This is a genomic window from Streptomyces sp. NPDC051909, from assembly GCF_040681095.1.
Classification (GTDB): Bacteria; Actinomycetota; Actinomycetes; order Streptomycetales; family Streptomycetaceae; genus Streptomyces.
Window position 1 is genome coordinate 111421 of record NZ_JBFAYA010000007.1, and the last position, 230686, is coordinate 342106.

The 230686-nt window shown below is 72.2% G+C and carries 195 protein-coding genes, 3 tRNA genes and 4 pseudogenes (2 of these 202 running past the window's edge); 94 read left to right on the plus strand and 108 right to left on the minus strand.

Features of this window, described 5'->3' with window-relative positions; all coding sequences use genetic code 11:
• The 4 genes and pseudogenes from AB0M18_RS13445 to AB0M18_RS13460 form a co-directional block, all read right to left on the minus strand.
• A pseudogene (locus AB0M18_RS13445) lies at window positions 1-184 on the minus strand (LuxR C-terminal-related transcriptional regulator) (its annotated part extends 203 nt beyond the left edge of the window); the annotation flags it as partial.
• Between the two features lie 68 nt (window positions 185-252).
• Complete coding sequence (locus AB0M18_RS13450) at window positions 253-1146, minus strand: HAD family hydrolase (RefSeq protein ID WP_365757201.1); 894 nt, start codon at window positions 1144-1146, stop codon at window positions 253-255.
• A complete protein-coding gene (locus AB0M18_RS13455; protein WP_365757203.1) occupies window positions 1143-3668 on the minus strand; it encodes a phosphoribosyltransferase in 2526 nt (841 codons plus the stop codon). The genes AB0M18_RS13450 and AB0M18_RS13455 overlap by 4 nt, the downstream gene beginning before the upstream one ends.
• 41 nt (window positions 3669-3709) lie before the next feature.
• Window positions 3710-4927 (minus strand): HpcH/HpaI aldolase/citrate lyase family protein, encoded by a 1218-nt coding sequence (locus AB0M18_RS13460; RefSeq protein ID WP_365757205.1) that lies wholly within the window; start codon window positions 4925-4927, stop codon window positions 3710-3712.
• A 153-nt stretch (window positions 4928-5080) separates the two neighbouring features.
• Here AB0M18_RS13460 and AB0M18_RS13465 point away from each other — a divergent pair, with 153 nt between their 5' ends.
• Window positions 5081-5971 carry a TerD family protein gene (locus AB0M18_RS13465; RefSeq protein WP_365757207.1) on the plus strand — a complete coding sequence of 297 codons (891 nt, stop codon included), beginning with the start codon at window positions 5081-5083 and terminating at the stop codon, window positions 5969-5971.
• Window positions 5972-6022: 51 nt separating this feature from the next.
• Here AB0M18_RS13465 and AB0M18_RS13470 read toward each other — a convergent pair whose 3' ends face one another.
• The 6 genes from AB0M18_RS13470 to AB0M18_RS13495 form a co-directional block, all read right to left on the minus strand.
• A complete protein-coding gene (locus tag AB0M18_RS13470) occupies window positions 6023-6760 on the minus strand; it encodes a Tellurium resistance (RefSeq protein WP_365757209.1) in 738 nt (245 codons plus the stop codon).
• Window positions 6761-6906: 146 nt separating this feature from the next.
• Window positions 6907-8055 carry a DUF475 domain-containing protein gene (locus tag AB0M18_RS13475; protein ID WP_365757211.1) on the minus strand — a complete coding sequence of 383 codons (1149 nt, stop codon included), beginning with the start codon at window positions 8053-8055 and terminating at the stop codon, window positions 6907-6909.
• Window positions 8056-8094: 39 nt separating this feature from the next.
• A complete protein-coding gene (locus AB0M18_RS13480; protein ID WP_365757213.1) occupies window positions 8095-8670 on the minus strand; it encodes a TerD family protein in 576 nt (191 codons plus the stop codon).
• Window positions 8671-8781: 111 nt separating this feature from the next.
• Window positions 8782-9357, minus strand: coding sequence for a TerD family protein (locus tag AB0M18_RS13485; RefSeq protein WP_265862087.1), 576 nt, complete (start codon window positions 9355-9357; stop codon window positions 8782-8784).
• Window positions 9358-9508: 151 nt separating this feature from the next.
• Complete coding sequence (locus tag AB0M18_RS13490; protein WP_365757216.1) at window positions 9509-9967, minus strand: peroxiredoxin; 459 nt, start codon at window positions 9965-9967, stop codon at window positions 9509-9511.
• 139 nt (window positions 9968-10106) lie between these two features.
• Window positions 10107-10529 carry a DUF3052 domain-containing protein gene (locus AB0M18_RS13495; RefSeq protein ID WP_265862089.1) on the minus strand — a complete coding sequence of 141 codons (423 nt, stop codon included), beginning with the start codon at window positions 10527-10529 and terminating at the stop codon, window positions 10107-10109.
• A 427-nt stretch (window positions 10530-10956) separates the two neighbouring features.
• Here AB0M18_RS13495 and aceE point away from each other — a divergent pair, with 427 nt between their 5' ends.
• Window positions 10957-13689: a pyruvate dehydrogenase (acetyl-transferring), homodimeric type gene (gene aceE / locus AB0M18_RS13500; RefSeq protein WP_365757218.1), complete on the plus strand. Its 2733-nt coding sequence runs from the start codon at window positions 10957-10959 to the stop codon at window positions 13687-13689.
• A gap of 117 nt (window positions 13690-13806) precedes the next feature.
• On the plus strand, window positions 13807-14571 hold the full coding sequence (locus tag AB0M18_RS13505) for a potassium channel family protein (protein ID WP_365757220.1): 765 nt from the start codon (window positions 13807-13809) through the stop codon (window positions 14569-14571).
• Here AB0M18_RS13505 and AB0M18_RS13510 read toward each other — a convergent pair.
• Window positions 14552-14929, minus strand: coding sequence for a peptidase inhibitor family I36 protein (locus tag AB0M18_RS13510; RefSeq protein ID WP_365757222.1), 378 nt, complete (start codon window positions 14927-14929; stop codon window positions 14552-14554). The two genes, AB0M18_RS13505 and AB0M18_RS13510, sit on opposite strands and share 20 nt — an antisense overlap.
• Before the next feature lie 148 nt (window positions 14930-15077).
• Window positions 15078-16700 carry an MFS transporter gene (locus AB0M18_RS13515; protein ID WP_365757224.1) on the minus strand — a complete coding sequence of 541 codons (1623 nt, stop codon included), beginning with the start codon at window positions 16698-16700 and terminating at the stop codon, window positions 15078-15080.
• 115 nt (window positions 16701-16815) lie between these two features.
• Here AB0M18_RS13515 and AB0M18_RS13520 point away from each other — a divergent pair, with 115 nt between their 5' ends.
• The 7 genes from AB0M18_RS13520 (at window position 16816) to AB0M18_RS13550 (ending at window position 24423) form a co-directional block, all read left to right on the plus strand.
• Complete coding sequence (locus AB0M18_RS13520; RefSeq protein ID WP_365757226.1) at window positions 16816-17448, plus strand: TetR family transcriptional regulator; 633 nt, start codon at window positions 16816-16818, stop codon at window positions 17446-17448.
• Between the two features lie 201 nt (window positions 17449-17649).
• Entirely contained in the window at window positions 17650-18861 is a 1212-nt protein-coding gene (locus AB0M18_RS13525) for an alpha/beta hydrolase (protein ID WP_365757228.1), read from the plus strand.
• A gap of 67 nt (window positions 18862-18928) precedes the next feature.
• The gene (locus AB0M18_RS13530) at window positions 18929-19798 is read left to right on the plus strand and encodes a DUF4429 domain-containing protein (RefSeq protein ID WP_365757230.1); all 870 of its coding nucleotides are present in this window, start codon (window positions 18929-18931) and stop codon (window positions 19796-19798) included.
• Window positions 19799-19958: 160 nt separating this feature from the next.
• Complete coding sequence (locus tag AB0M18_RS13535) at window positions 19959-21383, plus strand: sensor histidine kinase (RefSeq protein ID WP_365757232.1); 1425 nt, start codon at window positions 19959-19961, stop codon at window positions 21381-21383.
• Window positions 21380-22060, plus strand: coding sequence for a response regulator transcription factor (locus tag AB0M18_RS13540; RefSeq protein WP_365757234.1), 681 nt, complete (start codon window positions 21380-21382; stop codon window positions 22058-22060). The genes AB0M18_RS13535 and AB0M18_RS13540 overlap by 4 nt, the downstream gene beginning before the upstream one ends.
• A gap of 171 nt (window positions 22061-22231) precedes the next feature.
• Window positions 22232-23212: an alpha/beta hydrolase gene (locus AB0M18_RS13545; protein WP_365757236.1), complete on the plus strand. Its 981-nt coding sequence runs from the start codon at window positions 22232-22234 to the stop codon at window positions 23210-23212.
• On the plus strand, window positions 23209-24423 hold the full coding sequence (locus AB0M18_RS13550) for an acyltransferase (RefSeq protein WP_365757238.1): 1215 nt from the start codon (window positions 23209-23211) through the stop codon (window positions 24421-24423). Before AB0M18_RS13545 ends, AB0M18_RS13550 begins: the two co-directional genes overlap by 4 nt.
• A gap of 17 nt (window positions 24424-24440) precedes the next feature.
• On the opposite strand, the gene AB0M18_RS13555 is transcribed toward AB0M18_RS13550, so the two are convergent.
• Both AB0M18_RS13555 and AB0M18_RS13560 read right to left on the minus strand, forming a co-directional pair.
• Window positions 24441-25469 (minus strand): aldo/keto reductase, encoded by a 1029-nt coding sequence (locus AB0M18_RS13555; protein WP_365757240.1) that lies wholly within the window; start codon window positions 25467-25469, stop codon window positions 24441-24443.
• Complete coding sequence (locus tag AB0M18_RS13560) at window positions 25466-25918, minus strand: MerR family transcriptional regulator (protein WP_365757242.1); 453 nt, start codon at window positions 25916-25918, stop codon at window positions 25466-25468. The genes AB0M18_RS13555 and AB0M18_RS13560 overlap by 4 nt, the downstream gene beginning before the upstream one ends.
• A gap of 52 nt (window positions 25919-25970) precedes the next feature.
• Between AB0M18_RS13560 and AB0M18_RS13565 the strand changes: the two genes are divergently transcribed.
• A complete protein-coding gene (locus tag AB0M18_RS13565; protein WP_365757244.1) occupies window positions 25971-26804 on the plus strand; it encodes a serine hydrolase domain-containing protein in 834 nt (277 codons plus the stop codon).
• Between the two features lie 34 nt (window positions 26805-26838).
• Here the strand turns inward: AB0M18_RS13565 and AB0M18_RS13570 are convergent, their stop codons facing one another.
• The gene (locus tag AB0M18_RS13570) at window positions 26839-27687 is read right to left on the minus strand and encodes a class I SAM-dependent methyltransferase (RefSeq protein WP_365757246.1); all 849 of its coding nucleotides are present in this window, start codon (window positions 27685-27687) and stop codon (window positions 26839-26841) included.
• Between the two features lie 128 nt (window positions 27688-27815).
• Here AB0M18_RS13570 and AB0M18_RS13575 point away from each other — a divergent pair, with 128 nt between their 5' ends.
• Window positions 27816-28403, plus strand: a complete 588-nt coding sequence (locus tag AB0M18_RS13575) for a TetR/AcrR family transcriptional regulator (RefSeq protein WP_365757248.1) — start codon at window positions 27816-27818, stop codon at window positions 28401-28403.
• Window positions 28404-28409: 6 nt separating this feature from the next.
• Here AB0M18_RS13575 and AB0M18_RS13580 read toward each other — a convergent pair whose 3' ends face one another.
• From AB0M18_RS13580 to AB0M18_RS13600, 5 genes are all read right to left on the minus strand, one after another.
• Window positions 28410-29033: a hypothetical protein gene (locus AB0M18_RS13580; protein WP_365757250.1), complete on the minus strand. Its 624-nt coding sequence runs from the start codon at window positions 29031-29033 to the stop codon at window positions 28410-28412.
• Window positions 29030-30505 carry a HAMP domain-containing sensor histidine kinase gene (locus tag AB0M18_RS13585; protein ID WP_365757252.1) on the minus strand — a complete coding sequence of 492 codons (1476 nt, stop codon included), beginning with the start codon at window positions 30503-30505 and terminating at the stop codon, window positions 29030-29032. Before AB0M18_RS13585 ends, AB0M18_RS13580 begins: the two co-directional genes overlap by 4 nt.
• Before the next feature lie 70 nt (window positions 30506-30575).
• Window positions 30576-31262, minus strand: coding sequence for a response regulator transcription factor (locus AB0M18_RS13590; RefSeq protein ID WP_265862108.1), 687 nt, complete (start codon window positions 31260-31262; stop codon window positions 30576-30578).
• An 82-nt stretch (window positions 31263-31344) separates the two neighbouring features.
• Window positions 31345-32982 carry a murein biosynthesis integral membrane protein MurJ gene (gene murJ, locus AB0M18_RS13595; RefSeq protein ID WP_365757255.1) on the minus strand — a complete coding sequence of 546 codons (1638 nt, stop codon included), beginning with the start codon at window positions 32980-32982 and terminating at the stop codon, window positions 31345-31347.
• Window positions 32979-34157, minus strand: a complete 1179-nt coding sequence (locus AB0M18_RS13600; protein ID WP_365757626.1) for a peptidoglycan bridge formation glycyltransferase FemA/FemB family protein — start codon at window positions 34155-34157, stop codon at window positions 32979-32981. Before AB0M18_RS13600 ends, murJ begins: the two co-directional genes overlap by 4 nt.
• A gap of 221 nt (window positions 34158-34378) precedes the next feature.
• Here AB0M18_RS13600 and AB0M18_RS13605 point away from each other — a divergent pair, with 221 nt between their 5' ends.
• Window positions 34379-35557 (plus strand): Ig-like domain-containing protein, encoded by a 1179-nt coding sequence (locus tag AB0M18_RS13605; protein WP_365757257.1) that lies wholly within the window; start codon window positions 34379-34381, stop codon window positions 35555-35557.
• 6 nt (window positions 35558-35563) lie between these two features.
• Here AB0M18_RS13605 and AB0M18_RS13610 read toward each other — a convergent pair whose 3' ends face one another.
• Window positions 35564-36235: a pirin family protein gene (locus AB0M18_RS13610; RefSeq protein WP_365757259.1), complete on the minus strand. Its 672-nt coding sequence runs from the start codon at window positions 36233-36235 to the stop codon at window positions 35564-35566.
• Between the two features lie 113 nt (window positions 36236-36348).
• Between AB0M18_RS13610 and fasR the strand changes: the two genes are divergently transcribed.
• The 5 genes from fasR to fabF all read left to right on the plus strand — a co-directional run bounded on the left by fasR (window position 36349) and on the right by fabF (window position 41261).
• A complete protein-coding gene (fasR, locus tag AB0M18_RS13615) occupies window positions 36349-37530 on the plus strand; it encodes a fatty acid biosynthesis transcriptional regulator FasR (protein WP_365757261.1) in 1182 nt (393 codons plus the stop codon).
• A gap of 89 nt (window positions 37531-37619) precedes the next feature.
• A complete protein-coding gene (locus AB0M18_RS13620) occupies window positions 37620-38546 on the plus strand; it encodes an ACP S-malonyltransferase (RefSeq protein ID WP_365757263.1) in 927 nt (308 codons plus the stop codon).
• An 18-nt stretch (window positions 38547-38564) separates the two neighbouring features.
• On the plus strand, window positions 38565-39596 hold the full coding sequence (locus AB0M18_RS13625) for a ketoacyl-ACP synthase III (protein WP_365757265.1): 1032 nt from the start codon (window positions 38565-38567) through the stop codon (window positions 39594-39596).
• A gap of 59 nt (window positions 39597-39655) precedes the next feature.
• Window positions 39656-39904: an acyl carrier protein gene (locus AB0M18_RS13630; protein WP_365757267.1), complete on the plus strand. Its 249-nt coding sequence runs from the start codon at window positions 39656-39658 to the stop codon at window positions 39902-39904.
• Between the two features lie 94 nt (window positions 39905-39998).
• Window positions 39999-41261: a beta-ketoacyl-ACP synthase II gene (gene fabF, locus AB0M18_RS13635; protein WP_365757269.1), complete on the plus strand. Its 1263-nt coding sequence runs from the start codon at window positions 39999-40001 to the stop codon at window positions 41259-41261.
• 79 nt (window positions 41262-41340) lie between these two features.
• Here fabF and AB0M18_RS13640 read toward each other — a convergent pair whose 3' ends face one another.
• Window positions 41341-42918, minus strand: a complete 1578-nt coding sequence (locus tag AB0M18_RS13640; RefSeq protein WP_365757271.1) for a PQQ-binding-like beta-propeller repeat protein — start codon at window positions 42916-42918, stop codon at window positions 41341-41343.
• Between the two features lie 52 nt (window positions 42919-42970).
• On the minus strand, window positions 42971-43465 hold the full coding sequence (locus tag AB0M18_RS13645) for a DUF3145 domain-containing protein (RefSeq protein ID WP_361587799.1): 495 nt from the start codon (window positions 43463-43465) through the stop codon (window positions 42971-42973).
• Window positions 43466-43725: 260 nt separating this feature from the next.
• Here AB0M18_RS13645 and AB0M18_RS13650 point away from each other — a divergent pair, with 260 nt between their 5' ends.
• Window positions 43726-44625: a GDSL-type esterase/lipase family protein gene (locus AB0M18_RS13650; RefSeq protein ID WP_365757273.1), complete on the plus strand. Its 900-nt coding sequence runs from the start codon at window positions 43726-43728 to the stop codon at window positions 44623-44625.
• Between the two features lie 56 nt (window positions 44626-44681).
• Here AB0M18_RS13650 and AB0M18_RS13655 read toward each other — a convergent pair whose 3' ends face one another.
• A complete protein-coding gene (locus tag AB0M18_RS13655; RefSeq protein WP_365757276.1) occupies window positions 44682-47135 on the minus strand; it encodes a glycoside hydrolase family 3 C-terminal domain-containing protein in 2454 nt (817 codons plus the stop codon).
• A gap of 138 nt (window positions 47136-47273) precedes the next feature.
• Here AB0M18_RS13655 and AB0M18_RS13660 point away from each other — a divergent pair, with 138 nt between their 5' ends.
• A complete protein-coding gene (locus tag AB0M18_RS13660) occupies window positions 47274-47843 on the plus strand; it encodes a TetR family transcriptional regulator (RefSeq protein WP_365757278.1) in 570 nt (189 codons plus the stop codon).
• Window positions 47844-47897: 54 nt separating this feature from the next.
• Here AB0M18_RS13660 and AB0M18_RS13665 read toward each other — a convergent pair whose 3' ends face one another.
• Both AB0M18_RS13665 and AB0M18_RS13670 read right to left on the minus strand, forming a co-directional pair.
• A complete protein-coding gene (locus AB0M18_RS13665; protein ID WP_365757280.1) occupies window positions 47898-49112 on the minus strand; it encodes a serine hydrolase domain-containing protein in 1215 nt (404 codons plus the stop codon).
• Window positions 49113-49479: 367 nt separating this feature from the next.
• Window positions 49480-50322 carry an NAD(P)-dependent oxidoreductase gene (locus AB0M18_RS13670; protein ID WP_365757282.1) on the minus strand — a complete coding sequence of 281 codons (843 nt, stop codon included), beginning with the start codon at window positions 50320-50322 and terminating at the stop codon, window positions 49480-49482.
• Window positions 50323-50380: 58 nt separating this feature from the next.
• Here AB0M18_RS13670 and AB0M18_RS13675 point away from each other — a divergent pair, with 58 nt between their 5' ends.
• Together AB0M18_RS13675 and AB0M18_RS13680 are read left to right on the plus strand one after the other, a co-directional pair.
• A complete protein-coding gene (locus tag AB0M18_RS13675) occupies window positions 50381-51298 on the plus strand; it encodes a LysR family transcriptional regulator (RefSeq protein WP_365757284.1) in 918 nt (305 codons plus the stop codon).
• A gap of 32 nt (window positions 51299-51330) precedes the next feature.
• Window positions 51331-52044 (plus strand): carbon-nitrogen hydrolase family protein, encoded by a 714-nt coding sequence (locus AB0M18_RS13680; protein WP_365757286.1) that lies wholly within the window; start codon window positions 51331-51333, stop codon window positions 52042-52044.
• A 75-nt stretch (window positions 52045-52119) separates the two neighbouring features.
• On the opposite strand, the gene AB0M18_RS13685 is transcribed toward AB0M18_RS13680, so the two are convergent.
• The gene (locus AB0M18_RS13685; RefSeq protein ID WP_365757288.1) at window positions 52120-54315 is read right to left on the minus strand and encodes a M4 family metallopeptidase; all 2196 of its coding nucleotides are present in this window, start codon (window positions 54313-54315) and stop codon (window positions 52120-52122) included.
• Between the two features lie 145 nt (window positions 54316-54460).
• Here AB0M18_RS13685 and AB0M18_RS13690 point away from each other — a divergent pair, with 145 nt between their 5' ends.
• Window positions 54461-55420, plus strand: coding sequence for a LysR family transcriptional regulator (locus AB0M18_RS13690; protein WP_365757290.1), 960 nt, complete (start codon window positions 54461-54463; stop codon window positions 55418-55420).
• A 12-nt stretch (window positions 55421-55432) separates the two neighbouring features.
• On the opposite strand, the gene AB0M18_RS13695 is transcribed toward AB0M18_RS13690, so the two are convergent.
• The 3 genes from AB0M18_RS13695 to AB0M18_RS13705 all read right to left on the minus strand — a co-directional run bounded on the left by AB0M18_RS13695 (window position 55433) and on the right by AB0M18_RS13705 (window position 57885).
• A complete protein-coding gene (locus tag AB0M18_RS13695; protein WP_365757292.1) occupies window positions 55433-56245 on the minus strand; it encodes an EI24 domain-containing protein in 813 nt (270 codons plus the stop codon).
• Between the two features lie 133 nt (window positions 56246-56378).
• Window positions 56379-56801, minus strand: a complete 423-nt coding sequence (locus tag AB0M18_RS13700) for an organic hydroperoxide resistance protein (RefSeq protein WP_365757294.1) — start codon at window positions 56799-56801, stop codon at window positions 56379-56381.
• 64 nt (window positions 56802-56865) lie between these two features.
• Complete coding sequence (locus AB0M18_RS13705; protein ID WP_365757296.1) at window positions 56866-57885, minus strand: NADP-dependent oxidoreductase; 1020 nt, start codon at window positions 57883-57885, stop codon at window positions 56866-56868.
• A 120-nt stretch (window positions 57886-58005) separates the two neighbouring features.
• Between AB0M18_RS13705 and AB0M18_RS13710 the strand changes: the two genes are divergently transcribed.
• Window positions 58006-58476, plus strand: coding sequence for a MarR family transcriptional regulator (locus tag AB0M18_RS13710; protein ID WP_365757297.1), 471 nt, complete (start codon window positions 58006-58008; stop codon window positions 58474-58476).
• Here AB0M18_RS13710 and AB0M18_RS13715 read toward each other — a convergent pair.
• Window positions 58473-59354 carry a hypothetical protein gene (locus AB0M18_RS13715; protein ID WP_365757298.1) on the minus strand — a complete coding sequence of 294 codons (882 nt, stop codon included), beginning with the start codon at window positions 59352-59354 and terminating at the stop codon, window positions 58473-58475. The two genes, AB0M18_RS13710 and AB0M18_RS13715, sit on opposite strands and share 4 nt — an antisense overlap.
• A 122-nt stretch (window positions 59355-59476) precedes the next feature.
• On the opposite strand from AB0M18_RS13715, the gene AB0M18_RS13720 reads away from it, so the two are divergent.
• From AB0M18_RS13720 to AB0M18_RS13745, 6 genes are all read left to right on the plus strand, one after another.
• On the plus strand, window positions 59477-60109 hold the full coding sequence (locus AB0M18_RS13720; RefSeq protein WP_365757300.1) for a hypothetical protein: 633 nt from the start codon (window positions 59477-59479) through the stop codon (window positions 60107-60109).
• A gap of 256 nt (window positions 60110-60365) precedes the next feature.
• A complete protein-coding gene (locus tag AB0M18_RS13725) occupies window positions 60366-61412 on the plus strand; it encodes a rod shape-determining protein (protein ID WP_365757302.1) in 1047 nt (348 codons plus the stop codon).
• 35 nt (window positions 61413-61447) lie between these two features.
• A complete protein-coding gene (locus tag AB0M18_RS13730) occupies window positions 61448-62899 on the plus strand; it encodes a GAF domain-containing protein (protein ID WP_365757304.1) in 1452 nt (483 codons plus the stop codon).
• Between the two features lie 84 nt (window positions 62900-62983).
• On the plus strand, window positions 62984-64231 hold the full coding sequence (locus AB0M18_RS13735; RefSeq protein WP_365757306.1) for an MFS transporter: 1248 nt from the start codon (window positions 62984-62986) through the stop codon (window positions 64229-64231).
• 21 nt (window positions 64232-64252) lie between these two features.
• Window positions 64253-65719 carry an acyl-CoA synthetase gene (locus tag AB0M18_RS13740; protein WP_365757308.1) on the plus strand — a complete coding sequence of 489 codons (1467 nt, stop codon included), beginning with the start codon at window positions 64253-64255 and terminating at the stop codon, window positions 65717-65719.
• Window positions 65712-67190 (plus strand): carboxyl transferase domain-containing protein, encoded by a 1479-nt coding sequence (locus tag AB0M18_RS13745; protein WP_365757310.1) that lies wholly within the window; start codon window positions 65712-65714, stop codon window positions 67188-67190. The genes AB0M18_RS13740 and AB0M18_RS13745 overlap by 8 nt, the downstream gene beginning before the upstream one ends.
• An 84-nt stretch (window positions 67191-67274) precedes the next feature.
• On the opposite strand, the gene AB0M18_RS13750 is transcribed toward AB0M18_RS13745, so the two are convergent.
• The 5 genes from AB0M18_RS13750 to AB0M18_RS13770 form a co-directional block, all read right to left on the minus strand.
• Window positions 67275-67448 carry a hypothetical protein gene (locus tag AB0M18_RS13750; protein ID WP_365757312.1) on the minus strand — a complete coding sequence of 58 codons (174 nt, stop codon included), beginning with the start codon at window positions 67446-67448 and terminating at the stop codon, window positions 67275-67277.
• A gap of 117 nt (window positions 67449-67565) precedes the next feature.
• A complete protein-coding gene (locus AB0M18_RS13755; protein ID WP_365757314.1) occupies window positions 67566-71222 on the minus strand; it encodes a S8 family serine peptidase in 3657 nt (1218 codons plus the stop codon).
• 173 nt (window positions 71223-71395) lie between these two features.
• Complete coding sequence (locus AB0M18_RS13760) at window positions 71396-72610, minus strand: MFS transporter (RefSeq protein ID WP_365757628.1); 1215 nt, start codon at window positions 72608-72610, stop codon at window positions 71396-71398.
• Window positions 72611-72693: 83 nt separating this feature from the next.
• Window positions 72694-73188 carry a GNAT family N-acetyltransferase gene (locus tag AB0M18_RS13765; RefSeq protein WP_365757316.1) on the minus strand — a complete coding sequence of 165 codons (495 nt, stop codon included), beginning with the start codon at window positions 73186-73188 and terminating at the stop codon, window positions 72694-72696.
• A 78-nt stretch (window positions 73189-73266) separates the two neighbouring features.
• Window positions 73267-73767 (minus strand): MarR family transcriptional regulator, encoded by a 501-nt coding sequence (locus AB0M18_RS13770; protein ID WP_365757318.1) that lies wholly within the window; start codon window positions 73765-73767, stop codon window positions 73267-73269.
• A 103-nt stretch (window positions 73768-73870) separates the two neighbouring features.
• Here AB0M18_RS13770 and AB0M18_RS13775 point away from each other — a divergent pair, with 103 nt between their 5' ends.
• The 4 genes from AB0M18_RS13775 (at window position 73871) to AB0M18_RS13790 (ending at window position 77695) form a co-directional block, all read left to right on the plus strand.
• Window positions 73871-74287 carry an organic hydroperoxide resistance protein gene (locus AB0M18_RS13775; protein ID WP_365757320.1) on the plus strand — a complete coding sequence of 139 codons (417 nt, stop codon included), beginning with the start codon at window positions 73871-73873 and terminating at the stop codon, window positions 74285-74287.
• A 255-nt stretch (window positions 74288-74542) separates the two neighbouring features.
• Window positions 74543-76597: a phosphocholine-specific phospholipase C gene (locus AB0M18_RS13780; RefSeq protein ID WP_365757322.1), complete on the plus strand. Its 2055-nt coding sequence runs from the start codon at window positions 74543-74545 to the stop codon at window positions 76595-76597.
• 72 nt (window positions 76598-76669) lie between these two features.
• The gene (locus AB0M18_RS13785; RefSeq protein WP_365757324.1) at window positions 76670-77038 is read left to right on the plus strand and encodes a hypothetical protein; all 369 of its coding nucleotides are present in this window, start codon (window positions 76670-76672) and stop codon (window positions 77036-77038) included.
• A 51-nt stretch (window positions 77039-77089) separates the two neighbouring features.
• Window positions 77090-77695 (plus strand): HAD family phosphatase, encoded by a 606-nt coding sequence (locus AB0M18_RS13790; RefSeq protein ID WP_365757326.1) that lies wholly within the window; start codon window positions 77090-77092, stop codon window positions 77693-77695.
• A 42-nt stretch (window positions 77696-77737) separates the two neighbouring features.
• Here the strand turns inward: AB0M18_RS13790 and pabB are convergent, their stop codons facing one another.
• From pabB to AB0M18_RS13805, 3 genes are all read right to left on the minus strand, one after another.
• On the minus strand, window positions 77738-79843 hold the full coding sequence (gene pabB, locus AB0M18_RS13795; RefSeq protein ID WP_365757328.1) for an aminodeoxychorismate synthase component I: 2106 nt from the start codon (window positions 79841-79843) through the stop codon (window positions 77738-77740).
• Between the two features lie 25 nt (window positions 79844-79868).
• A complete protein-coding gene (folP, locus tag AB0M18_RS13800) occupies window positions 79869-80693 on the minus strand; it encodes a dihydropteroate synthase (RefSeq protein WP_365757330.1) in 825 nt (274 codons plus the stop codon).
• Between the two features lie 134 nt (window positions 80694-80827).
• Window positions 80828-82033 carry a cytochrome P450 gene (locus AB0M18_RS13805; protein WP_365757332.1) on the minus strand — a complete coding sequence of 402 codons (1206 nt, stop codon included), beginning with the start codon at window positions 82031-82033 and terminating at the stop codon, window positions 80828-80830.
• Window positions 82034-82255: 222 nt separating this feature from the next.
• On the opposite strand from AB0M18_RS13805, the gene AB0M18_RS13810 reads away from it, so the two are divergent.
• From AB0M18_RS13810 to AB0M18_RS13865, 12 genes are read left to right on the plus strand one after another with little or no spacing between them, the layout of a single operon-like run.
• Window positions 82256-83689: an AMP-binding protein gene (locus tag AB0M18_RS13810; protein WP_365757334.1), complete on the plus strand. Its 1434-nt coding sequence runs from the start codon at window positions 82256-82258 to the stop codon at window positions 83687-83689.
• On the plus strand, window positions 83686-83943 hold the full coding sequence (locus AB0M18_RS13815) for a phosphopantetheine-binding protein (RefSeq protein ID WP_365757336.1): 258 nt from the start codon (window positions 83686-83688) through the stop codon (window positions 83941-83943). Before AB0M18_RS13810 ends, AB0M18_RS13815 begins: the two co-directional genes overlap by 4 nt.
• Window positions 83944-83989: 46 nt before the next feature.
• Window positions 83990-84367 carry an ectoine synthase gene (locus tag AB0M18_RS13820; RefSeq protein ID WP_365757338.1) on the plus strand — a complete coding sequence of 126 codons (378 nt, stop codon included), beginning with the start codon at window positions 83990-83992 and terminating at the stop codon, window positions 84365-84367.
• An 8-nt stretch (window positions 84368-84375) separates the two neighbouring features.
• Window positions 84376-85536, plus strand: coding sequence for an acyl-CoA dehydrogenase family protein (locus tag AB0M18_RS13825; protein WP_365757340.1), 1161 nt, complete (start codon window positions 84376-84378; stop codon window positions 85534-85536).
• Window positions 85537-85548: 12 nt separating this feature from the next.
• Complete coding sequence (locus AB0M18_RS13830; RefSeq protein WP_365757342.1) at window positions 85549-86253, plus strand: transglutaminase-like domain-containing protein; 705 nt, start codon at window positions 85549-85551, stop codon at window positions 86251-86253.
• Between the two features lie 16 nt (window positions 86254-86269).
• A complete protein-coding gene (locus tag AB0M18_RS13835) occupies window positions 86270-87637 on the plus strand; it encodes a TrpB-like pyridoxal phosphate-dependent enzyme (protein ID WP_365757344.1) in 1368 nt (455 codons plus the stop codon).
• Window positions 87634-88902, plus strand: a complete 1269-nt coding sequence (locus AB0M18_RS13840) for an ATP-grasp domain-containing protein (protein WP_365757346.1) — start codon at window positions 87634-87636, stop codon at window positions 88900-88902. Before AB0M18_RS13835 ends, AB0M18_RS13840 begins: the two co-directional genes overlap by 4 nt.
• Before the next feature lie 31 nt (window positions 88903-88933).
• Window positions 88934-89446 carry a hypothetical protein gene (locus AB0M18_RS13845; protein ID WP_365757348.1) on the plus strand — a complete coding sequence of 171 codons (513 nt, stop codon included), beginning with the start codon at window positions 88934-88936 and terminating at the stop codon, window positions 89444-89446.
• A 31-nt stretch (window positions 89447-89477) separates the two neighbouring features.
• The gene (locus AB0M18_RS13850; protein ID WP_365757350.1) at window positions 89478-89963 is read left to right on the plus strand and encodes a cobalamin-dependent protein; all 486 of its coding nucleotides are present in this window, start codon (window positions 89478-89480) and stop codon (window positions 89961-89963) included.
• Window positions 89960-91351 (plus strand): methylaspartate mutase, encoded by a 1392-nt coding sequence (locus tag AB0M18_RS13855; RefSeq protein WP_365757352.1) that lies wholly within the window; start codon window positions 89960-89962, stop codon window positions 91349-91351. Before AB0M18_RS13850 ends, AB0M18_RS13855 begins: the two co-directional genes overlap by 4 nt.
• Window positions 91351-92649 (plus strand): MFS transporter, encoded by a 1299-nt coding sequence (locus AB0M18_RS13860; protein ID WP_365757630.1) that lies wholly within the window; start codon window positions 91351-91353, stop codon window positions 92647-92649. Before AB0M18_RS13855 ends, AB0M18_RS13860 begins: the two co-directional genes overlap by 1 nt.
• Window positions 92650-92690: 41 nt before the next feature.
• Entirely contained in the window at window positions 92691-93935 is a 1245-nt protein-coding gene (locus AB0M18_RS13865) for an ATP-grasp domain-containing protein (RefSeq protein WP_365757354.1), read from the plus strand.
• A gap of 10 nt (window positions 93936-93945) precedes the next feature.
• Here AB0M18_RS13865 and AB0M18_RS13870 read toward each other — a convergent pair whose 3' ends face one another.
• The 14 genes from AB0M18_RS13870 to AB0M18_RS13935 form a co-directional block, all read right to left on the minus strand.
• Entirely contained in the window at window positions 93946-94683 is a 738-nt protein-coding gene (locus tag AB0M18_RS13870) for a response regulator transcription factor (RefSeq protein ID WP_365757356.1), read from the minus strand.
• A 231-nt stretch (window positions 94684-94914) separates the two neighbouring features.
• Complete coding sequence (locus AB0M18_RS13875) at window positions 94915-96132, minus strand: MFS transporter (RefSeq protein ID WP_365757358.1); 1218 nt, start codon at window positions 96130-96132, stop codon at window positions 94915-94917.
• A gap of 126 nt (window positions 96133-96258) precedes the next feature.
• Window positions 96259-97137 (minus strand): alpha/beta hydrolase, encoded by an 879-nt coding sequence (locus AB0M18_RS13880; RefSeq protein WP_365757360.1) that lies wholly within the window; start codon window positions 97135-97137, stop codon window positions 96259-96261.
• A gap of 83 nt (window positions 97138-97220) precedes the next feature.
• The gene (locus AB0M18_RS13885; RefSeq protein WP_365757362.1) at window positions 97221-103394 is read right to left on the minus strand and encodes an amino acid adenylation domain-containing protein; all 6174 of its coding nucleotides are present in this window, start codon (window positions 103392-103394) and stop codon (window positions 97221-97223) included.
• 88 nt (window positions 103395-103482) lie between these two features.
• Complete coding sequence (locus tag AB0M18_RS13890) at window positions 103483-105282, minus strand: amino acid adenylation domain-containing protein (RefSeq protein ID WP_365757364.1); 1800 nt, start codon at window positions 105280-105282, stop codon at window positions 103483-103485.
• A 171-nt stretch (window positions 105283-105453) separates the two neighbouring features.
• The gene (locus AB0M18_RS13895) at window positions 105454-107847 is read right to left on the minus strand and encodes an amino acid adenylation domain-containing protein (RefSeq protein ID WP_365757366.1); all 2394 of its coding nucleotides are present in this window, start codon (window positions 107845-107847) and stop codon (window positions 105454-105456) included.
• Window positions 107848-107868: 21 nt separating this feature from the next.
• Entirely contained in the window at window positions 107869-110865 is a 2997-nt protein-coding gene (locus AB0M18_RS13900) for a beta-ketoacyl synthase N-terminal-like domain-containing protein (RefSeq protein WP_365757368.1), read from the minus strand.
• Complete coding sequence (locus AB0M18_RS13905; protein ID WP_365757370.1) at window positions 110859-114293, minus strand: amino acid adenylation domain-containing protein; 3435 nt, start codon at window positions 114291-114293, stop codon at window positions 110859-110861. The genes AB0M18_RS13900 and AB0M18_RS13905 overlap by 7 nt, the downstream gene beginning before the upstream one ends.
• Window positions 114290-115633, minus strand: coding sequence for an MFS transporter (locus AB0M18_RS13910; RefSeq protein ID WP_365757372.1), 1344 nt, complete (start codon window positions 115631-115633; stop codon window positions 114290-114292). Before AB0M18_RS13910 ends, AB0M18_RS13905 begins: the two co-directional genes overlap by 4 nt.
• Window positions 115630-116973: a condensation domain-containing protein gene (locus AB0M18_RS13915; protein WP_365757374.1), complete on the minus strand. Its 1344-nt coding sequence runs from the start codon at window positions 116971-116973 to the stop codon at window positions 115630-115632. Before AB0M18_RS13915 ends, AB0M18_RS13910 begins: the two co-directional genes overlap by 4 nt.
• A gap of 9 nt (window positions 116974-116982) precedes the next feature.
• Window positions 116983-117678 carry an alpha/beta fold hydrolase gene (locus AB0M18_RS13920; RefSeq protein WP_365757376.1) on the minus strand — a complete coding sequence of 232 codons (696 nt, stop codon included), beginning with the start codon at window positions 117676-117678 and terminating at the stop codon, window positions 116983-116985.
• Between the two features lie 64 nt (window positions 117679-117742).
• Complete coding sequence (asnB, locus tag AB0M18_RS13925) at window positions 117743-119569, minus strand: asparagine synthase (glutamine-hydrolyzing) (protein WP_365757378.1); 1827 nt, start codon at window positions 119567-119569, stop codon at window positions 117743-117745.
• A 1-nt stretch (window position 119570) separates the two neighbouring features.
• Window positions 119571-121031, minus strand: coding sequence for a hypothetical protein (locus tag AB0M18_RS13930; RefSeq protein WP_365757380.1), 1461 nt, complete (start codon window positions 121029-121031; stop codon window positions 119571-119573).
• Complete coding sequence (locus AB0M18_RS13935) at window positions 121015-122685, minus strand: aromatic amino acid ammonia-lyase (RefSeq protein WP_365757382.1); 1671 nt, start codon at window positions 122683-122685, stop codon at window positions 121015-121017. Before AB0M18_RS13935 ends, AB0M18_RS13930 begins: the two co-directional genes overlap by 17 nt.
• Before the next feature lie 182 nt (window positions 122686-122867).
• On the opposite strand from AB0M18_RS13935, the gene AB0M18_RS13940 reads away from it, so the two are divergent.
• The 3 genes from AB0M18_RS13940 to AB0M18_RS13950 all read left to right on the plus strand — a co-directional run bounded on the left by AB0M18_RS13940 (window position 122868) and on the right by AB0M18_RS13950 (window position 125006).
• Window positions 122868-123125: a phosphopantetheine-binding protein gene (locus AB0M18_RS13940; RefSeq protein ID WP_365757384.1), complete on the plus strand. Its 258-nt coding sequence runs from the start codon at window positions 122868-122870 to the stop codon at window positions 123123-123125.
• An 8-nt stretch (window positions 123126-123133) separates the two neighbouring features.
• Window positions 123134-123940: an alpha/beta fold hydrolase gene (locus tag AB0M18_RS13945; protein ID WP_365757386.1), complete on the plus strand. Its 807-nt coding sequence runs from the start codon at window positions 123134-123136 to the stop codon at window positions 123938-123940.
• Between the two features lie 160 nt (window positions 123941-124100).
• Window positions 124101-125006 (plus strand): 2-dehydropantoate 2-reductase, encoded by a 906-nt coding sequence (locus AB0M18_RS13950; RefSeq protein ID WP_365757388.1) that lies wholly within the window; start codon window positions 124101-124103, stop codon window positions 125004-125006.
• Window positions 125007-125084: 78 nt separating this feature from the next.
• Here the strand turns inward: AB0M18_RS13950 and AB0M18_RS13955 are convergent, their stop codons facing one another.
• Window positions 125085-126359, minus strand: a complete 1275-nt coding sequence (locus tag AB0M18_RS13955; RefSeq protein WP_365757390.1) for a glutamate synthase-related protein — start codon at window positions 126357-126359, stop codon at window positions 125085-125087.
• Window positions 126356-127351: an asparagine synthetase A gene (locus AB0M18_RS13960; RefSeq protein ID WP_365757392.1), complete on the minus strand. Its 996-nt coding sequence runs from the start codon at window positions 127349-127351 to the stop codon at window positions 126356-126358. Before AB0M18_RS13960 ends, AB0M18_RS13955 begins: the two co-directional genes overlap by 4 nt.
• A 451-nt stretch (window positions 127352-127802) precedes the next feature.
• Here AB0M18_RS13960 and AB0M18_RS13965 point away from each other — a divergent pair, with 451 nt between their 5' ends.
• Genes AB0M18_RS13965 through AB0M18_RS14000 form a run of 8 tightly spaced genes read left to right on the plus strand, consistent with a single transcriptional unit; the run spans window position 127803 to window position 136485 of the window.
• Window positions 127803-128900, plus strand: a complete 1098-nt coding sequence (locus AB0M18_RS13965) for an LLM class flavin-dependent oxidoreductase (RefSeq protein ID WP_365757394.1) — start codon at window positions 127803-127805, stop codon at window positions 128898-128900.
• Window positions 128897-130153 (plus strand): MFS transporter, encoded by a 1257-nt coding sequence (locus tag AB0M18_RS13970; protein WP_365757396.1) that lies wholly within the window; start codon window positions 128897-128899, stop codon window positions 130151-130153. Before AB0M18_RS13965 ends, AB0M18_RS13970 begins: the two co-directional genes overlap by 4 nt.
• Window positions 130150-130641: a cobalamin-dependent protein gene (locus AB0M18_RS13975; protein WP_365757398.1), complete on the plus strand. Its 492-nt coding sequence runs from the start codon at window positions 130150-130152 to the stop codon at window positions 130639-130641. The genes AB0M18_RS13970 and AB0M18_RS13975 overlap by 4 nt, the downstream gene beginning before the upstream one ends.
• Window positions 130641-131879 carry an ATP-grasp domain-containing protein gene (locus AB0M18_RS13980; protein ID WP_365757400.1) on the plus strand — a complete coding sequence of 413 codons (1239 nt, stop codon included), beginning with the start codon at window positions 130641-130643 and terminating at the stop codon, window positions 131877-131879. Before AB0M18_RS13975 ends, AB0M18_RS13980 begins: the two co-directional genes overlap by 1 nt.
• Complete coding sequence (locus AB0M18_RS13985) at window positions 131876-133381, plus strand: PqqD family protein (protein ID WP_365757402.1); 1506 nt, start codon at window positions 131876-131878, stop codon at window positions 133379-133381. Before AB0M18_RS13980 ends, AB0M18_RS13985 begins: the two co-directional genes overlap by 4 nt.
• A gap of 1 nt (window position 133382) precedes the next feature.
• Window positions 133383-134639 carry a methylaspartate mutase gene (locus AB0M18_RS13990; protein ID WP_365757404.1) on the plus strand — a complete coding sequence of 419 codons (1257 nt, stop codon included), beginning with the start codon at window positions 133383-133385 and terminating at the stop codon, window positions 134637-134639.
• A 43-nt stretch (window positions 134640-134682) separates the two neighbouring features.
• Entirely contained in the window at window positions 134683-135930 is a 1248-nt protein-coding gene (locus AB0M18_RS13995) for an ATP-grasp domain-containing protein (protein ID WP_365757406.1), read from the plus strand.
• Window positions 135931-135987: 57 nt separating this feature from the next.
• Entirely contained in the window at window positions 135988-136485 is a 498-nt protein-coding gene (locus tag AB0M18_RS14000; RefSeq protein ID WP_365757408.1) for a flavin reductase family protein, read from the plus strand.
• 73 nt (window positions 136486-136558) lie between these two features.
• Here the strand turns inward: AB0M18_RS14000 and AB0M18_RS14005 are convergent, their stop codons facing one another.
• The 7 genes from AB0M18_RS14005 to asnB (AB0M18_RS14035) form a co-directional block, all read right to left on the minus strand.
• Window positions 136559-137593 (minus strand): C-terminal binding protein, encoded by a 1035-nt coding sequence (locus AB0M18_RS14005; protein WP_365757410.1) that lies wholly within the window; start codon window positions 137591-137593, stop codon window positions 136559-136561.
• A gap of 33 nt (window positions 137594-137626) precedes the next feature.
• Window positions 137627-138814 carry a phosphonoacetaldehyde reductase gene (locus AB0M18_RS14010; RefSeq protein ID WP_365757412.1) on the minus strand — a complete coding sequence of 396 codons (1188 nt, stop codon included), beginning with the start codon at window positions 138812-138814 and terminating at the stop codon, window positions 137627-137629.
• Window positions 138811-139938: a phosphonopyruvate decarboxylase gene (aepY, locus tag AB0M18_RS14015; protein WP_365757414.1), complete on the minus strand. Its 1128-nt coding sequence runs from the start codon at window positions 139936-139938 to the stop codon at window positions 138811-138813. The genes AB0M18_RS14010 and aepY overlap by 4 nt, the downstream gene beginning before the upstream one ends.
• Complete coding sequence (locus tag AB0M18_RS14020) at window positions 139935-140819, minus strand: isocitrate lyase/phosphoenolpyruvate mutase family protein (protein WP_365757416.1); 885 nt, start codon at window positions 140817-140819, stop codon at window positions 139935-139937. The genes aepY and AB0M18_RS14020 overlap by 4 nt, the downstream gene beginning before the upstream one ends.
• Window positions 140819-142189, minus strand: coding sequence for a hypothetical protein (locus AB0M18_RS14025; RefSeq protein ID WP_365757418.1), 1371 nt, complete (start codon window positions 142187-142189; stop codon window positions 140819-140821). The genes AB0M18_RS14020 and AB0M18_RS14025 overlap by 1 nt, the downstream gene beginning before the upstream one ends.
• 330 nt (window positions 142190-142519) lie before the next feature.
• Window positions 142520-143512 carry a diiron oxygenase gene (locus tag AB0M18_RS14030; RefSeq protein WP_365757420.1) on the minus strand — a complete coding sequence of 331 codons (993 nt, stop codon included), beginning with the start codon at window positions 143510-143512 and terminating at the stop codon, window positions 142520-142522.
• Complete coding sequence (gene asnB, locus AB0M18_RS14035; RefSeq protein ID WP_365757422.1) at window positions 143512-145671, minus strand: asparagine synthase (glutamine-hydrolyzing); 2160 nt, start codon at window positions 145669-145671, stop codon at window positions 143512-143514. Before asnB (AB0M18_RS14035) ends, AB0M18_RS14030 begins: the two co-directional genes overlap by 1 nt.
• 593 nt (window positions 145672-146264) lie before the next feature.
• Between asnB (AB0M18_RS14035) and AB0M18_RS14040 the strand changes: the two genes are divergently transcribed.
• Genes AB0M18_RS14040 through AB0M18_RS14050 form a run of 3 tightly spaced genes read left to right on the plus strand, consistent with a single transcriptional unit; the run spans window position 146265 to window position 148274 of the window.
• Complete coding sequence (locus tag AB0M18_RS14040) at window positions 146265-147053, plus strand: nucleotidyltransferase domain-containing protein (RefSeq protein WP_365757424.1); 789 nt, start codon at window positions 146265-146267, stop codon at window positions 147051-147053.
• On the plus strand, window positions 147050-147331 hold the full coding sequence (locus AB0M18_RS14045) for a PqqD family protein (protein WP_365757426.1): 282 nt from the start codon (window positions 147050-147052) through the stop codon (window positions 147329-147331). The genes AB0M18_RS14040 and AB0M18_RS14045 overlap by 4 nt, the downstream gene beginning before the upstream one ends.
• Window positions 147332-147359: 28 nt before the next feature.
• Window positions 147360-148274, plus strand: coding sequence for a helix-turn-helix domain-containing protein (locus tag AB0M18_RS14050; protein ID WP_365757428.1), 915 nt, complete (start codon window positions 147360-147362; stop codon window positions 148272-148274).
• Between the two features lie 41 nt (window positions 148275-148315).
• On the opposite strand, the gene AB0M18_RS14055 is transcribed toward AB0M18_RS14050, so the two are convergent.
• From AB0M18_RS14055 to panB, 10 genes are all read right to left on the minus strand, one after another.
• Entirely contained in the window at window positions 148316-149242 is a 927-nt protein-coding gene (locus AB0M18_RS14055; protein ID WP_365757430.1) for an NAD(P)-dependent oxidoreductase, read from the minus strand.
• Entirely contained in the window at window positions 149229-150266 is a 1038-nt protein-coding gene (locus AB0M18_RS14060; RefSeq protein ID WP_365757432.1) for a TauD/TfdA family dioxygenase, read from the minus strand. The genes AB0M18_RS14055 and AB0M18_RS14060 overlap by 14 nt, the downstream gene beginning before the upstream one ends.
• Complete coding sequence (locus AB0M18_RS14065) at window positions 150253-151014, minus strand: hypothetical protein (RefSeq protein ID WP_365757434.1); 762 nt, start codon at window positions 151012-151014, stop codon at window positions 150253-150255. Before AB0M18_RS14065 ends, AB0M18_RS14060 begins: the two co-directional genes overlap by 14 nt.
• On the minus strand, window positions 151011-152357 hold the full coding sequence (locus AB0M18_RS14070) for an aminotransferase class III-fold pyridoxal phosphate-dependent enzyme (RefSeq protein WP_365757436.1): 1347 nt from the start codon (window positions 152355-152357) through the stop codon (window positions 151011-151013). The genes AB0M18_RS14065 and AB0M18_RS14070 overlap by 4 nt, the downstream gene beginning before the upstream one ends.
• The gene (gene panC / locus AB0M18_RS14075; protein WP_365757438.1) at window positions 152350-153225 is read right to left on the minus strand and encodes a pantoate--beta-alanine ligase; all 876 of its coding nucleotides are present in this window, start codon (window positions 153223-153225) and stop codon (window positions 152350-152352) included. The genes AB0M18_RS14070 and panC overlap by 8 nt, the downstream gene beginning before the upstream one ends.
• A complete protein-coding gene (locus AB0M18_RS14080) occupies window positions 153222-153839 on the minus strand; it encodes a hypothetical protein (RefSeq protein ID WP_365757440.1) in 618 nt (205 codons plus the stop codon). Before AB0M18_RS14080 ends, panC begins: the two co-directional genes overlap by 4 nt.
• Window positions 153836-154969 (minus strand): serine hydrolase domain-containing protein, encoded by a 1134-nt coding sequence (locus AB0M18_RS14085; protein ID WP_365757442.1) that lies wholly within the window; start codon window positions 154967-154969, stop codon window positions 153836-153838. The genes AB0M18_RS14080 and AB0M18_RS14085 overlap by 4 nt, the downstream gene beginning before the upstream one ends.
• Window positions 154966-156039 carry an alcohol dehydrogenase catalytic domain-containing protein gene (locus tag AB0M18_RS14090; protein ID WP_365757444.1) on the minus strand — a complete coding sequence of 358 codons (1074 nt, stop codon included), beginning with the start codon at window positions 156037-156039 and terminating at the stop codon, window positions 154966-154968. Before AB0M18_RS14090 ends, AB0M18_RS14085 begins: the two co-directional genes overlap by 4 nt.
• Complete coding sequence (locus AB0M18_RS14095; protein ID WP_365757446.1) at window positions 156036-157520, minus strand: aldehyde dehydrogenase family protein; 1485 nt, start codon at window positions 157518-157520, stop codon at window positions 156036-156038. Before AB0M18_RS14095 ends, AB0M18_RS14090 begins: the two co-directional genes overlap by 4 nt.
• A 128-nt stretch (window positions 157521-157648) precedes the next feature.
• Complete coding sequence (gene panB / locus AB0M18_RS14100; RefSeq protein ID WP_365757448.1) at window positions 157649-158497, minus strand: 3-methyl-2-oxobutanoate hydroxymethyltransferase; 849 nt, start codon at window positions 158495-158497, stop codon at window positions 157649-157651.
• Window positions 158498-159405: 908 nt separating this feature from the next.
• On the opposite strand from panB, the gene AB0M18_RS14105 reads away from it, so the two are divergent.
• Complete coding sequence (locus AB0M18_RS14105; protein ID WP_365757632.1) at window positions 159406-160665, plus strand: MFS transporter; 1260 nt, start codon at window positions 159406-159408, stop codon at window positions 160663-160665.
• A 420-nt stretch (window positions 160666-161085) separates the two neighbouring features.
• Here AB0M18_RS14105 and AB0M18_RS14110 read toward each other — a convergent pair whose 3' ends face one another.
• Window positions 161086-161637: a Uma2 family endonuclease gene (locus tag AB0M18_RS14110; protein ID WP_365757450.1), complete on the minus strand. Its 552-nt coding sequence runs from the start codon at window positions 161635-161637 to the stop codon at window positions 161086-161088.
• Between the two features lie 213 nt (window positions 161638-161850).
• Window positions 161851-162912, minus strand: a complete 1062-nt coding sequence (locus AB0M18_RS14115; protein WP_365757453.1) for an Lrp/AsnC family transcriptional regulator — start codon at window positions 162910-162912, stop codon at window positions 161851-161853.
• Window positions 162913-163016: 104 nt separating this feature from the next.
• On the opposite strand from AB0M18_RS14115, the gene AB0M18_RS14120 reads away from it, so the two are divergent.
• A complete protein-coding gene (locus tag AB0M18_RS14120; RefSeq protein WP_365757455.1) occupies window positions 163017-164219 on the plus strand; it encodes a M20 family metallopeptidase in 1203 nt (400 codons plus the stop codon).
• Window positions 164216-165694 (plus strand): MFS transporter, encoded by a 1479-nt coding sequence (locus AB0M18_RS14125; protein ID WP_365757457.1) that lies wholly within the window; start codon window positions 164216-164218, stop codon window positions 165692-165694. Before AB0M18_RS14120 ends, AB0M18_RS14125 begins: the two co-directional genes overlap by 4 nt.
• A gap of 720 nt (window positions 165695-166414) precedes the next feature.
• On the opposite strand, the gene AB0M18_RS14130 is transcribed toward AB0M18_RS14125, so the two are convergent.
• The 3 genes from AB0M18_RS14130 to AB0M18_RS14140 form a co-directional block, all read right to left on the minus strand.
• Window positions 166415-166491: transfer RNA gene (locus AB0M18_RS14130), tRNA-Ile, on the minus strand.
• A 162-nt stretch (window positions 166492-166653) separates the two neighbouring features.
• A tRNA-Asn gene (locus AB0M18_RS14135) sits at window positions 166654-166729 on the minus strand.
• Between the two features lie 5 nt (window positions 166730-166734).
• Window positions 166735-166807 (minus strand) — tRNA-Asn (locus AB0M18_RS14140).
• A 135-nt stretch (window positions 166808-166942) separates the two neighbouring features.
• Here AB0M18_RS14140 and AB0M18_RS14145 point away from each other — a divergent pair.
• The 4 genes from AB0M18_RS14145 to AB0M18_RS14160 all read left to right on the plus strand — a co-directional run bounded on the left by AB0M18_RS14145 (window position 166943) and on the right by AB0M18_RS14160 (window position 172488).
• The gene (locus AB0M18_RS14145; RefSeq protein WP_365757459.1) at window positions 166943-167251 is read left to right on the plus strand and encodes a YtxH domain-containing protein; all 309 of its coding nucleotides are present in this window, start codon (window positions 166943-166945) and stop codon (window positions 167249-167251) included.
• 71 nt (window positions 167252-167322) lie between these two features.
• On the plus strand, window positions 167323-168762 hold the full coding sequence (locus tag AB0M18_RS14150) for an FGGY family carbohydrate kinase (protein WP_365757461.1): 1440 nt from the start codon (window positions 167323-167325) through the stop codon (window positions 168760-168762).
• A 61-nt stretch (window positions 168763-168823) separates the two neighbouring features.
• A complete protein-coding gene (locus AB0M18_RS14155) occupies window positions 168824-170557 on the plus strand; it encodes an ABC transporter ATP-binding protein (protein ID WP_365757463.1) in 1734 nt (577 codons plus the stop codon).
• Window positions 170557-172488, plus strand: coding sequence for an ABC transporter ATP-binding protein (locus AB0M18_RS14160; RefSeq protein WP_365757465.1), 1932 nt, complete (start codon window positions 170557-170559; stop codon window positions 172486-172488). The genes AB0M18_RS14155 and AB0M18_RS14160 overlap by 1 nt, the downstream gene beginning before the upstream one ends.
• Window positions 172489-172505: 17 nt before the next feature.
• Here AB0M18_RS14160 and AB0M18_RS14165 read toward each other — a convergent pair whose 3' ends face one another.
• From AB0M18_RS14165 to AB0M18_RS14190, 6 genes are all read right to left on the minus strand, one after another.
• Entirely contained in the window at window positions 172506-173456 is a 951-nt protein-coding gene (locus AB0M18_RS14165) for an RNA polymerase sigma factor (RefSeq protein WP_365757634.1), read from the minus strand.
• A gap of 256 nt (window positions 173457-173712) precedes the next feature.
• Complete coding sequence (dnaG, locus tag AB0M18_RS14170) at window positions 173713-175614, minus strand: DNA primase (protein ID WP_365757467.1); 1902 nt, start codon at window positions 175612-175614, stop codon at window positions 173713-173715.
• A gap of 34 nt (window positions 175615-175648) precedes the next feature.
• Entirely contained in the window at window positions 175649-176911 is a 1263-nt protein-coding gene (locus AB0M18_RS14175) for an FAD-dependent oxidoreductase (protein WP_365757469.1), read from the minus strand.
• 142 nt (window positions 176912-177053) lie between these two features.
• The gene (locus tag AB0M18_RS14180) at window positions 177054-178382 is read right to left on the minus strand and encodes a deoxyguanosinetriphosphate triphosphohydrolase (protein WP_365757471.1); all 1329 of its coding nucleotides are present in this window, start codon (window positions 178380-178382) and stop codon (window positions 177054-177056) included.
• 35 nt (window positions 178383-178417) lie between these two features.
• Window positions 178418-179179, minus strand: a complete 762-nt coding sequence (locus AB0M18_RS14185) for a sirohydrochlorin chelatase (RefSeq protein ID WP_365757636.1) — start codon at window positions 179177-179179, stop codon at window positions 178418-178420.
• Window positions 179180-179319: 140 nt separating this feature from the next.
• Entirely contained in the window at window positions 179320-180021 is a 702-nt protein-coding gene (locus tag AB0M18_RS14190) for a hypothetical protein (protein WP_365757473.1), read from the minus strand.
• A 77-nt stretch (window positions 180022-180098) separates the two neighbouring features.
• Between AB0M18_RS14190 and AB0M18_RS14195 the strand changes: the two genes are divergently transcribed.
• The 3 genes from AB0M18_RS14195 (at window position 180099) to AB0M18_RS14205 (ending at window position 183912) form a co-directional block, all read left to right on the plus strand.
• Window positions 180099-180833 (plus strand): aquaporin, encoded by a 735-nt coding sequence (locus AB0M18_RS14195; protein ID WP_365757475.1) that lies wholly within the window; start codon window positions 180099-180101, stop codon window positions 180831-180833.
• A gap of 38 nt (window positions 180834-180871) precedes the next feature.
• Window positions 180872-181561: an ElyC/SanA/YdcF family protein gene (locus AB0M18_RS14200; protein WP_365757477.1), complete on the plus strand. Its 690-nt coding sequence runs from the start codon at window positions 180872-180874 to the stop codon at window positions 181559-181561.
• A gap of 263 nt (window positions 181562-181824) precedes the next feature.
• The gene (locus tag AB0M18_RS14205; protein WP_365757479.1) at window positions 181825-183912 is read left to right on the plus strand and encodes a molybdopterin oxidoreductase family protein; all 2088 of its coding nucleotides are present in this window, start codon (window positions 181825-181827) and stop codon (window positions 183910-183912) included.
• A 21-nt stretch (window positions 183913-183933) separates the two neighbouring features.
• Here AB0M18_RS14205 and AB0M18_RS14210 read toward each other — a convergent pair whose 3' ends face one another.
• Window positions 183934-184353 (minus strand): gamma-glutamylcyclotransferase family protein, encoded by a 420-nt coding sequence (locus AB0M18_RS14210; RefSeq protein WP_365757638.1) that lies wholly within the window; start codon window positions 184351-184353, stop codon window positions 183934-183936.
• Window positions 184354-184659: pseudogene (cutA, locus tag AB0M18_RS14215) on the minus strand (divalent-cation tolerance protein CutA); the annotation flags it as partial.
• A 296-nt stretch (window positions 184660-184955) separates the two neighbouring features.
• Here cutA and AB0M18_RS14220 point away from each other — a divergent pair.
• Entirely contained in the window at window positions 184956-185483 is a 528-nt protein-coding gene (locus tag AB0M18_RS14220; protein WP_365757481.1) for a hypothetical protein, read from the plus strand.
• 116 nt (window positions 185484-185599) lie between these two features.
• Window positions 185600-186223: a class F sortase gene (locus AB0M18_RS14225; RefSeq protein WP_365757483.1), complete on the plus strand. Its 624-nt coding sequence runs from the start codon at window positions 185600-185602 to the stop codon at window positions 186221-186223.
• Window positions 186224-186233: 10 nt separating this feature from the next.
• Here AB0M18_RS14225 and AB0M18_RS14230 read toward each other — a convergent pair whose 3' ends face one another.
• Window positions 186234-187019, minus strand: a complete 786-nt coding sequence (locus AB0M18_RS14230) for a TSUP family transporter (RefSeq protein WP_365757485.1) — start codon at window positions 187017-187019, stop codon at window positions 186234-186236.
• A 170-nt stretch (window positions 187020-187189) separates the two neighbouring features.
• On the opposite strand from AB0M18_RS14230, the gene AB0M18_RS14235 reads away from it, so the two are divergent.
• The 3 genes from AB0M18_RS14235 to nirD are packed head-to-tail and all read left to right on the plus strand — an operon-like array spanning window position 187190 to window position 191267.
• Window positions 187190-188392 (plus strand): FAD-dependent oxidoreductase, encoded by a 1203-nt coding sequence (locus AB0M18_RS14235; protein WP_365757487.1) that lies wholly within the window; start codon window positions 187190-187192, stop codon window positions 188390-188392.
• Window positions 188389-190938: a nitrite reductase large subunit NirB gene (gene nirB, locus AB0M18_RS14240; protein WP_365757489.1), complete on the plus strand. Its 2550-nt coding sequence runs from the start codon at window positions 188389-188391 to the stop codon at window positions 190936-190938. Before AB0M18_RS14235 ends, nirB begins: the two co-directional genes overlap by 4 nt.
• Entirely contained in the window at window positions 190935-191267 is a 333-nt protein-coding gene (nirD, locus tag AB0M18_RS14245; protein WP_365757491.1) for a nitrite reductase small subunit NirD, read from the plus strand. Before nirB ends, nirD begins: the two co-directional genes overlap by 4 nt.
• 38 nt (window positions 191268-191305) lie before the next feature.
• Here the strand turns inward: nirD and AB0M18_RS14250 are convergent, their stop codons facing one another.
• Both AB0M18_RS14250 and AB0M18_RS14255 read right to left on the minus strand, forming a co-directional pair.
• Window positions 191306-191734 (minus strand): VOC family protein, encoded by a 429-nt coding sequence (locus AB0M18_RS14250; RefSeq protein WP_365757493.1) that lies wholly within the window; start codon window positions 191732-191734, stop codon window positions 191306-191308.
• A 125-nt stretch (window positions 191735-191859) separates the two neighbouring features.
• Window positions 191860-192342, minus strand: coding sequence for a group III truncated hemoglobin (locus AB0M18_RS14255; RefSeq protein WP_365757495.1), 483 nt, complete (start codon window positions 192340-192342; stop codon window positions 191860-191862).
• Between the two features lie 337 nt (window positions 192343-192679).
• On the opposite strand from AB0M18_RS14255, the gene AB0M18_RS14260 reads away from it, so the two are divergent.
• Window positions 192680-193840: an alkaline phosphatase PhoX gene (locus tag AB0M18_RS14260; RefSeq protein ID WP_365757497.1), complete on the plus strand. Its 1161-nt coding sequence runs from the start codon at window positions 192680-192682 to the stop codon at window positions 193838-193840.
• On the opposite strand, the gene AB0M18_RS14265 is transcribed toward AB0M18_RS14260, so the two are convergent.
• The 4 genes from AB0M18_RS14265 to AB0M18_RS14280 form a co-directional block, all read right to left on the minus strand.
• Entirely contained in the window at window positions 193810-194850 is a 1041-nt protein-coding gene (locus AB0M18_RS14265) for a winged helix-turn-helix domain-containing protein (protein WP_365757499.1), read from the minus strand. The genes AB0M18_RS14260 and AB0M18_RS14265 overlap by 31 nt on opposite strands.
• Window positions 194851-195398: 548 nt before the next feature.
• Window positions 195399-198110 carry a pyruvate, phosphate dikinase gene (gene ppdK, locus AB0M18_RS14270; RefSeq protein ID WP_365757501.1) on the minus strand — a complete coding sequence of 904 codons (2712 nt, stop codon included), beginning with the start codon at window positions 198108-198110 and terminating at the stop codon, window positions 195399-195401.
• Window positions 198111-198487: 377 nt separating this feature from the next.
• Window positions 198488-199624, minus strand: coding sequence for a tRNA dihydrouridine synthase DusB (gene dusB / locus AB0M18_RS14275; protein ID WP_365757503.1), 1137 nt, complete (start codon window positions 199622-199624; stop codon window positions 198488-198490).
• 29 nt (window positions 199625-199653) lie between these two features.
• Window positions 199654-200550: a helix-turn-helix transcriptional regulator gene (locus AB0M18_RS14280; protein ID WP_365757505.1), complete on the minus strand. Its 897-nt coding sequence runs from the start codon at window positions 200548-200550 to the stop codon at window positions 199654-199656.
• 182 nt (window positions 200551-200732) lie between these two features.
• On the opposite strand from AB0M18_RS14280, the gene AB0M18_RS14285 reads away from it, so the two are divergent.
• Genes AB0M18_RS14285 through AB0M18_RS14295 form a run of 3 tightly spaced genes read left to right on the plus strand, consistent with a single transcriptional unit; the run spans window position 200733 to window position 203794 of the window.
• A complete protein-coding gene (locus AB0M18_RS14285) occupies window positions 200733-202112 on the plus strand; it encodes an MFS transporter (RefSeq protein WP_365757640.1) in 1380 nt (459 codons plus the stop codon).
• A 48-nt stretch (window positions 202113-202160) separates the two neighbouring features.
• Window positions 202161-203183 (plus strand): aldo/keto reductase, encoded by a 1023-nt coding sequence (locus tag AB0M18_RS14290; protein ID WP_365757507.1) that lies wholly within the window; start codon window positions 202161-202163, stop codon window positions 203181-203183.
• Window positions 203184-203200: 17 nt separating this feature from the next.
• Window positions 203201-203794: a TetR family transcriptional regulator gene (locus tag AB0M18_RS14295; protein ID WP_365757509.1), complete on the plus strand. Its 594-nt coding sequence runs from the start codon at window positions 203201-203203 to the stop codon at window positions 203792-203794.
• 79 nt (window positions 203795-203873) lie between these two features.
• Here AB0M18_RS14295 and AB0M18_RS14300 read toward each other — a convergent pair whose 3' ends face one another.
• Window positions 203874-205256, minus strand: a complete 1383-nt coding sequence (locus tag AB0M18_RS14300; RefSeq protein ID WP_265862218.1) for a glycine--tRNA ligase — start codon at window positions 205254-205256, stop codon at window positions 203874-203876.
• Between the two features lie 424 nt (window positions 205257-205680).
• On the opposite strand from AB0M18_RS14300, the gene AB0M18_RS14305 reads away from it, so the two are divergent.
• From AB0M18_RS14305 to AB0M18_RS14320, 4 genes are all read left to right on the plus strand, one after another.
• Window positions 205681-206637, plus strand: a complete 957-nt coding sequence (locus AB0M18_RS14305) for a metal ABC transporter substrate-binding protein (RefSeq protein WP_365757512.1) — start codon at window positions 205681-205683, stop codon at window positions 206635-206637.
• Between the two features lie 26 nt (window positions 206638-206663).
• A complete protein-coding gene (locus AB0M18_RS14310; RefSeq protein ID WP_365757514.1) occupies window positions 206664-207428 on the plus strand; it encodes a metal ABC transporter ATP-binding protein in 765 nt (254 codons plus the stop codon).
• A gap of 1 nt (window position 207429) precedes the next feature.
• Window positions 207430-208326, plus strand: coding sequence for a metal ABC transporter permease (locus AB0M18_RS14315; RefSeq protein WP_365757516.1), 897 nt, complete (start codon window positions 207430-207432; stop codon window positions 208324-208326).
• Between the two features lie 62 nt (window positions 208327-208388).
• A complete protein-coding gene (locus AB0M18_RS14320; protein WP_361585417.1) occupies window positions 208389-208799 on the plus strand; it encodes a transcriptional repressor in 411 nt (136 codons plus the stop codon).
• A 75-nt stretch (window positions 208800-208874) separates the two neighbouring features.
• Here AB0M18_RS14320 and AB0M18_RS14325 read toward each other — a convergent pair whose 3' ends face one another.
• The 3 genes from AB0M18_RS14325 to recO are packed head-to-tail and all read right to left on the minus strand — an operon-like array spanning window position 208875 to window position 210996.
• On the minus strand, window positions 208875-209387 hold the full coding sequence (locus AB0M18_RS14325; protein WP_365757518.1) for a hypothetical protein: 513 nt from the start codon (window positions 209385-209387) through the stop codon (window positions 208875-208877).
• A gap of 22 nt (window positions 209388-209409) precedes the next feature.
• Window positions 209410-210234: an isoprenyl transferase gene (locus tag AB0M18_RS14330; protein WP_265862228.1), complete on the minus strand. Its 825-nt coding sequence runs from the start codon at window positions 210232-210234 to the stop codon at window positions 209410-209412.
• Between the two features lie 12 nt (window positions 210235-210246).
• Window positions 210247-210996, minus strand: a complete 750-nt coding sequence (gene recO / locus AB0M18_RS14335; RefSeq protein ID WP_265862232.1) for a DNA repair protein RecO — start codon at window positions 210994-210996, stop codon at window positions 210247-210249.
• A gap of 182 nt (window positions 210997-211178) precedes the next feature.
• On the opposite strand from recO, the gene AB0M18_RS14340 reads away from it, so the two are divergent.
• Complete coding sequence (locus AB0M18_RS14340) at window positions 211179-212354, plus strand: DUF3103 family protein (protein WP_365757521.1); 1176 nt, start codon at window positions 211179-211181, stop codon at window positions 212352-212354.
• 72 nt (window positions 212355-212426) lie between these two features.
• Here AB0M18_RS14340 and AB0M18_RS14345 read toward each other — a convergent pair whose 3' ends face one another.
• Window positions 212427-212645: a hypothetical protein gene (locus AB0M18_RS14345; protein ID WP_365757523.1), complete on the minus strand. Its 219-nt coding sequence runs from the start codon at window positions 212643-212645 to the stop codon at window positions 212427-212429.
• 5 nt (window positions 212646-212650) lie between these two features.
• A complete protein-coding gene (locus AB0M18_RS14350) occupies window positions 212651-212863 on the minus strand; it encodes a hypothetical protein (protein ID WP_365757642.1) in 213 nt (70 codons plus the stop codon).
• A gap of 132 nt (window positions 212864-212995) precedes the next feature.
• On the opposite strand from AB0M18_RS14350, the gene AB0M18_RS14355 reads away from it, so the two are divergent.
• The 3 genes from AB0M18_RS14355 (at window position 212996) to AB0M18_RS14365 (ending at window position 214783) form a co-directional block, all read left to right on the plus strand.
• Window positions 212996-213829 carry a helix-turn-helix transcriptional regulator gene (locus AB0M18_RS14355; protein ID WP_365757525.1) on the plus strand — a complete coding sequence of 278 codons (834 nt, stop codon included), beginning with the start codon at window positions 212996-212998 and terminating at the stop codon, window positions 213827-213829.
• Window positions 213811-214080 (plus strand): DUF397 domain-containing protein, encoded by a 270-nt coding sequence (locus AB0M18_RS14360; RefSeq protein WP_365757527.1) that lies wholly within the window; start codon window positions 213811-213813, stop codon window positions 214078-214080. The genes AB0M18_RS14355 and AB0M18_RS14360 overlap by 19 nt, the downstream gene beginning before the upstream one ends.
• 136 nt (window positions 214081-214216) lie before the next feature.
• Entirely contained in the window at window positions 214217-214783 is a 567-nt protein-coding gene (locus AB0M18_RS14365; protein ID WP_365757529.1) for a GNAT family N-acetyltransferase, read from the plus strand.
• On the opposite strand, the gene AB0M18_RS14370 is transcribed toward AB0M18_RS14365, so the two are convergent.
• The gene (locus tag AB0M18_RS14370) at window positions 214773-215003 is read right to left on the minus strand and encodes a hypothetical protein (RefSeq protein WP_365757531.1); all 231 of its coding nucleotides are present in this window, start codon (window positions 215001-215003) and stop codon (window positions 214773-214775) included. The two genes, AB0M18_RS14365 and AB0M18_RS14370, sit on opposite strands and share 11 nt — an antisense overlap.
• A 54-nt stretch (window positions 215004-215057) precedes the next feature.
• Here AB0M18_RS14370 and AB0M18_RS14375 point away from each other — a divergent pair, with 54 nt between their 5' ends.
• The gene (locus AB0M18_RS14375) at window positions 215058-215861 is read left to right on the plus strand and encodes a hypothetical protein (RefSeq protein ID WP_365757533.1); all 804 of its coding nucleotides are present in this window, start codon (window positions 215058-215060) and stop codon (window positions 215859-215861) included.
• A 9-nt stretch (window positions 215862-215870) separates the two neighbouring features.
• Here the strand turns inward: AB0M18_RS14375 and AB0M18_RS14380 are convergent, their stop codons facing one another.
• Complete coding sequence (locus AB0M18_RS14380; RefSeq protein WP_365757535.1) at window positions 215871-216323, minus strand: DUF3592 domain-containing protein; 453 nt, start codon at window positions 216321-216323, stop codon at window positions 215871-215873.
• Window positions 216324-216409: 86 nt separating this feature from the next.
• Here AB0M18_RS14380 and AB0M18_RS14385 point away from each other — a divergent pair, with 86 nt between their 5' ends.
• The 3 genes from AB0M18_RS14385 (at window position 216410) to AB0M18_RS14395 (ending at window position 220278) form a co-directional block, all read left to right on the plus strand.
• Window positions 216410-217255, plus strand: a complete 846-nt coding sequence (locus AB0M18_RS14385) for a hypothetical protein (protein WP_365757537.1) — start codon at window positions 216410-216412, stop codon at window positions 217253-217255.
• Window positions 217256-217454: 199 nt separating this feature from the next.
• Complete coding sequence (locus tag AB0M18_RS14390) at window positions 217455-218828, plus strand: FAD-dependent oxidoreductase (RefSeq protein ID WP_365757539.1); 1374 nt, start codon at window positions 217455-217457, stop codon at window positions 218826-218828.
• 145 nt (window positions 218829-218973) lie between these two features.
• Complete coding sequence (locus AB0M18_RS14395) at window positions 218974-220278, plus strand: LuxR family transcriptional regulator (protein ID WP_365757541.1); 1305 nt, start codon at window positions 218974-218976, stop codon at window positions 220276-220278.
• 6 nt (window positions 220279-220284) lie between these two features.
• On the opposite strand, the gene AB0M18_RS14400 is transcribed toward AB0M18_RS14395, so the two are convergent.
• Both AB0M18_RS14400 and leuA read right to left on the minus strand, forming a co-directional pair.
• A complete protein-coding gene (locus AB0M18_RS14400; protein ID WP_365757543.1) occupies window positions 220285-220977 on the minus strand; it encodes a TerB family tellurite resistance protein in 693 nt (230 codons plus the stop codon).
• Window positions 220978-221258: 281 nt separating this feature from the next.
• Entirely contained in the window at window positions 221259-223022 is a 1764-nt protein-coding gene (gene leuA, locus AB0M18_RS14405; protein ID WP_365757545.1) for a 2-isopropylmalate synthase, read from the minus strand.
• Window positions 223023-223319: 297 nt separating this feature from the next.
• Here leuA and AB0M18_RS14410 point away from each other — a divergent pair, with 297 nt between their 5' ends.
• Together AB0M18_RS14410 and AB0M18_RS14415 are read left to right on the plus strand one after the other, a co-directional pair.
• Entirely contained in the window at window positions 223320-224369 is a 1050-nt protein-coding gene (locus AB0M18_RS14410) for a M4 family metallopeptidase (RefSeq protein WP_365757547.1), read from the plus strand.
• Between the two features lie 21 nt (window positions 224370-224390).
• Window positions 224391-224654 (plus strand): protealysin inhibitor emfourin, encoded by a 264-nt coding sequence (locus AB0M18_RS14415; protein WP_365757549.1) that lies wholly within the window; start codon window positions 224391-224393, stop codon window positions 224652-224654.
• A 149-nt stretch (window positions 224655-224803) separates the two neighbouring features.
• Here the strand turns inward: AB0M18_RS14415 and era are convergent, their stop codons facing one another.
• From era to AB0M18_RS14445, 6 genes and pseudogenes are all read right to left on the minus strand, one after another.
• On the minus strand, window positions 224804-225763 hold the full coding sequence (gene era, locus AB0M18_RS14420) for a GTPase Era (protein WP_365757551.1): 960 nt from the start codon (window positions 225761-225763) through the stop codon (window positions 224804-224806).
• Window positions 225764-225784: 21 nt separating this feature from the next.
• Window positions 225785-226723, minus strand: coding sequence for a DUF916 domain-containing protein (locus tag AB0M18_RS14425; RefSeq protein ID WP_365757644.1), 939 nt, complete (start codon window positions 226721-226723; stop codon window positions 225785-225787).
• A gap of 73 nt (window positions 226724-226796) precedes the next feature.
• Window positions 226797-228143 carry a beta-xylosidase gene (locus AB0M18_RS14430; RefSeq protein ID WP_365757553.1) on the minus strand — a complete coding sequence of 449 codons (1347 nt, stop codon included), beginning with the start codon at window positions 228141-228143 and terminating at the stop codon, window positions 226797-226799.
• A 190-nt stretch (window positions 228144-228333) separates the two neighbouring features.
• Entirely contained in the window at window positions 228334-228696 is a 363-nt protein-coding gene (locus AB0M18_RS14435) for a cytidine deaminase (protein WP_365757555.1), read from the minus strand.
• Between the two features lie 42 nt (window positions 228697-228738).
• Window positions 228739-229473: a hypothetical protein gene (locus tag AB0M18_RS14440; RefSeq protein ID WP_365757557.1), complete on the minus strand. Its 735-nt coding sequence runs from the start codon at window positions 229471-229473 to the stop codon at window positions 228739-228741.
• Window positions 229474-229677: 204 nt separating this feature from the next.
• Window positions 229678-230286 (minus strand): annotated as a pseudogene (locus tag AB0M18_RS14445) (XRE family transcriptional regulator); the annotation flags it as partial.
• Window positions 230287-230317: 31 nt separating this feature from the next.
• On the opposite strand from AB0M18_RS14445, the pseudogene AB0M18_RS14450 reads away from it, so the two are divergent.
• Window positions 230318-230686: pseudogene (locus AB0M18_RS14450) on the plus strand (MFS transporter); its annotated part runs 234 nt beyond the window's last position; the annotation flags it as partial.

Genomic DNA, 230686 nt, shown 5'->3' on the forward strand with positions numbered 1-230686 from the left:
CCAGCGGGTCGGTGTGGGTGGAGCGGGCGAGGAGGCGGCGGACGACCTCCGGGTCGAAGGCGGTGCGGCCCTCGCCGATCCGTTCCAGGGCCTCCAGGAACTCGTCGACCTGCGCCACCCGGTCCTTGAGCAGGTAGCCGACTCCACCTGATCCATCCACCAGGAGCTCGGTGGCGTTGCGCTTCCCAGCGGAAAACCGCACCGGATCCTGCCGAAGACCACACCCGATCCTGCGGTCGCCCCCCTAGGTGGTCAGGCCGGGTCCGGGAGCGCGGCGGGCGCGCCGTTGACCCGCGTCGGGGAGTGCTCCCGCGCCGCGGCCCGGAACGCGCGGACGATCTCCTCGCCCGCCGTGACGCCCCGCTGGGCCAGCGCCGTGACGTGCGGCGCGCCCCAGTCGGTGTCGGCGAGTTCGCCGTGGCCGGGGCGCCAGGCGCGGTCGGCGGCGAGCAGCAGGTCGGCGTCGAGGAGGGAGTCGCCGGCGGCGAGGGTGAGGGTGGCGCCGGTGCGGCGGGCGACCTCGCGCATGGCCGCGCTCTTGGTGAGCGGGCGGGGCACCGCGTACACCTTGCGGCCCTGCAGCGAGACGGTCCAGCCGCGCTCGCCCGCCCACGCGGTGAAGCGGTCGAGCCAGTCCTGCGGGAGGCGTTCGCGTTCGACGACGAGGTAGGCGAACAGGTCCTCGGCGACCCGGTGCTTGCGCACCCAGGACAGGTCGGTGGTGGCGGTGAGGTAGGCGCGGACCTCGGAGAGGGGTGCGCAGGCCTCGGCGACCCGGCGCAGGACGCCGGCGTGCCACTCGGGGTCGGAGACGCCGTCGACGAGCAGGTGCCCGCCGTTGGCGCAGATCGCGTACTTCGGTGCCGGGGCGTCGCCGAGCAGCCGGATCCGCTGGTACTGCTTGCGGGTGCGGGTGGTGGTCGGCACGAAGACCGTCTCGGCGGCGAGCGCGCGCAGTTCGGCGGCGGCGCGCTCGGTGACGTACGAGAGCGGCTTGGCCTCGTGCACCTCGACGCACAGCAGGCGCGGGGCCTGCGGGTCGGGCATGCCGAGGGCGAGGGCGCCGCTGGAGTAGATGAGGGTGCGGTCGAGGTCGCTGGCGACGAGGACCGAGGAGTTCACGGTGGGCGCGCCGGTGCCGGTCACTGGGACACCACCGCCTTGCCGTCGGCGCCGGTGGCGCCGCGGGTGAACCGGGGGTGGATCAACCCCACGCAGCTGTACGGCAGTTCGTCGACCTCCTCGACCGGCACGCCGCGCTGTTCGGCGAGCAGCCGTACGTGGGCGAGGTCGGCGCCCGCGCCCCGCTTGGCCAGGATCTTCCAGGGCACGCGGCGCAGCAGGACGCGGGTCGTCTCGCCGACGCCGGGCTTGACCAGGTTCACGTCGTGGATGCCGTACTCCTCGCTGATCCGCTCCACGGCCGCCCAGCCCTCCCAGGTGGGGGTGCGGTCGGCGGCGAGGAGCTCCTTGACCTCGGTGTCGACTCCGTCCGCGACCTCGTCGAAGCGGGCGGCGACGGCGTCGAGGAAGGCGGTGGACACATCGGCGCCGGCCAGTTCGCGGTAGAACTTGGCGCCGTGGAAGTCGTGCGGGCCGACCAGGTCGGCGCGCAGCACGGTGCGCGATATCAGGCCGGAGACGGTGGAGTTGAGGCACGCGGAGGGGATGAGGAAGTCCTCGCGGGTGCCGTAGGTGCGGACGCAGGAGCCGGGGTCGGCGAGCACCGCGATCTCCGGCACGAAGCCGCCGGATCCGTCCTCCTTGCCGTCCTCCTTGCCGTCCCCCTTGCCGAATTCCTTGCCGAACTCCTTGATGGCATCGGCGAGTTCGCGGGTGATGGCGCCCTTGCCGGTCCAGCCGTCGACGAACACGACGTCGGCCGGGTCGTGGTGCTCGGCGAGCCAGCGCAGCGCGTTGGCGTCGATGCCGCGGCCGCGGACGATGGACACCGCGTAGTGCGGCAGGTCCACGCCGTGCCGGTGCTGCGCCCAGCGGCGCATCAGCACGCCGACGGGGGTGCCGGCCCGGGCGAGGGAGACGAGGACCGGGCGCGGGCCCCGTTCGGCGAGCACCGTCTCGGTGACGGTTCCGACCGCCCGGGCGATCCGCGCGGCGGAGGCGTCGAGGGCGGAGGTGTAGAGCTCCTGGTAGCGCTCGCTCGGCTGGTACTCGACGGGCAGCGACTCCGCGTAGTGCGCGCCGCCGCTCTGGATGGCCTCCTCGCGCTCCTCGGTCGGAGCCTCGAGTTCCACGTCCGAGAGGTCCTGGAGCAGCCAGCCGACCTCTTCCGGCGCGTAGGAGGAGAAGGCGGGGCCGCGGAGGGGCTCGGGCAGCATGGAGCTCCTTTCGGGAGCTTCGGGGGCTTCGGGAGCTTCGGAAACTCGGGGGACGTACGACGGTACGACGGCCAGCACGACGTGCGGGATGTGCGCGGCGAGCTGGGCGAGGAGTCCGTCCGGCGCGTGCAGTTCCGGGGTGTCGGCGACGGTGTCGACGACGGCGACGACCGCGTCGAAGCCGCCGCCCGCGACGTTGTAGGCGTACCGCTCGCCGGGGCCGTCGGCGGGCTCGTCGTGCGCGGGGAAGACCAGCCGGGTCCTTATCGCGTAGCCGGGGTCGTCGACGGCGAGGACGGGCGAGCGGGTGGTGGTGGAGTAGCGGACGTCGGTCCCGGCCCGCTCCAGGGCGAGGGCGAGCCGCAGCGGCGCGTACATCAGCTCCTCGAAGCCGAGGACGAGGACGCGCCGGGCGCCGCCGAGGGCCTCGGTCAGGCGCTCGGTCATGGCGGGCAGGGCGTCGTTCAGGGCCACCGCGTGGGCGGGGGTGAAGCCGTGCCGGCCGCCGTCCGGCACGCCGGCGGGCCAGCCGAGGTCGACCCGTACGGGTGCGGGTACGGATCCCGTACGGGGCCCCCTGGGCTGCTGCGGGACGGACACGGACGCGAAGGCGGAACCGGTGGCGGCCGCCGGCTCGTGGGCGGTGACGAGCGCCTGCCCCTTCGCGAGGACCCCGTCGGGGAGCCGTACGGTGCCGGTCGCGCCGGCCACCAGGTCGATGCGGGCGCCGATCTCGCGGCCGAAGGCCTCCAGGCGGCCCAGGTCGGCCGCCGAGCGCATGTCGACCAGGGCGACGACCACGTACCGCTCGCGCGGATAGCGCTCGTGCAGGTCACGGATGGTGTTGAGGACCGTGTTGCCGGTGGAGAACTCGTCGTCGACGAGGACGAGCGGGCCGGGGGCGGACAGCAGCTCGGGGTCCTCGGGGAGGAGCAGGTGGGAGGTGGCGTGGGAGTGGGACTCCTCGAAGCCGCCGGCGGTGGCGGCCCCCTCGACGGGGCGCCGCGTGGAGTGCAGATAGCGCGCGAAGCCCAGGCCGTCGGCGACGGAGTGGCCGAGGCCGGTGGCCGTCTCGGCGTAGCCGAGGACCACGCTGCGGGCGGCCTCCGCGGGGCCGAGGAGGTCCCGTACGCGCAGCCCGAGGGCGTAGCCGTGCCCGTGCACGACGCTCGGCCGCTGCGGCACGTGCTTGCCGAGCACGTTGGAGACGAGCAGATGGGCCCGCTTCGGGTTGCGGCGCAGGGCCAGGCCCAGCAGGTCGGGCAGCTTCTCGTCGCCGATCAGTTCGACGCCCAGTCGCTCCGCGACCCAGGTTCCGGTCCACACCACGTCGTTGTCGTCCCTTCGTCAGCTGTCGGTCCGGCCGGCGGTCAGCCGGCGAGTCCCGCGGTGAGCAGCTCCACGAAGCCGACGTCCTCGCGGGCCACGCCGAAGACCTCGGCGCGCCGCAGGATCCGCTCGGCCCACGCTCGGTGGGGCTTCACCTCGTTCATCTTGTTCGTGTACGCGGAGCGAAGCACCCCGCCACCGCCGCGTTCCGGCCGCAGGATGTCCTGGGCGTCGCTGAACTCCTCGTGGGTGACCACGGAGAGCGCGTGCACCGGCACCACGTGGGTGGGGTGGATGCAGGTCTTGCCGAGCAGACCGTTGGCGCGGTCGAGTTCGATCTCGCGCAGCAGTCCGTCGATGTCGTGCTCGATGAGCGCGGTGCGCAGGTCCTCGGCGCGGCCTTCCAGGAAGGGGCTGCGGCGCAACTGTGGCTTGAACATGCGCTCGCCGGTGCGGAAGTACTCCCAGACGGGGCCGGTGATGGTGAAGCCGGTGCCGTCGGATCGGCCGAGGACGTTGACGACGTCGCCGATGACGGCGGCGACGATCTGGACGTCGTAGGCGGTCATGTCGGGCGAGCGGCGCAGCCCGTAGTTGGAGCAGAAGTCGGTGACGCCGAGGCGGAGCGCGAGGATCCGCTCGCGGTACTTGTCGGTGAGGGCGGCGATGCCGGCCAGGGTCTCGGCCCGGGTCTCCAGGTGGAGCAGTTCGGGGGACTCCAGGACGGGCATGGCGAAGAGCCGGCGGCCGCAGGCGCGCTCGGCGACGTCGAGTGCTTCGAGGAAGGCGCGGCCGCGGCTCTCGGTGAACTTGGGCAGTACGAATCCGGACAGCAGCCGGACCGTCTCGCCGAGCCGGGCGACCAGGTCGGTGATCTGCCGGGGCTCGCGGACCCGGATGAAGAGCAGGGGCAGGTCGGGGTCGGTGCCGGGGTCGGAGTCGGGGGCGGTGTCCGGGTCGTCGGAGGCCTCGCCGCCGCCCGCCGCGAGCTCGGCGAACTGGTGCACCAGGTTGGCCTCACCGGCCTCGACCTCGGAGTCGCTGATCGAATCCTCCAGGCAGAGCACCATGGAGACGACTCCGCGGGCGGCCTGCTTGCGCACGTCGGCGGCGAGCCGGGGCCGGGTGGCCGGGCTGTAGAGGGTGGCGCCGAGCGCGGTGGCGAGCGTGGGTGCGGGCGAGTCCGCCGTGAAGGCGGCGGGCTCCTGGTGGAACAATCCGGACCGCGTTGCGGCCGGGATGTGCCCGAAATGACGCATTGTTCTCCCCCGACTGCTTGGACGGCCCGGACGACATGTGGCCGGTAATAGTACGTAGGCAAGGGTGTCCATAGTTCCCCACGTGCGTGAAGTTCAGGTAACTCGTCCGCTTCCGGCCCCCCACGTTGTCCTGGAGGCGGGCGTGCAGGGAAGATGACGGGCATGACGCACGCGATGCTGAAGGGCTCCAACGTCCCTCTCGACACCGCGGCCGTACGGGCCGTGCTCCGCTGGACGCCGGGACCGGGCGTTCCCGACGTGGACGCCTCGGCCCTGCTGCTCGGCGTGGACGGGCGTGTGCGTTCGGACGAGGACTTCGTCTTCTACAACCAGCCGCGGCACCCTTCGGGGCTGGTCCGCCGCCTGGCGAAGAAGCGCGGCCCCGAGGGCCTGACGGACACCGTGGAGGCCGATCTGGGGGCCCTGGAGGCCTCGGTCGACCAGGTGGTGGTCGCGGCCTCCTCGGACGGGGGTTCCTTCCGGGCCGTGACCGATCTGCGGATCCTGCTGTACGACGCGGCGCCGGGCGCGGCGGGCGGCGAGCCGCTCGCGGTGTTCGACGTGTCGGCGGAGACCGGCGAGGAGACCGCGATCATCTGCGGCGAGCTGTACCGGCGCGGCGACGGCTGGAAGTTCCGGGCGGTCGGGCAGGGCTATCCGACCGGTCTGGTCGGGCTCGCGACGGACTTCGGCGTCTCGGTCGACGACGGGGCGGAGGGCGGCCCGGCCGCCGACGGCCCGGCCGCCGACGGCCCGGCCGCCGAGCCCGACCAGACCGGCGCCCCGGCGCACGACCCGGACGCGACGATGGTGCACCCGCCGGTCGAGGCCGCGCCCGGTGCGACGGCTCCGCCGGCGCCCACGGCGCCCCCAGTCGTACCGCCGCAGCCGGCCGCTCCCCCGGCGACGGCACCGGCCCCGGCGCCCGCGTACGGCTATCCGCAGCCTGTCGGGGCCCCGCCGCCGGCTCCGGCCTACGGCTACCCGCACGCGGCGCCCGAGTTCCGGATGCCGCCGATGGGCCCGCAGTTCGTCGGCCGCTGACGCGCGGGGGCGGGGCGCCCGGTCCGGATCCGGAGGAGACGGGAGACGGCCTCAGGTCTTGGACTTGTACCCGCGGCCCCATTGCAGGCCCCAGCCGTACAGCCGGTCCAGCTCGGCCTGGAAGCCGTAGACGAAGCGCACCTCGCGCCGGACGACCAGCTCGCCCTTGGTGTTCTCCAGGCTGAAGATCGCGCAGGAGCGGGCCTGCGGGGCGTGCTCGTCGAGCTCGATCTCGATGCGCGGGCCGTTGCTCGGGTAGAGCGTGGCCTTGGCGTGGGTGCGGTCGAAGGCCGGGGTCTGGTCGTAGATGTAGACGAAGAACAGCAGGCGCTTGATCTCGTCGCGGTGGTCGAGGTTGACGAAGATCGTCTCGCCGGACGGCGCGCCGAACCGGTCGTCGCCGCTGAGCTTCACGTACGGCGGCTCGTTGATGTCGCCGAAGAAGCCGCCGAGCGGCTGGACCACACCCTTGCTGCCGTCGGCCAGCTCGTAGAGACAGCCGAGGTCGAGGTCGACGTTGACCATGCCCTGGGTGTGCGCCTGCACCTCCTCGGGCTTGAAGAGCCGCAGCGGGTGCCGCAGCAGGCTGCTGGAGCCGCGAGGGCGGCCCTCGATGTCGGAGGTGCGCATCCGCCAGGAGAGGTTGACCCGGAGGTTGCCGGTGGCGGCGCCCTGCTGGGTGAGGGAGACGCTGGGCCGGCGGCGGGTCAGGTCGATGGAGCCCGAGGCGGATCCGCCCGCGTCGAACGGCTCCCCCCGGCCCGGAAAGAGATTGTCGAAGAAGCCCACGGCTCCGCACCCCCCACAGTCGGTCCCCTACGGTCCACCCCGGCCCGTGCGCACACACGCCGACGGGGCGGCCGGGTGCTCCCGGCCGCCCCGCTTGAAGCGTTCCTCATTCTCGGGGCTGTCACACCCCGGAACGGTCAGGGGTGTCACACCCCCGACGGCACCTCGGTCTTGTCGTCCGAGGAGTCAGCGTTTCCCTCGGACGCCGCGAGCGCCCTGTTGCGGCGCACGGAGGACCAGAAGGACCAGGCGATGAGCGCCACGCCGATGCCGCCGGTGACGATCTCGGGGATCTCGTACTGGATGGTGACCATGAGGACCACCGCGAGGGCGCCGATCGCGTAGTGGGCGCCGTGCTCCAGGTAGACGTAGTCGTCGAGGGTGCCCTGGCGGACCAGGTAGACGGTCAGGGACCGCACGTACATGGCGCCGACGCCGAGGCCCAGGGCCATCAGGACGATGTCGTTGGTGATGGCGAAGGCGCCGATGACACCGTCGAAGGAGAAGGAGGCGTCGAGGACCTCCAGGTAGAGGAACATGAAGAAGGCGGCCTTGCCGGCGAGCTGGACCACCGAGACCTTCTTGCCGGAACGCTTCGCCTCCTCCTCGGCCTCGTGCTCGCGCTCCTCTTCCTCCTCCAGCTTGTTCTCGAAGTAGCCGGAGAGACCGCCGACGACGAGGTACGTGATGAGGCCGGCGATGCCGGAGATGAGCACCGTCTGCGCCTTGTCGACGTGGGCGCCGCCGTGCTGGTGGGCCTGGGTCGCGAAGGTCATCGAGGTGATGAGCAGGACGACCAGCGCGATGCAGACCGACAGCATGTCGACCTTGCCGAGCTTGGCGAGCGGGCGCTCGATCCAGCGCAGCCACTGGATGTCACGGTCCTCGAAGATGAAGTCGAGGAAGATCATCAGCAGGAACATGCCACCGAAGGCGGCGATCGACGGGTGCGCGTCGGTGACCAGTTCCTGGTAGCGGTCGGCGTCGTTGAGCGCGAGGTCGACGGCCTCGATGGGGCCGATCTTGGCGCTGATCGCGACGATCACGACGGGGAAGACCAGGCGCATGCCGAACACGGCGATGAGCACACCGACGGTGAGGAAGATCTTCTGCCAGAAGGCATTCATCTTCTTCAGGATTCCGGCGTTGACCACCGCGTTGTCGAACGAGAGCGAGATCTCGAGGATGCAGAGGATGGCGACGACCCCGAAAGCCTCCCACCCCCCGTAGAGCACCCCGGCGGCAAGGCCGAGGGCGGTGATCGCGAACGACCAGCCGAAGGTTTTCAGAATCACTGTCTACCCCATCGTGATATTTACGCGATACTCGCGGCTTTACGAAACGTTGACCCCGAAGTCTAGAGCGATGCCGCGCAGGCCGGACGCGTACCCCTGTCCCACGGCCCGGAACTTCCATTCGCCGTTGTAGCGGTACAGCTCACCGAAGATCATCGCGGTCTCGCCGGAGGCGTCCTCGGAGAGGTCGTACCGGGCGAGTTCCTGCCCGTCGGCCTGGTTCACCACGCGGATGAAGGCGTTGCTCACCTGACCGAAGGTCTGGCCGCGGTTATCCGCCTCGTGGATGGAGACCGGGAAGATGATCTTGTCGCAGTGGGCCGGCACCCGGGTGAGGTCGACGATCAGGGACTCGTCGTCGCCTTCGCCCTCGCCGGTCAGGTTGTCACCGGTGTGCTCGACGGAGCCCTCGGGGCTCGTGAGGTTGTTGTAGAACACGAAGTACTCGTCGCCGAGCACCCGCCCCGACTGGCACAGCAGGGCGCTGGCGTCGAGGTCGAAGGGGGCTCCGGTGGTGGAGCGCGCGTCCCAGCCGAGACCCACGAGCACCTGGGTGAGGTTGGGTGCGGCCTTGGAGAGGGAGACATTGCCTCCCTTGGCGAGCGTGACGCCCATGACGATGGTTCCTCCCCGGTCAGGTGTTTCTCTCTACAGGCCGTACAGGCCGTACAGGCACGTCCGGCGCCGCACGAAGTGTGCGGCGCCGGACGGTGTCGGGTGCGCGGCTCAGACGTTGACGCCGAAGTCCTGCGCGATGCCGCGCAGGCCGGAGGCGTAGCCCTGGCCGACCGCGCGGAACTTCCACTCGGCGCCGTTGCGGTACAGCTCGCCGAAGACCATGGCGGTCTCGGTCGAGGCGTCCTCCGACAGGTCGTAGCGCGCGATCTCGGCGCCGCCGGCCTGGTTCACGACGCGGATGAACGCGTTGCGCACCTGGCCGAAGGACTGCTGACGGTTCTCGGCGTCGTAGATCGACACCGGGAAGACGATCTTGGCGACATCGGCCGGGACCCCGGCCAGGTTGACCTTGACCTGCTCGTCGTCGCCCTCGCCCTCACCGGTCAGGTTGTCACCGGTGTGCTCGACGGAGCCGTCCGCGCTCTTCAGGTTGTTGAAGAAGACGAAGTCCTGGTCGTTGCGGACCTTGCCCGCCTCGTTCACCAGGATGGCGCTGGCGTCGAGGTCGAAGTCCGTACCGGTGGTGGTGCGGACGTCCCATCCCAGACCGACCGTGACGGCGGTCAGGCCCGGGGCCTCCTTGGTCAGCGAGACGTTGCCGCCCTTGCTGAGGCTGACTCCCACGAGTCCCTCCATTGGTTTCCAGGGGCAGCGCCCCCAGTCGTGCGTTGTCATCGGATCAACGTGTGGATCCTAGTGACGGGTTCCCAGTCGAAACAGACGTTTCACCCGAGTGTTGGCCGGACAGGGCCCGTCCGGGGGTCCGCGGGGCCCGTCAGAGGGCGGCGAGGGCCTTGGCGTACGCGTCGGCGTCGCGGGCGTCCGGGAGGGCGTTGACGACGGACCAGCGGACGGCGCCGGCCTTGTCGACGACGAAGGTGCCGCGCACCGCGCAGCCCTTGTCCTCGTCGAACACGCCGTACGCGCGGGAGACCTCGCCGTGCGGCCAGAAGTCGGAGAGCAGCGGGAACTCCAGCTCCTCCTGCTCGCCGAAGACGCGCAGGGTGTGCATGGAGTCGGCGGAGACGGCGAGCAGCTGGGTGTCGTCGTTGACGAACTCGCCGGCCCGCTCGCGCAGGACGCGCAGCTCGCCGGTGCACACACCCGTGAAGGCGAAGGGGTAGAAGAACAGCAGCACGTTCTTCTCGCCGCGGAACGCGGAGAGCCGCACGGTGCGGCCGTGGTTGTCCTTCAGCTCGAAGTCGGGGGCCTGTGCGCCGATCTCGATCGCCATCCCGTACGCATCCCTTCGCCGGCGGCCCAGCTCTTGGGCCGAAACGGTGAAACCCACCTTATTGCCGTCGCGTGGGGAGATGCGCGGAGCCCCCGCCGGAACGGGTCCGGCGGGGGCTCCGCGCAGTGTTCGTGGGTGATCAGCGCTTCGGGGTGCCGAGTCGGGTGCCGACCCAGTCCTTGGCGACGCTGATGCTCTTGCTCTGTGTGAGACCAGCGGTCTGCGCGGCATCGTTGATGTCGCTCGGCTCGATGTAGCCGTCGCGGCCCGTCTTCGGGGTCAGCAGCCAGATCTGGCCGCCGTCCTCAAGGAAGCCGATGGCGTCCACCAGGGCGTCGGTCAGGTCACCGTCCTCGTCGCGGAACCACAGCAGTACGGCGTCGGCGACGTCGTCGTAGTCCTCGTCCACGAGTTCCTGGCCGATAAGGGACTCGATGCCTTCACGGAGATCGAAGTCGACGTCGTCGTCGTAGCCGATCTCCTGGACCACCTGTCCGGGCTCGAACCCCAGCCTCGCTGCCGGGTTGGTCCGCTCCTCCGCGTGGTCCGCGGTCGCGCTCACGGCTTGCCTCCTGCTCATGTATCGGAAAATGCCTCACCACGCGCGGGCGCGCGGCGCTGGCCGTAGTCCACACGTGCCGGGGCGGATCGCGCAAGTACCCGGCCGATGAGACCGCCGAAACGGTGACGTTTGGGGCCGTCTCGCCGCAACCTCCGGCGAACGCCCGTCGCGTTCCGTGACGAGTCCTGCACGCTTCGTCCCGCATTGTGGGTCTCTGCGGCTTCAGTCTGCCGAACGTACTGCCGGAACGCATGCGCGGGATGGGCGTAAGGTTGCGATTTGACCGGACTAGAACGCCCGTGGGTACCCCGCGAGGGTTACCGCTCGGTAAAGATGACGTTTGCCGTCGGCGGGGTACACGATGAGCATCCCGGCCCCTGCGGGGTCTTCCGTCCCCCTGGGCTCCACCGACCAGCGAAGGAACAGCGTGGCTTCCGCATCCGATCGCAACCCGATCATCATTGGCGGCCTTCCCAGCCAGGTCCCGGATTTCGACCCCGAAGAGACCCGGGAATGGCTGGACTCCCTGGACGCCGCCGTCGACGAGCGGGGCCGGGAGCGGGCCCGCTACCTCATGCTGCGGCTGATCGAGCGGGCCCGTGAGAAGCGGGTCGCCGTGCCGGAGATGCGCAGCACGGACTACGTGAACACCATCGCCACCCGGGACGAGCCCTTCTTCCCCGGCAACGAGGAGATCGAGCGCAAGGTCCTCAACGCCACCCGCTGGAACGCGGCCGTGATGGTCTCGCGCGCCCAGCGTCCGGGGATCGGCGTCGGCGGCCACATCGCCACCTTCGCGTCCTCCGCCTCCCTCTACGACGTCGGCTTCAACCACTTCTTCCGCGGCAAGGACGAGGGCGACGGCGGCGACCAGATCTTCTTCCAGGGACACGCCTCCCCCGGCATCTACGCCCGCGCCTTCCTCCTCGACCGGCTGAACGAGAGCCAGCTCGACGCCTTCCGCCAGGAGAAGTCGCGGTTCCCGAACGGGCTGTCGTCCTATCCGCACCCGCGGCTGATGCCGGACTTCTGGGAGTTCCCGACCGTGTCGATGGGCCTCGGCCCGCTCGGCGCGATCTACCAGGCCCGGATGAACCGCTACATGGAGGCGCGCGGCATCGCCGACACCTCGAAGTCGCACGTGTGGGCCTTCCTCGGCGACGGCGAGATGGACGAGCCGGAGTCGCTGGGCCAGCTGACCCTGGCGGCCCGGGAGAACCTCGACAACCTGACCTTCGTCGTCAACTGCAACCTGCAGCGCCTCGACGGCCCGGTGCGCGGCAACGGCAAGGTCATCCAGGAGCTGGAGTCGGTCTTCCGCGGTGCCGGCTGGAACGTCATCAAGCTGATCTGGGACCGCTCCTGGGACCCGCTGCTCGCGCAGGACCGGGACGGCATCCTGGTCAACAAGATGAACACCACGCCGGACGGGCAGTTCCAGACGTACGCGACGGAGACCGGCGCCTACATCCGCGACCACTTCTTCGGTGACGACCAGCGGCTGCGGGCGATGGTCGAGGGCATGTCCGACGACCAGATCCTGCACCTGGGCCGCGGCGGCCACGACCACAAGAAGATCTTCGCGGCCTTCTCCGCGGCCAAGGCCCACAAGGGCCAGCCGACGGTGATCCTCGCCAAGACGGTCAAGGGCTGGACGCTCGGCCCGAACTTCGAGGGCCGCAACGCCACCCACCAGATGAAGAAGCTGACGGTCGACGACCTGAAGCGCTTCCGCGACCGGCTGCACATCCCGATCACGGACAAGCAGCTGGAGGAGGGCCTGCCGCCCTACTACCACCCGGGCCGGAACTCCGAGGAGATCCAGTACATGCACGACCGCCGCAAGGCGCTCGGCGGGTACGTGCCCACCCGCGTGGTCCGCTCCAAGCCGCTGGTCCTGCCGGACGACAAGACCTACGCGGCGGTGAAGAAGGGCTCCGGCCAGCAGCAGATCGCCACCACGATGGCCTTCGTGCGGCTGCTCAAGGACCTGATGCGGGACAAGGAGATCGGCCGCCGCTTCGTGCTCATCGCGCCGGACGAGTACCGCACCTTCGGCATGGACTCCTTCTTCCCGAGCGCCAAGATCTACAACCCGCTCGGCCAGCAGTACGAGGCGGTGGACCGCGAACTGCTGCTCTCCTACAAGGAGTCGCCGACCGGCCAGATGCTGCACGACGGCATCTCCGAGGCGGGCTGCACCGCCTCGCTGATCGCCGCCGGCTCGGCCTACGCCACCCACGGCGAACCGCTCATCCCGGTGTACGTCTTCTACTCGATGTTCGGTTTCCAGCGCACCGGCGACCAGTTCTGGCAGATGGCCGACCAGCTCGCCCGCGGCTTCGTGCTCGGCGCCACCGCCGGCCGCACCACGCTGACCGGCGAGGGCCTCCAGCACGCCGACGGCCACTCCCACCTCCTCGCCTCCACGAATCCGGCCTGTGTCGCCTACGACCCGGCCTTCGGCTTCGAGATCGCGCACATCGTCAAGGACGGTCTGCGCCGCATGTACGGCCCCGAGGCCGAGGACGTCTTCTACTACCTGACGGTCTACAACGAGCCGATCCAGCACCCGGCCGAGCCGGAGGACGTGGACGTCGAGGGCATCCTCAAGGGCCTCCACCTCTACCGGCGCGGCGAGTCCGGCGCGGTCCCGGCGCAGATCATGGCCTCCGGCGTGGGCGTGCCGTGGGCCCTGGAGGCGCAGCGGATCCTCGCCGAGGACTGGAACGTCCGCGCCGACGTCTGGTCCGCCACCTCCTGGAACGAGCTGCGCCGCGAGGCCGTGGCCGTCGACGAGCACAACCTGCTCCACCCGGACGAGGAGCAGGGCGTGCCGTGGGTGACGCGCAAGCTGCAGAACGCCCAGGGCCCGTTCGTGGCGGTCTCCGACTGGATGCGCTCGGTGCCGGACCAGATCTCCCGCTGGGTGCCGGGCCGCTACACCTCGCTCGGCGCGGACGGCTTCGGCTTCGCGGACACCCGCGGCGCGGCCCGCCGCTTCTTCCACATCGACGCCCAGTCGATCGTGCTCGCGGTGCTGACCGAGCTGGCCCGGGACGGCAAGGTGGACCGCTCGGCCCTGAAGCAGGCCGTGGACCGCTACCGCCTCCTGGACGTCGCGGCGGCCGACCCCGGCACGGCGGGCGGCGACGCGTAGCCCGCCCGGGCGGCAGCGCGGAAGACCTGCCCCAGCCGCGGCGCGCGGGCGCGTCGTGGCTGGTCGGACGGTAGCCCGTGCCCCTGAAGGGGCGCGGGCCCGCCTACGATGCCCGGCATGAAGGAACGCTGGGAGCAACGCACCCAAACGCCACTGCTGGCGCTCGCGGTGGCGTTCGGGATCGCCTACGCCGTCCCGATCGTCACCCCGGACGCCGACGCCTGGGTGCACCAGTGGTGCGCCTGGGTGGAGTGGGCGGTGTGGGGCGCGTTCGCCCTGGACTACCTCGTCCGGCTGGCGCTCGCCCCGGACCGGTGGGCCTTCGTACGCGGGCATCTGCTCGACCTGCTCGCGGTGATACTGCCGATGGTGCAGCCGCTGCGACTGCTCCGGGTGGTCTCCACGCTCCTCCTGGTGGGCCGGCGGGCCCGGATGGCCCCGCAGATAACGCTCACCACCTATGTGGCGGGCGCCGTCGTCGGACTGATGATGTTCGGCTCGCTGGCCGTGCTGCACGTGGAGCGGAACGCCCCGAACGGCAACATCAAGACGCTGGGCGACGCGGTCTGGTGGTCCTTCACCACGATGACCACGGTCGGCTACGGCGACCACGCCCCGACGACGGGCCTGGGCCGGGTGCTCGCGGTGGGCCTGATGCTGTCCGGGATCGCCCTGCTCGGTGTGGTCACCGCGAACATCGCCGCCTGGTTCATCTCCCGCTTCGACCGGGACGACGAGGCCGAGCGCCGGCAGACCGAACTCCTGGTGGCGCTGACCGCCGAGGTGCGGGCGCTGCGGGCCGAGGTCGCGCGCCTCTCGCCCCCGTCGCCGCCCGACCCGGACGCTCCCGAACTTCCGCTGCCTACCGTTCCCAGATCTTGAAGGCCCGCACCTGATAGGGAGACTGGGGCACCCACACCCCCTTCCCCGGATAGGTCTCGAACTCCCCGGTCTCCGCGCACTCCGCGGACTGGTAGGTGGTGACCGGCCGCCCGGTCCGGTTGGCCAGGGACTGGGCGCTCGTCCCGGGTGGCAGGGCGGTGCAGCTCTCGATGTCGACCGCGGTCAGCTCGTGCGCCTGGGCCTTGCCCTTGAAGTCGGCCTTGGGCCACAGGCACAGCTGACCGGGCCCGCAGGCACCGAGGGCGGTGCCGGTGCCGCTCGGTGCGGCCGCCTGGGCCGGGATCGCGAGCAGGGCGGTCAGGACCACGCCCAGGGTGAGCAGCGTCTTCGTATACATGCAGGTGAACCCCCGTTTCGTAACTCTCTGTAATCAAGAGCATGGCGGAGGGTCGAGGGAGATGGAAGAGGGGCCGCCCCCGTTCACGCGAACGGGTGACGGCCCCCTACGGGAACCCTGAGAGCCGGGCGAGCCCTGGACGCGGACCCTAGATGTGGGCCGCGCCCGCGCCCGCCTCCGCGTTCTCACCGCGCTTGGTGAGGGTGGCGACGAGGGCCGCGACGACGGCGACGACACCGGCGACGGTGAAGGCGAGGCCCATGCCGTCCAGGAAGGTGTCGTGGATGACCTTGCCGATGACCTGGAGGCTCTCGGGCGTCATGCCCGGCGCCTTGGCCAGCTCCGGCGGCACCATGCCGAACTCGGCGGCCTGCTCCAGGCGCGGATCGACGGGCCCGGGCAGGTGGGCGGCCGTCCAGTTCTCGCCGAAGGAGCTGGACACCTTCGAGGACATGACCGCGCCGAGCACCGCCGTGCCGAGCGCGCCGCCGACCTGCATCGCGGCCTGCTGCAGACCGCCGGCCACGCCGGACAGCTCCAGCGGCGCGTTGCCGACGATGACCTCGGTGGCGCCGACCATGACCGGGGCGAGGCCCAGGCCGAGCAGCGCGAACCACAGCGACATCGCGACGCCGCCCGTACCGGCGTCGAGGGTGAGCATGCCGAACATCGCGACGGCCGTGCACACCATGCCGCCGACCAGCGGGACGCGCGGGCCGAACTTGGTGATCAGCGCGCCGGCCAGCGGCGAGGAGACGATCATCATGCCGGTCAGCGGGAGCAGCGCCAGACCGCTGTCGACCGGCTTGAGGCCCTTCACGCCCTGGAGGTAGAAGGTCACGAAGAACAGGCCGCCCATGAAGGCGAAGGCCATCAGGACCATGAGGACGACACCGGCCGACAGCGGCACGGAGCGGAACATCTTCAGCGGGATCAGCGGCTCGGCGACCCTGGTCTCCCACACGGCGAAGACCGCGAAGAGCACCACCGCGCCGAGCAGGCAGCCCCAGGTCTTGGCGTCGCCCCAGCCCCAGGACTCGCCGGCCTTGACGATGCCCCAGATCAGGGCGCCCATCGCGGCGGAGAGCAGCACGATGCCGAAGACGTCGAAGGAGCGCGGGGCGTTCTCGGCGCGGTGGTCCTTGAGGATCACCAGACCGAGGACCAGCGCGAGGACGCCGACCGGCACGTTGATGAAGAAGACGGACTGCCAGTCGCCGTTCTCGACGAGCACACCGCCGAGGATCGGGCCGCCGGCCGTCGAGGCGCCGATGACCATGCCCCAGATGCCGATGGCCATGTTGAGCTTCTCGGCCGGGAAGGTGGCGCGCAGCAGACCGAGCGCGGCCGGCATGAGCAGCGCGCCGAAGAGGCCCTGCACCACACGGAAGGCGATCACGAGCCCGATCGAGCCCGACAGCCCGATCGCGCCGGAGGCGGCGGCGAAGCCCGCGATGCCGATGAGGAAGGTCTGCCGGTGCCCGAAGCGGTCACCGAGCTTGCCGGCGGTGATCAGCGCGACGGCCAGCGCGAGCAGATAGCCGTTGGTGATCCACTGGACCTGTGCCAGGGAGGCGTTCAGGTCCTCCTTGATGGCGGGGTTGGCGATGGCGACGATCGTGCCGTCGAGCGCGACCATCATCACGCCCGCCGCGACCGCGAACAGGGTCAGCCACGGGTGACCGCGCAGTCCCTTCACCGGGGTCCCGTCCTGGGTCCGGTCACCCCCCTGACCCTGCGGGGTCTTTTCCATGGTGATCTGACTAGTCATGGCAGCAGGCTAAAGACAGTCACTGACAATTGACAAAGCGATTCACACGACGGTAACTGTCACGTACCTCACAGGTAGCCTGGCCCGGAAGAAGTGGCGGAAAGAGGATCGACACGTGACCACCGCGCCCGGGCTGCGCGAGCGCAAGAAGCAGCGCACCCGCGACACCCTGATCCGGGCCGCCCTGGAGCTCTTCACGACCCAGGGGTACGAGCAGACCACCGTCGACGAGATCGCGGACACCGTCGACGTCTCCCAGCGCACCTTCTTCCGTTACTTCGCCACCAAGGAGGACGTGGCTCTCGCCGTCCAGCAGATGGTGGAGGAGCGCTTCGTCCGCGCGCTCGGGGAACGCCCGCCGGCGGAGGGACCCTTCGACGCGATGCGCAACGCGGTCCTGGGTGCCTGGGACGCGATCGGCGAGGCGATCGAGGAGGTCGTCCCCGTCGAGCTCTACATCCGCAGCTACCACCTCATCGAGTCCACGCCCGCGCTGTTCGCCGCCCATCTGCGCCGTTCCGCCGAGGTCGAGGAGCGGATCGCCCGGCTGATCGCCGAGCGCGAGGGCCTGGACGTGGACGAGGACCCGCGCCCCCGGATCGCCACCGCCGCCTTCGGCGGGGTCATGCGGGTCACCGGCCGTCTGTGGGGACGCGGCGAGGAGCAGACCCTGGAGTCGATCCGCGCGCTGACCGAGCGCTATCTCGACCACCTCGGCGCCGCCCTCGCTCCGCGCTGGCGCGCCTGAGCCCGGACCGGGCCCGCACCCGCACCGCCCCCACGCCCACCACCGCCACCGCCCGCACGCCCACCACCCCCACCCTCACCCCCGCCACCCGTGCGTCGCGTACGCCCCCGCGCACGCACCGTCACCACCCGCCCCACCCCGACCGTGATCCGCGTCACTCGTGACACGGGCGCCCTCCGGCGCCCCCTAGGGTGGCGCCCGATGTCTTCCTTCGACTCCTCCCCCACCCTCACCGTCTGGCGGATGCTGCTCGCGCTCGCCGTGGTGTTCGTGCTCCTCGCGACGACCGGGTGGACCACGATCCGGCATCAGCGCACGCCAGGACCGACCCGGGAGGAGGCGCTCGCCGCGTGGACGCACGGCCGGACCGGCGGCCGCGCGCTGCCGGACCCGGCGTCCCCGGCCCGTACGATCGCCGCGTTCTTCGCCGCCGTCGGGCCCGCCCGGGGGGCCGCGCTCGCCGACACCCACCCGCTCGTCGTGGGCAACCTCAACGGCGCGCCCGTCACCCTGCGCTACCGCGCCAACCGGGTCTCGCTGGCCCGGGCGCTCGACGCCGAGCGCGGCAGGGTCGACGACCCGCGGCTCAGCGCCGACGGGCGCCACGAGGCGCTGCGCCGGGTGCACCGCTTCACCAGCCTGATGCGGCCCGGCCGGCAGATCCTCGCCTTCGACCCGACCGGTACGGGGCGGACCGCCGAGGTGCTCGGCGACCTGGCACGGGCCCGCCGGGTGTCGGTGATCGTGCCCGGTGTCGACACCAATCTGCTGACCTTCCAGAAGACCGCGCGCCGCTACTCGGCGCCCGCCGGCATGGCCGACGCGCTCTACGCCGCCGAGCGCCGGGCCGATCCACGCGCGCGTACCGCCGTCATCGCGTGGGCCGACTACACCGCGCCGGTGGGCGTGGGCGTCGAGGCCGCCATCGGCCGGCTGGCCGCGAGCGGCGCGGTGCGGCTCGTCGACCTGACCGCGGCGCTGCCCGGCGACTCCCGCGTCACCCTCTTCTGCCACAGTTACGGCTCCGTGCTGTGCGGGGTCGCCGCGCCCCGGCTGCCCGCCCGGGTCACCGACGTGGTGGTGGCCGGCAGCCCCGGCATGCGGGCCGAGCGCGCCGAGGACCTGCGCACCCCGGCCCGGGTCTGGGCCATGCGGGACGCCGACGACTGGATCGCGGACGTGCCCCACCTGGAGCTCGGCGGGGTCGGGCACGGCACCGATCCGGTGGACCCGGCGTTCGGGGCGCGGCTGCTCTCGGCGGCCGGTGCGGCCGGGCACACCGGCTATTTCGAGCCCGGCACCCGCAGCCTGGCGAACTTCGCCGCGATAGGCGTCGGCGCGTACGGCGCGCTGACCTGCGCGAGCGCCGACAGCGCTTGTCTCGACGGAATCTTCGGCGGGGCAGCCGCCTGACGCGCGTAGATCACGGCGGATTTACGGTGGTTGCGAAGGGGCGACGTCGGGGCATACGCCACATACGATGAGGCGTATGGGTGATGCGCTGGCCGGAATTCATGCCACCTGGGAGTTCGAGCACGACGCAGTCGTCATCCGCTTCGAACGGGGGATCCGTACGCCGAGGCTTCTCAACGCGCTGCGCGAGCGGCGCGTTCCGCACGAGGCGCTGGCTTCGGTGACGCTCGCCCCGGGCAAGCGGGGCACCGTCGTGCTGCACGCCCAGCCGCGGCCCGGTGCCGATCCGCTGATGGAGGCGGCGGCCGGGCAGCTCAAGGACGGCAGCGACCCGTACCGCCTCGTCCTGCCCGCCGAGCGCGAGACCCTCGCCGAGTACTACCGCGACGAGCTGCGCACCGCCATCGCGCCGTATCAGGACCTGGGTCCGGCGGACGGCTTCCTCGTGGCGGCGCCCGAGGGGCCGCAGTCCTTCAAGGCGTACGACGGGAAGGCCAGTTTCGACGGGAAGGGCGAGATCGGCTTCCGCTGGTTCTGGACCGGGGCGTCCTCCGAGAAGTGGAAGGCCGGCGACCAGACCTTCCGGGTGCGCGAACTGAGCGGTGTCGAGTGGCGCTCGCCGGAGGTCCTGGACGGCTATCTGCGGCTCGTCCGCCGGGAGGGCCACGACACCCGCCCGGTGCAGCCCGACCACGACCCGGCCTCCGTCGTCTTCGGCCTCGGTTACGGGCCGGTGCACGAGTCCCTGCCGTTCGCCGCGTCCGTCCTGGCCGCGATCCGCGGCGCGACCGAGCGCGTGCCGGCGGTCGCGGTGCGGCCGCGGGATCCGGCCGGGGTCGCAGAAAGGATCCGCCACCTCGGTGAGCTGCATCAGGCCGGTCTGGTGACGGACGAGGAGTTCTCCGCGAAGAAGGCGGAGCTGCTCGCGGAGCTGTAGCCCGGGCAGCCCCCTCAAGGATCAGGCCCCCGCCCGGCCCCGGCCCGACCGGCGCCCGGCCCCCGACCGGCGGCCCCGCCCTCGTACCCCGGTATGACCCCGCGCCCCACACCCCGGTATGACGTACCGGCGCGCGGCCGCTGCCTACCCTGGGCGGGCCATGAAGGAAGAAGACCGGCGGCGATCGCCGCGCATGCCACGACAGGCCGGGGCCCGGGCCCGCAAGCTGCTCACCGGCCTCGGGACCGCCCTGACCACGCCCACCGCGCACGGCGAGGCGCTGCTCGCGCGCGCCGCCTCGCCCTGGGTGCGGTGGCTGCCGTACCTCGTCGCGCTCGCCCTCGTCGCGGTCCTGCTGCCCGTGACGATCGTCGTGCTCGTGAACGACTACCACGTCAACGGGCCGATCGCCGGGGCGCTCGCCACCGCGCAGGCCACCCCGCTGCTGCTCGCCGTGTCCCGGCCATTGCAGGCCTGGTGGGTGATCTTCACGGCGGACGTGGCCGGCGGCTTCGCGATGCTCGTCGCCGACGACCACCACGAACTGCCCTGGCCGTGGACGCCCATGGTGGTGATCGGCTATCTCTTCCTGATGTTCGCGCTCGGCCTGCGCGAGTCCCGGCGCGCGCTGCTCGGCGTGTGGCTGATGACCGGCTTCGCCGGCGCCGTCTTCGAGGCGATCTCGCCGGGCCGGCCGGGCGACGGCGTCATCGTGCTGCTCTTCGTGCTCAGCGGGATCGTGCTGCTGCTCACCTCGACCCTGCGCGGGCGCGGCGAGGCGGAGCGCCGGCTCGTCGAGCAGGAGACCATCAGCGAGGCCGAACGGGCCCGCCGGACCCTCCTGGAGGAGCGTGCCCGGATCGCCCGTGAGCTGCACGACGTGGTCGCCCACCACATGTCGGTGATCACCGTGCAGGCGGACTCCGCGCCGTACCGGATCCCCGGCCTGCCGGACGCGGCCGTCGAGGAGTTCGCGTCGATCGCGGGCGGGGCGCGCGAGTCGCTGGCCGAGATGCGGCGGCTGCTCGCGGTGCTGCGCAGCGAGGGCACGGAGGGCGAGCGGGCGCCGCAGCCCGGGCTCGACCGGTTGCAGCAGCTGGTGGAGGCGACGGTACGGGCCGGGGTGCCGGCCGAGCTGGCGCTCGCCGCGGACCTGGGCGAGGTGCCGCAGGCGGTCGACCTCTCCGCGTACCGCATCGTCCAGGAGGCCCTGGCGAACGTGGTGCGGCACGCGCCGGGCGCCACCACCCGGGTGTCGGTGCGCGCCGACGACGCCGGCGGCTGGCTGACGGTCCTGGTCGTCAACGGACCGGCCACGGAGCCGGCTTCGCCGGTCGAGCGCGGGACGGGCACCGGTCACGGGCTCGTCGGGATGCGTGAGCGCGTACGGTTGACCGGCGGCTCGCTCGACACCGGGCCGCTGCCGGACGGGGGCTTCCGGGTCGCCGCCCGGCTGCCGCTGGCCGAGCAGCCGCCGGCCGGGCGGCCCCCGACCGAGCCGCCGCTCACCGACGCGGCCGACTCGACCGTCTCGTCCATCTCGAACAACTCGACCGACTCGACCGACTCGAAGGGCGCCCCGTGACCATCCGCGTGATCATCGTCGACGACCAGGCCATGGTGCGGGCGGGGTTCGCCGCCCTGCTCTCCGCGCAGAGCGACATCGACGTGGTGGGCGAGGCACCGGACGGGCGGCAGGGCGTGGACGTGGCGCGCTCCACGCACCCGGACGTGGTCCTGATGGACGTCCGGATGCCGGAGATGGACGGGCTCGCGGCGGCCCGCGAGATCCTCAGCCCACCGCCGGGGGTGGTGCACCGGCCGAAGGTGCTGATGCTCACCACCTTCGACGTGGACGACTACGTGTACGAGGCGCTGCGCGCCGGTGCCTCCGGCTTCCTCCTCAAGGACGCGCCGCCGGCCGATCTGATCGCGGCGGTACGGGTGGTCGCGGGCGGTGAGGCACTGCTCGCGCCCTCCGTGACCAAGCGGCTGATCGCCGACTTCACCGCCTCCCGGCCCGCGCCGCGCGCCGACCGGGCGGCGCTGCGCCTCAACGGGCTGACCCCGCGCGAGACGGAGGTCCTGGAGCTGATCGCCCGGGGCCTGTCGAACCAGGAGATCGCCGACCATCTGGTCCTGGCGGAGCAGACGGTGAAGACCCACATCGGGCGGGTGCTCGCCAAGCTGGACCTGCGCGACCGGGCGCAGGCGGTGATCTTCGCGTACGAGTCCGGCCTGGTCACGCCCGGCGCGCCGTAGCGAACTACGGTACGCCCCCGGGGGTTTACCCCACCCCCGGTCTCGGGCCGGCCCCTCGTCCCGCCCCTACCCCGGTATCAGTCCGGGGTTGGCGCCCCGGTGTGACGCCCGGTCACCCATCGCGTTCCTACCTTCCTCTCGCCAACGACGAGAGAGAGGAAGGGCCGCCGCATGCGCCGCTTCACGAGGACCCTGGTCGCCGCCGCGCTCACCGCGACCGTGGTGGCCGGGACCGCCGGCTGGGCGTCCGGGAACAGCCAGCAGCCCGTCACCGGGGCGCCGGCCGGCACCGAGGCGTGGCGGGCCGCCGGGCTCCCCGACCCGGCCGGACTGACGCCCTCTCAGGTCTCTGATTTCTTCCAGGGGTTGAGCCAGGAGCGGCAGCAGGAGCTCGTGCGGTCCCACCCGGGCGTGGTCGGGAACCTGGACGGCGCTCCGCTCGCCCTGCGCTACCGGGCGAACGCCCTTGCCACGGACGGGCGTTACGCCGGGCAGCAGGTCCTCGCCTACGACCCGAGGGGCCGCGGTCAGGTCGTCCTCGTGTACGGGGACCTGGCGCGGGCCGCGCACGTGGCCGTGGTCGTGCCGGGCTCGGACACCGACGCCGGGCACCTCGACGGGCTGGTGCGCAAGGCGACGGCACTGCGCGAGGCGGCCGGCGGGCGGACCGCCGTCGTCGCCTGGGCCGGCTACACCACCCCCGTGGGGGTCGGCCTGGACGCCGCCTCCGGGGACCTCGCAGAGGCGGGCGCGGCACGCCTCACCGGCTTCCTGGCGGGGCTGCGCACGGCCGACGCGCCCGAGCCCGCCTTGTTCTGCCACAGCTACGGCTCGGTGGTGTGCGGGCTCGCCGCCCACCGGATCAAGGCCAAGGACCTGGTCGCCGTCGCCTCCCCCGGGATGCGCGCCGACGACGTGGCCGCGCTGAACACCGGCGCCCGGGTGTGGGCCGCGAAGGATCCGACGGACTGGATCGACCGGGTGCCGAACGTCTCGTTCGCGGGCCTCGGGCACGGCACCGACCCGACCGACCCCGTCTTCGGCGCCCGGATCGTGCCCGCCGGGGACGCCGACGGCCACGACGGCTACTTCGCGCCCGGCACCGCCTCCCTCCGTGCCTTCGCCGCGATCGCCCGGGGTGACGTCCGATGAAGGCGACGAAGACGATCGCCCAGGCCGCCGCGACGATCGAGGCCCGTACGCCCGCCCACCGCGACCGCGCGATCGACGGGCTGCGCGCCCTCGCCCTGCTCGCCGTGCCCACCGGGCACTGGCTGCTCGGCGGCTTCACGCGCTCCGCCGACGGCGCGATCCACAACGCCAGCCCGCTGTCCGCGTTCGGCGGCCTCGCGCCGGTCAGCTGGATCCTCCAGATGCTCGGCATCTTCTTCCTGGTCGGCGGCTACGCCTCCGTCCTCTCCTTCCGCCGCCACCAGGGCTCCACACGCGCGTGGCTGGGCGGCCGGATCGCCCGGCTCGGCCGTCCGGTGCTCGGGGTGACCGCCGTGTGGGCGGCGCTGCTGCCCCTCCTCCACTACGGCCTCGGGGTGCCGTCCGACACGCTGCGGACGGCGTCCACGCTGGTCGTCCAGCCGCTGTGGTTCGTGGGCGTGTACGTGGTGGTCACCGCGCTCACACCGTTCTGTGTACGGGTCGCCCGGCGGCTCGGCGCGTGGGCGGCGGCGCCGCTGCTCGGCTCGGTCGCCGTCGTCGACCTCCTGCGCTACGGCCCGTACGCCGACGCGATGCCGTCCTGGCTGAGCGTGCTCAACATCCTGCCGGGCTGGCTGTTCGCGTATCAGCTCGGCGTCTCGTGGGGCGAGGGCCGGGTCGGCCGCCGGCACGCGTGGGGGCTGCTGCTCGGCGGGGCCGCGCTGTTCGCCGTACTCCTCGTCTGGTTCGGCTACCCGGCCTCGATGGTCGGCGTCCCCGGCGAGGCCCGCACCAACTCCCACCCGCCGTCGCTCCTGGTGCTCGCCCTCGCCGCCGCGCAGAGCGGCGCCGCGATCCTGCTGCGCGAGCGCTTCGGCCGGCTCCTGAAGCGGCCGGCGCTGTGGGCGCCGGTGGTCGTGATCAACCTGTCGGCGATGACGATCCTGTGCTGGCACCAGACGGCCATGCTCGCCGCCGCGATCCCCGCCTCCTACGCGGGCGAGGTCACCGGTCTGGTCGGCGCGCCCGACTCGGTGGCCTGGATCCTGGCGCGCCTCGCCTGGATGCCGGTCTTCGCCGGTCTGCTCGTCCTGATCGGCCGTTACGCACGGGGCTTCGAGTCCCCGTGGACGCGCACCGGCACGGGCCTGCGGGCGGCCGCGGGCGTCCTGGCGGCGGGCTTCGCGGTCTTCGCGCTGGGCCTCGCGTGAGGGGCCCGACGCCGGACTCAGCCCTCGCGGGCGGCCGAGGTGGAGCGCATGTCCGGGTAGCGGTCGCCGGCGACGAGTCCGGCGATCGGCTCCAGAGCGGCGAGGTCGGCGTCCGACAGCTTGATCCGCGTGGCGGCGGCGTTCTCCAGGAGGCGGACGCGCTTGCGGGTGCCGGGGATCGGGACGACGTCGAGGCCGTGGACGTCGGCGCGCTGCTGCACCCAGGCGAGGGCGATCTGCGCGGGCGTCGCGTCATGGGCGGCGGCGATGGCGCGGACCGGCTCCAGCAGGGCGGCGTTGCGCTCGGCGTTCTCGCCGCTGAAGCGCGGCTGGCTGCGCCGGTAGTCGCCGGCCGTGAGCTCCTTGGACGCGTCGGCGAAGGAGCCGGTGAGGAAGCCGCGGCCGAGCGGCGAGTACGGCACGAAGGTCACGCCGAGCTCGGCGGCCGCGCCGACCGCGCTGTGCTCCACGTCGCGGGAGAACAGCGACCACTCCGACTGGAGGGCGGCGATCGGGTGGACGGCGTACGCCTCGCGCAGCTCGGGGCCGGTCACCTCGCTCAGGCCGAGCTGCCGGACCTTGCCCTCCTTGACCAGCTCGGCCATGGTGCCGACGGATTCGGCGAACGGTACGGCCGGGTCGCGGCGGTGCATGTAGTAGAGGTCGATGGTCTCGACGCCGAGGCGGCGCAGGCTGCCCTCGACGCTCTTGCGGATGTAGGCGGGGTCGTTGTTGATGCCCCGGTAGGCGGGGTCGTCGACGCGCCGCTCCAGGGCGAACTTGGTGGCGAGGACGACCTCGTCGCGGTGTGCGGCGAGGAACGGGGCCAGGAACTCCTCGTTGGCGCCGTGGCCGTACGCGTCCGCCGTGTCGATGAGGTTGACGCCGGCCTCCAGGGCCGCTTCGAGGGTGTCGCGGGCGGCGGCCTCGTCGGTGTCGCCGTAGAACTCGCTGATGCCCATGGCGCCGAAGCCCTGGACGCCGATCCAGGGTCCCCCGGCGCCGCCGAGCGGGACGATGTCGATCTTGCCGTGCAGTGTGCTCATGAAGAGATGCCTCCGCAGACGGTGCCATAGTGATCGATCTTGAGGTCGAGCACGGCCAGGGCGTCCTGGAGTTCGGCGATCCGGGTGACGACGTCGTCCCGGGTGGCCTCCAGGAGGGCGCGCCGCTCGTCGTGGGTGTGGGCACCCTCGCGCACCAGCTCCGCGTAGCGGACCATGTCGGCGACCGCCATGCCGGTCAGCCGCAGCTTGCCGACGAAGGCGAGCCAGTCCAGGTCGCGCCGGCCGAAACGGCGCTGGCCGGTGTGGGACCGGTCCACGTGCGGCATCAGGCCGATCCGCTCGTACCAGCGCAGGGTGTGCGCGGTGAGTCCGGTGAGGGCCGCGACCTCGCTGATGGTGAACCGCTCCTGTGCGGGAGCCGCCACAGTCTTCGTGCTCGTACTCGTGCCCGTACTCGTGCCCGTGCTCGTGCTCTCGATCACGCTCATGGCCTCCACGCTAAAACGTTGGAGTGCACTCCAAGCAAGTAGGCTCGGCAGCATGCAGAGCAGCTTGCCCAGCCTGGCGTCGATCGAGAACTGGCCCGTCCCCCACGCGGCGGCCGCCGTGGTCCGCGCGGACGGCACCCTGGCCGGGTCCCACGGCCCCACCGACCGGCGTTTCCCGCTCGCCTCCGTCACCAAGCCGCTCGCGGCGTACGCGGTGCTCGTGGCGTACGAGGAGGGGGCGATCGACCTCGACGAGCCGGCCGGGCCCGAGGGCGCGACCGTGCGGCATCTGCTCGCCCACACCTCCGGGCTCGCCTTCGACGAGAACCGGGTGACGGCCGCCCCGGGCACCCGCCGGATCTACTCCAACACCGGTTTCGAGGTGCTCGGCGATCTGGTCGCCAAGGCGACCGACATCCCCTTCGCCGAGTATCTGCACCAGGCCGTCCTGGAACCGCTGGGCATGACGGCCACCGCCCTGGAGGGCTCGCCCGCCAAGGACGGGGTGTCGACCGTCGACGACCTGGTGCGCTTCGCCGCCGAGGTGCAGGCGCCGCGGCTGCTCGACCCGCGCACGGTCCTGGACGCGATGACCGTCACGTACCCGGGTCTGACCGGCATCCTGCCGGGCTACGGGCACCAGCGGCCCAACGACTGGGGCCTCGGCTTCGAGATCCGCGACGGCAAGTCGCCGCACTGGACCGGTGCCACGTCCTCGCCGCGGACCTTCGGGCACTTCGGGCAGTCGGGCACCTTCCTGTGGATCGACCCGGAGGCCGGGGCCGCGTGCGTAGCGCTGACGGACCGGGCCTTCGGGCCGTGGGCGATCGAGGCGTGGCCGCCGTTCACGGACGCGGTGCTCGCGGACCTTCGAGGCCTCGCCTAGGGGCCCCGCCCAGGGGCCCTGCCTAGACGCTCTCTCAGGGCATGGTCGCCGTGACCAGCCAGGACGCGCTGCGCAGCCGTACCGTTCCGTCCGCGGTCTCGTGGGCGCGGAGGTGGTCGGTGAGGGCGTGGCGGGCGCGGTCCTGAGCGGCCGGGTCGACCTGCTCCATGGCGTGCTGTCCCGGTCCGGACCGCAGCAGGAACGCGGCGGCGTCCTCGGCGTCGGCGCCCCAGTTCCCGTGGGCGTCGGCCCGGTCGACCGCGATGCCGGTGAGACCGGCGGCGGTGAGGACCGCGTGGATGCGGTCGGGGGCGGACAGCGAGAACATCCCGGGCCGCCCCGGGGTGCCCAGGTCGCCGACCGGCAGCAGCTCGCGCAGTGAGGTCATGGCGACCAGCCAGTCGTTGAGCTCGGGTTCGGCCGGGCAGACGAAGGCGAGGCGGCCGCCGGGGCGCAGGGCACGGGCGATGTTGCGGAAGGCGGCCTCGGGGTCGGCGAAGAACATGACGCCGTAGCGGCTGATCGCCGCGTCGAAGGCGCCGGCCTCCAGGGGGTGGGTCTGGGCGTCGCCCTGGACGAAGACGGCGCCCGCGACCCCCTCGCGGGCGGCTCGGGCGCGGGCCTCGGCGAGCATCGGCCCGGACAGGTCGAGCCCGAGGGCCCGGCCGGTGGGCGCGGCGCGGCGGGCGGCGAGGACGGTGGTCTGGCCGGCGCCGCAGCCGATGTCGAGGGTGCGGTGGCCGTCGGCGATGCCGGCGGCGGTGAGCAGGGGCTCGTCGAAGCCCTCGTTGACGGCGTTCCAGCGGTCCTGGTGGCGGGCCCAGTGGGCGCCTTCGGGGCCGTTCCAGGCCTGCTCCTGGGTCGTGTTGACGGTCTCCGGCATGGCTTCCTCCCGTGACGACGCGAGCGGACGCCCAAGAATGGGCGCTTGCCCAAACAGTATGGGCGTGTGCCCATACTGGCAATCCCGATTACGATCCAGGGAGGTCGGAGAGCAGAGGGAGGACGTTGATGTCACCGCGTGGAGTGGCGACCCCCGACGTGCGCGAGCGCCTATTCGCCGCCGCCGAGCGGGTCGTGGAACGGGACGGCCCCGGCGCGCTCACCAGCCGTTCCGTGACGACCGAGGCGGGCTGCGCGAAGGGCCTGCTGCACGCGCACTTCGCGGGCTTCGACGAGTTCGTGGCCGAGCTCTGCCTCGACCGCTTCGCCCGCACCGCCGAACGGGCCCGTGCCCTCGAAGGCCTCGCCGGCCGGGGCACCGTCACCGGCAACCTCGACGCCGTCGTCCTGGCCCTCTTCGCCTCCGACGGCCCCGCCGTCTCGGGCCTCGTCCTCTCCCGCCCCGCCGCCGCGGCCCGCGTCCGCGAGGCCCTGGAGTCCGGCGCCCCCGGCTTCGCCGCGATCGAGGCCGCGATCGCCGCCTATCTGACGGCCGAGCGCGCCCTGGCCCGCGTCCCCGCCGGCCTCGACCCGGCCGCGGCCGCCCTCGCCCTCGTCGGCACCGCCCACCACCTCCTCATGACCACCTGGCCGGGCGCACCCGACCCGCGCCCGGCGGTACGGCGCGTGGTGGCGGCGCTGGTGAGCGCCCCGTAACGGGCCCTACGACACCTCGCAGCTCATCGCGGGCAGAGCGCCGTCCGTGCCGGAGACGACGACCGGGATCCCGGTGCCGAACCTCTCGGCGTACGCGGCGGTGCACACCAACTGCTGGACGGCGACGGGGTCCAGGTCGCGGACCCGGACCCCGACCCGGAGGTTGAGCTCGCGGGGGGTGTCGTGTTCGGACGTCGTGACGTGGGGTTCGCCACGGCCGTGGAAGCTGAGGCGGGTGGTGAGCCCGGCGGCGCGTTCGGTCGCGGTCGGGCCTTCCAGGAGCGCGCTCAGCACCTTGTCGGTGGCGACCCGGTAGGAGCCGTCGGCCGGGAAGGTGGGCTCCACCGTGCGGCCGGTGCCCGACCCCGAGTCCGACTCGGGGTCCGGGACGAAGCCGACGGGCCGGACGGCCATCATCAGCCGCCCGTCCTTGCCGGTGAAGAACAGCATGACGCGCGGGCTGACCGTCGGCTGCACGGTGACCGGCGCCGGGCCCCCGGCCTCCACCACGTCGCTGCCCTGGATCCCGCAGGCCGCGAGGACCGGCAGGCACAGGAGTGCGGCAAGGCCCCGCCGGGTAGGCCGGCGGCTCGGGCGGCTCGGGCGGCTCGGGCGGCTCGGGCGGCTCACAGCGGGATCCTGACCGTGAAGACGGCGCCGCCGTCCGGGCGGTCGGCCGCGACGACCGTGCCGCCGTGCAGTCGCACGTTCTCCTGGGTGATGGCGAGACCGAGGCCGCTGCCCGCCGAACGCGTACGGGCCTGGTCGGCCTTGTAGAAGCGGTCGAAGACGTGCGGCAGCACGTCCGCCGGGATGCCGGGCCCCCGGTCGGCGACCTCCGTGACCAGGACCGCCCCCTCCGCGTACACCCGGACCGTCACCGGCGGCGCACCGTGCCGCAGCGCGTTGCCGACCAGGTTGGCGACGACCACGTCGAAGCGGCGCGGGTCGAGCCGCGCGCGGATGCCGTCCGTCAGCTCCGGGACCACCTGCTCCGGGTCGGTCCAGTGCCGGTTCTGCAGGGTCTTGCGGACCGTCTCCGCCGCGTCCACCTCGTCCGTGTGCAGCTCCGCGGCCTTGGCGTCGAAGCGGGATATCTCCATCAGATCCTCGACCAGAACGGCCAGTTTGCCGGTCTCCGCGCTGATCAGCCGCACCGCCCGCGCCGTGTCCGAGTCGAGCGCGCCCGCGTCCTCGTCGAGCACCTCGGTCACCGCGAGCATGCCGGCCAGCGGCGTGCGCAGCTCGTGCGAGACGTCCGAGGCGAAGCGCCGGGCGCGCGCCTCGGCCCGCCGCAGCTCGGTCACCGACCGTTCGAGCTCCGCCGCCGACTCGTTGAACGTCCGTGCCAGGTCGGCGAGTTCGTCGCTCCCCTTGGCGTGGATACGGGTGTCCAGGCGGCCCCGCCCCATGCTGTGGGCGGCGAGCCGCAGCTCCCGTACCGGTCGCAGCACACCCCGCGCGGCGATCAGCGCCGGGACGAGCGCCACGAGCAGCGCGGGCAGCGCGCCGTCGCGGGCGGCGAGCAGCATGGCCTCGATGTTGGCCTCCTCGACGCCGAGGTCCATCACCGCGTACACGACGAGCCCGGTGGGGCGGCTCTCGGGGTAGCCGGCGAAGTTGCCGAAGACGGCGGGGACGGCGACGGTGAGGTAGGGCGTCCCGTCCTTGACCACCCGCTGGAAGCTGCCGTGGGTGGTGCCGTCGGCGGTGGCCAGGCGGCGGAGTTCGAGGCTGAGGACGCTGGACTCGGGCCGGTCCGTCGAGGAGACCCGCACGTCGCCGTACTCCGCGTAGACCCGCCAGGGCCGCGGCTTGCCCTGCCGGGCGATCCGCTGGAGCTCGTTGCGGAGCCCGTCGCGGTCGACCGGCAGCTGGATGTTCAGGGTCTCGACCTGCTGCCGGAAGGCGGACACGGCGGTGTCCTGGGTCTGCTCCAGGATCGCGGTGCGCGCGGCGCGGTAGGTCAGCGCGGCGGTGGTGCCGCAGCCGACGGCGGCGACGAGGAGGAAGGCGAGGACGAGGCGGGTGCGCAGCCCGAAGGGGCGCGGCAGGCGCCGTCTCGGCGGGCGATCGACGTCACCGGGGACATGGGCCTTCACGCGGCGGTCCTCACAGGATCGGTCGTCACAGGAACGGTCCTCACGGGGCACATGTTCCTTGGGTACATGTTCACTGGAGCGGGCCGAACCGGTAGCCGAAGCCCCGCAGCGTCTGGATGTACCGCGGCTCCCCCGGCGTGTCCTCGATCTTGTTCCGCAGCCGCCGCACGCACGCGTCGACCAGTCGCGCGTCGCCGTGGAAACTGTGCTCCCAGACGTGTTCGAGGAGCTGCTGGCGGCTGAAGACCTGCTCGGGGGCTGCGGTCAGATGGAGCAGCAGCTTCAGCTCGGAAGGGGCGAGGGCGACCCGTTCGCCGTTCTTGGCGACGGTGAGGCCGGCCCGGTCGACGGCCAGTTCGCCGTGGAACTCCACGGCGGGCCGCCCGCCGCCCGGCTCCTCGATCCGGCGGAGCACCGCGCGGATGCGGGCCTCGATGACCTCGGTACGGGCCGGTTTGACGATGTAGTCGTCGGCGCCGGCCTCCAGGCCGACCACCACGTCGAAGTCGTCGCCGCGGGCGGTGAGCATGATGATCGGCAGCTGGCTGCTCTCGCGGACCCGGCGGCACACCTGGACGCCGTTCATGCCGGGCAGCATGAGGTCGAGCAGCAGCAGGTCGGGGCGGAACTCGCGGAGCGCGGCGAGGCCCGCCTCGCCGGTGGCGGCGGTCCGCACCTCGTGTCCGCGGCGCCGCAGGCCGAGTTCGACGCCCTCGCGGACGGAGGGGTCGTCTTCGATCAGGAGCACGCGTGGCATCTGTGGATCATCCCAAGGTGGTGGAGTGTCCCGAGGTCGAGGGGTACCCCGGGGTCGGGGGGTATCCCGAGGTCGGGGGCGGTCATCGGGGCCGCCTGGTGAGACGACGGACGCGGCCGGTCGCGTTCCCGATCAGCGCCTGTACCTCGGTGAGCCGCAGCGGGCGGGCGAGCAGCGCGAAGACGGCGCCGATCACGGCGGCGCCGGCCAGGCCGGCGGGGACGGAGCCGGCCGGGGCGGTCAGGTCGGCGGTCAGCAGCCCGAACGCGGCGGCGGGCACGGCGGCGGCCAGGAGCCGTACGAGCGCGGCGCCCGCCCCCGTACCGCCGGTGCTCGCCACGCCCCACAGCCTCCGGGACAGCACGTACGCCGTGACCCCCCAGCCCGCCCACAGCGCGAGCGAGTAGCCGGCCGCCATGCCGGCGACCGCCCAGCGGGCCGGCAGGACGGCGTACGAGACGCCCGCGAGCAGCGCGTTCAGGCCGGCGATGACGAGGTTGAGCAGGAACGGGGTGCGGGTGTCGCGCAGCGCGTAGAAGGCGCGGGTGCACACGTACTGGCCGGACAGCGCGATCAGTCCGGGCGCGAGGGCCATCAGGATCCAGGCCATCGAGCGGACCGCGCCCGCGCCCGTCACCCCGTACTGGAAGACGGTCGCGAGCAGCGGTGCCGCGAGCGCGAACAGCGCGCAGGCGGCGGGGACGACGGCCGCGGCGGTGGTGCGCTGGGCGTAGGCGACGTCGCGGCGCACGGCGGCGAGGTCGCCCTCGGCCGCCGCGCCGCTCATCCGCGGCATCAGGGCGGTGACGAGGGCGACGGTGATGATGCCGTGCGGGACGGCCCACAGCAGATAGGCGTTGTTGTACGCGCTGAGTCCGGCGCCCTCGGCGCGCTGGCCGGCCGCGGTGGCGACCTTCGTCGTCACCCAGTACGCGGCCTGGTTGGTGAGCACGAGCAGCACCAGCCAGCCGGCCGCCCGCAGCGGCGCGGTGAGTCCGCTGCCGCGCCAGTCGAGGCGGGGCCGCCAGCGGAAGCCGGCCGCGCGCAGCGAGGGCACGAGGGCGAGGGCCTGGACGGCGATGCCGGTGGTGGTGCCCCAGCCGAGCAGCGCGGTCTCGCCGGCCGTGAGGCCGCCGCCGTCCGACACGACGAGGAAGAGGACGAAGACGCCGATGACGACGACGTTGTTGAGGACCGGCGTCCACATCATCGCGCCGAACCGGCCGCGGGCGTTGAGGACTTGGCCGAGCAGGGTGAAGAGCCCCAGGAAGAGGATCTGCGGCAGGCAGGAGCGGGCGAAGGCGATGGTGGTGTCGCGCTGCGCGCCGGTGTAGTCGGTGTAGCCGTCGACGATCGCGGGCGCGGCGAGCACGGCGACCGCGGTGAGGACGGTGAGGGCGAGCACGCAGACGGTGAGCAGCCGGTCGGTGTAGGCGACGCCGCCGTCCTCGTGCTCCTTGGCGGCCTTGACGAGTTCGGGCACGAAGACGGCGTTGAGTGCGCCGCCGAGGAGCAGCATGTAGACGATGGTGGGCACCGAGTTGCCGACCGCGTAGCCGTCGGCGACGAAGCCGGTGCCGATGGCCGCCGCGACGACCGCCGAGCGTACGAAGCCGGTGGCGCGGGAGACCAGCGAGCCGGCCGCCATGAGCGCGCCGCTGCGGAGGACCGACGTCCGCTCGCGGGGCTCGGCGACGGCGGCCCGCGTGACCGAGGTCATCGGCGGGCCAGGTACGCCTGGAAGGCGCGGTACAGCGTGTGGTTGGTCCTGCCGGGCATCGGTGTCTCCCACTCCCCCAGGGTCTCGACGACCTGTCCGCCGGTGCCGAGCTTCCAGCGAAGGAGTCCGTGGGCGCGGTCGTCCGGGTCGAGGGTGGAGGGTACCCCGCGCAGGTCGTAGACGTCGGCGCCCAGCGCGTGGGCGTCGAGCATCATCCGCCACTGCAGGGCGTTGGAGGGGCGGACCTCGCGGCGGTGGTCGGCGGAGGCGCCGGTCTGGTACCAGACCCGCCGGCCGACCGTGACCATGGTGTGGGCGGCCAGGATCTCCCCCTCGTGCCGGGCGAGATACAGCTTCATCCGCCCCGGCTCCTCGGCGTTGAGGACGGCGTACTGCCGCTCGTAGTACGCCAGGGAGCGCCCGAGCCGGAAGCCGTCGCGCTCCTCGGTGATGCGCAGGAGGCGGTGGAACTCGGGCAGGTCCGCCGCCGATCCGACGACGACCTCGACGCCGCTCTTGCGGGCCTTGCGGATGTTGCGCCGCCACTCCTGGTTGAGCCCGTTCCACAGGTCGTCGGAGCTGCGGCCGGTCAGCGGCACCCGGTAGACGTGCCGGGGCTGGGCGTCGGCGCCGTCCTCGGAGTCGCCGCCGCACTTGCGCCAGCCGCGGGCCCGCAGGCGTTCGGCGACGGCCGAGCCGAGCGGGTCGACCTCGCTGGCGAGGACGTCGCCGAGGCGCCGGCCGGGACCGGTGTGCGCCTTGAGGGTGGCCGCGGTCCAGCGCCGGTGGTCGGGCCCGGGCCCGATGCGTACGGCGAACGCGCCGGAGGCCCGCAGATGCTTCAGGAGCGGGTCGAGCCAGCCGTCGAGGTCGGGGTCGGCCCAGTCGGCGACCGGCCCCTCGGGGAGGTAGGCGAAGTACTTGCGGGTGCCGGGGAAGGGGCGGAGCAGCACGAGGGCCACGCCGGTGAGCTCGCCCGACGCGGGTCCCCAGCCGATGAGTTGGTGCGACCACCCCTCCTTCACCCGGGCCCAGGCGGGGAGTTGGAGGAAGCTGGGGCCGTCGGGCCCGGTGGAGCGGGCGGCGAGGAACGCGCGGTACACCTCTGGTGTGACCGGTCCGAGCCGTGGCGGCACGGCGGCGTGGGCGGGCGCGGGTGCGGGCGTCACGAGCAGCGCTGACACAACGGGGAGCCTCCTTGTTCCGCCCCGTTCGGGTGGGGCGCACAGCAGGCTCACAGCCGGTGTTGACCGGTCCGCGCGAGGAATGTGACCGGACGATGACCATTCCTCTGCAGCCGTCGTCACATGGGCCGGGGGCGGCGCGGAGGGTGCGCGGGGCGGCCTACAGTCCGACGCATCCCACCTTTCTCCGCAGCCTCCTGGAGGTCTGTCCCGTGCTGCGCACCCGTATACGTGTCCCCCTGTTCCTGCTCTCGGCCGTGGCCCTGACCGCCTGTTCGGCGGCGACGGCGGACGACGCCTCGCCCAGGGGCGCCGCCTCCGCCCCGGCGGACGGGGCCCCCGCGAAGGTGACCGTCGTCCCGCCGGCCGCCGGAAGGCCCGTCACGGTGACGGCGAGCGGCGGCTCGCTGGCCGAGGTGAAGGTCGTCGACGCGAAGGGCGGCGTCCTGGCGGGTCGTACCGGCACCGGCGGCGCCTCCTGGACCTCCGACCGCAAGGCCGCGCCCGGCGCCTCGTACACCGTGGAGATCACCGCGCGCGGCACCGGCGGCAAGGAGACCACCTCCCGCTCGACCTTCTCCACGCCCGAGGCCGGCACGGTCAACAGGTTGAGCCTGGCGCCGGGGAAGGACACCACCGTCGGCATCGCGCAGCCGCTGTCGATCGTGTTCGACCGGCCGGTGGCCAACAAGGCGGACGTGGAGCGCCAGTTGAAGGTCACCACCTCCAACGGCACCGAGGGGTCGTGGGGCTGGGTGACGGACTACTCGGGCAAGGACCGGGCCGACTGGCGGCCCAAGGAGTACTGGAAGCCCGGCACCAGGGTCACCCTGGACGCGACCCTCGACGGCACGGACTCGGGGAAGGCGGGCGGCTGGTTCGTACGGGACTACCGCACCGGCTTCACCGTGGACGCGGCCGCCCGGGTGATCAAGGTCGACCTCGACCGCAAGAGGCTCAGCGTGGTCCGCGACGGGCGCACGGTCACCACCATCCCGGTCTCCGGCGGCACGCCCGGCGGCGACAAGCGGTCCTGGCGGGGCACGGCGGTCCTGATGGCGAAGGAGGGCACGATCCGGATGAACTCGGAGACGGTCGGCCTCGGCGACGCGTACGACAAGATGGTCGACTACTCGATGCGGCTGACCTGGTCGGGGATGTACGCGCACGCGGCGCCGTGGAACGCGGCGTACTTCGGCAACGCCAACAAGAGCTCCGGCTGCATCGGCATGAGCGACGCCGACGCGTCGGCCCTCTTCGCGGCGGTCCGCCCCGGCGACCCCTTCGAGATCACCGGCGCGGACACCAAGGGCGAGGTCGCGGAGGGCAACGGCTACGGCGACTGGAACCTGAGCTGGGACCAGTGGAAGGCGAAGAGCGCCCTGCGCTGACGGACCTCAGGGGCCGGTCGGGGCCGCCGCCATCTCCCACACCAGGACCTCCGCGTCCGCCGTCGCGAGCAGCGCCAGGTCCCGCTCGCCGGTGGTGCGGGCCGCGTCGCCCGGCGCCAGTTCCTCGCCCGCGAGCCGTACGGTGCCGCGCACCACGTGCACGTAGAGGTGGTCGGCGTCCGGGAGGGCGGTGCGCTCGCCCTGTTCGAGACGGCGGACGTGGAGCAGCGCGCCCGCCTCCGGGAGGGCGTACGGGGTGGCGTCGGCGATGCCGCGGACGATCTCGTACGACGGCTCGCCGCCCGGGTCCAGCGGGGCCAGCCACATCTGCACGAAGACCAGCGGGTCGGGGCCGTCGTTGCGCTCCACGTGCCGCACCCCGGAGGCCGCGCCGAGCCGCTGGAGGTCGCCGGGGCGCACCACGGTGGCGTGCCCGGCCGAGTCGCGGTGGGTCAGCTCGCCCTCGACGACCCAGGTGACGATCTCGGTGTGACTGTGCGGATGCTCGTCGAAACCGGCGCCGGGCGCGAGCCGCTCCTCGTTGCAGGCGAGCAGCGCGCCGAAGCGCAGGTTGTCGGGGTCGTAGAAGCGCCCGAAGGAGAAGGCGTGCCGGGTGTCGATCCCGGCCTCCTGATCACCGCCGGGGTACCGCTCCCCGCCGCGCTGGATGCGTATCACGGGATCACGGTAGCCGCCCCGGGGGCCGTCCCGGCCCCCGAAACCGCGCGCCTCTCGGGCACGACCCGCCCCGACCCGACACGTGGGCGTCCCGATAAGGCAGTCTTGTCCCCGTGTCTGAACCCGTGAACGCCGCTCACCAGCATGCCGCGACCCTGAAGCGCCTGGAGCAGTCCTCCGGGCGGCTCGCCGCCAGCGCCATTGCCCGCATGGACGAGACGCTGCCGTGGTACCGGGCGATGCCGCCCGAGAACCGGTCGTGGATCGGTCTGGTCGCGCAGGCCGGTATCGCCGCGTTCACCGAGTGGTTCCGGCACCCCGAGACCCCGCAGGCGATCTCCACCGACGTCTTCGGCACCGCGCCGCGCGAGCTGACCCGGGCGATCACGCTGCGGCAGACCGTCGAGATGGTGCGGACGACCATCGAGGTCATGGAGTCGGCGATCGACGAGGTCGCGGCGCCCGGCGACGAGAGCGTGCTGCGCGAGGCGCTGCTCGTCTACGCCCGGGAGATCGCCTTCGCCACCGCCCAGGTGTACGCGCAGGCCGCCGAGGCCCGCGGCGCCTGGGACGCCCGGCTGGAGTCCCTGGTCGTGAACGCGGTGCTGTCCGGCGAGGCCGACGAGGGCGCCGTGTCCCGGGCCGCCGCGCTCGGCTGGAACTCGCCGGAGAACGTGTGCGTGGTGCTCGGCACCGCCCCCGACGGCGACAGCGAGCTGACCGTGGAGGCGATCCGGCGGGCCGCCCGGCACGCCAAGCTGCAGGTCCTCACCGGTGTCCTCGGCGACCGGCTGGTCGTCATCGCGGGCGGCAACGACAATCCGCTCGCCGTGGCGAAGGCCCTGATCGGGCCGTACGCGGCCGGGCCCGTCGTCGCCGGCCCCGTCGTGCCCGACCTGCTCGCCGCGACCCGCTCCGCGCAGGCCGCCGCCGCCGGGCTGAAGGCCTGCACGGCCTGGCAGGACGCGCCCCGTCCGGTGCTCGCGGACGATCTCCTGCCGGAGCGCGCGATCGCCTCCGACCCTTCGGCGCGCGAGCAGCTGGTGGAGGAGATCTACAGACCGCTGGAGGAAGCGGGCTCGGCGCTCCTGGAAACACTCAGTGTCTATCTGGAGCAGGCGAGCAGCCTGGAGGGCGCGGCGCGGATGCTCTTCGTCCACCCGAACACCGTGCGCTACCGGCTTCGACGTGTGACGGACGTCACCGGCTGGTCCCCTTCCGACGTCCGCTCGGCCTTCACCTTGCGGATCGCCCTGATCCTCGGGCGCTTGGCCGACGCGGAGACCCAGTCCTAGACTTTTGTCGAACACCAACAATTCCCCCGACGGTTCTTCGTCCCTGTCCCCACGGGCGTCCGGGACCGTCCCCAAGAGAGAGTGTGAGGGTGCTCGTACTCGTCGCTCCCGGCCAAGGCGCCCAGACGCCCGGCTTCCTGACTCCCTGGCTCGAACTCCCCGGTGCCGCAGACCGCGTCGCCGCGTGGTCCGAGGCCATCGGGCTCGACCTCGCCCACTACGGCACGAAGGCGGACGCGGACGAGATCCGCGACACCGCCGTGGCGCAGCCGCTGCTGGTGGCCGCGGGTCTGCTGTCCGCCGCCGCCCTCGGTGACGGCATCGATCTGACGCCCGGCGCGGTCGCCGGTCACAGCGTCGGCGAGATCACCGCGGCCGCGTTCGCGGGCGTCCTCGACGACACCGCCGCGCTGCGTCTCGTCCGCACCCGCGGTCTGGCCATGGCCGAGGCCGCCGCGGTCACCGAGACCGGCATGTCCGCGCTGCTCGGCGGCGAGCCCGAGGTGGTCGTCCCCCACCTGGAGAAGCTCGGCCTGACCCCGGCGAACGTGAACGGCGCCGGCCAGATCGTCGCCGCCGGCACCATGGAGCAGCTGGCCGCCCTGGCCGAGGACAAGCCCGAGGGCGTCCGCCGGGTGATGCCGCTGAAGGTCGCCGGCGCGTTCCACACGCACCACATGGCCCCGGCCGTCGCCACCCTGGAGCAGGCCGCCGCGGAGCTGTCCCCCGCCGACCCGGCCGTGCGCTACGTCTCCAACAAGGACGGCCAGGTCGTGACCGCCGGCGGCGAGGTCATCGCCCGCCTGGTCGGCCAGGTCGCCAACCCGGTCCGCTGGGACCTGTGCATGGAGACCTTCCAGGAACTCGGCGCGACCGCCCTGATCGAGGTGTGCCCCGGCGGCACCCTCACCGGTATCGCGAAGCGCGCCCTGCCCGGTGTCCGCACCGTGGCCCTCAAGACCCCGGATGACCTCGACGCGGCCCGCACGCTCGTCGCCGAGACGGCCACGGCCTGACAAGGAGTGTCGAGAAGCATGGCGAAGATCAAGCCCAGCAAGGGTCACCCCTACGCGCGGATCATGGGTGTCGGCGGCTACCGCCCGACCCGTGTGGTGCCCAACGAGGTGATCCTCGAGAAGATCGACTCGTCGGACGAGTGGATCCGCTCGCGCTCCGGCATCGCGACCCGTCACTGGGCGTCTCCCGAGGAGACCGTCACCGCGATGTCGGTGGAGGCCGCGGGCAAGGCCGTCGCCGACGCCGGGATCGCCCCCGAGCAGATCGGCGCGGTCATCGTCTCGACGGTGTCGCACTTCAAGCAGACCCCGGCCGTGGCCACCGAGATCGCCGACAAGGTCGGCGCCGGCAAGCCCGCCGCCTTCGACATCTCCGCCGGCTGCGCGGGCTTCGGCTACGGCCTCACCCTCGCCAAGGGCATGATCGTCGAGGGTTCGGCCGAGTACGTGCTCGTGATCGGCGTCGAGCGGCTGAGCGACCTGACGGATCTGGAGGACCGTGCGACGGCCTTCCTGTTCGGCGACGGCGCCGGCGCGGTGATCGTCGGACCCTCGGACGAGCCGCGCATCGGCCCCACCGTGTGGGGTTCGGAGGGCGACAAGGCCGAGACCATCAAGCAGACCGTGCCGTGGAACGAGTTCCAGGTCGGCGACGTGTCGAAGCTGCCCCTCAACGAGCAGGGCGAAATCAAGTTCCCCGCCATCACGCAGGAAGGCCAGGCGGTCTTCCGCTGGGCCGTCTTCGAGATGGCGAAGGTCGCCCAGCAGGCGCTGGACGCCGCCGGCATCACGGCGGACGACCTGGACGTCTTCATCCCGCACCAGGCCAACATGCGGATCATCGACTCGATGGTGAAGACCCTCAAGCTGCCGGAGCACGTCACGGTCGCCCGTGACGTGGAGACCACCGGCAACACCTCGGCCGCCTCGATCCCGCTCGCGATGGAGCGGCTCCTGGCGACCGGCAAGGCCAAGAGCGGCGACACGGCGCTCATCATCGGCTTCGGGGCGGGTCTCGTCTTCGCCGCGACGGTCGTTACTCTCCCCTAGGCACACCGGATCTTCCGGAAGCCGCTTTCCTCAGTACAGACACAAGAAGGAGCGCCACCATGGCCGCCACCCAGGAAGAGATCGTCAAGGGTCTCGCCGAGATCGTGAACGAGATCGCCGGCATCCCGGTCGAGGACGTCGAGATCGACAAGTCCTTCACCGACGACCTGGACGTCGACTCCCTGTCCATGGTCGAGGTCGTCGTGGCCGCCGAAGAGCGCTTCGACGTCAAGATCCCGGACGAGGACGTCAAGAACCTCAAGACCGTCGGCGACGCGACCGAGTACATCCTCAAGCACCAGGCCTGATTCGGGCCCGGTCGGGCCCGTCCCGGCTGAACCGGTTCGCCACCCGGCGGTGGCGCCGTTTTTCGACCATCACACACATGGAGAAAGAATTCCTGTGAGCTCGACCAATCGCACCGTGGTCGTCACCGGTATCGGCGCAACCACTCCGCTGGGTGGCGACTCCGCTTCGACCTGGGAAGGTCTGCTGGCGGGGCGCTCCGGCGTCCGGCCCCTGGAGGGCGAGCGCTTCGCGGAGCTGCCCGTGCGGATCGCCGCGCGTGCCGCCGTGGACCCGTCCGAGGTCCTTCCCCGTCCGCTGGCCCGCAAGCTGGACCGCTCGGCGCAGTTCGCGCTGATCGCGGCCCGCGAGGCGTGGGCCGACGCGGGCTACACCGCCCCGGCCGGTGAGGACGACAAGATCGCGCCCGAGCGGCTCGGCTCCGTCATCGCCTCCGGCATCGGTGGTGTCACCACCCTGCTCGACCAGTACGACGTGCTGAAGGAGTCCGGCGTGCGCCGCGTCTCCCCGCACACCGTGCCGATGCTCATGCCCAACAGCCCCTCCGCCAACGTCGGCCTGGAGGTGAACGCCCGGGCGGGCGTGCACACCCCGGTCTCCGCGTGCGCGTCGGGTGCCGAGGCCATCGGCTACGCCATCGAGATGATCCGCACCGGCCGTGCCGACGTGGTCGTCGCCGGCGGCACCGAGGCGGCGATCCACCCGCTGCCCATCGCGGCCTTCGCCAACATGATGGCGATGTCCAAGAACAACGACGAGCCCGAGAAGGCCTCCCGCCCCTACGACAAGGCGCGCGACGGCTTCATCCTGGGCGAGGGCGCGGGCGTGATCGTGCTCGAGTCCGAGGAGCACGCGAAGGCGCGCGGCGCGAAGATCTACTGCGAGGCGCTCGGCCAGGGCCTGTCCGCCGACAGCCACCACATCGCGCAGCCCGAGCCGACCGGCCGGGGCATCGCCGCCGCGCTCCAGCACCTGCTCGACACCTCGGACCTGAAGCCCTCCGAGGTCGTCCACCTCAACGCGCACGCCACGTCGACGCCGCAGGGCGACGTCGCCGAGATCAAGGCGCTGCGGAAGGTCCTGGGCGACGACCTGAACCATGTCGCCATCTCCGCGACCAAGTCGATGACCGGCCACCTCCTGGGCGGCGCGGGCGGCATCGAGACCGTCGCCACGGTCCTCGCGCTGCACAACCGCCTGGCCCCGCCGACGATCAACGTCGACGACCTGGACCCGGAGGTCGACGCGGACATCGTCATCAACGAGCCGCGCGAGCTGCCGCAGGGCACGATCGCCGCGATCAACAACTCGTTCGGCTTCGGCGGCCACAACGTGGTGCTGGCGTTCCGTTCCGTCTGATCCGACGGCGCGTCGCTTCGAAGGCCCCCTGCCGGAACGTTCTCGTTCCGGCAGGGGGCTTCGGCGTGTACGGGGCCGGTCAGCGGATCGCGAAGAGGGCCGGTTCGCCGGCCATCGAGATCCGGTTGACGACCACGTGGTCGCCCGCCACCACGTAGAGGTCGGGGTAGATGGAGACCTTCTGCTCGCCGGGCTTCTGCTCCGGGCCGAGCCACCGCTGCTTCTTCCCGGTGGCGGCGTCGAGCACGACGACGTTCCCGCCGTACGTGAGGGCGCCGACGCTGCCGTCCGGTTCGGCCGCGACCGCCTTGAGCATGCGGTCGTACCGGTGGGACCACAGTTTCCGGCCGCCGTCCAGGGCGTACGCGGCCACCTCCACGGCCACCGACGAGGACTCCTCGACGGGGACGACCAGCCGGCCGCCGGTCACCACCGGGCGGTGGGCGAACGGGTCGATCGTGCCCGCGGGGCCGACCAGCGGCACCGTCGCCGTGGGCCGGCCGGCGTCGTCGTACGCGAGCAGCGCGTGCGTGCCGCGCTCGTCCTCCTCCTCGACGGCGACGACCGCGGGTGTCACCGACACCACGGACGCGGTCAGGTCGGACGCGACGTCCAGGACCCGGGTCCACCGCTCCTCGCCGGTCGCGGTGTCGAGCGCGGTGAGGCGCGCGGACTTGTCGTCGCACCGCTCGACGAGGAGCGTACGGGTGGGGTCGGCGTCCACGGCCAGGACCGCGCAGGAGTCCCGCATCGGGTGCTCCCAGCGGGCCGCGCCGCTCTCCGCGTTCCGGCCGAGGACCACGGAACCCTCCGCGATCACGGCGACGGGGCCGCCGACGGCGACACCGTAGACCCCCTGGCCGCCGACGGGCCGCTTCCACAGCGCCCTGCCGGTGCCGGTGTGGACGGCGACGACGGTCGCGCAGGGCTTTCCGTGGCGTCCGTACGCGATGAGGCCGACGTCCTGGCCGGCCCGCGGGCTCATCCGGCAGACGGCCTCGCGGGCGGGCGCGGAAAGGGTCCAGCGTGCCTTCCCGTCGCTCGCGCCGTAGGCGGTGAGGCCGTCGAGCCGGACCTGAACGACCGCGTCGCGGAGGGCCCACGCGCCGGGTTCCTCCTCCTCGACCCGGGCGGGCGGCGCCTCCCAGGCGATGGCCGGCGGACTGGTACGGGACGGCGGGGCGGCGGCCGTCGGCACGCTGTCGAGGTCCGGCGCGAAGTCCTCCGCGTCGGGCCAGACCACCCAGAGGACGGCCAGGAAGGCGGCGAGTCCGAGGAGGGCGAGCGGGAGCACGGCGCCGTCCGGCACGCCGCGACGCCCTCCGGCCGGCTTCCGGTCGTGCGCGTTCAAGACGGCGGGCCGCACCCATGCCTCGGGGCCCACCGGGCCCCAGGCCCGGCCGTCCCCCGGCACCCGGCCGCCTCGGTCCTCCGGCCGCCCGTCCCGCTTGTCCAGGACCACCGGCCCCCGGGCCCCGGCCTCCTGGTCCTCGGGCGCGGGCCGCCCGCGCCGCCCCAGCACGTACCCGGCCGCGAACGCCGCCACCACGCCCACCGCGGTGACCAGCCACCACCAGTGGCCCCCACCGGTCCCGGCCCCGTCTCCGGACAGCAGTACGGCGGCCGTTCCGGCCGCCGTCGTTCCCCGCGTCTCCATCGCACACCCCCCGAGGGGAATCTACGACCTTTCCGGACTCCTGGACCAGGTCCTAGACCACCTGGTGCAGCCAGCGGACCGGGGCGCCCTCGCCCGCGTAGCGGAAGGGCTCCAGTTCGTCGTCCCAGGGCTTGCCGAGGAGCTTGGAGATCTCGGCCTCAAGCACCGTCTCGCCCTGCGCGGCGCGGGCCAGGGCGGCGCGCAGCCGGTCCTCCGGGATCAGGATGTCGCCGTGGATGCCGGTGACCGCGTGGAAGATGCCGAGCTCCGGGGTGGCGCTGTAGCGCTCGCCCTCCGCGGTGGCGCAGGGCTCGGCCGTGACCTCGAAGCGGAGCAGCTGCCAGCCGCGCAGCGCGGAGGCGAGCTTGGAGGCGGTGCCGGTCTCGCCCTGCCAGGAGAACTCGGCTCTCCACGTGCCCGGGGACGCGGGCTGCCGGATCCAGTCGAGCTGGACCCTCGCACCGAGGACGCCCGCGACCGCCCATTCGACGTGGGGGCAGAGCGCGCGCGGTGCGGAGTGAACGTACAGGACTCCACGTGTCGTCACCGGGACCTCCAGTGTGGGACGAGGTTCGCCTTTCCCAGCGGCCTCAGTAAACAACATCACGAAGAAGCGGCTTCGCAAACCCCCAAAAAGGGGACAGCATGTGACGTGATGTAATTTACCGGAGCCGATCGGCAGGGGCGCCTCTGGTTCGACGGGGGAAAAGCTACCGTGCCGCGCCCGGGTCGGGGTGACGTACGGTCGGTCGGGTGCGGGTGGACACGAAGCTTTCACTCGCGAGGACGCCGAGGAGGGGCCGCGGGATGCCGCACGGGCGACACCGATTCCGTACCGCCGCCGCGGGGACGGCACTGCTGTGCGCCGTGACGGTGCTCGCGGGCTGTTCGGGCCCGGGCGGTGGCGACGGGCCGGACCCGCGGGCGGCGTCGGCCTCGCCGAAGCCGACGCCCCCGCCGAAGCCGGTGTGGAACGTCTCCCCCGGTTCGGTCGCCGCGGTCGGCGACTCCATCACCCGCGCCTTCGACGCCTGTACGGTCCTGGCGGACTGCCCCGAGGCGTCCTGGGCGACCGGCACGGACGCCGAGGTCGACAGTCTGGCGCTGCGCCTGCTCGGCACCGCGCGGGTGGCCGGCCGCAGCTGGAACCTGGCCCGCTCCGGGGCGCGGATGGCGGAGCTTCCGCAGCAGATGGCCGCGGCGGCGGCCGAACGGCCCGAGCTGGTCACGGTGATGATGGGCGCGAACGACGCGTGCCGGGCCCGGGCCGAGGAGATGACCCCGGTCGAGGAGTTCCGCGCGTCCTTCGTGGCCGCGCTGGCCCGGCTGCGCGCCGGGGCGCCGAAGGCGCAGGTGTACGTGTCGAGCCTGCCCGACCTGCGGCGTCTGTGGGAGACCGGGCGGGTCAGCCCGCTGGGCCGCCAGGTGTGGCAGTTGGGCGTCTGCGGCGCCATGCTCAAGGACCCGACCGACCTGGGCCCGGCCGCCGAGCGCCGCCGGACGACGGTGCGGGACCGGGTGGTGGCGTACAACCGGGTGCTGCGCGAGGAGTGCGCGAAGGACGAGCGCTGCCGCTACGACGGCGGCGCGGTCTTCGGCTTCGCCTTCGACCGGCCGCAGCTGAGCCCGTGGGACTTCTTCCACCCGAGCAAGTCCGGCCAGGCGCGGCTCGCGGAGCTGGCGTACCGGCAGATCACGAAGGCGTAGGACCCCGGGGCGGATGTCAGGGTCCGCCCCGGGGCCGGTCTCAGGGGGCCCCGGAGTCACACGTCCAGGCGGGTGGTGAGGCGGGCGTCGGCGAGGGAGCGGGCGGCGAGGACCTCGTACGTACCGCCGACCAGGGTCCAGGCGCCCGGCTCCTCGTCCCAGATCTCGAAGGCGCGGCGCGGGAGTTCGACGGTGACCTCGACGGTCTCGCCCGCGCCGGCCTCGACGCTCGCGAAGCCGGCCAGCCAGCGGGCCGGGCGTTCGACCGTCGTGCTCCGCGCGCCCATCGACACAGTGGACACCGGCGCCAGGTAGATCTGGACGACCTCGCGGCCGGGGCGGGTGCCGGTGTTGGTGAGGCGGACGGTGACCGTGTCGGGGGTCGCGAGCAGCGAGTCGTACGACCAGGTCGTGTAGCCGAGGCCGTGGCCGAAGGGGTACGCGGGGACGGCGCCGGCCCGGTCCCAGGCGCGGTAGCCGATGAACACGCCCTCGGCGTAGTCGAGTCGGCCGCCGGTCGGGGTGACCTCGGTGACCGGGGCGTCGGCGAGGGCGACCGGCCAGGTGGTGGGCAGCCGGCCGCCGGGCTCCTCGGCGCCGGTGAGGACGTCGGCGAGCGCGGCGCCGCCCTCCTGGCCGGGGAACCAGCCGAGCAGGATCGCGGCGACGTCCTCGCGCCAGGGCATCTCGACCGGGGAGCCGGCGTTGACGACCACGACCGTGTTCGGGTTGGCGGCGGCGACGGCCCGTACGAGGTCGTCCTGCCGTCCGGGCAGGGCGAGGTCGGTGCGGTCGAAGCCCTCGGACTCGACGCGCTCGGTGGTCGCGACGACCACGACGGCGGTGTCGGCGGCGCGCGCGGAGGCGACGGCTTCGGCGATCAGTTCGTCGGGGTCACGGCGTGGACCGAGGTGGACGAGGGAGAACATGACGGCCGGCAGCGGGGCCGCGAACTCCTTGTCCAGGGTGTGCCGGAGGGAGACCTCGACGGTCTCACCGGCCGTGAGCGCGACCTTGCCGCGTTCGACGGGCGAGCCGAAGAAGGCCTCGAAGGGGTCGGTCTCGGAGCCCATGGACTGGACGCCGTCGAAGAGGACCCGGCCGCCGACGGTGAGCGCGTAGGCGCCGAGGCCGCGGGTGCCGAAGGCGTGCTCGCCGCTCTCGCGCGGGGTGAAGGTGCCGGTGACCTCGATGGAGGCGAGGTTCTCGTGGGTGACGCCGGCCGGCAGGTCGTCGCCGATCCACTGGACCTGGCCGCCCGGCAGACCGCCCTCGCCGATGACCGTGCCGGAGGCGTCGCGGCACACGGCGCGCAGGGTGAATCCCTGGTCGGCGGGGGCGAGTTCGTCGCTGGGGTCGGCGCCGAGCGAGAAGGTGAGGGCCCCGTCGGGGAGGGCGGCGGTGAGGCCGGCGAGCGGGGAGACGACGTGCTCGGGGAAGACCTGGGCGGAGCCGCCGCCGAGGACCCGGGCGTCGCGGGCGGCGGCGCCGCAGAGCGCGACCGACCCGGGGCGCAGCGGAAGAGCCCCGCCCTCGTTGCGTACGAGGACGACACCGCGGCGGGCGATCTCGCGGGCGAGGGCGTCGCCGTCGATCGCGGCGGGCGGCTCGGTGACGGCGGCGGGGGCGCCGTCGAGGACGCCGACGCGGGCGGCGAGCCGGAGCACGTTGCGCACGGCGGTGTCGACGGCGGACTCGGCGACCTCGCCGGCCCGGACGGCGGCGGCGAGCGCTTCGCCGTACACGGTGTGCGGGCCGGGCATGGCGACGTCGAGGCCGCCCTCGATGTCGCCGGTGGTGGAGCGGGCGGCCATCCAGTCGGAGACGTTGCAGCCGTCGAAGCCCCACTCGCCGCGCAGCACCTCGTTCACCAGGTGGCGGTGTTCGGTCATCGTCGTGCCGTTGACCTGGTTGTAGGCGGTCATGATGCCCCAGGGGTGGGCGTTGGCGACGATGGCCTCGAAGGGCGCGAGGTAGAGCTCGCGCAGCGGCCGGGCGGCGATCCTGTTGTCGACGGTGAAGCGGTCGGTCTCGGCGTCGTTGCCGACGAAGTGCTTGACGGTGGTGCCGACGCCGCCGTCCTGGACGCCCTTCACATAGCCGGTGCCGATGGCGCCGGTGAGGAACGGGTCCTCGCTGTACGCCTCGAAGTGCCGGCCGCCGAGGGGGGTGCGGTGCAGGTTGACCGTGGGCGCGAGGAGGACGTGGACGCCCTTGCGGCGGGCCTCCTGGGCGAGCAGCCGGCCCGCACGGCGGGCGAGGGCCGGGTCCCAGGTGGCGGCGAGGGCGGTCGGGGACGGCAGGGCGACGGACGGGTCGTCGGCGGTCCAGCGGACGCCGCGGACGCCGATCGGGCCGTCGGACATGACCAGCGGGGCGAGGCCGATCTCGGGCAGGGCGGGCAGCGACCACATGTCCTGTCCGGCGAGCAGCCTGGTCTTGGCGTCCAGGTCGAGCTTGGCCAGGGCCGCCTCGACGGCCTCTTCGCGCACCGCGTTCGTGTCTGCCACGGCCGTACCTCCTCGTAGTGGGCGTTGTGCGGCCATGGTGACTCCCCTACCTGTAGATCGGTAGGTTACGTGAGCATTTCGTTATCAACGGATGGCGTACGGTCCTCACGACAGGGACCCACGGAAGGGGGACGGGCGATGGCACGGGCCAGGAGCGAGGAACGCAAGGCGGAGATCGTCCGCGCCGCCCTGGAGGTGATCGCCGAGCGCGGCTACCGGGGCGCCTCCCTGGGCTCGGTCGCCGAGCGGGTCGGGCTCACCCAGCAGGGTCTGCTGCACTACTTCCCCACCAAGGAGGCGCTGCTCGTCGCCGTCCTGGAGGAGCGCGACCGCTGGGACACCAGCGGCGGCCGGGACCGGGAGCGCTGGCGGCTCGACCTCATGGAGTCGCTGGTGGAGTACAACGCGATGCGCCCGGGGATCGTGCAGACCTTCTCGGCGCTGCTCGGCGAGAGCGTCACCGAGGGCCACCCGGCGCGGGCCTTCTTCACCGAGCGCTACGCGCAGGTGCGGGAGGGCATGGCGGAGGTGCTGCGCGCCGAGTTCGGCGACGAACTGCCGGGCGGGCTCACGCCCGAACGGGCGGCACCGCTGCTCACGGCGGTGATGGACGGCCTGCAGTACCAGTGGCTGCTCGACCCGGAGGCGGTGGACATGCCAGCCGCCTTCCGGGACTTCGTGGCGCTGCTGCGGCCCGAGGAGCGCTGAGGCCCATACGGGGAGGGGTGGTCCGGGTGCGGGGCGACGCCCGCGACCGGCGGCTCAGCGCGGGGCGATCCCGCCGGCGTACACGTGGTCCGGCGTGATGACCCGGGTGATCGCGCGGGCGAGCAGGGTCGACGGCTCCTGGCCGCCGACGAGGACGTCGGTGTTCATCATCAGGACCATGGTGACCTTCTCCTCGGGCAGGTGGACGGTGACCGTCTCGTAGCCCGGGATGGAGCCGTTGTGGCCGATCCAGCCGTCGGTGTCGAGGATGCCGAGACCGTAGTCGGTGCCGGGGAAGCCGGTCGGCAGCATCTTCAGGCGCTGCGCCTGGGTCTGCGGGCTGAGCAGCTTGCCGGCGGCGAGGACCTCGGCCCAGCGGCGCAGGTCGCCCAGGTCGGAGATCATGCTGCCGGCCGCCCAGGCCCAGCTGGGGTTCCAGTCGGTGACGTCCTGGACGGTGCCGTCCAGGGTCTGGTCGGTGTAGCCGCGGGCGTGCGGCGAGGGGAACTCGGTGCCCTTCGGCATGAGGGTGTGCCGCAGCCCGGCGGGCCGGATCACCCGGTGGTGCAGGACGTCGGCGAGGCGCTGACCGGTGACCTTCTCGATCACCAGGCCGAGGAGCAGCAGATTGGAGTTGGAGTACTGGAACCGCGCGCCGGGGGCGAAGGTGTTGGCGTGCCGGTAGCCGTACGACAGCGCCTCCCACGGGTTGAAGACGCGCTCGGGCCGCGACTGGAGGTCGCGGACGAAGTCGGCGTCGGCGGTGTACGGGAAGAGGCCGCTGCGCATCTCGGCGAGGTGGCGGAGCGTGATCCGGTGGCCGTTCGGGACGCCCCGGACGTAGCGGTCGATCGGGTCGTCGAGGCCGATCCTGCCCTCGTCGACGAGTTCGAGGAGCGCGGTGACGGTGAAGGTCTTGGTCTCGCTGCCGATGCGGACGAAGGTGTCGACGGGCATGGGCGCGCCGGTCTTCTTGTCGGCGACGCCGGTGGCCCGTACGTAACAGCCCCTGCCCGGCAGCCACAGGCCGACGACGACGCCGGGGATGCCGGCCTGGGTACGGACCTGGGCGATGGTCCTGTCCAGGCGGGCGGTGAGCGCGGGGTCGAGGCCGTCGTGCGGGCAGTCGGTCCCGCGCGGCCCCTCGCCGCCGGCGGCGGCGAGCCTGGCGGCGGGGGCCGCGGTGGCGGGCACGGCTGCCGTCGGGGCGAGGACGCTCACCGCGAGCAGGGTCGCGGCGAGCAGCCGACGACGGGGGGTACGGCGCATGGGCGGGGTGCCTCTTCCGGGTCACGGGTCACGGGTCACGGGTCACGGGGCTGGTGGCTCCGGCCCCGGCCCGCGGGTCGGAACCCCGGCCACGCGACAGGACCACGAGCACGACCCGGGCAGGGCCACCGGCCGGGACCAGAGCGCCGGCCCGGACACCGGCCCGGACGGCCAGCATCGGCACCGGCCCCCGGGCCGCGCCCACCGCGCGGTCGCCGCCCCGGCGAGTCCACTCGTTCGGCGCCGCGGAGGGACGCCGGGTGGGTGGACGCCGGGCCGGTGGACGCGGCCCGGGGCCGCCGCCCGGGCGGGCACCCCGCGGCCGGGCGACCGCCGACCGAGAGCCACGAGCCCGGTCCGGGGCCCGTCACTTCGCGACGACGGCCGCCAGGTCCTCACCCGCGAGGGACGGGTCGCGGGTGAGGGCCTGGTGGACGGCCTCCAGGACGGGGAGCTTCGCCTCGGTGGCGGCGGTCGCCAGGGCCACGTCCTTGGCGGCGAGGGACACCGGGAAGTGGACGCCGGTGGCGGTGGCGCGGCCGACGGCGCCGGCGAGCGGGCCCGCGCCGAGGGCGCGGAGGGCGAGGTCGCGGGGGAGGCCGAGGGCGTCGGTGAGGGTGAGGGCCTCGCCGATGAGCGCGACGCCGCCGATGACGGCGTTGATGAGGACGAGCTTGAGGGCGGCGCCGGTGCCGGGGGCGCCGCACGGGGTGACGGTGCCGAGCCGGTCGAGGACGGCGGCGACGGGCGCGGTGTCGCCGCCCGCGAAGATGAGCAGTTCGCCGGTGGCGGCCCGGTCGACGCTGCCCATGACGGGCGCGTCGATCAGGGTGACGCCCTCGGGGAGCCGGTCGGTGAGCTCGCGCACCGCGTCGGGGCCGATGGTCGAGGTGTCGATCCAGTGGGTGCCGGGGCGCAGCGCCGGGAGCATGGCATCGGCGACGGCGCGCGCGGCGGCCGGGTCGGCCAGCATGGTGATGACGACGTCGGCGCCGGCGACCGCCTCCGCGGGGTCCGCGGCGCGCACGGCGCCGTCGGCGACGAGGGCGTCGGCCTTGCCGGGCGTGCGGTTCCACACGGTGAGGGGGTGGCCCGCGTCGAGGAGCCGGCGGGCCATGGGGAGGCCCATGTTGCCGAGTCCGAGGAAGGCGATCTTCTGAGCGGTCTCGTGGGCGGTCTCGTGGGCGGTCTCGTTCCGCGTGTTCTCCATGCTCTCGACGCTAGGCAGCGCCGCGCCATGCCACAAGCGAATGTTTAGCATGGCTGCCATGCCCACTCCGCATGCCTCTCAGTCGCTGTACGAGGTGTTCCTCGCCGTCGCCCGCGCGGGCTCGTTCACCGCCGCCGCCCGGGCCCTCGGCTACACGCAGTCGGCCGTGTCCCGGCAGATCCAGGCCCTGGAGGACGAGACCGGCGCGGCCCTGTTCGAGCGGCTGCCGCGCGGGGTGCGGCTGAGCGAGGCGGGCCGGGTGCTGCTGCCGCACGCGGAGGCGGTACGGGACCGGCTCGCCCTGGCCCGGGCCGAACTGGCGGCGCTGCGCACCCTGGACGGCGGGCTGCTGCGGCTCGGCGCCTTCGCCAGCGCGGGCGCCGCCCTCGTACCGCGCGCCCAGGCGGTCTTCCGGGCGCGCCATCCGGGGGTCGTCGTGACCCGGGTCGAGGGGCCCTCGGTCAAGCATCTGCGGCTGGTCGCGGCCGGCGAGGAGGACCTCGCGGTGGTCAGTCCGGCGACCGGCGGGGCCGCGCCGGAGGGGGTGACGCTCCATCACCTCCTGGACGAGCCCCTGCTGGTGGCCCTGGAGCGCGGGCATCCGCACGCGGGGCGGCGGGACGTGCGGCTCGCGGAGCTGGCCGACGAGGAGTGGATCGTCGCCAACGAGCGCCTGGAGGACACCCTGTTCCGGCCCGCCGTGGCCGCAGGGTTCCGGCCGCGCACCGGGCTGCTCGCGCTCGACTGGATCGCCAAGCTGGGCGCGGTGGCGGCGGGGCTCGGCGTCACCCTCGTACCGGCGCTCGCGGCCGCGTCCGTACGGCCCGACGTGGCGCTGGTGACGATCCACCCGGACGACGTGCCGTACCGGCGGATCTGCGCCGCGACCCCGCCGGTGCCGACCGTGGCGGCCACCGCCTTCCTGCGGCTGCTCCACGAGACCGCACAGGAGCTAACACCCACACCCCGGTATTGATCCTTACAGGAAGCCGCGGGATGATGGCGGCCATGATCGTCGCCGCCACGCAGTTCGCCCCGGTCGCCGGGGACATCGCCGCCAACGTCGCAGCCATGGCCGCCCTGGTCCGCGCCGCCGGGGCCGAGGGGGCCCGGGTCGTGGTCTTCGCCGAGCTCTCCGTCACCGGGTACGAGCCGAGCCTGATCCGGGACGCCCCGGAGCTGGTGCTCACCGAGGACGACCCGCGCCTGGAACCCGTACGGGAGGCCTGCCGCGCGGTGTCGGCGGCGGCCGTGGTCAACGGGCCGGTGGCCGGGCCCGGTTCACGTCCCGGGATCACCACCCTGGTGATCGGCCCGGACGGCGGACTGCTCACCCGTTACGACAAGCGGCATCTGTACGGGGTGGAGGCCGAGGCCTTCGAACCGGGCGCCGTGGACGGGCGGTTCACGCTCGACGGGGTCCGTTTCGCGCTCGCCACCTGCTACGACAACCGCTTCCCGGAGCTCGCCGAGCGGGCCGCCGCCGACAACTGCGCGGTGTATCTGGCCAGTTCGGTGCTCGGCGCCGACAACGACTCGTTCACGGAGGTCTATCCGGTGCGCGCCCGCGACTTCCGGCTGCATGTCGTGCTCGGCAATGTCCTCGGGCTCAGCGAGAACGGGGTGGGCGGCGGCATGGCCGGTGCCTGGGGCCCGGACGGCGGGCGGCTCGCGGACGCGGGCCCGGACGAGCCGGGCTTCGTCCTCGCCGAGGTGGGCTGACGGCTGAGCCGTCACGGAACCCCCTGCCCGTGACGGCTCTGCCCCGCCCCCTTGCGGGGCGCTCGGTGGCTCCCCCTACGGGGCGCTCAGGCCCAGCGTGTAGGCGCCGGAGCCGCTGTAGGCGTGCACGACATAGCGGTAGTAGCCCGCGCTGCCGTAGTAGGTGGTGTCCTCGTCGGCGTTCGCGGTGCCGCCGACGGCCACGTCGGTCCAGCCAGAGCCGTTCCACTTCTGCAGGTAGAGGTCGAAGTCGGTGCCGGCCGGGCCGCGCAGGCAGCCCACGTGGGTGCCGGAGGTCGCGGAGTAGTAGTACGAGCCGTCCGGCTGGGCCTCGGCCTGCCCGGAGGAGAGGCTGCCCTGGTAGGTGTACTCGGTGTTGTCGCAGCCGGTGGGCGGCGGGGTGTCGGTGCCGACCGTGAGCTGGTAGGTGACGGTGTGCGTGGCGGAGCCGGTACCGGTGACCGTGATCGGGTACGTGCCGTCGGCGGTGTCCGCCGCGACCTGGACGGTCATGGTCGAGGAGTCGCCGGAGGTCACCGAGGCCGGGCTGAAGGAGACCTTGACGCCGCTCGGCGCGCCGCTCGCGGAGAGCTGCACGGTCTGGGCGCTGCCGCCGGTGGTGGTCGTGTTCACCGTGGAGGTGACCGAGCCGCCGGCCTGGACCGAGCCCGCGGCCGGGTTCAGGGCGAGGGAGAAGTCGGGGTTGGTGGTGCCGCCGCAGTCGGTCTCACCGGACTGGGCGGGGACGCCGATCGCGTTCCAGGCCGTCTTCACCGCGTTGCACTCGGCGCTGCCGTAGGTGTTCTTGGCGGTGGCGAGGGTCGCCTTGCGGGCGGCGAGGTGGTTCCAGGACGAGGTCTTCATCAGCAGGGCGCCCATGAAGATCTTGCCGGCCTTCTGCACGCCGATGCCGGTCACGGAGGCCGGGCCGCCGGAGCATATGGGACTGGCGGGCTTGCCGCCGCCGGGGTTGGAGCCCTCGGCGAGCAGGTAGAACCAGTGGTTCTGCGGGCCGGCCGCGGCGTGCACCTCGGTGCCGGAGTTCAGCTGCGGGTAGCAGTTGGGGTCGCCGGCGAGGGACGGGTTGTACATGTAGCGGATCGGCTTGTTGTCGCCGAGGAAGTTCAGCTTCTCGCCGACGGTGTAGTCGGGGGTGTCGTTGGGGTTGTTCGCGAAGTGCTCGGTGAGCGCGCCGAAGATGTCGCCCGTCGACTCGTTCATGCCGCCGTTCTCGTTGGACGAGCCGGCGCTGCCCGGGGTCTTGTCGAAGATCTCGTGCCCGTACTCGTGGGCGACCACGTCGATGCCGGTGAGCTGCATCGTGCTGTTCTGGTTGTGGCCGAACGTGGTCTTGGTGCCGTCGTAGTAGGCGTTGACCTGGGCGAGTCCGGCGCGGGCCGGGACCATGCCGCCCTGGCCGTTGATGCCGTTGTAGCCGAACCACTGCTTGAGCATGTCGGACTCGCGCTGGGCGGCGTACATGATGTCGACGCAGGCGGTCACCAGGTCGTTGGCGCCGCCGTTGCCCCAGGGCGAGGAGCCGGTGTAGGCGCTGCCGTTCTGGCCGCCGCAGCGGAACGGGGAGCGGGTGGCGTCGGTCATCGAGGTGGTGGCGGTGTCGATGGTGACATTGCCGTTGTGGTAGCCGCGGCCGTCGGCGTGCAGCACCTTGTCGGTGGCCTGTGCGACCTTGCCGGTGCGGGCGTCGACGTAGGTGTCGAGGGAGCTGGGCAGGCCCTCGGTGGTGCGGCCGACGACGAGGGTGTGCCAGGCGAGGACCGGCTTGTTCCCCTTGAGCAGCACGCTGAGTTCGGGGGCGCTCGCGCTCTCGACGCCGGCCAGCTGGGCGCGGGCGGTGGCGAGCGCGGCGGCGGAGCCGACGGTGGCCCTGGTGGACAGCGTGAGCACGGGGGCGGGCGCGGCGGCGACGTGCCGGACCTTGCCGGTGCTGTCGGACAGGACGACGGCGTCGCCGCCGCCGGCGACCGGGAGTCCCTTGTAGGTGCGCTGGTAGGCGGCGTAGTAGAGGCCGCCGGCCCACGGGGTGACGGCGGTCCGGACGAGTTCCTCGTCGGTGCCGTGGCGGAGTCCGTCGAGTCCGCTGTCGGCGGCCTTGTCGGCGGCGGCGAGGGCGAGCGACTTGCCCTGCCCGGGCGGCACGGGCTGGGCCTGCGGGTTCGCCGCGGCACTGGCGGTGCCCGCGAGGGTGCCCGCGAGGCTCGCCGTCAGGGCGAGCGCCGCGAGGGCAGCCGGGAGTCTGGTGGGGTGCACGTCTGCTCCGTTCGGGTGGGGGGAGACGGTGGGACGCGCCGAGTATGGGTGTGGACATGGCAAGGAGGGGACCTCTCACCGGGCATAAGACCCGCGTTATGCCGAACCCCGGCGTCCGCCCCGGACGGCTGTCTAACCTGGTGAAATGCAGCTGGAGTTGAGGCATCTCGAAGCCGTCTGCCGGATAGCGGAAGCGGGCAGTCTGGGGCGGGCGGCGGCCCGGCTCGGGGTGTCCCAGCCGGCCCTGTCGGCGCAGCTCCGGCGGATCGAACGGGCCGCCGGGGGCGAGTTGTTCGTGCGCGGGCGGCACGGCGTGGACCCCACGCCGCTCGGCGAGTTCGTCCTGTCCAAGGCGCGCCGGGTGCTCGGTGAGATGGACGCGCTCGCGGCCGGCGCGCGGGCCGCGGCGCCGCATCCGACGCTGCGCCTCGGCTGCATCCTGCTCGTCCTGGTGGACCGGCTGATCGGGCGCCTGGAGCAGGAGCTGGCGGGCTCGGAGATCGCGGTCAGCGTCGAGCACTCGGTGACCACGCTCAGCCGGATGCTGGGCGCCGGGCAGTACGACGCGATCGTGTACGGGGAGGTCGCCGAGCACGAGGTGCCGCTGCCCGACGGGGTCGCGGCCCGCACCCTGATCCCGAAGGAGCCGTTCTGCGTGCGCCTCTCGGCGGCGCACCCGCTGGCCGGGCGGGACCGGATCGAGCTCGCGGAGCTGGCGGGCGAGACCTGGATGACGCTGGTCGAGGACGACGACGGCGGCCCGGAGGCGCTGGTCGCCGCCTGCCGGCGGGCCGGGTTCACCCCTGCGCTGCGCTACCGGATCGCCGACCGCAAGATGCACTACGACCTGATCGCGGGCGGCCGGGCGATCTCACTGAGCCAGCCGACGGCACCGCCGGCCGCCGGCACGGTGCTCCGGCCGCTGGCCGGCGACCCGGTCACCGGCCGCATCCGCCTCGCCTGGAACCGGGCCGCGGTCGCCGAGCCCCGGGCGGCCCGGCTGTACCGGGCGGCGGGCCTGGCGTACCTGGACAACGTGCCGCACAACGCCTTCCACCGCGCCTGGTGGGAGGCCCGACCGGAACTGCACCCGGTGCTCGACTGAGCGGCCCGCTCGTCAGCCCAGGCGGCTGTCGGCGTTCGTCCGGCCCGGGGCGGGCGCGTCGTGGGCCCCGTCGCCGTCCTCGGCCGGCGTCTCGCCGTTCAGCTCGCGGGCCATCAGGGTGGCGCCGGCGACGGCGCCCGGCATCAGCAGGACGGCGACGAAGGGGATCAGGAAGGCGAGGACGAGCGGTACGCCGAAGCCGAGGGCGGCGGCCCGGCGGCCGCGCAGCATGCCGAGCCGCTCCTTGAACTCGACGCGGCGACGCTGGAGCGCGACGGCGGTGAGCTCCTCGGTGAGGAAGAAGCCGGAGACGCAGAAGCCGATGGCGGGGACGACGGTCTGGCCGACGACCGGGATGAAGCCGGCGGCGAAGAGCAGGATGCCGTAGAGGGCGACCCGGGCGAGCACCCGCAGGCTGTCGCGGGCGGAGATCCACAGTTCGCGCCAGAGCGGCAGCCCGGACTCGGGGGCCTCGCCGCTCTCGCTGCGGTCGACGGCCTCGGAGAGGGACTCGTAGAAGGGCTGGCCGACCAGAAGGGTGACGGCGGTGAAGGTGATCACGGCGAGGAACAGGCCGAGCGCGAAGACCAGGAAGGTGAGGGCGCCGCGGAGCAGGCCCTGCCAGGGCGAACTCCAGTCGTCGGCGAAGGGCGTCGCCGAGGCCGTCAGGTCGTCCGCGCCGTAGCCGAGCCCGATCAGTGCCCCCACGTACAGGACGAGGGTGACGAGCCCGGGCAGCAGCCCGAAGCCGAACCAGCGTCCATGGCCGGCGACCCACTTCTGGCCGCGCAGCAGATAACCGAAGCCCACCCCGAAATCACGCATGCCGATCACCCTAACGGGACCGTTCGAGCGGTACGAAAGAGAGGCGGCACGGCGGTACGAAGAAGGGCCGCACCCTGGTCGGTCAGGGTACGGCCCCTCTTCAGTCTGCTGCCCCCGGGACGGGGCGGCGAACTCAGACGGCGAGCTCGACCGTGATGTTGCCGCGGGTCGCCTTGGAGTACGGGCAGACCTGGTGGGCCTTCTCGATGAGGCTCTTGGCGGTCTCGGCGTCCACGTTCGGGATGGTCGCCGAGATCTTGACGATGATGCCGAAGCCCTCGTCGTTCCTGCCGATGCCGACCTCGGCGGTGACCGTCGAGCCGGCGATGTCCGCGTTCTCGTTGCGGGCGACGACGCCCAGAGCGCCCTGGAAGCAGGCGCTGTAGCCGGCGGCGAAGAGCTGCTCCGGGTTGGTGCCCTCGCCGGAGCCGCCCATGGCCTTCGGCGGGTTCACGACGACGTCGAGCCGGCCGTCGTCGGTGGCCACCCGGCCGTCGCGCCCGTTCTCGGCGGTGGCGACGGCGGTGTACAGGACGTCGGAGTGCTGAATCGACATGCTGCTGTCTTCCTTCTGCTGTTCGCCGCGACTCGCGCCCACGATCGCGACGGCTGAGGGAAGACTAACGGGTCGCCGAGACGATCATCTTTCCGGTGTTGTCGCCGCGGAGCATGCCCAGGAAGGCGTCCACGCCGTTCTCGATGCCCTCGACGAAGGTCTCGCCGTACTTCAGCTCACCGGAGCGCAGCCAGCCGCCGACCTCCTGGACGAACTGCTGCTGCATCCCGTAGTGGTCGCCGACCAGGACGCCCTGGAGGCGCAGCCGCTTGCCGATGATCATGGCCATGTTGCGCGGTCCGGCCACCGGCTCGGTGTCGTTGTACTGCGCGATCATGCCGCAGATGGTGGCGCGGCCGTGCACGTTGAGCGAGGAGATCGCGGCTTCCAGGTGGTCGCCGCCGACGTTGTCGAAGTAGACGTCGATGCCGTCCGGGGCGGCTTCGCGCAGCTGGTCCTTGACCGGGCCGTTCTTGTAGTTGAAGGCGGCGTCGAAGCCGAGCTCCTCGACCAGCCACTTCACCTTCTCGTCGGAGCCGGCCGAGCCGATGACCCGGGAGGCGCCCTTGAGGCGGGCCATCTGGCCGACCTGGCTGCCGACGGCGCCGGCCGCGCCGGAGACGAAGACGGCGTCGCCCTCCTTGAAGGAGGCGACCTCGAAGAGGCCGGCGTAGGCGGTCAGGCCGGTCATGCCGAGCACACCGAGGTAGGCGGAGAGCGGGGCGAGCTCCGGGTCGACCTTGGTGGCGTGCTGGGCGGGCACGTCCGCGTACTCCCGCCAGCCGAGGCCGTGCAGCACGTGATCGCCGACGGCGAAGCCCTCCGCGTTCGAGGCGACGATCACGCCGACCGCGCCGCCGTCCATGGGGCGGTCCAGCTGGAACGGCGGGATGTACGACTTCACGTCGTTCATCCGGCCGCGCATGTACGGGTCGACCGAGAAGTGCAGGTTGCGCACCAGGACGCGGCCCTCGGCGGGCTCGGCGACCGGGGTCTCGCGGAGCGCGAAGTCCGCGGGCACGGGCCAGCCGTGCGGACGGGTGACGAGGTGCCACTCACGGCTGGACGCGGGGAGAACGGACATCGGCTGGGCCTCCGGATAAGGGTCTCCCGGGAGGGGGAGCCCCCAGGGAAGTTTCACTACCTGAAACAACCATGCCCCTGGATATTTCATGTTGTCAAGCATCGGAGTACGATGGTCCCCATGCCCAGTCCCCGCACGCCCCGCACGGACCCCCTGACCCGCGAGGTCGTGGAACTCATCGGCACGGTGGTCACCCGCTACCACGAGGAGTACGAGGAGGCCGCCGCCGCGCACGCCCTCACCGGCGCCCAGGCCCGGGTCCTCGGACTGCTCGCCGTGGAGCCCACGCCCATGCGGAAGATCGCCGATCAGCTCAAGTGCGAGCCGTCGAACGTCACGGGGATCATCGACCGGCTGGAGTCCCGCGGCCTCGTCGAGCGCCGCCCCGACCCCGCCGACCGGCGCGTCAAGGTCGCGGCCCCCACCGACGAGGGCCGCGAGACCGCCCGCCGGCTCCGCGACTCGCTGCGCTTCGCCCGCGAGCCGCTCGGCGAGCTCACCGACGTCGAGCGCACCCTGCTGCGCGACCTGCTCAAGCGCATGCTGGGCGAGACGAGCGCACCCGCCGCCCCTGCCGAGGACAGGTCCTAGACGCACCACCACAGGAAGCGCGTGCACGTCGGCTCCGGGCTCGGTGAGGCCGTCGGGGTCGGCGCGCCCGACGAGGGTCCCGGGGCCGTGCCGCTCGCCGAGGGCGAGGCGCTGCCGCTGCCGCTGCCGCTGGGCGTGACGGAAGGTTCCCCCGGGCCGGTGGGCGTGGCCCCCGGCGAGGCCCCGGACCCGTCGCCCGTACCGTCGCCGGAGCCCGTTCCCGTACCTGAACCCGTTCCCGTACCCGTACCCGTGTCGCTGCCGTGTCCGCTGCCGTCGCGGGCGGTGCCGCGGGCCGGGTGAGGGGTGGTGGAGGGACGGGCCGAGCCGGACTCGACCGGGCCGGGCCCGTCGGGAATCCCGGCGCTCTCCGAGGGCGTCGGCTGTTCGGGGTCGAGGGTCTCCTCGGCGACGTCCTCCTCCTGCACGGCGGTCGCCGCGCCGCCGTCCTCGGACGGCTCGAGGGCCAGCTCGGCCATGCTCAGCGAACCGGCCGCGAGCACCAGACCGAGGGTCCCGAGCAGCACCGTGCGCCCGCGCTTCGAGCGCGCCCGGCGCCCGCCGTTCCGCCCGCCGTTCCGGCCGGCGGATCTGGCGCCGCCTCCACCACCGCTCCTGCCGCCGTCCTTGGCGCGGCGGCGCGCGGCGGCGCGCCCCTCGACCGGGCGGGGGCGCTCGACCGGGTCCAGTTCGTAGCTGAACTCCGGTTCGACGGGCGGCGGCGTGGTGACGACCGGTTCCGCGAGCGGCTGGAAGGACGTGGGGGGCGTGGGAGGTGTGGGGGGAGCGAGGTACCGCAGCTCCTCGGCGGGGGTCCCGCAGCCCGCACAGGCCAGGGCGCCGTTGAGATGCCGTCGGCACTGGTGGCAGTAGTCCATGGCGCCCGCAGGCTATGCGGCGTAAGGACCCGGCAGATAGGCGCCGACGTGAGGATCCTGTGAGGAAACCGCAGGTCGGCGGCGTGCCGTCGTGAATCTCCCCCTTCGGGCAGGATGGGCGCATGACCCCTGCCGCCCCCATTTCCGCCCGCGATTCCGCCCCGTTCGGGCCGCGCGAGTTCCAGTTCGTGCTGCTGCGCCGGATGGCCGACCACCAGCCGGCCCTGGTCGACGACGCGCTGCGCGGGCTCGGTGCGACGCACACGGAGATGCGCGAGGCGAACAAGCGCTGGCAGGCCGGGGCGCATGCGCGCCGGGGGCCGGGCGAGTTCGCGCGCTACCACCGGGCGCTCGGCGAGCCGGAGGCCCGGCGTCCGGTGCGCGGGGACGTACTGCGCGGGGACGCGGAGGCCTGGCTGTGGCGGGTGCCGCTGTGGCCCGAACTCCGGTTCACGGTCCTGGTCGGGCCGGGGCGGGCCGTGTGGTCCCGCACCCTGACCAGGGCGCCGGGCGCCCCCGTACCGGAGCTGCGCACGGCGGCCGATCTGCGGCCCTGGGGGTGCACGATCGACGAGGTGTGGCGGGCGTTCGAGGAGGTCGAGCCGCGCGAGGGGGTGGCACCGACGCTGGCGCGCCTCGACTTCACGCTGCCCGGCGGAGCGCGCTGCGCGGCCGAGTTCGCCTGGGGTCTGCTCCAGCGTCAGGTCCCGCCACTGCCCTCGCGCGGGCCCTGGCACTCCGCTCGCCCCGAGTGAAACCGGGCCGGGCCATGCCCATGACGTGACCTTCCGCCCTGACCTTCCCTCCCGACCTTCCCTCCCGACCTTCCGCCCTGACCTTCCGCCCTGACCTTTCATCAGTGAAATTTCCCTCCGACCAGACGGCGTGTCGTCACCCCGGGCGGCTCAGCTCAGCGCGCGCCCCGCGCGAGGCGGCAGCACGATGCCAACAGGACCGCGCTCCCGCGCGCCGCCTCGCACACGTGCCAGCACCGCACTCCGGAGGACCGCCGTGACCGTCAGCCTTGAGCAGCTACGCCGCTGCCATGTCGCCGTCGACCTGGGCGCCGCCCGCACCAGGGTCTTCGTCAAGGGCGCCGGCCTCGTCGTCGACGAGCCGTCCGTCGCCGCCGTGAACACCCGCACCGGCGCACTGATCGCCGTCGGCGCGCTCGCCGAGAAGATGACCGGCCGCACCCCCGACTACATCCGGGTGGTCAGACCCGTCTCCGGCGGCACCGTCGTCGACATCGAGATGGCGCAGCGGATGCTCCGTCACCTCCTCGGCGACAAGCTCCGCCGCCAGCTGCGCCGCAAGCCCCGGCTGCGCGCCGCCGCCTGCACCCCGCACGACAGCGACCCGCTCGCCCAGCGCGCCGCCGTGGAGACCCTGGTCGGGCTCGGCGCCCGCCGGGTGGAACTGGTCGACACCCTGATCGCCGCGGCCGTGGGCTGCGGTCTCCCCGTGGAGCAGCCCACCGCCACCATGATCCTGGTGTGCGGGGCGGCCACCACCCAGGTCGCGGTGCTCTCGCTCGGCGCGATCGTGACCGCCGAACGGATGCCGGTCGGCGGCGACGCCATCGACCACGCGGTCATCCAGCACCTGCGCCACCAGCACGAACTGATGCTGCCGAGCCAGTCCGTCCGCCCGCTGCAGGTGGCGCTGCACGGCAACGGCCTGACCCTGCAGGGCCCCACCTTCACCGAGATCCACGGCCGTGACGTGGCCACCGGCCTCGCCCGCTCGGTGACCGTCGACACCGCCGCCGTCCGCGAGGCCATCCAGACCCCGCTGACAGCCGTCCTCGACGGCATCGGCAAGGTGCTCCGCGACTGCCCGCCCGACCTGGTCGCCGACCTCGCCGACCGGGGCATCATGATGGTCGGCGGCAGCGCCCTGCTGCCGGGCCTCGACCAGATGCTGCGCGAGGCGACCGGCATGCCGGTGCACATCGCCGAACGGCCCGACGTGTGCGCCGTCCTCGGCCTCGGCGCGATGCTGGAGGGCCGCATCCAGCCCCTCGTCCTCGACCCGCTGGCCGAGACCGCCGAGTAGCACGACGGCTGGGCGTTTTGTACGACAATGAGGCCATGTCGATCACGGACGAGGACGCGCACGGCCCCACCGAGAGCGATCCGGGCGCGCCCCGGCTGCCCATGCTCCTGGAGGCCGTCCTCAGTGTCGGCAGCGAACTCGAACTGCGGGCCACCCTCCAGCACATCGTGGACACCGCGACCGCGCTGACCGGCGCCCGCCACGGCGCGCTCGGGGTCGTCGACCCCGAGCGCGGCCGCACCACCGAGCTGTTCACCACCGGTCCGGCCGCCGACCCGACCGATGACCCGAACGCCGACCCGACCGCCGACCCGGCCGACGGCTCGCGTGTCCTCGACGTGCCCATCCGCGTGCACACCGAGGTCTTCGGCCACCTCCACCTCACCGACAGACCGAGCGGGCCCTTCACCGAGGAGGACCGGGCCCTCCTCCGGGTCCTCGCCACCCAGGCCGGCATCGCCATCGGCAACGCCCGCCTCTACGAGACCGCCCGCCGGCGCGAGCGCTGGATCGAGGGCGCGGCGGCCGTCACCACGGCCCTGCTCGCCGGGAGGCCGGCCGAGGACGCCCTGACGACCGTCGCCGAACGGGCCAGGCTGCTCGCCGACGCCGCCGCCGGCGTGGTGCTCCAGCCCACCGAGCAGGGCGGCATGGAGATCGTCGCCGCCTCCACCCCCGACGACCCCGGCGACCTGATCGGCACCACGATCGCGCCCGGCTCCCCCGTCCTGGTCCAGCTGCTCGGCGGCGAACCGGTGTTCGTCGAGGACTCGGCCACCGACCCGCGGATGACCACCCATGTCCGCAGCCGCTTCGGGCCCTCGATGCTGCTGCCGCTGCAGAGCGGCGGCCGGCTCATCGGCACCCTCGCACTCCCCCGGCGGCGCGGCGACCGCCCCTACTCGGCCGTCGACCGGCTGCTCGCCTCGCAGTTCGCCTCCCAGGCGGCGCTCGCCCTCGTGCTCGCCGACGCCCAGCACGACCGGGAACAGCTCGCCGTCTACGAGGACCGGGACCGGATCGCCCGCGATCTGCACGACCTCGTCGTGCAGCGGCTCTTCGCCACCGAGATGATGCTGGAGTCGACCCGCCGCCGGGCCGCCGTGCGGGAGGTCGACAGCCTCCTCGGACGGGCGGTGGACGAGCTGGACTCCACCATCCAGGAGGTCCGCACCACGATCTTCGCGCTCCAGCAGCCGCCCGCCGACGCTCCCGCCTCCTTCCGCGGCCGGGTGCTGCGCGAGACCGGCGGCGCGGCGGCCCTGCTCGGCTTCCAGCCGTCCGTGCACTTCTCCGGCGCCGTCGACACCCTCGCCGACGAGACCGGGGCCGACCGGCTGCTCGCCACGCTGCGCGGCGCGCTCGCCGCCGCCCACCGGCGCTCCGGCGTCGGGGCCGTCACGGTCGAGGTGAGCGCGGGCGAGGGCGGCCTCCGGCTGCGGGTCGCGGACGACGGGCGGCCGCCGGCCGTGGTGACCTGGCCCTGACCCGTAGCACGCCCCTACACGTGGCGCCCCCGTACGGAGCAGTCCCGCGCGCCCCGCCCCCGCCCCAGATCTTGACTTGAGGACGTGGACACCGCAGCGAAGCACCCCGCCGAGAGGATCCCCGCGGCCGCCTACCGCAATCTCGTCCTGGCGACCGTCGGCTTCACGATCGCCTTCTGGGCCTGGAACCTGATCGCGCCGCTCGCAAACTGGTACGGGGACCGGCTCTCGCTCAGCTCCGTCCAGCAGTCCCTGCTCGTCGCCGTCCCCGTCCTGGTCGGCTCGCTCGGCCGGATCCCGGCCGGCGCGCTCACCGACCGGTACGGCGCGCGGCTGATGTTCCCGCTGGTGGCGGCACTCACCATCGTGCCCGTGCTGCTGCTGACCGTGGTCAAGGACTCCTACGGCCTGATGCTGGTGGTCGGCTTCTTCCTCGGCCTCGGCGGGACCACGTTCGCCATCGGCGTCCCACTGGTCAACTCCTGGTTCCCGCCCGCCAAGCGCGGCTTCGCTCTCGGCCTCTTCGGCATGGGCACGGGCGGTGTGGCGCTCTCCGGCTACTTCACCCCTCGGATCGCCGAGCACGGCGAGAACCTGCCCTTCTTCGTGGTCGCCGGCGCTCTCGCCGCGTTCGCCGTCCTCGCCTCCTTCCTCATGACCGATCGCCCCGACCGGCCGGTGCCCGCCGCCTCCCTCACCCAGCGTCTGGGGACGGCGGGGCGGCTGCGGGTCACCTGGGAACTGGCCGCGCTCTACGCGCTCGGCTTCGGCGGCGTCGTCGCCTTCGGTGTCTATCTGCCGACCTACCTGAAGACCTGGTACGAGCTCGGCCCCACCGACGCGGGCACCAAGGCGGCCGGATTCGCCCTGGTCACGGTCGTCTTCCGGCCGATCGGCGGCAGACTCTCGGACCGGGTCCACCCGGCCCTGGTGACTGCCGCCGCGCTCGGCCTCGTCGCGCTCCTCGCCATCCTCCAGGCCTTCGACCCGCCGCTGAACCCCGGCGGCACGATCGCCCTGCTCGGCATGGCGGCCGGCCTCGGCACCGCCAGCGGCGCGGTCTTCGCCCTGCTCTCCCAGGTCACCCCGCAGTCCCAGGTCGGCAGCGTCACCGGCATCGTCGGCGCGATGGGCGGCCTCGGCGGCTTCGTGCCGCCGCTGGTCATGGGCGCGATCTACAGCGCCAAGGGCTCCTACTCGATCGGGTTCATGCTGCTCTCCGACCTGGCGCTCGCCGGCTGCGTGTACGCCTACGGCCGGATGCGGAACATCCGGCCGGGGGGCGGGGATCCCGCTCCCGACGTGAGCAAGGTCGCAGCGCGCCGGACCTGACGACTGGGCAGAATCCCCGGCATGAGCGCCCGTCTCCTGGCCCTGACGACATCCGACCGGCCCGCCCTGCGGTTCGGCGCCGGCACCCTGACGTACGAGGAACTGGCGCGCGCCGCCGGAGCCCTGGCCCCCCGGCTCCGGTCCGCCGGCCGGGTCGCCGTCTGGGCCACGCCCACCGCCGAGACGGCGGTCGGCGTGGTCGCCGCCCTCCTCGCCGGCGTGCCGGCCGTCCCCCTGAACCCGCGGAGCGGGGAGCGCGAGCTCGCGCACATCCTCGGCGACAGCGAGCCCGGCGCCGTACTCGCCGGCGCCGGGGACGAGCTGCCCGCGGGCCTGGCGGAGCTGCCGCGGATCGACGTGGACGTACGGGCTTCCGGGCCGCGGGCTTCCGGGCCGTACGCCGACGAGTCTCCCGACCCCGAGACCCCGGCCCTGATCGTCTACACCTCCGGCACCACCGGCCCGCCCAAGGGCGTCCTGCTGTCCCACCGCGCGATCGCCGCCTCCCTCGACGCCCTCGCCGCCGCCTGGGCCTGGACCGACGAGGACGTCCTCGTCCACGGGCTGCCCCTCTTCCACGTCCACGGCCTGGTCCTCGGTGTCCTCGGCCCGCTGCGGCGCGGCGGCGAGGTGCGGCACCTGGGCGGGTTCTCGGTCGAGGGCGTCGCGAAGGAGCTGGGCGAGGGCGGCGGCACGATGCTGTTCGGCGTACCGACCATGTACCACCGGATCGCCGAAGCGCTCCCCCACGACCCGGCGCTGGTACGGGCCCTGACGCAGGCCCGGCTGCTCGTCTCCGGCTCGGCGGCGCTGCCGGTCCACGACCACGAGCGGATCACGGCGGCGACCGGGCGGACCGTCGTCGAGCGGTACGGGATGTCGGAAACGCTCATGAACACCTCCGTGCCCGTCGGCTCGGGCCCGCGGCCCGGTTCGGTCGGGCTGCCGCTCGACGGCGTCGAGCTGCGGCTGGTGGAGGAGGACGGTTCCGTGCTGCCGGTGTCCGACGGGGAGACCGTCGGCGAGATCCAGGTGCGCGGCCCGAACCTGTTCACCGCGTACCTCAACCGGCCGGACGCGACGGCGGCGGCCTTCGCGGACGGCGGCTGGTTCCGCACCGGGGACATGGCGGTACGGGAGCCCGACGGCTACGTCCGGATCGTCGGCCGCAAGGCCACCGACCTCATCAAGAGCGGCGGCTACAAGATCGGCGCCGGAGAGGTCGAGAACGCGCTGCTCGACCACCCCGGCGTCCGCGAGGCCGCCGTGACCGGCGAGCCCGACCCGGATCTCGGCGAGCGGATCGTCGCCTGGATCGTCCCCGCCGACCCGGCCGACCCGCCCGCCCCCGGCCCCCTCGCCGACCATGTCGCCGCCCTCCTCGCCCCGCACAAGCGCCCGCGCGAGGTCCGCTACCTCGACGCGCTGCCCCGCAACGACATGGGCAAGATCCTGAAGAAGGCGCTGCGGGAGCCGGCCGATGACTGAGCGCCTGTCCGCCCGCGAGGCGATCGCGCTGGTGACGGACGACTTCACGCCGCTGGCCGCGCCGGCGGACGGGCCGGCGGCGCCGTCCCGGCCCCCCGGCCACCGGTCAGCCGACCGGCCGGACCACGCTCCCCCGGCCGCCGACCCCGCCTCCGCCGGGGCCGGGACCGGGGCCGGGTCCGGCGCCGAGGACCGGGCCGAGGCCGCCGGCGAGGCGGTGGACGGGCCGCTCGGGTGGGGCGGCTACGACGGCTCCCGCGCCCGGGCCGCCGAGCGCACCGGCGAGGACGAGTCCGTCGTCTTCGGCACCGCCACCGTCGGCGGGCGGTCCTGTGTCCTCGCGGTCTTCGAGTTCGGGTTCCTCGGCGGGTCGCTGGGGCGGGCGGCCGGGGACCGGCTCGTCGCCGCCTACGCCGCCGCGGGGACGCTGCGGCTGCCGCTGGTGTCCCTGGTCGCCACCGGCGGCAGCCGGATGCAGGAGGGCATGATCGCCCTCACCCAGCTCCAGCGGGTCGCCGCGGCGGCCGTCCGGCTGCGCGCGGCGGGGCTGCCCCATGTCACGGTGCTGCGCGACCCGTCCACCGGCGGCGGCTGGGCCACCGTCGGGGCCGGGGCCGATGTCGTGCTCGCGCTGCCCTCGGCGCAGGTCGCGTTCGCGGGCTCCCGGGTGCGGCCGGCGGACGCCGACCCCGCCGCGTACACGGCGGAGGACCAGCACGCGCACGGCCACGTCGACGCCCTCGTACCGCCGGAGCGGCTGCGCGAGACCCTCGCGCGGTGGCTGCGGCTGCTGACCCCGGAGCCCGGGGAGGAGCCCGTGGCCGCTCCCCCGCCTCACGCGCTGCGTGAGCATGAGCTTCCGGCCGCCGGGTGGGACGCCGTACGGGCCGCCCGCGCGCCCGAGCGGCCGCGTGCCGGGGCGTACCTGGACGCGTACTTCGAGGTGCGGGCGGCGATCAGCGGCGACCGGGCCGGCGGGGTGGACCCGACGGTGGAGTGCGGGTTCGGGCTGCGCGAGGGGCGGGCGGTGGCGTACGCGGCGCAGCTCGGCGGGGCGACCCGGCCGGCCGGGTTCCGTACGGTGGCCCGGCTCGCGCGGCTCGCGGACCGGCTCGGCATCCCGGTCCTGACCCTGATCGACACGCCGGGCGCGGCCAACGACGCCGAGGCGGAACGGGCCGGGGCCGGGCCGGCCATCGCGGAGGCGTTCACGGCGATCGCCGAGGCCCGTACTCCGGTGACCTCGCTGCTGGTCGGCGAGGGCGGTTCGGGCGGGGCGCTCGCGCTCGCCGCGCCCGGCAACACCTGGGTGACGCCAGACGGCTACTTCTCGGTGATCGCGCCCGAACTCGCCGCGCAGATCCTCAAGCGCCCCCCGGAACAGGTGCCGGAGACCGCCGACCAGCTGCGGCTGCGCCCGCAGGACCTGGTGGCGCTGGGTGTGGTGCGCGGCATCGTCGGCACGCCCTGACCTGAGGCCCAGCCAGGGCCTTCGGACGGCACGGGAAAGGCCCCCTCGGTCCGAGGGGGCCTTCGCCGTGACGACGGGGGAGGCTCAGGCGCCGTCGCCCGCGCAGATGCTGAAGTCGCCACAGACGACCACCGTGTGGTCGATCACGGTGACGCTGTCGCCGTCGGAGCCGTCCTCGTAGCCGTAGGCGAGGGCCGTGCCCGAGCCGGAGAGGACGACGGCGGCGGCCAGGGCGGCCGTGGCGAGGAACTTGCGCATGAAATTACCTCCTGATGAGCCGGGTTGCTCAGACCGGAGCCTGACCTGGGCATAGACCGACGGCAAGGACACGCGCCCGGACCCCGCCCCGGGACGACCCGTTCGGGGGGCGCGCGACTACTTCGCGCCCACCGCTCGGATGATCTCCTGGACGACGCTGCCGCCGCGGTCGTCGCTCGCGCCGGCCCGCAGCGAGACGGAGGTCGCGCCGGCCGGGACGCGCAGCTCGCCGCGGCCCCGGGCGTCGAGCGCGGTCTTCGTCCAGGTCGCGCCCTCGTCGTAGGAGACCTCCAGGGCGGCGGCCCCGATGGTGCCGGTGCCGGACGCGCCCTTCACGTACTCGGTGAAGATCCGTACGGGCACCTTCGACCCGGCGCGCACGTCGCCGGCGAGGTCGGTGTCGAGGTCGAAGCCGAGGTTGATCAGCGGCAGGTAGGTGACCCGGTCGGCCGGGGTCTCGGCAGAGCGGAAGGTCCACTCGGCGTGGCCCCTGGTGCCGAGCCGCCAGCGCTCGCGGTCGAGCGCGGTGTCGGTAACGACCCTGTAGGTCGCCTCCTCGGCCGGGGCGTCCCAGGCGTAGGCGCCGGAGCTCATCCTTCGGTCGACGCGGGTCCCGTCGACGTACACCTCGGTGTACTGGGTCATCGAGTCGTCGTTCCACACGTTGCCGAAGCCGGTGTGGTCGGGGCCGGAGTCGCCCCAGCCGGGGGTGTTGAAGCGCAGGTCGTTGCCGATGCGCTGCTGGCCCCAGCCGAGGCCGGTGCCGAGCCACGGGTGCCAGACCGGCTCGAACCACTCGCGGTGCGTCGTGGTGTCCGCCCGGTAGACGGTGAGCCCACCGCGCTGTTCGAGGGAGCGCTCGAGGTCGACGGACTCGTGCCAGCGCTGGCCGGGGCCGGTGGAGACGTAGTCGGTGCGCTCGGCCGGGAAGGCGATGGACTCCTTGAAGCCGACGCCGATCGGGTAGGTGTCGGTGATCGAGTAGCGGAACTCGCCGCCCTGTTCCGTGCGGCCGGTGGGGTTGTGGAACGTGGAGCGGACGGTGGCGAGTTCGTCCTCGTCGGGCCGGAAGACCAGCCCGTCGGCCTGGATCGCGCCGGGGTGGCCCTCGGAGAGGTCGTAGACGTACGTGGGGTACGGCGTGCCGGTCAGGTCGGCTGTCCGGCCACGCGCGGCGGCCGAGGCGAGGCGCGCGCCGTCGGCGGCGTTGACGGTGGCGACGCCCAGCGGGCGTTCCTGGTAGTCGGCGGTGCCGAACCAGGCGTTCAGGCGGCCGGGGGCGTCGTCGGTGACGAACAGGAATCCGGCGCCCGCGTCCTGGGCGGTCTGGGCGAGCTGGACCGGCGTCAGCGCGCCGGCCCGGACCAGGACGGCCTTGCCCTTCACGTCCTTGCCCGCGTACTCGGCGGGGGTTCCGGTGCCCGCGTCGACGAGCCGGAGCCGCGACTGGCCGGTTCGCGAAGGCGTGCCGGGCTGCCGGACGACCTCGGAGAGCCTGCCGCCGTCCGTGCTCACCTCCAGACCGGGCGTGCCGAGCCGCCAGACCGTGCGGTACTCGAAGACTCCGGTGGCGGGCTCGGCGGTGGGCGCGGCGAAGATCGAGTCGTACTTGACCGGCACCATGACGGCGCCTCCGTACTGGGCGCCGTTGGCGTCGCGCTTGAACTCCATCAGGAGCTGGCGGGTCTCGGTCCGCTTCTCGACCTCGGCCCGGATCTCCTTCAGCTGTCGCCCGTCGAGGGTGATCTCGCGGTCGCGGTCGAGGACGATCTCCGGCGCGGTGAGGAAGCCGAGGCCGAGGGAGTCCTTGCCGTGCGAGCCGCGCACGTCGAGGAAGGTGTCGACGGTGTACGTGCCGGGCTTCAGGCGCAGTTGGAGCGTGCCGGTCTCGCCGACGACGGCCGGGAAGGGATCCGCGCCCTCGGCCAGCTGCTGGACGCCGAGGTAGGCGGCGGTCGCGGCGCCGTCACGGTCCTTGACGTGGACGGTGAGGGTGTAGCGCTCCTCCTCCTTCACCAGGCCGAGCGCGGTGTGGGCGACGGGCGCGCCGGCCGCCGAGGCGACGATCCGGCCGGAGGTGTTGCCGACCGGGGCCTTGGTGCCGTCGCCGGTGACGGTGGTGCTCGCGGTGCCGTGCGCGGGCACGGTGAGGGTGCTGTCGGCGAGGGTCGCGCTGCCGGCCGGCATGCCCTCGACGGCGAGGTTCAACTCGACCGGCGCGTCGGAGGAGTTGGCGTACGTGACGGTCTTGGCGACCGGCTTGTTCGCCTCGTACGGCCAGGCGAGGAAGCCGAGGTCGGCGGAGCCGGTGGCGGTGACGTTCGCGGTGATCGCCGATGCCACGTCGACCCGGCCCGCGCCGAGGTCGTAGGCGGAGTCGGCCAGCGTCTTGGAGCTGGACATCAGGGCGTCCTTGAGCTGGGCGCCGGTCCAGTCGGGGTGCTTCTCGGCGAGCAGCGCGGCGACGCCGGCGACATGCGGGGTCGCCATCGACGTACCGCTCATCGAGGTGTAGAGGCCGCTGCCGGAGACCAGTTGGGAGCGGGCGGCGAGGATGGAGACACCGGGGGCGGACACGTCGGGCTTGAGGGCCTGGTCGCCGTAGCGGGGGCCCTTGCTGGTGAAGTACGCGGCCTGGTCGGCGGAGTCGACGGCGCCGACGGTCAGCGCGGAGTCGGCCGCACCGGGAGAGCCGATGGAGCCGGGGGCGCCGGTGTTGCCGGCGGCGATGACGAAGAGGGCGCCGGTCTCGGCGGACAGGGTGTTCACGGCCTGGGCCATCGGGTCGGTGCCGTCGCTGGGCTCCGGCGAGCCGAGGCTCATGGACACGACCTTGGCGTGGATGTCGCGGGCGGCCCACTCCATGCCGGCGATGATCTGCGACTCGGAGCCGGAGCCCTGGTCGCTGAGCACCTTGCCGACGGCGAGGGTCGCGCCGGGCGCGACGCCCTTCTCCAGGCCGTCCGAACCGGCGCCGCTGCCGCCGACCGTGGAGGAGACATGAGTGCCGTGGCCGTTGCGGTCGGCGACCTCCTGGCCCTCGATGAAGGACCTGGACTCGGCGACGCGGCCGGCCAGGTCAGGGTGTCCGGCGTCCACGCCGGTGTCGAGGACGGCGACCTTGACGCCCTTGCCGGTGAGCCCGGCCTCCCAGGCCTGCGCCGTGCCGATCTGGGCGTTGGACTGGGCCATGGTGGCCTCGACCCGGCCGTCCAGCCAGACCTTGCCGCCCGTGGAGCGGGCGGCGGGCGAGGTGAAGGACCGCCAGAACGCGGCCGGATCGGTCGCCTCCACCGCCGCGCCGCCGATGCTGGGCAGCGTGCGGACGGTCTCGGTGCCGCGCGGTGCGGCGGCGCGCGCGCCCTTGCCGTACGTGACGATCAGCGGCAGCTCGTCGGTGATGCCCTGCTCGATGAGGCCGCTGACGTCGAACAGGCGCTTGTCCAGGGCGCCGGACGCCAGGTAGGGGCGGGCCTCGTCGGGGACGACGGTGATCCGCCCGTCGGATATGTCGGTGCGTACGGCCCCGGTCGCGCCCTTGGCCCGGTCGACGGTGACCGTCTTCCTGCCGTCGGCGAGTTCGGTGACCGTGACCCGGTCGCCGGTGACGAGTGTGACGGTGGTGGCGGCGCCTTCGGCTCCGGTGAAGGTGTCCGGGACGGCGGGGCCCGCGGTGGGCGTCCCGGCAGCGGCGGTCTGCCCTGCCGAGAGCAGCACCAGGGAGATGCCGGCGGCGAGCAGCCCGGCCCTTCCTCCAGTGGAAGGTCTGATCATCGACGCACTCCTCGACACCCGGGGGAAGGGGTGGTTCCGGGTGTCGCGAGGAGTCTGGCCCGTACAAGGGTTGTTGAGAACGGAACGGCCTGGCGGGCATGTGCCGTGGCGGCCAACCGCCAGTTCGCGACGAGGTCTTGCGCGTCAGGGGTCCTCTGTGCGCCCCGGGGATGTCACGGCACGGGGTGCTCGGCGTCGTAGCGGCGGAAGCCCTTGCCGTACAGCGCGAGCAGTCCGATGGCGAGGACGCAGGCGAGGCCGCCGCCGGTGACGGCGACGGCCGGGGAGGTGAGGTCGGCGACCGAGCCGGCCAGGAAGTCGCCGAGCCGGGGTCCGCCCGCGACGACCACGATGAACACGCCCTGCAGCCGGCCGCGCATCTCGTCCGGGGCGGCGACCTGGAGCATCGTGTTCCGGAAGATCATCGAGACGGTGTCGGAGTAGCCGGCGACGGCGAGCAGGAGGAGGCCGAGCCAGAGGTTCCGGGTGAGGCCGAAGAGGGCGATGGCGGTGCCCCAGGAGGCGACCGACAGCAGGATCGCCTGCCCGTGGTGCCGGATCCGGCCCTGCCAGCCGGAGAACACCCCGCCGAGCAGCGCGCCGAACGCCGGTGCGGCGACGAGCAGTCCGGTGGTCTTCGCGTCCCCGCCGTACCAGAGGACGGCGATGGCCGGGAACAGCGCGCGGGGGTGGGCGAGGATCATCGCGCAGAAGTCGGAGAAGAAGGTCATGCGCAGGTTGGGGCGGGTGGCGAGGAAGCGCAGTCCGTCGAGGACGGAGGCGCGCTCGGCTCCGGCCCCCTCGACGCGCTCGGGCAGCATCGAGGGCAGCCGCCACATCGCGTAGAGGGAGGCGGAGAAGGCGACGGCGTCGATGAGGTACGCGGCCTGGTAGCCGGCCAGACCGACCACGACGCCGCCCAGGCTGGGCCCGACGAGCGTGCCGAAGGTGGTGGTCATGGCGTTGAGCGCGTTGGCGGCGCGCAGCTGCTCGGCCGGCAGCAGGCGGGGGATCATCGAGCTGCGGGCGGGGGCGTTGAGGGCGGCGCAGACGGCCTGGAGGGCGACGATCCCGTAGAGGAACCAGACCTGGTGGAAGCCGGCGAAGGCGGCGGCGCACAGGGCGACGGAGAGCGCGGCGAGTCCGGTGGAGCTGGCCAGGCCGAGCTTGCGGCGGTCGACGGTGTCGGCGATGGCGCCGCCGTACAGCCCGAAGACGACGAGGGGGACGAGGGAGAAGAGTCCGACCAGGCCGACCGCGAACGGCGAGCGGGTGATGTCGTACACCTGGAGGGAGATGGCGAGGGTCGTCATGCCCTGTCCGACCCAGGTGACGGAGCTGCCGAACCAGATCCGGCGGTAGTCGGCGGAGGTACGGAGCGGGGTCAGGTCGGCGAAGAGCTTGCGTTCCCTGGGCTGGGCGCCGGCCTGGTCGGGGCCGGCCTGGTCGGGGCCGGCCTCCTGGGTGGCGCTCACGCCGCGTCGGCCGGGCGGGCGTCGGTGAGGTCCCAGTGCAGCTCGGGGCGGGCCCAGTGGATGTGCCCGGCGGGCTGGACGGTGCCGGTGCGGCGGGCGCCGGTGCGCAGGTAGAACTCCTCGGCGGGCGGGTGGGAGACGACCCGTATCGCGTCGAGTCCGGCTGCCCGGCCCTCGGCGATCATGTGCGCGATGAGCATGCGGCCGATGCCCAGGCCCTGGGCGCCGTCGGCGACGAAGGCGAGGTCGAGCTCGGCCTCGTCGAGGAGGAGGGCGTAGAAGCCGAGGACCAGGCCGTCGGCGTCCACGGCGACGTGGACGGGATGGTGCTCGATGTACGAGCCGCCGACCTGGTAGCCGTCGACCATGGACGCGTACTCGCCGGCGTAGGCCCCGGAGCGGCGGACGAGCCGCGTGAGGCGCTTGGAGTCGGCGGCGGTGGCACGCCGCAGGGTGATGTCACGCGGGGGCGTGGGCGTGGGCGTGGGCATGGACGCAGTCTAGGACTGACACCGCCCCCGGGTCCTTACATTCAGGTGTCGGACGCAGGGACCGCGCCGTTCGTCGCGTTACTCGGCGACCGCGACGCACCGTGCCACGTCGTCGGGGTCGACGGCGTCGAGGCGGGTGGCGAGGGCGTTCAGCCGGTCGCGGAGCTCCTGGATCTCGGCGAGGTCGAGCCCGGTGGCGGCGGCGATCCCGCGCGGCACGCCGAGGGCCTTCTCGCGCAGGGCGGCGCCCTCGGGGGTGGGCCGCACGGTCACGGAGCGCTCGTCCTCGGCGCTGCGCCGCCGCTCGACGTAGCCGGCCGCCTCCAGCCGCTTGAGCAGCGGGGACAGGGTGCCGGAGTCGAGCCGGAGCCGCTCGCCGATCCCCTTGACCGGCAGCTCGCCGTGCTCCCACAGCACCAGCATCACCAGGTACTGGGGGTAGGTGAGCCCGAGTTCCCTGAGCGCGCCGCGGTAGACGCCGTTGAAGGCGCGGGAGGCGGCGTGCAGGGAGAAGCAGATCTGGCTGTCGAGCCGGAGGAAGTCCTCGTCCATGCCGTCCAGGGTACGGGAGAGCTGCATCACACCCGATTTAGTTGTGCACAACTGAATCGCACGCTACAAATAGATGCAGGGCAGCACGATCCCCCGCCCGGCCTCCTCGGACAGGAACGGAAGACCACTCATGAACGCGATCTACACCGCAGTCGCCACCGCCAACGGCCGCGAGGGCCGCGCCGTCAGCTCCGACGGCCTGCTCGACCTCCCGCTCGCCCACCCGGTCGCGCTCGGCGGCAACGGCCAGGGCACCAACCCGGAGCAGCTCTTCGCCGCCGGCTACGCGGCCTGTTTCGCGAGCGCGATGGGCGTGGTGGCCCGCCAGGAGAAGATCGACATCTCCGAGGCCTCCGTGACCGCCGAGGTCTCCATCGGCAAGGACGCGGCGGACGGCGGCTTCGGCCTCGCGGTCGTGATGCGCGCCGAGTTCCCGGACCACCTGCAGGGCGAGGCGGGCCACGCGCTCCTGGAGAAGACCCACGCCTTCTGCCCGTACTCGAAGGCGACCCGCGGCAACATCAAGGTCGAGCTCGTCGTCGAGTAATCGTCCGTCGGCCTCAGGTCCCTCAGTGGACTTCTGTTGACAATCGCCCACCCCCGGAGTGCCATTGGCTCCGGGGGCGTTCGTTTGTGAGTTTTCACGTTCGGGCACGAGGGATTCGCCGAGCGTACGACGGGCAGTCATGGGACGGCCGCCGGGTGGTGGTTCGCGGGCGCTCTCCTTGGGGCGCTCGCGGCCGGCTCCCGCCGGTTCCGCACCGAGCCCCTGTCCGCTCGTATCCCGGAGGACGTCTCCCCCATGGCCGACCTCAATCGCCGCCGGTTCCTGCAACTGGCGGGCGGAACCGCCGCGTTCACCCTGTTGTCCGACAGCATCGCCCGCGCCGCGTCCATACCGGCGCAGGGCACCACCGGCACCGTCCAGGACATCGAGCACATCGTGGTCCTGATGCAGGAGAACCGTTCGTTCGACCACTACTTCGGCGCCCTGAAGGGCGTCCGCGGCTTCGGCGACCCGCGCCCGGTGACGCTGCCCAGCGGCAAGCCGGTCTGGCACCAGTCCGACGGGAGGACCGAGACGCTGCCCTTCCGGCCGACCAGCGACAAGCTCGGCATGGAGTTCCTGCAGGGCCTCAACCACGACTGGGCCGGCGGCCAGAGCGCCTTCAACAAGGGCCGGTACGACAACTGGATCCCGGCCAAGACCAAGGCCACGATGGCCCATCTCACCCGCGAGGACATCCCGTTCCACTACGCCCTCGCCGACGCGTTCACCATCTGCGACGCGTACCACTGCTCGTTCATCGGCTCGACCGACCCGAACCGCTACTACATGTGGACGGGCCACACCGGCAACGACGGCACGGGCGGCGGCCCCGTCCTCAACAACGCCGAGGCCGGCTACGGCTGGACCACCTACCCGGAGCGCCTGGAGGCGGCCGGGGTCTCCTGGAAGATCTACCAGGACATCGGCGACGGCCTGAACGCCGCCGGCTCGTGGGGCTGGATCAACGACGCCTACCGCGGCAACTACGGCGACAACTCGCTCCTCTACTTCAACACCTACCGGAACGCGCAGCCGGGCAGCCCGCTCCACGACAAGGCGCGCACCGGCACGAACGCCAAGGCGGGCGAGGGCTTCTTCGACGTGCTGCGCGCCGACGTCCAGGCCGGCCGGCTGCCGCAGATCTCCTGGATCGCCGCGCCCGAGGCCTTCTCCGAGCACGCCAACTGGCCGTCGAACTACGGCGCCTGGTACATCGCGCAGGTCCTCGACGCGCTGACCTCGAACCCGGACGTGTGGGCGCGGACGGCGCTGTTCATCACGTACGACGAGAACGACGGCTTCTTCGACCACGTGGTCCCGCCGTACGTGCCGGCCTCGGCGTCCCAGGGCCTGTCCACCGTCTCCACCACGCTGGACCACTTCCCCGGGAAGGCGGGCTACACGGCCGGTCCGTACGGCCTGGGCCCGCGCGTGCCGATGCTGGTCGTCTCCCCGTGGTCGACCGGCGGCTTCACCTGCTCGGAGACCTTCGACCACACGTCGATCATCCGCTTCATGGAGACCCGCTTCGGGGTGCGCGAGCCGCAGATCTCGCCGTGGCGCCGGGCCGTGTGCGGCGATCTGACCTCGGCCTTCGACTTCACGCGTACGCAGACGGCACCGGCCGCGCTGCCCGCGACGGACGGCTACTACCCGCCGGACCGCAACCGCCACCCCGACTTCCTGGCCACCGCCCCGGCGGTCGGCGCCATGCCCCGCCAGGAGCCGGGCGCCAAGCCGACCCGCCCGCTCGCCTACGCCCCCTACGTCGACGGCGCCGCCGACACGTCCGCCGGCACCTTCCGCCTCACCTTCGGCGGCGGCCCGGCGGCCGGCGCGCAGTTCTACGTGACCTCGGCGAACCGCTCGGACGCGCCGTGGACGTACACGACGGAGGCCGGCAAGTCGCTCGCGGACACCTGGAACACCAAGTACAGCAAGGGCACCACCGACCTCACGGTGCACGGGCCGAACGGCTTCCTCCGCCGCTTCCGCTCCCCCGGCAAGACCGCCGTCCCGGAGGTCAGGGCCCGCCACAACGCGACGACCGGCGCCCTGGACCTGACCTTCACCCACACGGGCGCCACCACGACGGTCACCGTGACCAACGCCTACGCCGGCGCCCCGGTCACCCTGTCCGTCCCGAAGGGCGGCACGGTCACCCACACCGTCGACCTCGCGCCCTCCGCCCGCTGGTACGACGTGACGATCACGTCCCCGTCGACCACCGACTACGTGCGCCGCCTCGCCGGTCACGTCGAGACGGGCGCGGCGGGCGTCACGGACCCGGGCATCCTGACGTACTAGGCAGATCACGCCGGGGCGGATGAGTACGCGGACTCATCCGCCCCGGCGGCCGGTCGGGCTTGAATCGGACCCATGCCGATGAACGATGCCGTGAACGATCCCGAGGCGCGCGTGACCGGGGGCTGGGTCGCCCCGCTCGTCTCGACGCTGGCCACGCTCCCCCTGGGCTTCGTGGCCCTCCTCTACGCGGGGCTCTCCCCGATGGCCTGCGACTCCTGCGACGAGGCGGAGGCGGACCGCTTCGACGCGAGCTTCGCCGTGGCCTTCCCCACCGCCATGACGGGCCTGCTCGTCGCCCTGGCCCTGCTGATCACCAGCTGGGCCCTCCCCCGCCGCGCCCGCCACGTCGCCCGCCGGGTCGGCTTCGCCCTCGCCGCGCCCCTGACGGTCGTGATCACGATGATCGCCTTCGCGGCGCTGCTCGACACGCCGACCCGCTGAGGACCCCGTTCCGGTCGAGGCGGGCGGCTCTCGTCCGGCTATCGTCGGCGCATGCGACCAGAGGTGATCTTCTTCGACCTGGGGGACGTGGTCTGCCGCTTCCACCCGGAGCGGCGGCTGGCCGCACTGGGTGAGGCGTGCGGCCTGGGCGCCGACGAGGTGCGGCACGCGCTGTACGAGTCCGGGCTCGTCGACCGCTGGGACCGCGGCCTCGCCTCGGCCACGGAGATCCACGCCACGCTGGAACGGGAGCTCGGCTACGCGGGCGGCCCCGCGGCGCTCCACGAGCTCTGGTGCAGCGCCTTCGAGCCCGACGACCGGGTGCTCGGCCTGGTGGACCGCCTCCACCCGCTGCGTACGGCCCTGCTCACCAACAACGACGCCCTGCTCCTCGAAGCGCTCCCCGACGTGCTCCCCCAGATCGCCGCCCGCTTCGAACCCCTGCTCTTCTCCTGCATGCTGGGCACCACGAAGCCCGCCCCGGCGGCGTTCACTCGGGCGCTCGAACTCGTGGGCTGTTCCCCGGCCGCCGCCGTCTTCGTCGACGACAAGCCGGCGAACGTCGCCGGGGCCGAGGCCGTGGGCATCACGGGCCTGCACTTCACCGGTGCCGACGGACTGCGCACCGCCCTGGACGCCCTTCTCGGGTCGTCCTGATCCGCCGCCGCGCGCGCCGGGCGGCGGGACCGGTGTGCGTGGTCAGCGCCTGGTCAGGTCGGACTCGCGGTCGAGCTCCGCCATCTCCGGCCGCGACGGGGCCTGCTCGCCGAGGCTCACGGCGAGGGTGTCGGCCATGGCCCTGGCCTTGACGAGGGTCTCTTCGAACTCCTCGGTCGGATCGGAGAGCGCGACGACGGCACCACCGACGCCGAAGCTCACCTCGCCGGGAGTCGCCACGATGGTGCGGTTGACCACGTTGAGATCGCAGGCACCGCTGAGCGAGAACCAGCCGAGCGTTCCCGAGTAGACGCCGCGCGGGCCCCGCTCCAGCCGGTCGATGATCTCCAGCGTGCGGAGCTTGGGTGCGCCGGTCATCGATCCGCAGGGAAAGGCCGCCCGGACGCAGTCCACCGCGGACAGGCCCTCGCGCAGCCTGCCCCGGACCGTGGTCACCAGATGGTGCACCTGGGCGAAGCTCTCCACCGCGAAGAGGGAGGGCACATGGACCGAGCCGGTCTCGCAGACCGTGTTGAGGTCGTTGCGCACCAGGTCCACGATCATCAGGTTCTCGGCTCGGTCCTTCTCACTCAGCTCCAGCGAGCGTCTCAGCCGTTCGTCCTCCTCAGGGGTCAGACCGCGCGGGCGGGTCCCCTTGATCGGCTTCGACTCGACGCTCCCCGTCGCGTCGATGGTGAGGAACCGTTCGGGAGAGGCGCTGAGCACCGCGACCCCGGGGAGGTCCAGCAGGGCCCCGTACGGGACGGGGCTGATCCGGCGCAGGTTGGCGAAGGTGCGGAGCGGGTCGATGTCGGTGCGCACCACAGCCATGTTGGAGAGGCAGATCTCGTAGGACTCCCCGTCGCGCAGCTCCACGAGGCAGTCGCCGACGAGGTTGAGGTAGGCACCCGGCTGCCACCGCAGTTCCATCCGGGGAATGTCGGCCGCGGGGCGGGGCCTCGGCTCCGGGCGCGGGGCCTCGGCGGTCTCAGGCGGCATGGCGAGCAGCCGGCGGCCGGTGGTCTCCAGCCAGGCGGCCGCCTCCGGATCCTCCTCCGTGCGGCTGAGCCGCAACAGGTAGCAGCATCTCTCGGCGTGGTCGAGGACCAGGGCGCGATCGGCGAAGACCAGTGCGGCATCCGGGGTGGCCGCCTGGTACGTCGGCACCGTCGGGGTGGTCTCGGCGCGCAGTTCGTAACCGAGGTAGCCGACATAGCCCAGGTTGAAGTCGAACGGCAGGCGGTCGTCGGCCGGGACCGCGCGCTCCCGCAGCGAGCTGTCGAGGTAGTCGAGGAACGTGGTGGCTATCCGCTCGACCGGCCGCCCCGCCCTGTGGAGTTCGACGGTGCGGTCCGCGACGCGGTAGGTGAGGAACTCGCCGAGCGGCCCCGAGCCGTCGCCCATGATCGAGAAGCGGGCGCCCTGCGCGGCACCGGTGCTGCTGTCCAGCCAGAAACTGGACTGCTCGGCCGAGAACAGCTCCTGGTAGGCGGTCTGCGGGTCGGGGGCCACGTCGAGCCGCCGCACCGAGACCCGGTACGACGGCGCGGGGGCGGACTCCTCCGCGGACCGCTGCCAGGCCCGGCTGAGATCACGGAAGTTGGCCAGCAGCTCGCGGCCGTACTCGGTACTGATCGACTCGGGGTGGAACTGGACGCCCCAGATCGGACGTTCGCGATGCCGCAGCGCCATCAGCACCCCGTCCTCGGACCAGGCGATGCCCTCCAGCTCCTCCGGGAGCGACTGCGCGGCCAGGGAGTGGTAGCGCACCACGGTCAGCGGCGAGGGCAGTCCGGCGAAGAGGTCCTGACCCGAGTGGCTGACCAGGGAGAGCCGACCGTGCCGCGGCTCCGGCGCGTGCCGCACCTCGCCGCCGAAGAGGTGACAGATCCCCTGGTGCCCGAGGCAGACCCCGAGGAGGGGCAGCCGCCACTCGCGGATCACCCGGGCGCTGATGCCGAAGTCGGCCTCACGTTCCGGGCGTCCGGGACCGGGCGAGATCACCACGTTGTCGTAGTCGGCGGGGTCGAGGGTGGCGAAGTCGACGTCGTTGCGGACCAGTGTCGGTTCCTGACCGTTGACCTCGGCCAGGAGTTGACGCAGGTTCTGGGTGAACGAGTCGTAGTTGTCGATCAGTAGCGTGCGCATGGCCCCAGCGTGCCCTTCGTCGTGGTCAGACGGCCAGCGCGCCGTCGTGGTCGGCGACCGCCCGGAGCACGGTCAGGGCGTCGTGCAGCGCGGCGACGTCGTGCGTCCGGATGTAGTCCGCCCCTTCCAGCGCCGCGAACAACTCGGCGGCCAGGGTGGCCGATCCGCTGTCCTCGATGGAGCGTCCGGTCACGGTGCGCAGGAACGACTTGCGGGAGGCGGAGATCATCACCGGCAGGCCGAACTCCTCCTTGAGTCTGCGCACGCCACTGAGCACGGCGAAGGACGTGTCCGGGTTGCTGCCCAGGAAGTAGCCGAGCCCCGGGTCGACGACGATCCGGCTCCGGTCGACCCCGGCGGCCTCCAGGGCTGCCACCCGCTCGGTGAAGAACTCGGTGATCCCGGCCCAGACTTCGGCGGGCCGGGTGACGACCTTCGTCGCCGGTCCGGTGCGCTGGACGGAGTGCATGACGACCAGTCGGCAGTCCGCCTCCGCCAGCGCCGGGTACTGCTCGGGATACGGGAAGCCCTGGATGTCGTTCAGGTAGGACACTCCTCCGGCGATGGCGAAGCGCTGGGTCTCGGGCAGGAAGGTGTCGACCGACGTGGGGATGTTCTCGGCGGTCAGCTGCTCCAGGACCTGGGACAGCCGTCGGCACTCCTCCTCTGCGGGCACGCGGGCGGAGTCCGGATTGCTGGCGGCTGCCCCGAGTTCGATGACGTCCGCCCCCTGCTCCCGCAGGTACCGCGCGTGCCGCAGCGCCTCCTCGGAGTCGAGGTAACGTCCGCCGTCCGAGAACGAGTCCTCGGTGATGTTGACGATCCCCACGAGGAGGGGCCGGTGGGACATGGAACTCTCCAGTTTCCGCTCGACGGTTGCGGCCTCCGCAAGATTAGCCGCCTGTTCGAGGCCTGGCGGCAGAATCTCTCAGATGATCCGGCTCTTGGTGAATATCTTGCTGGGCGCCATGACGCGGACTCCGCTCAGAAGGTCACCGGCACCGACTCGGGCCGCAGCGTGATGTGGCCGCCCCGCCACTCGACCTCCTCGGGCCGGACCGCCAGCGTGAGCCCCGGCAGCCGGCGGGCCAGGGTGCCGAGCGCGACCTGGACCTCCATGCGCGCCACGCCCGCTGCCGGGCAGTGGTGCGGGCCGTAGCCGAAGACCAGGTGCCTGTTGGCGGTACGGGTGATGTCGAACCGCTCGGGCTCGTCGAAGTGCCGCTCGTCACGGGCGGCGGCGTGCATCAGCGGGATCACGCCCTCTCCCTTGCGGATGAGGGTTCCCGCGAGCTCGATGTCGTCCAGGGCGATCCGCAGCAGGCCCGAGTCGGACGGCGGCGCGTACCGGAACACCTCCTCGGCGGCGGACTCGGTGAGCTCCTCCGGGCGCGCGGTCAGCAGCTCCCACTGCTCGCGCCGCCGGAGCAGCTGGAAGAGACCGCGACCCAGCGTGTTCACCGTCGTGTCGTGCCCGGCGAGCAGCAGCTCCGCGCCGAGCCAGGTCAGTTCCGCCTCGGTCAGGCGGTCGTCCTCGTCCCGGGCCTGGACCAGGATGCTCAGCAGGTCGTCACGGGGTTCCTCGCGCCGGGCCGCCACCAGCCCCCGTACGTAGCCGGTGAAGGCCTCCCGGGCCTCCAGACGCCGCTCGTTGGAGGTGACGCTCATCAGCGTCTCGGTCCACTCCTTGATCGCGCCGCGGTCGTCGACCGGGGCGCCCACGATCTCGCAGACCACCCAGATCGGCAGCAGCGCGCAGAACTCGGCGTAGATGTCGACCGGTCGGGGCAGCTCCGCCAGCCGGTCGACCAACTCGTCCGCGATCTCCTGGACCCGCGGCCGCAGCACCTCGGCGCTCCGGGGCGAGAACGCCTGGGCGATCATCCGGCGCAGCCGGGCGTGGTCGGCGCCCTCCAGATTGAAGAGGCTGTAGGGGTTGTCGCCGAAGTCCGGGCCCTTGACCATCCGTACGGCGCCCGGCTCCCGGAGCGCCGCCCGGGACAGCCGGTGGTCCGACAGGGCGGCCGTCACCTCGTCGTACCCGCTGACCACCCACGCCTCGTCGCCACTCGGCAGGACCACCCGGCTGACCGGGCACTTGGCGCGCAGGCCCGCGAGCTGGACCGGCGGCTCCCCCTCCTGGCCGGGAGGGAAGGGGAAGGACTCCTGGAACTCCGCGTCACCGCTCATGATCTGACTCCTCCTCAACGACTGGCACTCCTGCCGGCCCAGTCTGCGAGAGCGACGGTCCGCCGTCTTCGGGACCGGGGCGAGCTCGCCGGCTCGAAAGCCAGACCCAGGTACGGGTCCAGACCCGGCCGCCGGTCGGAAGCCACGGGGACGCGGGCTCCCGCAGGCTGCTCCACAGAGCGCGGTCGAGCCGATGGGGAATGAGATTTGTCCAGATCACTGGTGGAGGAGATTCTCGCCACTGCCCTCCGGCGTCCCGACACCCCTGCCCTGCTGTGGTCCGATGCCGACCGGCAGACCGTCACCTATGCCGAGTTGACGGGGCTCGCCCGCCGAATCGGCGATGAACTCGACGCCCGGTACGGCCCGGAGAGCCGGCTGCTGGCCCTGGTCGCCGCCAAGTCGACCACCGCGATCGCCGCGATCCTGGCCTGCCTGACCGCAGGCCGGCCGCTGCTGCTGGTCTCCCCCGAGCTCGGCGAGGAGACACTCACCACCCTGGTCGAGCGGGCCGGTGCGGGAGGGGTGCTGACCGTCTCCGGCCGGGAGCTGGTGTGCGGACCGCCGCTTCCGGTGGCCGAACCGGGCCCCGCCCTGCCGGCCGGCACCGGTCTGATCCTCACCACCTCGGGATCCACCGGCCTGCCCAAGCTCGTCCCGCTCTCGGCGGAGGCCCTGGACGCCTTCACCGCCTGGGCCGGTGAGGAGTTCGGACTGGACCGCGACACCCGGGTGCTCAACTACGCTCCGCTCAACTTCGACCTCTGTCTCCTGGACATCTGGGCGACGCTGCGCCACGGCGGCTGCGTGGTGCCGGTCGCTCCCGACCGGGCGGTGGACGGCGGGTATCTGGCCGGGCTGCTCCGGGAGACGCGGCCGCACGTGGTGCAGGCGGTCCCCCTCTTCTTCCGCCTGCTGCTCGACGCCGCCGACGGGCCGTTCCCTGGCGTCCGGGACGTGGTGCTGACCGGCGACCACGTGCCGCGCCCGGTCCGGGCCCGGCTCCCGCAGGCGTTCCCGCAGGCCCGGCTGCACAACGTGTACGGGTGCACCGAGACCAACGACAGCATGCTGCACACCTTCACGCCCGCCGAGGGCGCCGAGGCGGAGGTGCTGCCGCTGGGCCGGCCGCTGCCCGGCGCGGCCGTGGCGGTGCTGGACGGCGACCGGGAGGTGACCGGCCCGGGCACCGGCGAGCTGGTCGTCTCGACTCCGTTCCAGACCCGCGGCTACCTCGCCGACGACCACGCGGCCGAACGCTTCGAGCGCCGCGGCGACCGGATCTGGTACCGCACCGGCGACCTGGTGGAGCGTGATGCCGCCGGCCGGCTCGTCCTCCTCGGCCGCACCGATTTCCAGGTCAAGATCCGGGGCGTGCGGGTCAACCTCGAAGAGATCGAGCGCGTCCTCGACTCCCATACCGACGTCGTGGAGGCCGCCGTGATCGCGCTGCCGGACGAGGAGGCCGGCCGTGTCCTGCACGCCTTCGTCCGCCCCGTCGACACCGGGCTCTCCGCGCTGCGGCTGCGCACCCACTGCTCCGCCCGGCTGAACCGGGTGGCCATCCCCACCAGGTTCCACCTGGTGGCCGACCCCTTGCCGGTCGGACCGACCGGCAAGGTCGACCGACGCCGTCTCCAGAAGGAGCTGACATGAGGCTGCAGCGCGAGATCACCGAGCACATCGTCGCCGAGTACCTGCCCGGCACGGCTGCCGAGGAGCTGGAGGCCGACTACGACCTCCTCGCCACCGGTGTGGTGACGAGCCTTCAGCTGATCCGGCTGATCGGCTGGCTGGGCGACCGCTACGACGTTCCGTTCGGCGACCTGGAGATCTCGCCGGACGACTTCCGCTCGGTGGCCTCCATCACGGAGCTCGTCGCCCGGCACCAGGAGCCCTCGGGCGTCTGACCGCATCCATCGTCAACTCGTATCTCACGCAACGGGGGTAGTCCTGATGTTCGCCCGCGAAAGAGACAAGATCGAGCCGGTTCACTGGGGCAACGGCCTCAGCTACCGGCTGCTGGTGGAGGCCGACCAGATGGGCTTCACCGTCTGCCACACCGTGGTGGAGGCCGGGACCAAGTCCCGGCTCGAGTACCGCCGTCACCTCGAGGCCTGCTACTGCATCGCCGGCTCGGGCCAGGTCCAGGCCGCCGACGGCGGGACGACCATCGACCTGGTGCCCGGTGTGCTGTACGCGCTCAACGAGCACGACGCGCACTTCCTCATCGCCTCGCCCGACCAGGACCTGGAGTTGATCAGTGTCTTCAACCCGCCGCTGCGCGGGGACGAACGGCACTCCCTGGACTCCGACGGCTTCTCCCAGTACTGAGGCCGACCGTGATTCGTTGGAGCGAGGAACAGCGCGAACTGCGCACCGCGATCGGCGCCGTGGCGGCGAAGACCGGGACCGACCACATCGACCGCGACGCGACCGGGACCTTCGACTGGGACGGCTGGCGCCGGCTGCGCGACGTCGGCCTGTTCTCCCTGCCGTTCGGCACCGCCTGGGGCGGCCTGGGCAAAGATCTCCTGACGACCCTGTGCGTGCTCGAAGAGCTGGGCTACCGCTGCCCTGACGCGGGTCTCGGCTTCTCGGTCTCGACCCACATCGTCAGCACCGGCGTCGCGCTCCAGCGGTTCGGCTCGACGGCGCTGAAGGAGCGCTACCTGCCGGAGATCTGCGCCGGCACGATGATCGGCGCCCACGCGATCACCGAACCGGGCGGCGGCTCGGACGTGATGGGCATGCGGACCACCGCCGTCGCCGACGGCGAGGCGTTCGTCCTCAACGGCGCCAAGGCGTTCGTCAGCAACGGACCCATCGCCGACCTGGTCGTCGTCTACGCCCGCACCGGCGCGCCCGGCGACGTCAGCGGGATCACCACCTTCCTGGTGCGCCGGGACACCCCGGGCCTCTCGGTCGGCAACCCCATCGGCAAGATGGGGCTGCGGACCTCGCCCCTCGCGGAGCTCTTCCTCGACGACGTGCGGGTCCCGAGGGACCACGTACTCGGCGGCGTCGGAGCCGGGTTCCTGGTCCTCGACCACGTGATGAAGTGGGAGATCCTCTGCGGATTCGCCATCACCGCCGGTGAGATGGGGCGGAGGCTGGAACGCTGCGTCGAGTACGCGCGTACCCGGACACAGTTCGGCGCGACCATCGGATCGAACCAGTCGGTCTCCAACCGCATCGTGGAGATGCGGATCGACGTGGAGAACGCGCGGAAGTGGATCTACGACACCGCCGAGAAGCTCCAGCACAAGGCGGACGTCGCGGACGACATCGCCATGACCAAACTCGTCGTGAGCGAGGGCAACGTGCGCTCGGCGCTCTCGGCGGTGCAGATCTTCGGCGGCTACGGCTACACCACCGAGTACGGGGTCGAGAAGGAGTTGCGTGACGCCGTCGGCGGCACGATCTACTCCGGCACCTCGGAGATCCAGCGCCAGCGTCTGGCCGCCCTCATGGGTCTCGACCGCCCCCTCAAGCCGGCATAGGAGACGAGAAGGATGACAGCCGAACTCGACGCCCTCAGGGCGCCCACCGAGTTCCTCGACCACCAGTCGCCCGCCGTCCGCGCGTTCGTCGACAAGACCCTGGCGAAGGCGGGCCTGACCGAGGCCCCCGACGGTGCCGAGAGCGACCGCCAGAAGGCCGTCGCGCTCTACTACGCCGTGCGCGACGACATCCCGTACGAGGTCTACGGTGCCGACCTGAGCCGCCGGGGCCTGAGCGCCAGCGGCGTCCTGGACCACGGCCTGGGCTTCTGCGTCCACAAGTCGATCCTGTACGCGGCCGCCCTGCGCGCGGTGGGGATCCCCAGCCGCCTGTACTACGGCGACGTCCGCAACCACCTGGCCTCCCCGCGGCTGCGGGAACTGGTCGGCGGTGACGTCTTCCGTTTCCACAGCCTGGTCGTGGTCCACCTCGGCGGCCGGTGGGTCAAGGCGACCCCGGTCTTCAACAAGATGCTCTGCAAGCTCTACGGCATCGCCCCGCTCGACTTCGACGGACGGTCCGACAGTCTGTACCACCCCTTCGACGAGGAGGGCCGCCGGCACATGGAATTCCTCCACGTACACGGGGAGTTCGACGACGTCCCCTACGACAAGGTGGTCGACGGGATCAAGACCGCCCATCCGCGGCTCTTCGCCAGCTCGCACGCCACCACGGCCGGCTCCCTGGTCGCCGAGGCGACCGACCGCACGGTCTGAACAGGAAGGTCCCCTGATGGAGAGAATACGGTTCTCGCTGAACGAGACCGAGGCTCCGACCACTTGGTACAACCTCGCGGCGGACCTTCCGGGCCCTGCCCTGGCCCCGCCGCTCAACCCGAAGACGATGCAGCCGCTGACCCGCGCCGAGATGGCGCACACGATGCCCGAGCAGCTGATCGACCAGGAGCTGAGCACCGAGCGGGAGATCGAGATCCCCGAGGAGGTCCGACGGTTCTACGCGCTGTGGCGGCCGTCCCCGCTGTTCCGGGCCCGTCGGCTCGAGCGTGAACTCGGCACGCCCGCCCGCATCTACTACAAGTACGAGGGCGGCGCGCCGACCGGCAGTCACAAGCCCAACACCGCGATCCCGCAGGCCTACTACAACAAGCTGGCCGGGAAGACCGGTCTGGTCACCGAGACCGGCGCCGGCCAGTGGGGCAGCGCCACCGCACTCGCCGCCTCCTTCTTCGGGATGACCGCCAAGGTCTACATGGTCAAGGTGAGCTTCGAGCAGAAGCCCTACCGCCGCGCCCTGATGGAGACCTACGGCGCGACGTGCGTGCCCAGCCCGAGCACCGAGACCGAGGTCGGGCGCACGATCCTGAAGGACGACCCGGACTGCCCCGGCAGCCTGGGCATCGCGACCTCCGAGGCGCTGGAGGCGTTCGCCCAGGACCCGGACCTCGGCTACGTCCTCGGCAGCGCCGCCAACCACGTGCTGCTGCACCAGACCGTCATCGGCCAGGAGGCGCTCCGGCAGATGGACCTGGCGGAGGACTACCCGGACATCGTGGTCGGCTGCTCGGGCGGCGGCAGCAACCTCGCCGGACTGACCTTCCCGTTCCTCGGCGAGCAGCTGCGCGGCGGCCGCCCGGTGCGGATCATCGCGGTGGAGCCGGCGGCCTGCCCCACGCTCACCCGCGGCACCATCGCGTACGACTACGCGGACACCGGCCGGCTCGGCCCGCTGTTCCGGATGCACACCCTGGGCCACGAGTTCGTGCCGCCGGCCGTGCACGCCGGCGGTCTGCGGGCCCACGGCATCGGGCCGCTGATCAGCCGTTGCGTCGAGGACGGGCTGATGGAGGCGACCGCGGTGACGCAGACCGCCTGTTTCGAGGCCGGCGTCCGGTTCGCCCGCAGCGAGGGCATCGTGCCCGCCCCGGAGTCCACCCACGCGATCCGGGTCGCCATCGACGAGGCGCTGCGCTGCAAGGAGGAGGGCGAGTCCAAGGCCATCCTGTTCGGCCTCTCCGGACACGGCCACTTCGACCTCGCCGCCTACGACCGGTACTTCGCCGGTTCGCTGGCCGACGACAGCCCCGACGCCGGCCTGCTGGCACGCGCCGCCTCGGGCATCCCGCAGGTCGACCCGGCATGACCCCGCCGTTGACAGTCGCCGTCGTCGACGCGGACGGCATCGGCGCGTTCCTGCCGGCCGCGCTGGCGCGCCATGGCGCCCGCAGCATCCACGTCAGGTCCGACACCCCTGACGTCCACTACGGCGGCGGCCTGGTGGACATGGAGGTCGAGGTGGTGCACCACGGGGACGTGCGGGCCACCGCGGCGGCCCTGCGCGAGCACGGAGTGGGCTTCGTGGTGCCCGGGTGCGAGTCCGGGGTCCTGCTGGCCGATGCCCTGTCGGCGGAGCTGGGCACCCCCGGGAACGGCAGGAGCCGGCCCGGGGCCCGGCGGGACAAGCACGAGATGGTCCGGGCGGTGGCGGCGGCCGGCGTGGCCACCGCCGCCACCGTCGCGGCCGCCTCGGCGGACGAGCTGCTCGCCTGGGCGGAGCGGCTGGGCACCTGGCCCGTGGTGCTCAAGCCGCCGGCCAGCGCCGGCAGCGACCACGTGCTGTTCTGCAGGTCGACGGAGGAGCTGCGGGCGGGGTTCGACGCCGTCCTGTCCGCCGGCGACCGCTACGGCGGGCACAACCGCGTCGTGATCGGCCAGCAGTTCCTGGAGGGCGACGAGTACTTCGTCAACACCGTCAGCCGCGACGGCGTGCACCACGTGGTCGAGGTGTGGCGCTACCGGAAGCGGCTGCTCGACGGCGGCCGGCCGATGTACGACTACGAGGAGCCCGTCCCGCCGCAGGACCCCGCGGTCGAGGCGGTCGCCGCGTACACCCTGGCGGTGCTGGACGCGCTGGAGATCCGCAACGGGGCGGCCCACACCGAGGTCATGCTGACCCCGTCCGGGCCGGTGCTGGTCGAGAGCGCCGCCCGGGCCGGCGGTGCTCATGAGCCGCGGGTGGTGTCGCGTTGCCTGGGCACCGACCAGATCGACTGCCTGGCACGCGCGATCGCCCGCCCCGAGGACCTGCTCGAAGGGCGGCTGCCGCGATACCGGCCGCAGGCCGCGCTGCGCTACGTGACCCTGCTCAGCCCCGCCGACGGGGAGATGCCCTCCGAGGAGCGGCTGGCCCCCGTGCGCGCGCTCGGCTCGTTCACCGAACTGGTGCTCAGCGCCGAGGCCGGCTCCCCCGTCCGGCGCACCGTGGACCTGGGGAGCTCGCCCGGCTACGTGTACCTGAGCGCCCCCGACGCGGCCGAGGTCGAGGCGGACTACCGCCGGCTCCGGCACCTCGAGGAGACCGGCCTGTACGCGTCGGCCCTGCTGACCACAACCCCGCACGCCGGGTGAGAACCCGGGCGATCAACGGAAGGCGACAACCATGACGACCCAGACCATCGCGAACCTCGACGAGCTGGCCGAGTACCCGGCCGAGTGGCAGCACGCCGAGAAGCGCATCCACCCCGGCGAGAACCTGAGCATGCCGGAGGCCTACCTGAAGTGGTACGACATCCGCACCGCCGACCAGCCGGCCACGCCGGAGGTCAGCGACGAGGCCCGGGCGTTCCTGCGGAACGAGGTGGCCGAGGGCCGGCTGGAGTTCCGCAAGGAGCTCGGCTACGTGCTGCTGCACCGCTGCGGCGAGAAGTACTTCATGCTCGTCTGCGTCTGGCGCAACAAGAACGAGATGTGCCAGGGCATCTACTACAAGGACGACGCGGGCTTCCTGCCGTACGAGGGCGCTCCCGGCTACCTGCGCGCCACCCAGGAGGTGGTCGAGCTGGACGCGACCGCCCACGAGCGCCGCGCCTGGTCGCGCTACCTGCAGTCGAACCGTGACGCCGCTGCCAAGCAGGCGTACATCGACGACGCCTGCACGGGCCAGCTGATCTGATCCCGAACCCACACCCTGGGAAGGAGCCGTCGTGACACGGCGGGAACAAGGGCCCGGCCTGCCCGGCACAGACGGCTGCGCCCGGGTGGTGGTCCTCGGCGTCGCCGCCAGCGACAGCCACGCGGTGGCGAACCACCTCATCGCCCACGGTCTGCGCGAGCTCGGCTTCACCGTGGTGAACCTCGGCACCTGCACCGGTGTCGCCGAGTTCGCGGCCGCCTGTGCCGAGCACCCCGAGGCCGAGGCGGTCCTGATCGGCAGCCTGAACGGGCACATCCACGAGGACCTGCGGGACCTGCCGGCGGCCCGGGAGTCGGGAGCCATCCGCTGCCCGGTCGTCGTCGGCGGCAACCTGTCGGTCGGCAGCCACAAGGACGCGTCGGCCCACGAGCGGCTCTACGCGCTCGGAGTCGACCGGATCCTCACCGACGCGCAGCAACTGCCGGGAGTGCTGGACGAGTTGCGCGCCGAGTCGGCACGCCGGACGGAGTCGGCCGCGCGTCACGGTGCCTCGTGACCGGGCCGCGCCTGCTCGGCGGCGACACCCGTCCGCGCGGCTCCGCGCTGCCGAGGCTCGGCGAGTCGGCCGCGTACATCCGGTCCCTGGGCAAGCCGACCGCGGCCGAAGTGCTCGACCGGGCCCGCGCCCGTGGCCGGGTGGCCGTCCAGCCGCGCTGCGGCGTGGGCGGGCACGAGGAGATGCTGCGGCTGCTGCGCACGCTCGAGGCGGAGGCGGAGCCCGACATCCTCACCGTGACCATCGACTCCCACACCAGGCTGCGCCGCTTCCGGCAGGCCCTGCGGACGCTCAACCGGAATCCGCAGGACCTCAACGGCTATCCGCTGGTCACCCACGGCTGGCGACGCGGACGGGAGCTGAACGAGGCGGTGGCGGTGCCGCTGGAGATCCGGCACGGATCGCCCGACGCCGGTCTGCTGTTCGCGGTCTCGGTCGCCGCCGGCATCACGTCCTTCGAGGGCGGCGGGATCTCCTACAACCTGCCCTACTCGAAGGACGTGCCGCTGGCCGAGTCGCTGGCGGCCTGGTCGGCCGTGGACGGGGTCTGCGGCGAACTGGCCGAGCTGGGGGTCGTGATCGACCGGGAGCTGTTCGGAACGCTGACCGCGGTCCTGGTCCCCCCGTCGATCAGCCTGGCGGTCAGCGTGCTCGAAGCGGTCCTGGCGGCCAGGGCCGGCGTGCGCTGTGTCTCCATCGCCTACCCGCAGGGCGGCCACCTCGCACAGGACGTGGCCGCCCTCCGGGCGATCCCGTTGCTGGCGGAGCGCTATCTGCCCGAGGGGGTGACGGTGCATCCGGTGCTGCACGAGTTCATGGGGGTCTTCCCCCGTCGGCGCCGCGACGCCGAGGACCTGATCCTCTTCGGCGCCCTGGTGGCCCGGCTGGGGGGCGCCACCAAGATCATCACGAAGACGCACCAGGAAGCCGCCGGCATCCCCGACACCCGGGCGAACATCGAGGGGCTGCGGCTGGCGGACCGCGCCAACTCGCCACTGCTGGGCTTCCTCTCAGTCGACGAGGACCGGGTGGCCGAGGAACTCGAGTGGATCCTCACCGAGGTCGACGAGATCGCCGGTCCCGTGCTCGACCGGGGGCCCGACCTCGCCGCGGCGATCGTCGACGCCTTCGCCGACGGCACGCTGGACATCCCGTTCAGCGCCAGTCGCCATGCCAGGTCCGCCATCATCCCGAGCCGCGATCCGCAGGGGGCGATCCGGTACCTGAACGCCGGATCGCTGCCGCTGTCCCGGCGCTCGGCCGAGCGGAACCGGACCCTTCTGGGCGTCGGCTCCGCCGCCGCCCCGGCCCGCATGGGCGCGCTGCTGGCTTCGCTGACCGCGGACATCAACTACTTCCCCAACCTGTTCGAGGAGGAACGGCCGTGATGCTCTCGCCCGCCGCGCTGCGGAAACGGTGGAGCCGGTCGGTCATCGGCCGTTCGCCTCAGCTGAGGAGGCTGACCGGAAGCGCGATCCTGTCCGAGACCGCCGACGAGTTCATCAGCGTGGCCCTGATCTGGGTCGTGTTGACCACCACGCAGTCCCCCGTCGATGCCGGACTCGTCGTGCTGTGCCGGAGGATCCCCGAGATCGTCTCCGGACCGCTGCTCGGCCCCCTGTTCGACCGGCGGCCGCCGGTGCCGCTGACCATTCTCGGCTATCTGACCCGCGGCGGTTCGGTGGCGGCGATCGCCGTCCTGGCGCAGCTCGACCTGCTGACCCTGCCCGTGCTGCTGGCGCTGTGCGTGTTCATGGGTGTCACCAACCCGCTGGCCAAGGTGGGCAGCCGGGTCCTGATCCCGCGGATCGTCCCGGCGAAGGACCTCCAGGTGGCCAATGGCGTGCTCACCATCGGCGACCAGTTCCCCTACCTGGTCGGGCCCGCCCTCGGCGGCGCGCTGGCCGGCTTCACCGGCACCTGGTCGCTGTTCGTGCCCGCCGGCATGTGCCTGCTGGCCCTGGTCATACTGATGCCGCTACGGACCGCCGGGGTCCGCGACGTGCCGGGGAAGGCCGATCCGAAGCAGGCCCCGCCGGCCGCCGGCCGGGCCTCCTGGTTCGGCTTCCGTCCGATGCTGACCATTCCGGTGGTCCGCGCCATGATGCTGCTGACCGTCCTCTACTACATCTCCTACGGGCCCCTGCTGACGGCCATCCCGGTCTTCGCGAGCTCCGAGCTGGGCACCGGTGGTGCCGGCTACGGCGCCATGTGGTCGGCGATGGGAGTGGGCGCGCTGGCGGGCCTGGTGACGATTCCCCGGCTCGCCCGGATGCGGCCGGCCGTGGTCAACTCGGTCGGCGCGGCGCTGTGGGGCGTGGTGCTGCTTCCCCTGGTGCTCGTCGACTCCCTGCCGGTCGCCCTGGCGATCATGTTCGTCGGCGGGGTCGTCTGGGCTCCGTACGCCGCGACCGAGATCAGCGTCATCCAGAGCACCGTCCCCGACGACCAGCACGGCGCGGTGTTCGGTGCCCGCCGCTCGGTCATCGTCGCCTCCTCTCCGACCGGTGCGGCTCTGGGCGGTCTGCTGCTGGAGCGGATGAGCTCGGTCCAGGTGATCGGGCTGTCCGCGGTGGCCTGCGTCGTCGGCGGGCTCGTCTGCCTGGTGCTGCCCTCGGTGCGCTCCACCGGGCCGCTGACCCCCGCCGGCCGGCCGGCGCCCGAACTCTCCACCACGGCCGAATGACCCGTCACCGAACGGGACCTGGAACGATTGGGAATCACGCTATGACCTCGACCAAGCGCCTGCTGCTCATCGGCGGCTACACCGACCATCTGCTCAAGGCCGCCCGTGCCAGTGGTGGCGCGGAGATCGTCTGGTGCCAGTTCCCCGAGGAGATACGCCCCGAGCACGCGGACCTCGCCTCCGAGATCTTCCCCGTGGACTTCACCGACTGGGAGCAGCTCCGGCCGGTGGTCGAGAAGGCCTATGAGCAGGGTGCGTTCGACGCCGTCGTGTCGTTGACCGAGCCCGGGCTCGACCCGGCGGCGCGGGTGAACGACCTGCTGGGCCTGGGCGGAACCGGCTACGAGGTGAGTCACCGGTTCACCGACAAGTGGCTGATGCGCCGTCGGCTCGCGGAGGCCGCCGCGCCGGGTGCCGCCGTGGTGGGTGCGGAGCTGGTCACGGACCGGGACGGCATGGCCGAGTTCGGCGCCCGGTACGGCTACCCGTTCATCGTCAAGCCGACCAGCGGCACGGCCAGCTTCGGCGTGGTGAAGGTGAACGGCCCGGAGGAGGTGGAGGGAGCCTGGCAGGAGGTCTGCCGACTGCGCGACTCCGGTCACCCGCTGATCGGGGCCTACGACATCGACCGGTTCATCATGGAGGAGTTCGTCGAGGGCCCGCTGTGCAGCGCCGAGGCGTTCAGCTTCGACGGTCACCACGTGGTGATGGCGATCACCGAGGCGATCACCGAGGAGAGCAACCACGTCCACGTCGGCCACGTCATGCCGGCCCGGCTGACGCCGGAGCTCGAGGCGGCGGTGGTCCGTGCGACCTGCGAATTCCTGGACGCGCTGGGCTACCGGGACGGTGCGAGCCACACCGAGTTCAAGCTGAGCCCGCGCGGCCCGGTGATCATCGAGTCGCAGAACCGGGTCGGCGGTGCGCTGCTCACCGACATGGTCGAGTCGGTGTACGGGACGAGCCCGCAGGAACTGGCCTTCAGCTGGGCGCTCGGTCTGGTACCGCCCATGACCGAGCGCCCGGCCGGCCGGGGCGGCGCGGCCAGCTGGCTGATCGTCGCCGAACCGGGCCGGGTCCGTGAGGTGCGCGGGCTCGACGAGGTGCGCGGAGCCGCCTCGACCCTGGGGGTCGACCTCTGGGTGGGGCCCGGTGACGTCATCCGGTCGTTCGACGGCCAGTGGGACGGGCTGGGCCACGTCGCCAGTCGCGCCGACACCGCCGATGACGCCATCCGGGTCTGCCAGGAGTCGCTGTCCGCGCTCCGGATCGTCACCGAGGGCTGAGCACAGTGGATCAGCGCGCTCCGAGCAGACAGTTGTCCCGGGCGTAGACGATGGCCTGGGTGCGGTTGCGGACACCGAGCTTGCGCAGCAGGTTGGACACGTGGAACTTCACGGTCTTCTCACTGAGGACCAGGGACTGCGCCACCTCCTGGTTGGACATGCCGGTGGCGATGAGCTCGAAGATCTCCTGCTCCCGCGCGGTCAGCGAGTCGATCTGGTCCGGCCCGGGCAGGGTCGGAAGATGGGCGCCCATCAGGTCGACCAGCTTGCGGGCGAGCGGCGGAGGGACCACGGCGTGGCCTTCCGCCACCGCGCGCACCGCGGTCGCGATGTCGTCCAGCGCTCCGTCGTTCAGCACCAGGGCGTCGGCGCCCGCGCGCAGGAACGACAGGGCGCTGTCCACGGCGGCGGAGTCGGCGAGAATGACGATGCCGACCCGCCCGGCCGGGCCGTCGCTCCCGCTCCGCCTCTGCTCCTCCCGCAGCCGCCGCACCACGGCCAGGGTGTCCCAGCCCGGGTCGGCGTCGTCGATCAGGACGACCTGGGGGGCCTTGGTGTCGAGGGACCGGTCCAGGTGGAAGGTGGAGCCGGCCTCGACCACGGTGCCGATGCCGGGAGAGCCGGCGACGGCGGTGCGCAGTGCGGCACGGGTCAGCGGGCGGCCGGCCAGGATGACGACGCTGATGGGTTTCCGTTCTCCCGGCCTCGCTGAACCGGCCGCCTGCGATGGCGGGTTGTGTACAAGCACTGGATGCCCTCACCCGTCCCGTGGGGGATCGTGTCGCACGGGACGTTGTAGATCTTCGATGAACAGGAGTGGATGACTGTCCGAAGCGAGCTGTCGTCGGAGAACCGGACTGAGAGCCGACCAAGCCCCCGTGCCTGGCGATCCGATGTCACATGCATGACAGACCGTAGTTCTCTGGGTAGTGGTTTGTCAGCCGAGAATCTCCTGCGCACGCAGGGATTGCCGAAACATTCACCGGACCGAGGAGCCGCGGCCCGCAAGAGCCCCGGCGGACTCCGCGGCCAGAGCCTTCCGTCCGGCCGGAAGGAGCGCGGCGGTCGCCGCGACGGCGGCCATCAGACAGCCCGCGGCCAGGTATCCGGTGGCCAGGCCGAACTCCGAGACCAGCGGCTGGACGACCAGCGGTGAGCAGAACTGCCCGAGGAAGGAGCAGAGGACGCCGATGCCGATGGCCCGTCCCTTGATCCGGGCCGGCGTGATCGCCAGCAGCCAGGCGTTCAGATTGGTGATCGCGAACGCCAGGCCCGCCCCCATCAGGACCAGCGCGGTCAGCACGACGGAGTAGCTGCCCGCCAGTCCGAGCAGGACGTTCGCCGCCGCGATCAGCAGGAACGCCACGACCAGGATCTGCCGGTAGTTCAGGTGCCGCGCGATCCGCTTGTACTGGGTCGACGTGAGCGCCCAGACCAGCCCCACCAGGGAGAGCAGGGCGCCCGCCTGGGCACTGCCGCTGCCGCTGAACGACCGGAGGTAGAAGGGCAGGTTCACCGGCACCATGAAGTAGACGACCATGTTGAGGAAGAGCAGGACGTAGACCACGGCCATCACGCCGAACGGTGCCCGCTCGTCGGCGGCCTCCCCTTGCGCGGGACCGCCGGCCGCCGCGGCCTCGGGTTCCCGGAGCAGCAGCACCACACCGGGGACGAGCAGGAATCCGACGGCGTAGATCAGGAACGGCCAGCGCCATCCCTGGAGCGCCAGCAGACCGCCCAGGAAGACGAAGACCACGTTGCCCAGCGCCATGAACAGAGACTGCCGCCCCATGGAGATGCCGATCTGCCCCCGGCTCGTGTAGTCCGCGATCAGGGCGGTGGCGCAGGTCGCGACGCCGGAGACGGCGACGCCCAGGAGCAGCCGGGACAGCAGGATCGCGGACAGCGACGACAGCACGGCGCCGGCGCAGCCCGCCACCCCGTAGAGCAGCAACGCCACCACGAAGAGCCGCTTCCGCCCGAACCGGTCGACGATCAGCCCCATCACCGGGGCGCAGAGACCGGCCGACAGCGCGGGCACGGTCAGCGACAGGCGCACCAGGAAGGGCCCGTCAGGCGTCCCCGCGAAGGCGTCGCCCATCCGGGGAAGGCCGGCCGCGATCGCCGTCGTACCGATGATGGTGATCGAGCTGGCGATCATGAGCGTCAGGTCTCTGAGCTTCGTGCGGTAGTCCATGCGCTGGGTGGTCCCGTTCTCCTCGGTCGGACGGCTTTCGCCGCGTGGGGGGCGGCCCGGATGTGGGGGGGCCGGCGATGCCGGGCACAGGAGTGCCCGGCATGGCCGGATGGCGGCACGGTGCGGTCAGAGGCTCGCCACGAACCCGGTCACCAGACCGGCGAGGGTGTCCGGCATGGCGAACTGGACGGCGTGCGGAGCGTCGAGGACGTGGACGACCGGCGGAACGCCGGTCACCTTCTCGGCGAGGAGCGCGGTGACCCGGTCGTGGTCCACCAGCCGGTCCTCGCGGCCGAACACCGCGAGCACCGGGATGTCGCCCAGCTCGGACAGCACCGCCCGCGAGCGGTCGGCGAGCTGGTTCCAGACGTCGACGGTGCTCGGGGTGACCCGCCGCAGCGTGAGCTCGTCCTCCATCGCGAAGGCCAGCCACTTCTCCTCGGTGGTGAAGTCGGTGGGCTGGAGCGGGACCGGCACGAAGGCGTGGTCCGGTTCGGGCTTCACGCCCAGCTCCTCGACCACCTCGAACACCGCCTGCATGCTCATCCGCAGCACGTCGCCGTAGCGCTCGTGGAACACGAAGCCGGGCGTGACCATGATCAGGCTGGACAGCACGCCCTGGCCGGCCAGTTCGGAGGCGATGATGGCGGCGATCTGACCGCCGAAGCACCACCCGGCCAGGTGGACCCGCCGGTACGAGCCGCTGAGCGACCGCACGAAGGAGACCACGTCCTCGATCTCCCGTGCCTCCGAGGGCAGGTGCCCCCGTCCCTCACGGTTGAGGCCGGAGCCTCGCCGGTCCAGGGCGATGAAGGAGAGGTCCGAGGTCCCGACGACGGCCTCCGCGAGCGGCGCCTGCCAGCCCGCGTGGCTGACCCCGCCGTGGAGGATCACCACCACCTCCTCACCCGCCGGGCTGCCCCACCGACGGTAGTGCGAGAGGTAGCCGTCGGACTGCCGGTGGGTGTCGATCACGAAGCCCGGGTCCGGGAGCTCGCTGGTCATGCGGTGTTCCTTTCCGAAGGTCGACGCCGTGGCGTCAGTGGAGCGCGGTGCCGGCGGCGGCACCGCTGCGGTGTTTCTCCGGGTCACGGGTTTCCCGGCCCGGTCAGGACGTCCGTCAGCTTGAGAACGTGCTCCGACACCTCGGTGACCGGTGTGTGTTCGTCCGTGGCGAGGTGGGTCAGGATCGCGTCGTACAGCTCCGCGAGGCTCTCGAGGTATCCCTGCGGAAGCACCCGCCCGTCGGCGTTCAGGGTGACGACCAGCCGTTCCTGCAGCAGGTCGTACCCGACGTTCACCAGCAGGGCGAAGTGGCTGTGCTCGAACCAGCGGATGCCGGTGAGTGCCCCTCGTCCCGGGTCCGCCGCGCCGTCGGCCCTGGCCGCCACGTCCCCGTAGTTGGCGAACTGGGTGTAGTTGAAGGCGACGTCCGTCAGCCGCTCGCGTCCGACCAGGCGCTGGATGTCCCGCAGGGGGTAGCGGCGATGGGGCAGTGCCCGACGGTCGTCGGCGAAGGTCTGGCGGACGAGCGAGAGCCAGCTGTGGCCACCGACGTCCTGCCGGAAGGGCGGGAAGTTGAGGAACATCCCCATCGCCTCCTCGGCGCCCTCCTCCTCCAGCCGCCCTCCCGCGAAGACCGCCGTGAGGACGTCCGGGCAGTCCTGCAGCCTGCTCATCACCACCAGGTGGGCGGCGAGCAGGACGTGCTTCAGCGGCACCCCGGCCCGGCCGGCGAGAGCGGTGAGGGCCCGCTGTGTCGCCGGGTCGACGGTGAGCTTGGTCTCGGCCCACCGGACGGCGGGCGCTCCCCCCGCCGCCGGGCGGGGAAGCGGCCGGTACGCGCTGCCGCGCAGTTCGTCCTGCCAGAACGTCCGCTGCTCCGCCGAGCGCCGGCTCTCGACCTCGGCCGCGACGTAGTCACGGTAGGCCGGAACGGTACGGGCGGGACGGCTGACCCGGCCCGTGTCCAGGGCCTCCGCGTAGAGCCGGACGAAGTCCCGGACGAAGAGCGAGAGGCTCCAGCCGTCGATGACGGAGTGGTGGAAGCTGAGGCTGAGGGTGAAGCGGTTCGCACCGCGCCGGTGGGCGGTGAAGCGCATCAGCGCAGGCGAGGCCCAGTCGAACCCGACGCCCTTCTCCCGCTCGAACCAGGTGTCGAGGGCCGCCTCCTGCTCCCGTTCGGCCAGCGCCGACAGGTCGAGGACGTCGAGCCGGGGCTCCGCGGTGGCGAACACCAGCTGCAGCGGCTCCGGGCGGGCGAGGTCGAACGCCGTCCGGAGCGTCTCGTTCGCCTCGACCAGCCCGGTCAGCGTCGCCCGCAACAGCGTCTCGTCCAGGGGCAGTTCCAGGTGATAGCTGAACACGTCGTGGTAGACGGCCTGGGCGACGTCCAGGTCGTGCTGTTCGATCATGTCCAGCTGCAGTGCGGTGGCCGGGTAGGCGTCGACCACCTCCACCGGGAAGTCCTCCCGCGGACCGCCGGCCAGCTCGAACGGGCGCGTGCGCCGCTGCTCCTGCCGCACCGCCGGGCCGCCGCCGAGATGGGCGGCCAGCCGCCGCGGCGTGGAGTGGTCGAAGACGTCCTTCATCGCCGGCCTGATGCCGAGTCGCTTCAGCCTGGCGACCACCCGGATCGCGGTGATCGAGTCGAGGCCCAGCTCCAGGTGGTCGTCGTCGGGACCGATCGAGGCCAGCCCCAGCGCCTGGGCGACGACCTCCCGGATCTGCCTCTCCAGTGCGCCACCGTCGCCGCCGGCGCCGTCGGTGCGCTCGCCGGTGCCCGCCGCGGCGTGGGCCGCCCGTACGTACTCGTCGAGGTAGCGGGTGACGACGGCCCGGTCGAACCGCGCGGCGTCGTAGTTGACGGTCAGCGTCATCTCGCCGGAGAAGTGGTCCCGGTGGGCGTGCACGACGACGCCGAAGTTGGTCTGCTCGAAGTAGCGCACGCCGGTGATCTCCACCGAGGCGTCGTCGTCGGCCCGGTAGACATGGAAGTCGGTGTAGTTGAAGACGCTGTCGAACAGCTCCTCGTGGCCGCTGCGCTTGAGGATCTCGGCCAGCGGGAGGCGTCGGTGGGCCACCGCGCGCTGCTCGAAGGCGAAGGCACGCCGGAACAGCGCCGCCCCCTCCTCGTCGACGCCGCGCAGCGGTACGGGGACGGTGTTGAGGAACAGACCCGCCAGTTCCTCGCCGCCGGCGATCTCCGGACGGCCGTTGACGACCAGGCCGGTGACCACGTCGGCGGCACCGGTCAGGTGCCCCAGGACCCGGACGTGGAGGCCGAGCAGCGCACTCTTGAGCGGCACACCCAGCTCACCGCAGAGCGAGCGGAGGGCCGACACCGTCTCCTCGGGCAGAACGCGTCCCGCCGATGCGGGCTCGGTGTCCCGGGCGCCGGCCGGGCCGGCGGCCGGGAGCCGGCTCGGGGCGAAGCCGTCCAGGGACTCCTGCCAGAACCGGGCCTGGTCCTCGGACGCGCGGGCCTTCTGCTCCAGGGCCACATAGGAGCCGTACGAGGGCTGTTCGGCCCCGGGGAGCGGCAGCGCGCGCCCGGCGAGGAGAGCGGCGTAGCCGCGCCGCAGCTCCTCCACCACCAGCGCGACGCTCCAGCCGTCCAGGATCACGTGGTGGAAGGAGAGGCTGAGGGTGAACCGGTCCGCACCGCGCTCGTGCACCGTGAACCGGATGAGCGGGGCCTCCTCGAAGTCGAACCCGTGCCGCTTCTCGTCCTGTGTCCAGCGGTCGACGGCGGCGTCCTGCTCCGCCGGCGCCAGGCCGGTCAGGTCGGCGAACTCGACCTGGGGCTCGACCGTTTCGTGGATCAGCTGCAGCGGCTCGCTGAGTCCGCTGAGGTCCACCGAGGACCGCAGCTGCGGATGGCGCCGGACCGTCGAGCGGAGCGCCTCGGTCAGCAGGGACCGGTCCAGGCGTGCCCGGATGTCGTAGGAGAAGATGTCGTGGTAGACGGCCGAGTCCTCATGCAGCATGGAGTGGTAGATCATCCCCGACTGCAACATGGTCAGCGGCCAGGCGTCGGTGACCGAGGGGGCCAGCTCCCGCCGGTCCTCGGGGCGGACCAGGGCGAACGGCGGCTGGGCCGCCCGCACGGTGGCTCCGGTGCGCTCGGTGGCCAGGTGCCGCGCGAGCTCCCTGACGGTCGGCAGCGCGAAGACGTCCTTGACCTCGACCTCGTACCCGCGCTCGCGCAGCCGGGCGGCGACCCTGATGCTGGTGATCGAGTCACCGCCGAGCCGGAAGAAGCTGCTCTCGACGCCGATCCGCTCCACGCCGAGGACGTCCTGCCAGACCTCGACCAGCGCGCGCTCCTCGGCCGTCTCGGGGGCGACCAGGTCGTCGGCCCCCTGGCCGGACTGCGGCATCGGGTCCGGCAGGGCCTTGCGGTCCAGCTTGCCGTTGACCGAGGTCGGGATGGCCGGGATGGTCATGAAGACCTGCGGCACCATGAAGTCCGGCAGCTGGCGCTTGAGGGCCTCCTTGGCGTCCGCCGCCGAGAACCCGTCTCCCACCACGTAGGCGACCAGCATCCGGTGGGTGCCGCTCTCGTGCAGGACGACGGCCGCCTCGCGGACCGAGGGCAGGGCCTGGACGGCGGCCTCGATCTCGCCGAGCTCGATCCGGAAGCCGCGGAGCTTGATCTGGTTGTCGATGCGCCCCAGGTACTCGATCTGACCGTCCGGCAGGTACCGGGCGAGGTCGCCGGTGCGGTACATCCGCGCCCCGTCCGCCGCGTCGAACGGGTCGTCCACGAAGGCCTTCTCCGTGAGGTCGGGCCGGTTGTGGTAGCCCTCGGCCAGTCCCACACCGGAGATGCAGAGCTCTCCCGGAACGCCCACGGGCTGCAGTTCGAGGTGCCGGTCGACGATGTGGAGCCGGATGTTGCCGATGGGCCGGCCGATGGGCACGACCCGGCCCGGATAGTCCACGACGCAGGGCCAGTGGGAGACGTCGATCGCCGCCTCGGTCGGTCCGTACAGGTTGTGCAGTTCGCAGGAGAGTCCCGCGTAAAACTTCTCGACCGTGCTGTACGGCAGCGCCTCACCGCTGCAGAAGACCCGGCGCAGGGACGCGCAGTCCTCCGACAGGTGCTGCTCCTCCAGGAACACGTTGAGCATCGAGGGGACGAAGTGCAGCGTCGTGACCTGCCGGTCGCGGATGACCTGCCGCAGGTACTCCGGGTTGCGGTGCCCGCCCGGCTCCGCCATGACGATCCGGGCACCGAACATCAGCGGCCAGAAGAACTCCCACACCGACACGTCGAAGCTGAACGGAGTCTTCTGCAGCACCCGGTCGGCCTCGGTCAGGCGGTACTGCTCCTGCATCCAGTACAGCCGGTTGAAGAGCGAGACATGCCGGTTGACCACGCCCTTCGGGCGTCCGGTCGAGCCGGAGGTGTAGATCATGTAGGCCCGGGAATCCGGCGACAGGTCGACCGCGGGGCGGGAGTCGTCGGCCGACTCACGCGCCAGATCCGCCAGCAGGGCCGGCTCGGCCCCCAGGTCGGCGACCGCCTGCCGGTATCCGCTCTGGGTGAGGACCAGAGGCACGGCCGAGTCCTCGATCATGTACCGGACCCGGTCGGCCGGGTATTCCGGATCGATGGGTACGTAGGCCAGCCCGGCCTTCAGCACGGAGAGCAGCGCGACGACCATGTCGGCCGAGCGCTCCATGTACACACCGACGAAACCGGAGCCGCTCCCCTGCCGGGCGCGCAGGGCGTGTGCCACGCGGTTGGTCCGGCGGTCGAGTTCGGCGTAGGTCAGCGCCTCGTCGCGGAACTCCACGGCGACCGCGTCGGGCGTGCGTGCCGCCTGCTCCGCGATGAGGTCGACGACGGTGGCGTCCGGGTAGGCCACGTCGGTGGCGTTCCACTCCTCGGTGATCAGCCGCCGCTCCGGCTCCGGAAGGATCGAGACCCGGGACACCTCGGCATCGATGTCGGCCGCGAGCCGGCCGAGCAGGTGGACGTAGTGCCCCAGCATCCGTTCCACCGTCTCCGGGTCGAACAGATCGGTGTTGAACTCGGCCTCGAACTCGACCTCGTCACCGTCCTCGATGACGTAGAGCAGCAGGTCGAACTTGCTGGCCACCCGGTCGACCGGATAGGGCGCGCAGACGAGGCCGTCGCCGAGCGCGAGGACCCGGCGCTCGCCCAGCAACGTCATCATCGTCTGGAAGACCGGACTGTGGCTGGGGTCCCGCTCGACGCCGAGCCGCTCGAGGACCTTGGGGTACGGGGCGTCCTGGTGCTCGAGCATCTGCAGGACGGACTCGCCGGTCCGCTCCAGCAGCCCCCGGAAGGCGAGCTTCTCCTCGAAGGAGAACGACATCGCCGCCGTGTTGACGAAGCAGCCGACCACGTTCAGGTGGTCGTAGTCGTTGCGGTTCAGCACCGTGGTCCCGACGGTGACCCGGTCCTGGCCGGAGTACCGGTGGAGCAGCAGCGCGTAGGCGGACATCAGGACGCTGAACTCGGTGCTGTCGCACTCGCGGCGGCACGTCTCGACCAGCTCGTGCACGGTCTTGCGCGGCATCCGGACCGATCGGGTGGCACCCCGGAAGGTCTGCGCCGGAGGCCGAGGCCGGTCGGTGGGGAGCTTGAGCAGCTCCGGGCCGTCCTGGAGGGCGTTCGTCCAGTACGTGATCTTCTCGTCGAACTCGCCCTGCCGGTAGGAGTCCCGCAGCTCCCGGACGTGGTCGGAGTACCGGGCCGCCAGGTCGGGCAGGCGGGCGGGTGCACCGGTTTCGGTCAGGGATGCGTAGTTGTGGTGGAGTTCGTCGAAGATGACGCCGAAGCTCCAGCCGTCCAGGGCGATGTGATGTGCCGTCAGGGCGAACACGCACTCGTCGTCCGCGATCAGCGCGACGACGGCGCGCCAGACCGGCCCCGTGGCCAGGTCGAAGGGCCGCCGGTAGGCCGCGTTCACCAGCTCGCGGGCGCGCTGTTCGGCCGCCTGGCGGTCCAGGTGTCGCAGGTCGACGATCTCGGTGGCGTCCGGCACCTCCTCCCGTACGATCGCGCGCAGCCCCTCGCCGGTCTCCGCGAACACGGTCCGGAGCGGCTCGTGGCGCGCGACCACGGCCGCGAGGGCGGCCCGCAGCAGGTCGGTGCGCAGCGGTCCGCGGATCCGGAAGGCGAGTGACTCGTTGTAGGCGGGTTCGTCCTGCCGGGCCATGCGGTCCAGCAGCCAGAGGCTTTCCTGGGTGAAGGAGAGCGGGAGACCGCCCTGCTCGGAATTCATCGTGATCGTCCCCGTAAGTGAGCATGCGAAGCCCGCACAGGCGGGCTGCAAGGAATGAAAGAGTGAAAAGGGAAATGCGGGGCCGAAATCAGCCGCGCCCGGCCGAAATGGCGCCGATACGCCGCAGCCGGAACAGTTCGGCGGGAGTGATCGAAATTCCGCGCTTCTTGGCGCGGGCGATCATCAGCAGACCCGCCATCGAATTCCCGCCGAGCTCGAAGAAGTCGTCCTCGACACCCACGGAAGGGACCGCCAGGACCTCCGACCAGATCTCCACGAGCAGGCGCTCGGTCTCGTTGCGGACCTCGCCCCGGCCCGGCCCGGGCTCGATCAGGGTGGCCGCGGAGGCCGTCAGCGCGGCCCGGTCGAGCTTGCCGTGGGCGGTCAGCGGGAACGGGGTCAGGGTTCTGAACAGCGCCGGGACCATGTAGTCCGGGAGCCGCCCGGCCAGGTGATCCCGCAGAGCGCGGAGTTCGAGGTGCGCGGGATCGGCGTCGAGGTAGGCCACCAGCCGGTCGTCGCCCCCACCGGGACCCGGCTCGGGGACGACGGCGGCGTTCCGTACGCCGGGGTGGCGCGCGAGGTGGGTCTCGATCTCACCCAGCTCGACCCGGTGTCCCTGGATCTTGACCTGGTCGTCGGCGCGGCCGAGGAACTCGAAGACGCCGTCGGGATGCTCGCGCACCAGGTCACCGGTGCGATACAGCCGCTCCTGCCCGGCGGCGACCGAGGGGCGGGTGACGAAACGGTCGGCGGTCAGCTCCGGGTTCGCCAGGTACCCGCGCGCCACCGCCACACCGCCGATGTGCAGCTCCCCGGCCGCTCCCGCCGGGACCGGGGACCCGTCCGGGTCCAGGACGACGGCCAGTACGTTGTCGACCGGCCGGCCGATCGGCACGAAGCTGCGCGGGTCGTCCGGACGGCAGGTCCAGGTCAGGACCTGCACCGAGGTCTCGGTCGGACCGTAGAGGTTGTGCAGGGGGACGGGGAGGGCGGCATGGAACCGGTCCTGGAGCTCGCGCGTCAGCGCCTCGCCTCCGCAGAAGACGTGCCGCAGCGAGGTGCCTTCCGCCAGCGCCGGCTCGTCGAGGACGTGCCGCAGCATCGACGGCACCAGCTGGAGGGTCGTGATGCCGTGGTCCCGGACGGCCTCCGCCAGATGGCGCGGGTCGCGCTGGCCCCCGGGCTCCGCCAGCACGACCGTGCCCCCGGTGACCAGCGGGAGGAAGAACTCCCAGACGGACGCGTCGAAGGTGTACGGCGTCTTCTGCAGCACGCGGTCGGCCGTGGAGAAGCCGTACTCGCGGGCCATCCAGCCGAGCAGGTTGGTGATCCCGGCGTGCTCCACCACCACGCCCTTGGGGGTACCGGTCGTACCCGAGGTGTAGAGCACGTAGACGGCGTCGCCGGGCGCGACCGTGACACCGGGCGGGGATTCGGGCAGTTCGGCGAGCTCGGGCGCCGACGCGAGATCGAGCACCGGGACGGGCGCCGGGGCGGCGGGATCCGCCGCGTCCCGCCGGTCGGTCGCCGCATCCGGCGGCGTGGACCGGGTGACCATCAGCTTCGCACCGGACTCGGCCAGGATGAGGTCCCGTCGCGAGGCCGGCGACTGCGGGTCGACCGGAAGATAGGCGGCGCCCGCCTTCATCACGCCCAGGAGTACGACCGGCAGCTCCAGGCAGCGGTCCAGCTGGACCGCCACGAGATCACCGCGGCCGATGCCGCGGCGCAGCAGGAGCCGGGCGAACCGATTGGACCGCCGATCGAGCTGCCGGTAGCCGAGCCGGTCGCCGCCGAACGAGACGGCCGTCAGATCCGGGGTCCGGTCCGCCTGCTCCGATATCAGTTCGTGCACGACCGACGACAGCCGGAATTTATTGGACATGCCACCCCCAAGGCATTTTTTACTGCTGGTCCGTGACAGAACGTCAACGAATGACCAGGTCACGTGGCCGATCCATGCTGCCAGCCACCAAAGAGACCGTAGATCGCCGACAGCGCACCGTCAACGCAAATCCGCGTCCGGTATTCGGACCTTAGTCACACAGAATATGTGTCAGGTCGATGAACCATCCGCGGGAACGGCCCCTCGTCGCCGGCGGCGGCTCGCGCCGCGGCCGAGTCCGTCGAAGGCCGGAGCCGGCAGCGCCGTGCGGTCGCACTTGCCGTTGGGCGTGAGCGGCAGGGCCGCGAGCGGAACGACGGTCGCCGGAACGCACTGCTCGGGCAGTCGGCCGGCGATGTGCCGGCGGACGGCGACGGCCGTGTCCGCGTCCAGCTCCGGCGTGACGTACAGGACCAGCCGTGGCTCGGAGCCGCCGTCCCGGCGCACCAGCGCCACCGCCGAGTCCACCGCGCCGTGTTCGCGAGCCACCGACTCGATCTCGCCGAGCTCGATCCGCAGACCGCGGATCTTCACCTGGTGGTCGCGCCGGCCGCGGAACTCCAGTGCGCCCTCGTCGTTCCACAGCACCAGGTCACCGGTGCGGTAGAGCCGTTCGCCGGTGCCGTCGACATCCTCGACGAAGGCCGCCGCGGTCAGCTCGGGCTGCGCGAGGTAGCCGCGCGCCAGGCAGACACCGCCCAGGTACAGCTCGCCGACTTCGCCGGCCCCGACCGGCCGGCCCGCCTCGTCGCGCACGGAGAGCCCGACGCCTCGGATGGGCCGCCCGATCGGCACGGTGGGCCCGGGCTCCGGCCGGCGACAGGTCCAGTGGGTGACGTCGATCGCGGCCTCGGTCGGACCGTAGAGGTTGTGCAGCGGCGCGTCGTGGGCCTGCGCGAAGCGGTTCACCGACTCCGGCGTCAACTCCTCCCCGCTGGCGAAGACATGACGCAGCGACGGGCAGGAGAACGGTTCGACGCAGGCGAGGAACAGGTCCAGCATGGACGGAACGAAGTGGACGACGCTGATGGACTCCCGCCGGATCGTCTCGGCCAGGTACTCCGGGTCCCGGTGGCCGTCCGGACGTGCCATCACCAGCCGGGCCCCGGCGGTCAGCGGCCAGAGGAACTCCCACACCGAGACGTCGAAGGTGTACGGCGTCTTCTGGAGCACCGCGTCACCGGCCGCGATGGGGAACTGCTCCTGCATCCAGCGGATCCGGTTGACCAGCCCGCGGTGCGGAACCGCCACACCCTTCGGCCGGCCGGTGGAGCCGGACGTGTAGATCACATAGGCCAGGTCGGTGTCGTCGGGCTCCGAGCGGTTCGCGGGTCCGGCGGGGTCCGGCCGGCGGACGGTCTTCCCGGCGAGGTCCAGGACGCACAGCCCCGGCTGCTCCGGGAGCCCGGCCGCGACACCCTGGTCGCAGAGCAGCACCGGCGGCCGGGCCTGGTCGAGGATGTGCTCGACGCGCGCGGCGGGCCAGGACGGGTCGACGGGCAGGTAGGCGCCGTCGGCCAGCAGCACCGCCACGATCGCGACCGCGAGGGCCACCGACCGCTCGGCGACGATGGCGACGGGGACGTCACGGGTCACCCCCAGGTCGCGCAGCTGCTCGGCCAGTGACCCGGCACGCTCGGCGAGTTCGCCGTAGGTGATGGTCTCGTGCTCGTCCGAGACCGCCGGATCGCCCGTGTCGCTCTCGAACCGGCGGAGGATCAGGTCCGTGATCCGCGCGCCGTCCCGGGCCGCCGGCGGCCCCTGGACCGTGGTCGCGTCCGGGGACGAGATCCGTCCGACCAGACGGTCGAGCAGCGCCGCGACGCCGTCGTCGGCCAGCAGGGTGCCGGTGGGCAGCGGCAGCCGTTCCACGAGGACGCGCTCACACGGCCAGGAGGGGTGGAGAGAACGCTGTCCGTCGTCCCCGAGCACCACGGCGTCGGGCAGCAGCCCGGGGGGGACCGGGGTGTCCAGCGTCCGCAGGAGAAACCGGAACCAGCTCCGGTAGCGGTCGGTCAGGTGCGGGACGGCGAACTCGATGTCCTCCTCGGGCACCTCGTCGGCGCGCAGCTTGGTCGCCAGCGCGTCCCGCAGCCCCTCCACGATCGCCGGCACCGTGAGGTCACCGTGATAGCCGTCGACCGAGGCACCCCCGAGCTTCTCCCGGAGCGCAGCGACGTCTGCCCGGACCAGTTCGGCGGTCATCCAGCTCGGCTCGACGAGGATCACCCCGGGACGGCCGGATCCGCCGTCGGCGAGGCTGTCGGCGATGTGCAGGGCCAGCGTGGCGGCGCTGCAGTAGCCGAGGACCACCGCCGGCGGCTCCCCGGTTCGCCGCAGCTGCGCGGCACAGGCACGGGCGAGCTCGACGATGTCCCGCTCCGCCGCCTCCGTCGGGCCGTTCACCGCGTCGAAGCGCAGCACCGGCCGGCCGGCGGCGGTCTCCGCCACCGACGCGGAGAGGGTGCGACGCGCCGTGAACTCGTTGAAGTCGACGACGAGCACGGGCCGGCCTGTTCCGGGGCGCAGCTCGGTGATCCGGACGTCTTGGGGTTCACTGTTCATGGATCGTGACGACCTTTTCCGTCATGGGCGTTCGAGTGCACTGGAGGGGCGGCCCGTCAGCCTGGCAACGTGTTCGACCTGGGACGCGAAGGTGGGGTGATCGAGGACGTCCTGGAGGCTCATCTCGACCTCGTGCTCTCGGTGGAGGATGCCGATGAGCCGGACGGAGAGAAGGGAGTCTCCGCCCAAGACGAAGAAGTCCGAGTCCGGCAGGACCGGCACGTTGCCGAGCAGCCGCTGCCAGACGGCCCGGACCGACGCCTCGAGGCCGGCCTCGGCCCCGGATCCGGCCGGGGGCTCGTCGGCCGGTCGTCCGACGGTGTGCTGCTCGGCGGGCGGCTGCGCGGGCATCTCGGTACGGGCGTCGGCCTGTGGCACCGAGGAGTCGAGCCAGTGCCTGCGCCGCTGGAACGGGTAGGCGGGCAGCGGAACCCTCCGGCGCCGCGACGGGCCGAACGCCTGCCAGTCGACCTCGGCGCCCGCGGCCCAGGCCTCGCCGACCGCGGTGAGCAGGGTCTCGTGGGCGAGCCCCCGCTCTCCGCTTCGCGGCATCGTCGGGACGCAGTCCAGGTCGACGGCGCCGCCCTGCGCCCGCACCAGGCTGGTGAGCGCCCGGCCGGGCCCGACCTCCAGGAGGAACGGGTTGGCCGCTGCGAGCATCCGGCCCAGGCCGTCGGCGAAGCGCACGGGTCGCCGCAGGTGCTCGGTCCAGTAGTCGGCGGAGTACTCCCGTACGACGGCACCGGTCAGGTTCGACAGGATCCGGGTGCGCGGCCTGCGGTAGGCGACCGTGGACGCCTCGCGGCGGAAGTCGGCGAGCACCGGATCCATCATGGCGGTGTGGAAGGCATGCGAGACCTGCAGCGGCCGTGCGGTGACGCCGCGGGCCGCGAGCTCGGCGGCCAGCTCGTCCACCGCTTCCGGAGGTCCGGCGACCACGACCGCCTGGGGACCGTTGACGGCCGCGACCGAGACGTCGCCGCGCAGCAGCGGGGCCACGGTCTCCTCCGCGGCCAGCACGGCCAGCATCCGGCCGACGGGCAGCGCGTCCATCAGCCGCCCGCGCACCGCGACCAGCCGTAGCGCGTCGGGCAGTCCGACGGCCCCGGCCAGGCACGCCGCCGCGTACTCGCCGATGCTGTGGCCGAGCATCGTCCTGGGGCGCAGCCCCCACTCCCCCAGCTGGCGGGCGAGCGCGTACTCGGTGACGAAGACGGCGGGCTGGGCCAGCGCGGTCCGGCGCAGCCGCGCCGCGGACTCGGCGTCGTCGCCGGCCTCCAGCAGCAGCGGCCGCAGGTGGACGCCGGACTCGGCCGCGAGGAGTTCGGCGCACTCGTCGAACACCTCCCGGAACGTCGGCAGGGCCCGGTACAGACCCGCCGCCATGTCCGGGTACTGGGATCCCTGGCCGGGGAAGAGAAAGCCGAGGTTCACGCCGCGCGCGGCCCGGCGCGGGAGCGACCGGGCGAGGCGGTCCCCGAGTTCCGCGGACTCCGTGGCCACCGCGAACGTGCGCCACGGCAGGACGGCGCGGCCGGTCCGCAGGGTGTGGCAGACGTCTGCCACCGGGGTCGCGCCGGCCGGCCGCACATGCGCCGCCAGCGTCTCGGCGCGTGTCCGCAGGGCCTTCTCGGTGTGCGCCGAGGCGATCATGAGGTGCGGCCCGGCGGGCGCTTCCGGGGCCGGCTCGGCCGCCGGCGCCTGTTCCAGGACGACATGGGCGTTGGTGCCTCCCACGCCGAACGCGCTGACGCCGGCGCGCCGGGGCGTGCTGCCGGCCGGCCACGGCCGGAGGGCCGTGTTCACGAAGAACGGGGAGTCCTCCCAGTCGATCTGGGGGTTGGGCTGTGCGCAGTTGATGCTCGGGGGGATGACGCCCTCTCGGACCGCGAGTACGGCCTTGATCAGACCGGTGACCCCGGCGGCCGCGTCCAGGTGCCCGACGTTCGCCTTGACGCTGCCCAGGGCGCAGTACCCGCTCTCCGCCGTGGAATCCCGGTAGGCCTCGGTGAGCGCGGCGACCTCGATGCCGTCGCCGAGTTCGGTGCCCGTGCCGTGGGCCTCGACGTAGCCGATGGTGGCCGGGTCCACCCGGGCGGTGCGCAGTGCCGCCCGGACGACCTCGGTCTGACCGGCCGTACTGGGTGCGGTGTAGCCGATCTTGCGGGCACCGTCGTTGTTGATCGCGGAGCCGAGGATCACCGCGTGCACCCGGTCGCCGTCGGCCAGCGCCTCGTCGAGCCGCTTGAGGACGACCAGCCCCACACCGCTGCCGACGACCGTTCCGTGCGCGTCCCGGTCGAACGGTCGGCAGTGTCCGTCCGGTGAGAGGATGCCGTGCCGGGTGTGGAGATAGCCGGACTCCTGCGGCAGCTGGACCGACGCGCCGCCCGCCAGGGCGAGGTCGCACTCCCCGTTGAGCAGGCTCTGGGCGGCGAGGTGCACCGCGACCAGCGAGGTCGAGCAGGCGGTCTGCACCGTGAGGGCCGGCCCGCTGAGACCCAGCTTGTAGGCGATGCGGGTGGCGGCGTGATCCTTCTCGTTGCCGATCACCACCTGCAGAAGCTCGGACGGGTCCTGCCCGCGCGGTCCGGACAGGACATGGCGCAGCAGGTAACCGTTGACGCCCGTCCCCGCGAACACGCCCCCTCGGCCGTCGAAGCCGCCGTGGCCGGCGTCTTCGAGGGCCTCCCAGGCGCACTCGAGGAGCAGCCGTTGCTGGGGGTCGGTGAGTTCGGCCTCCCGCGCCGAGTACCCGAACAACTCGGAGTCGAACAGCTCGACGCCGTCGAGGAGTCCGCGCACCGGCACGTAGTCCGGACTGCTCCGGTCGGCGAGCGGCACTCCTGCCGCGGCGAGCCGCTCGTCCGTCAGGCGGGTCAGCGACTCGCGGCCCGCCACCAGGTTGTCCCACAGCTCCGCGGCTCCGGCCGCGCCGGGGAACCGTCCGGCCAGGCCGATCACCGCGATGGACCGCGTCGGCCGTCCGGCCGCGGGCCGGTCGGAGGTCGTCAGCATGCTTTGTCCGCCATCTTCCCGTGGACGAACACCGCCAGTTCGGCGATGGTGGGGTACCTGAACAGCTCGATGAGCCTTATCTCCAAGGCCGGGTAGGTCTCGACCAGCCGGTTGCGGACCAGCGGAAGCTTCAGCGAGTCCCCGCCCACCTCGGCGAAGCGGTCGTGGTAGCCGAAGTCGCCGGTGCCGAGCACGTCCTCCCAGATCTCCGCGACCAGGTCCTCGATCTCCTCCACCTCGACGGTGTCGGCCTGCGCCGCGGCGGGTCCGGCGTCCCGGTCCGTGGCTCCGCCCAGTGCCAGTGCGGTCAGGGCCGCGATGTCGACCTTGCCGTTGGGCGTCGTGGGAAGGCTCCGGCAGACGGCCCACAGGGCGGGTACCGCGTGGCCCGGCAGCCGTTCCGCCGCCAGTGCGCGAAGCCGCTGGAGGTCCAGGCCCTCGTCCGCGGTCACGATCCCGGCGACCAGCCGGGGCTCGCCCCCGTCGTCACCGGCGGCCGCGACCACCGCGTCGGTCACCCCGGGCAGGCCGCTCAGCACCGAGCCGACCCCGTCGAGCTCGATCCGGAAGCCGCGGATCTTGACCTGGCCGTCCCGCCGGCCGAGGATCCGCAGGTTCCCGTCGGCGTCCAGGCGGACCAGGTCCCCGGTCCGGTAGTACCGCCTCCCCTGCGGGTCGCGCCCGAAGGCGCGCGCGGTCGCCGCCGGGTCGTTCAGGTAGTCGACCGCCAGGCCGTCACCCGACGCGCAGAGCTCACCGATCGCGCCCCGCGGCACGAGCTGCCCGTTCTCGTCGCGGATCGACACGGCGGTTCCCGTGACGGGCCGCCCGATCGGCACGGTCTCGCCCACCTCGGCCGGGTCGTCGACGTGGTGGACCGTGGTGAACGTCGTGTTCTCGGTGGGCCCGTATCCGTTGGTCACCCGGAGCCCGGGGCAGTGTTCCAGGACCCGGCGCACCTGGGCCGCGGGGACGGTGTCCCCGCCGGTCAGCAGCTGGTCGACGCCGGCGAAGGCGCGCGGCGTGTGGTCGGCCACCAGCCGGAACAGCCCGGCGGTCAGCCAGAGCCCGGTCACCCGGTGCTCGTCGAGCAGGCCCGCCAGCGAACTCGGCGACGGAATCCCTTCCGGGTGCACGACGATCGCGCCGCCGGCGGCCAGCGGGGCGAACAGCTCCAGCGTCGACGCGTCGAAGGACAGCGGGGCCAGCCGCAGGAAGCGCCGCGCCGCGGACACCCGGACCACGCTCCCGTCGGCGACCAGGCGGCACACCGCGCGGTGCGGAATGCGCACCGCCTTCGGCAGGCCGGTGGATCCCGAGGTGAACGCGACGTAGGCGACCCGCTCCGGGTCGGGTGCCGCCGCCGGCGGCACCGGGCCGTCGTCCGGCCGCCGGGGGTCGAGCGGTTCCAGCACGGGTACCCGCAGCCCGGCGCCCTCCAGCTCGGCCGCGCGGCCGGGGCCTGCCAGCACCAGCGACGGCCGTGCCAGGTCGAAGACCTGGCGCAGGACGTGGGCCGGCTGGCCGGGCTCCACACCGATGTAGGCGGCTCCGACCCGCAGTACGGCCAGCACCGACACGATCTCGCGGGCCGAGCGCGGCACCGCGACGACCACGTGGTCGTCGACCGTCACCCCGGCCGCGCGCACCGCCGCCGACTGCGCCTCGACGGCGCGCACCAGGTCCGCGTAGCTCAGCGGCGCCGACCCCGGCTCCACGACCGCCGGCGCGTCGGGACGACTGCGCGCGATCGACTCGACCAACCGCCAGAGGTCGGCCCGGTCGCGGTCACCCGCGTCACCGGTGTCGCCCGTGTCGCCCGTGTCGCCCGCGGCGAGTGGCTCGTCACCGGTCTGCGGCTCCGTCAGCAGGTCCCGCAGGGGGAGGTCCGTGTCGGCGCCGTCGATCATCGCCGCGAGGACGCCACGGAAGTCCGCGATCAGCTGCGCAGCCTCCCACGGCGCCAGCGCCGACGTGGCGTACTCCAGGCACAGCCGGGGCCGCTCGCCCCAGCGCTGCACGTAGAGCAGGGCGTCGAAGATCGCACCGCCGCAGTGGCCCTCGTGGATCTCCACGTCGAGCCCGGGCACGTCGACGCGGTCGGGGACCATCTCGTCGTGCGCGGCGAAGGCGATCTGGACCAGCGGGTTCTGCACGCTGTCGGTGACCGCGCCGAGACCGCCGACCAGCCGCTCGAACGGCACCTCCCGCGCGCCGAGGGCGGTACGGATGTCACCGCTGATGCCCGCGATCTGCTGACGGACCGTCAATTCGGGGTCGACGCCGCAGCGCACCGGCAGCAGGGTCATCGCCAGCCCGACCGTCTGCTGCTCCCGGACGGTGGACCGGCCCACCCAGGAGAGTCCCGTCAGGAGGTCGTTCGTCCCCAGGCGCCGGGCCGCGGCGACCGACCAGGCCGCGAACAGGACGGTGTTGCGGGTGACGCCGCAGCGGTCCGCCAGGGCCGCACAGCCGTCCCGGGTCGACGCGTCGAGTTCGACCGGCACCCGCACGCCCCGGTGGTCGAAGAGGTCCGCCCGGCGCAGGTCGCTGGGGAGCCGGGCGACCCTCGGGGCCCCGGCCAGCTCGCCGGCCCGCCGCACCGCGAGGGCCTCGATCCGGCTCGGAGGGGGGCTCTGGACGGACGGCGCGGTACCGGTGGGCCGGGCACCGGCGTAGTGGTCGAAGATCTCCCGCCAGAGCACCCCGATGCTCCAGCCGTCGACCACCGCGTGGTGGACCAGCAGGCTGAGCACATGGCGCTCGGCACCCGCGCGGGTCAGCACGAAGACCACGGGCGGGCGCTCGAAGGGCGCCAGCAGCGAGGTCGAGGCCGACCGCAGCATCGTATGGAGCAGTTCGACACCGCCATCGCCCCGGGGCAGGTCGATCGCGTTCCGCACGATCCGCGGCCGCCATCCCGCGACGACCCGGGCCCGCAGCCCGTCCGGCCGGTGCACGAAGACGGTCCGCAGGGCCTCGTGGCGGTCGGTGACCGCCTGAAGAGCCCCGCGGAGCCGCTCGACGTCCAGTGATCCGCGCAGGTCCGCGCTGAACAGCAGGTGCCAGGCCGTCCCGCACCCGGCCTCCTCGCCCAGCAGCATCCCCGCCTCGGCCGGCGAGAGGTCCCGCTCACGCGACCCGACGGCCTCCCGTTCGGCGGGGGCTGCCACCCGCGGCTCGGCCGCCGCCAGGACCGTGCCCAGCGCATCGGGGCCGAGCAGCCTCGGCAGGTCGAGGGCGACTCCGAGCCGTTCGGCCCGGGCCGCCAGGTCGACGGCGCGCAACGAGGTGCCGCCCAGGGCGACGAACGAGCTGTGCGCGGCGTCCGACGTCACCTGGTCCGCGGGCTGTCCCAGCGTCCGCGCCGCCAGTGCGGTCAACTCCGGCAACATCGCGGCCCCGTGTGCCGCCGTCGACGGGTTCATCGGTTCTGACCTTCCTCTGCTGAACTGATCAGAGCGCCGTCACCGGGAGCGCTCCGGGAACCGGGTTCCACCGCCGGCTCGGGCTTGCGGGTCCGCTCGGCCCAGGCGATCACCGGCCCGTTCACGGCCAGACCGGCGAGGAAGACCAGCGCCAGGACGAGCCATCCGGCGAGGGTGAACCTGCCGGTCAGGAAGGTGACCAGGACGGGTGCCGCCGCGATCGGGATCGAGCTGCTGAACACGAACATGCCGCTGTAGGCGCCCTGCGCGTTCGGGTCGGCGAGCCCGTACCGGAACGCCCACACGGCGCTCTCGCCCCAGAGTTCACCCAGCGTGAGCAGGGCGACCCCGACCAGCAGCAGCGCCACCGCGACCGGCGTGCCGAGCTCGTGGGTCGGCGCGACAGCCGCGCATGCGGCGGCGAGGGCGAGGAACGCACCGCGCTGCATCCGCCTGGCGCCCGCGGTGGTTTCGCTGCCCTTGGCGACCTTCACCTGGAGCAGGATGACCAGTGCGGTGTTGCCGAGGATCATCCATGCGGCCAGCGGCCGCGGGACCGACGTCTGGCTGACGATCCACAGCGGCAGGCCCACGGTGAGGACGGTGTTCCCGATCGAGGTCATGCTGCTCACGAACGACACGGCCAGGTACGGAACGTCGTAGCGGAACCGCTCGCGGCGCTCCGCCCGGGTGCCGGCGGCCGGCCCGATCCTGGGCAGCCGCAGGCTCGACAGGCCCGCGAGGGTGGCGGTGACCGCCATACCGAGGATCAGGGACGAGTACGCGGCCCGGGTGCCCACCCCGATCGCCACGCCCGCCATGAGCACACCCAGCGAGAAGCCGATGTTGGTCAGCACCCGGGTGACGGCCGAGAGGCGGACCCGGGTCTCCTTCGGCAGCAGCGCCCCGGTCAGCGCCCCCCGGGCCACGTTGATACCGGTCTCGGCGCATCCGATCGCGATGACGACGAACAGGAAGGCGACGAACGAGCGGACGGACACCGCGACGACGAGCAGCCCGACCAGCAGGGCCGAGAATCCCAGGAAGACCTCGCGCGGCCCCCACCGGTCGGCCAGCCGGCCGACGCGCACGCTGAGCAGCAGGCCCACCACGCCGGCGACGGAGAAGCCCAGGCCGACCTGGACCGCCGACAGGCCCGCCACCTTCACGAAGAACAGCGCGCTGCCGGAGGTGTAGAGGCCGTAGCCGGTGCTCCCGATGAGGGTGTTCGTCTGGAGAACCCGGATCGGGCCGGGCGGCGGAACCGCCGCGGCGATCCGGCGCCGCAGCGAACCCGGAGCACCCGGTCCGGCCGCCTTGTCGCTCCCGTCCGCACTCACTGCTCGTGCACTCCCAGCTCGCGGGCCCACGCCCCGAGGGTCCGCTCGACCGTCTCCCAGAGCCGCTCGACCGCTTCGGCCGGGTACCAGTCGACCCGGTGGTGGGCGATCACGGAGATCCCGTCCGGCCCCTCCACCGGCAGGACGGCCACCGCGGCGTCCAGGGTGAGTCCGGGCGGCGGAACCGGCTCGGAGGTGCAGTGGGCGAAGCCGTACTCCTCGAACATCCGGTTCAGGCTCAGCGGCTGTGGGTTGAAGGAGAAGTACGGCACACCGCTGGGACCGCCGAAGGCATCGGGGGTCATCCGCTCGATGATGCTGCCCCAGGGCACCGAGGAACTGACGTCGAGGGCGCGGATCGCGGCGCGGTTGAAGTGCTCGAGGAACGTCCCGGCGTCGGAGGCGGCCGAGCGTTCGGTCGCGATGACGACCCGGCCGGAGAGGAATCCGACGGTCCGCCGCACGTCGAACGACTCGCGGTTGGCCGTGACCAGGGTGGTGCCGATCGCGTCCTGGTCGCCGAGTTCGTAGAGCGCGCGGTGCACCGCCGCGTGGATCCAGCTCCACTTGCTCATCCTGGTCTTCCGCGCCCCGGCGGTCACCCCCGCGACCAGGTCCCCGGGCATGGTCGCCCGGAAGACACCGGGGTTCGCGTAGCCCGCCGTGGCGGCGCCGGTGAACCCCGGAAAGCGCAGCTCCGGTATCGGGCCGACCGCCCGAAGGCGCTCCGCGAGGCGGTCCAGCGTCGCCCGACCGGCGTCGGAGGCGAGATACGCGTTCTGGTCCCGGACGTACACCGGGAAGGCGGCCGAGTCATCGGGCTGGAGGTCGACCGCCTCGCCCAGCTCCTGCCGGTAGCAGGCCGTCAGGTCCTCCATGAGGATGTTGACCGACCAGAGATCACTGACGAGATGGTCCGTGACCAGGGCGAAGAGGAAGCCGTCGCCGGTCTCGAGGAGCAGCAGCCGGGCCAGCGGCCCGTGCTCCAGATCGAACGGGGCGTCCGAGGCGTCCGCCACGATCCGCGCCGGATCCGCCGCGCCGGCGCCCCGGGAGCCGGCGCCGGAGAGCATGGTGATCGGCTCCGGCTCGGCCGGCCGGTCCAGCCGCCACCGGCCGGTGTCCGGGTCGAACCCGCACCGCAGCACCGGGTGCCGCAGCTGGAGCCGGCGCCAGGCCCGCTCCAGCGCCTGGACGTCCAGCGGTCCGCGCAGCCGGAACGTGGCCGCCGGGTGGCTCGGCCGGTTGATCCCGGCGGCCACGTCGCCCGCGATCTGGCCCAGCCGGTGGCGCTGGGCCCAGGACGGTTCCTGTGCCGGGTAGGTCTCGTCGTGTCCCATGAGCAGCCCTCAGTACCAGCCCTGCAGAGCGGCCTTGAAGCCGGCGAAGTCCTCGTTGTGCACGACGTGCCCGGTGTCCGGGACCACGCGCACCTCGAAACCCTCGCTGCGGAGCGCTTCGGCCCGCTGCGGCGGGATGTTGTAGCTCGGGTCGGCGAGCAGGATCAGCGAGGGCTCGGTGGGCTTGGCGGGCGTGTGGCCGGCGAAACCCTCGAAGGACGCGAGCGTGGCGGTGTCCCACTGGGCCAGCGCGGCCAGCTTGTTCTCCTGGGCCTGCGGCTCCCAGCCGGGCAGGGCCTGGCGGATCCGCTCCAGGTCCCAGTCCTTCTGCGACCTCAGGGCATCGGCCATGGCTCCGCCGTCCGGGGGTGCCGCCGCCCACGCAGGGTCGACGTACACCGTCCGCTCCGGCTGGAGGCGGGAGACCCCGAGGGCCAGCAGCAGCCCGCCGAGCGAGTGGCCCAGCGCGAGCGCGGGCCGTGCGGGTACCGCTTCGACCAGGGCATCGGCCATGGCCTCCAGGGTGTACGCGTCCCACCGCGGGCTGCGACCGTGCCCGGGCAGGTCGGGCGCCAGGACCCGATAGCCCCGGGCGGCCAGCTCCGGCCCGGTCTGCCACCAGCTGCTCGCGTCGGCCGTGATCCCATGGATCAGGACGGCCACACGGTCACCACTGCCCCACTCCTCGATGTGCACCTTCGACACCGCGGCGTCTCCCCTCTGTCTGTGTTCCGAATGACGATCGACGTCCGGTCGCCCGGTGTGCCGGCTACAGCACGACGGCGACCTGGTACTCCCGTAGCCAGCGGTCCAGTTGGACGATGCGCGGCAGCCACGGCGGCGGCGTGAACGTGCCGCTGAACCACGCGTCGCTGTCCACCATCGACCGCACGGCCGCGGTGTCGACGAGCCCGACCACCGGTGAGGACGGGTCGCCGATGATCTCTCGTACCGTGCGGCGGATCGCCTCCAGGTACGTCGGGCTCTGGCCGAACGGGAAGCCGCTCTTCGGCCGGTTCACGACCTGCGTCGGCAGCAGTTCGGCGACGGCCGCGCGCAGCAGTCCCTTCTCCTGCTCCCCCACGCGCTTGTACTCCCACGGGACGTTCCACAGGTACTCGACCAGTCGGTGGTCGCAGAACGGGGTCCGCACCTCCAGACCGTTGGCGCGGCTCATCCGGTCCTTGCGGTCGAGCAGGAACGGGAGGAAGCGGGTGAGCTGGAGGTGGAAGACCTCGCGCAGCCGTCGGTCCGCACCCGTCTCGCCGTCGAGGTGCGGCACCTCGGCGAGAGCGTCGGCGTAGGCATCGGCCACGTAGCCGTCCAGGTCGAGCACGGCACGGAGCTCCGGGGAGAGCTGGGCGTTGCGGTCGGTCACACCGGCCGACCAGGGGAAGTTGGCCGTCGGCTGCTTCGCCTCGGCCAGGAACCAGGGGTATCCGCCGAAGATGTCGTCCGCGCCCTCCCCGGAGAGCGCCACCCCGGCCTGCTTGCGGACCTCGCGGAACAGCAGGAGCAGCGAGGCGTCGAGATCGCCGACGCCGGGCATGTCGCGGGCATGCAGGGTGGTCCCCAGCTCGTCCATGAGCGAGGGGGCCTGGACGACGACCTCGCTGTGCACCGTCCCGAGGTGCTCCGCAACGGCCCGGACGAACGGCGCGTCCCGGCTGACGTGCAGCGCGTCGGCCTTGAAGTCGCGCTCCCCGTCGGCGAAGTCGAGCGAGTAGGTGGAGAGCTTCCGGCCTGTCCCGGCCCACGACGCGGCGGCCAGGGCGGCGATGGCGCTCGAATCGATGCCGCCCGAGAGCAGGGAGGTCAGGGGCACGTCGGACACCAGCTGCGACTCGACCGCCCGGCCCAGCAGACGGCGGACCTCGGCGGTCGTGGCCGGCAGGTCGTCGGTGTGCGGCGCCGTGCGGACCTGCCAGTAGCGACGCTCGTAGGCGCCCGTCCGGCGCACCCGGAGCACGCAGCCCGGGCGGAGCTCGCGGAGGTTGCGGTAGACCCCGGCGCCCGGAGGCTTGATGGCCACGGTGAAGAGCGCGGCCAGTCCCTCGGCGTCCACCTCGGCCGGGAAGAGCGGGTTGGCGAGGACCGCCTTCGGCCGGGAGCCGTAGATCACCCCGCCGTCGCACTCGGTCCAGTAGAGCGGCTTGGCCCCGAGCCGGTCCCGGACCAGCAGGAGCGTCTCGGAGCGGGTGTCCCAGACCGCGAACGCGTACATCCCGACCAGGTGGTCGAACGCCTCCTCGCCCCACTCGAGGTAGGCCCGGCGGACCAGTTCGGCGTCGGCGTCGTCGGACAGCCGGCAGCCGCGCCGGGCCAGCTCCGCCCGCAGCTCGCCGCGGTTGTGGAGCTCGCCGTCGAACGCCACCACGGCGTCCCCGGGTTCACCGCCGGCGGTGCCCGTCAGAGCGCCCCACCGCGGCTCGCCGACGCCGGTCCGCCCGCAGCGCGCCAGCGCCGCGTGCGGCGACAGCCAGGTCGCCCCGGCGTCCTGGCCGGAGCAGTCCATGGTGGCAGCCATGTCCTCGACGGTCCTGCCCTGGTCCGCCATCGGCCGGGCCCAGTCGATCCATCCCGCGATTCCGCACATGTCAGCCGACGTCCCCGTCCCGGCGGCCGTGGGCCGCGTCACCGGGCGCCAACTGGTCCAGCGACTCGGCCACCAGCGTGTTGATCGGCTCGGGCAGCCTGGCCCAGTTCGTCTCGTCGTTCAGGTCCAGCACCCGTGCGAGCTTCCAGCCGAGGTACTGGCCGAGCGAGGCGAGGGGCGGCAGCGTCTCGACCGCCCGCACGGTCACCGTCATGTCCCCGAACAGCGGCCTCAGCCGCTCGGCGACGTACTCGCACCAGGCGGTGTCCGGCATGCCGTCCGTCGCCACCAGCAGCACCACGGAGCGATCGCGCACCACCATCATGTAGTTGAAGACGGTGTGCCGCGGGAGCGGGGTCGACCAGAGGGCGGCTTCCAGGTCGTTCTGCCGGATTCCGTTGCCGGAGAGCGTCACGACGTCCTGCTGCCGGCCGAGGGTCCGCAGCACCGGTGTCCGGACGCCGCACGGGCAGTCCGTGCCGACGATCTCGACCTGGTCGCCGGTCCGGTAGCGAAGCAGCGGCCGCGACGGTATGTCCAGGGTGGTGACCACGAGTTCGCCCTGGTCGGCCGAGCCGTCGATCGGCCGGACACCGGTGCCGTCGGTGAGTTCGAGGATGTAGCTGTGCGTCTGCAGGTGCAGGTTGCGCTGCCCGCAGGTCACCGCGGTGGTCCCGGTCTCGGAGGAGCCGTACGAGCAGACGTAGGCGGTGGCGCCGGTCAGCCGCTCGAGATGGCGGATGAAGCTCGGCCCGGTCTGCTCGGCCATCAGCAGAAGCCGGTCGAACCTCGGCGCGGGCAGCCCGTTGCGGTGGGCGAACTGGACCATCTCAAGGAGGCGGGACGGCGGGCCGACGAAGACGTTGGCGCCCAGCTCGGCGATCAGCCGCAGCACCCGGTGGTAGTTGCCGGTGATGTTGTCCACCCAGGGGCGGAAGGACATCACGCCGAGGTACTCCAGCACCTTCTCGAACTGGTAGGCGGCCGGCGCGAACGGCGCGTTGATCAGAACCAGCGCGACGTCGTCCGGTTCCAGGATCTGCGCCCAGAGGGTGCCGATGTTGATCGTGTTGACCACCAGGTCGTCGATCGCCTTCGGCGCGGCCACGGGATCGCCGGTCGTGCCGGACGACTCGTAGTAGTGCAGGAACTCGGTGAGCGGCCGGGTGAACGCGGCGCCACCGGACGTGGCCAGTTCGCCCTTCCCCAGCAGCGGCAGCGCCGGGAAGACGTCGCGCAGAAGGGCGGACGGGTCGGCACCGACGGCGGCCCGGAGGGGCTCGTCGAGACGGTCCCGGTAGAGCGGGCTGGCGGCGGCCGCCGCCAGGGCGGTCACCAGTTTCCCGGCGTGCACCGCGGCGAGATCGGCCTCACCGCGATGGTTGCGGTCCACCAGGGCCGTGTGCTCGTCGGCGAGTCGGCCGACTTCCGCCCTCTGGGCACCGTCACGCAGCAACAGCATCTGCCAGCCTCCGTCCAGCGATGAAGTCGGCGTCAGTGAGACCTGCGGCGCGCCGCAGCGCCCCGCTCTCGATGAGCCCGATCACCGCACTGATGTCGTGGTCGAGTCGGCGGTCGCGGTGCACGAACGGGGAGTGTTCGCGGATCAGCGCGTGCACCGACCGGATCGCGGGGGACGAGAGCTCGGTCCCGCGCAGCTCGATCGCCTGGGCGAGCGCGATCAGATGGATGGCGGCCACCTCGCGGACCAGGCCGTTGATCGTCCGGGCATCGCGGGCCGCGATCGTGCCCATGCTGACCTTGTCCTGGTTGTGCGCCTCGGTGGACCGGGAGAACACCGAGGCCGGGTTGGCCTGCTTGAGAGCCTCCGCGGTGATCGCCGACGCGGCGATCTGCATGCCCTTGAATCCGTGGTGCAGCCCGGCCTCGGGGTCGTCGGGATCGCGGGCGACGATCAGGTTGGGCGGCAGCTCGTTGTTGAACTTCTCGTCCACCACCAGCGCCAGCTGGCGGTCGAGCAGGTCGGCGAGGCCGGCGACCGTCACCTTGAGGCCGTCCATCGCGTGGCCCACATGGCCCGCGTAGAAGTTCCCGCCCAGATGGAGGCCGCCGTCCTCGGCGTCGAAGAGCGGGTTGTCGCTGGAGGAGTTGACCTCCACGCGGAGCCACCGCTCGACCCACTCGAGCGTGTCGTGGACGATGCCGATGATCTGCGGGGCGCAGCGCACCGAGTACTTCTCCTGGACCGGCTCGTTGAGCTGCACGAATCCGCGCCCGGCCAGCATCTCCCGGCGCAGCAGGATCTCCTCGAAGGAGGTGGCCAGCTTCGAGCCCTCCAGCAGCGCGCGGACGGCTCGGGCGCTGTCCACCTGACCCGGGTGGGGCTTGTTCTCGTGTACGAAGGAGTGCATCGCGGAGGCGTTGCCGCGCAGGGCCTCCAGCGTCATGGCCGTGGCCAGCTCGGCGACGACGGCGAGCTCCCGTGCGTCCCACGCGGCGAGCACCGCGTAGGCGGCGGTGAAGCTGGTGCCGTTGATGAGGGCGATCCCCTCCTTCGGCTCCAGCTCGACCGGCGAGAGGCCCTCGTCGGCCAGGGCGTCCAGTACGGGCCGGACGGTCCGCCGGTGAAGCACCTCGCCCTCGCCGATCAGCGTGGCGGCGAGATAGCAGAGCGGGACCAGATCGCCGCTGGCGCCGAGCGACCCGCGCTCGGGGATCAGCGGGAGGACGTCCCGGCCCAGGAGATCGAGCAGCCGGTCCACGACCTCGGGACGGATCGCGGAGGGGCCGCGCGACAGGGCGTTCGCGCGGATCAGCATGGTCGCGCGTGCCACCTCGGGGGCAGCGGCGGGGCCGGTCCCGTTGAGGTGGTAGAGCACCAGGTTGCGCTGGAGCTCGTGCGCCTTCCGCGGGGAGATCTGCCGGCTGCAGCTGTCGCCGAAGCCGGTCGTGACACCGTAGATCGGGATCTCCTGCTCCAGCAGGGCGTACTTCAGGTCGACGGTGTCCCGCATCCGGGTCCTGGCCCCCTCGCTGAGGGAAGCCGGCACCGCCGAGGCGGCACTGCGGGCGGCCCACGCCACCTCGCCGGGCGACAGGGATCGGCCGTCGAGCACGAGGCCCTGCGGCGGGGGTGTAGCGACTGGGCCCGGCACCTGGTTCCCTTTCCTCCGGGACTGAGGACAGGCCCTCAGCCTTCCTCGGATCGGCGCCGCCCGGCTTCGGCCCTACGGCCGGTCTGGAACCCGTCCTTTGGACGGGCGTGTCCGGCGGAGCGGCCCGACTACGATCCGTCTGCTGTCGCACGGGAACACCCGACGCATCGAGGGGATGAGGCATGACCGCAGCAGCGGCGTCGACGGACCAGACCCTGTTGACCCTCCGTCAGATCTGGGAAGAGGTCCTCGGGGTGCCCGTCGCCGATCCCGAGCAGAACTTCTTCGAACTCGGCGGTGACTCCATGCTGGCCCTGATCGTCGCCAGCCGGGCCGGGAAGGCCGGTCTGGAGATGCCGCCCTCGGGCGTCCTCCGGCAGCCGACGCTGCGCGGACTGGCCGAGGCAGTCCTCGACCCGACCCGCTTCGAGGACTGGTAGACCGCCTCATGCCGCACGCCGCACACCTCCTCCACCATGCCGTCGACGGCCCCGAGGACGCACCGCTGCTCGTCCTCGGACCCTCGCTGGGCACCTCGACCGCGGTGTGGGAGCCCCATCTCGACCGGCTGAGCGGTGAGTTCCGCACTCTGCGCTTCGACCTGCCCGGACACGGGGGGTCGTCCGCCGCCGCGGTTCCGGATCCCCGCGTCGGCCGCACCACGATGGCCGATCTGGCCCGGCTCGTCCTCGACCTCGCGGAACTCCACGGGCATCGCGCGTTCCACTACGCGGGCATCTCCATCGGAGGAGCGATCGGCGCCCAGCTGGCCGTCCACCACCCGGAGCGGGTCAACTCTCTCGCGCTGGTCAGCAGTGCCGCGTACTTCGGCGGTTTCGAGCGCTGGCACGAGCGGTCCGTTCTGGTGCGCCGCGAGGGCACCGCCCCACTGCTCGACGCCGCCCCTGGGCGCTGGTTCGGCGATCCGGCCACCGCGAGGACACCCCATGGCGCCTCCTTGCTCCAGACCCTGGTCCACGCCGATCCGGTGGGCTACTCCGCCTGTTGCGACGCCCTCGCCACCTTCGACCTGCGGGCCGAGCTCGGGCGTGTGACGGCCCCGACGCTGGTCGTCGCCGGCTCCCGCGACACGGCCACTCCGGCCGGCGCGGCCGCCGAACTGGCCGGCGGCATTCCCACGGCCTCCCTCGTCACGATCGACTCGGGTCATCTGCCCTCCGCCGACGAGGCGCCCGCCCTCACCAGCCGCCTGTACGAACACCTGACTACGGTGAAGGGCGCTGACGGAGTCTAAGATCTCCAGGGCACTCTCGACCGAGACGCACGACGCCCCATGCCCCGCACCTCACGCCATGCGGGTGTCGGCCCGGGACGGACGCCCTCCGAAATCTTCCACGCGGCGCGTTCATCCTGACCCGGCGATCGCGTCCGCTGCGCGATCGAGAGGAAAGATCATGACCGACAGCCGTTCGCTGAACGTGGCGGTGCTCGGCCCCGGAGGTGTCGGCGGGCTGCTCGCCGCGCTGCTGGTGCGCGCCGGACACCGGGTGACCTGTCTGGCCGGCGACGACACCGTCCGGGCGCTCCGTGCCGACGGGATCAGGGTGACCAGCGGTCAGTTCGGCGACTTCGCCGTGGAGGTCGCCGCGGACACCGAGCTGCGGGAGCCCGTCGACCTCTGCGTGGTGGCCGTCAAGCAGACCGCGCTCCGTCCGGCGCTCGACCGGGTGGATCCCGATGTGCTCGGCGACGGCCTCGTGGTGCCACTGCTCAACGGCGTCGAGCACCCGGCCGAGCTGCGCCGGCGCTACCGCCCGGAGCTCGTGGTGCCGGGGGTGATCCGGGTCGAATCCACCCGGCAGGCCCCCGGCCGGATCGCGCACGGCAGCCCGTTCACCGAGATCGATCTGGCGAGTGCCACCGCGGATCCCGGCCGGCTCAAGGAGCTGGCCGGCGTGCTCGCGGACGCCGGCGTGACCGCCCGGGTGCGCGAGGACGAATCCGCCGCGCTGTGGGGGAAGCTGGCCTTCCTGGCTCCCTTCGCCCTGCTCACGACGCGCCACGGGCTCCCGATCGGTCCGATCCGAACCGAGCATCGCGATGAACTGCTCGCGCTGGTCGAGGAGTTGGCCTCGGTCAGCCGCGCCTGTGGAGCGCCGGGCGACACCGCTGCCTCGATACGGCTGTACGACGCCTTCCCCGCCGGGGCGAAGTCGTCGATGCAACGCGACGCGGAGGCCGGACGGCCGCTGGAGCTGGACGCGATCGGCCGGGCGGTCGTACGTGCCGCCGAGCGGCACGCGGTGGCGGTGCCGCTCGTGTCCGCCCTGCTGGCCGAGCTCGACCGCCGCGGCCACTGACCGGGCGATACGTCGTCCGGCGAACGGGCCGGTGCCGCCGAGGGGTTCCCCGGCGGCACCGGTCTGCGGGAGGGGCCGTCACCGGCCCCGGGATCCGCTTTCCGCTCCGCGCAGCCCTTCGGCCCAGACATCCTCCGGACCCACCTCCGCGACCCGGTACTTGCCCAGCGCACTGATCAGCAGACGCATCTCCAGCGCCAGACAGTCGACCAGGTTGGCCAGGCCCTCCTTCGGGTCCTCGTCCGCGGCCACCAGGGCGGCCCGGCCGAGGCCCACCGCGGAGGCGCCGAGCGCCAGGCACTTGACGGCGCGGGCGCCCTCCCAGATCCGCCCGGTGACCAGCAGGCAGTTGTCCTGCGGGTCCAGGCGGTCCAGGCACTCGGCGAGGGGCAGGCCGACGTGCTGGAGGAACGCGCTCGGGGCCCAGCCGCTGCCGCCCTCCGCGCCGTCGACGGTGACCGAGTCCGCGCCGGCCGCCCAGGCGACGGCCGCCGCGAGGTGCACGTCGCGCGAGGGCGGCAGCTTCACCCACACCCGGCAGCGCGGGTAGTTGTTGCGCATCAGCCGGATCTGCTGGCGCAGGATCTCCTCGGTGAAGGTCCCCGGGCTGCTGCAGCGCAGCACGCCGTCCTCGGCGGGATCGAGGATGTCCATGACGTCGTAATGGGCCGCGAGTTCGGCCGCCCGCTCGCGCGGGACCAGCGTCATGCCGCCCACCCCGGGCTTCGCGCCCTGGCCCACCTTCAGCTCGAAGGCCAGCCGGCCGCTCTCCAGCAGGGGCTGGGCCGAGGGATCGCTGTACACCAGGTTCCAGACCTCGGCGTCGGCGTCCTCGGTGCTCTGCTGGATCACCACGCCACCCAGTCCCTCGGGTGCCGCCGCGGTGTACTCGGTGATGCGGCGGAGCAGCGAGCTCTCCCTCTCCTCGGCCAGCCGGCCGTAGCCGGAGACCGGGACGATGTTCTCGCCGATCACCATCGGGATGCCCAGGCTCCCGGCCTGCCGGGCGACGGCCTCGCCGAGGTCGCCGCTGGCCACCCGGGTGGAGCCGAACGCCGAGACGTAGACCGGCACAGGGGCGCGGAAGCCGCCGACGACGCTGGTCAGATCCACATCGCCGGCGACGGGTTCGCGGCCGAGGTCGATCAGCTTCTCCAGCCTGCGCGGGACGAAGACGGGCGGCACCAGCCGGGCCCGGTCGATCGCGTCCACCGGCTGGGGAGCGGGCTCGGCGTGCTCGCCGTAGAGGGTGGTTCCGTAGCGGTCGCTCTCCGGGAAGGCGGCGGCCGCGCCGCGCCGGGCGCGGGCCCGTACCTGCTGCTCCGGGAATCCGGGGGACGTCAGGCCGGTCACGGGCGGGGCTCCCCCGGCAGCTTCGGGTACGCCGTCGCCTGCCAGACCGCGTCCAGCCCGCCCAGGAAGCGGGTGAACCGCTCGACGCCCAGGCCGAATCCGGCGCTGGACGGGATGCCCTCGCGCGCCAGCGTGAGGTACCACTCGTACTTCGCCGGGTTCTCGCCCGTCTCGCGGATCCGCATCATCAGGTTGCGGTAGTCCGACTCGCGCTCGCTCCCGCTCATCATCTCGCCGAAGCCGCCCGGGAAGATGAGGTCGAAGTTGCGCAGGACGCCCGGCGTCTCGGTGCTCTCCTTGTCGTAGAAGCCGCGCGAGCCCTTCGGGTAGTCGGTGATGAAGAACGGGTGCTCGGACGCCGAGGAGATGATCTCCTCGCCCTCCCACTCGATCTCCGTGTTCTCCTCCTGGGCGTATCCACGCCCGCGCAGTTCGGCCACGGCCTCGGAGTGCGTCTTGCGGCCGTACGGGGCGTCGAGCACCCGCTTGAGCCCGTCCAGGTCGCGGCCGAGGATCTCCAGCTCCCGCTGGGCGGTGCGCAGCACGTGCTCGACGCAGTGCCGGGTCAGCTGCTCCGCGACCCGGAGGGCGTCCTCGCGCGAGCCGTCGGCGATCTCGACGTCCAGCTGGTGGAACTCCACCAGGTGGCGATGGGTCACCGTGGTCTCGAGCGGTTCGAGCCGGACGTTCGGGGCGACGTGGAAGATCTTGGGGAAGCTGAGCAGCGAGGCCTGCTTGTAGAGGATGCCACTCGTCATCAGCTTGTAGCGGTGGCCGTAGTAGTCGATGTCGACCTGCTTGGCGCCGCGGGCGCCCGGGTCGGTGACCGGGCCGATCGTGGGCGGCAGCAGCTCGGTGAAGCCCTCCTCGGTGAGGAACTCCCGCGCCCCCGCAAGGAACCGGTTCTGCACGAGCAGGGCGGCGCGGGTTCGCTCCGAGGTCAGGTGGTCGCGTGGCGTCGGGAGCACGGCCCCCGTGTTCTCAGCGGACAATCTCTCGTTCCGTTCGGGCGGCTGATGCGAGACGGGTGCCATAAGGATGTGGCACTCCGGGGGGGCTGCGCCCGGAGCGGTCAGTTCCGGGCGATTCGTCGTGTCTCGTAATCCCGTGGCGGCCACACGGGAAATGTGGCCGAGATCACGAGAGAGAGCCGAAAGTCTTGCGACTTGCCGCCTCATCACTCCCCGCAAGGCAGTGCAGCCCGAAATTGATCTTGACTCATGTGAAGCTTCCGTGTCAAGATCCCGAAGACGTGGAGTGACGGCCGGGGGATTCGTATGTCCGGAATTCCACCACCCCGATCCGACAAGTCGCGAATTCCCTTGGAATGTCGCGGCACGTCGCCGAGGAACTTATCCGCACTCGGTCAGAGTGCGCCGGGCCGCCCTTCCGCAACATCAAGACAGCACAGGCGCACCCACGACCGGAGGTTGATCCATGGGCTTGAGCGATCCGTCCATCCAGGCCGAGACCCACACCAACGAGCTGCGGTTCCACTGGTGTTCACCGCTCGACAGTGGACAGCAGAAGGCCACCGAGGCGTATCAGGTGGGCCGGCTCGACTTCGACGGCATCGTCGAGTTCGCCAAGGAGGCCGACCGGCTCGGCGTCGACTCGTTGCTGATGGGAATCAGCTACCACATGCCGGATCCGCTGCCGATGATCGGCGCCCTGGTCCGGGAGACCGAGCGGGTCAAATTCATTCTCGCCTATCGGCCCGGCCTGGTGTCTCCGACGCTTTTCGCGCAGATCGTCAACACGGTCTCCTGGATGTCCAACGGCCGAATCTCCATCAACCTGGTCGCCGGAATCTCTCCGGCTGAGCAGGCGTATTACGGGGACTTCCTCGCGCACGACGCCCGCTACGCCCGGTCCAACGAATTCCTCGACATTCTGCACCGGCTGTGGCGCGGCGAGACCCCGCTTTCCCACGACGGCGAGCACTACCGCATCGAGGAGGCCCGGCTCGGACTCGGCTATCTGGGCGGCGGAAGGCCCGAGATCTACATCAGCGGCGCCTCCGGCCCGGCCCAGCAGACCGCGCTCGAGCACGGCGACTGCTGGCTGCGCTACGGCGACACGCCGGAGGGCATCGCGGACGCCGCCGCACCGGTCCTGGCCAAGGGCGGCCGGGTCGGCATCCGTATGCACGTCCTGGCCCGCGAGACCCGGGCCGAGGCGCTCGCCGACCTCGCGGAGATGATGCGCGACCCCGACGAGAATCACCGTGAATGGGTCACCAAGTTCGTCGCGGCGTCGGACTCCGAGGCCGTGAAGAACTCCTTCCGACTGGCCGAACAGGCCGACGGGGATTGGCTCTCGCCGGTTCTCTACTCCGGCGCGGTGGCCTATCGCGGTGGTCCGGCGCTGTGCGTGGTGGGAAGTTACCAGGAGGTAGCCGCATACCTGTACGCATACAAGGCCTCGGGCGTCAGCGAATTCATCTTCTCCGGCTGGCCGACCGGGGACGAGATGCGCACCTTCTACACGCATGTGCTCCCGCTCATCCGCGAACACGAGCGGAACGAGCGAACGGCGTGACCGCACAACCGCAAAGGTTCCACCGGAGTCTCTTCGCGTCCGGCGTCCTGCTGGGGCTGATCGCGGAACAGGTGGTCCTGTTCGCCGTCCCGCTGCTGATCTTCCACGACACCCAGAAGGTGTCGAGCCTGGGGTTCGCGTTCGCCCTCGAGTGGCTTCCCGGCCTGATCGCCTATCCCTTCGCGGGACTTGTGGCCGACCGGGACGGCGGGTCCCGGCTGTTCTCCAGGGTGACCACGATCCGGGCCGCCGTGCTGGTCTGCGTGGCCGTCATCTGCCTGACCACGCCTTCGTGGACGACCGGCGCCCTGATGACCGGCGGGGCCGTCCTGTCGGTCTTCGTGGCGCCGACCCGGATGTCCGTGGAGAAGATGGTTCCGCAACTGGCCAAGGGGGACAAGGTCGCCAGCACCCAGTCCCTCGTCCAGAACATGGAGCTGCTGGCGATGGCGCTCGGCCCCGCTCTCGCCATCGTGGCCGCCGCCGCCCTGGGGAAGGTGTGGCTGCTGCTCGTCGCCGCCGGAGCCTTCGCCCTCGCCGCGGTGAGCTGGCTCCCGCTGCCCCGCGGCCTGCGCTCCCCGGGCGCGGGCGGCGTGGGCACGGCGGGGCAGATCTTCGCCGAACTCGGCCTCGGCTGGCGGCTGCTGGTCGGGAACCGGCCCGTTCTCCTGCTGGGCATCCTCAACTTCGCCATCAACCTGGTGCTGGCGAGCATGCTGAGTGCCAACGCGGCACTGGTCACCGGCGTGTTCGGCGCCCCCGACTCGGCCTTCGGCTGGCTGAACACGTTCGTCGGCGTCACCGGCCTGCTCAACCTGCTGGTGATTCCGCTCCTGCTCCGGCGGGTCAGTGTCGGAGCGCTCGGGGTCATCGGCTTCACCCTGCTGTCCGGCGCGCTGCTGGTGGCCGGGTTCGCCCCGTCCTTCCTCGTCTACGGCGCCGCCTTCGTGGTCGTGCTCCTGGGCGACGCCTACTACAACGTGTTCAACCGCACCCAGCGGCTGAAGGTCATCCCCGAGGAACACCTGGGGAAGATCATGGGCCCCTTCTACCTCCTCAACCTCCTTTCCTTCCCCATCGCCGGTCTGCTCGTCGCCAGCGTCGGAACCGCCGTCGGCCCGCAGCAGCTGGTCGTCGCACTCGCCGTGCTGCTGTGCGTCTTCGGTGCCGTCTTCCTGCCGTTGACGATCCGCAGCTTCCGCCGGGCGCTGGCCGCCCGCAACGACGATGTCGCCCTAGGAGCGTCAGCGTGAGTAGTACATCCTTCCGGTGCCTTCTGAGCACCGTCGAGTCGGACTCCCACATCTGGAACCTCGTCTACCTCCAGAAGCTCCTGGAGGAGAACGGCGCCGAGGTGCGCAACCTCGGCTCGTGCACGCCGGTCGACGAGGTCGTCCAGGCAGTCACCGAGGACCGGCCGGACCTGCTGGTCGTCTCCAGCGTCAACGGCCACGGCCTGCACGGCGCCCGGGTGCTGCTCTCCGCCCTGCGGGAGCGGCGCCTCGACGTCCCGAGCGTGGTCGGCGGCAAGCTGACCACCGCCGAGTCGGACAACGACCGCACCCGCCGGCTGCTGCTCGATCACGGCTACACCGACGTGTTCACGGGCGAGGAGGCCATCAACCGCTTCCTGGCCTTCCTGCGCTTCGGCAAGTCCGAGGGCTTCTCGGCCTGGCGGCCCGACGCCGCGGTCGTACCGCCGTGGGACCTCGCCGGCCTCGACACGGCGGAGGTGCGCTGATGCACATCGTGATCGTCAACCGGTGGCCCCGGTTCTCGGACGGGGTGCGGTGGGACAACGAGCTCACCCGCTACGAGGAGTTCATCGACCACGACACCCACCGGGTGAGCTACGTGGTCGACGCGCTCGGCGCCGAAGGCGTGCTCGCCGATCCGGCGAAGATCGCGCACCTGGTGCGGGTCGACGATGTCAACAACGTCGACTCGCTGCGCGCGGCCGTCGTCGAGCTGACCGAACAGGTCGGCCCGGTCGACCAGTTGATCGCCCTGTCCGAGTTCACTCTGGAGATCGCCGCCAAGGTCCGCGAGGACCTCGGCCTGCCCGGTCCCACCACCGCCGAGGTCGCGGTCTACCGGGACAAGGTGCGGATGAAGGAGATCCTCGCCGAGGCCGGCGTCCGGGTGCCGCGATTCGCCGCCTGCACCGACGTCGAGCACGGCCTCGCCTTCGCCCGCGCCTGCGGCTACCCGGTGATCCTCAAGCCGGTGGACGGCGCCGCGAGCATCGGCGTGCACCGGGTCGAGGACGAGCCGGCGCTGGCCGCGCTGCTGGCCGGGATCGACCTGACGCGCTACGAGATCGAGGAGTTCGTCACCGGCACGATCCACCACGTGGACGGCTTCGCCGACGCGCGATCGGAGGTCGGGTTCCAGGTCGTGTCGCGGTATGTGAACGACTGCCTGTCCTTCGGCGCCGGCGACCCGCTGGGGTCGGTCGTCGTGCAGCGTTCCAGCCTGCGGGACCGGATCGAGGAGTTCACCCGTGACTGCGTGCGCACCCTCGGCCTTCGGAACACACCGTTCCACCTGGAGCTGTTCGTCACCCCGGGGGACGAGATCGTCTTCCTGGAGATCGGCGGCCGGGTAGGCGGCAGCGAGGTCCCCCACCTGCTCAACCGGATGTTCGGAGTCAACCTCTTCGAGCTGTGGCTGCGGGCACTGTGCGGCGAGTCGGTCGCTCTGCCGCCCCGGTCGGGCGACCCCTCGGGCGGCTGGCTCGTCGTGCCCAAGCCGGCCGACCTGCCGGCGGTGGTCAGGAAGGCGTCGTCCATGCGCGGCCCGGTCCCGACCGTCTGGCGCGAACTGCTGCCCGCCGTGGGCGAGGTACTGGAGCCCGGCGGCGCGTACGACGCCCTGCACGCCGGCCGCTTCATCCTGCTGCACGACGACGAGGGCCAGGTGGAGGCCGACATCCACCGCATCATCGAGAACTTCGAATTCGAGGCGACTGCACTGTGAACGACCAGCCGACCCGTGGCGCGCGTCTCGGCGACCGCGAGCGCTACGACCAGTTGACCGCCTTCTTCAACGACATCGAGCTGACCGGCATGGCGGCTGTCGGCGACCGTCTGGTCGAGGCCCTGGGAGGCCCCGACCAGCTGCCGGACCGCAAGGTGATGGTCGCCTACGGCGGCGGCAAGGACAGCACCTACGTGGTCGCCTTCGTCCGCGCCGTCCAGCTCCACCTCCAGCTCGCCCACGGCCGCACCTTCGTCATGCGCGTCGCCAACATGCGGCACGCCGGCGTCCCGCTCGCCGTGATGGAGAACATCCACCGGGTGTACGAGGCCCTCGGGCTGCTCGACGACGAGCGGGCCGAACTGCTCACCGTCGACCACACCGTGATCCGCCCGTTCCGCGTCGATCTCCCCCTGCCGGAGCGCCTGGTCGAGCTCAACCGGGTGGACGTGCTGATGAACGGCCACCGGTCCGCCGGGGACGGCCGGCCGACCTTCTGCAACAGCTGCAACCTGGCGGTCGCGGACTTCTACGGCCGCGCGGCCTGGTGGCAGGGCGGCGTCGATGTGATCATGACCGGGGACTCCCGCCGCGAACAGGCGCTCTACTCCGCCTGGATCCTGCGGCTGGCCAAGGCGAGCGGCATCGATGTGGACGAGTGCCGCCGGATGGGCTTCCAGGGCCTGTTGACCGCCCTGCGCGGCATCGGCGACGCGTACTTCCGCGAGCTCTTCGGCGACGACGTCGAGGCCGAGGAGCTGGAGGCGCGCGCCGTCTCCACCGGGGACCGCTCGATGCAGCCCGAGTTCGTCTCCATCTACGACCTGGTCAGCTACCGCGTCCACGACCACTGGGACCTCATCGTCGACTTCCTCGGCTTCCGGTTCGACGACCTCGCCTTCAGCTTCACCGAGTCGGACTGCGCCAACCCGACCCTGATGGCCCACCTGCGCGGCCTGCGCGCCCAGCACGTGGAGTCGCGCGACTACGAGGCGGGCATCGTCGAGTACCTGCAGCTGGCCGAGCAGATGATGCGCAAGAAGGAGATGCCGGAGGACCTCATCCGGCTCGCGCTCAGCCGCTACGACTCGCCGGCGAAGATCGCCGAGAGGCGAGAGCTGTCCACCGTCTACGCGCGCGACGTGTTCGGCCTGTCCGAGGCCGCGCTCACCGCGATGGTCTTCTCGCCGTTCACGGACGAGGGCGCGCGCCTCGAGGCGTTCGTCGCGGCCTGCCACCCGGAGATGGCCGGCCGGACCGCGGAACTGCGCGCGGCACTGCGCGGCGAGCCCGGCGCGGAGGACGCGGCCGAGTGGCTGGAGCAGGTCACCGCGCTGTCCCTGACGCACCTGCGCACGCTGTACCGCAGCGCGCTGGTGGACTTCGGCGCGCAGGCGACGATGATGTCCCGCGTGCGTGCCGGCGACCCGCACAAGGCCCAGGTGAAGACGGTCGATCCGGCCACCGGCATGCCCGTTCTCGAGCTGATATCAGGTCGGTGACGTGGCCGGACACTTCGACCGGCTGATCGCCGCCGGCCGCGACCGGGGCGAGGTGGTGGTCCAGCCGCGGATGGGCTTCGGAAAGCTGGAGGTGATGCGGGACGGCCTGTTCCAGGTCGCCTCGCTGGGACTTCCGGTCGTCGGCACGCTGACGCTCGACAGCTACACCCGCGTCGGCGACTACACCACGCCCCTGGAGCGGCTGGCCGCCGGTGAGGAGCTGAACGGGTACCCGTTGGTCTCCCACCCGGCCGACGCCACCCGGGCCCTGCTCGCCGGGCTCCACGGCCCCCAGTTCCCGGTCCAGGTCCGGCACGGCACCGCTCTGCCGCTGCGGGTCTTCCAGAAGCTGGTCGAGGTCGGCCTCGACGCCACCGAGGGCGGCCCGGTCTCCTACTGCCTGCCGTACAGCCGACTGCCGCTCGCCCAGGCCGTCGCGGCCTGGGCGGAGAGCTGTCGGTACCTCGCCGGCGAGACCGAGCACGGCCACATCGAGAGCTTCGGCGGATGCCTGCTCGGCCAGCTCTGCCCGCCCTCGCTGCTGGTGGCCATCGCCGTGCTGGAGGGCTGCTTCTTCAAGCAGCACGGGCTGCGCCACATGTCGCTGAGCTACGCCCAGGGGGTGCTCGCCGAGCAGGACCGCGGCGCGCTCAGGGCGCTGCGGACGCTCGCCGGCGAGCATCTCTCCGATGTGAACTGGCATGTCGTGCTCTACACGTACATGGGTCTGTTCCCGAAGACGCCGGACGGCGCCGCCGCCCTGATCCGCGACAGCGCCCGGCTCGCCCGCGACACCGGGTGCGAGCGGATGATCGTCAAGACGGTCTCCGAGGCGTGGCAGATCCCGACCATCGCCGAGAACCTGGCGGCGCTGCGGCTGTCCGCCGAGGCCTCCCGCGGGACGCCCGCCCCGTCGACCCCTCTGGTGGACGCGTTCCACGACGAGGTGCTGGCGGAGGCGAGGCTGATCGTGGACACCGTGCTCGGCCTCGCCCCGGACGTCGGTACCGCGCTGACGATGGCCTTCGAACGCGGAGTCCTGGACATCCCGTTCGGACTGCACCCGGACAACGTCGGCGCGGCGACCTGTGTGATCGACAGCCGCGGCGCACTGGCCTGGGGCTCCCCCGGGAAGATCCCGCTGCCCGGCGGGTTCGCCGGCGCCCGAGTGGAGGAGTTCGCCTCCGACCGCCTCCACGCCATGCTCAACCACGTCGCGAACCACTACGACAACGGCGCGGGGCCGACCGGCACCTGATGTGGCGACTCTCCATCCCCGAGCAATCAGCGAAAGAACACCCATGACCCCAGAACTGCCCGACCGGCCCGCCGTCGTGATGGTGGACGCCTTCTCCACCGGAGCCATGCTGGCGCGGCAAGCCGCCGGCCGTTACCGCCTGATCCACGTCCGCTCGCGCGCCGGAGTGCCGGCGACCTTCGCCGCGACCCTCCCCACCGAGGTGTTCGACGAGGACCTGGACTACCCGGGTGCCGAGGAAGAGGTGCGGCGGCACCTCGCCGGGACCGGTCCGGTCGCCGTCGTCCCGGCGAGCGAGTTCGGGGTGGAGGCCGCGGACGAGATCGCCGCGGCGCTCGGACTGCGGGGCAATGCCCCCGCGCTCTCGCTCGCCCGGCGGGACAAGGCCCGGATGATGGAGGCTCTGGTGGCGGCGGGCGTGCGTGCGCCCCGCCAGCTGCAGGGCACGGCCCCGGACGAGATACTCGCCTGGCGGCGGGAGCAGGGCCTCGACCGGATCGTCGTCAAGCCCCTGGACAGTGCCGGCTCGGAGGACGTCTTCACCTGCGAGACCGATCAGCAGGTGAAGAGCGCGGTCGAGGCCATCATCGGCAAGACCAACCTCATGCTGCGGGCGAACGAGGCCGTCCTCGCCCAGGAGTACCTCGACGGCGACGAGTACATCATCAACTCGGTCAGCCGGGACGGCACGCACTGGTTCACCGACGTGTGGATCAGCCGCAAGGCGATGGTCGACGACCGGCGCAAGATCTACGACTTCGAGGACCTGCTCGCACCGGACGACACGCGGCTCGACCGGATCCTGCCGTATGTCTCCGACGTCCTCGACGCGCTCGGCATCGTCAACGGCCCGGCCCACACCGAGCTGATCCTCACCGCGAGCGGCCCGGTGCTCCTTGAGACCGGTGCCCGGATCTCCGGACTCGCCAATCCGCCCGCCCTCCAGCGCTGCACCGGCACGGACCAGGTGAGCCTGACCATGGACTGTTACGCCGCCGAGGCGGAGCAGCTGACCGGCCGTCCGGAGCGCTACACCCGGCTGGAGGCCGCTCGCTGCGTGAACCTCATCGCCCGCCGAGAGGTGCCACTGCCGCAGGAGGCCGTCCGGGAGGCGCTGGAGAAGCTCCCGGCGTTCGAGAGCGTCCGCTTCCGCAAGGGCGACGGCGCCTTGATCAGCCGGACCGTCGACCTCAACTCCTCGCCGGGAGCGGTGTTCCTGGTCCACCAGGACGAGGCCGAGATCGAACGCTCCTACCAGGCACTGCGCGCGATGGAGCAGGAGCTCCTCTGACCGCGCACGCGAGCCGCGCCCGTCGCGGTACCCCACCTACGAAACGTGGTAAGTCACATGCCCGTCAGTCCCCAGCAGTTCCGCGAGATCTTCGGTACGTTCCCGACGGCGATCGCCGTCATCACGGCGGTGGACGAGGACGGTGAGCCCCGGGGGTTGACCTGCAACGCCGTCTGCGCCGTCTCCGCGTCGCCGCCGCTGCTTCTGATCGGCGTCGACAAGAAGTCCCAGACCCTCCCCGCGCTGCTCTCCTCGGGGGCCTTCGTGGTGAACTTCCTCGCCGCGTCCGGTGCCGAGACCTCGCAGGTCTTCGCGGGCAAGGGTCAGGACAAGTTCGCAGGCGTCGGCTGGGAGCCGTCCGCGGTGGCCGCCGGTGCTCCGATCCTGACCGAGGTCGCGCTGGCCGTGGCCGAGTGCCGCACCGAGCAGACGATCGAGGCCGGCGACCACTGGCTGTTCATCGGGCGGGTGGACGGCGGAACCGTCTTCCACCGTGAACCGCTGCTGTACTGCCAGGGTGCCTACAGCAGCTGGCCGCTGCCGGCCACCGTGTAGTTCCTCGCGCGTCGTCGACGGGCCCACGCGCGTGCGGGGCCCGTCGACGACGGGCGGCGAGGGGGAGACCGGATCAGCCGGCCTTGGGCGCCTCCACCCGCCCGACCAGCCCGTCGGTACGCCCGTCCAGGACAGCGCGGACCAGTTCGGCGACCCGCCGCCGGCTGCTGGCCTCCGCTTCCACGGAGAGGAAGGCCCGGTGACTGGTGACCACCACCGACGGATGCGCGAGAACCGGGTGCCAGCGCGGGTCCTGGTGCGGGTTCTCCGGCGCGAACACGTCCAGGCCCGCGCCGGCGATCCGTCCCTCCCGCAGCGCCCGGTGCAGGCCCTCCGGGTCCACCAGCCTTCCCCGAGCCGCGTTGACCAGGTACGAGCCCGGCTTCATCCGGCTCAGCGCCGCCTCGTCGAGCAGGCCGTCGGTCTCCGGGCTCAGCGGGCAGTGCAGGGTCACCAGATCGGACTGTGCGAGCAGTTCCTCCAGGCTGTCGACGGCCAGGGCGCCGTAACCCTCGGCCAGGTCGCGGCCCACATAGGGGTCGTGGACCAGCACCCGCCCGTAGAAGGCGCCCAGCCGCCGGGCGACCGCCCGGCCGATCCGGCCGAAGCCGACGATGCCGAGGGTCCGGCGGTTGGTGCGGTGCGGCACCCCGCCGGCGTAGATGTCGAAGGTCCCGCCGACCAGGGTCTGGTGCTGCGGCACCAGACGCCGCTCCAGCGCCAGAGCCAACGCCGAGGTGTGGGTGGCCACCTCGTCCACGCAGTAGTCGGGGACGTTGTAGCCGGGCAGTCCGCGCTCGGCCAGCAGGGCAGGGTTGAGGTTGTCGACGCCCACCCCCTGCCGGACCACCGCCCGCAGACCGGGGCCCGCGGCGTCGAGCAGCTCCTCGGTGACCTGGGCGCGGTACACCACGAGGACGTCGCATCCGGCCGCCCGCTCCGACATCGCGGGACCGGTGAGCTGGTAGCGCCCCTCCTGGTGCGGGCCGAAGCGCAGCTCCACGCCGGGGCCGAGGATCTCGCGCTCCACGGTGGCCAGCGCCGGGTCGAGGCACCCGCCCTCGACGAGCCAGGCCGGGTCGGTGTAGAGCACCTGGGGACGGGTCACGAAAACCTCTCCTTGTCAACGGGAACCACGGGTTCAGACCAGCAATCGACGGATGTCGGTCTCGGTGAGGACACACGGGTTGTTCCAGGCTCGCCCGGACGCGAGCGCCGAGGTCAACGGCTCCAGCCAGCCGTCGACCGGGAGGGCCAGCTCGTGCAGACCGACCGGCTGTGCCGCTGCGGCCAACAGCCGCCGCACCAGCCGCTCCACGTCGCCGCCCGAGACCTCCCGAGCGAGGCGCTGCACGGTCTCCACCCGCCCGCGCACCGCAGGGGCGCCGTCAGGATGCCGGCACTCCTCCTCGGTCAGCGCGGCGTGCCGGCCCATCAGCCAGTCCAGGTGGAGCGCCACCGCGGTGCCGTGGGACAGTCCGAGACGTGCCGTCAGCTCGTACGACAGCGCGTGTGCGGCGGTCGTCCTGGTGAGGTCGATGGCGGCGCCGGCCAGCGAGGCTCCGTGCGCGAGGTCGGCGCGCACCCTCGGATCCGCGAACGAGCCGGTGTCGGCCGCCCGGGTGAGGGCCGGCAGCAGCCGTTCCAGGGCCTCCGTGGCCAGCGCGCCGGACACCTCGGTGGCGGCCACCGACCAGTACGACTCGACGGCCTGCGCCAGCGCGTCCAGGCCGCTGGCGACGGAGTCCGCGTGGGGCAGCGAGAAGCCGAGTGCCGGATCGACCAGCACCAGATCGGCCCGGACCGGGTCCAGGTCGAGGGAGTGCTTGCGGCCCTCGGCGTACACGGTGGCGAACCGGGTCATCTCGCTTCCGGAGCCGGCGGTGGTGGGCAGCAGCACGAGCCCGGCCCGGCGCGGCTCGGTGATCGACTCCGGCCGGCGCAGGCAGTCGAGCGGGTCCGCGGGCTGGGCGCTCAGTACGGCGACCGCCTTGGCCACGTCCATACTGCTGCCGCCGCCGATGCCGACCACCGCATCGGGGCGGAACCGGGCGGCCAGAGCCACTCCCTGCCGCACCTGTCCGATGTCCGGGTTCGGACGGACCCCGTCGAAGTGCTCGACCCGGAACCGGCCGGCCCACCGCCCGACCAACGCGCCCGCGCCGGACCGCAGGTAGGACGTGCGGCCGTGCACCAGGAGGACGCGGCGGGCGCCCATCGCCTCGAGCGCGCTCCCCAGCCGGGCGGCCGCGCCCACGCCCAGGTAGGCGGCCGGATGGCCGGGCAGCGCCAGCAGTTCGGTGTCCAGGGCGCGGGCGGCCGCGCTCATACGCGGCTGTCCTCGGCCCGTGCGAGCCCGAGCCCGAACCGGGTCGTGATCTCGGTCACGGTGATCGCGTTGGACGCCCGTTCCCCCGCGGAGCCGCCCATCCGGCCGTCCACCACCAGCAGCGCCGGCCCGACGGCGTCCAGCGCCCGCCGGATCGCCGGTCGAAGCCGGTCCACCAGAGCCACCCGCTCCACATGGCGGTAGCCGGTGCCCCTGGCCACCTCGTCGAAGCGGACGGCCGACGAACCGGTCGGCTGACCGCCGGTCGACTCGTAGGCACCGTTGTCGAAGACGATGTGGACCAGGTTCCCGGGCGCGTGGTGGCCGACCGTGGCCAGCGTGCCCAGATGCATCAGCGCCGCGCCGTCGCCGTCGAGCACCACGAAGCGCTCCTTCGGCCGGCTCAGGGCGGTCCCGAGCGCGATGCCCGACACGTGGCCCATCGACCCCTGCATGTAGAAGTTGCGTGCCCGGTCGCCACGGTTGTAGAGGGCACGGGACAGGTAACCGGTGGTCGACAGCACATGCTCGTCGTGGAGTTCGGCGAGCACGGCGTCGACCAGGTCGTCGCGGTCGGGCCTGGCACGGTCGGGCACGGCCTCGGCCACGGCCGGCCCGGGAACGTCCGCCAGGGCACCCTTGCCGACCAGGACGAAGGCCGGGCTGCCCGATCCCAGCACCTGGAGCGCCTTGTCGAGGACCGTCTCGAACCCGGGCCCGTCGGAGCGCAGCGTCCAGTGCGGCACGTCGAGCGAGTCGAGCCACTCGGGCACGACCTGGCCCATCCAGTGGTGCTGGGGCTCCCCGGGGTCCGCCACGGGCCACCCGCGCATGCTCACCAGCACCAGCACCGGGATCCGGTACGGGAGTACCAGCGAGGTCAGCGGGTTGACCAGGTTGCCGAAGCCCGAGTTCTGGGCCAGGACGACGCTGGGCTCGCCGGCCAGCCGGGCCCCGGCCGCCACGGCCAGCGCGGCCCCTTCGTTCACCGCGGGCACGTAACGGATGCCCGGGTGCTCCTGAAGGAGCCGGATCGGTCCCGCGAAGTACGAGCAGGGCACCCCGGAGACCAGGCTCACACCGGCCCGCTCCAGCGCGGCCACGAAGGCCGGGGCCGCGGTCACGGCTTCGTGTGGTAGCTCGACGGCATGCCCTGGAGCGCGAACACCTCGGACATGGGGGCGATGCGCCCGTCGACGGAGTGGGCGGTGCCGGCCGCGTTCAGCTCCCGCAGCGTCTCCCCCACCGCCCGGACGGCCGCGCGCAGCCCCTGGTTGGCGTAGATCACCAAACGGAACCCGGCCTGGTACAGCTCCTGCTCGCTCACCGTGCCGTAGGTGGTCGGGACGGCCACCAGCGGGACGTCCAGGTCCCAGCGCGCGGCGAACTCCAGCACCTCGTCGGGACGCCGGCTCTTGCTGTGCACGAGCACCGCGTCGGCGCCCGCCGCGGCATAGGTCCGGCCGCGGTCCAGGGCCTCCTCCATGTCCCGTCCGGCGATCAGTGCCTCGGTGCGGGCGACGAGCACCATGTCGCCGCCGGCCAGCGCCTCCCGGCCCGCCTTGATCTTCAGGGCGAACTCCTCGGCCGGGAGCAGGTCCTGATCGGTGTCGGCGAAGCTGTTGATCTTCGGGAAGAGCTTGTCCTCGACGCACATGGCGGCGATGCCGATCCGCGCGTAGCGCTGCACGGCGTACGCCATGTTCATCGGACCGCCGAAGCCGGTGTCGCAGTCGGCGATCACCGGGATGTCGGTGACCGCGTCCATCGCGGCGGCCGCGTCGAGATACTGCGTCATCGTCACCAGGCTGGCGTCGGGCAGACCGTGGCTGGCGGAGATCTCGAAGCTCGACGCCCACACCGCGTCGAAGCCGGCCTGCTGCACCAGCTTCGCCGTGAGCCCGTCGTGGGACCCCACCGCCCGCACCGGTGACGGTCCCGCCAGCAGCTGCCGCAGTCGCCCGGCCTTGGTCGTCGGCAGCCCGGTCTTGGCACGCTCCGACATCAGTTCCCTTCCTTGCTGTACCAGAGCCGGTCCTCGGCCACGTACCTGTCGATGCCTCCGGGTGCCATGGTGCCGAGCGCGTGGCGGATCTCCGGGGTCACCGCCCCGGCGATCCGGAGCAACAGCACTCGGGGCCGGCCTCCCTCGGCCGCCGCGAAGACGATCGGGACCCCCGGTCGCACGTACGCCGAGTCCCCCGGTCGGAGCGTCTCGTCGAAGCGCTCTCCCCTGAACTCCCAACGGAGCAGGACCGGATCGTCGCCGAGCACGAACAGGTACTGATGCTGGTACGTGCTCAGCGGCGCGGCCCGCTGCACGTCGCCCAGCAGGACGTCGACCTGGAGCGCCGACGTGTGGGGGTGCAGGGGATCGCCGGCGAGCCCGGTGATCCGGTAGGCCGCCGCGCCCTCGCCCGGCACCTCCCAGCTCCGCGCCGACTCGGCGTGCTGGACGGACACCCCGTCGGCCGTCCCGGTGCGCGGCGGCATGAGGTCGCGCACCGAGGTGCCCAGGCCGTCCGCCAGCAGGACCAGCTCGGCCGCGTCCGGGGCGGCCGAACCGGCCACCAGCTCCTCGGTGCGCCGCCGCGACAGGCCGGTGCGGGCCGCGAGTTCGGCGGCGGGCATCGCCCGGGCGGCCAGGAACGAGCTGATGAGGGCGGCCGTGTCCCGGGCCTCCCCGGCCACCGGGACCGCCAGTTCGTGGGCGGTCTGCCGCCCCAGGACGGCCAGTTCCCGCTGCGCGTCCCCGAGCAGGGCACCGCCGTAGGTGAGCGCGAGGATGTAGGCGGGTTCGGCGTCGCTCCGGGCCGCGAAGGAGTGCGGCCCGAAGGGCAGGGCCCAGACGGAGTCGCCGGTGTTCATGGGGACGCAGTGGGAGGCCCCGTTCCACCGGTAGTAGTAGTTCACCGGGCCGACGAAGTACGTGAACTGGTAGAGCAGATGGCCACGGTTCCACTGGACCAGCGGGTTGTCCGCGTCGTCGTCGTCGACCGTCCGCAGCATGCGGATCCATTCGGGGCGGTACGACGCGATCCGGGACATCGCGGTGTCGCGGTACTCGTAGTAGGGCGCGCCCGCCCGGCTGAGCACCCGTGAGCTGGCCAGGGACTCCTTCTCCCGGGTGACGGCCACGCCGAGCGGGCAGTCGTCGTGCACCGGCAGCAGGTCGCGCTCGTTGAGCGGCCAGACCTGCGCCGCGCGGCGCACCAGGTCCCAGTCGACGGGCCGGCTGCCGTCGGTGTGGGGCCCGAATGTTCCGTGTTCCAGACCGAGATCGCGCTCGGCGTTCTCGTCGTCGCGTTTCAGGTCGTTGGCGGCGGCGCGGAGCAGGGCACCCGCGCGCCGGGCGAAGCCATCTTCTTGTCGCACGCGGCTGCTCTCTGTCCTTGGACATGGTTGATCGGTGGACCGGGCCCGGTGCCGCCCTCGCGGCGCCCGTCACGGGTCCTCGATGGGGCGTCGGCCGACCGGTGAGACGGCCGGGGAAGGATCGCGTGCCCGGGCCCGGGCCGACCACCGCCGGCGGTCAGCGGGCAGCGCGAAGGCGGGTCCTGTTCTCCAGTGGGCTCCACGCGGACTGGGGAGACCGCACCGGCTCCATGACGCGACCTCACACCATCATGCTTGTCCACGACCTGTCAAGATTGCCAAGAACCCTTGTGAGCAGGCGAAATGAACATCTTGCCCACGGCTGTCCGGTCAGCCGCGGCCCAGCAGCCCGGTGTCCTCGAAGACGGCCCGGGTCCGCGCGTCGTCCAGGGCACCGGCCTCGCCGAAGTAGCGGACGACGGGGCGCGCGGCCTCGGCGACGTCACGCACGAGCCGCTCCCTCGGCCAGGACTCCTCGACCACCTGGGCGGCCTCCTCGTCCGACAGCCCCAGCATCCGCAGGTCCTGGACCGTCCGGGCGTAGTCGGGCTCCAGGAAGGCGTAGACCGCCGCCGGAACGTGCGGCCCCACGGCTGCTCTCTCCTTCGGGGTCAGTGCGGCCCACAGGTGCTGGAGGACGTCCCGGAAGTACACGTGGTGCCGCCCCTCGTCCTCGGCGTGGTCACGCACATGCTCGCGAACGGACCGGGGCAGCCGCTCGTCGCGGGGGATCTCCGCGAGGATCCCGGAGATCAGGGTCTCGCTCACGATCGCGAAGAGGAGCGCCTCGACCCCCCTGATCTCGGGCGGGAGCTCGTCCCGGATGGCGTCCAGACGTTCCACGAACGCCGGCGGGCCGTCGGCCGGCCGGCCCAGCGGCAGCCCGGAGGCGCTCTGGAGCTGGTGGGCGAAGTCGTAGGACGTCTGGGCGTGCCACGCCTCGTCCGTGACGATCTTGAAGGCGTCCGCCCTCATGCCCTCCGGCAGCAGCAGCCCGGACCGTCCCCGGCTGATCGCGGTCGCGACCGGCATCACCGCGAGCGACTCGAGTTCGGAGGTGAAGTCGAGATAGGCGTGAAGGCGGCGCAGCAGCAGCCACTCGACCCGCTCGCCGTCGAGCCCGGTGACCAGCGGGTGCGTCGCGACGGGGTAGAGCTCGGGCGGGAAGTAGAGCGACCCCGGGCCCCCGAACGAGCGCTGGGGCCTGGTACGGACGCCGGCCAGCTCCTCCCAGCGGCCGAACCTGGCCGCGTACGCGTCGATCCGGGCGCGCCCCTCGGCCCGCTCGGGGACGAGCGGTTCGGTCGCCCGGCGCCCGTACACTACTCGCCCCCGGCAAGGAAGCCGAGGTCGAGCAGACTGCTCAGGTCCCCGCGCACGTCCTCCGTCCCGATGCCCTCGGCTGCCAGGATGTCGGCCAGCGTGGTCTTCCCGTCGAACGCCCGCAGGACCGCGAGCATCGGTGCGTCCGCCTCCAGCACGAACTCGATCTCACCGTCCTTGAGCAGGTACCACTCGGTCCCGGCCGGGTCGGTCAGCAGCAGCACGCCTTCGGCCGGCGCGAGCACGGCGTCGCCGTCCGGTTCGCGGGTGCGGAAGTCGGCGGCGGCGTCGGACGGAGCGGTCCGTCCGCCGACGAGCTCCTGGCGGACGGCACCGGTCGGGAGGGACTCCAGCCGCGGCGGGTTCGCGGCCAGGTCGGCGAGCAGGCCCATGTTGAGCACCCGCAGCAGCATCTCGACGGCCGGGGCGTCGGTCGCTCCCTCGCCCAGCTCGGCCAGGTAGCCGAACACGCGGTCCGCGTCGATGTGGTCGGCCGCGCCGGGGGCGGCGAGTGCCCGCTCGACGAGGGCGTAGGAGTCCGCGCGCATGAGGCGGGCGAGCATGCGGTACGCGTGGTGGGTCCCGGTCCCGTAGAAGAAGGGGCCCTTCGGCCGCTCGGCGATCCGCGCCGGCAGGTGGGACCGGACCGCGTCGCGGAGGATGCGCTTGTCCTGCAACAGGGTCGGGCGCAGCCGGTCGGGTATCCGCGCGGACAGCTCGATCAGGCGGTGGTCCAGGAAGGGCACCCGTGCCTCGATCCCGCTGCCGGCCGCCGTGCGGTCCTCGTGCCAGACGTTGTACTGCTGGACCTTCAGGTACTCCGAGCGGAGGTAGGCGCGGTAGGCGTCGTCGGAGCCGGTGCCGCCGAGAGCCTTCTCCGCGATGAAGGACGGCCCTTCCGCCCACCAGTGCCGGAGCTCCGGGCGCCGCCCGATCCGGGTGTTGTGCCGCAGGTGGGCGAGGTTCCCCAGAAAGGCGTCCCAGTCCCCGCCCAGCTGCCGTGTGTAGCCGCCGTTGAACTCGTCGCTGGCCGCGCCGAGGAGCATGCCGCGCAGGCCGGGCCGCTCCTGGCGCGCGAACCGGTGGAGTTCGTGCTTGTAGTAGACCTCCGGGCCGCACATGGGAGTCTCGGTCAGCCAGAGCAGTCGCAGCCACTCGTCGGGGGTGGGCGTGTGGTCCTGCGGGAAGACGACCTGGTGGTTGGGTACGCCCAGCTCGCGCGCGATCCACGCGGCGTTCTCGGCGTCCCCGTTGTCGAGGGTGCCGCCGGTGAGCACGGTGAAGGTGTGCAGGCTCTCGCGCTTGTCGCCGGCCAGGGCCAGCACGGCCGAGGAGTCGACGCCGCCCGAGAGGAACAGGCCGAGTTCGGTGTCGGCCGTGACGCACTCCTGGACGGACGCCTCCAGCAGTTCGCCGTACCGCCGTACGAAGTCCTCGGCGTCGGCGGACTCGTCGGTGTCGGTGGGCAGCTCCCAGTACCGGTGCTCCGAGGTGCGGCCGTCGCGGAGGTCGATACGCAGGATGGTCGCCGCCGGGACCAGCTCGATCCCCTCGAACCACGTCGTCACCGGCGCGTCGTTGAACGCGGCCGCGGCGCCCAGCAGCGGGCTGGCGAGCGCGCTCTCCCAGTCGAAGCGCCGCGGGGTCCCGGGGTCGGCGAACAGGCCCTTGATCTCCGACGAGAGCACGATGCGCTCGTCGTCACGGTGGTAGTAGAGCGGCTTGATGCCGAAACGGTCCCGGGCGAGCACGAGTTGGTTGTTCGCCCGGTCCCACAGGATCAGCGCGAACATGCCGCGGACATCGCGCAGGAACTCGAGACCGTACTGCCGGTAGAGGTGGAGGAGGACCTCGCAGTCCGACCCGGTGCGGAACTTCACGCCGTCGGGCAGTGCGGCCGCGAGCTCCCGGTGGTTGTAGACCTCGCCGTTGGCTATGAGGACGAGTGAGCCGTCGTCACTGACCAAGGGCTGGCTGCCGTCCTCCGGGTTGACGAGCGACAGCCTGGTGAAGGCCAGCCCCACCGAGCCGTCACGCAGGATCTCGCGCTCGTCCGGCCCCCGGTGGTCGAGGATGTCGGCCAGCTGGTTCAGGACGGCATCCGAGTCCGCACCGAGAGCCTGCCCGCCGAGTCGAGCGACTCCCGCGATTCCACACATATTCGTTCCTCCCGATACCGCCCGCGCTCAAAGGACGGGGACGGGTGAGCGGCCCGCTGATCCGGGCCACTCACCCGCTGTACTCAGATTCAGACGACGATCATCAGGGAGGTGCCCTGAGAAACCTTCTTCGCCGTCGGCTTGGTGTACTTCTGCATACTGATCCACCTCCCCCGCAGCAGGTAGTGGGAATTCGCCGGAGAATTCACGGGGATGGGGCGCTCTGGGCAGCCTCCACCCCGACCGGCCGACGTCATGCTAGCCGAGTCAAGCCCCGGCGCCCACACGTTCGTTGAGGACCGAACACCTCCGCGATCACGGCCCCCACCAGCGCAATCTCCATGGCCGAAGAGACCGTCCAGACCTCCGGACGGGCACCGATCCGTCCGCCGCGGACCCGGCACGGACAGGCCGGGCGGCCTCTTTCGCCCCGTTCTCGGACGAGATGAACACCCGGTTCCCGGCGAATGTGACGGCGGCTACCCGGGCCAACTGTTGTGCCGGCACTTCGATCTGATGGAAAATCATCGACGGTCTTCGCGCCCTCCCAGGTGGCACGCCGAGACCGCGACCCGCGATCGAAAGGTGCTCCGGTGCACGAAATCGACACAGCCGATTGGCTGCGGCTCCTTCGCGAGCGAGAGCTCATTCCGGAGGACTGTCTCGCCGTCTCCGTCGTCGGCTCGGTCGCACGTGGCTGGCACAACGACCAGAGCGACTTCGACATCTACGTCGTGACCTCGAACGAGGCGGAGTCCGCGGGCCAGTCCAGCATCGCCATGCCGCTCAATCCTCCGCGGGTGCGTACCGAGATGTTCTATGCGGGCGACCGGCGCTGGGAGGTGACGTACTGGCTCGACAGCCAGTACGAGCAGATGCTCGCGAAGGTCTCCTGGGACGCGTTCAACCGGGGCGTCGCGCCGGTCCGGGTCCTCGCCCCGCGCGAGGAGCTGGCCCTGTCACGCCTGGAGAGCTGCGTCGTCCTGCACGGTGCCGAGTGGTTCGAGGACCGCCGCGCCCACTTGGCGCGGACCGCTTTCCGCGCCTTCCTGATCTCCCGTTCGCTCGGTGCCGCCGACGACTGCGTCGAGGACGCGCTCGGCCAGATGGAGTCGGGCAACCTGGAGAGCGCCACCCTCTCGGCCCGCGCGGCACTGGGATTCGCCGTCGACGCCCTGCTGGAGGGCCAGGGCGAGTTCGGAAGCCAGTCGCCCAAGTGGCGTCCTCAGCGATTCAGGGCCGCCTGCCCGCCGGCGCTCTCCTTCGAGGACTACTGGGCACTGGAGACCATGCGGGGCTACGACCCCGAGGACCCCCGCCCCTGGATCACCGAGGTCCTGACGATCTGCCAGGAGATCTCGATGCGTGTGGAGGTCGCGTGAGTGCCGCCCCGTCGCTGGGCCCGCTGGACGTACCGCGCAGGAGTCTCGGCATCCGGATCCGCCGGGTCGAGGACGGCCTGATGATCGGGTTCCGGGACCAGGCCCTCCTGCTGTCCGGCCCCGCGGAACTGATCTACCGTTCGGTCGACGGACGTCGCACGGTGGCGGAGGTCGCCGCCGTGATCGCCCTGGAGTACGGCATCGACCAGGCGGAGGCGGTGACCGACGTCACCGAGTTCGTCGTGGACCTGGCCGACAACGGCGTCTTCGCATGGTGACGCCGGTCGCCGCCCCCGTCACCGCGTCATGATCCGGCTGGACCTCGACGACGAGAGCCTGCGCTCGATCAGGCTGGTGCTGAGCCCGCTCTGGGAGACGCTCGGCAGCCTGGCGCTCCTCGCCCGGTACCGGGGAGCCGTTCCGTCGCCGTACGCGGGCTGGGCGCGACACGCCCGTCAGACGGTGCCGCCCGAGCTGATGTCCGCCCTTCTCGAGCTGGTTCGCCGACCGGACACGCCGTTCCTGCGGCGGACGTACGGCTATGTCCCCGATCCCTCGCGGGCCGCGCTCCCGGTCGAGCTCGACTGGCTGCGGCAGGAGTCCGGCGAGCCGGTGGACGAACGCGCCGCCGGTCTGGTCGAGGACTACTGGAACCTGGCGATCGCGCCGTACTGGGCCTCCATCCGCGCCTCCCTGGAGGAGGAGGTCCTGTTCCGGGGGCGGACGCTCGCGGTCAACGGCCCCGAGGCGATGCTCGCCGAGCTGGGCGGCCGGGTGCTCTGGCAGCGGCCCCGGCTGACCGCCCCCTTCCACCTCGACCTCACGCGCAGCATCGAGCGGTCCACCCTGGTGCTCGTTCCCAGCGTGTTCTCCGCCGCCACGCGGATCTTCACCTCGAACGAGCGCGTCACGGCCATGTCGTACCAGGTCAGGGCTACCGGGTTCCTCCACGTCGGCTGCCCCGGCGAGCGCGCCGAACCCAGCCGCGACCGCCTGGCGCTGCTCATCGGCAGCGGACGGGCGAGGGTCGTCCGGGCACTGGAGGTGCCGAAGACCACCACCGCGATCGCCGAGTCCCTCGGCTTCGCGAAGAGCACGGTCTCCCAGCACCTGACGGTGCTGACGGCGGCCGGCGTCGTCTGGCGGCAGCGCCTCGGCGGCCGGGTCTTCTACCAGCTCGACCGCGACGGCTTCGCCCTGCTGGAGCAGCTGGGCGACTGAGGAGGTCCGCCCGGACGGACCTCCCGGCAGCCGTCGGGCGCTCAACCGTCCAGGGCCTGCCCGATCCTCCGCAGGACCGCGGCCGTCATGCTCTGCCGCGCCGCCACCGTGGCGCTGCCGATGTGCGGGGTCAGCACCGTGCGCGGACTGCTGCGCAGTTCGGCGGGGACGTACGGTTCGTCCTCGAACACGTCGAGCGCGACCCCGCCGAGATGGCCGGAGTCCAGCAGTTCGATCAGCGCCGACTGGTCCACCACCCGGCCGCGCGAGGTGTTCACGACCACGGCTCCGGGCGGCAGGGCCGCCAGCATCGGTCTGTCGACCATCCGCTCGGTCTCGGGGCTGAGCGGGACGTGGATCGTCAGGAAGTCGCTCACCCGCATGAGGCCGGCGAGCGTCGCGTGCGCCGTCACCCCCGGCGGCAGAACGCCCGGACGGCGCTGGAGGGCGTGCACCTCCATCCCGAAGGCCTGAGCCCGCCGGGCGACTTCCCGGCCGATGTCGCCGAGCCCCAGCACGCCCAGCCGGCGTCCCGACAACTGCGCCCCGAGGAAGGCGTCGGCCTCCCAGCGCCAGGCGGCACCGGATCTGACGAACCGGTCCGCCTCGACGATCCGCCGCGCGGAGCAGAGCAGGAGGCCGATCGTGTGCTCGGCGACCGCCGCGGCAAGGGCACCCGCCGCCGTGACGACACGCACCTCGGCACGCTCGCACGCGGCGACGTCGATGTGGTCGACCCCCGTGGAGTAGGTGCCGACCACCCGCAGTCCGTCACCGGCCGCCCGCAGCAGGGCCGCGTCGACCGGCTCGTTCGCGGTCACCAGCAGCGCGGTGTGCCCGGCGGCCGCCCGCAGCAGGCTGTCGCGATCGCCGCCCGGCCAGCGGACCGGAACCAGGCCGGCGGGCCCGACCGCCGGGAGGCCGGGCAGGTCGGCGGTGACCAGCAGTCCGGGCTCAACCACGTACATCGCGGCGCTTCTTCATGCCGTACCGATGGCGGCAGAGCGTCGTCGGGAACTCCCGTCCGCCGTCGAGGTTGACCCACTGCCGCAGCAGCAGCCTCTTCCGGCCACCGTCGTGGGCGTCGGTGAAGGACCGGCGGGCATGGACCACGACGTTGTTGTTGACCAGCTGCAGGTCGCCGGAGCGCAGCGGGTACTCGGTGGCCGCTCCCGGCTCCGCCGCGAGCCCTTCGAAGAGGTCGAGGGCGTGGCGCTCCAGGTCGCTCACCGGGACGGAGGTCTTGGTCCAGGCCGTGTCCACGTAGTCCCGCAGGAAGTACCGGCAGGTCAGCTGACCGTGGTAGTAGCCGAAGACGGCGTTGCGGTAGGCCGGAGGATCCTCCTCACCGCGGTTCTCGTAGACGAAGCCGTTGTAGTAGAGCCCGAGCAGCTCCGGTGCCCGCTTCAGCAGCTCGTTGTAGATCGTCATGGCGCTGGCGATCAGCGACGTGCCGCCGTTCTCCGCGGGCCGTACGCAGAGCAGGAGGGCCAGGTCGCCGTCGTCCGAGTGGAACCGCAGCGCCGAGGAGGTCTGGTGACCGCGGACCGCGCTGTCGTCCAGTCCGCCGCTGCCGTAGTCGCGTACGTCGGCGACGAACTCGCCCGCGGCGTTCTGGGACACCGCGGTGCCCATGACCGCGCCCAGGGCGCGGTAGAGGCCGCGGACCTCGGCCGGCGCGAGGTCGGCCACCGGCAGTCCGCGGAGGACCGCCGTGCCGATGTGGGTTTCGGTGCGGTGTGCCATCTCGTGACCGAGGGCCGACAGCTCCGGCATGGTGTCGTACGCGAGAGCACGCCAGACGGCCCGGTCGGCATCGAGCGGGTACGTCCCGGCGCGGAGTGCCTGGACGAGGGCCTCGACCTCACGGAGGTGGGTCGGGGTCAGTTCGCGCAGCACCCCCTCGGGGACCGGGAGATCGGCGGCGACCCAGGCCGTGCCGTCCGTGACCGGCTCGGTGAGGATCGCCTGCGGGGGATCAGGAAGTGCCATGGTGCTCGACCCGCCTCAGAATCAGCAGCGCCGTACCGTCCGGGGCGGCGATCACGTCCTCGCACTCCAGCCCGCCCAAGCGGTCCAGAACCCGCAGCAGTTCGTCCTGGCCGAACCGGGCCTCGCGGCCCCGGGTCCGGAGGTGTTCGCGCATCAGCGCGCCCGTGATGCCGCCCCAGGACGGCAACGGGAGTTCCCGGTCGGGAAGCACCGTGTAGTCGATCTCGCCCCGGTCCGGCTGCCAGAAACGCTCCTGCTCGGCCGGCGTGAGGGCGGCGTGGAGCTCCCGGTCCCGCTCGTACCAGCCGAACCGCACGGTGACGGCCAGCCTCCCGCCCGGGGCGGTGAGGTCGCGCAGACCGCCCAGTCCGCCGGGCAGGTCGGCCACGCTGAATCGATTCACCAGCCGGTCGGCCAGGACGAGTGCGTGGGTGCCCGTCAGCCGGGCGGGGATCGGCCGGGTCACGTCGACGAGGTGCAGCCGTTCCTCGGCCAGCCCCAGCCAGCTGCCCGCCGCCCGCAGGATGCCGGGAGCGAAGTCGAGGACGTGCAGCTCCGCGCCCGCCTGCTGGGCGGTCTTCGAGAGCGAGACGGTGCTGGCGCCGACCACGGCGGTCCGGGCCCCGGGCCGCAGCAGCCGGAGGAACTCCTCCTGGTGCTCCGCCGCGGGCCCTCCGTAGTAGCCGGAGTTCCAGTAGCTCTCGCCGACCAGGTCCCAGGCGTGCGCCTTGCCGGGAGTCTCCATCATGCCTCCTCGTCGAGCGTGGCGGTGATCGCCGCCCGCAGTGTCGAAGCGATCTCCGCGACCTCGCTCGGGCTGGTGATCAGCGGGGGGCAGAGGGCGATCACGTCGCCCAGGTCCCGCACGATGAGCCCGCGTTCGCGTGCGCTCGCCGCGACCCGGCGGCCGATACGGCGCGCGGGGTCGAAGGGGCGGCGGGCGGCACCGTCGGCCATGAGCTCCACCGCGGCCAGCCCGCCGATGCAGCGCACCTCCCCGACGGCCGGCAGGTCCAGCAGGCCGTCCAACGAGGTCCGCAGCGAGGCCTCCAGCTCGGCGACCCGTGCGAAGAGCCGCCGCTCGTGGAGGGCACGCAGATTCGCGCGGGCGATCGCCGCGGCGACCGGATGTCCGCCGAAGGTCGAGCCGTGTCCGAGAACCCCGTGCCGGTCGGCGGCGGCCGCCACCGCGGCGGTCAGCTCGGGCCCCAGCAGGACCGCGCCCAGCGGGGCGTACCCGCCGGTGATGCCCTTCGCGGTGGTCACCGCGGCCGGTTCGAGGCCGAAGCGCTGGTGGCCGAAGAGGTGGCCGAGCCGGCCGAAGCCGCAGACCACCTCGTCGGACACCAGCGGAATGCCCAGGTCGGCCAGGAGCCGGCCCATCGCCGGCCAGTAGCCGTCCGGGGGCACCAGGACACCACCGGCCGCCATCACCGGTTCGGCGATCATGGCGGCCACGTTCTCCGGGCCGGCCTCCTCGATCCGCTCCCGGGTGGTCCGGACGATCCGGTCGACGTACTCGTCCGCCGTCTCGCCGTCGACGTGGTCGCGGTAGAAGTGGACCCGGGGCACCCGGACGGTGAAGGGCAGCGGCAGGTCGAATCCGTTGTGCTGGCTCGGGATCCCGGCCAGCGACCCGGCGCCGAGCGTGGTGCCGTGGAAGCCCGAGTCCCTGGTGACGACGAGCTTGCGGGACGGCGTCCCGCTCGTGTTGGCCGCCAGCCAGAGGAACTTGACCACCGACTCGACCGCCTCCGACCCGGAGGTCGCGAAGTAGACCGAGCGGAAGCTCCCGCCCGCGGCGGCGATCAGCTCCCGCGCGAGGAGCTCGGTCTCGGCGCTGGTACGGCCGAGGGCGCAGGCGAACGCGGGCAGCTTGGCGTAGGCCGAGGTCGCCGCGGCGATCAGCTCGGCGTCGGAGAAGCCCAGGTTGGCGTGCCAGAGACCGGAGAGCGCGTCGATGTACTCCTTGCCGGCGGTGTCCCGTACGCGGATGCCGTCGCCCTCGGCGATGATCACCGGCGACTCCCGGTGGTAGTCGCGGTGGTCGGTGAACGAGTAGACGATCGGTTCGGTCGCCAGGTCAGCCACGGCGCTCCTCCGTCACCCGCACGTTGTCGATGAGCCGGACGCCGCCGAGGGTCGCGGCGGCGAACACGCGCACCGCGGCCGGGCCGTCGAGCGTGGAGACCTCGGTCAGCGACTCCTCCTCGCAGGCCACCAGATACTCCACGGCGAAGCCCAGCGCGTCCAGCGCCTCACGGGTGGTGGCCAGCACCTCGGGCAGCGACGCGCCGCCCATGAGCGCGGCACGGGCCTCCTGGAGCGTGCGTGGGAGACCCGGCGCCGCAGCGCGCGCCTCGGGGGTGAGGTTCTTGTTCCGGGAGGACATCGCGAGGCCGTCGGCCTCGCGTCTGGTGGCACCGCGTACGACGGTCACCGGCAGGCGGAGGTCCTGGACCAGGGTCTCGATGATGCGCAGTTGCTGGAAGTCCTTCTCGCCCCAGTACGTCCGGTCGGGCCGGACGAGGTTCAGGAAGAGCAGGCTCTCGGTGACCATTCCGTCGAAGTGCCCCGTGCGCGACCGGCCGCACAGCTGACCGCTCAGCCGGGGCACGGACACGTGGGTGCCGAAGTCCGCGAGAGTGCGCTCGCGCCGGGGGAAGATCTCCAGCCAGTCGGGCAGGAAGGCGACGCCGGTGCCACGCGACTCCAGCAGCCCCAGGTCGCGCTCCACGGGCCTGGGGTAGGAGTCGAAGTCCTCGTCGGGCCCGAACTGCAGCGGGTTGACGAAGATGCTGCAGATCACCAGGTCGCACTCGGCGCGCGCCAGGTCGACCAGGCTCAGGTGCCCCTCGTGCAGGGCGCCCATGGTCGGCACGTATCCGATGACGGCGCCCGACCGGCGTGCCGTCTCCCACTCCGCGGCCAGCTCCCGGGCCGTGGTGACCACCTTCACCGGAGCCCCTCCAGCTTCGCGTCGACCGCGGCCAGGACGCTGCCGTGCACGGCCTCGGCGCTTCTGTCGGCGTCGATCCAGGTCCACTCGGAGGCCTGGGGCAGGCCGGCGTAGGCCTCCCGCATCCGGCCGAGGAAGCCGAGGTCGATCCATTCCTCGGGATCACGGGCCTTCACCCGGGCCACGGCGACGGCGGGATCGAGGTCCATCATCAGCGTGAGCGTCGGCTCCGCCAGGCCGCTGAACAGGCCCTCGATCAGCCACCGGTTGCTGGCGCCCAGCGCGTCGGCGGCGGCGATCTGGCAGTAGGCGTAGCGGTCGGCGATGATCAGGTCCGTGCCCTCGGGGGCGGTCCCCAGCGAGGACATGGCGATCCACTTCACCGCCGCGGTCATGATCTTGTGGGTGTCGGGACCGAGCATGGCGAACCGGTCGGCGTAGCCGTGATCGGCGGCGACCCGGTCGAGCCGGGCCGACAGCGCCTGGAGGCTGGGGTTGGGGTGGAGGAACACCGAGAGTCCGCGGCGCTCACAGGCCGCCTTCAGCAGCTCGATCTGGCTGCTCTTGCCGGCGCCGTCCAGCCCGATGAAGGCGACGATGGGCGGAGTACTCATCGGGTGCTCGCAGTCTGCCGCAGGTGGTCGTCGGCGAGGCCGGCGAACGTGGCTCGCAGCACCCTCGTCCGCCCGTAGCAGGGCGCGGCGAACAACATGATCAACTCTCTCTCCACGTCGACGATGAAGCTGGTGCCCGCGCGGCCGAGCCAGGCGACCTGACGGGCGTCCTCGGGACGGCAGTGCCGCGGCGTGATTCCGAGGTTCAGGCTGAATCCCCAGTCCGGGCCGGGGATGTAGTCGGGCCCGGTGTCGTGCAGCCCGGTGATCTGGTCCGACAGCAGCTCGGCCCGGGCGGCCGGGCCGAGGAAGGCCGGACCCGGCCCGGGGAAGAACACGGCCTCCAGGAACGAGAGGTAGTCCCGCAGGCTGGCCAGTCCACCGCTTCCGGCCGAGCGGAATCCGGTGGCCTTGTCCAGGCCGGTCAGCGACTCCCCGGTGGGTGGATCGACCGGCGGCTGGAGCACGGACTCCGCCGGCCGGCCCGGCGGCAGGAAGAAGCCGCTCGACGTCATCCCCAGGGGTTCGAAGACGTGCCGGGCGAACAGCGCGTCGAGCGATGTGCCGAGATGGTGCTGGATCAGCAGCCCGGCCACGTCGGCCGACCGGCCGTACTCCCACTGGGTGCCCGGTGGTGCCGAGAGCTCGCAGGCGAAGATCCGGCGCAGGAAGTCGGCCTCGTCGGTGGCGTATCCGCGTTCGGTGTAGTCGAACTGCACGATCCCTGCCGCCCGGTACACCTGCTCCATGCGCTCGTGCTTGGACCCGGCCAGACCTGAGGTCATCGACAGCAGTCGGCGCAGGGTCATGCCGGCGGGGACCGCCACCCCGGGCAGCCCGGCCGCGAGTTCCGCCGCGGGCACGTCGAGGCCGGGCAGAAGGCCGGCGTCGATCAGACGCAGGGCCAGCACCGCGAGCACCGGCTTGGTCATCGAGTAGAGCCGGACGACGCTGTCCAGGGACACCGGGGGGCCGTCCGGCGCGTTCCGCCCGACGAAGACCGTCCACTGCCGGTCGGCCGCCACGTCGCGGACGCAGGCCGCGCCGCCGAGGATCCGGCCCGCCTCCAGCTCGGCCGTCAGCAGCGACCCGCAGTCCTGGACCAGCTTGTCCAGAGCGTGACGGCTCAACGGTCTCCCCCGTCCAGCCCCGGAACCAGGCTCACTCGCCCGCTCTTGTGGCACTCGGCCGCCGCCAGGGCGTCCTCGGCCGCGTCCAGCCCGTACTCGACCAGCGGAAGGCGGTCCAGCGGCGTCGGCCGGGACAACAGGTCGACCGCGGCGAGGAGATGGCGCTCGTGGTAGCGGATCACGCTGCTGACCGTGACGCCCTTGCGGGTCAGGACGCCCGGCCTGATCGCCACGACGTCGGTGGGGCGGGCGTTGATGATGCCCATCATCACGATCTGGCCGCCCGGGCGCACCTGCTCCAGCGCGGTCGCGAAGGCCTCCGGGCTTCCGGCCGCGACCACGACGACGTCGTAGTTCCCGCCGAGGATCCCCGCCACCGGGGGCAGCTCGGCGCGGCCGCGGACGCCCGGGAACAGCTCGGCGATCCGGCATCGCTCGGCGACCCGGTCGTGGACGTCCCAGGTCGTTCCGGCCGGTGCGCCGACGACGGTCGAGAGGCCCAGCGCACCGGCCCCGATCACCAGACCGGGACCGGCCGGAAGCTCAGGCCGGATCGCGTCGACCACGGCGAGGCCCTGGGCCAGCGCACAGTTGGCCAGGGCGGCGAGCGAACCGGGGACACCGGCCGGCACCTTGACCCGGATCTGCTCCGGGTGCAGGTGGTAGTGGCTCGCGAACGCGCCACGGAAGTGCGGAGCCTGGAGGCTGGAGCGGCCCCAGGAGTCGTACGTGCGCTCGCAGAGGTTGGTGCGGCCGGCCTCGCACATGGCGCACGTGCCGCACACCCGGAAGTAGCTGCACACGACTCGGTCCCCCTCGGCGAGCAGCTCGCCCCGGGCGTCGTGGAGCGCGGCGCCTCCCGTGTCCACGACCCGCCCGACGAACTCGTGCCCGAGCACGCAGTCGTTCAGGGTCGGATGCCCGCCGCGCCACAAGTGCACGTCGCTGCCGCAGACGTTCGCCCGCTCGACGGCGAGCAGCGCCCCGCCCGGCCGCGGTGGCAGCAGTGGATGCTCACGCCGCTCCAGGCCGCCACCGGCGAGCAGGTTCACCGTCACACCGTTCGTCATCGCAGTCCTTCGGTCGTGGCGGGAAAGACGATCGTCTTGGCGAAGCACATGTTGCGCGCGGACGCCAGGACGCCCTCCCGCCCGTGGCCGCTGTGCCCCACTCCTCCGAAGGGGGCCAGCGGATGGTCGTACTGGGGCCCGTCGTTGGCGATCACGGTGCCGACCGGCAGTCGCTGCGCGAGATCCGTGAACCGCTGGAGGTCGCGGGTGAAGACACCGACCTGGAGCCCGCCGGAGTAGGTCGCGGGCAGTTCGTCGAGCAGCCGGTCCTCCAGCCTGATCACGGGAGCCAGCGGCGCGAGGAACTCCTCGGTGACCAGCCGGGATTCGGGATCGACATCGGTGAGGACGGTGGGCCAGTACTGCGTCCCGGCCCGCTTTCCCCCGGCCACCACCCGGGCACCGGCACGGACCGCGTCGTCCACCGCGGAGCTCACCCGCTCCACGGCGGCCGGGTCGATGAGCGTGCCGATCCGCGTGGTACGCGCGGCCGGGTCCCCCACCTGCCAGGCGGCGGACTCGGCCACGAGCAGCCGGACGAAGTCGTCGGCCACGCCGTCGGCGACCAGCAGGCGCTTGACCCCGCGGCAGGACTGGCCGGCGTTGCCGAACGCGCCCTGCGCGGCCGCCCGCGCGGCGGCGTCCAGGTCGGCGTCCGCGCAGACGACCAGGGCACCGACGTCGCCGAGTTCGTAGCAGCCGGGCCGCGGACCGGCGGCCGCGGCGACCGCCTTCGCGGTCCGCTCGCCGCCGGTGAACGCCACGAACTCGGCCCCGGCATCGGCGAGCAGGGCCTGAGCCACATCCGGTCCACCGGTCCAGAGCCCGATGTACTCGGGCGGGTATCCGGCCTCCAGCAGGATCTCGACCGCGAGTACGGCGGTCGCGCTCGCCCGTTCCGACGGCTTCAGGATGATCGGCGCGCCCGCGAGCATGGCCGGAGCCACCTTGACGATCAGTTGCGCCAGCGGCCGGTTGTACGGCGTGATCGCCAGCACCCGGCGGTACGCCTGTGGCACGGTGACGGCGGGCCGGTCGCCGCCCGGGCCGGCCAGCAGGGTCGAGTCACCGCCGAGGTGGTGGACCGCCTCGGCGGCCAGAGTGAGCCAGCGGACCGACCGGTTGACCTCGTTCTCCGCGTCCGTGACGGGCATACCGATCTCGGCGGATATGGTGGCGGCGAGGTCGGCCCGGCGGGCCTCGATCCGCTCGGCGCAAGCCCGCAGGATCCGCGCGCGCTCGGTGGCGGCGAGCGTCCGCACCGGCCGCCTGCCCCGCGGCACCTGCTGGGCCGAGGCATGGCTGACCACGGCGACGAGCCGGCCGTCGTACGGACTGTGCACCTCGTGGGCCGACTCGCCGTGCCGCCAGGCACCGTCGGCGAAGATGCCCGGCCTGACCCGCGACGGTTCCACGGTGGAGACCGCGGGGCCGTCGGCGGCCGGTGGCGGGTCGGACAGGGGGGCGGGGGCCGCGGTCATCGTGCTCCTACGGTCGTCGGTGCGGTACGCCTGATGATCCGGCCGTGCCGCCGGTGTCCGGCGGAGCCCGGGACGGGCCCCGCCGCCGCACCGCTGTGCGCCGGGGCCCCTGCCGTCGAACCGGTCACTCAGTCGAAGGCGTGCTCCGGCCCGGGGAACGCACCGCTGTGGACATCCGCGGCGAACTCCCTGGCCGCACGGTCGAGCGTCACGGCGAGGTCGGCGTATCGCTTCACGAACCTCAACGGCCGCCCTGTGCGCAGACCGGCCATGTCCTGCCAGATCATGATCTGGGCGTCACACTCGCCACCGGCGCCGATCCCGATGGTCGGCACCGGCAGCTCGGCCGTCAGCCGCTTCGCCAGGTGTGCCGGAACCATCTCCAGGACCACGGCGAACGCCCCGGCCTCGACCACCGCCCGGGCGTCGGCGATCAGCGCGGCGGCGCCCTCGTCGCGCCCCTGTACCCGGTAGCCCCCCAGCTGGTGCTCGCTCTGCGGCGTGAACCCGATGTGCGCCATCACCGGTATGCCCGCGCGGACGATGCGGGAGATCTGCGGTACGACGTCCCGCCCGCCCTCGAGTTTGACGGCCTGACAGCCGCCCTCCTTCAGGAACCTGACGGCGGTCCGCAGCGCCTGCTTCCCTCCCTCCTCGTAGGAGCCGAAGGGAAGGTCGCCGACGACCAGCGCGCGCTCCGTGGAGCGGACCACGGAGCGCACCAGGGGGAGCAGCTCGTCCACCGTGACCGGAATCGTCGTGTCGTGCCCGAAGACGTTGTTGCCGGCCGAGTCCCCGACGAGCAGCACGGGCACGCCCGCGGCGTCGAAGATGCCCGCGGTGTACTGGTCGTAGCTGGTGAGAAGGGCCCAGCGATGGGCGGCGGCCTTGGCCGCGAGCAGGTGCGTCGTCCGGACCCGGCCACGGGTCGGCCACGCGAAAGCGGCGGGGGAACCCTCGTTCGGGCCTGCAGACATGACTCTTCCTCCGGAAACGACTTCTCAGCCCGGTCCGACTGAAGGCACCGACGCCGGGGCGATCGCTCCGCCGCGCAATCGTCGCGCTAATCCAGACCAAGATCATCAATCGTTTCCCGATCGTAGCCAAGTCATTCGCGGGCCACAACTGACGTTCTACTGAGGGACTTTGACGAACTGGCAGCAGATGCGGGAAGCAGACCGGGCCGGACCGGACACCCCCATGCGACCGACCGCAAACGGCGACTCACGAACACACCGTTTAACGGGTTCACTTCAACCCGGCCGGAGCCTAGCACGGGCCGCCCGGCGGCCCCGGAATTCATTTCGAATGGAGCGGCACGGCATCGAGGCCCCCAACCCGAAGCCAAATGCGCCAAACATCCACGCCGTCACCAAACCGCCGAAATTCGGGACACTCCCACCCCCCTGTGACATGTACCACTGCACGCCAGGGCGGGATCTGATGCACTGTTGAGCTGTGTGTTCGCGAGCCGCGCGCACCCACGCGAGACCGCGGACGACCACCGCCCCAAACAATCGGAACAGCGTATTCCGGTAACCCCGGGCCACCGGAATCCACCGCCTCCGGAATCCGGGGAATTCACCTCCCGAGGTGCGCGCGAGCGCATGTCGGACGGCCCGCCATTTGCCGTTACGGCATTCTTCGCGACCGCTTTCCCGCGATGTCGGCCGGCAACCCGTGTGACGGTCCGGGGGCGGGTCGTGGCCGGCTCGCCGGGCCGACGGATCACGGTGTGCGGGCAAGGCCCGCGACAGGCGGCCGAACAGCTCGGTGAGCGCATCCAACACGCGGCCGGAACCGTCGGGTTGGAAAGGCCGTTGTCCGTCCTCGGTCAGAACGGACTAGGGTGCGAATCGACAAGGAGTCGTCAGCAGGGGTGGTAATGGTCAGCGCGGCACTGGGCAGCGGATCACAGTCCGTCAAGAATGCCACCAGGGGGAAGTTCTGGCGCTACTGGACCGCCTCCACCGTCAGCGGTGTCGGCGACGCCGTCACCACCGTCGCCCTGCCGCTGGTGGCCGTCGACGTACTCCATGCCTCCGCGTTCGAGGTGAGTCTGCTGCCGGCGGCGCGCTTCCTCGCCTGGCTGCTGATCGGGCTGCCGGCCGGGGTGATCGTCCAACGGCTCCCGCTGCGCGGAACCCAGGTCGCCATGGACCTCGTCCGCGCCGCCGCCGTGCTGTCGGTACCCGTCGCCGCGGTGCTGGGAATCCTCCAGCTGTGGCAGCTGATCGCCGTCACCCTGGTGGTCGGCCTGGCAGGCGTGGTGTTCGACGTCGGGAACTCCAGCTTCCTTCCGTCGGTGGTCGACAAGGACGAACTGACCGCCCGCAACAGCCTGTTGTCGGCCTCCGGCGCCGCGACCCAGCTCGGCGGCCCGTCGCTCGGCGGCGTGCTCGTCCAGTTCTTCGGCGCCGTGGCGGGCCTGCTGGTCGACGCGGTGAGCTACCTGGTCTCGGCGGCCGCGCTGCAGAGCATTCCGCGCCCCACGTCCACCCGGAAGCCCGGCGGAGCCACGGGCCCCATGGGGGCGATGATCAGGGAGGGCTGGCGCTACGTCATCCGGCACAAGGTGATCGGACCGTGCGTCGCGGCCGCGACCCTGGTCAACTTCGTCTGCGGCGCCCTCATGGCCCTGACGCCGGTGTTCCTCGTGCGTACGCTCGGCGCTCCGGCCGCCCTGGTCGGCGTCGCGTTCGCCGCCGAGGGTCTGGGCAGCCTGATCGGTGCCGCGCTCACGCCCCGGCTCGCCGACGGGCTGGGCAGCGCCCGCGCGATCCGGTGGGCCACACTCGTCGCGGCGACGGCCCTCGTCCTGCTCCCACTGAGCTTCGGCGGGCCGGGGCTGGTCCTGTTCGGGTTGGGCAACGCGATCTTCGCGGCCGGCATCGTCGCGCTCAGCATCCTCACCCGCACGCACCGTCAGACCGTGACGCCGCCGGACCTCCTGCCCCGCGTGATGGCCACCGTCCGATTCGTCTCGTGGGGTGCGATACCCGTCGGCGCCCTCGCCGCCGGCGCCGCGGCCACCTGGCTCGGCGCCCGCGGTGCCCTCGGGCTGGTCAGCGCCCTCGCCTTCCTGGCACCGCTGGCCCTGTGGACGGGCCCGGTCCGCAGGATGCGCACCCTCGTCCGACCGTGAGGCATCCGGGTGACCCCCGGCGTGTCGCCACGCAGCCCGGGTCGACGGGGGCGCACCGTGGACGAGAGAAGCCCGCGACCGCAGGTGAATCCTTCCTGCGGCCACGGGCCAGGGTGGGGCGGGTGGGACTCGAACCCATTTCAGTGACGCGTCTCACCTGCGACGATGCCGAACGGCCGGACATATCCATCCGATTCCGTCCGGCTGCGCCCCCTCTCGATCCGGCTCGATCGGGGGCCGTTAGGCGTTCGCCACACCGCTGCCGCCACGCCCCGCACTCCCGCTGATCCCCGGACGGCCCTGCCCGCCTGCGGTCCCACCAACACTGTGTGGGCCGCTACGAGTCGTCCACGCGTTAGCCAGGTGCACTCGGCCCGAGCGGTCACGCTACGTAGTCTGTCTGCCGCGGCGGCGGGCCGGTCAGCGCACGCCAGTCTCAGGTTCGGGCCGGGGCAGCTCGTCCAGGTCGAGGGTGAAGGTGCGACCGTCGGCCAGGTCGATGGGGAGCTTGCCGGTGCCGTACTGGTGCGTGTGCGCCGCGATGTAGCCGGTTCCGGTGGGCCGGGTGTGGACGACGACCTCCGCCGCGTACGGATCCACCACCAGGTAGACGGGGATGCCGTAGCGGCCGTACTTGGCGGTGCAGTCGTCATAGTCCTTGCGAGCCGAGGAGACGGACACCACCTCCGCGATCAGCAGGACATCCTCGAAGCTGTAGCGCTTGCCCTGCTTCTCCGCGTCCTCGCGCAGGATCGCGAGATCGGGGGCGGAGTTCTCGTCGGCGGGGAAGTCGATGTACACGTCGGAGGTCACCTTCGCATGGCGTCCCAGAGCGAGCGTGTCGATCTGCATGGAGCGGATCGTGCTGGAGTGCTCCAGGCTCTGCGGGGTCATGATCACCTTCCCGTCGGCACCGAAGAAGACCGTGTATCCCTCGGGGAACTCGGTGTGCATGATCGCCTCGACGCTCATCAACGACTCCTTCCCGTCGCCTCCCAGAATACGGTCGAACCACGCGCCGGCAGCGAGCGTCGCCGGCGTCCCGAAGGCACCGGGTTCGAGGACCGCGAGCCTGGCAGGATCGCCGCCGATCTCACCCTGAGGTTCGACCCTCACGTTCCGCTGTCATCGGCCCCGCCCGCTCGTACCGCGCGGGGTGAACAGCGCGCGCCCCGGCCTTCTCGCCTAGGGCCTGGTACTCGCTCCGGCCGTGCGAACGTCCAGGGGGACGCCGCCGATGCGGTAGCCCTGTTCGTCGAGGAGATGGCCGCTGAGCTTCAGCGGCCACAGGGCCACGGCCCGGTCGGTGATCTCCAGGCCGGGGACGCGCTGGGCGAGTCGTACCTCGAAGCGCTGCACGTCGGTGAGGGACTTCACCCAGGCGATGATGAGGACGTTGTTCCGGCCGGTGACGCCGGCGCACAGCCGTACCTCCCGGGCCCCTGTGACTCCGCGCGAGACACGTTCCAACTCCCCGGCGGCCGCGCGCCCCCACTGGATCACGGTCACCGGCCACTGCGACAGGGGGCGTGCGACCTCGCAGCGGGTCTGGAGCATGCCGGCGGCAAAGAGCCGGCCGAGTCGTCGACGGACCGTGTCCGAGCTCGCCCCGCAGGCGTCGGCGAGCGCGCGGTAGGTGGCCCGGCCGTTCATGGAGAGGGCGGTGATGAGGGCGTGGTCCAGGTCGGTGAGCGGGAAGACGGGTGCCCCGGTGCGGGCGGTTTCGGTGTCGGCGAGGCGGGCGATCTGCATGCGGTCGAGGGCGCGCAGCCGCCAGCGGCTGCCTTCCGTGTAGACGGTGCTGGCGAGGTGGGTGCGGCTGGCGACGACGCCGGGCATGGCGCCTATGCCGTGGGTCATCCAGTGGGTGAGTGCCGCGAGGTCCGGTGCCATCACGGTGAGCAGCAGGTCGCGGTCTCCGCTGACGTGCTCGACGGCGGTGACGTGGGGCAGCCGGGCGAGGGCCTGGGCCACGGTCAGCAGGCTGCCGTTGGCGCAGTCCACTTCGACGAAGGCGAGCAGTCCTTGTCCCGCCGAGGCGAGGGCGGGCGACGGGGAGCAGCTGATCCAGGCGGCGCCGGCTTCGGTGAGCCGGTACCAGCGTCGTGCCACGGTCACGGCGTCGAGGCCGAGTACGGCGCCGATCTCGTTCCATCCGGCCCGTGGGGCGATCTGCAGGGCGTGGACCAGGGCCTGGTCGACGTCGTCGAGCGCCCGTACCGCCTGGTGCGCGGAATGCTGCGCCATTCGGAGCCCCTTGCGTGTTTCCTGCGATTCCGAGCCATCGGGATGGTGAGCACTTCAATCTTGCCCCACCGAAAGCCGGAACCGTAACAGGAGGTCGACACCGCATGTCCGTACTGGAACGCGCCAGGGAACTGCAGCCCGATCTCGTGCGGCTGCGCCGCTCGCTCCACCGCGAGCCGGAGCTCGGTCTGCGGCTGCCGCGTACGCAGGAGAAGGTCCTCTCCGCACTCGACGGTCTCCCGCTCGAGATCACGCTCGGCCGGGAGCTGTCCTCCGTCATGGCCGTGCTGCGGGGTGGCCGCCCAGGCGGGGCGGTCCTACTGCGCGGCGACATGGACGCGCTGCCGGTGGACGAGCTCACCGGGGTGGAGTACGCCTCCGAGGTCCCAGGCCGGATGCACGGCTGCGGGCACGATCTGCACACCGCCGGACTCGTCGGCGCGGCGACGCTGCTCGCGGACCGCAGGGAGAGCCTCCAGGGCGACGTGGTGTTCATGTTCCAGCCCGGCGAGGAGGGACACAACGGCGCGGGCGCGATGATCGACGAGGGTGTCCTGGACGCGGCGGGCAAGCCGCTCGACGCGGCCTTCGCGCTCCACGTGTCGGCCAACCGGCTGCCGGGCGGCTGGGTCGCGTCCCGGCCCGGCACCGTCATGACCGCGTCCGACGTCCTGCGGGTGACGGTGCGCGGCGAGGGCGGGCACGGATCGGCTCCGCACCACGCCAAGGACCCGGTGCCCGCGGTCTGCGAGATGGTGACCGCGCTGCAGAACTGGGTGACGCGCACCTTCGACATCTTCGACCCGGTGGTGGTGACCGTAGGACGGCTGCACGCCGGTACGCAGCACAACGTCATCCCGGACACGGCCGAGTTCGAGGCGACCGTACGCAGCTACTCGGAAGCCAACCACGAGCGGCTGGCCCAGGGGCTGCCGCGTCTGGTGCGCGCGATTGCAGCCGCGCACGGCCTGGAGGCGGACGTGGAGTACCAGATGCTCTACCCGGTCACGGTCAACGAGCCGGCCGCGACGGAGTTCGCCCTGGACACGGCACGCGACCTGTTCGGCCCGGGCGAGGTGTGGCACGCCCCCCAGCCCGCCAACGGCTCGGAGGACTTCTCCCTGGTGCTGAACAAGGTGCCCGGCGCGATGCTCATGGTCGGCGCGGCGCCCGAGGGCGTGGACGTGGAGAAGGCGCCGCAGAACCACTCCCCGCGGGCCGTGTTCGACGACCGGGTGCTCCACCGCCAGGCGGCGCTGCTCGCCGAGCTCGCACAGCGGCGGCTCGCCGCAGGGGCGTCCGCATGAGAACGCCCGGCGGGACGGAGGAGGTGGCGGCGCCCCGGGTCACCGCCGTCGTCGGTCTGCTGGTCGTCTTTGAGCTGGTCAGTGGCTTCCTCCAGGGATCGGGCCCGGCGCTGGTGCCCGCCGTGCAGGACTGGCAGTCCATCAGCGCGTCGCAGGCGCAGTGGTACATGGCGGTCCAGTTCCTGGCCGCCGCGGTGGGGGTGCCGGTGTTCGGGCGGCTCGGTGATCTGTACGGGCACCGTCGACTGGTCCGGATCGCGCTGGTCTGTATCGCGGCGGGCACCGTCCTGGTGGCCCTCGCGCCGAATCTGACGGTGCTGCTGGTGGGCCGTGCTCTCATCGGCCCCGTGGCGGCGCTGCTGCCGTTGGAGATCGGTCTCGTACGCGACCGGCTCGACGTCGAGGGCGCGCGGCGCGCGGTGGCGCTGCTCGTCGGCGCACTCACCCTCGGCTCGCTCCTCGGCCACGGCCTGGCCGGCCCCCTGCTCGCACTCACCGGCGGCGTCCAGGCGACGCTCCTCGTCCTCGCCGCGATCGCGTGCGCCTGTGCGGCCCTCTCGTACTGCGCGATCCCCGAGTCCCGGACGCGCGCGCCCGGCCGGATGGACTGGACGGGGGCAGCCCTGCTCGGCCTGGCGCTGCTGCTGTTCCTCGGCACGATGGCACGCAGCCGGGCGTGGGGCTGGACCTCGCCGCTCACCCTGGGCGGCCTCGTGCTCTCCCTGTCCCTGCTCGCCTGGTGGATCCGGCTCGAACGGGACCGGCCGCACGCCCTGGTCGACGTCCGGGCAGTGGCCCACCCCCGGTCCGCCCCGTACTACGTCTCGGGGTTCGCCTTCGGCGCCATCATGCTGGGCGGGCAGGCGGTCGCCATCTCGTACGTCGCCGCGTCGAAGGGCGACGAGGGGTACGGCTTCGGGCTCAAGACCTGGGAGATCAGCCTGTGGGGCGGGGTGCCGCACGTCCTGGCCTTCGCCGGGGCGAGCCTGGTGGCCCGGGTGGCGGCCCGTACCGGCTACCGCCGTGTCCTGCTGCTCGCCTTCGCACTGATGGCCGCCGGGAACGTGGGACTGATGGCCGGCCACGCCACGCTGCTGCTGTTCGTCCTGGCCTCCGCCGTCTCCGGCTTCGGCATGGGCCTGGCCTTGGGCGGCCTGCCCACGCTGATCGTGGAACGCAGCACCCCGGACCGGACGGCGAGCGCGACCGCCGTCTACAACAACCTCAAAACCCTGGGCGGCAGCGTCGCGGGCGCGGGCTCGGCCGTCGTCCTCGGCTCCCTGGTCGTCAGCGGTACGAGCGTCCCGGCGCTCTCCGCCTACCTGACGATCTGGGGGCTGGGCGCGCTGCTGTGCGTGGGCGCGCTCGCACTCCAAGTCCTGACCAACCGTGAGACGGGTGCCCTGGGTGCGGCAGAGAATCGCCGCTCGGACACCCGTCCGCACAGGGACGCGGGGATGTCAGCCGGAGCGTAGCGGGCGATGCCGGAGATCCAGCCCGCTGACCGACGATCTTCACCAAGGACACCCGCCGCTGACCGCCCAGCGCCTGGACGAACAGCTGCCGGGTCAAGGTCAGCGGCGGGCCTGACGACCACTGAGCACTGTGCATCGTGAAGTCGCAGGTCACGGGTCTGGTGTGCGCGCAGGGGTTCGAGTCACGGAGGGGTGGGTCGGCGTCCACGGCCGACTGGAGAATGCCGCAGAGCAGGCCGTGGAGGTTGGCGATCGTCTTCGCCGCGTACTCACGGCGCTCCGTGCCCGGAGGATGCAGGGGGACCGGCCTCCCCGTCCTGGAGGTCCAGGATCCACCGGCTGACGTGATCGCGGGTGAGCTCGTCCCCTCGGTCGGGGGGCGTCGGCGCGACGATGTCCGGCTCCGGCCACTCGGTGGCTCCAGGCCGGCTGCTCGACGAGGGATCCCCGTCAGCAAGCCTCCGACCATTTGACAAATGGGGCGCCGACAGGGCGCAGAATTCGGGGCTGTGTGCGGCGCGTCACACGCAGGAGCCGTGGGATCGGCGTGGGATCATCGGCATGGCCCCACATCCACGCTTCACTCAAAACCGCAGGTCAAGAAGGTACGGAGCTGGCGAGGCAGGTCCGAGACGCCCGTTTCGCCACACCGACGAGAAACGATCGCCACACGCGGAAACACCCCCTTAGGGGCGTTTCCGCAGGTCAGAACGTTTTTCTTGGTGGGGCGGGTGGGACTCGAACCCACGGCCGACGGATTATGAGTCCGCTGCTCTAACCGGCTGAGCTACCGCCCCGAACATCACGGCGCGTACAAGTGTGCGCGCCGTCTGCCGCAGCATAGCCGCTCATACGATCTCCTGCTCCGGATGGTCGGCCATGCTCAACCAACAGGACTCACCTGCCCCGTCCGCGGTTCCGCGGGAAACGAAAAAGGACCCCTGAGGGTCCTCTTCCGATGGCTCCCCCGACTGGACTCGAACCAGTAACCCTCCGGTTAACAGCCGAATGCTCTGCCAATTGAGCTACAGGGGATCGCGCTCCCCCGACTGGACTCGAACCAGTAACCTGCCGGTTAACAGCCGGCTGCTCTGCCAATTGAGCTACAGGGGATTGCTGCGTTGCGACGAACGGTCCCACCTCCGGCCTTGCCGAGGAGCGGGCGCTCGCTGCGAGACATAGATTAGCGCAAGCAGGGGGGTGCTCCGCCAATCGGTATCCCCAGGGCGTCCAGGGAAGGATCGCAGCGTGCGGTACAAGCTGGTCTTCGTCGCCGGACTGGGCCTCGGTTTCGTGATCGGGACGCGGGCCGGGCGTGAGGTGTACGAGCGGATGAAGGCGTCCGCGAAGCAGGTCGCCGGGAACCCCGCGGTGCGCAACGCGGCCGAGTCCGCCGCCCAGGGCGGCCGGCAGGCCGCCGGGCGGGCACTGCACGTGGTCGGCGACCAGGCGCAGAAGATCCCGGTGAAGATCCGGTCGCGGCGCGAGCACAACGGGCACTACAGCCGGCAGTCCGACCGGTTCGAGGACGACGACTGGGGAACCAGCAACACCTGAACCCGGGCGGCCGAACCCGGAATCATCCGACGTACGCCGGAAAGACCCGGCGTACGGCAGAATCATGTGCCATGGGGATAGTCGCCGGCCTTGACAGCTCTACGGACTCCACGCGCATCGTCGTCTGTGACGCCGACACCGGTGCCGTGCTGCGGCAGGGGCATGCCCCGCACCCCCTGGAACCCAAGGCCACCGACGTCGACCCGCAGGCCTGGCTGCTCTCCCTCGGGGAGGCCGCGACCGGCGGGCTGCTCGAAGGCGTGCAGGCCATCGGCGTCTGCGCGCAGGGGCACGGGATCGTGCCGCTCGACGCGCGGGGCGGCCTGGTGCGGCCCGCGCTCGTCGGGAACGACAAGCGGGCCCAGGTCGCCGCGGCCGACCTCGTCGAGGCGCTCGGCGGACGGCAGGCGTGGACCGGGGCCGTCGGCGCCGTACCGCAGTCCGGGATGCCCGTCGCCAAGCTGCGCTGGCTCGCCCGCACCGAACCCGAGCACGCCCAGCGGATCGCCTCCGTCCTCCAGCCGCACGACTGGCTGGTCTGGCAGCTGCTCGGCCGGCCGGCCCGCCGCACCACCGACCGCGGCGCCGCCTCCGCCACCGGCTACTGGTCGGCCCGTAACGGCTCCTACCGCCCCGACCTCGTCGAGCTGGCGCTCGGGCACCAGGCCGCGCTGCCCGAGATCCTCGGACCCGCCGAGGCCGCCGGCACCACCCCCGAGGGGCTCCTCATCTCCGCCGGTACGGGAGAGACGATGGCGGCCGCCCTCGGCCTGGGCCTCGGCACCGGGGACGCGGTGGTGTCCCTCGGCGCCTCCGGCTCCGTGATGGCCGTCCACCACGAGGCCCCGGCCGACCCGGACGGGACGGTCACCGCGTACGCCGACGCCGCCGGCATGCACCTGCCCGTGGTGCACACCTCCAACGCCGTACGCGTACTCCGCGGCACCGCCGAGATGCTGGGCGTCGAGTCGCTGGACGAGCTGTCCGCACTCGCCCTGAAGTCCACCCCCGGCGCCTCCGGCCTTGTACTGCTGCCCTATCTGGAGGGCGAGCGCACCCCGAACCTGCCGCACACCGCGGGCACCCTCAGCGGCCTGCGCCGCGAGTCCATGAAGCCCGAGCACCTGGCCCGGGCCTCCTTCGAGGGCATGCTGTGCTCCCTCGCCGACGCGATGGACGTGCTGCGCCGGCGCGGCGTCGAGGTGCGCCGGGTGTTCCTGCTCGGCGCCGCCGCCGGGCTGCCCGCCGTGCAGGCCATGGCGCCCGCGCTGTTCGGCGCGCAGGTCGTCGTACCCCAGCCGGCCGAGTACGCGGCGCTCGGCGCCGCCCGGCAGGCGGCCTGGGCCCTCGGGGTGTCCCAGGGCACCCTCTCCCCCGCCGTCCCGCCGGCCTGGCAGGGCGCCGCCGCGCAGGTCTTCGAGGCGGGCGAGGAACTCGCGGTCGGGCAGGCCGTGCGCCAGCAGTACATCGCCACCCGCGACCAGCTGCACCCGGGCGCCTTCAGCGCGTGAGCGGGGGTCCGCCCCCAAAACGAGTCGTAACGTCCCGGGAGCGCGGGCGATAGTAGAACCCGTGCTCATAAGACTCCTCCGAACCTTCCTCGGGCCGTACAGAAAACCCATCGCCCTGCTGGTGCTGCTCCAGCTGCTGCAGACCAGCGCCACTCTCTACCTGCCGACCCTGAACGCGGACATCATCGACAACGGTGTCGTGAACGGGGACACCGGCTACATCCTGCGGTTCGGCGCGCTGATGGTCGGTGTGTCGCTGGTGCAGGTCGTCTGCAACATCGGGGCCGTGTACTTCGGTGCGCGGACCGCGGCCGCGCTCGGGCGGGACGTCCGGGCCGCGGTCTTCGGCCGTGTGCAGTCCTTCTCGGCCCGGGAGGTCGGACACTTCGGCGCGCCGTCGCTGATCACCCGCACCACCAACGACGTGCAGCAGGTCCAGATGCTGGTCCTGATGGCGTTCACCCTGATGGTCTCCGCGCCCATCATGTGTGTCGGCGGCATCATCATGACGCTCGGCCAGGACGTGCCGCTGTCGGCCGTCCTGATCGCGGTCGTGCCGGTGCTCGGCATCGCGGTCTCGCTGATCGTGCGGAAGATGCGTCCGCTGTTCCGCACCATGCAGGAGCGGCTCGACACCGTGAACCGGGTGCTGCGCGAGCAGATCACCGGCAACCGGGTGATCCGCGCCTTCGTCCGCGACGGCTACGAGCGCGAGCGGTTCAAGGGCTCCAACGTCGAGCTGACCGACGTGTCGATGTCGACCGGCCGGCTGATGGCGCTGATGTTCCCGACCGTGATGACGGTCGTGAACGTGTCGTCGATCGCCGTCGTGTGGTTCGGCGCGCACCGCATCGACAGCGGCGCGATGGAGATCGGCGCGCTGACCGCCTTCCTCGCGTATCTGATGCAGATCGTGATGGCCGTGATGATGGCCACCTTCATGTTCATGATGGTGCCGCGGGCCGAGGTGTGCGCCGAGCGCATCCAGGAGGTCCTGGCCACCGAGTCCAGCGTGGTGCCGCCGGCCGAGCCGGTCACGGCCCTGGACCGGCGCGGGCATCTGGAGGTCAGGAGCGCGGACTTCCGGTACCCGGGCGCCGAGGAGTCGGTGCTGCGGGACGTCGAGCTGGTCGCCCGGCCCGGCGAGACCACGGCGATCATCGGCTCGACCGGCTCCGGCAAGTCGACCCTGCTCGGCCTGGTGCCGCGGCTCTTCGACGTGACCGGCGGCGAGGTCCTGGTCGACGGCGTGGACGTGCGCGAGCTCGAACCCGGCCTGATGGCCCGGACGGTCGGCCTGGTGCCGCAGAAGCCGTATCTGTTCTCCGGGACGGTGGCGACCAATCTGCGGTACGGCAAGCCCGACGCGACCGACGAGGAGCTGTGGCACGCCCTGGAGGTGGCCCAGGCCAAGGACTTCGTGTCCAAGCTGGAGGGCGGCCTGAACGCGCCCGTCGCACAGGGCGGCACCAATGTCTCCGGCGGGCAGCGGCAGCGGCTCGCGATCGCCCGCACCCTGGTGCAGAAGCCGGAGATCTATCTCTTCGACGACTCCTTCTCCGCCCTCGACTACGAGACGGACGCGCTGCTGCGGGCCGCCCTGTCGGAGGAGACGGCCGAGTCGACCGTGGTCATCGTCGCCCAGCGGGTGTCGACGATCCGGGACGCCGACCGGATCGTGGTCCTCGACGAGGGCCGGGTGGTCGGCACGGGCCGGCACCACGAGCTGATGGCGGAGAACGAGACGTACCGGGAGATCGTGCTCTCCCAGCTGACCGAGGCGGAGGCAGCCTGATGGCCGGTCCTGGCGGACGAATGATGGCCGGCGCCGGCGGCCCGGACTCGAGGTCGATGGACTTCAAGGGGTCCGGCAAGCGGCTGCTGGGGCAGCTGGCGCCGGAGCGCGGCACGCTGTGGCTGATGCTGATCGCCGGTGTGCTGTCGGTGGCGGCCTCGGTGGTCGGGCCGAAGATCCTCGGCAAGGCGACCGACCTGGTCTTCGCGGGCGTGGTCGGACGGCAGATGCCGGAGGGCACCACCAAGGAGCAGGCCCTCGCGGGGCTGCGCGCCAAGGGCGACGGCGGCATGGCCGACATGCTGTCCGGGGTGGACTTCACCCCGGGCCGGGGCATCGACTTCACGGCGGTCGGCGAGGTCCTCGGCGTGGCGCTCGGCGTCTACGTGCTCGCGGGCCTGCTGATGCTGGTGTCGACCCGGATGTCGATCAAGGTGATCAACCGGACGGTCTACCGGATGCGCGAGGACGTCCAGGCGAAGCTGTCGCGGCTGCCCCTGTCGTACTTCGACAAGGCCAAGCGCGGCGAGGTGCTCTCGCGGGCGACCAACGACATCGACAACATCTCGCAGACCCTCCAGCAGTCGATGGGCCAGCTCATCAACTCGCTGCTCACCATCGTCGGCGTGCTGGCGATGATGTTCTGGATCTCGCCGCTGCTCGCCCTGGTGGCGCTGGTCACGGTGCCGCTGTCGGTGGTCGTGGCGACCAGGATCGGCAAGCGCTCGCAGCCGCACTTCGTGCAGCAGTGGAAGTCCACGGGCAGGCTGAACGCCCACATCGAGGAGATGTACACCGGGCACACCCTCGTGAAGGTCTTCGGGCGGCAGGACGAGTCCGCGCGGGACTTCCGCGAGCAGAACGAGGCGCTGTACGAGGCCGGGTTCAAGGCGCAGTTCAACAGCGGTGTGATGCAGCCGGTGATGCTGTTCGTGTCGAACCTGAACTACGTGCTCGTGGCCGTCGTCGGTGGTCTGCGGGTGGCGAGCGGCAGCCTGTCCATCGGTGACGTGCAGGCGTTCATCCAGTACTCCCGGCAGTTCTCGATGCCGCTGACGCAGGTCGCGTCGATGGCGAACCTGGTGCAGTCGGGCGTGGCCTCCGCCGAGCGGGTCTTCGAGCTGCTCGACGCGGAGGAGCAGGAGCCGGACGCGCCGCACAGCGAGCACCCGGCGGACCTCAAGGGCAAGGTGGCCCTGGAGCACGTGTCCTTCCGCTACGAGGAGGACAAGCCGCTCATCGAGGACCTGTCGCTCGCGGTGGAGCCGGGGCAGACGGTCGCGATCGTCGGCCCGACGGGCGCCGGCAAGACGACCCTGGTGAACCTGCTCATGCGGTTCTACGAGGTGACCGGCGGCCGGATCACGCTCGACGGCACCGACATCGGGAAGATGTCGCGGGAGGACCTGCGCACCGGGATCGGCATGGTGCTCCAGGACACCTGGCTGTTCGGCGGCACCATCGCGGAGAACATCGCGTACGGCGCGACGCGCGAGGTGAGCCGGGCGGAGATCGAGGAGGCGGCGAAGGCGGCCCACGCCGACCGCTTCGTCCGTACCCTGCCCGAGGGCTACGACACGGTCATCGACGACGACGGCGCCGGCGTCAGCGCGGGCGAGAAGCAGCTGATCACCATCGCGCGGGCGTTCCTGTCCGATCCGGTGATCCTGGTCCTCGACGAGGCGACCAGCTCGGTCGACACCCGCACCGAGGTGCTGATCCAGAAGGCGATGGCGCGGCTCGCCCACGGGCGCACCTCGTTCGTGATCGCGCACCGGCTCTCCACCATCCGGGACGCGGACGTGATCCTGGTGATGGAGAACGGCTCGATCGTGGAGCAGGGCACGCACGAGGAGCTGCTCGCCTCGGGCGGCGCGTACGCGCGGCTGTACGCGGCGCAGTTCGCCCAGGCGGTCGCCGAGGTGGACTAGTCGGACCGGCTGGACGGCTAGTCCAGATAGCCGCGCAGCTGGTCGGCGTAGGCATGGTCCCGCAGCTTGTTGAGGGTCTTCGACTCGATCTGGCGGATGCGTTCGCGCGTCACGCCGAAGATCCGGCCGATCTCCTCCAGGGTGCGGGGCCTGCCGTCGTCGAGGCCGTAGCGGAGCTGGACGACCTTGCGTTCGCGTTCGCCGAGGGTCGAGAGCACGGCCTCCAGGTGCTGGCGGAGCAGCAGGAAGGCGGCGGACTCGACGGGGGACGCGGCGTCGCCGTCCTCGATGAGGTCGCCGAGCGCGACGTCCTCCTCCTCGCCGACGGGGGCGTGCAGCGAGACCGGCTCCTGGGCGAGCCGCAGCACCTCGCCGACCCGTTCGGGGGCCAGGTCGAGCTGGGCGGCGACCTCCTCGGCGGTGGGTTCACAGCCGCGTTCCTGGAGCATCCGGCGCTGGACGCGGACGACCCGGTTGATGAGTTCGACGACGTGCACGGGGACGCGGATGGTCCGGGCCTGGTCGGCGAGGGCCCGGGACATCGCCTGGCGGATCCACCAGGTCGCGTACGTCGAGAACTTGTAGCCGCGCGCGTAGTCGAACTTCTCCACGGCCCTGATGAGGCCGAGATTGCCCTCCTGCACCAGGTCGAGCATGGTCAGGCCGCGTCCCACGTACCGCTTGGCGACGGAGACGACGAGCCGCAGATTGGCCTCGATGAGTCTGCGTTTGGCGATCCGGCCGAGGACCACGAGCCGGTCCAGGTCGAGTGCCGACCGGGAGTCGAGGTCAGGGGTGTTGGCGAGTTTCTCCTCGGCGAAGAGCCCGGCCTCGACCCGGCGCGCGAGCTCGACCTCCTCCTCCGCCGTGAGCAGCGGTACCCGGCCTATCTCGCGCAGGTACTGCCGGAAGAGGTCGGAGGACGGTCCGTTGCCGCCGAGGTCGACGCGTCGGCGCTGGGCGGGCACGGCCTCTGGTTCGCGCTCGACGGCCACGAGTTCGAGCGGAGAGGGTTCGAGCGGAGACGGGTCGAGCGGAGACGGCTCGCCCGGGGGCGATTCGGTCACGGCGAGGGTCTGGGGCTGGGTCTGCACGGGGGGCGACCTCCAGGACGGGATGACACCGTCCGCTCAGTGTGTCGTACGACACAACACCGCCACGAGGGGCGTGCGGTGACTTTTTGAGTTCGCGTTGTGACCGAACGTCAGCCGACCGCCGGCGGTGTCAGAGCGCGGCCGCGCCGTGGTTGCGCAGCGACTGCCCGTACTGGGTGAGGACCCACAGCTCGTTCTGCACGGCGGCCACCTGGGCGGGGTCGCCGTGCGCGCCGAGCCGGGCCAGGGTGCCCTGGACGTCGCGGATGCGCCGGTCGACGGCCCGGAGCCGTACGGTCACCAGCTGGTCGCCCGCGTAGGCCTCGTCGACGATCTTCGCGAAGATCACCTCGACGGCGAGCTCGGTGACGAGGGCGCGCACGGTGTCGTCGGGGGCGGCCTCGCGGACCGCGTCGAGGTAGTCGGCGGGCGCGCCGGTGGCGCCGCCGGCGTCCTGGACGCACTGGCGGACGGCCGCGTAGGGCGGGGCGGTGAACTCGTCGACCCCGTACGCGTCGAAGGCCGGGGAGACCAGCTCCGGGCGCTGCAGCGCCAGCTTGAGCAGCTCGCGCTCGGTGCGGTGGGCGGGGCTGCGCAGGTTGAGCGCGGGGCCGGCCGGGGCGGCGGGAGCCTGGATGCCGGCGGTGTCGTACGGCCTCCGACGCTCGGCGCCGCGGCGGTCGGGCTCCTTGCCGCCGCCACCGCGCTGCCAGCGGGCGATCTGGGCGACCCGGCGGACCACGAACTGGGTGTCGAGGATGCCGAGCATGCCGGCGAGCTGGACGGCGACCTCGTGCTGCGAGGCCACGTTCTTGATGCGGGCGACGATCGGGGCGGCCTCGTCGAGCGCGGCGGCCCGGCCGGACGGGATCTCCAGGTCGTACCGTCGCACGATCTGCCGGAGCGCGAACTCGAAGAGCGGGACGCGCGGCTCGACGAGGTCGGCGACGGCCTCGTCGCCCTTGGCGAGGCGCAGTTCGCAGGGATCCATGCCGTCGGGGGCGATGGCGATGTAGGTCTCGGCGGCGAACTTCTGGTCGTCCTCGAAGGCGCGCAGCGCGGCCTTCTGGCCGGCGGCGTCGCCGTCGAAGGTGAAGATGACGCGGGCCGAGCCGTTGTCCATGAGGAGGCGGCGGAGGATCTTGATGTGCTCGCCGCCGAAGGCGGTGCCGCAGGTGGCGATGGCGGTGGTGACGCCGGCCAGGTGGCAGGCCATGACGTCGGTGTAGCCCTCGACCACCACCGCGCGGCTGACCTTGGCGATGTCCTTCTTGGCCAGGTCGATGCCGTAGAGCACCTGGGACTTCTTGTAGATCGGCGTCTCGGGCGTGTTGAGGTACTTGGGCCCGTTGTCGTCCTCGCGGAGCCGGCGCGCGCCGAAGCCGACGACGTCGCCGCCGACGTCCTTGATCGGCCACATCAGGCGGCCGCGGAAGCGGTCGATGGGGCCGCGGCGGCCGTCCTGGGAGAGGCCGGAGAGGATCAGCTCGCGGTCGGTGAAGCCCTTGCCGCGCAGGAAGCGGGTGAGGTGGTCCCAGCCGGCCGGGGAGTAGCCGACGCCGAAGTGCTCGGCGGCGGCCTGGTCGAAGCCGCGCTCGGCGAGGAACCTGCGCCCGATCTCGGCCTCGGCGGAGCCGAGTTGCTCCGCGTAGTACTGGGCGGCGATCTTGTGCGCGTCGACCAGGCGGGTGCGTTCGCCGCGCTGGTGGCCGGGGTTGTAGCCGCCCTCCTCGTAGCGCAGCGTGATGCCCGCCTTGGCGGCGAGGCGTTCGACCGTCTCCGAGAAGGAGAGGTGGTCGATCTTCATCACGAAGGCGATCGTGTCGCCGCCCTCCTGGCAGCCGAAGCAGTGGAACAGGCCCTTGCTGGGGCTGACCTGGAAGGAGGGCGACTTCTCGTCGTGGAAAGGGCAGAGGCCCTTGAGGTTGCCGCCGCCCGCGTTGCGGAGCTGGAGATACTCGGACACGACGGCGTCGATCGGGACCGCGTCCCGTACCGCCTTCACGTCGTCATCGTTGATCCTGCCGGCCACGGATGAATTCTACGGGGGCGCGGGCGAAGTCCTGCTAGGGAACGAGGCTCTCCAGATCGACCGACGGGTCCGCCAGGCGGTCCGTGTCCACCTGGGCCCGGGACCGGATCAGCTTCTGGATCGGGTCTGTGACGTCCCACACATTCACGTTCATCCCGGCGATCACCCGGCCCTCCTTCAGCCAGAAGGAGATGAACTCGCGCTTGCCGGTGTCGCCGCGCACCACGACCTGGTCGTACGAGCCGGGCGGCGCCCAGCCGGAGTACTCCATGCCCAGGTCGTACTGGTCGGAGAAGAAGTACGGCACGCGGTCGTAGGAGACGGTACGGCCGAGCATCGCGCGGGCGGCGGCCGGGCCGCCGTTGAGGGCGTTGGCCCAGTGCTCGACGCGGATGCGGTGGTGCAGCGCGGGGTGGTGGAAGGCGGCCACGTCACCGGCCGCGTAGATGTCGGGGTCGGAGGTGCGCAGCGACTCGTCGACGGCGATGCCGCCGCCGTCCGCGCGGTCGACGAGGGCGAGCCCGGCGTTCTCGGCGAGCGCGGTGCGCGGGGCGGCGCCGATGGCGATCAGCACGGCGTGGGCGGGGTGCTCCTCGCCGTCCTCGGTGCGGACCGCGAGCACCATGCCGTCCTGGCCGGTGATCTCGGCGAGCCGGGCACCGAAGTGGAACCGGACGCCGTGATCGGTGTGCAGGTCGGCGAAGAGCTGGCCGAGCTCGGGGCCGAGGACCCGGTGCAGCGGGGTGGGGTCGGCCTCGACGACGGTGACCTCGGCGCCGTACGTCCGGGCCGCGGCGGCCACCTCCAGGCCGATCCAGCCGCCGCCGGCGATGACCAGGTGCCCGTTGTCGCGGCCGAGGGCGCGCAGCTCGTCGCGCAGCCGCTCGGAGTGGGCGAGCCGGCGCAGGTGGTGCACACCGGCGAGCTCGGTGCCGGGGAGGTCGAGGCGGCGCGGCTCGGCGCCGGTGGCGAGGAGGAGCTTGTCGTAGCGGATGACGGTGCCGTCGCCGAGCCGGACGGTGCGGGCGTCGCGGTCGACGGCGGTGACGGTCTGGCCGAGGTGCAGCTCGACGTCGTGCCGGGCGTACCAGGCGGGCTCGTGGACGAAGACGGAGTCCCGCTCCTCCTTGCCGAGCAGATAGCCCTTGGAGAGCGGGGGGCGTTCGTAGGGGTGTTCGCGTTCGTCGCCGATCAGGATCACCCGGCCGTTGAACCCTTCGGATCGCAGCGTCTCCGCCGCCTTGGCCCCGGCCAGGCCCCCGCCGACGATGACAAAGGTCTGATCTGCGTCGACCACGTTGATTCCTCCTCGTTGCGACCGGTTCCCTACGCTACGCCCCCGGTCGGGACCCCGGCCGTACCGCCTCGGGGCGTGCATGCGAGGGTCCCGCAACGGCCGGGAAGACGAAAGGGGGCGAACGACCCCCGCGCACGGCCCGTCAGCCGCGCGGGGGGCGGAGGCGGGCGTGGAGGGCGCGGGCGGAGGCGTCCGTGAGGGAGGCGATCTGGTCGACGATCACCCGCTTGCGGGAACGGTCGTCCGGAGCACCGACGAACAGCGCCCGGAACTGGGGTTCGAGGCCCTCGGGCGCGCGGGCCGCGAGGGCCTCGGCGAGCTCGGCGAGGACGATGCGCTGGTCGGCCCGGAGCGCCTCCTGTTCGGCGCGCTGCATCACGTACCGGTCGGCGACGGCCTTGAGGACGGCGCACTCGTTGCGGGTCTCGCGGGGGACGACCAGCTCGGCGGCGTAGCGGGTGAGCCGCCCCGAGCCGTACGCCTGCCGGGTCGCGCCCTCGGCGGCCAGGCAGAAGCGTCCGATGAGCTGGCTGGTGGCGTCCTTGAGACGGGCCTGGGCGACCGCCGAGCCGTCGTAGCCGTGCGGCCACCACTCCTGGTCGAGGAGCCGGTCGAGGGCGTCGGCGAGCTCCTGCGGATCGGTGTCCTCCGGTACGTAGCGCCCGAGGGCGACCGCCCAGATGTCGGCGCGCTCGGGCTCGGCGAGCAGCAGGTTGGGGTCGATGTGCCCGGCGTGCAGCCCGTCCTCGACGTCGTGCACCGAGTACGCCACGTCGTCGGACCAGTCCATGACCTGCGCCTCGAAGCACTTGCGGTGACCGGGCGCGCCCTGCCGGATCCAGGCGAAGACCGGCAGGTCGTCCTCGTACACCCCGAACTTCGGCGAGCCGGGGTCGGTGGGGTGCCCGCCGCGCGGCCACGGGTACTTGGTGGCGGCGTCGAGCGCGGCCCGGGTGAGGTTGAGCCCGACGCTGGCCGGCTCGCCGGTGGCGGGGTCGGTGACGAAGCGCTTGGGCTCGATCCGGGTGAGGAGGCGCAGTGACTGCGCGTTGCCCTCGAAGCCGCCGCAGTCCTTCGCCACGTCGTTGAGCGCCTGCTCGCCGTTGTGCCCGAAGGGCGGGTGCCCCATGTCGTGGGCGAGGCAGGCGGCCTCGACGAGGTCGGGGTCGCAGCCGAGCGCGGCCCCCAGCTCGCGCCCGACCTGGGCGCATTCGAGGGAGTGGGTGAGCCGGGTGCGGGGGCTGGCGTCCCACGCGTGACTGCGCGTCCCGGGCGTGACCACCTGCGTCTTCCCGGCGAGCCGGCGCAGCGCGGCGGAATGCAGCACCCGGGCCCGGTCGCGCTGGAAGGCGGTGCGGCCGGGGCGTTTGTCGGGCTCGGGGGCCCAGCGTTCGAGCGCGGCCGTGTCGTAGCCGGGGGTGTCGGGGGTGTCGGTGCCGAAGGTGTCCTTGGGTTCGTTGATGCCTTCCATGTCCCGAAGGTAACGGGCGGGACGGACAGAAGCGGTCAGATGGCGGCGAGTTCCTTCTGCGGGGTGCGCGCCAGTGCTTCGTCGTAGCGGTGCAGGACCAGGCGCGCCAGGGCCGGGTGGGGGCCGAGGGGGTCGGCGGCGAGCCAGGGGGCCTGGGCGGCGGCGCGGGTGGCGAAGAGGCCGGGGGCGGTGAAGCAGGAGGCCACGGCGACGCGGTGGCGGCCGCGGGCGGCGAGCGCGCGGACCGCCTCGGGGATGGTGGGGGCGGCGGCCGAGGCGTACGCGGGGAGGACCGGGACGCCGCCGAGCCGTTCGCCGAGCATCGCGGCGATCCGCCGGATGTCGGCGGCGGAGTCGGGGTCGCGCGAGCCCGCGGAGGCGAGGACCACTCCGGTGGCGGGCGAGGCCCCGTCCTCGGGCGCCCAGCCCGCCTCGGCCAGCCGGTCCGCGAGCGCCTCGACGAGGAGCGGGTGCGGGCCGAGGGGTGCGGCGATCCGGGCCCGGAGGGCGGGGAGGGCGGCGAGCGCGGCGGGCAGGTCGTGCTTGACGTGGTACCCGCGGGCGAAGAGCAGCGGGACGAGGACGGCGTCACCGGTCAGGCCGGCCAGCACGTCGGTGAGCAGCGGCGCGTTCAGCTCGATGTGCGCGAGCCGTACGTCGAGGCCGGGGCGCAGTTCGCGCACCCGGTCGAGGAGCCGGCGCAGCGTCGCGGCGGCCCGGGGGTCGCGGCTGCCGTGGCCGACGGCTATCAGCGTGGGCGCGGGTTCGGCCCGCCGCGCGAGGATGCGGCCGAGCATCCCGGCGGCGGTGCTGTCGAACGTGTCGGCGTCCGGCCCGTACGTCGTCATGGACCGATGCTGCCGGGGGGACGTTGCGCGGCCGTTTCGCGTGGGTCACGGACGTTTGCCGCGGGCTCACGCGCACCGGGGAGCGGCGGTCAGGCGTCCAGCCAGACCCGCAGCGGGCCGAGCGTCTCGAAGCCCTCCGCGAGTGCCGCCTCCAGGTCGTCGCCCGACTCGTAGCCGACGACCGGGAGGCCGGGGGCGGCCGCGGCGAGGGCACCGGACCAGGCGTACGAGGGCGGGACGCCGTCCGCCGTGAAGAGGTTGGAGACGCCGGTGACGCCGGCGGACTCGGTGAGGACGGCGCCGCCGAGGATCCGGCCGTCGGCGGCGTACCCGGCGACGATGGTGGTCGTCGGATCGGCGAGGAGCTCGGGGCGGAAGAGGGCGGCCTCGTCGGGGTCTCCGGTGCTCCAGGCGAGGGCCCATGCGGTGAGTTCACCGGCCGTACGGACCGGGCGCCAGCCCTCGGCGGCCGGTCGGGGCCCCGGGGCCGGGCGGTGGATCCACTGGGCGTCGAAGAGCAGGCGGAAGCCCTCGGCCGCGAGGTCGAGCCGGGCGTGGCTGTCCTTGACGGAGGCGCCGGGGGCCGTGCGGTCGATGCCGGACAGGAGGTCCGCGGCGGTCGCGTCCTCCGTGAGGGTCACGGCGTCCGGGTAGTAGAGCGGGGTCCGGCGGGGACTGGTCCAGGCCCGGGGGCCGAAGGAGCCGGTCAGGCCGTGGGCGCGGCACATGACGGCGCACCAGTCGGCGTTGTTGCGGACGGCGTGGGCGAGGAGCGCGGCTTCGGTGATCATCACCGCGGATCGTACGGACTCCGTACCCCTCCCCTCCCCTCTTTTTTCGTTCCGAATCACGGAATATCTTTTCCACTATGAGAATGTCCCCCGCGTCGCTCCCCCGACGCACCCTCGCCGAGTTCACCGGCACCGCCGCGCTCGTCGCCGTCATCGTCGGCTCCGGCCTCCGCGCCGACGCCCTCAGCCAGGACATCGGGGTCCGGCTGATCGCCAACGCCGCCGCCTCCGCGATCGGTCTCGGCCTGCTCATCGCGCTCATCGGCCCGCTCTCCGGCGCCCACTTCAACCCGGTCGTCACCCTCTCCGAGTGGTGGACCCGGCGCACCCGGCACCAGGGGAACGGCGGCCGCGAGGCCCTCGCCTACATCGCCGCGCAGACCGGCGGCGCCGTCGCGGGTGCGCTGCTCGCCGAGGCGATGTTCGGCCGCGCGCCCGGCGCCGGTCTCGCCACCGCCCGGCGCGCCGAGCTCCACCTGCTCCTCGGCGAGGCCGTCGCGACCGCGGGACTCGTCCTCGTCGTCCAGGGCCTGCGCCGGGTCGGACGCCCCTCGCTCGCCCCGGTCGCCGTCGCCGGCTACATCGGCGCGGCCATCTGGTTCACCTCCTCCGGCTCCTTCGCCAACCCGGCGGCCACCGTCGGCCGCGCCTTCTCCGACTCCTTCACCGGCATCGCCCCCGGCTCCGTGCCCGCCTTCGCCGCCGCCCAGCTCCTCGGGATGCTGCTCGGCATGGGCGTCTCCGCACTCCTGTACGGATCGGACCGGGCAGCGAGCGAACCGAAGCCCGCCGATTCGCGTCGGACGGAGTGACCCCTTCCTTCCCGACCACGACCACGGAGGTCCACCCGATGCGCGGCGTCCGCCTGCCCCGCCTCCCCCGCACCACCCGGGGGCGCCGACGCGCCGTCCAGGCCGTCATGCTGGGCGCCGTGCTCGCCCTCGCGCCCGCCACCTGGATGCGGGTCACCGCCGAGGACCGGCTGCGCACCACCGCCGACGTGCCCGCCCAGGACGTGGCCGTGGTGTTCGGCGCCGGACTGTGGAACGGCCGCCCCACCCCGTACCTCGCGCACCGGCTCGACACCGCCGCCGAGCTCTACCGGGCCGGCAAGGTCAAGGTCCTGCTCGTCACCGGCGACAACAGCCGCACCGAGTACGACGAGCCGAGCGCGATGCGGACGTACCTCGCCCAGCGCGGCGTCCCGGACGACAAGGTCGTCAGCGACTACGCCGGTTTCGACACCTGGGACTCCTGCGTCCGCGCCAAGAAGATCTTCGGCGTCGACCGGGCGGTCCTGGTCACCCAGGACTTCCACATCAAGCGGGCGGTCGCGCTGTGCGGGGCGGCGGGCGTGGAGTCGTACGGGGTCGGGGTCGGCGAACCGAAGGACGCCACCTGGTACTACGGCACCACCCGCGAGCTCGCCGCCGCCGGGAAGGCCGCGCTCGACGCGGCGCTGCGGCCCGACCCGAGGTTCCTCGGCGAACGCGAGGACGGGGTGACGAAGGCGCTGGCGGCGCCGCGTACGAACGGCTGACCGACGAGGCCCGTGCCACGCGTACAAACGGCCACCGGCGGGGCCGTGTCACGCGTACGGACAGCCGGCCTCCGGCGGCCGGACCGGGGCCCGGCGGACGGCCGGCGGACGGCCCGGCCGCCGAGGCCCCGGCCTCGCCCGTGCGGCCCACCGCCCCGGCCCCCGCCGCCTCACCCGCCGGGCCCCGCGCCGGGGAGCGCACGGCACCCTGCCCGTAATGCGGCGCGAGCACGCCCGTAACACGCCCGTCGCATCCTCGGACCATGTCCGAGGTCACCACCGTTCCCACGCACTGCCCCTACTGCGCCCTCCAGTGCGGCATGAGGCTGCGGCCCACCGCCGCCGGAGAACTGCCGGCCGAGGTGGTCGAACGGCCGGACTTCCCCGTGAACCGGGGCGTGCTGTGCGGCAAGGGCCGCACCGCGCCCGCCGTGCTCTCCTCCCGGGTCCGGCTCACCGAGCCCCTGGTCCGCTGCCCTGACACGGGGGCGCTGGAGCCCGCGACCTGGGAGGAGGCCCTGGCCGCCGTCGCCGAGGGACTGAGCCGCACCCGCGCCGGCCACGGTGCCGATGCCGTGGGCGTCTTCGGCGGCGGCGGCCTCACCAACGAGAAGGCGTACGCGCTCGGCAAGTTCGCCCGGCTCGTCCTCGGCACCTCGCAGATCGACTACAACGGCCGCTTCTGCATGTCGTCCGCGGCCGCCGCCCACCAGCGGGCCTTCGGGCTCGACCGGGGCCTGCCCTTCCCCCTGGAGGACATCCCGAAGACCGGCTGCGTGATCCTCGTCGGCTCCAACCTCGCCGAGACCATGCCGCCCGCGCTCCGCTACCTCACCGAGCTCAAGGCCAACGGCGGCAGGCTGATCGTCGTCGACCCGCGCCGCACCCGGACCGCCGAGCAGGCCGATCTGCATCTCGCGCCGCGCCCCGGCACCGACCTGGCGCTCGCCCTCGGCATGCTGCACCTCGTCGTCGCCGAGGGGCGGGTCGACGAGGAGTTCGTGGCCGCGCGTACGGAGGGCTGGGCGGACGCGCGGGCCGGGGCGATGTCCCACTGGCCCGAGCAGGTGGAACGGATCACCGGCGTTCCGGTGCCCGAACTCCGCGCGGCGGTAGGGATGTTCACCGAGGCCGAGACCGGCATGGTGCTCACCGCGCGCGGCCCCGAGCAGCAGTCCAAGGGCACCGACACCGTCGGCGCCTGGATCAACCTGTGCCTGGCCACCGGCAAGGCCGGCCGGCCGCTGTCCGGCTACGGCTGCCTGACCGGCCAGGGAAACGGCCAGGGCGGCCGCGAGCACGGCCAGAAGGCCGACCAGCTGCCCGGCTACCGCAAGCTCGACGACCCGGCCGCCCGGGAGCACGTCGCCGGGGTGTGGGGGGTGGCGCCGGAGTCCCTGCCGGGGCCGGGCCGCAGCGCGTACGAGCTCCTCGACGCCCTCGGCCGGGACGTGAAGGCCCTCCTCCTCATGGGCTCCAACCCGGTCGTCTCCGCCCCGCGCGCCGCGCACGTCGAGGAGCGGATCCGCGCCCTGGACTTCCTGGCCGTCGCCGACGTCGTGCTCTCCGAGACGGCGGCGCTCGCCGACGTGGTCCTGCCGGTCACCCAGTGGGCCGAGGAGACCGGCACCACCACCAACCTGGAGGGCAGGGTGCTGCTGCGCCGCCGGGCCCTCACCCCGCCGCCGGGGGTCCGCAGCGACCTGGAGGTGCTGCACGGGCTCGCGGCCCTGCTCGGCTGGGAGAAGGGCTTCCCGGCCGACCCGGAGGAGGTCTTCGGCGAGCTGCGGCGCGCCTCGGCGGGCGGCCCGGCGGACTACGCGGGCATCAGCTACCGCCGGATCGAGGAGGAGCAGGGCGTGTTCTGGCCCTGCCCGGACGAGAGCGGGGGCGGCACCCCGCGGCTCTTCCTGGACCGCTTCGCCACGCCCGACGGGCGGGCCCGCTTCGTACCCGTCGTGCACCGGGCGGCGGCCGAGGAGACGGACGCCGAGTACCCGGTGGTGCTGACGACCGGCCGGGTCGTCGCCCAGTACCAGTCGGGCGCCCAGACCCGGCGGGTCGACGAGCTGAACGCCGCCGCGCCCGGCCCGTTCGTGGAGCTGCACCCGCGGCTCGCCGAGCGGCTCGGGGTCGCGGAGGGCGAGGCCGTGGCCGTGGTGTCGCGGCGCGGGCGGGCGGTGGCGCCGGCCCGGATCACGGCCGCGATCCGCCCGGACACGGTGTTCATGCCCTTCCACTGGCCGGGCGAGGGCCGGGCGAACACGCTCACCAACCCGGCGCTCGACCCGGTGTCGAAGATGCCCGAGTTCAAGGTGTGCGCGGTCCGCCTGGAGCGCGCAGCCTCCTGAACCCCCTGGCCCCGGCCGTGGCTACGGGCGGTCGAACCAGTCGCCGCTCTCGATGACCGGGCCGAGGGGCGCGTCCGGGGCCGCCAGGAACACCCAGGCGGACACCCTCGCCCCGTCCCGTACCCGTTCGACGTCCATCGCCACCCGCTCGTACCCGACGGGCAGCTCCAGGCGGTCGAGCAGCCCGAACAGATCGCCGTAGTCGCCGGACGAGGGCGTGAGCAGGGTGCCGACGACCCGGCCCTGCTCCGCCGGGACGACATACGGGTAGCCGGGCCCGTCGTGCAGGACCGCCCCGTGCAGCACCGCGTCCGCCTCGGTGCCGATGCGGCCGGCGAGGAACCGGTCGTGGTTGTACGCGCCCGGGCGCAGCGTCCCGTACACGAAGAACGGGCGCTCGTCGTCCGGCCGCGCGGGGCCCTCGACGGCCGCGGCCGCCACGGTCTCCCGCTCGACCCAGCGGGCGTACTCCTCGCTCACCCGGGCCGCCCGGGTCGCGACGATCTCCGGCGTCTCGTAGTCGTGGGCGGCGAGGAGGTACGCCTCCAGGGCCGGGTAGCGCGCCTCGGTGGTCTTGAACACCACCTGCCACTCCTCCGCGGTCTCGATCGCGCCCTGCCAGTGGTACACGGAGCCGACCGGACCGGAGACCTGCGCGCAGGCGGCGACCCGGGCCTCGACGGCGCCGCGCGCCAGGGCCGCGGCCTTGTCGCGCGCGTCGATGCTGGTGACAACGGTGACGATCACGCCTTCACCGTACGGGTGAACGCGGCCGCGTGCAGCCGGACCGCGCGCGGCCGGGCACGGGCGCCCCGGGCCGCGGGGCGTGGGGGCCGAGCTTGATCACCCGTTCGGCACGGGCCATCAGCTGACGCCATGAAACCCGCCCCCACCTGTGCAAACGCGGAATTTCCAGCGACACGCCGCACCTGAACGGACGCATTCTGATTCCCCATCAGCAGGCGACTGACCCGGCCACGCATTTATCTCGGACCTACGGAAGCCCCTTTCCGTACGAACGTCCGCGCGCCACGGAGGCCACCATGCGCCGCACCCCTGTCCCCCTGCTCACCGGTACCGCGCTCACGGTCCTCGCGCTCGGCGCGCTCGCCGCGCCCGTGGCGTACGCGAACAACGACGGCGGCCACGAGAACACGCAGTCGCTGGAGATCTTCCCCTCCTCCGCCGACCCCGGCACCACCGTCACCGTGAACACCCTCGCCTGCGGCTCCCACGGCCACGGGGTGGGCGACGCGAACTCGCTCGGCGCGGGCGAGTTCCAGCTCAACCCGAGCACGCACAAGGAGGTCGTGGTGGGCCAGTTCACCGTGCCGCACCACACCAAGTCGGGGACCTATCCCATCAGCGTCGCCTGCGACAACGGCAAGACCGCGCGCGGCGACCTCTTCGTCAAGCACAAGAGCCCGAGCGGCCATGTGCAGACGGGTGTCGGCGGCAGCGTGGGCCCCGACACCGCCCAGGTCACGGCGGGCGTGGCGGTGCTGGCCGCGGCTGCCGTGGGCGGTACCTGGCTCCTGCGCCGCCGGGCGAGCGGCGCGCAGGACGGCTGAGAGCCGGGCCTTCGGGCCTGCGAGTACCGCCTCTGTCCTGCCCCCGCCGCGCGCCCGCTGACGGCCCGGCGGGGGCAGGACCATCCGGAAGACCCGTGAACGAGGAGACCGCCCCGGTGAGCAACCGCAGCAAGGGCTGGGGGATAGCCGTCGCCGCCTGCGTCGGGCTGTGGATGATCCAGAACGGCTCGGGCGAGGTCACCCCGCCCATCCCCACCGCCGCGCAGGCCTTCGCCGCCGGCCCGAGCGTGCACACCGACGCCGCCGCCGATCCGCTGCCGCCCTCGTCCCCGCTGCGGCTGCGGATCCCCGAGATCGACGTCGACACCCCCCTGACCGGACTCGGCGTGGGTCCCGACGGCGCCCTGGAGGTGCCGCCGGCCGCCGACCGCAATCTGGCCGGCTGGTACGAGGACGGCACCCGGCCCGGCGCCAAGGGCACCGCGATCGTCGCCGGGCACGTCGACAACGCGCAGGGGCCCGCCGTCTTCTACGCGCTCGGCGCGCTGAAGAAGGGGCACCGGATCGAGGTGGACCGGCAGGACGGCCGCACTGCCGTCTTCACCATCGACGCCGTGGAGGTCTACGAGAAGGACGGGTTCCCGGACACGAAGGTGTACGGGGAGGCGGACCGGGCCGAGATCCGCGTGATCACGTGCGGCGGCGGCTTCTCGAAGAAGGCGGGCGGCTACCTCGGCAACGTGGTCGCCTTCGGTCACCTCATCGGCGTACGGCCCTGAGCGCCCCCGGCTACACCCACTGGTCGAAGGCGAGCTTCGCGACCAGCGAGAAGACGACCACGAGCAGCACCCCGCGGACGAACTCCGCGCCCCGCGCCAGTGCCATCCGCGCGCCGAGCAGGCCGCCCGCCAGGTTGAACACCGCCATGACCGCGGCGAGCAGCCACAGCACATGCCCCTGGTAGGCGAACATCGCGAGCGCGCCGAGGTTCGTGCAGGCGTTGACGATCTTGGAGGTGGCGGAGGCCGTCACCAGGTCGAGGTGGAGCACCGCGGTGAGGGCGAGCACCAGGAAGGTGCCGGTGCCGGGTCCGAACAGGCCGTCGTAGAAGCCGATGCCGCCGCCGACCACGACGATCGCGGTGACGATCCGGGCCCGGGTGAGCGGGGGCCGTTCCGCCTCCTCCGTACGGCTGCCGAAGGACGGGCGCAGCATCACGAACGCGGCGACGCCGAGCAGCACCACCATGATCACCGGCCGCAGCACCTCACTGCTGATCCCGGCCGCGAAGAAGGCGCCGCCCATCGACCCGGCGAGCGCGGCGAGCCCGATCCGTACCGCCGTGCCGACCTTGACCGGCGTCTTGCGGAGGTAGGTGAAGGCCGCGCCGGAGGTCCCGACGATCGACACGGCCTTGTTGGTGCCGAGGATCTGCGCGGCGGGCACGTGCGGCAGGCCGAGCAGCAGCGCGGGCAGCTGGAGCAGCCCGCCACCCCCGACCACGGCGTCGATCCAGCCGGCGGCCAGCGCCGCGAGGCAGAGCAGGACGAGAGTGGTCAGGGATATGTCAGGCATGAGGGTGAGCCTAAGGGCTCGGTGTATGCACCAGCCATCGGCTCTTGTATACGCGTCCCGTATACACGGCAGGGCCCTCACAGTGCGGAGCGGCGGCGGTGAGATCAGCGTTCCGTACGGGAAACAGTCGGGATCCCGTCGGGTAACACCCGCCGCGCACCCTTCCGGGTATGAGTACACGGATCGTGGTGGTCGGGGGCGGAACGGCGGGTGCCCGGCTCGCCCAGCGCCTGCCGGTCACGCTTCTCGGCGAGGAGTCGCACGCACCGTACAACCGGCTGCTGCTCGCGGACGTCCTCGCCGGGCGGTACGGCCCCGAGGTCATCGCGCTGCCCGCGGCGCGCGAACCGGCCCGGCTCGGCGCCGGCGCGCGGGCGGTGCGGATCGACCGCGCGGCCCGCACGGTGGAGTGCGCGGACGGCTCCCTCGTCCCGTACGACCGGCTGGTCCTGGCCACCGGAGCGGCGCCGGTGCTGCCGCCGCTGCGCGGCCTGCGCGGGGCGCAACTGCCGTCCGGCGTCCACCCCTTCCGCACCCTGGACGACTGCCTCGCCCTGCGCGAGGCCGTCCGGCCCGGTGTACGGGCGGTCGTCGTCGGCGGCGGCCTGCTCGGCGTCTCGGCGGCCCGGGCGCTCGCGGCGGGCGGCGCCGAGGTGATGCTCACCCAGCAGGGCGAGCGCCTCATGGAGCGTCAGCTCGACGACGAGGCCTCGGCCCTGCTCCGTACCCACCTCGCCGAAATCGGCGTCGAGGTGCACACCGAGTGCCGGGTCAGCGGGCTGCGGCAGCAGGACGGCGCGGTCACCGCCGTCGAACTCGCCGACGGCTTCGTCCTCGACGCGCAGATCGTCGTCCTGGCCTGCGGGGTCCGCCCCCGCGTGGCCCTGGCCCGCGAGGCGGGCCTCGACATCCGCACGGGCGTCGTCGTGGACGACGAGCTGCGCACCTCGGACCCGTACATCCACGCGATCGGCGACTGCGCCGAACACGACGGCCGCGTCTACGGCCTCGCGGGCCCGGCCCTGGAACAGGCGGACGTCCTGGCGGAGCTCCTGCTCGCGGGAGCGGCGCCCCTCCCCCGATACACCGGCACCCGCGCCCTCACCCGGCTCACCCTCGGCGGCGCACAGCCCCTCGACCTCGCCGCGTTCGGCGAGGCCACCCCGCTGCCCGGCGACGACGTCGTCCGGCTCACCGACGCCACCCGCGGGGCCTACCGGAAGGTCGTCGTACGCGGCGACCGGCTCGTGGGCGGCGTTCTGCTCGGCGATCTCGGCGCCGTCGGGACGCTCGCCCGGGCCTGGGAGGGCGACGAGGCCCTGCCCGACGCCCCCCTGCTGCACCTGCTCACCCACGACGGAGGCTCCTCATGACGACCTCGACCACCCCGACCACCCCCACCATCGTCCTGGTCGGCCACGGAATGGTCGGCCAGCGGTTCCTGGAGGCGCTCGCGGAGCGGGGCGTCACCGCGCGGGCCCGCGTCGTGGTGCTCTGCGAGGAGCCCCGGCCGGCCTACGACCGCGTCCAGCTGACCTCGTACTTCTCCGGCCGCACCCCCGACGACCTGTCCCTCGTCCCGGACGGCTTCCTCGCCGAGCACGGCATCGAGCTGCACACCGACGAGCCCGTCACCGCCGTCGACCGGGCCGCCCGCACGGTCACCACCGGCTCCGGTCAGGTCTTCGCGTACGACACGCTCGTCCTCGCCACCGGCTCGTACCCCTTCGTGCCGCCCGTCCCCGGCAAGGACGCCCGCGGCTGCTTCGTCTACCGCACCATCGAGGACCTGCTCGCGATCGAGGAGTACGCGAAGGGGCGGACCACCGGCGCGGTGGTCGGCGGCGGTCTGCTCGGTCTGGAGGCGGCCGGCGCGCTGAAGGGCCTCGGCCTGGACACCCACATCGTGGAGTTCGCGCCGCGCCTGATGCCGGTGCAGGTCGACGAGGGCGGCGGCGCGGCCCTGCTGCGCACCATCGAGCAGATGGGCCTGACCGTCCACACCGGGACCGGCACCCAGGAGGTCGTCACCGAGGACGGCGCGGTCACGGCCATGCGCCTGTCGGACGGCTCCGAACTCGCCACGGAGATGGTGGTGTTCTCGGCGGGCGTCCGCCCCCGCGACCAGCTGGCCCGCGACTGCGGCCTGGACGTCGGCGAGCGCGGCGGCATCGCCGTGGACGCGCTGTGCCGGACCTCCGACCCGGCCGTCTTCGCCATCGGCGAGTGCGCGCTGGCCACGGACGGGCGGGTGTACGGCCTGGTGGCGCCCGGCTACGAGATGGCGCAGACAGCGGCCGCGACGATCGCCGACGAGACGGTCAGCGGCTTCACCGGCGCCGACATGTCGACCAAGCTGAAGCTGCTCGGCGTGGACGTGGCCTCCTTCGGCGACGCGCACGGCACCGCCGAGGGCTGCCTCGACGTCGTCTACTCCGACTCCCGCTCCGGCGTCTACAAGAAGCTCGTCGTGGACGGCGAGGGCGTGCTGCTCGGCGGCGTCCTGGTCGGCGACGCCGAGGCGTACGGCATGCTGCGCCCGCTCACCGGCAGCAAGCCGCCGGTCTCCCCCGAGCAGCTCGTCCTCCCGGCGGGCGTCGGCGCGCCGGTCGCGCTCGGCCCGTCCGCCCTCCCCGACGACGCGGTCATCTGCTCCTGCCACAACGTCACCAAGCACACGATCAGCCAGTGCACGACCCTCCCCGAGGTGAAGAAGTGCACCAAGGCCGGTACGGGTTGCGGCAGTTGCGTGAAGGTGATCGAGAAGCTGCTGCCGGCCGCCGCCGACAAAGGGCTCTGCGGCTGCTTCTCGTACACCCGCAGCGAGCTCTACGAGATCGCTCGTACCCTCCGCGTGACCTCCTTCGCCGCGCTGCTCGACTCGCACGGGCGGGACGAGGCGAAGGGCGGCGAGGGCTGCGAGGTGTGCAAGCCGACCGTCGGATCCATCCTGGCGTCCCTCGCCCCGACGATCGGCGTGGACGGCTACATCCTGGACGGCGAACAGGCCGCGCTCCAGGACACCAACGACCACTTCCTCGCCAACATGCAGCGCAACGGCTCCTATTCGGTGGTGCCGCGCATCCCGGGCGGCGAGATCACCCCCGAGAAGCTGATCGTGATCGGCGAGGTGGCCCGCGACTTCGGTCTCTACACGAAGATCACCGGCGGCCAGCGGATCGACCTCTTCGGCGCCCGGGTCGACCAGCTCCCCTCCATCTGGACCCGGCTCGTCGACGCCGGCTTCGAGTCCGGCCACGCCTACGGCAAGGCGCTGCGCACGGTGAAGTCCTGCGTGGGGCAGACCTGGTGCCGCTACGGCGTGCAGGACTCGGTGAAGATGGCGATCCTCCTCGAACTGCGCTACCGCGGCCTGCGGGCCCCGCACAAGCTGAAGTCCGCGGTCTCCGGCTGCGCCCGCGAGTGCGCCGAGGCCCAGTCGAAGGACTTCGGGATCATCGCCACCGCGAGCGGCTGGAACCTGTACGTGGGCGGCAACGGCGGCGCGACCCCGCGCCACGCCGATCTGCTCGCCCAGGACCTGTCGGACGCCGAACTGATCCGGCTGATCGACCGGTTCCTGATGTTCTACATCCGCACCGCCGACCGCCTGGAGCGGACCTCGGTGTGGCTGGAGCGCCTGGAGGGCGGGCTCGACCACCTCAAGGACGTGGTCGTGCACGACTCGCTCGGCCTGTGCGAGGAGCTGGAGGCGCTGATGGCGGCGCACGTCGCGGGCTACAAGGACGAGTGGGCGGAGACGCTCGACGACCCGGACCGGCTGCGGCGCTTCGTCTCCTTCGTGAACGCGCCGGAGACGCCGGACCCGACGGTGAGGTTCGTGCCGGAGCGCGACCAGATCAAGCCGGACCTCCAGATCCTCACGATCGGCACCCTGGAAGGAGCCACCTCCCGATGACGACCATCCTCGAACTCTCCCCCGCCGAAAACGCGTGGATGCCGGTCTGCGAGGAGGCCCGGCTCACCCCGGGCCGCGGCATGGCCGCGCTGCTGCCGGACGGCCGGCAGGCCGCCGTCTTCAGGGACCGGTCGGGCCGGACGTACGCGATCGACAACCGCGACCCGTTCACCGGCGCCCAGGTGCTCTCCCGGGGCCTGGTCGGCTCGGCGGGCGGCCGGCCCTTCGTCGCCTCGCCGCTCCTGAAGCAGCGCTTCGACCTGGAGACGGGCCGCTGCCTGGACGACGACGAGGTGACGGTGGCGGTGTACCCGGTCCGTACGGCCTAGGGACAGGCCCTAGCCGGATCCAGCCGGATCTGCGGGGATCAGCCCTGCGGCGCGCCGCCCTCGACCGCCGCGGGGTCCATCCACACGACCTCCCAGTGGTGCCCGTCGAGGTCGGTGAAGGAACGCCCGTACATGAAGCCCATGTCCATCGGCGGCAGCACCGCGCCGCCGCCCGCCGCCAGCGCCCTGTCCGCCAGCTCGTCGACCTTCTCGCGGCTCTCGGCGCTCAGCGCGCACATCACCTCGGTGGACTTCGTCGCGTCGGAGATCACCTTGCCCGGCGCGGCGAAGCCGAGGAACTTCTCCTCGGTGAGCAGCATCGTGAAGATCGTGTCGCTGATGACCACGCAGGCGGCGGTCTCGTCGGTGAACTGCGGGTTGATGGTGTAGCCGAGCTGCTCGTAGAAGGCCTTGCTCGCGTCCAGGTCCTTCACCGGCAGGTTCACGAAGATCATCTGCGGGGCCATGGTGTCCGTCCACTCTCTCGTCCGTCGGTGCCGTGTCGGCGCTTTCGAGAGTTGAGACGGGCGGGCCCCGCGGAACTCATCGGCCCCGCCGACACTTTTTCCCGGTTCCCGGTAATCCTTTCCGGTCAGGCGACCGACCGCAGCGTGAGCGCCGCCAGCGGGACGAAGCCGCCGCTGCCGCCGACGCCCTCGGGCGCGTCGGTGGACGCGCCGGGCCCGCCGAGCCGCCGCAGCATGGCGACGGCGATCCGCTCCCCCTGCGCCTTGGCCCGCTCGGCCAGCGGCCCTGCGTGCCGCCCGTCGATCGTGGCCCGCCACAGCTGCACCCACCGCCCGAAGTGGACGGCGGTCAGCGGGCGCGCGGAATGCAGCGCGGCGTGCGGACCGAAGGCGTCCCGCCGGTACTCGGCGCTGCGGAACAGGGCCCGCTCCCAGAAGTCGCCGATCCTCGGCAGATGGGTGTCGAGGTCGGTGCCGGCGACCTCGGTGAAGAACGGCCCGATGAGCGGGTCGGCGAACGCCGCCTCGTAGAAGCGGCGCAGCAGCGCGTCGAGGTCGGCGCGGGAGCCGATGTCGCGCTGATCACGTGAGTCACGGGTGACGGCCATGGTTGCCAGGGTCGCCGACGGGACGGGGCCGGGGCCAGTGCCGAAGGTCCCGGGCCGGTCAGACCGTCCGGCGGCGGACGGACTGGACCGGTTCCCGCGCTCGGGGGAGCGTCGCGGAGCCGATCGGGTGCGCGACGAAGTCCATGACCGGAACCTATCGCCCGCCACCGACCACCCCCGCGCCGCACCGCCGCGCGAAAGCGGCCGCCGCCCGCCTCCTCCCCGTCACCGCCCGTTGACGCCCGGTCAACTCCGGACGCCTAGATTCCAGGACCGCGCGACCCCGCGCCGCCGACCGGCGCCGCGGGGCGGATCACACCCTGATCAGGAGTGAGACGTGGAGCGACGCAGTTTCCTGCGTGGAGCGGTCATCGGCACCTCGGCCGCCGCCTTCGGCGGCAGCCTCTGGAGCGGGGCGGCACACGCCGCGCCCGCGCAGCCCGGGGCGGGGCCCTACGGGGCGCTCGGCGCGGCGGACGCGAACGGCATCCTGCTGCCGGCCGGCTTCTCCAGCCGGGTCATCGCCCGGTCGGGCCAGACGGTCGCGGGGACCTCGTACAAGTGGCACAACGCCCCCGACGGCGGCGCCTGCTTCGCCGACGGCACGGGCTGGATCTACGTGTCGAACTCGGAGATCTCCAGCACCGGCGGCGCGAGCGCGGTGAAGTTCGACTCCTCGGGTGCGGTCACCAACGCCTACCGCATCCTGTCCAACACCAACCGCAACTGCGCGGGCGGCAAGACCCCGTGGAACACCTGGCTCTCCTGCGAGGAGGTCGACACCGGCTACGTCTACGAGACCGACCCGTGGGGCGTGAACGCCGCCACCCGCCGTGCCGCGATGGGCCGGTTCAACCACGAGGCCGCCGCGGCCGACCCGGTGCGCCGGGTGATCTACCTGACCGAGGACAAGTCCGACGGCCGGTTCTACCGCTTCGTGCCGAGCACCTGGGGCAACCTCTCCTCCGGCACCCTCCAGGTGCTGATCGCCGGCTCCGCCACCTCGGGCTCCTTCTCCTGGGCGAACGTCCCCGACCCGGACGGCTCCCCCACCGCGACCCGCTACCAGGTCTCCGGCGCCAAGGTCTTCAACGGCGGAGAGGGCTGTCACTACGCCGACGACACCGTCTGGTTCACCACCAAGGGCGACAACCGGGTGTGGCAGGTCAACCTCGCCGCCGGCACCTACGAGCTGGCCTACGACGACTCGCTGGTGCCCGGCGGCGCGGCGCCGCTGACCGGTGTCGACAACGTGACCGGCGCGGCGTCCGGTGATCTGTACGTCGCCGAGGACGGCGGCAACATGGAGATCTGCCTGATCACGCCGGACGACGTCGTCACCCCGTTCCTGCGGATCAGTGGCCAGTCCGGTTCCGAGATCACCGGACCGGCCTTCTCCCCCGACGGCAGCCGGCTCTACTTCTCCAGCCAGCGGGGCACCACCGGCAGTTCGTCCGGCGGCATCACCTACGAGGTCACCGGCCCGTTCCGCGCGTAGCAGCGGGTCTCGCGGGGGCCGGCCGCGACCGGGGCTCCCTGGGCGCCGCCGAGCAGGGCGGCGCCCAGCGGCGTCAGGGTGTGCAGGACCGCGTTGCCGTACCGCAGCGTGGCGACCAGGCCGGCCTCCCGCAGGACACCGGCGTGCTGGCTCGCCGAGGCGAGGGACACCCCCGCCCGGCGGGCCAGTTCGCTCGTGGTGCCGCCGTCGCCGATGGCGTTGAGGACCTCGGAGCGGGTGTGCCCGACCAGCTTGGCGAGCGAGGGCAGGCCAGGCGCCCGGACGTTCGGCGCCTCGCAGTGGGTGACCGGGTAGACGAGCACCGGCGGCAGCTCCGGGTCGCGCAGCACCACGGGGGTGCCGCGGCAGAAGTACGAGGGCTGGAGCAGCAGTCCGCGCCCGTCGAGGTGCACGTCCCGGTCGACCGGGTAGTCGGCCTCCAGGACCGGGCTGTGCCAGCGCAGCATCGGCGGCAGCGAGGCGAGGAGTTCGTCCGCGCCGCCGTCGAGCAGGGCCCGGCCGCGGCGTGCCCGGTCGGCCTCGACCCGGGCCTGGATGTGGCTCCAGTACGGTTCGACGGCGGCCCGGTGGTAGGCGCGGAGCGCCCCGAGGAGCCGGCCGAGCGGTCCGCTGCCGCCGTCGGCGAGGGCTCTGAGCGCGTTCGGGACGGCGGGGTGCCCGGAGCGGGCGGCGCCGACCAGGCCGAGTTCGGTCTGGAGCCGGCCGGGCGGGGTGGCCCGGACGGCGTCGAGGCCCTCGTCGAGGCCGAGGATGCCCTGGGGCGGGGTGAGGAAGTCGGGGAAATAGCCGCGGCTGGGCACGAGGGCGCCGAGCAGCCGGGTCTCACCCCCGAGTCGTATACGCGCCTCCGACCGCCATTCCCCGTAGACCACCGAGCCGCGCCGGTCTCGTAAACGATGAAAACTGAGAATCGTTTCCCACAGAACGTCCGGCTGTGCGGCCATCCGCACGCCCGCCAAGTCGTTTCCGGTGAAATGAATCCGCAGCATGGAACCCCCACCTGTGCACTCGCAACCACCCCCGCCGACGAGTATGCACATCATCACTGCACGTTACCAGGGTGTTTCAGCCACACTTGAAAAGCCTCGCGGCGAACGGCCGGGAACCGAAAAGCTGTGCACGTCGGACGGGAAACCTTCAGGACCGAGGTGACGCGACGGAGACCGTGGGGGGCTTTGGCGCGTCCGGCGGCGGTCGGCGAGGGTTGCGGCTCACCCGCCCGACGAGGGTAATGGGCGCGGCCTCCGGGTGGGGATCCGGAGGTCGCGCCCGCCTCATTCTTTGCAAATGTTCAAAGCCGAATAATTCAATGCGCTCCTCCTGTTCGACCCCATGCACCACTGGCACATGCACGTGAACAGGACCTCACATTTTCCCCAACGATCTTGCAACGGTCACCTGGGGCAAAACACGACGGGGCGGACACCTCCGCACAAGGTGTCCGCCCCGTCTCTTGTGGAAACCGGAGCCGCCGTCCATCGGTTCTGAGGGTCGGGGACGGACGGCGGCTCCGGTGGCTTTGCTACTGAACCGACGTTCAGCGGCTGTCGCTGCCCTTCGCCTCGGCCGCGGCGCGGCCTGCCTCCAGGCGCGCCACCGGGATCCGGAACGGCGAGCAGGAGACGTAGTCGAGGCCCACCTCGTGGAAGAAGTGCACCGACTCCGGGTCGCCGCCGTGCTCGCCGCAGACGCCGAGCTTGATGTCGGGGCGGGTGGCCCGGCCGGCCTCGGCGGCCTGGCGGACCAGGGCGCCGACGCCGTCCTTGTCGATGGTCTCGAAGGGGCTGACGCCGAAGATGCCCTTCTCCAGGTACGCGGTGAAGAAGCTGGCCTCCACGTCGTCGCGGGAGAAGCCCCAGACCGTCTGGGTGAGGTCGTTGGTGCCGAAGGAGAAGAACTCGGCGGCCTCGGCGATCTGACCGGCGGTGACGGCGGCGCGCGGCAGCTCGATCATCGTGCCGAGGGCCAGCTTGAGCTCGACGCCGGTCTCGGCGGCGACCTGGGCGATGACCTTCTCGGCGTCGTCGCGGACGAGCTCCAGCTCCTGGACGGTGCCCACGAGCGGGATCATGATCTCGGCGCGCGGGTCGCCCTTGGCGTCGACGCGCAGGGCGGCGGCCTCGGCGATGGCGCGGACCTGCATGGTGAACAGGCCGGGGATGACCAGACCGAGGCGGACACCGCGCAGACCCAGCATCGGGTTCTGCTCGTGCAGCCGGTGCACGGCCTGGAGCAGGCGCAGGTCGTTCTCGTGCGGCTCCTTGCGGGCCTCGGCGAGGGCGACGCGCACCGACAGCTCGGTGATGTCGGGCAGGAACTCGTGCAGCGGCGGGTCGAGCAGGCGCACGGTGACCGGCAGGCCGTCCATCGCCTCGAAGAGCTCGACGAAGTCCTGCTTCTGCAGCGGGAGCAGCGCCTTCAGCGACTCCTCGCGCTCCTCGTCGGTGTCGGCGAGGATGAGCCGCTCGACGTACTGGCGGCGCTCACCGAGGAACATGTGCTCGGTGCGGCACAGGCCGATGCCCTGGGCGCCGAAGCGGCGGGCGCGGGCGGCGTCCTCGGCGTTGTCGGCGTTGGCGCGGACGCGCAGCCGGCGGACGCGGTCGGCGTAGGCCATGATCCGGTGGACGGCCTGGACCAGCTCGTCGGCGTCGTCGGCGCCGGCGTGCATGCGGCCCTCGAAGTACTCGACGACCGGGGACGGTACGACGGGTACCTCGCCGATGTAGACCTTGCCGGTGGAGCCGTCGATGGAGACGACGTCGCCCTCCTCGACGACCACGCCGGAGCCGGTGGTCATGCGGCGGCGCTTGGTGTCGACCTCGAGCTCCTCGGCGCCGCAGACACAGGTCTTGCCCATGCCGCGGGCGACGACGGCGGCGTGCGAGGTCTTGCCGCCGCGGGAGGTGAGGATGCCCTCGGCGGCGATCATGCCGTCCAGGTCGTCCGGGTTGGTCTCGCGGCGGATCAGGATGACCTTCTCGCCGGAGCGGGACCACTTGACGGCGGTGTACGAGTCGAAGACGGCCTTGCCGACTGCGGCGCCCGGGGAGGCGGCGATGCCGCGGCCGATCTGCTCGACCTTCGCGTTCTCGTCGAACTTCGGGAACATCAGCTGGGCGAGCTGGGCGCCGTTGACGCGCTGCAGCGCCTCGGCCTCGTCGATGAGGCCCTGGTCCACGAGCTGGGTGGCGATGCGGAAGGCGGCACCGGCGGTGCGCTTGCCGACGCGGGTCTGCAGCATCCACAGCTGGCCGCGCTCGATGGTGAACTCGATGTCGCAGAGATCCTTGTAGTGGGTCTCCAGGGTCGACATGATCTCCATGAGCTGGTCGTACGACTTCTTGTCGATCGACTCGAGCTCGGCGAGCGGCACGGTGTTGCGGATGCCGGCCACGACGTCCTCGCCCTGCGCGTTCTGCAGGTAGTCGCCGTAGACGCCCTGGTGGCCGGAGGCGGGGTCGCGGGTGAAGGCGACGCCGGTGCCGGAGTCCGGGCCGAGGTTGCCGAAGACCATCGAGCAGACGTTGACGGCGGTGCCGAGGTCGTGCGGGATGCGCTCCTGGCGGCGGTACAGCTTGGCGCGGTCGGTGTTCCAGGAGTTGAAGACCGCCTCGATGGCGAGGTCCATCTGCTCGCGCGGGTCCTGCGGGAAGTCGCGGCCGGTCGCGTTCTTGACGATCTTCTTGAACTGCTTGACGACCTTCTTCAGGTCGCCGGCGTCCAGGTCGGTGTCGCTCGCGACCTTCTTGGCGGCCTTGGCCTCGTCGAGGGCGTCCTCGAAGAGCTCGCCCTCGACGCCGAGGACGGTCTTGCCGAACATCTGGATGAGGCGGCGGTACGAGTCCCAGGCGAAGCGCTCGTTGTCGGCCTGGGCGGCGAGGCCCACGACCGAGGCGTCGGAGAGGCCGATGTTGAGGACGGTGTCCATCATGCCGGGCATCGAGAACTTGGCGCCGGAGCGGACCGAGACGAGCAGCGGGTTGTCGGCCTGGCCGAGCTTCTTGCCCATCTGCCGCTCAAGGGCGTCGAGGTGCGCGCTGACCTCGTCGCGGAGCTCGACCGGCTCGGAGCCGGAGTCGAGGTAGACCTTGCACGCCTCGGTCGTGATCGTGAAGCCGGGAGGGACCGGGAGACCGAGGTTGGTCATCTCCGCGAGGTTGGCTCCCTTGCCACCGAGCAGGTCCTTCAGGTCCTTGTTGCCCTCGGTGAAGTCGTAGACGAACTTCTGATCATTGATTTCCGACACGGGTCACGACTCCTCGACGACTCGGTTGGCTGCCCTGACGCCGAGGAACATACCCAGATCGAAGGCGTCTGGGGAGGTACGCCTACCGGTCATCCGGTCTTAACCACCCGTCCGCCAGCACATCGAAAGTAACCGATGAGTAGCTTCCGCTTTCAGGCCCCGAAGCCCACTTGACTGAAACCAGGGTTCGAGCGCTCACATGAGCGTCTAATCGAGCAGTTGCGTTCAAGTCTTGAACACAAAAAGGGTGGCACCCAGTGCCACCCTTCAAGCGGGAGAGGGGCGGTTAACCTGCTCATCTGAGCGGGACCCCTATCAGGGGTGGCGAGGATCACTCGCCGAAAACGCCCCCGAGCATGCCCCGAGAGACCCTGGTCTCACCCTCCGGACGTGTCCAGCTCGGCTTCCTCGCTCACGCCCGCGCAGTCGTAGGGGTCCTTCAACCAGCCGTCCGGCAGGACAACCCGGTTGTTTCCGGACGTACGGCCCCGAGGTCCCTCCGCACCCACCGGCCACGGCTGGTCCAGATCGAGCTCGCTCAACTGAGCGCTCAGCTCGTCCAGGGACGAGGTGATCGCGAGCCGCTTGCGCATCTCGGAGCCGACCGCGAAGCCCTTCAGGTACCAGGCCACATGCTTGCGGAAGTCGATGACACCGCGGGCCTCGTCACCCAGCCACTCGCCAAGAAGTCGAGCGTGCCGCACCATCACGTCCGCGACCTGGCGGAGCCCGGGGCGCGTGTAGGCATCCGTGCCCTCGAAGCCCGCCACCAGGTCCGCGAACAGCCACGGCCGGCCCAGGCAGCCGCGGCCCACGACCACGCCGTCGCAGCCGGTCTCGCGCATCATCCGCAGCGCGTCCTCGGCCGTCCAGATGTCGCCGTTGCCCAGCACCGGGATCTCCGGCACGTGCTCCTTCAGGCGCGCGATGGCGTCCCAGTCGGCGGTGCCGCCGTAGTGCTGGGCGGTGGTCCGGCCGTGCAGGGCGATCGCGGTGACGCCCTCCTCGACCGCGATCCGGCCCGCGTCCAGATACGTCAGGTGATCGTCGTCGATCCCCTTCCGCATCTTCATCGTGACCGGCAGGTCGCCCGCGTTGGAGACGGCCTCGTTGAGGATCGCCCGCAGCAGCGGCCGCTTGTACGGCAGGGCCGAGCCGCCGCCCTTGCGGGTCACCTTCGGCACCGGGCAGCCGAAGTTCAGGTCGATGTGGTCGGCCAGATCCTCGTCCACGATCATCCGCACCGCCTTGCCGACGGTGACCGGGTCCACCCCGTACAGCTGGATCGACCGCGGCTTCTCGCTCGCGTCGAAGTGAATGAGCTGCATCGTCTTCTCGTTGCGCTCCACCAGCGCCCGCGTCGTGATCATCTCGCTCACGAACAGCCCCTTCCCGCCGGAGAACTCACGACACAGGGTGCGGAAGGGAGCATTGGTGATGCCGGCCATCGGCGCGAGCACCACCGGCGGCTGCACGATGTGCGGCCCGATGGCGAGGGGGGGGAACGCGGTCATTGGCCCATTGTCCCGCACCGGGCAAGTCTTTAGACAACCGTACGAATCGGGGGCGCGGAGTGCTCCGCGAGGGCGAGGGCGTGGAGGCGCTCGATGCCGGCGCGGGTGGCCGCGTCCACCGGGACGTACGTCACCAGGCGGGGGCCGGCGGTCGGGCCGAGCCAGAGGTTGGTGTGTTCGAGGCGGAGGAGGCCGACCTGGGCGTTGCGGATGAGCTTGGTGCGACCGGACTGGTCGACGACGTCATGGCGGGCCCAGATCTCGCGGAACTCCGGGGAGGCCGCCAGGAGGCGGTCGACCAGGGCCTTCCAGGCGGGCTCGGCCAGGTGCTCGGCCATCGAGGCGCGCAGTTTGCCGGCCAGCGCGAGGAGCACCTCGGGCAGGTCGGTGACGGCGGACCGGAAGTCGTCGTCGGTGAAGGCCAGCCAGAGGCTGTTGCGGTCCTCGCGGGGCAGCGCGTCCAGGTCGCAGAAGAGGCGCCCGAAGGTGCGGTTGTAGGCGAGGAAGTCGTAGCGGCTGTTCTGGACGGCGGCCGGCACCGGCTCCAGCTGGTCGAGCAGGTGCCGCAGCGCCGGGGTGACGGTCGGGCACAGCGTCTCGGGGTGCGGGTCGGCCTGCCCGGCGAGGGCGAAGAGATGGGTGCGCTCGGTGGGGTCGAGCAGCAGCGCACCCGCGACGGCGTCGAGGACCTGCGGGGAGACCTGGATCGGCCGGGCCTGCTCCAGCCACGTGTACCAGGTGACGCCGACGGCGGAGAGCTGCGCGACCTCCTCGCGGCGCAGCCCGGGGGTACGGCGGCGGCGCCCGCGCGGGAGGCCGACCTGCTCGGGGCTGATCCGTTCGCGGCGGCTACGCAGAAAGGCCGCCAGCTCGTGCCGCCGTACGTCGGGCCCCATCGCGGTGGTCTCGACACTCATGATGCTCATGCTCCCAGGGTGCCGGGGCGCTCAGCCCATTGCCAGGTACTCCTTGTACCAGGATAAGAAGACTCTGGTACCAGGCTAAAGGCCGCGCGAGCCTCGATCCCGTGACTACGAAGACCTCCTCGTCCACCACCCCGGCCACGGAAACCCCGGCCGCCGCCCCGGTCGTCGACCACGCCCGGCCGATGCTCGGCACACTCGGCCTGGTCACCGTGCTGCTCGGCGCGGCCCTCCCCCTCATCGACTTCTTCATCGTCAACGTCGCCCTGCCCACCATCGACCACGACCTGGCCGCCGGCCCGGCGCTCCTGGAGCTGGTGGTCGCCGGCTACGGCCTGGCGTACGCCGTGCTCCTGGTCCTCGGCGGCCGGCTCGGCGACCGCTTCGGCCGCCGCCGGCTCTTCCTCGGCGGCATGGCCGCCTTCGGTCTCACCTCGCTCGCCTGCGGCCTCGCCCCCGACGCCTGGACGCTGGTCGGCGCCCGCGTGGCTCAGGGTGCCGCGGCCGCGCTGATGCTGCCGCAGGTGCTCGCGACCATCCACTCCGCGACCTCGGGTGCCCGGCACGCACGGGCGCTCAGCCTGTACGGGGCGACCGCCGGCCTGGCCATGGTGGCCGGCCAGATCCTGGGCGGCGTCCTTGTCGCGGCGGATGTCGCGGGCAGCGGCTGGCGGTCGATCTTCCTGGTCAACGTGCCGGTGGCGCTGCTCGGTCTGGTGCTCGCGGTGCGCAGCGTGCCCGAGACCCGCTCGGACCGGCCCGCGCCGGTCGACCTGCCCGGCACCCTGCTGCTGGCCGTCGCCCTGCTGACCCTGCTCGCCCCGCTGACCGAGGGCCGGGCGGCCGGCTGGCCGCTGTGGACCTGGGTCGCGCTCGCCGTGTTCCCGTTCGCGGCGGCGGCGTTCTGGTGGGTGGAGGTGCGCTCCGACCGCGCGGGCCGCACTCCGCTGGTGCCGCCGAGCCTGCTGCGCCTGGTCTCGCTGCGCCGGGGTCTCGCGGTGGTGCTGCCGCTGTCCCTCGGCTTCAGCGGCTTCATGTTCGTGATCGCCATCGCGCTCCAGCAGGGTCTGGGCATGGGCGCGATCGCCTCGGGTCTGGCGATCGTCCCGATGGCGCTCGCCTTCTTCGGGGCCTCGCTCGCGGGTCCGCGGCTGATCGCGCGCTGGGGCGCGAGCCGGGTGGTCCCGGCGGGTGCGCTGGCCCAGGGGCTCGGCATCGGGCTGATCGCGTGGACGGTGTGGCGCGACTGGGCGGGCCTGTCGGTGCTGGAGCTGCTGCCGGGCATGGCGATCGCCGGCCTCGGCCAGGGGCTCCAGCTGCCGGTGCTGTTCCGGCTGGTGCTGTCCGAGGTGCCCTCGGAGCAGGCGGGCGTGGGTAGCGGCGTGATGGTGACGACCCAGCAGTCCGCGCTCGCGCTCGGTGTGGCGACGCTCGGCTCGCTGTTCCTGTCGCTCGCCGGATCCGCCGATATGCGATCGGCGCTGGTCACGACGCTGCTCGTGCAGCTGGGCGTGGTGTTCCTGACGCTGCTGCTGAGCCTGCGCCTCCCCGCCCTGAAGGGATGAGGAGTGACAGATATTGAAATCTGTCATCGCACATGTCATGGTTGATGCATGACGACCACGACTTCCCTCCCCACCCGTTCCCTCGGCACCACCGGCCCCACGGTCTCCGCGCTCGGCCTCGGCTGCATGGGCATGTCCGCCCTGTACGGCGAGGCCGACCGGGCCGAGTCGATCGCGACCATCCACGCGGCCCTCGACGCGGGCGTCACCCTCCTCGACACCGGCGACTTCTACGGCATGGGCCACAACGAGCTGCTGATCAACGAGGCGCTGCGCACCGCCCCGGCCGCCGCCCGCGAACGGGCGCTCACCAGCGTCAAGTTCGGCGCCCTGCGCACGGTCGAGGGCGGCTTCACCGGCTACGACGGGCGCCCGGCGGCGGTGAAGAACTTCGCCGCGTACTCGCTCCAGCGCCTCGGCACCGACCACATCGACATCTACCGGATCGCCCGCGTCGACCCCGACGTCCCGATCGAGGAGACCGTCGGCGCCATCGCCGAGCTGGTCGAGGCCGGCCACGTCCGGCACATCGGCCTCTCCGAGGCCGGCGCGGACACCCTGCGCCGGGCCGCCGCCGTCGCCCCGATCGCCGACCTCCAGATCGAGTACTCGCTGATCTCCCGCGGCATCGAGGAGAAGATCCTGCCGACCGCCCGCGAGCTCGGCATCGGCATCACCGCGTACGGAGTGCTCTCGCGCGGCCTGATCAGCGGCCACTTCACCCGGGACCGCGAGCTGGCCCCCGGCGACTTCCGCGGCATGAGCCCGCGTTTCCAGGGCGAGAACCTGACGCGCAACCTCGACCTGGTCGACCGGCTGCGCGCGGTCGCCGAGGCCAAGGGCGTCACGGTCGCCCAGACCGCCATCGCCTGGGCGCTGAGCCGTGGCGAGGACATCGTCCCGCTGGTCGGCGCCCGCCGCCGCGACCGGCTCGCCGAAGCCCTCGGCGCCCTGGACGTCACGCTCGACGCGGCCGACCTGGCGGCGATCGAGGCGGCCGTCCCGGCGGACGCGGCGGCCGGCGCCCGCTACCCGGAGGCCCAGATGGCCCACCTGGACAGCGAGCACTGACCGGTACTGTCAGTGGCATGGCCGCCAGCACCGAAACCCTGACCGCAGAGCGCATCCTCGAAGCCACCGAGGAGGTGCTCCGCCGCTTCGGCCCCGCCAAGGCGAACGTCGTCGACGTGGCCCGCGCACTCGGCGTCAGCCACGGCAGCGTCTACCGCCACTTCCGCACGAAGGCGGCGCTGCGCGAGGCGGTCACCGAGCGCTGGCTGCACCGGACGATCACCGCGCTCGAACCGTACGCCGAGGGCTCCGGCCCCGCCGACGAGCGGCTGACCGACTGGCTCACCGCCCTCTTCGCCCTCAAGCGCACGAAGGCCGGCGGCGAGCCGGAGCTGATGGCCACCTTCCAGGTCCTGATCGGCGAGAACAGCGCGGTCGTCGAACGCCACGAGCAGCACCTCGTCGACCAGATCGCCCGGATCCTGGAGGACGGCGTCCGCGAGGAGCTGTTCGCCACCCCGGAGCAGGACGTGGCGACGACGGCGCGCGCGGTCTTCCACGCGACGGACCGCTTCCACAACCCGGCGCACGCGGCCGAGTGGTCGGCCCCGGACATCGAGGCGGCGTTCGAAGCCGTCGTCGCCCTGGTCCAGCGCGCGCTGAAGGCGTAACCCCCGTACGTACGGGAAAGCCCCCGGTTCCGAGAACGGAACCGGGGGCTTTCCCGTACTACCGAGCAGAAGCAGAAGGTCAGGCGCCGATCAGGCGGCTGGCCAGGTAGCCCTGGATCTGGTCCAGGGAGACGCGCTCCTGCTTCATGGTGTCGCGCTCGCGCACGGTCACCGCGTTGTCCTCAAGGGTGTCGAAGTCGACGGTGACGCAGTACGGCGTGCCGATCTCGTCCTGGCGACGGTAGCGGCGGCCGATGGCGCCGGCGTCGTCGAACTCGATGTTCCAGTTCTGCCGCAGGTCGGCCGCGAGGCCCTTGGCCTTCGGCGAGAGCTGCGGGTTGCGGGACAGCGGCAGGACGGCGACCTTGACCGGGGCCAGGCGGTGGTCGAGGCGCAGCACGACGCGCTTCTCCATGACGCCCTTGGCGTTGGGGGCCTCGTCCTCGGTGTACGCGTCGAGCAGGAAGGCCAGCATGGTGCGGCCGACACCGGCGGCGGGCTCGATGACGTACGGCGTGTAGCGCTCGCCCGACTCCTGGTCCAGGTAGGTCAGGCTGGCGCCGGACGCGGCGGAGTGCGCGTTCAGGTCGTAGTCGGTGCGGTTGGCCACACCCTCGAGCTCGCCCCACTCGCTGCCGCCGAACTGGAAGCGGTACTCGATGTCGGCGGTGCGCTTCGAGTAGTGGGAGAGCTTCTCCTTCGGGTGCTCGTACCAGCGCATGTTCTCCTCACGGAGACCCAGGCCGGTGTACCAGTTCCAGCGCTGCTCCATCCAGTACTCGTGCCACTGCTCGTCCTCGCCCGGCTTGACGAAGAACTCCATCTCCATCTGCTCGAACTCGCGGGTGCGGAAGATGAAGTTGCCCGGAGTGATCTCGTTCCGGAAGGACTTGCCCTGCTGCGCGATGCCGAACGGGGGCTTCTTGCGCGAGGTCGTCTGGACCTGGGCGAAGTTGGTGAAGATGCCCTGCGCGGTCTCGGGACGCAGGTACGCGACGGAGCCGCTGTCCTGGGTCGGGCCGAGGTGGGTGGAGAGCAGGCCGGAGAACTGCTTGGGCTCCGTGAAGGTGCCCTTGTTGCCGCAGTTGGGGCAGTTGAGGTCGGAGAGGCCGTTCTCGGGGAGGCGGCCGTGCTTCTCCTCGTACGCCTCCTCCAGGTGGTCCGCGCGGTAGCGCTTGTGGCAGGAGGTGCACTCGGTCAGCGGGTCGGTGAAGGTCGCGACGTGACCGGACGCCTCCCAGACCTCGGTGGCCAGGATGACCGACGAGTCGATGCCGACGACGTCCTCGCGCGAGGTGACCATGTAACGCCACCACTGGCGCTTGATGTTCTCCTTGAGTTCGACGCCCAGGTGTCCGTAGTCCCAGGCGGCGCGCTGACCGCCGTAGATCTCACTGCAGGGGAAAACGAAGCCACGGCGCTTGCTGAGGCTGACGATGGTGTCGATCTTGTCGGCGGCCACGGTGCTCTCTTCATTACGACGACGAAGTGCGAATGCCTCAGGTTACCGGCGCCCCTGGGGCCCGTATCAAATCGGTTCCTCCTCCCTCATCGGGAAGCGGAGGGAGGAGGTACGCGGGTGTCGGCGGCGGTACTCGGATCGGCCCTCGACTTGTACCAGTCTGCCTGGATATCGACGACGTCGCCGTTCTCCCCGAAGAGCCGCCACAGCCCGGAGGGAGAGATCCCGGGCCCGGCCACCCGGTCCCAGCGCACGGCGCGCAGGCAGTGCCCCGAGGATCAGTGGGCCGTGAGGGGGCCGGGGACGTCGTCCCAGTACAGGGGTATGCCGTTGATCTCCGCGCACCACATGACCGAACAGCAGTGCCATGGGACACACGTCCGGCAATTGACAACCGTTTCCATTTTTGTTGAAAATGAGTGTCATGAACGTACGCCGCCTCATACCCGCCACCGCCCTCGCCGGAGCCGTCACGCTCGGCCTCGTCACCCTCACCGCCTGCGGCGGGACCTCCGACGCCGCGGACAAGGGGAGCGGCGGCAAGCTGGACGTGGTCGCGTCGTTCTACCCCATGCAGTTCCTGGCCGAGCAGATAGGCGGCGGCCACGTGGCCGTCGACACGCTCACCAAGCCCGGCGTCGAACCCCACGACCTGGAGCTCAAGCCGAAGCAGATCGGCGAGCTCGGCGAGGCCGACGTCATCCTCTACCTCAAGGGCGTCCAGCCCGCCGTCGACGACGCGATCGCCCAGACCGACGTGAAGGCCAAGGTCGACGCCACCACCCTCACCACGCTCGAAGAGCACGGCACCGAGGTCGGCCACGACCACGAGGGCGAAGCGGCCCACGAGTCCGAGGCCGGCGCCGACCCGCACATCTGGCTCGACCCCGTGAAGTACGCCGAGGTCGCCAAGGGCGTCGGCGCCGCCTTCGAGAAGGCCGACCCCGCGCACGCCGCCGACTACAAGAAGAACGCCGACGCCCTGGTGAAGAAGCTCGGCGACCTGAACACCGCCTTCGAGACGGGCCTGAAGAACACCGCCACCAGGACCTTCATCACCACCCACTCCGCCTTCGGCTACCTCGCCGAGCGCTACCACCTGGAGCAGGAGGGCATCTCCGGCATGGACCCCGAGTCCGAGCCGAGCCCCGCCCGCATCAAGGAACTCCAGGACGTCGCGAAGAAGGACAAGGTCACCACCGTCTTCTTCGAGACCCTCGCCAGCGACAAGACCGCGAAGACCCTCGCCACCGACACCGGCCTGAAGACCGACGTGCTCGACCCGCTCGAGGGAATCACGGACAAGTCCAAGGGCGATGACTACATCGGGGTCATGCGGTCCAACCTCGCGGCGCTGCAGAAGGCCCTCGGCGCCAAGTGAGCACAGCACAGCAGCAGGAGGCACTCGTGAGCGACGAGCCCGTCATTTCCGTCCGCGGAGCCACGGCGGCCCTCGGCGCCCGCCCCGTCCTCCGGGGCGTCGACCTCACCGTCCACCGCGGTGAGGTCGTCGCCCTGCTCGGCGCCAACGGCTCCGGCAAGTCGACCGCCGTCCGCTCCGTCATCGGCCAGGTGCCGCTGACCGGCGGCACGATCGAGCTGTTCGGCACGGAGCAGAAGCGGTTCCGCGACTGGGCCCGCGTCGGCTACGTACCGCAGCGCACCACCGCGGCCGCCGGCGTGCCCGCCACCGTCCGCGAGGTCGTCGCCTCCGGCCGGCTCGCCCGCCGCCGCTTCGGCCTGCCCACCAAGGCCGACAAGGCCGCCGTGCTGCGCGCCATGGAGCTCGTCGGCCTCGCCGACCGCGCCGCCGATTCCGTCTCCGCCCTCTCCGGAGGCCAGCACCAGCGGGTCCTGATCGCCCGCGCGCTCGCCTCCGAACCCGAGCTGCTGATCATGGACGAGCCGATGGCCGGCGTCGACCTCGCCAGCCAGGAGATCCTCGCCTCGACCCTGCGCGAGCAGGTCGCCGGCGGCACCTCCGTCCTCCTCGTCCTGCACGAGCTGGGCCCCCTGGAGCCGCTCATCGACCGCGCGGTCGTGCTCCGCGACGGCTGCGTCGTCCACGACGGCCCGCCGCCGAAGGCCGTCGGCCAGCACGCGCTGCCCGGCCACGACCACGTCCACCCCCACGCGGCCGACGAGTCGCTCCGTACGGGATTGCTGACCTGACATGGAATTCCTCGAACCCGCCTTCATGCAACGGGCGCTCCTCGCGGCCGTACTCGTCGGCATCACCGCCCCCGCCGTCGGCATCTACCTCGTCCAGCGCCGTCAGGCCCTCATGGGCGACGGCATCGGCCATGTCGCCATGACCGGTGTCGGCCTCGGCTTCCTGATGAACACCAATCCGGTGTGGATGGCGACCCTGGTCGCCATCGCCGGCGCCGTCGCCATGGAGCTGATCCGGGCGTACGGCAAGACCCGCGGCGACCTCGCCCTCGCGCTGCTCTTCTACGGCGGCATGGCGGGCGGCGTCCTGCTGATCAACCTCTCGCCGACCGGCTCCAACGCCAACCTCAGCTCGTTCCTCTTCGGCTCGCTCTCGACGGTCTCCGCCGAGGACGTCACCACGATCAGCATCCTGGCCGGATTCGTCCTGCTCGTGACGGTCGGCCTGCGCCGCCAGCTCTTCGCGGTCAGCCAGGACGAGGAGTTCGCCCGGGTCACCGGCCTGCCGGTGCGCGCCCTGAACCTGCTGATCGCGGTCACCGCGGCCGTCACCGTCACCGTGGCGATGCGCGTCGTCGGCCTGCTCCTGGTCAGCGCCCTGATGGTGATCCCGGTCGCGGCGGCCCAGCAGCTCTCCCGGTCCTTCAAGACCACGTTCGTGCTGGCGGTGCTGATCGGCACGGGCGTCACCCTTTCCGGCACGATCACCTCGTACTACCAGGACGTACCGCCCGGCGCGACCATCGTCCTGCTCGCGATCGGCGTCTTCATCGCCCTGGCCCTGCTCGCGGCCCCGCTCGCCCGACGCCGGGCGAGGGCCGCCGAGCAGGCGATCGCGGACTGCGACGCCCGCTGCGTCCCGGGCACCCGGCGTCCCTCGGACGACGTGACGGTCTGACGGACCGGACGAAGGCGGGCTGGCAGAATGGCGGGGGCAGACAAGGATTCAAGGAGGCCCCCGTGGCGACGGCAGGACCCCCCGTAAAAGGCCGCTCGACCAAGCAGCGGGCCGCAGTCTCGGCGGCTCTGAACGAGGTGGACGAGTTCCGCAGCGCCCAGGAGCTGCACGACATGCTCAAGCACCGCGGCGACTCCGTCGGCCTCACCACCGTCTACCGCACGCTCCAGTCCCTCGCGGACGCGGGCGAGGTCGACGCCCTGCGCACCAGCGACGGCGAGACCGTCTACCGCCGCTGCTCGACCGGCGACCACCATCACCACCTGGTCTGCCGCGTCTGCGGCAAGGCCGTGGAGGTCGAGGGCCCGGCGGTGGAGCAGTGGGCCGAGACGATCGCGGCGGAGCACGGCTTCGTGAACGTGGCGCACACGGTGGAGATCTTCGGAACGTGCGCGGAGTGCGCGTCGAAGTGACGGCGTGACCTGACATACGAGTGGGCCCGCACCGGACGATTCCGGTGCGGGCCCCTTCGTCTGTCGTACGCGCGCTCAGAGGCGGGTGATGTTCCGGTCGAGGAGCGTACGGAGCCGGTCGACGTCGGCGGGGTCGGCGAGCCCGCGTTTGGGCAGGGTGGCGAAGCCGACGCGCCCCTTGTCCCCGGAGAACAGCACGAACTGCGTCGGGGTCTCCGCGTACCGCGGCGTCAGCTGCCAGCGGCCCACGACCTCGCTGTCCCGGGCCGTCCAGCGGATCTCGTCCTCGCCGACCACGGTCCGGTACTCCCCCTGCCGGGAGATCATCGCGTACACCTGCCGGGCGGTCAGCCGGGCCGCCAGCGGTCGGAGCACGACCGTGAGCAGTCCGAGCGAGCCCATGAGGACCGCGCCCCCGACGTTCGGCCCACGGGGCGCGGTCAGCAGCAGCGCGACGGCCGCGAAGGCCAGCACGGCGGCGACCGGCATCAGCCACCGCAGCACCCGGAACGAGCCGTACCGCAGCTGCACGCGCACCGCGTCGGTGATGTCCTCACGCGTCGGCGTGTAGACCAGCTCCATCGTCATTCCCCCCAGTCCCCGTACCGGCTCAGGCCTTGTCGAGGACCGCGAGATCCGCCGGGTCCACCCCGCCGAAGCGCCGGTCGCGCTGGGCGAACTCGACGCACGCCCGCCACAGGTCGCGGCGGTCGAAGTCGGGCCACAGCACGTCCTGGAAGACCATCTCCGCGTACGCGCTCTGCCAGATCAGGTAGTTCGACGTGCGCTGCTCACCACTCGGGCGCAGGAAGAGGTCGACGTCCGGCATGTCCGGGTAGTAGAGGTACTTCTGGATGGTCTTCTCGGTGATCTTCGACGGGTCGAGCCGGCCCGCCTTCACGTCCTCCGCGAGCGCCTGCGCCGCGTCCGTGAGCTCCGCGCGCCCGCCGTAGTTCATGCAGAAGTACAGCGTCAGCTTGGTGTTGTCCTTGGTCTGCTCCTGCGCGACCTGGAGCTCCTTGGCGACCGACTTCCACAGCTTGGGCATGCGGCCCACCCAGCGCACCCGGATGCCGAGCTCGTCGAGCTGGTCGCGGGTCTTGCGGATGAAGTCGCGGTTGAAGTTCATGAGGAAGCGCACCTCCTCGGGCGAGCGCTTCCAGTTCTCGGTGGAGAAGGCGTAGAGGGAGATCGCCCCGACGCCCATCTCAAGCGCGCCCTGGAGGACGTCGAGCACCTGCTCGGCGCCGACCTTGTGCCCCTCGGTGCGCGGCAGCCCGCGCTCCTTGGCCCAGCGGCCGTTGCCGTCCATGACGATCGCGACGTGCTCGGGCACGAGCTCCGACTGCAGCTTCGGCGGGCGGGCACCGGACGGGTGCGGCTCGGGGGTCCTGTACTCCCGACGCTGGCGCCCGAGAAGTCGTGCGATGGCCATGGGTGGTGTCTCCTAGCTCTTTTCCACATATCGCAGGGAGCGCAGGCCGCGCTCCAGGTGCCAGTGCAGATAAGCGGACACGAGTCCGCTGCCCTCCCTGACGTGACGCGGCTCGGCCGCGTCCGCCGTCTCCCAGTCGCCGGTGAGCAGCGCGCTGAGCAGGCCAACGGCCTCCGCAGAGGGTACGACGCTTCCGGGTACCCGGCAGTCCGCGCAGATGACTCCGCCCGCGGCGACCGAAAAGAACCGGTTGGGGCCGTGAAGGCCGCATTTGGCACAGTCCTCGAAGCTGGGCGCGTAGCCGTTGACGGCGAGCGAGCGCAGCAGGAAGGCGTCGAGGATGAGGTGGGGGGCGTGCTCCCCGCGGGCAAGGGTGCGCAGTCCGCCGACGAGCAGGAGGTACTGCTGGACGGCCGGCTCGCCCTCGTGGTCGGTGAACCGCTCCGCCGTCTCCAGCATCGCGGTGCCGGCGGTGTAGCGGGCGTAGTCGGTGACGATGGAGCTGCCGTACGCGGCGATGGTCTCGCTCTGCGTGCAGAGCGGGAGACCGCGTCCGATCAGCTCGCTCCCGCGGGCGAAGAACTGCACGTCCACGTGCGAGAACGGTTCGAGCCTGGCCCCGAACTTCGACTTGGTCCGCCGCACCCCGCGCGCGACGGCGCGTACCCGCCCGTGACCGCGCGTGAGCAGCGTGATGATGCGGTCCGCTTCACCCAGCTTCTGGGTGCGCAGCACGATGCCGTCGTCGCGGAACAGACTCATGGCGCCATTGTCCCGTACGGGTCGGACAGCCCGACGCGGGGCGGGCGGCACACCGGGCGAGGCCGGGCAGGCCCGGGCGGGGCCCTCTTGTGGCGGGTGACATGTCCTCGCCATCATGATGCCCGAGGAAACCTTCTACCCGCATAGATCGTCCGACCACTCCCTCTGGAGGAGCGATCACCGTGAGACCTCGTCCCACCCGACGACGCGGCACCCTCACCGCCACCGCGGCCACCCTCGTCGCACTCTGCGCGGCCCAGACCCTGGGCGCCGCCTCGGCGGCTTCCGCAGCCCCGGCACCAGCACCGGCACCGGCACCGGCCCACACCGCGACCACGGCCAAGGCCGCCGTCAGCTCCGCCCAGGACCGGGCGGCCCGCGACATCGCACGCTCGCTGGGCGACTCCTCCTGGCGTACGAGCCTGAGCACGGCCACCCTGAAGTCGCCCGGGGCCGAGGTGCCGGTCAGCGAGCGGGCGACCGGTTCGCTGAGGTCCCGGCTCAGCGCCGCCGACCGGGACATCGCGAAGGCCAAGGGCCTGGACGCCGGGACCGGCTCGCTGCTACGGCTGCGCCTCGGCGACCCGTCCATGCGCGCCGCGCTCGCGGCGGGCGCCACCCCGTGGGTCGCGGCGGCCGTCACGGACGACGACGACCGCACCGTCACGGCCTACGACAGCCAGGGCCGAACACACGTGCTGGACGCCCGCGAGGCGCCCGCACAGCCGGTGTACGTCGTCGACATCGACAGCACGAAGGCACTGGCCGCGGGTCTGGACGTCGTACGGAAGGAGCTGGCGAAGGCCGGCATCGCGTCCGTCGCCCCCACGAACACCGTCTCCGCCCTCTCCAGCACGGCCGCGTCCGCCGGCTTCTGGACCACAAAGATCACTGCCGTCCACCTCAACGACGACGAGGAGCCCTGGATCAAGGGCGACGCCGAGATCTACACCCTGGTCAGCGGCTTCGGCCTGGACGGCAAGGTCCGCGTCGACCCGGTCGACATGCCGTACCTCGACAGCGACGGCACGGTCTACCGGCCGAACCAGATCCTGGTCAACTGGTCCAACTACAAGTACAACCTCGCCGACGCCGTGATGATGGAGGAGGACGGCAGCACCAACTACCGCGACCTCGCCAAGGCCATCGCCGCGGTGCTCCTCACCATCACCGACCAGGGCGCCTACATCCCGCTGGTGAACGCGATCCTCGACGCCATGCCGGACGACTGGTGGACCGACGACCCTGACTACGTCGACTCCTGGTACACCCTCGCCCAGCAGAGCACCGGCACCCTCTACGGCGCCCGGGGCAACGGCTATCTGACCGTCCAGCCGTACTTCGTCGAGCAGTTCTGACGCCGACACGCCGGCCGCGAGGCGGGCGGGGCCTGCGGGGAGCAGCACTCCCCGCAGGCCCCTACGTGCCCATCAGGGCACCTCCCCCCGGCTCCGGGCGTTCGCGTGCGCCGTCGAGGCCCGAAGCCGCTCCCCGGGCGTGGCGACCCGCACCCCGTCGGGCTCGCAGTCCCACTCGCGCCCGCCGCCGATCGGCCGCAGCTGGAGATAGGGCCCCTCGTGCCCCATGACGGTGCCGACCTTGCCCGTACCGATCTCGACGACGTACGCGCCGATGGGCGGTTTCCTCATTCGAGTCATTCGAGTCCCCCTTCGTTCACGAGCGCCGCGGCAAGCGACCGCGCCGTCGCGGCCGTACAGCGCCCCAGCTCGACCAGCGGCCGGGGAGGCTCGGCGGCGAGGGTGACGGCGTCGAGCCCGAGCGAGGGAAGGGTGATTCCGACCCGCTGGAGCGCGTCACGCAATTCCCTCACCGCCTCTCGCGCCGCTTCCGTTTCCGTCGGCCGCATGCTGTCTTCTTTCACCAAAGCGATCCTTTCCGAATCCATTTCGCGTTTTCCGCATCCAGGGTGGGGGCGGCTCCGTAGAATCGGCAGACGCGCGGGGGCAACAACTGTGGTGTGTCGCTGGGGAGTTAATCCATGGCCAAGGCCAAGCGAAAAGAAGTGTGGGTGTTCTTCGGGGAGCTCCTGAAGGAGCGCCGCGAGACGGCGGGGCTGTCCCGGAACGAGCTGGGTGCACGGGTGTTCGTGTCGGGGACCTACATCGGCCTGTTCGAGCAGGGCGTGCGGAAGCCGCAGCTGGACGTGGCGCAGAGAATCGACGAGGTGCTACAAACCGGCGGTATTTTCGAACGGACCTGTCGCGACCTCATCAACGCGTCGCCGTATGCCTCGTATTTCTACGAAGTGGCGGAGCTTGAGGCGGTCGCGACAAAGATCTGCGAGTTCGCGCCGACGGTGGTGCCGGGCCTGTTGCAGACGGCGGAGTACGCGCGAGCGGTGACGGTGGCGGCAAATCCGTTCGTGACGGAGGAGTACATCGAGGAGAAGGTCAGCTCGCGGCTCGAACGACAGGCAATCCTCCAGGACGCCACAAGGCCCGAGTATTGGGTCATCCTGCACGAGAACGCGGTACTCACCCCCGTGGGCGGCCCGGCCGCCATGGCGCGGCAACTGGACCACATCGCCGCGATGATGCGACAGCGTCGCGTACTCGTGACGGTGCTGCCCCGCGCGATCGGCGCGCACGCGCACATGACCGGAACCCTCAAGCTCATGGAGTTCAACGACCAGCCGCCAACTGCCTATACAGAGACCGAGTTCACCGGAACGCTGCTTGACGATCCGGCAGTGGTGAAGCAGGCACAGCGCACCTACGATCTGCTCAGGGTCGCCACGCTGTCGCCGGAGGCGTCCCTCGCACTGATCGAGTCGGCGGCGGAGGACTTCAGACGATGCGCGAGTACGACCTGACCAACGCCCAGTGGTTCAAGAGCTCTTACAGCAACAGCCAGGGCGGCGACTGCATCGAAGTCGCGTACGACTTCACGGGCGCCGCCTGGCGCAAGAGCTCCTACAGCAACGGCTCCGGCGGCGACTGCGTCGAAGTCCTCGACAACGTCCCCGGCGTCGTCCCCGTCCGCGACAGCAAGAACCCCACCGGCCCCGCCCTCCTCGTGCCGGCGGCCGCCTGGGCCGCGTTCATCGCCGACGTGAAGAGTTGACGACCAGGCCTCGGTGGACCTGTTCGCGACGACGGTGGGCAGGGCGCTGTCCACGCTGCCTGATCCTGCCCCGTCCCTCGACGGCGCGACGCTCGTGACGACCCGCTCCCTGCGCACGCCTCATTGGAGTCAGCACATGACGCAGCCCGGGACCGGCCCTGCGAACGCGGTCGCGATCGACGACCGGCTCGCCCTCCGCCGCTTCGTGAGCCCCGCCGACCTGCCCGAACTGCACCGAGTGCTCGACGAGTCGGTCGACCATCTGCGGCCGTGGATGGACTGGGTGGACAACCACGGCCCGGAGTGGACCGCCGGGTTCCTGTCGCGGCGGGACCGGGACTGGGAGGCGGGGACGAGTTACACGTACGCGGTCGTGCTCGACGGGGCGATCGTCGGGGCGTGCGGGCTGCACCTCCAGGACGACACGCCCCCGGGCGCGTACGAGATCGGGTACTGGCTCCACCCGGCCGCCACGGGGCGGGGCGTCGCCACCCGGGCCGTGCGGGCCCTCGTGGCGGAGGGCTTCCGGCTGCCGCACGTACAGCAGCTCCTGGTGATGCACCTGCCGGAGAACCACACGAGCGCGGGCGTTCCGGCGCGGCTCGGGTTCACCGAGGTGGAGCGGGCGCGGGGGGACGAGGGCGAGGAGTTCCGGGTCTGGCGGCTCACGCGGGCCGAGGCGACGGCCCTGGCTACGACCTGACGGCGAGGAAGGTCCCGTACAACCGCTTGGCGCCCTCGGCCGGCTCCTGCACGAGTGTGGCGGTGACCGTGAGGCCGGCGTCCTCCAGGAGCCGCGAGATCCGGCCGGGCGGGAGGCAGTGGGACTCGTACGAGACGGGAAGCCCTCCGTACGCCTCGGCGTGCCGCCGCCGCTCACGCGGCCAACGTAGGGCGTGGGCGCGGCCCCAGCGGCCCCACACGAAACCTTCATATCCCCTTCACCTGCGAGGAGTTCGCGCCCTACGATCACGCGCATGTCGATCGTCTCCTCCATACCCGTCCTCAAGGGCAACGGTGGCACCAATCTGAGCGCGCTCCCCGAGGGGCTGCTCCTGCGGAGCCCCCACGACGAGCTCAACATCCCCGGCAGGGCCGTGGCCCGGGTTCGGGCCGAAGGGGGGTCCGTCGTCGTCGAGCTGAGGGTTCCCGCCGGGGCCGCGCCGGCGGCTCACCGGATCGAGGGGGTGAACGAGACGGCCGCCGTCACCTTCGCCGACGGTGTGAACTCCCTGTTGCTGGAGCCGGAGGAGGGGGAGGAGGTCGACGGCACGTCCCTCGTCGTCCTCGACACCCTCAAGACGCGCTGGTACCGGAGTCACATGCGCCGGTTGAAGTGGTTCGCGCTCGGCTGTCTCGGGGCGGTCGTCGTCCTGTCCGTGCTCGGCGGGGTGGCGGGAGAGGCCGCCCACGTCGTCGGAATCGTCATGGTCGGGGTCGTGACGGACCTGTGCCTCGTGGCCGCCTGGATGGGTCTGGGGGCGTGGCTCCACCGGCGGCAGGTGCGCAGGCACGGTGTCAGGGAGTTCGCCCGGCCGGCCAACGTACCGGGGACGTTCCTCTATGTGGACCAGGCCGGGATGACCCGCACCATATCCAGCTTCGCCTCCGGGCCGTACCTGGAGATCGTCTACGACCCGGAGGATCCGGCGGACGTCTTCACCCTGAAGCCGGGGTTCTTCCAGCGCTTCGACATCTGGGGCGGGACGTTCCTCCTCGTCTTCGGGCTCGGCGGCGTGGCGGCCCTTGTGGCCATCACGGCCGACGCCTTCGGCTCCTAGGGCGTTTCCTCAGGAGGGGCTGACGATCAGGCCCACCGTCGCGAGCACGCCCGCCGCGAGGGACAGGAGCGTCAGCCGCTGCGCTCCGCGCACGTAGCTCTGGCGTGCCTTGCGCTCCTTGCGAGCAGCCGCCATGTCGCCCAGGTGAACGCTCTTCGTGTTCTGGGGGTCGTACACCACCGGGTACTCGTGGCCGATCACGTGCGCTGGGCCCCGGTTCGCCCCCTTGTTGTGGCGGACGGTGCCGTTGGGGGTGTCGAACTCGTACGTCACGCTCGCGTAGCCGTTCTTGCCGAACGGCACCAGGCTGATCAGCTTCGCCTGGACCTCGACGCCGGACTCGCACAGGCCCGTCATCCGCTTCCGCTCATGCCGCTCGCCGGAGATCAGCATCAGGCCGAAGATGCAGGCCGGCACGGACGCGACGATGAAACAGACGAGGACTCCGGTCACCAGGTTCACAGGCGGACCGTACGACACCATCCGCCCCGACCGAAACCCCCACATCCCCTTCACCTGCGAGGAGTTCGCGCCCTACGATCACGCGCATGTCGATCTCTTCGCCCATACCCGTCCTCCAGGGTGACCGGGGCACCGAGCTCCGCTCCGCAGGCGAGGAGTTGGTGCTGCGCCGTCCGGACGCCGAGTTGCGCATCCCGCTCGCCGCGATCGCGCGCGTCCGCGCCGAGCGGCGGGACCTCGCTGTCGAGCTGACCGCCCCGGCGGGGGCCGAGCCGACGGCGTACCGGGTCACGGACGTGAGCGCGGCCGCCGCCTCCGTCTTCGCGGACGCGGTGAACGCCGCACTGCCCGAGCGCGCCCCGGGCGAGGAGCCGGTGGACGGTGCCACGCTCGTCGTCACGCGGAGCCTGGTCCTCGACGACGACGAGGAGGCGGACGAGGACGAGACCGAGGTGCAGGTCGGGCTACCGTCCCTCCGCGGGCCGGCGTACGCCGGCTGCGTCGCCGTCGCGATCCTCGCCGTCGTCGTCGGGCTGATGGACAAGAACTGGGGCCGGGGCATCGCGACGCTGCTCCTCGGGGAGGCCGCCGTCGGCGTCACCTGGGCCACGCTGATGGGGATCCTCGGGGGGTGGCGGGCGTGGTACCTGCCCCGCTACGGGATCACCGTGGAGGGGCAGCAGGTCTTCCGGGGCGGCGACACCACCAACGCCTTCACGGCCACCGACGGCGTGACCCGCTACATCGGCGGCAGCAACAAGGGCAAGCCCGTCCGGATCGCCTACCATCCGCGGAACCCCAGGGACGCCATCGTCCGCACCGACTGGCGCGAGCACGCGTTCGCGCTGACCGTCTTCCTCGTCGTCGCCGTCGTCGCCGGGTTCCTCGACTACGGGACGTACCTCCTCGCCCTGCCCGCCTTCAACGGCTGACCGTCCCTGCCACCCTGACCGGCACCCACCCCTTCCCCGTCCCGTAAGCTCGACGACCCCACCTCCACTTATGGAAGTCATAAGTCCGCCTTATGGGGTCATAGACCGGGGTCAGGTACCACCCAGCTCACCGCATTATTTAGGGTGGCCTAAGTGCGGCGACCTCTCGCCGCGCGTCGCTTGCGAAGGGAATCCAGTCATGCCCCGCCCCCTCCGGGTCGCGATCGTCGGCGCCGGCCCCGCCGGGATCTACGCCGCTGATGCGCTGCTGAAGTCCGAGGCCGCCGCCGAGCCGGGTGTGTCCATCGACCTCTTCGAGCGGATGCCCGCGCCCTTCGGCCTGATCCGCTACGGCGTCGCGCCCGACCACCCGCGCATCAAGGGCATCGTCACCGCCCTGCACCAGGTGCTCGACAAGCCGCAGGTCCGCCTCTTCGGCAACGTGAACTACGGCACCGACGTCCACCTCGACGACCTGCGGTCCTTCTACGACGCCGTGGTCTTCTCCACCGGCGCCATGTTCGACCGCGAGCTGCGCATCCCCGGTGTCGAGCTCGACGGCTCGCTCGGCGCCGCCGACTTCGCCTCCTGGTACGACGGGCACCCGGACGTCCCGCGCACCTGGGACCTGTCGGCCGAGAAGGTCGCCGTGCTCGGTGTCGGCAACGTCGCCCTCGACATCGCCCGGATCCTGGCGAAGACCGCCGACGAGCTGCTGCCGACCGAGATCCCGGCCAACGTCTACGAGGGGCTCAAGGCCAACAAGGCCCTGGAGGTCCACGTCTTCGGGCGCCGCGGCCCGGCGCAGGCCAAGTTCAGCCCGATGGAGCTGCGCGAGCTGGACCACTCCCCCAACATCGAGGTCATCGTCAACCCCGAGGACATCGACTACGACGAGGGCTCGATCGCCGAGCGGCGCAAGAACAAGCAGACCGACATGGTCGCCAAGACCCTGGAGAACTGGGCGATCCGCGACGTCGGCGACCGCCCGCACAAGCTCTTCCTGCACTTCTTCGAGTCGCCCGTCGAGATCCTCGGCGAGGACGGCAAGGTCGTCGGCCTGCGCACCGAGCGCACCGAGCTCGACGGCACCGGCAACGTCACGGGCACCGGCCAGACCACCGACTGGGACGTCCAGGCCGTCTACCGCGCCGTCGGCTACCTCTCCGACGAGCTCCCCAAGCTCCCCTGGGACACCGTCACCGGCACCGTCCCGGACGAGGGCGGCCGGGTCATCGAGGAGGGCGGCACGCACCTGGCCTCCACCTACGTCACCGGCTGGATCCGCCGCGGCCCCGTCGGCCTCATCGGCCACACCAAGGGCGACGCCAACGAGACCGTGGCCAACCTGCTCGACGACCACGCCAACGGCCGGCTGCTCACCCCCGAGTCCCCGGAGGAGGACGCCGTCGTGGCCTTCCTGGAGGGCAAGGGCGTCACGTACACGACGTGGGAGGGCTGGTACAAGCTCGACGCCGCCGAGAAGGCGCTCGGCGAGCCCCAGGGCCGCGAGCGCGTGAAGATCGTCGAGCGCGAGGACATGCTCCGCGCCAGCGGCGTCGACCTCGGCTGAGCGCCTGAGCATCTGAGCGCCTGAGCACCCCGGCACCTCAGCGCCCCAGCGCCCCAGCGGCTGAACGCCTCGGCGCCTCAGCGCCTGATCAAGCCGTGAATCCTTCCCGGTCCTATCCTTGATGGGGCCGGGAAGGAGCCGTTTCATGGCCGTCGCCGAGCACAACGCCACACGCGACGCCGTGCGCCGCGAGGACTGGCCCACCGCCTACCGCCTCCTCCACGCCGCCGACCGGCGCCCCGGCGGACGCCCCCTCGGGCCCGACGGGCTGGCCGCGCTCTCCGACGCCGCCTGGTGGTCCGGACGGCTCGACGAGGCCGTCGCCGCCCGGCTGCGGGCCCATGCCGCGTACGTCGCCGCCGACGACCCGCGCGGCGCCGGACTGACCGCCTGGTGGCTGTCCGACGCCTACCGGCGGCTCGGGCGCCCGGCCGCCGCCGCGGGCTGGCTGCGCCGGGCCCACCACGACCTCGACGGACGGCCCGACTGCCCCGAGCAGGGCCTGCTCGCCTGGACCGACACGGCACGGGCCGAGGAGCACCACGACCCGGCCGCCGCCCTCGCCGCCGTCCGCCGGACGGCCCGGCTCGGCGCCCGTTCCGGCAGCGCCGATCTGCTCGCCCTGGCCCGGCAGGCCGAGGCCTCCCTGCTGCTCGCCCACGGCCGGCGCGCGGCGGGCTTCGCGCTCCTCGACACCGCCGTGGCCGCCGCGACCGCCGGCGAACTGAGCGCCGCCGTCACCGGCCGGCTGCACTCCCTGGCCTCCGGCCAGGCGCTGCGCGCGGGGGATCTGCGCCGCGCGACCGCCTGGGCGGACGCCGCCATGGCCTGGTGCGCGGGCCAGAGCCCGGGCCCGCACCCGTTCCGGCCGCTCTGCCGCGTCCACCACATCGCCGTCCTCGACCTCCACGGCACCTGGACGCGGGCCGAGGAGGCCGTGCGGCTCGTGGTGCAGGAGGCGGGGCCGGACGCGCGCGACGCGATGGCGGAGGCCACGTACATCCTCGGGGAGATCCAGCGGCGGCAGGGGCTCGCGACCGAGGCGGAACGCTCGTACGCGCGCGCCTACGGGCTCGGCCGGGTGCCGCAGCCCGGGCTCGCGCTGCTCCGGCTCGGCCAGGGTCGCGGGGACGCGGCGCTCGCGGGGCTGCGGCTCGGGCTCGACTGCCAGCCGGACCCGGAGCACGACCGGCTGGGCCGGGCCCGGCTGCTCGCCGCGCTCGCCGAGACCGCCCTCGCGCTCGGCGAGCCCGCCGTGGCCGCCACGGCCGTACGGGACTTGGAGGTGCTCGCCGCGCCCGACGCGCCCCTGCTCACCGCCCTGGCCACCGGCGCGCGCGGCGCCCTGACGCGCGATCCCGCCCCGCTGCACCGGTCGCTCGCCCTCTGGCGGGAACTGCGCGTGCCGTACGAGGCCGGCCGGATCCGCGTCCTCCTGGCAACCGCTTGAGCGGCGTCAGCCGACCTTGCGGGCGGTCTCCAGCAGCCGGGCCGTGTCCTGGGCGCACAGCGCGAGCGCGTTGCCGACCGTCGTGAGGACCTCCTCCTCGGCCGGGGTGTAGGGGCCGTCGGCGAGGGCGATACGGGCGCCCTGTAGCAGGATCGATTCGCGGCCCGCGGCGGCGAGGTGCGGGGAGAGCGGTTCGAGCGCCTCGTGGAGCTCGATGGCGAGGGCCGCGCCCCCGCTGCTCACATCGGGCAGGAAGCGGCCGGTGTCGGCGGCCAGCGCCTCGACCAGTTCGACGAGCTGGAGGGAGGTGCAGTCCGCGTACCCGGCCGCGCGGACCGCCGTCGCGGCGGTGTCGACGGCGGTACGGGAGGAGGTGCCGCCGGCCGCGAGGACGGCGAGGGCCACGGTGTGCACCGCGTCGCGCAGCATCCCCGAGAACCGGCTGGTCGTCGGGTGGGCCAGCGCCTCCGTACCGAAGTGGGTGTGGCAGGCCGCGCACTCGACGACCGGGCCGGCCTGCCCGCGGGGCAGCAGCGGCACGCCGAGCAGGGCGAACCGGCGGCGGCCGGTGCGGCGCCGGTAGTTGCGGTCGCCGCCGCACTCCTCGCAGAAGAACTCGCCGTCGCCGATCGTGTTCCAGGAGGTACGGATTCCGCAGAGAACCAGGCTTCGCTCACGGGACTTCCGCGCTGATCGCACGCCGCACCTCCTCGCAACGTCCCGGCAACACTGCCGGCGTTGGCGTGATGTTAGCCACATCGATGATGTGGCGTCAGCACCTCGTCAGCAGAAGAACCCGTAGTTGGCCGAGACCCGCCGCAGTGTTCGAGGGCCTTGCGCAGGTCCGGCGGGCGGACCGCTCGTCGCGAGATCACCCTCCGGGGTGGCCGGAGCCTGGCCGGAGCCGTGGCCGGAGCCGACGGCGCCCCGCACCCCGGAGCGGGGTGCGGGGCGCCGTGTCGATCAGCTCCCGGCCGGCGTCAGCGCGCCGAGCGGTTCACCGCCGAGACGACCGCCTTCAGCGACGCGCGCGTCGTGTTGGCGTCGATGCCGATGCCCCACAGGACCTTTCCGTCGATGGCGCACTCGATGTACGAGGCGGCCTGCGCGGACGCGCCCTCGCTCATGGTGTGCTCCTGGTAGTCCAGCAGGCGGGCGTCCACGCCGACCGCCTGCAGCGCGGCGAAGAAGGCGGAGATCGGACCGTTGCCGGAGCCGGTCAGGACGGTGTCGACGCCGTCGACGACCGCCTCGACCTTCAGGGTGTCGGTACCGTCCGTGTCCGAGGTGGACTGGCCGGAGCGCAGCTGGATGCGGCCCCAGGCGTTCTCCGGGTTCGGCAGGTACTCGTCCTGGAAGACGGACCAGATCTCCTTCGGCGTGACCTCGCCGCCCTCGGCGTCGGTCTTGGCCTGGATGATCCGCGAGAACTCGATCTGCATGCGGCGCGGCAGGTCCAGCTTGTGGTCGTTCTTCAGGACGTACGCGACACCGCCCTTGCCGGACTGCGAGTTGACCCGGATGACGGCCTCGTAGGAGCGGCCGACGTCCTTCGGGTCGATCGGCAGGTACGGCACCGCCCACTCGATGTCGTCGACGGTCTTGCCCTGGGCGGCCGCGTCGGCCTCCATGGCGTCGAAGCCCTTCTTGATGGCGTCCTGGTGGGAGCCGGAGAAGGCCGTGTAGACCAGGTCGCCCGCGTAGGGGTGGCGCGGGTGGACCTCCATCTGGTTGCAGTACTCGCTCGTGCGGCGGATCTCGTCGATCTGCGAGAAGTCGATCTGCGGGTCGACGCCCTGGCTGAACAGGTTCATGCCCAGGGTCACCAGGTCGACATTTCCTGTTCGCTCGCCCTGCCCGAACAGACACCCCTCGATGCGGTCCGCACCCGCCATGATGGCCAGTTCGGCCGCCGCCACCGCCGTGCCGCGGTCGTTGTGCGGGTGCACGGACAGGCACACGTACTCGCGGCGGGTCAGGTTGCGGGACATCCACTCGAAGCGGTCCGCGTGCGTGGACGGCGTCGAACGCTCCACGGTGGCGGGCAGGTTGAGGATGATCTCGCGGCCGGGGCCGGGCTGCCACACGTCGCAGACCGCCTCGCAGACCTCCAGGGCGAAGTCCAGCTCGGTGTCGGTGAAGATCTCCGGGCTGTACTGGTAGCCGAAGGTGGTCTCCGGGCCCAGCAGCTTCTCCGCGTACTCCATGACCAGGCGCGTGCCGTCGACGGCGATCTGCTTGATGTCGTCCTTCGAGCCGCGGAACACGACCCGGCGGAAGGTCGGCGCGGTCGCGTTGTAGAGGTGCACGGTGGCGCGCCTGGCGCCCTTCAGGGACTCCACGGTCCGCTCGATCAGGTCCTCGCGGGCCTGGGTCAGTACGGAGATGGTGACGTCGTCCGGGATCGCGCCCTCTTCGATGATGGAGCGCACGAAGGCGAAGTCGGTCTCGCCGGAGGACGGGAAGCCGACCTCGATCTCCTTGTAGCCCAGCCGGACCAGCAGGTCGAACATCTCGCGCTTGCGGGCCGGGCTCATCGGGTCGATCAGCGCCTGGTTGCCGTCGCGCAGGTCGGTGGACAGCCAGCGGGGCGCCTTGGTGATGCGCTGCTCGGGCCAGGTGCGGTCGGGGATGGCGACGGCCTCGTACTGCCCGTACTTGTGGATGGGCATCCCGGACGGCTGCTGCTGGTGCGTCGCGTTGGTGACAGGCGTCGGGCGGCTGATGAAGGGCGACTGGGACATTGCGTAGGGCTCCTCGGGGGTGTCCTGCGGATAGGACGGCCGACTGTCGAACGCAACACCGAAACCCGCGGGGAGGGGGTCGGCCTACGACTACAGGCCCTCGCCGCGGCAGCTAAGGAGAAGCAGCCCGAAACGCATGATGTGCGTCACTGTAGCCCAGGCCCGGCGGAGGCGGACGTCCCGTTTCAGTATGCAAGACGGCGCCGGAGTCAAGGCTCAAACGTGACCCATCACTCCATTTCGCCAATCGTCGTCGCGGGTCGTGACAGTGACACCACGCAGTGCCACATTGCTGCAATGACTCCCCACTCGTCTGTCTTCTGCTCGATCGTCCCGCCGCACATCCTGGAGCGGCTCGCCGAGTCCGAGAACCCGGCCTTCGCCGAGGCCGCCCAGCGCACCCTCCTGGTGGACACCGCCCAGCGCTCGGCCCGCGAGGAGGCGCCCCCGGCCCCGGAGGGCGCCCCGGAGCGCGCCGCCTCCGACAAGCCGCAGCGGACCCTCTACGACGCCGAGCACGGCACCGAGCTGCCGGGCGTCAAGGTGCGCGCCGAGGGCGACGCCGCCGTCATGGACACCACCGTCAACCGGGCCTACGCCGGGCTCGGCGCCACCTTCGACCTCTTCCTCAAGGCCTTCGGACACCGCTCCATCGACGGAGCGGGGATGCCACTGATCGCGAGCGTCCACTTCGACGAGAAGTACGACAACGCCTTCTGGAACGGCGAGCAGATGGTGTTCGGCGACGGCCAACTCTTCCTCGACTTCACCATCCCGGTGGACGTCATCGGCCACGAGCTGGCCCACGGCTTCACCCAGCACTCGGCGAACCTCGCCTACTTCGGGCAGTCCGGGGCGCTCAACGAGTCCGTGTCCGACGTCTTCGGCTCGCTGGTGAAGCAGCACGCGCTGGGCCAGACGGCCGAACAGGCCGACTGGCTGATCGGCGCCGGGCTGCTCGGTCCCGCCATCGACAACGGCGTCGCGCTGCGCTCCATGAAGGAGCCGGGCACCGCGTACGACGACGACGAGCTCGGCAAGGACCCGCAGCCGGCCACCATGGACGACTACGTGCGCACCAGCTCCGACAACGGCGGCGTCCACATCAACTCGGGCATCCCCAACCACGCCTTCTACCTGCTGGCCACCGAGCTCGGCGGCTTCGCCTGGGAGCGGGCCGGGCGGATCTGGTACGACGTGATGACCGGCGGCACCCTGACCGAGGAGGCCCGGTTCAACGAGTTCGCGCGGGCGACGGTGGCGTCGGCGCGCCGGCTCTTCGGTGAGGGCGACGAGGTCCAGTCGGTCCTGAAGGCCTGGTCGCTCGTCGGCGTGCCGACCACCTGAGAGCGCTGGTAGACAGGTCCCATGCGCATCCGAGTACGACGCACAGGCGGCTTCGCGGGCATCGAGAAGTCGGCGGAGACGGACACGGCGGAGCTGGCCGACGCCGAGCAGGTGCAGGACCTGGCCCGCGCGGCTCTCGCCGCGGAACCCCGCGAGAGCCGCGGGGTCCCGGACGGTTTCACGTACGAGATCACGGTCGACGGCCGCACGGTGAAGTGCTACGACCCCGACCTCACGCCGGAGCAGCGCGAGCTGATCCAGCGGGTGCTCAAAGAGGGCGCGTAACGCCCGAGGCTGGAAGCCGAGCTAGAAGCCCGGCTTCCGCAGCTGCTTCGGGTCCCCTCTTCCACTGCCGCCCTCGCACCGCGAGGCCCCGGGGGCCTCGCGGGCTTCGGACGGCTGCGCCGGTCTCCGGCCGGACGGAGGTGGCCCGGCTAGAAGCCGAGCCTCCGGAGCTGCTTCGGGTCCCGCTGCCAGTCCTTCGCGACCTTCACGTGCAGGTCGAGGAAGACCGGGGTCCCGAGCAGCGCCTCGATGTGCTTGCGGGACTTCATGCCGACCTCCTTCAGGCGCTTGCCCTTGGGGCCGATGATGATCCCCTTCTGGCTGGGGCGCTCGATGTAGACGTTGGCGTGGATGTCGAGCAGCGGCCGGTCGGCGGGGCGGTTCTCGCGGGGCAGCATCTCCTCGACGACCACCGCGATGGAGTGCGGCAGCTCGTCCCGTACGCCTTCGAGCGCGGCCTCGCGGATCAGCTCCGCGACCATGACCATCTCGGGCTCGTCGGTGAGGTCGCCCTCCGGGTAGAGCGGCGGGGACTGCGGGAGCAGCGGGATGAGCAGGTCGGCGACGAGCTGGACCTGCTTGTCGCCGACGGCGGAGACCGGCACGATCTGCGCCCACTCGATGCCGAGCTCCTTGCCGAGCTGGTCGACGGCGATGAGCTGCTCGGCGAGGGTCTTGGAGTCGACGAGGTCCGTCTTGGTGACGATGGCGACCTTGGGGGTCTTCTTGATCTCGGCGAGCTCCTTGGCGATGAAGCGGTCGCCGGGGCCGAGCTTCTGGTCGGCGGGCAGGCAGAAGCCGATCACGTCGACCTCGGCCCAGGTGGTGCGCACGACGTCGTTGAGCCGCTCGCCGAGGAGCGTGCGCGGCTTGTGGAGGCCGGGGGTGTCGACCAGGATCAGCTGCGCGTCGGGGCGGTGCACGATGCCGCGGACGGTGTGCCGGGTGGTCTGCGGCCGGTTGGAGGTGATCGCCACCTTCTGGCCGACGAGAGCGTTCGTGAGGGTGGACTTGCCCGCGTTGGGGCGCCCGACGAAGCAGGCGAAGCCCGCCCGGTGGGGGGCCTTGTTCTCATCGGTCTCAGGGGTAGGAACGCTCATGGGGGCCATTGTCCCCGATGAGCGCCCGCCTCACGTACCCAGTGCCCGGTGACGGCGGATCCGGAGGGCGACGACCCCGGCCGTACCGCCGCAGACCAGGACGGCGAGGGGCAGCCAGGGCAGGGCCAGGAAGCCGACCCGGCCGGACTCGCGGACGTCCTCGGCGGTGGCGGTGAGGGTGATGTCGCCCCAGTCGAGCTGCGGCGAGCCGGCCCACTCCTCGGTGAGGCGGATCTTCTGCCGGGGCAGCAGCTCGGCCGGCAGCCGGTCCAGGTCGCGGGCGAGGAGCTCACGGCCGAAGAGGCCCTCGGCCTTGAGGGCGACCTTGGGGGCGAGGGTGACGTTGCCGCGGTTGTGGAGGGTGTACGAGACGACGGCGCTGCTCGTCCGGGTGCCGGGGACGAGGGGCCGGTCCTGGCTGAGGGTGACGTCCTCGACGGCGAGGGCCGGGACGGTGGGGCCGCCGACCCGCAGATACACCCGGGCGGCGACGGCGCGCTGCACCCCGAGCGCGACGGAGCCGCCGGTGCCCTTGGCGATCCGCTCGTCGAGGGCGACGACGGCGCCGGGGTGGTCGCCGGGCTCGGCGTCGGCGGGGACGGTGAGGGTGTACGGCACGGTGACGGCCGAGCGCGGCGGGACGGTGACCCGGTCGCGGGCCGGTGTGATCCAGGCGCCGGCGCCGGTCTGCTTCTCCTGCCGGGTGCGGAGGGCGAAGCCGCCGTCGCGTTCGGTGTTGTAGGCGTCGGCGCCGTAGAGGAGGAAGGTGAGCGGGGCGGCGGTCTTGTTGGCGACGACGACCTTGTCGGTGACCGTGCCGCCCGGGTCGGCGGACAGATAGAAGTACGGGCGGCTGCCGAGCCGCGAGGCGGCCGGGTAGACGGCCCACTCGCCGTTCTCGGCGGCGGAGGCGGCGGGCGCTCCCTGGGCGCCGAGCAGAAGCACGGCGCCCAGAGCACTCAGCAGCAGGAGGACGTACGGCTTGCGTCGCACGGGTGCGGACCCCTTCGATTCGGTTCCTTCGGCTCGGTTCTTCGTACGGTCAGGACAGCGTCAGCGTGAGCACGCCCGCGTACGAGCCCGGCGCGGTGAACGCGGGGACGTCGAGGGAGAGCCCGGCGTCGACGGTGAACTCACCGCCGGTGACGGTGCCGTTGGGCGTGGACGCGAGGGTCGCGCCCGCGCTGCCGACGGGTCCCGCGGTGCCGGCGGCGCAGGTGCTGGGGCTGCCGGCCTTGGTGGCGCAGGCCGGGGTCCAGCTGAGCTTCCCGGCGCCGATGGCGCCGCCGGGGCCGGTGAAGTCGGTGACCTTGCCGGTCAGGGACCAGCCGGCGGGGCCGCCGCGGAAGTCCTTGACGGTCACCGTCCGCAGGGCGCCGGTGGCCGCGCCGCCCGTGCCGAAGTCGACGGCCGAGAGCGCGACGGCGTCGCCGGCCTGGGTCATCGACAGGGTGCCCGCCTTGACCGTGGTGCTGATCTTCTGGCTGCCCGGCGGGGCCGGGGTGTCGTCGATGACCTGGTACGCGACGGGGCCCGCGCCCTTGTCGGCGTCCCAGGCGGCGCCCTCGTACGCCACGATCCCGGTGGTGGCCAGGTCGGCGACCGCCAGGCGGGCGACGAAGCCGCCCTCGCTGTCCGTGGTGACGGTCATCTTGTCGGCGGTCTCGGCGGCGCCCGCCCGGCCGACGACGGTGACCTCGGTGAGCGGGGTGAACTTGCTGCCGGTGACGGTGACCCGGACGCCGGGGGCACCGGAGGCGTTGTCGAGCTGGAGGGCCCGCTCGTTGGCCCCCGGCTGGGCGGTGGCCGTGACGGTCTCGGAGACCGGGGCGGGCGGGTTGGACACGGTGCAGGACGTGTCCAGCTCCATGATGTAGGAGGTGTGGATGTTGTAGTCGCCGGGCGAGAGCTGGATCGCGCCGGGCGCGGTGACCGTGAAGGTGCCGGTCATCGAGAAGGGCGGGAAGGCGCCCTTGCCGGGGACGGGCGGGTTCTTCTTCTCGCCGGTGACGGTGACCGAGCCGGTCTGGGCGCCGCCCAGGGCGACCTTGCCGCTCGGAGTCATGATGTTCTCCGGGAGCGCGAGGTCGACCGGGTTGGACGCGGCGGGCTTGGTGACCGTGTAGGTGACGGTGACCGTGTCGCCGACCTTGGGCGCCGCGTTGTCGACGGTGATCTGCGCGGTGGTGGTGCCGTCGATGGGCGGGATGCCGGCGATCGGCGGCGGTACGCAGTGGGTCGCGAAGTCGACCGCCACGGAGGCGGTCGTGGCCGCCCCTGCGGGGGCGGCGAGCGCCCCGCCCGCGGTGAGCGCGAGCGCGGTGGCGCCGAGGGCGGCGGTCCAGCGGCGCCGTCTTCGAGCAGCCGTGCGGCTTGTTCCGAGTGCCATGTGGGCCCCTCCTGAGGGATGAGAGGGCGCCATTGACGGCTGCGGGCCGAGAGAAGTCAATGAAATCGAAATGCACCGACTGATGACCCATCAGATGATGTCAAGATCAGGGCGTACGGTGCGTTTCCCAGGTACCGGGTACGGCGAAGGGCCCGGCGCTCTTCGAGCACCGGGCCCCTCACGGCCTGCCTCAACCCGCCGTGACCGCCACCCGCAGCCGCCCGTCGGGCCCCGCGAGCAGCACCGGCGTCTCCGGCCCGCCCAGGTCCCGTACCGCCGCGCGGTCCGCGTCCGAGGGGGCCTCCGCGGCGGAGACGACCGCCGCCGCCTCCAGCGACTCGGCACCGCTGGCCACGGCCATCGCGACCGCGGTCTGCAGCGCGCTCAGCTTCAGCGACTCCAGGGCGACGGTCCCGGCCACATACGTCCGCCCGGTCTCATCCCGTACCGCCGCGCCCTCCGCGACCCCGTTGCGGGCGCGGGCGCTGCGCGCCAACGTGATGATCTTCAGGTCCTCGGCGCCGAGGTCGTCGTGCTCGCGGTTGAGTGTCATGATCCGAGGATAGGCCGGGGGCCCGCGGTGCGGGCCGTGGGCTCAGCCCTGGGCGGCCTTGACGAACTTGTCGGTGGCCGTCTTCGCGATCTCGTCGAAGTCCTTGCTCGCGGCGGGGGCCGCGAGCACCATCAGGCGGACCACGCCGTTGCCCTGGCGCGCGTACGCGAAGTTCGGCGCGATCGTGATGCCGGGGGCGACCTCGACGCCGAGGCTGAAGGCGAGCGCCTCCTCGGCGCCCTGCGGCGCGGGGCGCTTCTTGACCGTGATCTTCATCTTCTGGCCGTCGGCCTCGACCGGGATCTCGGCGCACGTGTCGATCGCCGTGTCGAGCTGCTTGAGGTGGTCGGCCGCACCGGTACCGGTGAAGTTCAGGACCTGCTCGTTGATCTCCGCGTCGTTGTTGCCGCGGGCGAAGTCGGCGCTCGGGCCCGTCGTGGCGCCGGTGATGCCGTCGCTGCTCATCATGTCGGCGAAGAACTGGCACTCGGTCTTGCTGGTCTTGTAGGCCGTCTTGCTGTCCGCGTGCTTCGTGGTCTTCCAGCCGGACGGCAGGTCCTTCAGCTCCAGGAGGGCGGCCTTCATCTGGGCGTCCGTCAGCGGCTTGGCGGCGGCCGGCGCCTCGGACGTGGGAGCGGCGGTCGTCGCCCCGGCGGCCGGCTTGTCGGCGCCGTCCTTGGCAGCGCCGTCCTTCTCCCCGCCACCGCAGGCGGCGGTCAGCGTGAGCGCGGAGACGGCGAGGGTGGCGGCCAGGCCGCGTCTGATGGGAGTGCGCATGGTGAAGTGCCTCTTGAAGCTAGGGGGACCGAGCGGACTTCGCCGGTCGTGACGATCACCACCAGAGGCGGAAAGATCGACAAGGCGACCGGACGGCGGAAGCATATACGCGGCCGCTGACACGTGCGTGTCATATAAATCGACCGCTCCGTCAGCCGCTCCGTCAGCCGCTCCATCGGCCGCCGTACCAGCCGCCGGGCGCCCTCAGCCCGCCACCGGATACATCGCCCCGCGCCGCCCCTCCGGCGACACCAGCCACTCCAGCTTCGCCGCCGTGTCCGCCTCCTGGAGCGGGGTGTGAAGCACGATGACGAGGTCCGGGCGGGCCGGGACGCGGAGCTGGGTGGCCTCGACGATCAGGGGGCCGACCAGCGGATGGTCCATCTCCTTGCGGTTCTGGCCGCCGGGCAGGATGTCCCGCCGCTCCCACAGCTCCGCGAACTCCGCGCTCGCCTCCTTGGCCTCCGCCACGACCTGGCGGAAGCCGTCGTCGTCCGGGCACTCCGAGCAGGCCGCGCGGAACTGGGCGACGACCTTCGGGGCCAGTTCCTCCCAGCTCGTCGACCGCTCGCGGTAGAGCGGGTCGGTGAAGAAGGCGATCAGGCAGTTCTGCACGATCTCCGGCCGCATGCCGAGCACGACCGCCGCCGCGTCGTTCCACATCACGGTGTTCCAGTACTGGTCCATGATGTGCGCCGGGAACGGCATCCACGCGTCGATCAGCCGCCGCAGCCCCTGGCACATGTCCCGGTCCTCCGGGGCGAGTTCGGGCGCCGGCGGGTTCAGCGCGGCCAGCACGTACAGGTGCCGGCGCGGGCGCGGTGACCGTCACCGGCGGCACCCGGCCCCGCTGGTCTCGCTGCCGGTGCTGCGCCGCCGCACGGTCGCCTTCGGCAACCTGGGCGGTCTGGTCACCTTCTCGATGATGTCGACGATCGTCTTCGTGCTGACCCTGTACCTCCAGGAGACGCTGGGCCTGTCGGCCTTCGCCTCCGGCATCGTCTTCGGCGTCCAGGGCGCCTTCTCGGTCCTCGCCGGGATGGTCACGCCGCGGGTGATCGGCCGGCTCGGCGCCCGCCGCACCCTGGCCGTCTCGCTCGCCGGCCAGGGCCTGCTCACGGCCGCGCTGCTGCTCGTGGGCCGGGAGTCGGGCGCCGTCCTGGCGACCGTCGCCGTCTCGGCGGCCTCGATGCTGCACCTGGGCGCGATCATC

Excerpts from the sequence above, each read along its gene's own strand:
- AB0M18_RS14160 (WP_365757465.1), top strand. The coding sequence starts at position 170,557 with ATGGCCGGTCCTGGCGGACGAATGATGGCCGGCGCCGGCGGCCCGGAC.
- AB0M18_RS14390 (WP_365757539.1), top strand. The coding sequence starts at position 217,455 with ATGCCCCGCCCCCTCCGGGTCGCGATCGTCGGCGCCGGCCCCGCCGGG.
- AB0M18_RS13625 (WP_365757265.1), top strand. The coding sequence starts at position 38,565 with ATGGCGAAGATCAAGCCCAGCAAGGGTCACCCCTACGCGCGGATCATG.
- AB0M18_RS13560 (WP_365757242.1), bottom strand. The coding sequence starts at position 25,918 with ATGAGCGTGATCGAGAGCACGAGCACGGGCACGAGTACGGGCACGAGT.
- AB0M18_RS14000 (WP_365757408.1), top strand. The coding sequence starts at position 135,988 with ATGCCCGTCAGTCCCCAGCAGTTCCGCGAGATCTTCGGTACGTTCCCG.
- AB0M18_RS13705 (WP_365757296.1), bottom strand. The coding sequence starts at position 57,885 with ATGTCCGTTCTCCCCGCGTCCAGCCGTGAGTGGCACCTCGTCACCCGT.
- AB0M18_RS14080 (WP_365757440.1), bottom strand. The coding sequence starts at position 153,839 with ATGAGTACTCCGCCCATCGTCGCCTTCATCGGGCTGGACGGCGCCGGC.
- AB0M18_RS13895 (WP_365757366.1), bottom strand. The coding sequence starts at position 107,847 with ATGAACAGTGAACCCCAAGACGTCCGGATCACCGAGCTGCGCCCCGGA.
- AB0M18_RS13640 (WP_365757271.1), bottom strand. The coding sequence starts at position 42,918 with ATGGAGACGCGGGGAACGACGGCGGCCGGAACGGCCGCCGTACTGCTG.
- AB0M18_RS14360 (WP_365757527.1), top strand. The coding sequence starts at position 213,811 with ATGCGCGAGTACGACCTGACCAACGCCCAGTGGTTCAAGAGCTCTTAC.
- folP (WP_365757330.1), bottom strand. The coding sequence starts at position 80,693 with ATGTCCCACCGGCCCCTCCTCGTGGGGATCGTCAACATCACCGAGGAC.
- AB0M18_RS14200 (WP_365757477.1), top strand. The coding sequence starts at position 180,872 with ATGCGCGGCGTCCGCCTGCCCCGCCTCCCCCGCACCACCCGGGGGCGC.
- AB0M18_RS14440 (WP_365757557.1), bottom strand. The coding sequence starts at position 229,473 with ATGCGCACTCCCATCAGACGCGGCCTGGCCGCCACCCTCGCCGTCTCC.
- AB0M18_RS14285 (WP_365757640.1), top strand. The coding sequence starts at position 200,733 with ATGCTCGGCACACTCGGCCTGGTCACCGTGCTGCTCGGCGCGGCCCTC.
- AB0M18_RS13715 (WP_365757298.1), bottom strand. The coding sequence starts at position 59,354 with ATGGACTACTGCCACCAGTGCCGACGGCATCTCAACGGCGCCCTGGCC.
- AB0M18_RS13980 (WP_365757400.1), top strand. The coding sequence starts at position 130,641 with ATGCACATCGTGATCGTCAACCGGTGGCCCCGGTTCTCGGACGGGGTG.
- AB0M18_RS13900 (WP_365757368.1), bottom strand. The coding sequence starts at position 110,865 with ATGCTGACGACCTCCGACCGGCCCGCGGCCGGACGGCCGACGCGGTCC.
- era (WP_365757551.1), bottom strand. The coding sequence starts at position 225,763 with ATGGCCCCCATGAGCGTTCCTACCCCTGAGACCGATGAGAACAAGGCC.
- AB0M18_RS14150 (WP_365757461.1), top strand. The coding sequence starts at position 167,323 with ATGGGGATAGTCGCCGGCCTTGACAGCTCTACGGACTCCACGCGCATC.
- AB0M18_RS13785 (WP_365757324.1), top strand. The coding sequence starts at position 76,670 with ATGCCGATGAACGATGCCGTGAACGATCCCGAGGCGCGCGTGACCGGG.
- AB0M18_RS14185 (WP_365757636.1), bottom strand. The coding sequence starts at position 179,179 with ATGCTCGGCCGCATCCTCGCGCGGCGGGCCGAACCCGCGCCCACGCTG.
- AB0M18_RS13675 (WP_365757284.1), top strand. The coding sequence starts at position 50,381 with ATGCCCACTCCGCATGCCTCTCAGTCGCTGTACGAGGTGTTCCTCGCC.
- AB0M18_RS13790 (WP_365757326.1), top strand. The coding sequence starts at position 77,090 with ATGCGACCAGAGGTGATCTTCTTCGACCTGGGGGACGTGGTCTGCCGC.
- AB0M18_RS14365 (WP_365757529.1), top strand. The coding sequence starts at position 214,217 with ATGACGCAGCCCGGGACCGGCCCTGCGAACGCGGTCGCGATCGACGAC.
- AB0M18_RS14095 (WP_365757446.1), bottom strand. The coding sequence starts at position 157,520 with ATGACCGCGGCCCCCGCCCCCCTGTCCGACCCGCCACCGGCCGCCGAC.
- AB0M18_RS13740 (WP_365757308.1), top strand. The coding sequence starts at position 64,253 with ATGAGCGCCCGTCTCCTGGCCCTGACGACATCCGACCGGCCCGCCCTG.
- AB0M18_RS14410 (WP_365757547.1), top strand. The coding sequence starts at position 223,320 with ATGACTCCCCACTCGTCTGTCTTCTGCTCGATCGTCCCGCCGCACATC.
- AB0M18_RS14430 (WP_365757553.1), bottom strand. The coding sequence starts at position 228,143 with ATGGCACTCGGAACAAGCCGCACGGCTGCTCGAAGACGGCGCCGCTGG.
- AB0M18_RS14355 (WP_365757525.1), top strand. The coding sequence starts at position 212,996 with ATGGCCAAGGCCAAGCGAAAAGAAGTGTGGGTGTTCTTCGGGGAGCTC.
- AB0M18_RS13690 (WP_365757290.1), top strand. The coding sequence starts at position 54,461 with ATGCAGCTGGAGTTGAGGCATCTCGAAGCCGTCTGCCGGATAGCGGAA.
- AB0M18_RS13505 (WP_365757220.1), top strand. The coding sequence starts at position 13,807 with ATGAAGGAACGCTGGGAGCAACGCACCCAAACGCCACTGCTGGCGCTC.
- AB0M18_RS14190 (WP_365757473.1), bottom strand. The coding sequence starts at position 180,021 with ATGATCACCGAAGCCGCGCTCCTCGCCCACGCCGTCCGCAACAACGCC.
- AB0M18_RS14295 (WP_365757509.1), top strand. The coding sequence starts at position 203,201 with ATGGCCGCCAGCACCGAAACCCTGACCGCAGAGCGCATCCTCGAAGCC.
- AB0M18_RS14010 (WP_365757412.1), bottom strand. The coding sequence starts at position 138,814 with ATGAGCGCGGCCGCCCGCGCCCTGGACACCGAACTGCTGGCGCTGCCC.
- AB0M18_RS13480 (WP_365757213.1), bottom strand. The coding sequence starts at position 8,670 with ATGGGCGTCACGCTCGCCAAGGGAGGCAATGTCTCCCTCTCCAAGGCC.
- AB0M18_RS13545 (WP_365757236.1), top strand. The coding sequence starts at position 22,232 with ATGCGCCGCTTCACGAGGACCCTGGTCGCCGCCGCGCTCACCGCGACC.
- AB0M18_RS13950 (WP_365757388.1), top strand. The coding sequence starts at position 124,101 with ATGACCGACAGCCGTTCGCTGAACGTGGCGGTGCTCGGCCCCGGAGGT.
- AB0M18_RS14395 (WP_365757541.1), top strand. The coding sequence starts at position 218,974 with ATGGCCGTCGCCGAGCACAACGCCACACGCGACGCCGTGCGCCGCGAG.
- AB0M18_RS13575 (WP_365757248.1), top strand. The coding sequence starts at position 27,816 with ATGTCACCGCGTGGAGTGGCGACCCCCGACGTGCGCGAGCGCCTATTC.
- AB0M18_RS13930 (WP_365757380.1), bottom strand. The coding sequence starts at position 121,031 with ATGCTGTTGCTGCGTGACGGTGCCCAGAGGGCGGAAGTCGGCCGACTC.
- AB0M18_RS13805 (WP_365757332.1), bottom strand. The coding sequence starts at position 82,033 with ATGAGCGGTGACGCGGAGTTCCAGGAGTCCTTCCCCTTCCCTCCCGGC.
- AB0M18_RS13815 (WP_365757336.1), top strand. The coding sequence starts at position 83,686 with ATGAGGCTGCAGCGCGAGATCACCGAGCACATCGTCGCCGAGTACCTG.
- AB0M18_RS13660 (WP_365757278.1), top strand. The coding sequence starts at position 47,274 with ATGGCACGGGCCAGGAGCGAGGAACGCAAGGCGGAGATCGTCCGCGCC.
- dusB (WP_365757503.1), bottom strand. The coding sequence starts at position 199,624 with ATGACCGCGTTCCCCCCCCTCGCCATCGGGCCGCACATCGTGCAGCCG.
- AB0M18_RS13830 (WP_365757342.1), top strand. The coding sequence starts at position 85,549 with ATGACAGCCGAACTCGACGCCCTCAGGGCGCCCACCGAGTTCCTCGAC.
- AB0M18_RS13555 (WP_365757240.1), bottom strand. The coding sequence starts at position 25,469 with ATGAGCACACTGCACGGCAAGATCGACATCGTCCCGCTCGGCGGCGCC.
- AB0M18_RS13865 (WP_365757354.1), top strand. The coding sequence starts at position 92,691 with ATGACCTCGACCAAGCGCCTGCTGCTCATCGGCGGCTACACCGACCAT.
- asnB (WP_365757422.1), bottom strand. The coding sequence starts at position 145,671 with ATGTGTGGAATCGCGGGAGTCGCTCGACTCGGCGGGCAGGCTCTCGGT.
- asnB (WP_365757378.1), bottom strand. The coding sequence starts at position 119,569 with ATGTGCGGAATCGCGGGATGGATCGACTGGGCCCGGCCGATGGCGGAC.
- AB0M18_RS14375 (WP_365757533.1), top strand. The coding sequence starts at position 215,058 with ATGTCGATCGTCTCCTCCATACCCGTCCTCAAGGGCAACGGTGGCACC.
- AB0M18_RS13945 (WP_365757386.1), top strand. The coding sequence starts at position 123,134 with ATGCCGCACGCCGCACACCTCCTCCACCATGCCGTCGACGGCCCCGAG.
- AB0M18_RS14345 (WP_365757523.1), bottom strand. The coding sequence starts at position 212,645 with ATGAGGAAACCGCCCATCGGCGCGTACGTCGTCGAGATCGGTACGGGC.
- AB0M18_RS14305 (WP_365757512.1), top strand. The coding sequence starts at position 205,681 with ATGAACGTACGCCGCCTCATACCCGCCACCGCCCTCGCCGGAGCCGTC.
- AB0M18_RS14330 (WP_265862228.1), bottom strand. The coding sequence starts at position 210,234 with ATGGCCATCGCACGACTTCTCGGGCGCCAGCGTCGGGAGTACAGGACC.
- AB0M18_RS13490 (WP_365757216.1), bottom strand. The coding sequence starts at position 9,967 with ATGGCGATCGAGATCGGCGCACAGGCCCCCGACTTCGAGCTGAAGGAC.
- AB0M18_RS14195 (WP_365757475.1), top strand. The coding sequence starts at position 180,099 with ATGAGAATGTCCCCCGCGTCGCTCCCCCGACGCACCCTCGCCGAGTTC.
- AB0M18_RS13860 (WP_365757630.1), top strand. The coding sequence starts at position 91,351 with ATGCTCTCGCCCGCCGCGCTGCGGAAACGGTGGAGCCGGTCGGTCATC.
- AB0M18_RS13720 (WP_365757300.1), top strand. The coding sequence starts at position 59,477 with ATGACCCCTGCCGCCCCCATTTCCGCCCGCGATTCCGCCCCGTTCGGG.
- AB0M18_RS14350 (WP_365757642.1), bottom strand. The coding sequence starts at position 212,863 with ATGCGGCCGACGGAAACGGAAGCGGCGCGAGAGGCGGTGAGGGAATTG.
- AB0M18_RS13845 (WP_365757348.1), top strand. The coding sequence starts at position 88,934 with ATGACGACCCAGACCATCGCGAACCTCGACGAGCTGGCCGAGTACCCG.
- AB0M18_RS13875 (WP_365757358.1), bottom strand. The coding sequence starts at position 96,132 with ATGGACTACCGCACGAAGCTCAGAGACCTGACGCTCATGATCGCCAGC.
- AB0M18_RS13840 (WP_365757346.1), top strand. The coding sequence starts at position 87,634 with ATGACCCCGCCGTTGACAGTCGCCGTCGTCGACGCGGACGGCATCGGC.
- AB0M18_RS13565 (WP_365757244.1), top strand. The coding sequence starts at position 25,971 with ATGCAGAGCAGCTTGCCCAGCCTGGCGTCGATCGAGAACTGGCCCGTC.
- AB0M18_RS14235 (WP_365757487.1), top strand. The coding sequence starts at position 187,190 with ATGAGTACACGGATCGTGGTGGTCGGGGGCGGAACGGCGGGTGCCCGG.
- AB0M18_RS13995 (WP_365757406.1), top strand. The coding sequence starts at position 134,683 with ATGACCCCAGAACTGCCCGACCGGCCCGCCGTCGTGATGGTGGACGCC.
- AB0M18_RS13755 (WP_365757314.1), bottom strand. The coding sequence starts at position 71,222 with ATGATCAGACCTTCCACTGGAGGAAGGGCCGGGCTGCTCGCCGCCGGC.
- AB0M18_RS14180 (WP_365757471.1), bottom strand. The coding sequence starts at position 178,382 with ATGGAAGGCATCAACGAACCCAAGGACACCTTCGGCACCGACACCCCC.
- AB0M18_RS14325 (WP_365757518.1), bottom strand. The coding sequence starts at position 209,387 with ATGACGATGGAGCTGGTCTACACGCCGACGCGTGAGGACATCACCGAC.
- AB0M18_RS14110 (WP_365757450.1), bottom strand. The coding sequence starts at position 161,637 with ATGAGCGTCGAGGCGATCATGCACACCGAGTTCCCCGAGGGATACACG.
- AB0M18_RS13730 (WP_365757304.1), top strand. The coding sequence starts at position 61,448 with ATGTCGATCACGGACGAGGACGCGCACGGCCCCACCGAGAGCGATCCG.
- murJ (WP_365757255.1), bottom strand. The coding sequence starts at position 32,982 with ATGACCTCGGTCACGCGGGCCGCCGTCGCCGAGCCCCGCGAGCGGACG.
- AB0M18_RS13745 (WP_365757310.1), top strand. The coding sequence starts at position 65,712 with ATGACTGAGCGCCTGTCCGCCCGCGAGGCGATCGCGCTGGTGACGGAC.
- AB0M18_RS13770 (WP_365757318.1), bottom strand. The coding sequence starts at position 73,767 with ATGCAGCTCTCCCGTACCCTGGACGGCATGGACGAGGACTTCCTCCGG.
- AB0M18_RS13940 (WP_365757384.1), top strand. The coding sequence starts at position 122,868 with ATGACCGCAGCAGCGGCGTCGACGGACCAGACCCTGTTGACCCTCCGT.
- AB0M18_RS13880 (WP_365757360.1), bottom strand. The coding sequence starts at position 97,137 with ATGACCAGCGAGCTCCCGGACCCGGGCTTCGTGATCGACACCCACCGG.
- AB0M18_RS14065 (WP_365757434.1), bottom strand. The coding sequence starts at position 151,014 with ATGATGGAGACTCCCGGCAAGGCGCACGCCTGGGACCTGGTCGGCGAG.
- AB0M18_RS14415 (WP_365757549.1), top strand. The coding sequence starts at position 224,391 with ATGCGCATCCGAGTACGACGCACAGGCGGCTTCGCGGGCATCGAGAAG.
- AB0M18_RS13460 (WP_365757205.1), bottom strand. The coding sequence starts at position 4,927 with ATGCGTCATTTCGGGCACATCCCGGCCGCAACGCGGTCCGGATTGTTC.
- AB0M18_RS14125 (WP_365757457.1), top strand. The coding sequence starts at position 164,216 with ATGAGAACGCCCGGCGGGACGGAGGAGGTGGCGGCGCCCCGGGTCACC.
- AB0M18_RS13835 (WP_365757344.1), top strand. The coding sequence starts at position 86,270 with ATGGAGAGAATACGGTTCTCGCTGAACGAGACCGAGGCTCCGACCACT.
- AB0M18_RS13680 (WP_365757286.1), top strand. The coding sequence starts at position 51,331 with ATGATCGTCGCCGCCACGCAGTTCGCCCCGGTCGCCGGGGACATCGCC.
- AB0M18_RS13765 (WP_365757316.1), bottom strand. The coding sequence starts at position 73,188 with ATGCCCACGCCCACGCCCACGCCCCCGCGTGACATCACCCTGCGGCGT.
- AB0M18_RS14230 (WP_365757485.1), bottom strand. The coding sequence starts at position 187,019 with ATGCCTGACATATCCCTGACCACTCTCGTCCTGCTCTGCCTCGCGGCG.
- AB0M18_RS14280 (WP_365757505.1), bottom strand. The coding sequence starts at position 200,550 with ATGAGCATCATGAGTGTCGAGACCACCGCGATGGGGCCCGACGTACGG.
- AB0M18_RS13590 (WP_265862108.1), bottom strand. The coding sequence starts at position 31,262 with ATGCCACGCGTGCTCCTGATCGAAGACGACCCCTCCGTCCGCGAGGGC.
- AB0M18_RS13700 (WP_365757294.1), bottom strand. The coding sequence starts at position 56,801 with ATGTCGATTCAGCACTCCGACGTCCTGTACACCGCCGTCGCCACCGCC.
- AB0M18_RS13820 (WP_365757338.1), top strand. The coding sequence starts at position 83,990 with ATGTTCGCCCGCGAAAGAGACAAGATCGAGCCGGTTCACTGGGGCAAC.
- nirD (WP_365757491.1), top strand. The coding sequence starts at position 190,935 with ATGACGACCATCCTCGAACTCTCCCCCGCCGAAAACGCGTGGATGCCG.
- AB0M18_RS13550 (WP_365757238.1), top strand. The coding sequence starts at position 23,209 with ATGAAGGCGACGAAGACGATCGCCCAGGCCGCCGCGACGATCGAGGCC.
- AB0M18_RS13915 (WP_365757374.1), bottom strand. The coding sequence starts at position 116,973 with ATGGGACACGACGAGACCTACCCGGCACAGGAACCGTCCTGGGCCCAG.
- AB0M18_RS13890 (WP_365757364.1), bottom strand. The coding sequence starts at position 105,282 with ATGTCCAATAAATTCCGGCTGTCGTCGGTCGTGCACGAACTGATATCG.
- AB0M18_RS14265 (WP_365757499.1), bottom strand. The coding sequence starts at position 194,850 with ATGCTGCGGATTCATTTCACCGGAAACGACTTGGCGGGCGTGCGGATG.
- AB0M18_RS14385 (WP_365757537.1), top strand. The coding sequence starts at position 216,410 with ATGTCGATCTCTTCGCCCATACCCGTCCTCCAGGGTGACCGGGGCACC.
- AB0M18_RS14250 (WP_365757493.1), bottom strand. The coding sequence starts at position 191,734 with ATGGCCCCGCAGATGATCTTCGTGAACCTGCCGGTGAAGGACCTGGAC.
- AB0M18_RS14220 (WP_365757481.1), top strand. The coding sequence starts at position 184,956 with ATGCGCCGCACCCCTGTCCCCCTGCTCACCGGTACCGCGCTCACGGTC.
- AB0M18_RS13905 (WP_365757370.1), bottom strand. The coding sequence starts at position 114,293 with ATGAACCCGTCGACGGCGGCACACGGGGCCGCGATGTTGCCGGAGTTG.
- AB0M18_RS14050 (WP_365757428.1), top strand. The coding sequence starts at position 147,360 with ATGATCCGGCTGGACCTCGACGACGAGAGCCTGCGCTCGATCAGGCTG.
- pabB (WP_365757328.1), bottom strand. The coding sequence starts at position 79,843 with ATGCGCACGCTACTGATCGACAACTACGACTCGTTCACCCAGAACCTG.
- AB0M18_RS13650 (WP_365757273.1), top strand. The coding sequence starts at position 43,726 with ATGCCGCACGGGCGACACCGATTCCGTACCGCCGCCGCGGGGACGGCA.
- AB0M18_RS14105 (WP_365757632.1), top strand. The coding sequence starts at position 159,406 with ATGGTCAGCGCGGCACTGGGCAGCGGATCACAGTCCGTCAAGAATGCC.
- AB0M18_RS13535 (WP_365757232.1), top strand. The coding sequence starts at position 19,959 with ATGAAGGAAGAAGACCGGCGGCGATCGCCGCGCATGCCACGACAGGCC.
- AB0M18_RS14020 (WP_365757416.1), bottom strand. The coding sequence starts at position 140,819 with ATGTCGGAGCGTGCCAAGACCGGGCTGCCGACGACCAAGGCCGGGCGA.
- AB0M18_RS13710 (WP_365757297.1), top strand. The coding sequence starts at position 58,006 with ATGCCCAGTCCCCGCACGCCCCGCACGGACCCCCTGACCCGCGAGGTC.
- AB0M18_RS13525 (WP_365757228.1), top strand. The coding sequence starts at position 17,650 with ATGTCTTCCTTCGACTCCTCCCCCACCCTCACCGTCTGGCGGATGCTG.
- leuA (WP_365757545.1), bottom strand. The coding sequence starts at position 223,022 with ATGTCCCAGTCGCCCTTCATCAGCCGCCCGACGCCTGTCACCAACGCG.
- recO (WP_265862232.1), bottom strand. The coding sequence starts at position 210,996 with ATGAGTCTGTTCCGCGACGACGGCATCGTGCTGCGCACCCAGAAGCTG.
- AB0M18_RS14315 (WP_365757516.1), top strand. The coding sequence starts at position 207,430 with ATGGAATTCCTCGAACCCGCCTTCATGCAACGGGCGCTCCTCGCGGCC.
- AB0M18_RS13515 (WP_365757224.1), bottom strand. The coding sequence starts at position 16,700 with ATGACTAGTCAGATCACCATGGAAAAGACCCCGCAGGGTCAGGGGGGT.
- AB0M18_RS14205 (WP_365757479.1), top strand. The coding sequence starts at position 181,825 with ATGTCCGAGGTCACCACCGTTCCCACGCACTGCCCCTACTGCGCCCTC.
- AB0M18_RS13465 (WP_365757207.1), top strand. The coding sequence starts at position 5,081 with ATGACGGGCATGACGCACGCGATGCTGAAGGGCTCCAACGTCCCTCTC.
- AB0M18_RS13665 (WP_365757280.1), bottom strand. The coding sequence starts at position 49,112 with ATGCGCCGTACCCCCCGTCGTCGGCTGCTCGCCGCGACCCTGCTCGCG.
- AB0M18_RS13775 (WP_365757320.1), top strand. The coding sequence starts at position 73,871 with ATGAACGCGATCTACACCGCAGTCGCCACCGCCAACGGCCGCGAGGGC.
- AB0M18_RS13630 (WP_365757267.1), top strand. The coding sequence starts at position 39,656 with ATGGCCGCCACCCAGGAAGAGATCGTCAAGGGTCTCGCCGAGATCGTG.
- AB0M18_RS13750 (WP_365757312.1), bottom strand. The coding sequence starts at position 67,448 with ATGCGCAAGTTCCTCGCCACGGCCGCCCTGGCCGCCGCCGTCGTCCTC.
- AB0M18_RS13885 (WP_365757362.1), bottom strand. The coding sequence starts at position 103,394 with ATGAATTCCGAGCAGGGCGGTCTCCCGCTCTCCTTCACCCAGGAAAGC.
- AB0M18_RS14290 (WP_365757507.1), top strand. The coding sequence starts at position 202,161 with ATGACGACCACGACTTCCCTCCCCACCCGTTCCCTCGGCACCACCGGC.
- AB0M18_RS14115 (WP_365757453.1), bottom strand. The coding sequence starts at position 162,912 with ATGGCGCAGCATTCCGCGCACCAGGCGGTACGGGCGCTCGACGACGTC.
- AB0M18_RS14435 (WP_365757555.1), bottom strand. The coding sequence starts at position 228,696 with ATGACACTCAACCGCGAGCACGACGACCTCGGCGCCGAGGACCTGAAG.
- nirB (WP_365757489.1), top strand. The coding sequence starts at position 188,389 with ATGACGACCTCGACCACCCCGACCACCCCCACCATCGTCCTGGTCGGC.
- AB0M18_RS14120 (WP_365757455.1), top strand. The coding sequence starts at position 163,017 with ATGTCCGTACTGGAACGCGCCAGGGAACTGCAGCCCGATCTCGTGCGG.
- AB0M18_RS14255 (WP_365757495.1), bottom strand. The coding sequence starts at position 192,342 with ATGGCCGTCACCCGTGACTCACGTGATCAGCGCGACATCGGCTCCCGC.
- AB0M18_RS13530 (WP_365757230.1), top strand. The coding sequence starts at position 18,929 with ATGAGGCGTATGGGTGATGCGCTGGCCGGAATTCATGCCACCTGGGAG.
- AB0M18_RS14090 (WP_365757444.1), bottom strand. The coding sequence starts at position 156,039 with ATGACGAACGGTGTGACGGTGAACCTGCTCGCCGGTGGCGGCCTGGAG.
- AB0M18_RS13780 (WP_365757322.1), top strand. The coding sequence starts at position 74,543 with ATGGCCGACCTCAATCGCCGCCGGTTCCTGCAACTGGCGGGCGGAACC.
- AB0M18_RS13510 (WP_365757222.1), bottom strand. The coding sequence starts at position 14,929 with ATGTATACGAAGACGCTGCTCACCCTGGGCGTGGTCCTGACCGCCCTG.
- AB0M18_RS13570 (WP_365757246.1), bottom strand. The coding sequence starts at position 27,687 with ATGCCGGAGACCGTCAACACGACCCAGGAGCAGGCCTGGAACGGCCCC.
- AB0M18_RS13670 (WP_365757282.1), bottom strand. The coding sequence starts at position 50,322 with ATGGAGAACACGCGGAACGAGACCGCCCACGAGACCGCCCACGAGACC.
- AB0M18_RS13695 (WP_365757292.1), bottom strand. The coding sequence starts at position 56,245 with ATGCGTGATTTCGGGGTGGGCTTCGGTTATCTGCTGCGCGGCCAGAAG.
- panB (WP_365757448.1), bottom strand. The coding sequence starts at position 158,497 with ATGTCTGCAGGCCCGAACGAGGGTTCCCCCGCCGCTTTCGCGTGGCCG.
- AB0M18_RS14055 (WP_365757430.1), bottom strand. The coding sequence starts at position 149,242 with ATGTACGTGGTTGAGCCCGGACTGCTGGTCACCGCCGACCTGCCCGGC.
- AB0M18_RS14060 (WP_365757432.1), bottom strand. The coding sequence starts at position 150,266 with ATGGCACTTCCTGATCCCCCGCAGGCGATCCTCACCGAGCCGGTCACG.